Source organism: Nocardia sp. CA-151230 (assembly GCF_050942175.1).
In the GTDB taxonomy this organism is placed as follows: domain Bacteria; phylum Actinomycetota; class Actinomycetes; order Mycobacteriales; family Mycobacteriaceae; genus Nocardia.
Genome location: NZ_CP192061.1, coordinates 2,620,386 through 2,841,445 on the forward strand (window position 1 = coordinate 2,620,386; position 221,060 = coordinate 2,841,445).

Consider the following 221,060-nt stretch of genomic DNA (forward strand, 5'->3'; position numbering starts at 1 on the left):
CGGTGAGGACTATGACGAGCGAGAACAGCGCCGCTGATGTCGAATTCAGCAAGGGCCACGGCACCCAGAACGATTTCGTGGTGCTGCCCGATCCGGACGCATGGCTGGAGCTCACGCCGTCCCGGGTCGCCGCGCTGTGCGACCGGCAGCGCGGGCTCGGCGCGGACGGGGTGCTGCGGGTCGCGCGCGCGGGTGCGCTGATCGAGACGGGTGTGCTCGCCGGGCTGCCCGAGGGCGTCAGCGCCGGGGACTGGTTCATGGACTACCGCAATGCGGACGGATCCATCGCCGAGATGTGCGGCAACGGGGTGCGGGTTTTCGCGCATTACCTGGTGGCGACCGGGATGGAGAAGAGCGCGGAATTCGTGGTCGGTTCGCGCGCGGGCGCACGCCCGGTGGTGGTGCACCACGCCGATCCCGTGCACGGCGAGGTGACCGTGGCCATGGGCCGGGTGATGACGCTCGGCGTGTCGACCGCGACCGTGAGCGAACGCGAATTCACCGGCCTCGGCATCGATGTCGGCAATCCGCACCTGGCCTGCGTGGACCCGGAGCTGACCCCGGCCTCGCTCGCCGAACTGAACCTGGAGCAGCTGCCGGGCTTCGACCACACCCTGTTCCCGAACGGCGTGAACGTCGAGATCCTCACCGCGCTGACCGTCGGCTCCGACGGTGAGCGGGGCGTCGACATGCGCGTCTACGAGCGCGGCGTCGGCGAAACCCGCTCCTGCGGAACGGGAACCGTCGCCGCGGCGGCCGCCGCGCTGGCCCGCGACGGCTTCGACCTGGCCTCCGATGTCGGGCATGTGAAGGTCCGCATTCCCGGCGGCGTGGTGACCGTCGGCATCGAGAACGGGACGGCCTGGCTGCGCGGCCCGTCGGAGCTGGTGGCGACAGGCCGCATTGCGGCCAAGTGGTGGCAGGACGCCTGACCCGCTGATCACGCCGCAGTGGTGCTGAGCGCCGCGTCGGCAGCGGATTCGAGTGCCGGGTAGTCGGTGTACCCCTCGGCGCCGCCGACATACATCAGGTGTGCGTCGCGCACCGGGTTGAGGGGCGCACCGATCCGCAGGCGGTCCACCAGGTCCGGATTGGCCAGGAACGACCGGCCCAGCGACACCAGGTCCGCGCCCGCCGCCAGCAGCGCGCGGGCCGCGGCGGCGCCGCCGTCGGCGGGCAGCGGGACACCCCAGCCGAGGTTCGGGTTGGCGATCAGCGTCGTCGGCCACAGGCTCCGAATCCGCTGGAAGAGTACGCTTTCCGGGTCCGCGAACACGACGTGCAGGTAGGCCGGCTGCCGCTGTGCCAGCGCCGCGACCAGTGCCGGGTACAGCTCGCCGGTATCGGTCTCGGCGATGCCGTTGACGGTGACGCCGGGTGCGATCCGTACCCCGACCCGCTCCGCGCCGATGGCCGCGATCACCGCGTCCACCACCTCGAGGGTGAACCGGATCCGGTTCTCGATCGAGCCGCCGTACGCGTCGGTGCGGTGGTTGGTATTGCCCGACAGGAACTGGTGCAGCAGATACCCATTGGCGCTGTGGATCTCGACGCCCTCGAAGCCGGCGGCCACGGCCTTGCGCGCGGCCGTCGCGAAATCGGCGATGGTGTCCTGGATTTCGTCGTCGGTGAGCTCGTGCGGAGTCACCGCCTCCTGCTGGCCGGACGGTGTGTGGACGGTCTCCGGCAGTGGGATCGGCGAGGGCGCGACCGGGGTCAGTCCGCTGTTGTCCGGGTGCCCGACCCGCCCGCCGTGCTGGAGTTGCAGGAACATCCGCCCGCCCGCGGCCCGCACCGAGTCGGTGACCCGCCGCCAGCCGGCGAGGTGCGAATCGGTGTAGAGGGCGGGGATGTTCGGGTAGGTCAGCCCGACCGGATTCGGGGTGGCCGCCTCGGCGATGATCAGACCCGCGCCCGCGCGCTGCGTGTAGTAGGTCGTCATGAGCTCGGTGGGGGTCCCGTCGGCGGCGGCGCGATTGCGGGTCATGGGCGCCATGACCAGCCGGTTCGGGAGTTCCAGCCGGCCGATCCGGCCGGTGCTGAAGAGGTCCGTGTTCGTCATGCCCGTAAGGTAGAACCTGACATCGATGTGAGGTGCAAGCCTCGGAATCCGGAGTGCCGCATGCGAATCGGTGAGCTGGCCAGACGCACCGGCGTGAGCGAACGATCGCTGCGCTACTACGAGGAGCAGGGACTGCTCGTCGCCGCCCGCACCCCGGGCGGCCAGCGCGACTATCCGGACCTGGCCGTCGACCGCGTCATCCACATCCAGGAGCTCTTCGCCGCCGGCCTCAACAGCAAGAAGATCTTCGAGATCCTGCCGTGCATGCGCGACACCGACGGCGGCGCCAACGAACGCGCCACGCCCGAGCTCGTCGACGAGCTGCGTGCCGAACGCGACCGCATCGACCGCACCGTCGCCGACCTTCTGCGCTCCCGCGAAGTCCTCGACGATGTCATCTCCCGAGCCGGGGAACGCTTCGCCGTGAAATAACCGAATGCGGTCGTTCGTTGGGACGTGGGAACATGGAGGTGTATGAGTAAGTCAGAAACGTATGAGTTCACTCCCGCCGAAGACCTCGACGAGGAGATCAACGACGCCACCGAGACCGGCCGCAACGGCTGGTCGGCCGCGCCGACGGTAGGTGAACTGCAGCTCGAGGACCGCAGCGCCCTGCGCCGTGTCGCGGGTCTGTCCACCGAACTCACCGACGTCACCGAGGTCGAGTACCGGCAGCTGCGCCTGGAGCGGGTGGTGCTGGTCGGCGTCTGGACCGAGGGTACGGCCACGCAGGCCGAGGCGAGCATGGCCGAGCTGGCCGCGCTGGCCGAGACCGCCGGTTCGGAGGTGCTCGACGCGATGATCCAGCGTCGCGACCGCCCCGACAAGTCCACCTACATCGGCTCCGGCAAGGCCGAGGAGCTACGCGCCATCGTTCTCGAGTCCGGCGCCGACACCGTCATCTGTGACGGTGAACTGACCCCCGCGCAGCTGACCGCGCTGGAGAAGGTCGTGAAGGTGAAGGTCATCGACCGCACCGCGCTGATCCTGGACATCTTCGCCCAGCATGCCACCTCGCGCGAAGGCAAGGCGCAGGTCTCGCTCGCGCAGATGGAGTACATGCTGCCGCGGCTGCGCGGCTGGGGTGAGTCCATGTCCCGGCAGGCCGGTGGTCGTGCCGGCAGCAATGGCGGTGTGGGTCTGCGTGGTCCCGGTGAGACCAAGATCGAGACCGACCGTCGCCGCATTCGTGAGCGAATGGCCAAGCTGCGCCGCGAGATTCGCGAGATGAAGACCGCCCGTGACACCAAGCGCGCCAAGCGTTCGGAGAGCGGCATCCCGCAGGTGGCCATTGTCGGCTACACCAACGCGGGCAAGTCGTCGCTGATGAACGCGCTGACCGATGCCGGAATCCTGGTGCAGGACGCCCTGTTCGCCACCCTGGATCCGACCACCCGCCGCGCCGCCCTGGAGGACGGCCGTGAAGTGGTGTTCACCGACACCGTCGGTTTCGTGCGCCACCTGCCCACCCAGCTGGTCGAGGCGTTCAGGTCCACCCTGGAAGAGGTGACGGGCGCCGATCTGCTGCTGCACGTGGTCGACGGCTCCGACCCGCTGCCGGATCAGCAGATCAAGGCGGTCCGTGAGGTCATCACCGACGTGCTGCGTGAGTCCAAGCTGCCCGCGCCGCCGGAGTTCCTGGTGGTCAACAAGATCGACGCCCTCGATCCGCTGGAGCTGACCCAGCTGCGCGGCTGGCTGCCGGACGCGGCCTTCGTCTCTGCCCGTACCGGCGAGGGTCTCGACCAGCTTCGCGACCTCCTGGGGCAGATCCTCGGCGGTCTGGATGTCGAGGTCAGCGTCCTGCTGCCGTACACCCGCGGCGATCTGCTCGCCCGCATCCACGCCGACGGCAAGATCCTCAGCTCCGAACACGAGGAATCCGGCACCCGTGTCCACGCCCGTGTCCCGGACGCCCTCGCCGGCCAGCTGACCCAGTTCGCCCACGCGGGCGGCTCGCCCGACGGCTCGCAACACTGACCCGCCCGGCCGGAGGTATCGATGACCACCTCCGGCTGTGGCGTGTCCGGCGTCATCGCTGGGCTCAGTTCCGCATCTGTCGTCGCTCCGCGCGATGCCGCCCCGCCCGTGCGCGGCGAGCGGAGCTCCTGATGTCTTCGACAAGGCAAGCGGCGAGCAATATTCCGCCCAAAACGGTCATCAGCGACAAAACCCAAGCATCCCAAGGCATTACGACTCCCACTGTTTCTTCGGTTTGCGAATGAACCTGCGGTCGAATCTGATTTGCTGAACGCTCTGTGTTAAGTAGACATCCAAAGGCGTTGCTGGAGTGAGTCCCTCGCGGACATTTCACGAAATACGATGAAAGTCCGTCGCGGCAGTGTCCGCGGCGGACATTTCCCTGATAGCGAGGCTACGAAATGACTGAATTGACGGTCTCTCGCATGAATTTCGGGAATTTCATGCGCGGAGTACGTGAAGACGCACATCAGACGCTCCTTGCGGCCGCGGCGGGCCTCGAAGTGTCCCGACAGGTCATCATGCGAATGGAGGAGGGGAGTCCCACCAAGCTCACCGGGACCCTGATCAAACTCCTGCTCGCCAACTACGGGGCACCGGCCGAGATTCGTGACGAGGCGCTCCTGCTGTGGTCCGAGCTCGCCGAACAGGACAAAATGGCCAAAGCGCAAGGGAATTCGAAGGGCTTGTGGAAGGCCTACACCGATCAGGTGGCCCCGTCCTTTCCCCGATTCCTCCGCCTGGAGGGTGCGGCGAATCGAATCCTCGTCCATCAGCCGGTGATCGTGCCCGGCCTACTGCAAACTCCCGACTACCGGCGCGCGATCATCCGGATCGACGAACCGGATATGTCGGCCGTGAATGTCGAACGCCTGCTGGAACTCACCGCGCGCCGGCAAGTTCGCCTGAGCGAGCCCGGCTTTCGTCTCGACGCACTGATCTCCGAGGCCGTTCTGCGTCACTGCCCGGCCACCCCGGCGGCAATGGCGGCCCAGCTGCGCTGGCTCGCCGAGATCGGCGGCCGGGAGAACATCAGCATTCGCGCCATCCCGTGGTCGGCCGGCCCGCATCGCGGCCTCACGATCCAGCCCTTCACGCTGCTCGAATTTCCGCACGGTTCGAGCGGAACAGCCTTGCCCACAGTTGTTTTCGTCGAGGGCGCGATCAGCAGTCACTACCACGATCGCGCTGCGGAGATCGACCGATATCGGCGCTCGATCGCATCCATGCGGGCGGTAGCGTTGACGGAGACGGACACCAGAGAGCTGATGCTCGGACTCGCGAAGGAGTACGCGCTGTGACGAAGCTCCCGCCGACCGGCACGTGGTACAAGTCGAGTAGGTCGGACGCCGCCAAACAGTGCGTCGAGGTTTTTCTGGGCGATGGAAAGGTGGGCGTCCGCGACTCGAAGGCCGGCGGCCGTGGCCCGGAACTCTGGTTCCCGGAGCAGGCGTGGCGGTCCTTCATCGACAGCCGGGTGTGGGATCGCTGATATCCGCAGGCCGTACGGGCTCAGGCCCTACTCGACGCGTCCTGCGCGCCGTCGACGCGGACATTCGATGCAGCGACTCGTGCCAGACTCACGACAACTCCGGCGACTCCGGCCCCCACACCCCATCCGGCCACCACATCGGTCGCCCAGTGCGCACCCAGATAAACCATCGCGACGCCGATCGATACCAGCGGCGCGGCAAGCAGTCCCGCCACCCAGCCCCGCCGTTTCGCCGGCCAGGGCAGCGCCAGATACGAAGCGACTGCGACGGCCGCCGTCATCGCGGCAACGGTCGACGGCATCGAAAACGCACCAACCTGGACAACCGTCAGATCCCCCGACGGACGCCCCCGCTGGATCATCTGCTTCAGCGCCCTGGCCGCCGCCTGCGCCGCCACCACCGACACGCCAACCGTAATCCCTTGCCACCACCAGCGTTTCATGACCACAACGACCAGCCCGGCCGCGCCGACCGCAACCACGACCGGCCCGCTCATCCCGGCATCCATGACCCACCGTGCCACCGTCGTCAACACCGGTGTCCGGTGCTGAGAAACCCACTGCTGGATTTCCAAATCCAGACCTACCACGCACGTCCTCCTCTGCCCCGCAACCACTGCCGCCCGAGCCGCACTACGAACACCCCGTCCACCGCACTGCCCAGCGCGACCGGACAAGCATCCACTCTTGCTGATTACCAGTGCCGCGCTCCACGCTCCGTACTCGGCCGCTCCCCGCGGCCTCACCTGGTGGGCCGATCCCAGCCACACCCTCGAGGGTGAGATCAATACCAATGACGGTGGGCGCGGCCTGTATCGGAACGACCCCGACGGCCATGGGCTGGAGATCATCACGGTGCCCTACGGCGGCTTCCGCTGGCGACCGGTCGACCGTCGGAGTTGCGGTGGCAACCTGCCGGAGTGGACGCTCTCGCTACTGTGTGGCTCGCGCGGAGATCTGCCGGGGCGTGAGGACGTGACCGTCCGCTCCGGAGGCTGCGATGGCGATCATGGCGCGACCGATTTCGCGATTGTCGTTGAATGCGTTCGGCGCCATCCGCTTCAGCAGCGGGATCAGTGGCCCTGTGACTGCATACGCGGTGCGGTACAGCGGGGTCTTGGAGACCACGCCGTCCATGGGCTGTACGAATCCGGGGCGGAACATGTACGCCTGGAAGGGAAGTGCGAGCAGGTCGTTCTCGGTCTTTCCCTTCACCCGCGCCCACATCGAGCGGCCCTTCTCGCTGGTGTCGGTGCCCTGGCCGGAGACGTAGATGAAGGTCAGCTTCGGATTCGCGGCCGCCAGCGTGCGACCGACCTTCAGGGTCAGGTCGTAGGTGATCCGGCGGTAGTCCTCCTCTTTCATGCCGACGGAGGAAACACCGAGGCAGAAGAAGCAGGCGTCGAACTGCGGCAGCTCACCGGCGATCGCGGCGAGATCGGTCGGGTCGGGCTGGACCAGCTCGCGCAGCTTGGGGTTCTCGATACCGAGCGAGTTGCGCCCGACGGCGAGGACCTGCTCGACCCGATCGTCCCGCAGGCACTCATTGAGAACCCCGTGCCCGATCATGCCGGTCGCTCCGAAGAGAATCACCTTCATGCCAGGCATCCTGCCCCAGCGGCAACTCGATCGTGTGGACGTGCCACCGACGGTTGATGAGGCGGGGGCGTGTAGGGCGCGTTGCAGGGGGCGGCCGGTGCTGGCAGCCTGCCCGAACATCGGTGCCCGGCGACTCAGGGCAGCACCACGACTTTGCCGGTGGCCTGGTTGTTTTCCATGTACCAATGGGCGGCGGCGATCTCGTCGAGGCGGAAGATGCGATCGATGGTGGGGCGGTAGGCACCGGATTCGATGTCGTGGATGATCCGTTGCAGCACAGGTTTTCCCGCGTCGCCCTCGCGGTTCTTGCTGTGGAATGCCGTGAGTCGGGTGCCGGAGGGGATCATTGCGATCGGTTCGAAATCGAAGATGAGCCATCCGCTGAGCGAGCCCGACACACAGACCGTGCCACCGCGCCGGACCAGGTGGAGCGAGTCCACCGCGGTGCGGGCGCCGACCAGGTCCAGGACGTAGTCCGGGCCGTCGGGCCAGATCGCATGGATGCGCGCGGCCAGGGATTCGCCGTCGTCGACGAGGACATGGTCCACGCCGGTCGCACGCAGGGCGTCGATCCTGTCGGGCTGCCGCGTCGTTGTCGCGGTCTCGATGCCGTGGCCGACGGCGATCGACGCGGCGGCCATGCCCACCGAGGAGGTTCCGCCGCGAATCAGCAACCGGCCCTTGGTATCCGGCTCGATTCCCAGTGCGTCGAGCGAACCCTGGGCGGTCAGGTAGGACTCGGGGAGGGCGGCCAGGATCTCCCACGGCAGGGTGGTGGTGATCGGCATGAGGAGCGAGTTCGGCAAGAGGGTGTACTCGGCGTAGCCGCCGTCGAAATCGCGGCCCATCTCGCCCATGACCGCGGCGACGGTCGTGCCCTCCGGGAGCGCGGGATCGGTAGAGGTGGCGATGATTCCGACGCATTCGATGCCGAGTACCCGCGGGAAGCGCACGCTGGGCGAATGTCCCTGGCGGGTCCGCAGTTCCGACCGGTTCAGGCCCGCGCCCTTCACCTGCACCAGGCTCCAGCCCTCCCGGACCTCGGGGATCGGCAGCTCGTGGACTTCCAGGACCTCGGGATCACCGGCCCGGCCGCAGATCGCCGCTCGCATAGTCGTATTCACTCGCGTCGTCGTGTTCATGCATTCACTGTCGACGACCGGCAGGCCGGCGGGCTACCGATAGAATGCCACGCTATGCCTGATGGCCGCCAACCTCTCGAGTCGCGGCTGTGGTCGTCCGGAGGAGCCCACCTCTGGTCGTCGGGGGCGGCGAGTTCGGCCGATTCCCATTCGCGTGGGCATCTGGTGTACGCGGCGCATGGCGTGCTGTCGGTGCACACCGAACGCGGCACCTCGATCGTCCCGGCCAATCGAATCGCCTGGACGCCGGCGGGATTCACGCATCACCACCGCGCGCACGGCCACACCGACATGCGGATCGTCTTTCTGCCGCCCGCGCTCGCCGGGCTGATACCGGACCACCCCGCCGTGTTCCTGGCCTCCGACCTGGCCCGCGAAGTCGTGCTCGCGCTCACCGGCACCCGCGAGTACGACCGCGCCGCGCGTGCCCGCCTGCATCGCGTCCTCGTCGACGAACTGCGCGAAGCGCGCGAGCAGCCTCTGCAACTGCCGGAACCCCGGGATGATCGGTTGCAGGCCCTTGCGCGGACGCTATACGAAAACCCCGGGGACAACAGCTCATTGGCGGATCTCGGCCGGGCGGTCGGAGCCGGCTCCCGCACCCTGAGCCGGCTGTTCCGCAATGAACTCGGCATGACCTTCTACGAGTGGCGCACCCAGGTGCGGGTCTATCACGCGCTCGTCCTGCTCGCCGACGGCCATGACACGACGCAGGTCGCGCACGCGTGCGGGTGGTCGAATCCCAGCGGCTTCATCACCGCTTTCACGGCCCTCGTCGGTACCACCCCCGGCCGCTATCGAATCGCCCACCAGCAGAAGGCCGCTCGATAGCCGGCGGGCTCATCGATAGCCGGCGGGCTCAGACGTCCAGGCCGGCGGTGAAGGTGGCCGGGTCGGGGCCGATCCGGTTGCCCCGGTCGAGGCCGTCGATGCGAGCCAGCTGGCCGGGCGTCAGCTCGAAGGAGAAGACATCGAGGTTCTCCCGGATGCGGGACGGGGTCACCGATTTCGGGATCACCACATTGCCGAGCTGCAGATGCCAGCGGATGATCACCTGCGCCGGTGTCCGGCCGGTTTCCTCGGCGATCTCGGCGATGGTCGGATCCTTCAGGTCCGCGCCCCGACCGAGCGGACTCCACGCCTCGGTCGTGATGTGGTGCCGGGCGTGGAAGGCTCGCAGCTCGGTCTGCGCCAGGTGCGGGTGCAGTTCGATCTGGTTCACCACCGGGGTTTCGCCGGTCTCGCCGATGATGCGCTCGAGGTGATCGCGGTTGAAGTTCGAGACGCCGATCGACCGGATCCGGCCCTGGGATTTCAGGGTCTGGAAGGCCCGGAACGTATCGACGTACCGACCGGCCTGCCCCACCGGCCAGTGAATGAGATACAGGTCCAGATAGTCCGTTCCGAGCCGCGCCATACTGGCGTCGAAGGCGCGCAGAGTGGAGTCGTAGCCCTGTTCGGAGTTCCACAGTTTGGTGGTGAGGTAGACCTGGTCGCGCGGCAGCCCGGACTCACGGATGGCGCGGCCCACCTCGACCTCGTTGCCGTAGATCGCGGCGGTATCGATACTGCGGTAACCGATTTCGAGTGCCGCGGTGACAGCGTCGAACGCCTCCTCGTCGGCGACCTGGAACACTCCGAAACCGAGTGCCGGAATCACGTTTCCGTCGTTCAGGGCGATCGACGGCACTGTGCTGCTGCCGCTTTGGAAGGTCATGCCCATCGACTATAGGGCTCGATCGGTCAGGGCTGCGGGCGCACGGTCAGGATCTGCTGGGCGTAACCGACCGCGCCGCGGACGTCGTGGAGAACGGTGCTGGTCAGCCCTTGCCCGGTGTGGCCGAAGGTGACCGTCGTATCGAGGCCGGTCCACTCGCCCTCCGGCTGCCGGTAGAGGTGGATGGTCAGGTCCACGTTCGGGAACATCCACTTGGTGGGCTCCTGCCGGACCGCGATGCCGTTGGCGGTATCGACCAGTGCGATGTAGGAGGCGAGAGCCTCGGACCGCTCGCCCGCGACCACGTCCAGGGAGGTGGTGATCCAGGCCGTGGTGCGGCCGGGCTGCGGGATACCGACCGGCCGGGTGTCGATGGAGGCGATGTAGCCGCCCGACCAGAGCGAACCGAGCTCCCAGGAGTCCAGCTCATCGGGCGCGGGCAGCCGATCCGGTTCGCCGCCCGCGACGCTGTCGGTGCCCTGGACGCCCAGGAACCAGGCCCGGGCGCTCACCACGCTGCGGCCGCCGATGGTGACCGTGGCCTGCACCAGCTCGATGGTGCGGCCGGGCCGCACGGTCTCGGCGCGAATCTCGAACTCCTCGAACCCGATCCGGCCGAGGATGTCGAAGCTGATGCGGCTCAACAGCAGACCCGGGCGATCGGCGCGGGCGCGCAGGATCTCGTGCACGATCAGGCCACCGACCGGGCTGAAGTGCTGTTCGTCGTCGGCCCACGCGCCGCCCGCATGGCGGGTGGGGACGAACCGGTGTTCGCCGACTCGCCGGAAGTAGCTGGACTCGGGTGCGCTAATCTCCGTCACGATTCCCAACCTACGGGTCGAATTTTGATCCCGCTAGTCGGTAGACCATCTTTGTGGTCGGAACAACCGACCCGAGCGCCGCCTATGATCGAGCGATGACTTCGACCGTGGACGAGGACGCCGCCCCCGCCGGGCGCGCGGCCCGCCGGCGTGACCGCCGCAAGGCGGAGATGATCGCGACCGCGCTGCAGATCCTGTCCAGCAGCGGCTATCAGGGCATGCGGTTCGAGGACGTCGCCGAGCGCACCGACATCGCCAAAGCCACGCTCTACCACTACTTTCCGAGCAAGGACGCCCTGGTCTCCGCGGCCCTCGAGAAGCTCACCGCCGATGTCCTGACCAGCCTCCGCGAGGCCCTGGACACCGCCGCCGACGCGCCGCCGGCCGAGCAGCTGCGGGTCCTGATCGCGGCCCAGCTGCATGTGCTGACCGTGCTGTATCCCGAGGTCGGCAAGCTCTTCTCGTTTCCCGCCCCCTGGCCGAGCGAGCACTCCGAGGCCATCAAGACCATGCGCCGCCGCCACGACCGCCTCTTCCGCGAGGTCATCGACCGCGGAATCGATTCCGGCTCCTTCGACTGCCCCGACCCCTCGGTGGCCCTGCACTGCCTGCACGGCATCCTCAACCACGCCTCCATCTGGCTGCGCCCCGAGGCCGATCCGGACCACCGCACCCGCGATGCGGTGGTCGACGAATCGCTGCGGCTGTTCCTTCGCGCCTGACCCCTAAGCGTTGTCCCGTCCCACTCAGTCGGATGGTTCGACCGATTCGTGGCGAATTCGGCCGAGCGGTTGCGAGTCTGAGGGGATATCCCATCAGAGTGGAGGGAGCAGCGGGATGGAGCCTGCGCCGACCCCGAACCCGCTGCGACTGTCCGAGCTCGGCGCTGATTCGACCGCGGTATTGCGCGTCATCGCGCACTTCGACGATTTCGACGAGTCCGCCGCCAATGCCGACACGGTCGTGCGAGCCGCCGCACTGCTGGCCGAGTGCCCGGTCGGGGCGAGCTGGCCGTCCGGGACCATGATCCGCTACGACGCCGCGGGCCGCCTGCTGCCCGCCGCGGGCATGCCCGCCGACGCGGTCGGGACCGATCCCGCCGTCTGGCTGGAGCGGCAGGTGGGGCCGGATGCGGCCGCCGCACGGGAACCCGACCGGCCGCGGCGCAACGGCACGACACCGGCCGGACCGCGAAATCGGCAGCGGGACAGCGCGATCGCCGCGCCACCGGGTCCGCACGGGCAACAGTCGTCGGCCGCGGCGCATCCGCTGGACGGCGTGGTGCTGGATCGGCTACGGCATTGTCTGCGCGTGGTGTCGGTGCGGCAGGCGGCCAATCCCTTGCGGATGGACGACCCGGCGCTGCTCGAAGTGGTCCTGTCGGAGAAGGAGCGGCGCGAGGACCGGGTGCGGGCCATGCGGCTGCTCGGACTGGATCCGGCGCGGGCGACGCGGGTGATGGCGGTGGCGGGGCCGGGGGCGGCAGCCGCGGTGCGGGTCATCGGGGAGTACGTACCGATCCTGCGGCAGGCCGTGATCGGGGCGACGACGGCGGTGCTCGTGCAGGACTTCGCGCCACCCGGATTCCCGGCCGACTCGACCGACATGAGCCCGTCGTCGCGTCGATCGACGGCCGTTCCCGACGCGATCGGGCACCGTCAGGGTGCCGGCGCTGAGGCGACCGCTACGCGGTCGGCCGTTTCGGAGCGTTCCGCGCGTGCGGCCGGCAACGCGGCGGTGCCGCCCCTCACCGGTCCGGGGCGTCCATCGATGGTCGATCGGGGGCTTTCGGATGTCTTGAATGCTGCTGTAGTACAGGCATTTCCGGCGTCGCAGGCGGGAACCGGCGGGCCGTGGATCGGCGTGGGGGAGCGGTTGCCGGCCTTCGCGGCGGCCACCTCGTGGGAGCAGGCGCGCCGCGCGATGCGGTTCGCGTCGTCGACCTGGCACGGGCGGCGGGTTATCGCGTTCGAGCGGCTGGGGGCGCTGGAGCTGCTGGCGGATCTGCCGGTGCAGCGGCTGCTGGGGACGGCGGATGTCATGCGGATCAACGAGTTCGCCGCCACCGAGGCGGGAGCGCTGGCCGTCGACACCATCGAGGCGTTCTGCGTCTTCGGCACCCTGCGGCGCACCGCGACCGAACTGCATCTGCATCACAGCACGGTGGCCGCGCGGATAGCGCAGGTCGAGGCGGTGATGGGCTGGGATGTGGACGAGGCGCTGGACCGGTTCACCGCCACCCTGGTGCTGACGGTCCGGCGCATGACCCTGTCTTCCGCGCAGTTGGCGGGCCGCATGCAGCCCGACCCGACAGGTGTCGGGTGAGGGCGGTGATACCCGCGACGGGCGGCGGGTGATACGGGTCACGTCGGTCGGCGACGATCGGTGGGCACAACCGGTGCGGGAGAAGGAGATTCACACCATGGCGATTGTCGATCCGGCCAAGACCTGGGAGCTGCTCGAGCAGCGGCTGGCCCTCACCACCAACGAGCGCCACCGCCAGGTGCTCGGCATCGTCATCGAGCACATGAAGGCCGAGGCCGCCCCCGACCTGGACGGTCTCATGCGCACGCTGGTCGCGGAACCTGACTACCACTTCTGGAACGCCGGCCAGGACGTCGGCCCGAAGGGGTGGGACACCGTGCACGCGTACTACTCGGCCTTCGTCGAGAGCAAGTCCAACATCCTGGAGTTCGAGCTGGATCGCCTGCTGGTGGACGACGACTGCGTGGTCACCGAGGGCTTCCTCAAGCAGATCTACCCCGGCGCCTACGCCGCCCAGATCGGCATCCCCGTCGACGATCCCGCCGCCGACTACCTGATCACCTTCCGTCAGCTGCTGCTGTGGCCGGTCGACGCGAACGGCCTGATCGTCGGCGAGGACTCCTACCACTCGGGCCCGGTGGAGATCCGCAAGCTGTCCTTCGACGAGCTGCCCAGGGAATACGTCGAACTGGTGCACCCGGCCGTCTGACAGCGGCGAGACTCGGCATATGGAAGGCGAATCGGACATGACGGACCTATCAGTGGCACCCCCGGCTGTATCGGCGGAGACCCCGGCGGTGTCGCCGGAGCAACCCCAGCGTCGCGCGGACATCGCGACCATGCTGCTCGACCGCCTCGGCGACGAGCGGCTCGGAGTGCGAACCCGCGACCGGGATTGGACCTGGGACGCGGTGGTGCGGGAGTCGGCGGCGCGCGCCGAACTGGCCCGGGAACTGCGGCGCGACGGGCCCTTCCACATCGGAGTGCTGCTGGACAATGTGCCCGACTTCGTCTTCTGGCTGGGCGCCGCCGCACTGGCGGGCGCGACCCTGGTGGGCATCAACCCGACGCGCGGAAACGCCCAGCTGGAGGCCGATATTCGCTATGTCGACTGCCAGCTGATCGTGACCGACGCGGCCGGGATGGCCCGTCTGCGTGGGCTGGATCTCGGTCTGGAACCCGAGCGGTTCCTGCTGGTCGACGATCCGGCCTATGCCGAGCGGATCGGCGCGCACCGGGTCGAGGCCGCCGCCCACGCGGGCCCGGAAGCCCTGCTGCTGTTGCTGTTCACCTCCGGCACCACCGGCACCTCCAAGGCGGTCAAGTGCACGCAGCGCCGCCTGGCGGTGATCGCGTACGCGGCCACCGACAAGTTCGGTCACGTGCGCGAGGATGTCGACTACTGCTGTATGCCGCTGTTCCACGGCAATGCCATCATGGCGCTGTGGGCTCCGGCCCTGGCCAACGGCGCGACCGTCTGCCTCACCCCGAAGTTCTCGGCCTCCGGATTCCTCTCGGACGTGCGGTATTTCGGCGCGACCTTCTTCACCTATGTGGGCAAGGCGCTCGGCTACCTGCTGGCCACCCCGGCGAGTCCGAAGGACGCCGACAACACCCTGGACCGTGGTTTCGGCACCGAGGCGTCGGTGGCCGACCAGGCCGAGTTCCGCCGCCGCTTCGGGGCCGAGCTCTTCGAGGGCTACGGCTCCAGCGAGGGCCCGGTCCTGGCCGCCATCGACCCGGCGGCGCCGGCCGCGGCGCTCGGCCGTCCGGCCCACCCGGGCGTGGCGGTGGTGAATCCGGAGACCCTCGCCGATTGCGCGCGAGCGGAATTGGATGAATACGGTCGTGTATTGAATCCGGACGAATCGGTCGGCGAGATGATCGACAAGGCGGGTGCGCTCGTCTTCGAGGGCTATTACAAAAACGATGTCGCGGATGCCGAACGTTTGCGGAACGGTTGGTATTGGACCGGCGATCTCGGATATATCGACGCGGACGGATTCCTCTATTTCGCCGGACGCAAAGGCGACTGGCTTCGTGTCGACGGCGAGAACACCTCGACCCTGCTGATCGAACAGGTGATCCGACGGCATCCCGCGGTCATCGCCGCCGCGGTCTACGGCGTCCCCGACGCCCGCTCGGGCGACCAGGTGATGGCCGCCATCGAGGTGGCCGACCCGGCCGCGTTCGATGCCGCCGAGTTCGCCGAATTCCTCAGCGCCCAGGACGATCTCGGCAGCAAGGGCGCGCCCCGGCTGCTGCGGGTGTCGGGAAATCTTCCCGTCACCGGCTCCAACAAGGTGCTCAAACGCGAACTCCAGGAACAGCGTTGGCACACCGCCGAGCCGATCTATCGCTGGGCCGGTCGCGGCAAGCCGGAGTACGACCTCTTCACCGATTCCGGCAAATTGGAACTCGAAGCCGAGTTCGTCTCATTCGGGCGCTCGAACCTGTTCTAACCCTGATTCGGTGACCTGCGCGGACTTTCGTTACGATGCCGTTATCGACGGTTCTTGCAGGGAGGGTTTGTCTTGTCTCGTCATGACGATCAATGGTCCGACACCGAAACGCCCAGGGGGCTGACCGACGGCGCGCCGCTGCACATCGATCTCACCGATGCCGATCGCCGCATCATCGATCTGCTCGTCGCCCCCTCGCGGGCCTGGTTCAGCCCGCGCTTCTACGGGATGGAGAACTTCCCGGAGCAGGGCCCGGTGCTGCTCGTCGGCAATCACAGCCTGGCGGGCGGCACCGACGCCCCGCTGCTCGCGCACGAGATTCTGGTGCAGCACGATCGGCTGGTGCGGGGGCTCGCCGAGAATGTGCTCATCGATGTGCCGGGGCTGCGAGATGTGTTGCACCGCTGGGGAATCGTGCGCGGCAACCGCCACAACTGCACCACGCTGCTGGAGCAGGGCGAGGCCGTGGCGGTGTTCCCGGGCGGCGGCCGTGAGGCCATGCGTGGCAAGGGGCAGAAGTACCAGCTGCTGTGGGAGGGCCGCACCGGCTTCGCGAAGATGGCCATCGCGACCGGCGCGCCCATCGTCCCGATCGCCATGATCGGCGGCGACGACATCTACGACATCGTCTTCGACGGCGATCACCCGGTCATGCTGCCGCTGCGCAAGGCCGTCGAGGGTCTGGGCCTGCGCTCGAATCTGACGCCGCCGCTGATCCGCGGCCTCGGTCCGACGCTGGTGCCCAAGCCCGAGCGCTTCTACTACGCCCTCGGCACCCCGATCGACACCAGCCCCTGGCGTGACGCCGAGGATCTCGAGGCCGCCGCCACCGAGCTGCAGACCGTGGTGAAGAAGGCCCTGGAAGGTGAACTGGACTTCCTGCTGGCCGAGCGCGACCGGGACCGCGGTCGCAGTCTGCTGGGCCGCACCCTGGGCCGCTTCGGCCTCTGAGCACCACCCTGATTTTCCGGTAGGTTTACCGGGGTTCAGCAGCTCCGTTCCGCGACGTCAAAGGCGACTGTCGCAGTTCGGACCACTTTCTTCTCCCGTGAAGTTAACCTCCGTTCGACTTTCGAGTACGGTAATGAGCACAGGCGATGGTGCCGATGTGGTCACTGTAGGAGGTTGGCGTGGAGCGCACTCTTTTCGAACCCGAACACGAGCTGTTCCGGGAGTCGTTCCGGAAGTTTCTCGATCAGCATGTGGCTTCCCAGCACGAGCAGTGGGAGCACGACGGCATCGTCGATCGCTCGGTCTGGTTGGAGGCCGGCAAACAGGGGTTCCTCGGCATGGCCGTGCCGGAGGAGTACGGCGGCGGGGGCGTGCTGGATTTCCGCTACAACGCCATCGTGACCGAGGAGGTCACCAAGGGCTTCTACTCCGGCCTGGGTTTCGGTCTGCACAACGATGTGATCGCGCCCTACCTGCTGGAGCTGGCCAACGAGGAGCAGAAGCGGCGCTGGCTGCCGGGCTTCTGCTCCGGTGAGATCATCACCGCCATCGCCATGACCGAGCCCGGCACCGGCTCGGACCTGCAGGGCATCAAGACCCGCGCGGTCAAGGACGGCGACGACTGGATTCTCAACGGCGCCAAGACCTTCATCACCAACGGCATCAATGCCGACATCGTGATCGTGGTCGCCCAGACCGACCCGTCGAAGGGCGCGATGGGCTTCTCGCTGCTCGTCGTCGAGCGCGGCATGCCCGGCTTCGAGCGCGGCCGCAATCTGGACAAGATCGGCCTCAAGGCGCAGGACACCGCCGAGCTGTCCTTCACCGACGTTCGTGTCCCCGGCAAGAACCTGCTGGGCACCGAGGGGCAGGGCTTCATCCACCTGATGCAGAACCTGCCGCAGGAGCGCCTGTCCATCGCCGTCATGGCCGCCGCCGCCATGGAGGCATGCCTGGACCTGACCTGCCAGTACGTGCGCGACCGCAAGGCGTTCGGCAAGCCGATCGGCGCCCAGCAGAACACCCGCTTCGTGCTCGCCGAGCTGGCCACCAAGACCACCGCCGTGCGCGTGTTCGTGGATCGCTGCATCGAGCTGCTCAACGACCAGAAGCTGACCGTCGAGGAGGCCGCCATGGCCAAGTGGTGGTCCAGCGAGGAGCAGGTCGACCTCATCACCAAGTGCCTGCAGCTGCACGGCGGCTACGGCTACATGCGCGAGTACCCGATTGCCAAGGCGTACATGGACGCCCGCGTCCAGACCATCTACGGCGGCACCACCGAGATCATGAAGGAGATCATCGGGCGCAGCCTGAAACTTGCCTGATCGGAGGCGGTTTCGCGGCTCAGGAAGCAGCGGCGCTCCCGTCTCAGCTCTGAAACTTGCTCGTTTTCAAGGGGTACTCCTCTGGCGTATCGCCTTCTGGGCGGCTCTGGTCAAGGCGGCAGCGCGGTACCGGGTGCGGGTGAGTTCGTGGACGCGGCCGGCTGCCCGGTGGGTGATCTTCCCCTGCTCGAGCAAGGTCGCGTGGCTATCGTGCCTGCGGGATGGCGGCGGTCAGGTCGGCCAGCGCGTCGACCAGCGAGGTCAGTCGCCGAAGTTCTTCCAGGTGCGTGGCGCTGAGCAGGGTGAGGGTTTGCTGGCCCGCTTCGGTCAGGGTGAGGCGGACGACGCGGCGGTCCTTGCCCTCCTCCCGGTTGCGGGCGACGAGCCCGAGTTGCTCGGTGCGATCGATCAGCTGCACCACGCTGTGGTGGCGGGCGCACAGATATTCCGCGATTTCTCCGACGCTGGGCCCGCCCGGATCGAGATGGCCTCGAATCGCCAGCAGTAGTTGATGCTGGGCGCCGGTGAGTCCCACGTCGGTCGCCCGGTGCTCGCTCCAGCGCAGGAACCGGCGCAGTTCGGTGCGGAATGCCAGCAGTCTCGAGTACTCCTGGTCGGTGAGGGACTCGGACTGCGACATCGACCCATGCGTCATAAAGTGATATTATCACATTATGACGTAAGGACCGGCGGTGATTCGGATCGGTTGCATGTCCCTGTCGTCTCAGCCGTCCGGTTCGAGCGCCTTCATTGCAAGTCCGAAGGGTGGTGGAAGCCATGGCTACTGAGGCCATGAACATGCACCTGCATCCCGACATCGTGGAGTTGCGGGCCAAGCATGAGAAGTACGAACTCGCCGCGGAGAAGCCGACCGCCCAAGCGGCCACCGGCCTGATGTTCCTGACCGGGCTCTACACCGCGATCTCCGCCTGGGTTGTCGGATTCACCCGGTTCCCGACCTTGACGGTGAACAACCTGATCGTCGGGCTCGCACTGGCGGTGCTGGCGCTGGGGTTCGCCTCGATGTACGGGCGCATCCACGGCATCGGCTGGGTCGCGCCGCTGCTCGGTGTATGGATGATCATCAGCCCCTGGGTTGTCAGCGGCGATGCCGCCCATACCGCGACGATCTGGAGCAACGTGGTGGCCGGTACGGTCGCCCTGCTGCTCGGGCTGGGCTCGATGGCGCTCGGCATGCGCCGGAACCGTTCGAACCGCCCGTCGTAGTGCGAACCGGGCTGTCACCGGGTCCGGCCTGCACCTCACACCCACGCGGACGAGGTAAACGCCTCCCGCGGCGATAACGGCCGGTCAAACCAGGCCGCGCGCTCTGAATCGATGTCGTCGTGGGCACGCCGGTGTGACCTCTTCGCGGACAACGAAGTCCAGAAGGAGGCGATGACAATGATGTCGGCCACCAGTCGGCCCACGACCCTGCCCCCGGTGAAAGCCCTGCACACCGGGTCCGGCGAGCCCCTTCTACTGCTGCACGGGTTCATGATGTCCCCCCGCTGCTGGGAGCCGGTCGCGGCGCGGCTCTCCGACACGTGTGAAGTGTTCGCCCCGGCTCTGATCGGCCATTGGGGTGGACCCGGGCTACGAGGCGGATACCTGGATGTGGCGGCACTCGCCGACGAGATCGAAAGCCAGCTCGACGAATTGGGTTGGCGCACCTGCCATATCGCCGGCAATTCGCTCGGTGCCTGGGTCGGTTTCGAACTGGCCCACCGGGGCCGAGCTCGTACGCTCACCGCGATCGCACCGGCCGGCGGCTGGGGTTGCCCGTCGCTGCTGCAACTGCGTGTGGGGCTGAAGTTCCTGGCGCTGGTACCGATCGTGGCGCTCGGTAAGCGCGTCGGTCCGGCGCTGCGATTCAGTGGTCCCGCCCGCCGGCTCGCGTTGGCAGCGCTCAGCGGAGACCCCTCGGCGGTGCCGGCGCCCGCGGTGACCACGGCGATCACCGCGGCATTGCACTGCCCGGCCATGCTGCCGCTGCTGATCGGCGGCCTGCGCATGCCCGGACCGGGCCACCTGTCGACGCTGAAAACCCCGGTACGCCTGCTGATCTGCGAACGCGACCGGGTGACACCCAACCTCGCCTACGCCGAGCATTTCCTGCGCGAGTTGCCCGACTCGGCCGACCGCATCCTGGTGCACGGTGCCGGACACGTCCCCATGCTGGAGGCGCCCGACCGCATCGCCGCCCTGATCGCCGAACACATCCACACACACGCCGGATCCGACCGCGCCGACCCCGACCCCAGGATTCCCGGCGAGGCCGCGGCCTTACCGGCCTCGGCCCAACTCACGGGGCGCCCCCGCGAAACCCGGTGCGGAATCAGCACCACATACGTTTGCCCGCGGTGGACGCATTGATCGAGGCGGTCGGTGCCGATGGCTCGGCTATAAGTTGTCCGATCCCCCACCAGGCACACGTCCGCGGCTCAGCCGGTGATCGACAGTGTCGGCGCACAGGTAGCTGTCGACAATTTCACGGCTGATGCCGAATTCCGGGGCCGGACACGGTCAACTGCTCGGTGGCGCGCGCGTTGTCGGTCATCGGCGAACGCTGGTCGTTGCTGATCGTGCGTGAGGCGCTCGACGGCGCCAGTCGCTTCGGCGAATTCCGGGACCGGCTGGGCATCGCGAGCAACCTGCTCACCACCCGCCTGGATGGTCTGGTGGAAGCTGCACTCTTGGAGTGGGGCGACAAGTACTTGGCCGACCCGGATGGGCCGTCGGTGCAGCGGATGGCCTCGGAGAGGTCATCAAATGCCCGGTACCACAACAGGAATCGACGTCGGGCTGTGGTAATCCGCAGCGTCAGGGTTCGCGAATGTATCCCAGTGTGTATGACGCGTCGTCGAGTCGCGGGGAGATCGATTCCCCGCCGAGTGCCTGCCGCGTAACGGCTTGTTCGTCCTGAATGACGTGCATGACGGCGTTGATCAGAGCGAGGTGGGTGAACGCCTGGGGGAAATTGCCCCAGTGCCGACCGGTTCGGGGGTTGATCTCCTCGGCGTAGAGGCCGAGGGGGCTGGCGTAGGCGAGCAGTTTCTCGCACAGCTGTTTGGCTCGCTTCTTTTCGCCGATCTCCGACAACGCCGAGACCAGCCAGAACGAGCAGATCGTGAAGGCGCCTTCTTCCCCCGCGCATCCATCGTCGGTTTCACCGACGCGGTACCGCAATACGAGGCCGTCCTCGGTCAATTCGTCGGCGATGGCCAACACCGTGTTGCATACCCGCTCGTCGTCGGGTGGCAGGAAACGAACCAGCGGAATGAGCAGGGCCGAAGCATCCAGCGCCGTACTGCCGTAGTACTGGGTGAACACCTGCCGGGAGTCGACGGCATGAGCGCATATGTCGGCGTGGATTTCGTCTGCGGCCTGTTGCCAGCGATGCGCGCGTTCGAAGTCCTGGTGGATGCGGGCCAGCCGGGCACCGCGGTCGGCGGCAACCCAGCACATCACCTTGCTGGAGGTGAAGTGTTGGGGCTTCCCGCGCACTTCCCAGATGCCATGGTCGGGCTCGCGCCAGTAGGTGAGGGCGCTCTTGACCGCCCGGCCCAGCACCGGCCAGGCGCGCGCGTCGATTCGGTCCTGGTTGCGCGCGTAGAGGTAGACCGCGTCCAGCGCAGCGCCCCACACATCGTGCTGGCGTTGCCGGTACGCGTCGTTGCCGATGCGCACGGGGCTGGCGTTTTCGTAGCCGCGCAGGTGGGTGAGGGTCTGCTCGGTGAGGTCGCTTTCGCCGCCGATGCCGTAGACGATCTGCATGTCGCGGACGCCTTCGGTCAAGTTCGTGATGTAGGAGAAGAAGTCGTTCGCCTCCCAGCTGAAGCCCAGTGTGTACAGGCCCCACAGCGCGAAGGCGGAGTCACGTATCCACGAGTAGCGATAGTCCCAATTGCGTTGTCCGCCTGGTGTTTCGGGTAGTGAAGTGGTGGCAGCGGCGCTGATGGCGCCGGTGGGTGCGAAGGTCAGCCCCTTGAGGGTCAGCGCGCTGCGGGTCAGCTGGGCGGCCCACGGATGGTCCGGAAACCGCCCGCCGGCGAGCCAGTGCCGCCAGTGGTGGATCGTCCGCAGTAGCCGTTCTTCGGCCTCGTCGACGGCGCGGGGCGCATTGCGACTACCCCAGGAGAGCGCGCAGAAGCGGGTGTCGCCCGCCTTCAGCAGGGTGCGCGCCAGCGCGTGCGTACCCTCCAGCCCCAAGCGCATGTCGGTGCTGAGTGTCAGCTCCAGGTCGGTCCCGTCGGCTCTGGCCTGCGCGAGGTAGTAACTGTCGAGGTACTCCCAATGGGCATGGTGCCTGCCGTAGTCGAAGGACGGCTGACAGTCGAGCCCGAACTGGATTTGCCCGGTCTCACAGCGCACGGTCCGCAGCAATATGTGCTCGGCGTCGTAGTCGGTCGGGGTTCGACGATGGGCGCTGTGGCCGGGTGTCTGATGCCGCCAGGGCCCGACCAGCAGCGCATCGCGAACCGTCGCCCACCCTTCGCCACTGCGCCAACTCGTCTCCATGACCATCGTCCCCGGGACGTAGCGGCGATCGGTGGGCACCATGAATTCGACCGGGGCGAACCGAAACGAACCGGCGGAGCGATCCAGGATGGCTGCGAAGACACTGGGGGAGTCGATGCGAGGCAGACACATCCACTCGATGGCTCCGCTGGGGGCGATAAGCGCGGTGACCTCGCAGTCGGAGATGAAACCGTAGTCGTCGATGCGCGGGAAAGCCGTGAGGCGCGGCGTGCGTTCGAACTCGTCGTCCATGTGCTGCTCCCTCAATGTCTCGGCGCTGAAATCAGGCCGGCCAGCGGGTCAACTCCACAACGTCACATGTACTTTCGGGCGGAACCGGGTGACACCGACCCCGGACCCGCGGATCATCGCCTGGATGCATCGCGGGGTGGCGATGAACCGCAGCAGTTCCGACACCGCGGGTTGTCGGGTGTCGGGCGGCAGAGTGGTCGCGCACCACTCATCGGATACCTGGAGGCCGGCTCCCTTGATGCGGGTCAAACGACCGGCCGCGAGGTCGGAGGAGACGGCGAAGCCGATCACGAGGGTGATGCCCCCGACCCGGCGGACCTCTTCGAGGGCGGCGGCGTCACTCTGGAAGATCCGCTGGTGTGATTCGGGAATCGCCAACTCGCGCAGCATCGTCGCGATACGCCCGTCGACGCTACCGGCGCCCGGGCCCAGCATCCACTGCTGCTCCCGCAGCAGCGCCGGATACGGTACGACGTCCGCAAGCGGGCTGTCGGGGCGCGCGACGGCAATGATCTGATACTTCAGGAACGGCCGGGTGGTGATGGTCGTGTCGGTGTCGTTCTGCCCGGGCCCCAGCGCGATGTCCACCGCACGGGTCTCGATCAAGCTGCGGAACTGGCTGGTGGGATGAACACTCAGCTCGACCGACAGATCCTTCGCCCGCGCCGCGAACAGGTCGATGAGGCCGGGCGCGGCATGTTCGGCGAACGCGTTCGAGGCCGCGATGCGGAGCAGCCGTCGGCCGTGCGCCGCTTCGCTCACCTCGATGGCGGTCTGGCGTTGTAGTCCGAGAATCTCGATCGCCCGGCTGGCCAGGCGCAACCCACCGGGTGTGAAGGCCAGACCGGCCGCCGTGCGAGTGAACAGCGGGTCGTCGAGCTCTCTACGCAGTTGGGCGATGTGCGTCGAGACACCGGCGTCGGATATCCCCAGCTCTCTGGCCGCCGCGTGGACGGAGCCGAGCCGCACCACCGTCGAGTAGGCCCGAAGCTGGGCGGGCGTCACAATCCGAGTCTAGTTTGGAGGTGGACGCGGTGCCTACAGCCGCATCGCGCCCGGAGGACGCACCATGCAGGACGTGCTCACGGATCTGATGACAACCTGGAACGCCGGGGGCACGGCTGGGGTCGCGACGGTCGTGCGGACCTTCCGTTCGGCGCCACGACCGCCCGGCGCGGCCATGGTCGTCGCCTCGGATGGGACGGTCGGCGGTTCGGTCTCCGGTGGCTGCGTCGAAGGCGCGGTCTACGAACTCGCCACCGACGTCATCCGGACCGGTCGTCCGGTGCTGGAGCGGTTCGGCATCTCCGACGACGACGCATTCGCCGTCGGTCTCACCTGCGGCGGCATCATCGACATCTTCGTCGAGGCGATCTCGCGGGAAACGTTTCCGGAACTCGGCGAGGTCGCCGCGGAGATCGCCGCCGACCGGCCGGTCGCGATCGCGACCGTCATCGAGCACCCCGACGCCGCCAGGATAGGGCGACGGCTGATGATCCGGCCGGACACCGCGCACGGCACCCTGGGGTCGGCGCGCGCCGATGATGCGGTGATCGATGACGCACGCGGGCTGCTCGCGGCAGGCCGCAGCGAGGTGCTGTCCTACGGTCCGGACGGGCAGCGCCGCGGCGAGGGCATGGCGGTCTTCGTCGCCAGTTATGCCCGGCAGCCGCGGATGCTGGTGTTCGGGGCGATCGATTTCGCAGCCGCCCTCGCACAGCAGGGATCGTTCCTCGGGTACCGGGTGACGGTGTGCGACGCGCGGCCGGTCTTCGCCACCTCCGCCCGGTTTCCGACCGCCGACGAGGTCGTCGTCGACTGGCCGCACCGCTACCTGGCCGCGCAGATCGCGGCCGGTGCGATCGATTCGCAGACCGTCGTCTGCGTGCTGACCCACGATCCCAAGTTCGACGTTCCACTGCTCGAGGTGGCCCTGGGCGCGCCGGAGATCGGCTATGTCGGCGCCATGGGGTCGCGCCGCACGCACGACGAGCGGCTGACCCGGCTGCGACAGGCAGGTCTCACCGACGAGCAACTCGCCCGGCTCGCCAGCCCGATCGGGCTGGATCTGGGCGGCCGGACACCCGAAGAGACGGCGGTGTCCATCGCGGCGGAGATCATCGCGCGCCGCTGGGGCGGGCACGGTCGCTCCCTGACCCGGACCGGCGGCCGCATTCACCACAAGGCGGAAACAGCCAGTTAAGCGATTGCTTAATTCGGTCTTGACGACCACATCAGCAGGGCAGAGGCTGAGCTTCTTCCCAAGGATGTGAGGTAGATCACGTGCAAGTTCCTGGGCCATTCGAATATGAGCGCGCAACGGGTGTGGATCACGCCATCGGACTACTGGACCGGCTCGGCGACGAGGCGCGCATCGTGGCGGGCGGGCACAGCCTGCTACCGATGATGAAGCTGCGGCTGGCCAATCCGGAATATCTCATCGACATCAACGACCTGGCTGCCGAACTGGGCTACATCGTCACCGATCCGACCCTGGTGCGCATCGGTGCGATGGTCCGGCATCGGCATCTGCTCGAGTCCGACGATCTCGCCGCGGTGTGCCCGATCTTTCGTGACGCCGAGCGCGTGATCGCAGATCCGGTCGTGCGCAATCGCGGCACGATCGGCGGCTCGCTGTGCCAGGCCGATCCCGCCGAAGATCTCAGCACGGTCTGCACGGTCCTCGGCGCCACGTGCCTGGTGCGCGGACCGTCCGGCGACCGGGAGATCGCCATGGACGACTTCCTGGTCGGTCCGTACGAAACCGCCATGTCGCACAACGAGCTTCTGATCGAGATCCGAATTCCGGTGCGGCATCGGACCTCGAGTGCTTACGCGAAGGTGGAGCGCCGGGTCGGCGACTGGGCGATCACGGCGGCAGGGGCGACCGTGACACTGCGCGGCGAGACGATAGCGGCCGCACGGATCGGCCTGACGGCGGTCAACGCCGATCCGGCGGCGCTCGCCGGCGCGGTCGACGCACTCATCGGTGGGCCGCCCACCGAAGACGCTTTCGCGGAGGCGGGCCGCCGCGCGAGCGCAGCGTGCTCACCTGTCTCCGATGCGCGCGGCAGTGCGGACTACAAGCGCCATCTCGCATCCGAACTGACGATTCGTGTGCTGCGTACCGCGGTCGAGCGCGCACTGAACGAGTCTGTGCTGGAAGGGAATTAGCCATGCAGGTAACCATGACCGTCAACGGCGAGACGGTGTCCGCGGAGGTCGAGCCACGCATCCTGCTCGTGCATTTCCTACGAGATCAGTTGCGGCTCACCGGAACCCACTGGGGGTGTGACACCAGCAACTGCGGCACCTGCGTGGTAGAGGTCGACGGCGAGCCGGTGAAGTCGTGCACGATGCTGGCCGTCATGGCCGACGGCCATGCGGTGCGCACTGTCGAGGGGCTCGAGGTGGACGGCCAACTCGATCCCGTGCAGGAGGGCTTCATGCAGTGCCATGGGTTGCAGTGCGGCTTCTGCACGCCCGGAATGATGATCACCGCCCGCGCCCTGCTCGACCGCAATCCGAATCCCGACGAGCAGACCATTCGGGAGGCGATCTCGGGCCAGATCTGCCGCTGCACCGGATACACGACCATCGTGCGGTCGATCCAGTGGGCCGCGGCGAAGCAACGAGGCGAAGCGGTGGAGCCCGAACCCGCCGCCACGCCGACGCCGGTAGGGAGCACGTCATGACCGCCGTCGAGCCCCGGCCCGAAGACAGGGTCGACAACGATCGCAAGCCGTGCGGTCACGGCAGGATGCTCCGCAAAGAAGATCCGCGGTTCATTCGCGGGCGCGGCAACTACGTCGACGACGTGCAGCTGCCCGGCATGCTGCATATGGCGATACTGCGTTCCCCGTTCGCGCACGCGCGGATCGTGAGCGTCGATGTCTCGGCGGCACAGGCACATCCGAAGGTCAAGGCGGTCGTCACCGGCGCGGACCTCGCGGCGAAGGGACTGGCCTGGATGCCGACGCTGTCCAACGATGTGCAGGCGGTGCTGGCGACGGACAAGGTCCGATTCCAGGGCCAGGAGGTGGCCTTCGTCGTCGCCGAGGATCGCTACTCCGCGCGTGATGCGTTGGAGCTCATCAATGTCGAGTACGAGATGCTCGATCCGGTGATCGACGCCCGGACCGCACTGGCGCCCGAGACACCGGTGATCCGCGACGATCTCGAAGGCAAGCGGGACAACCACTGCTTCGACTGGGAGACCGGCGATGCCGCCGCGACCGAGGCGGTGTTCGCGCGCGCCGATGTCGTCGTCAGGCAGGAGATCGTCTATCCGCGAGTGCATCCCGCCCCGATGGAAACCTGCGGCGCTGTCGCCGATCTCGATCCCGTGACGGGGAAGCTCACGCTGTGGTCGACGAGCCAAGCGCCGCATGCCCACCGCACGATCTACGCGATGGTGGCCGGACTGCCCGAACACAAGATCCGGGTGATCTCACCCGATATCGGCGGCGGGTTCGGCAACAAGGTGCCGATCTATCCGGGATACGTCTGCGCCATCGTCGGGTCGCTGTTGCTGGGCAAACCGGTGAAATGGATGGAGGATCGCAGCGAGAACCTCACCAGCACCGGATTCGCCCGCGACTACATCATGGTCGGCGAGATCGCCGCCACCACCGACGGCAAGATCCTGGCCATCCGGTCGACCGTGCTCGCCGATCACGGCGCCTTCAACGGCACGGCCGCGCCGCTGAAGTATCCGGCGGGCTTCTTCGGCGTCTTCACCGGCAGCTATGACATCGAGGCCGCCTACTGCAAGATGACCGCGGTCTACACCAACAAGGCCCCCGGCGGCGTCGCCTACGCGTGCTCGTTCCGGGTCACCGAGGCCGTCTACTTCGTCGAGCGGTTGGTGGATTGCCTCGCCTACGAACTGAAGATGGATCCGGCCGAGCTGCGGCTGCGGAATCTTCTTCGCGCCGAACAGTTCCCGTACCGGACCAAGACCGGCTGGGTCTACGACTCCGGCGACTACGAGAAGACCATGCGTCTGGCGATGGACATGATCGGCTACGACGCCTTGCGCGAAGAGCAGCGGGACCGGCGCGCCCGCGGCGAGTTGATGGGCATCGGGATGTCCTTCTTCACCGAGGCCGCGGGCGCGGGTCCGCGCAAGGATATGGACATCCTCGGTCTCGGGATGGCCGACGGGTGCGAGCTGCGCGTCCACCCGACCGGCAAAGCCGTTGTGCGGCTGTCGGTTCAGACCCAGGGGCAGGGGCACGAGACGACGTTCGCCCAGATCGTCGCCGAGGAGCTCGGCATCCCGCCCGACGACATCGACGTTGTGCACGGCGACACCGATCAGACACCGTTCGGCCTCGGCACCTACGGCAGCCGGTCGACACCGGTCTCGGGCGCCGCTGCCGCACTGGTGGCGCGGAAGGTGCGCGACAAGGCGCGAATCATCGCGTCGGGCATGCTCGAGGTCTCCGTCGCCGACCTCGAGTGGGAGAAGGGCTCCTTCCACGTCAAGGGCGATCCGTCCGCGGCCGTGACGATCCAGCAGATCGCGATGCGCGCACACGGCGCGGGTGATCTGCCCGAGGGGATCGAGGGCGGACTCGATGCGCAGATCTGTTACAACCCGGAGAATCTCACCTTCCCCTACGGTGCGTACTTCTGCGTCGTCGATATCGACCCGGGGACGGCCGTGGTGAAGGTGCGGCGCTTCCTCGCCGTCGACGACTGCGGCACCCGGATCAATCCGATGATCATCGAGGGGCAGGTGCACGGCGGCATCACCGACGGTATCGGCATGGCGCTGATGGAGATCATGGCCTTCGACGAGGACGGTAACTGCCTCGGCGGATCCCTGATGGACTACCTCATCCCGACGGCGCTCGAGGTTCCGCATTTCGAGACCGGGTACACGGTCACGCCGTCGCCGCATCATCCGATCGGCGCGAAGGGCATCGGCGAATCGGCCACGGTCGGATCGCCCGCGGCGGTGGTCAACGCGGTGGTGGACGCGCTGGCGCCGTTCGGGGTTCGGCACGCCGACATGCCGTTGACGCCGTCGCGGGTGTGGGACGCGATGCAGGGCCGGGCCACACCGCCCATCTGAGTGGGGTCCGAGCCATGGGGTCACCGATGAAGATGAACGAGCGTGCACAGGAGCTGGTCCGCACCCGGACCCCGTTCGTGCACGCGACCGTCGTGCGCGCCCAGCAGCCGACCTCGGCGCACGCCGGGGACGAGGCGATCCTGTTGCAGGACGGGACGATCGAAGGATTCGTCGGCGGCCAGTGCGCCCAGAACTCGGTCCGCAAGGCGGCGCTGGGTGCCCTGCAGTCGCACGAGAGTGTACTGCTGCGCGTACTGCCCGACGGCGATCTGCATTTCCCCGAAGCGCCCGGCGCGGCGGTGGTGGTGAATCCCTGTTTGTCCGGCGGAGCGCTGGAGATCTTCCTGGAGCCGCAGATCCCGGCGCCGCTGGTGCGCATCTGCGGCGCGACACCCATCGCGGATGCCCTGGCCGACATGTGCGAACTGGTGGGTTTCGGAGTGCGGCGCAGTACTGCCGAAGCCGGCTCGCTGGATTCGCTGGCCGATACGACGGTGGTGGTGATCGCCAGCCACGGTGGCCCGGAGGCCGAGATGATCCGCGTCGCGCTCGACGCGGGTGTGGGGTACATCGGGTTGGTGGCCAGCACGATTCGGGGCGCGTCGATCCTCGACGAACTCGAATTGACCGACGCCGAACGGGCTCGCGTCCGCACCCCGGTGGGTTTGCCGATCGGCGCCAAGACGTCCGCGGAGATAGCGGTCTCGATTGTCGCGGAAGTGATCCAGGCGATCCGTAAAGGTGGCCTGGCCGTCACGCCCCGCGTGGCGAATGTCGCGATCGAGGTGCTCGATCCGGTGTGCGGCATGACCGTGACCGTCGGGCCGGACACACCGCATCTCACTGTCGACGGTGTCGACCACTGGTTCTGCAGCTCCGGCTGCCGCACCTCCTTCGCAGCGACGAGGACAGGCTCATGACGAACGGGGTCGTCACCGGAGTGGTGCTCGCGGCAGGAACCTCACAGCGTCTCGGCACGGCGAAACAGCTACTGCCGTACCGGAATACGACGGTTCTCGGCGCCACTCTCGACATGGTGCGGTCCTGCGCGTTCGATCAGATCATCGTAACGCTCGGCGGCGCGGCGGCGGCGGTGGCCCAGCAGGTCGATCTCACCGGGGTGGAGGTTGTCCTGGCCGAAAGTTTCGCTTCGGGCTGTTCGTCGTCGTTGCGTTCGGCCCTGAACCTGGTGCATCCGCGGGCCGCCGGAATCGTGCTGATGCTCGGTGATCAACCGGGTCTGTCGGCGGCGACCGTCGAGCGGCTGATCGCCGAGGGAACGTCCGCCGCGATCACGGTCTGCCGCTACCGCGACGGTGTCGGGCATCCATTTTGGCTGAGTCGCAGCATATTCGGCGAGTTGGCGCGATTGCGCGGCGACAAGGCCGTGTGGAAGATCATCGAGTCGGGCCGCGTCCCGGTGTCGCAACTCGACGTCGACGCACCGGTGCCCTTGGACGTCGACACCTGGGACGACTACCAGCGTCTGCGCGCCGCGACGTCGCCATGATGTCGCCGTTCGGCGATATCGAGGACGTGGTGCGGCGATTCGACGCCGACGACTACCTGCTCGATACCGGAACCGCCGCCGCCTTCTATCTGGCCACCACGCTGGGTCGGCCACTGCTGCTGGAAGGTGAACCGGGAGTGGGCAAGACGACGGCGGCGAAGACCCTGGCCACCGTGCTGGGTGCACCGCTGATCCGCCTGCAGTGCTACGAGGGCCTCACCGTGAGCGAAGCGCTGTACGACTGGAACTACCAGCGTCAGCTGCTCAGCATCCGGCTCGCCGAGGCGCGCGGCGCCGACCTCACCGAAGCCGACCTGTTCACCGAGGCATATCTGGTCGACCGCCCGATCCTGCGCTGTGTGCGATATCGCGGCCCGACGCCCCCGGTGCTGCTGATCGACGAAATCGACCGTGCCGACGACGAATTCGAAGCGCTGCTGCTCGAATTCCTCGGTGAGGCCACGGTGACCGTTCCCGAACTCGGGACGTTCGTCACCGAACACCCGCCGCTCGCTGTGCTGACCTCCAACCGCAGTCGCGACCTGCACGACGCGCTGCGGCGGCGTTGCCTCTACCACTGGATCGACTACCCGGAACCGGCCCGCGCGGTCGCGATCGTGCGACGCACCGTGCCCGGGGCAACCGACGCGCTGATCGAGCAGGCCACCCAATTCGTGGGCCGCGCTCGCGATCTCGATCTCGACAAGCCGCCCGGCGTCGCCGAGACCATCGACTGGATCGCCGCGCTGGTGACGCTCGACGTCGCCGATCTCACCGCGCCGGAGACGGTCGCCGCGCTCAGCGCACTGGCGAAAACACCCGACGACCGCACCACGGTCCACGAGGCATTCGTCGAATACACCCGAAGCCTGGCTACCGGATGAGAGAGATACTCCGATGAAGATCGCCAATGAGTTCACCGTCCACGCACCCCTCGAGCAGGCATGGGCGGTGCTGACCGACCTCGAACAGGTGGTTCCGCTCATGCCCGGGGCACAGCTCGTCGGCTGGGAGGGCGAGGACTTCCTCGGCAAACTGAAGGTCAAAGTCGGCCCGGTGACCAGTGAATTCACCGGGAAGGCGAATTTCGTCGAGCGCGACGAACACGACCATCGCGCCGTCATCAACGGCAGCGGCCGGGACTCACGCGGATCCGGAAACGCGGCGGCGACCATCACCACGCAACTGCGCGAAGACGGCGACCGGACCCGCGTCACCGTGGACACCGACCTCAAGATCGTCGGCAAGCTCGCCCAGTTCGGCAGTGGGATGCTGCAGCAGGTGTCGGAGAAGATGATCGGTCAATTCGTCGCATCTCTGGAAGAGAAACTCGCGGAGGGCGATTCGGCCGCCGCAGCAGCGACGGCCGCGCCGGACGGCCGAGAGGCGCGACCACAACCGGTCGCGCAAACCGAGCCGGCGCCGCTCGATCTCGTCGAGCTCGTCGGGCCCGCGATGATCAAGAAGTACGCGCCCGCGATCGCGTTCGTGCTCGCGGCCGTGCTCGGAATCATCCTGGTACGCAGGCGGATGCGCGGGAAGCGATGACGCGAGCGGCACTGCTGCGCGTCGATCTGGCCGCATTCGCTGTCGCGGTGGTCGCGCGGCTGCGGCGTGGTGGCGTCGCGGTGGCGCCGAGCGGGCCCGCGCTGTTCGTGCAGGCCTTGCGTCGCATGGCGCCGCGGTCGCGCACCGAACTCTACTGGGCCGCGCGACTCACGCTCGTCGATCGCATGCAGGATCTCGCCGCCTTCGACGCGGTCTTCGAGACGGTGTTCGCCGACGCGGTACTGGGTGTGGACCCGCCGAGCCGGACGCACGGGCTGCCGGCCGAACGCGCGTCGGCGCCGGGCACGGGCGGTCGGGGGCAGTCTCGGCAAGACGGTGAAGTCCCTTGGGCGACACTGCAATCGGCGACTGGTGCCGACCGATCGACCGACCGGGGCGTGGCGCTGCCGGACGTGCTGCCGAGCCGGTTCGCGGCACGGGAACAGGAACCGTTCGCCCGCTTCGATCCGGACGACCTGCGGACGGTCGGCGCCTGGCTGGAGCAGGCGTCGGCGCTGTGGCCGCAGCGCCGGAGCAGGCGCTACGCACACCATCCGCACGGCAAGCGGATCGACTTCCGCGCGACGATGAACAACTCCCGCCGCACCGGCTGGGAGTCGGCGGTGCTGGTCCGCACCCGTCCCCGACGCCGCCCGCGCCGAATCGTCATGATCTGCGACGTCAGCCGCTCGATGCAGCCGTATTCGACGATCTACCTGCACCTGATGCGGGCAGCGATGCAGCGCCGTTCGCCCGATCGCCCCGAGGTGTTCGCCTTCTCCACCTCGCTGACCAGGCTGACCTCGGTGCTGGCGCACCGTTCCCCGGATATCGCGGTGGCCCGGGCCAACGACAAGGTGGTCGACCGCTACGGCGGCACGCATATCGGCCGGTGCCTCGGTACGTTGCTCGCAACTCCGTCCGGCAACGCTGTGCGCGGCGCCGTCGTCGTCATCGCGTCGGACGGCTGGGACAGCGACACGCCCGATGTCCTCGCCCGCGCGATGGCCCGGATCCGGCGCCGGGCCTGGCGCGTCATCTGGCTGAATCCCCGTGCCGGCGACTCCCGATTCCAGCCGACCGCCGGTGCGATGGCGGCGGCGCTGCCGTACTGCGACATCATGATGCCGGCGCACACGCTGGCGGGCATATACGCATTCCTGCAAGCCCTGGCATCGACGATTGTCACCTGATGGCAAATGTGCGCGGGACTCGTCGGAACAGGGTTTTGTGCGGTTCGGCATGCGAAGCCACCTCCGATCGGCAGTGCGCGAGCCCACCCGAACTCATGAAGGAGATCATCGGCCGTAGCCTGAAGCCGGACTGAGACAGTCGAGTTCGATATCCGGCCGATGGCGTGCGCGTCGGCGGCCGGAATCGGTCTAGGGAAAGGCAATTCTCATGAGCGCTGAGCTCGTGCTCCGGACGGTCGAGGATGGCATCGCCACGCTGACCCTGAACCGCCCCGAGAAGTTGAACGCGTTGACGGCGGCCTCGTTCGAGGAATTGGCGGCGCATCTGGACGCGCTGGCCGGCGCGGACGTCCGGTGCGTGATCCTGACCGGCGCGGGCCGATCCTTCTGTGCCGGGCACGATCTGGAGTCGCTCGCCGCAGGAGACGCGCTGGCGTCCCGCTACCACGAGGCGGAGACCATTGCCCGGCTCGAGGCGTTTCCGGCGCCGGTGATCGGCAAGATCCGCGGGCACTGCTTCACCGGCGGACTCGAATTGGCCCTGGCCTGCGACCTGCTGGTCGCGGGGGAGAACGCGCAATTCGGGGACACGCACAGCCAGTGGGGGCTGGCCCCGCTGTGGGGCATGTCGGTGCGACTGCCGGAGCGGGTGGGCATGGCCCGGGCCAAGGAACTCAGCTTCACCGCCCGGCGGTTCAGCGGTGTCGAGGCCGCGGACATGGGCCTGGTGAACCACGCGGTGCCCGACGAGGGGCTGGACGAGTTCGTGGCGCACCTGGCCGCGCAGATCACCGCCAACTCGGCCGGTTCGAATCGAATCTACAAGTCGCTCTATGCGAATTCGCGGGAACTCGGACGCGCGGAGGCGTTGAAGGCGGAGACGGACATGCAGTTCGGGCTGCCGGACGACTCGGTGGAGCGACTGACCAAGCGCTGAGCTCGATACACGGCTAGCACCCGGCCGGGTCGGGTCCGCAGGGTCGGACTCGGTGCGTCGAGTCAGGCAGGGCGTGCCGCCTCGGCGCGGGCGACGAGGAACTCGCGTTCGGTGTCGTTGCGGGCATGGGCGATCGCGGCGCGGTATGCCTGTGCGGCTTCGGCATTCCGGCCGAGGCGGTGCAGGAGATCGGCACGGACGGCATGGAAGAGATGCTGGTCGTCGAGGTCCAACTGGTCCAGTTCGGCCAGTGCGGCTGCGGGTCCGGCGACCTCGGCGACGGCCACCGCGCGGTTGAGCCGCACCACCGGGCTCGGTGTGCAGGTGAGGAGCTGGTCGTAGAGCTGGAGGATCTGCGGCCAGTCGGTGTCGGCGGCGGTGCGGGCGTCGGTGTGCACGGCGTTGATCGCGGCCTGGATCTGATACGGGCCGGGCTGGTTGCGGCGCAGGCATTCCCGGACCAGGGCGTGACCCTCGGTGATCAGGGCCGTGTCCCAGAGACGTCGATCCTGCTCCGGCAGGGGCACCAGCTCGCCGGTCCCGGAGGTGCGTGCGGCACTGCGTGATTCGCTGAGCAGCAGCAGCGCGAGCAAGCCGTGCACCTCGGGTTCGTCCGGCATGAGCTCGGCGAGCACCCGCGTCAGCCGGATGGCCTCGGCGCAGAGGTCGGCGCGGGTCAGTCGCTCGCCGGCGGTGGCGGTGTGACCCTCGGTGTAGATCAGGTAGACGACCGCCAGCACGGCGTCGAGCCGGGCGGGCAGCTCGGCGTCGGACGGCACCCGATACGGGATCCGGGCATCGCGAATCTTGCCCTTGGCGCGGGTGAGGCGTTGTGCCATGGTCGTTTCCGGAACCAGGAAGGCCCGGGCGACCTCCGTCGTGGACAGCCCGCCCAGCAGGCGAAGGGTCAGCGCCACCTGAGCCTGGCGGGACAGCGCGGGATGACAGCAGGTGAATATCAAGCGCAGCCGGTCGTCGCGCACCGCGCCCTCCTCGATCGGTTCGCCGTCTGCTCGGAGCAGCGCGGCCTGGGCGTATTTGTCCGCGCGGGCGGCCTCGCGGCGCAGCCGGTCCACCGCGCGGTTGCGGGCCGTGGTGATGATCCAGCCGGGGGGACTCGGCGGCGGCCCTTCGCGCGGCCAGCGCTGCACGGCGGTGGCGAAGGCGTCCTGCACCGCGTCTTCGGCGATATCGACATCGCCGAAGACGCGGATCAGGGAGGCCACCGCGCGGCCGTAGTGCTCGGCGAAGACGGCCGCGACATCGACTGTGCCGGAAGACATGTCAGCTGTCCTGGATGGGCCGGACCTCGATCGGCAGCCCGATGACGCGCGCCATGCGGCGACCCCAGCCCAGCGCCTCGTCCAGGTCGGCGGCGCGGATGACGGTGAAACCGCCTATGTGCTCTTTGCTTTCGGCAAAGGGCCCGTCGGTGACGAGCACTTCCGAGCCCTGCGCGCGCAGCACGGTGGCGGTACTCGGCGCATGCAGCCCGGCCGCGAACACCCATGCCCCGGACTCCCGCAGCTCCGCATTGAGTGCCGCCAGCTCGCTCATGATCTCGTCGAGGTTGTCAGGCGGCGTGGTGTCGTCGGGCTGGTAGATGCTGAGCAGGTACTCGGTCAACGCGACTCCTCTCCGGCGGGACGATAGGTGGCCATGAGGACACCGGTCGTCGTGGTGACGCTGTCGGTCAGCCGCAGCGGGCCCACGTCGGCGCCGTCGAACAGGCGCGCGCCGGGACCGACCGTCAACGGGTGTATCGAGAGCAGATACTCGTCGATCATGCCCGCGCGCATGAGGGAGCGCAGCAACTCGCCGCTGCCGAGGACCACCAGATCCAGGTCCGGCCGCCCGGCGCACAGCGCGCGCACGGCCGCGACCCCGTCGCCGGGCAGCAGGGTCGAGTTCTGCCACGGCAACGGTTCGGCGAGGGTGCGGGAGCAGACGAACTTCTCCGCCTTGTCCAGCACCTCGGTGAACGGGTTGTCGGTCCGGTGCGGCCAGAATCCGAAGAAGTCCTCGTAGGTGCGGCGGCCGAACAGCAGGCCGCCGTCGCTGTGCGCGGCCATGTGCGCGCCCATGACGCGGCCCTGGACCGGGTCCGCGTACCGGTGCGCCCAGCCGCCGCCGGTGAATCCGTTCCGGGTGTCCTCGTCGGCCCGGCCCGGCGCCTGCATGACGCCGTCGAGGGTGAGGTTGACGACCGCGGTGATCGTGCCCATGTTCGCTCCTTGGCTGCGGCCCGGCCAGATTGCCGGGTTCACGCTCTACACGAACGGGCTGCCGCGATCACGACACCGCCGCGGAAATTTCGGACGGTTCAGACCTCGAGGTTCTCCTCGATGTCGACTGATGCGATCAGTTGGACCTGTCCGGGCCCGAATAAACCTGCGGGCGCTGCCGTTTCCGGCAGCGCCCGCAGACCCGCTACATCCGCGGCTCAGCTCAGCCGCACAGGCTCCCCGGCGCGGTGGCCGCGTCGAGGAACAGCACGGCCTCCTCCTTCTCGGCCGCCCCACCCGGAAGCTGTTCGGACAGCTGCTCCTTGGTCATGCCCGAGGCGATCGCCGCGCAGTCGGCCTTGCCGACATCGATGGCCGCGAGCTGCTGATCCTGATCGGTCAGGAGCTCACCGCGCTCCTGCAGGTAGCTCACGAACACCTGCTCCGGCGCGGTCAGTGCGCGCTCCGCTCCGGCCACCCCCGTCGCCGCCCCCAGCACCGCGACCCCTGCAGCCACCACTCCGAAACCCGAAGCGAGACGGCTCTTTTTACCCACGAACTCTCCTTCAACATCGAACGAACCCGGCGAGCCTACCCCGGGCCGACCCCGGCCATGCGCGAAGTCGGCCGGGCCTCTGGCCGGGGAATTCGGGTCAGTCGCGTTCCAGAATGCTGGTCACCAGCATGGTGTGATCCTCGAGCCGCCGCCGCACCGTCCAGCCGAGTTCGGCGAAGGCCTGCTCGTACTCCTGACGCGTCCACAGTCGCACGCCGGTGACCGCGTGATAGATCTCGTAGGTGGGCGAGAACCATGGCTGCTGTGTCCAATACGGGGCCTCCAGCAGATAGCCGTCGCCGATCACCAGCCGCCGCAGGTTGGGGAACCAGTCCATCCAGCCGCGCAGCACCGCGGCGATGCCGTCACCATCGCTGGCCAATTGGTGCAGCAGGAAGAACGACATGGCGGTGGTGACGGCATCGCGGTCGACGGCGGCCAGCCAGGCGGGCGGTTCCGGTTCGGGCTGCACCGAACCGGCGAGCAGGGTGATGCGGTCGCCGAGTCCGCGCGCGGTGAGTTCGGCGGTGGCCGAGGCGATCACCCCGTCCTCGATGTCCACGCCGAGGAACCGTTCCCGCTCGGCGATCCCGGCCAGCGCGAGCACCCGCCCGGCGTCGGCGCAGCCGAGATCGATGGTGCAGCCGGGTGTTCCGGCCGCGATGGCGTGCCCGATGGCCTCGAAGATCTCCGGCCGCCGCCGTGCGATATCGGTGCAGCCGCGAGCCACCTCTCCGGGTTCGGTGGCGGCGGGAATGTATTCGCGGTGCGGGCTGTCCGACAGCTGCCGGAAGGTGGGTTCCCACCCGCGCACCGCCACCCGCACGAAGCCGCGGTTCTTGCCGACGTCGTGGCCGGTGTGGGTGAGCTGGTAGCGGTGCCCGCGCCGCAGCAGGAAGCCGGCGCGCACCAGCCCCTCGGCGACGGTCTGCTGGATGCCGGTGGTGGGCGCGACGGTGTCGCCGCCCAGCAGGGTGACCCACCAGCCCCAGTCGTCGGCGGCGACGATGAGCTGGCCGGCGGTCTGGCCCTCGATGACGTCTCGGATGGTGAAATCGCCGAGGGCGGACTGCGGTTGGACGAGCGGGGTGACTGCGGTCATGATCGATCTTCCTGAGCGGTGGCGACGGCGATCGCCTGGATTTCGATGAGCAGCCCGTCGATGGGCAGGGTGGTGACGGTGGTGATCCGCGCCGGTGCGGCCGTCGGGAAATGCGTGCGGAAGGCGGAGTTCCAGCCGGGGAACCAGCGGCGATCGGACAGGTAGCAGTCCAGCCGCAGCACGTGCGCGCGCCCACTGCCCGCCGCGGTGAGTGCGGCGTCGAGCTGCCGGAAGACCTCGGCGGTCTGGCCCTCGAAGGATGCGGTGGTGACGGTCAGGGTGTCCGGGTCGACGGCGGCCAGACCGGAGGTGAACACGAGCCCGGACGCGGTGCGGGCCAAGGGGAATGCGCTCACGGGGCGGCTCGCATGATCCGGGTGACGTCGATCTCGGCGAGGGTGGCCGCGCCGGACAGGATCATCAGGGTGCGCAGCTCCTCGGTGAGCAGCTCCAGCACCCGATCCACTCCGGCCTCCCCGGCCGCGGCCAGGCCGTAGATGGCCGCGCGGCCCAGGATCACCGCGTCCGCGCCCAGTGCGAGCGCCAGGTACACATCGCTGCCGGTGCGGATGCCGCTGTCCAGCAGGATGGGTGTCTCCGGGCCCACCGCCGCGCGGATGCGCGGCAGCATGTCCAGGCTGGCCGGGGCCGGATCCACCTGGCGGCCACCGTGATTGGAGACGACCAGGGCGCTCGCGCCGATGGCCAGGGCGCGTTCGGCCGCGGCGGGGGTGAGCACGCCCTTGGCGATCCACGGCAGCCCGAATCCGGTGGCGGCGCCGGCCAGCTCGGACCAATCCCACACCATGCCACCGCGTTTGAGCAGCTGCCCGAAGATCTCCGCCACTCCGGGAGCGCCGTCCTCGCCGGTCAGATTCCCGGCGAAGTGCCGCTGATCGGGGTCGAAGCGATTGGCCATATTGCGGGTACGGAAGCCGCCGACCGGGCAGTCGAGGGTGACGCACAGCGCGTCGTAGCCCAGTCGCGCCACCCGGTCCGCTACCGCGGCGGCGTGCCCGAAGGGGTGCACCTGCGCGATCCGGGCGGCGCGCGGTGCGGCGGCACGGACCCGCTGATAGGAGAAGCTGCCCGCCTCCGGCACGACGGACAGCGCTCCCCGGGCCTGGGCGGCCCGGGCCACGGCCGGATGCCCGTCCGGATGGAACAGCGCGTCACCGCCGAAAGGCGCGGTGAGAAGCGGTGTCTCCAGGGGCATTCCGAGGAATTCGGTGCGGGTGGAGGGCGCGCCCACCCCGCTCATCGGTGCGGGCAGGATACGCCAGCGGTCGAAGGCGAGCCGGTTCTCCCGCAGGGTGATCTCCTTACCCGCGCCGCCCTCCACGAAATCCAGGACGTCGGCGGGCAGCGCGGTCGCGGCCGCGTGACGGATCTCGTCGAGGGTGCCGAAGTCGACGCGGGTCGGATAGAAGCTGTCGAGCTGCGCAGTCACGCGGCACCTCCGGTGGCCACCGTCGCGGTAGTGGTCAGTGCGCTCGAATCGGCCGTCGCCGGGGTGGGATCGAGCACCTGGGTCGGATCGAGCGCAGTGGCGGTGGGGCCGGGGACCGTGGTCGCGTGGCTGCGGCCGTAGAACAGATACAGCGCGACTCCGGCCGCACTCCAGATCACGAACCGCAACCAGGTCAGCGCCTCGAATGTGGTTGCCAGCCAGACGCATCCGGCGATGGCGCAGACGGCCACCGCGGGCAGGAACGGTACCCGGAACGGACGCGGTCGGTCGGGTGCGGTGCGGCGCAGGACGAGCACGCCGACGGCCACGATCACGAAGGCGAACAGCGCGCCGATATTGACCAGCTCCGCCACCGTGCCGATGGGGAGCAGCCCGGCCACCGCGGCCACGACCGTACCGAGCAGCAGACTCAGCCGGACGGGCGTGCCCCGGGAGCCGGTGCGGCACAGCGCCTTCGGAACCATGCCGTCCCGGCTCATGGCGAACACCAGGCGGGTCGGGCCGTAACACACCATGAGCAGTCCCTTGGTGAGCGCGACCACCGAGGCCACCAGGATCACCTTGCCGATCCACCCGGCGCCGACGGCGGCCAGCGCGGTCGCCACCGGCGCGGCATTGCCGAGGGTGGAATACGGTGCGACACCGGTCAATACGGCGCTCACGGCCACGTAGAGGGCGGTGGCGACGACGACCGAGCCGATGATGCCCCACGGCAGATCGCGGCGCGGATCGCGGGTCTCCTCTGCGGAGGTGGCGACGACATCGAAACCGAGATACGCGAAGAACGCCAGCGCCGCGCCGGCCGCGATACCGTGCACGCCGAAAGGCAGGAACGGCGACCAGTTGCCGGGATGCAGATGGGGCGCGCCCACCGCGATCACCAGGATGAGGACGCCGATGGTCAAGGCCACCAGAGTTTTCACCACAACGGCAGTGAGTCGGACCTCGAACACGAGTACACCGATCAGCGCGGCGACAATGAGGACCGCCGGAAGATTGATGACGCCGCCGTCGCTGGGGCCCGCGGAAATAGCCTTGGGCAGAGTCACGCCGAACAAGGAATTCAGAGCGGCCCCGAACAATCCGGACCAGCCGATGGCGATGGCCGATGCCGCCACCGCGTATTCGAGCAGCAGATTCCAGCCGACCAGGAACGCGGGCACCTCGCCCAGCGTGCCCCGGGTGTAGGTGTAGGCGCTCCCGGACAGCGGCGTCATGGCCGCGAGTTCGCTGTAGCACAGCGCCACCAGCGCGCAGATGGCCCCGGCCAGCACGAACGACAGGACGATGGCCGGTCCCGCCTTGGTCGCGGCGGCAATGCCGGTGGTGACGAAGATGCCCGCGCCCACGATGGTGCCGACGCCCATGGCGATGAGGTCCACCCGGCCGAGACTGCGGGTGAGCGTTCCGTCGGCGGCCGGGGTTGCCGGAGTCGTGCCGGCTCGAGTTTGTGCTGCCATTTCTGGAATCCATTCGGAGAGAATGTCTTTGGAGCTGATGTATTCCAGTGAAACGGCCGCACTTTATGTGGCGGTGAACTCGCGTAACGACTTCGTTTCGTCGAATTCTGGAATATTCGGCAATGTAAAGTATTGCGGGCATGCGGAATTGCGCGCGATCGGAATTCGCGCGCGATAAATTGTGCCGTTCCATTCGATGTGTCGAATATGGCGGCGGAGCAATTATGCGGTTGTCGAGATCTGCGGAGTGGGAACGGAGTTCGTGGCGCGCGCCGTTGCACGCCGGCGGACGACGGCGGTGGTCGTGGCCACCAGAACGAGCACGACCGCGGCGGCGAGCACCGCGTCGCGCATGGACGCCACGGTCGCGATGGCTCCGAAGCCCACCGTCGCGCCCGCCGCGCACGCGTAGGCCACGCCCGCGAAGCGTGCGGCGGCCCGGGCGTGCTGATCGGGAGGTGTTGCGGCACTGACGATCCGGAGTCCGGAGCGATAGGCGATGCCCTGCCCGAAGCCGGCCACCGCGCCGCCGCACAGCAGCAGCGCCAGGCTGGGCATCCAGGACACGGCCGCCGCCAGCACGACTCCGGCGATGATGATCCACTGCGCCGCAACGGGTTCGGCGGCGAGTCCGCCGGGCGCGATCAGGCGTTGCGCCAACCAGGCGCTCACCAGATACAGCGTCACGGGCAGCGCCAGCAGGGCGAGATTCTTCGTGCCCAGCAGCTCCGCACCGTAACTCGGCAGCAGGGCGACGACCAGTCCCGCCGACACCCAGGCGGCAATGCCGCTGAGATATCCGGCGATTCGCGGTTCGATGGTCTCGGGAGCCGCGGCAGCGCGACCGGCGATTGCCGCCGGGCGGGCCGCACGATCGCTCAGCACCGCCATCGCGGTCACCGCGAGCAGGGCAGCGTGGCCCACATAGACGGTCGCCCCGGGTGCGGGCAGATACTGCGCCACGACCGCGGCCGCGATCGTCCCCAGTGCCGAGCCGAGCACGGTCGCCACCGCCATGGCCGTGCGCCCGCGTTCGCCCTTGCGTTCCAGGATCAATCCGGCCAGCGAGCCGGTCACCAATCCCACCGACAGCCCCGCGCCGATCCGCGCGGCGGCCACCGGCCACGGCGAATGTGCCACGGCCATGGCCACATCCGCGGCGATGCCGAACCCGCTGCCCACCCCGATGCGCCACCACCAGCCCCGCCGGGTGGACGGCGTGCCCACCAGTGCGAGCGCCGGGGTCAGCGCGAACAGGTAGGCGGCGAAGATCACGGTGATGAGCAGGGGCGCGAGCGCCCAGGCATGCCGGTAGTACGGCATCATCCCGGTCGCCATATTCGGCTGCGCCATGATCAGCACCAGCAGCGCCCCCGGTGCGGTTGCCCGCATCCCGCCTCCTAAATGAGGAGATCTTCTCTGTTAGAGAATACGAAACTGAGAAGAACTTCTCTACTCGAGTGCCGTGTGCTGATACCGCGTCGCGCTCGCGCAGGATGGAGGCGTGCCCGTGAACACCCGCAGTGACGCCCAGCGCAGCCGCGTGCTGCTGGTCGACGCGGTCCAGAGCCTGCTGGAGGCAGGCCGGATCGGTTTCTCCATACCGGAACTCGCTGCCGCGGCGGGTGTCGGCGTGGCCACCGCGTACCGGCATTTCCCGACCCCGCAGGACGCCCTGCAGGCGTTCCACCGCCGCGCCATCGAGCATCTGGTGCAGGCGCTGGCCGCCGTCGACGCCGGGCCCGATCCGGTGGACCGCTTCCATCGCTGCTGCCGCACCTGGGTGGATCAGGCCGGGCAGTGGGGCCCGGCCGTGCGCTACATCCGCAGCTCCCGGGGCTTCATCGAACGGCTGGCCGATGGCGACGAATCCATCACCGCCCTGCACGACATGCTCGCCGAGGTGCTCAACGCCCTTGCGCTGCAGGGCAAGACCGCCGAATACGACCTCACCTACGCGGTGCTGCTGTGGATCACCATCTTCGACGAGCGCGTCGTCTACGACCTCACCGAACACCGCCACTGGAGCCCGGCCCAGGTGACCGACCACCTCACCCGTGCGGTCGCCGGGGCGCTCGGCATCACCGTCTGACGCATGTCAGCCGACCGGCCAGCCCGCCAGCGCCGCGGCCACCCCGAGCGCACCCGCGCCCAGCAGCGCGCTCACCACACCGCGCCGCGCCGCCAGCAGCCACACCGCGGCGGCCGCGAGCACCGCGAACTGCCAGAGATGGTGCAGCGCAAGGGCGAGCGGGATCGCGGAGCCCGCGATCGCTCCGATGACCGCAGGTCCGGCACCGGTGAAGAATGCCTGCACGCGCCGGTCGGCCCGCAACCGGTCGAAGTACTTGCCGCCGGCCAGCACGAAGGCGAACGACGGCGCGAAAGCGACCACGGCGGCCAGCAATCCGCCCGGCACGCCCGCGGCCGCGTACCCGACCACCGCCACCGTCTGCACCACCGGGCCCGGCGTGATCTGGCCGAGTGCAACGGCATTCAGGAATTGCGCTCCGGTCATCCAGCCGTAGCGGTCGACCGCATCGGCCTGCATGAGCGGAATGATGACGAAGCCCCCGCCGTAGGACAGCGCGCCCACCTTGAAGGCCACCCAGCACAGCGCTGCCAGGCCGCCGGTGGCCAGCCCGGCCGCCGGTGCCAGCGGCCACGCGGATACCCGGCGCGAGGACAGGCCGCCGCGTATCCCCACCTCGAGCAACCCGGCCCCGATCAAGACCAGCACCAGCCACGGTCCCAGGACGGCGGCCGAGACGATTCCCAGTGCGGCATAGGCGATCCAGCGGGCCCGGGCGGCCCGGCCGTTGCCCGCGCGTCCCCAGCCGGCCGGAAGCAGGCCCGCCGCAGCATGCACCGCGACGGCGGCGACCGCCGCGCCCGCCCCGGCCGCGGCGCCTCGCACCCACACCGGGCTGCCCGCCGCCAGGAAGACCGCGGCCAGGACCAGGATCAGTGCCAAACCCGGTGCGATGAAACAGCATCCGCCGACGAGCGCCCCCGCGGTGCCGCGCAGTCGCCAGGCCGTGTAGATCGCCAGCTGGGTCGAGGCCGGTCCGGGGAGCAGGTTGGTCGCGGCGATGGCGTCCTCGAACTCCGCCGCGTCGAGCCAGCCGCGCCTCCGCACGCACAGGTCCCGGAGCAGGGCGATGTGTGCGGGTGGCCCGCCGAAGCCGAGGCAGCCGATGCGCCCCCACTCGCGGGCGATCGTCCACAGCGTGACCACTCCGGCTCCTTCTCCGTCACCTGAATCCGACGGCCGACCCTAACCCTCGGTCGGTGAAGATGCTCGGTACGGCCGCGACGGGCTCACTTCAGGGTGGCGTGCAGCAGGGTCACCCCGGCGGTGAGGGCCGCGCCCGCCACCGACCAGCTGGTGCCCGCGGGCTGGGTGGAGAGCACCACGACGGCGTAGCGGTAGGGCTGATCCGGGGAGGGGGAGACCAGGCCGGTGGTGTCCAGGGTGGTCGAGGAGTCCAGATCCATCCAGCCCTGTTTGACCGCCCAGGTCGCACCGGTGAGGGCATCGGGTATGCCGAAGTACTGGTCGGTGCCGTCCGCGGCGGTCTGGGACGCGTTGTGCAGCGCGCCGACGATCAGGTCCCGGGCCGGGGCCGGGATCGTGGTGGTGATGTAGTGGAAGACGGCGATGACATCCCGTGGTGTGGTGAGGGTTTCGCCCCACTGCGCGGTGTCGTCCGGTGCGGTGGTCGCGGACAGTCCGATGGCGGTGACCATGCGGTCGATGATGGCGTTGTTGCCGCCGTTGTCCCACATCACGTCGGCGATGTCGTCGTCACTGGTGGACAGCATCTGGGTGAGCTGGGTCGTGGTGTCCGGATCCGGTTGCCAGTTCTGGGTTTTCAACGCGTCCAGGGCGATGAGCAGCTTGACCACCGAGGCGGTGTAGAACTGCTCGTCGGCATTGAGACTGGCGATAGCCGCCCCGGTGGTGGTGTCCACCACGTCGATGCCGACGCTGGTGCCGGGCGAAGCCGCCTGGATGGCGGTCTGCATCTGCTGCGCGATGGCCGTCACCGAGATGGGGTGCGGAGCAAGCACAGTCGTGCTGGGTGCCGTGATCTCGGGTACCTGGCCGACACCGGCCTGATCGTGAGACGTGGCGAGCGCAGTGGGAGCGCTGAGGGCTGCCAGGGAGATCACGGCGACGAAACTGCCGGCCGCGATCCAGAACCACCGTGCGTGCGGTGAAGGGGCCTGAATCGAGGTCATGGACAATTACATCGACACGAACCTCGAGACATTTCCAGCAGAAAGCTGTCAATTTCCTGTTAACTGCGGCGCGATCGGATCTCGGTTCGGAGACGGTTCTGACCGGCTATTTCACCGCGAACTAAGATCAAATCTGGGTCGGGATTCGTCCCCCTGGAGAAAGTGATGGGTACCAGCCGCGAGATTGTTCGAAACGCCCTCGTGAAAAGCCTCGCCCCCCTTGGTTTCGGGGTGCTGGTCATGGTCGTCCCGGTCCTCGTCCACGCCGATGCGGACTATGGCAACGGATGTGTTCTGTTCTCCGACAACACATCAGCAACTGTGGACTCGCTCCGGTTCAGATGTTTGCTCGAACAGCTGGACGCGATCTATGGCGACGCCCCGAGTGGTGACGTGCCGGTCGGCACGAAGGACGGCTGGGTGGCCGCGCCGCACGAGATGCAGTCCTGGGCACCGCTGCTCTGGATCGGCAAGGACTTCTACACCGGGCCCGATGGCGGCTATGTGATGAACCGTCTCACCCGAGCCGGGATGGAGGCGTGGCCCGCCATCGTCTATGCCGGCCCATCCGTGATGGACGGCGGCGAGACCTGGATCCTCGACTACGCGCCGTCGCCGACCCCGCCGGTCTACGACGAGATCCGGGAGGTCACACCCGGTGTCTGGCTCGGCTACTCCTGGATCCGCGCGGGTGGCGAGTTCATCCCGCAGTTGAGTTTCGTCCTGGCCTGAGCACACCGAAGTCGTTGCGCTCGTGGACGGCCGGGCGGCAGCTGTCCGCTCGAGCGGGCGCGCGCCCGGTCACACGCCGCGGTAGACCTTGCGAGCGGTTGTGATCAGCGGAATCTGGAGCGGGAGGCGCAGCAGCGCGCCGATTTTCAGCGGCAGGGGGCGATTGCTGCCCAGCCAGTCGGCCGCCATCTGCACATTGCCGGGGAAGACCGCGACGAATATCAGCGTGGCCAGGCGTGCGCCCAGGCCGCGGGTGCGGGGGACCACGAGCAGTGTGCCGGAGACCAGCTCGGCCACGCCCGAAACCTGGGTGTAGGTGCGGGGTTTGCCCGGGAGCTGGGGCGGGATCAGGGTGTCGTAGGGCTTGGGCGCGAGGAAGTGCAGGGCGCCCGAGCCGAGCAGCAGGGCGGCCAGCGCGAGGGCGCGGGCCTGAATGCGATTGGAGCCGACCGGTTGTATTGCCGCGGGGGAGTGCGACAGATCTGCTGTCATCGCTGCAGCATAACCGGTCGGTATGTATTGCCCGGCGGGTAACCGGGTTCGGCATTTCTGCTCGGAGTGTCGTCGCGGCGAGTGGCCGATCGCCAAGGGATAACGCACAATTAGGCGGCTATCCGGCTCGAGCAGGGGAAGTTATGAAGGCGCACAAAGGGCTTGCGATGGCCCTGCTGGTCCTGGGTTTGACGGTCGCTTGTTCGAAGGGGGAGGCCACCCATCCGGCCAACGCACCGGCACAAGCGGTTCCGCAGCCCGCGCCCAAGGAGAAGGAGGGCACCATTCCGGTCGGCCCCGGTCCCCAGGGCACGTACACGGTGGCGGCCCAGCCCGCGCCGGGCAGCTGCCACTACCGCAAGACCTCCGACGGCCAGCCGCTGCCCGACCCGAACTGCACGCCGGGCGCGACGAATCCCAAAGTGACAGCGGCGAATCTGGCCGACACCATCTGTAAGTCGGGCTATACCGCCTCGATTCGGCCCAACACGTCGATCACGAATCCGGAGAAGGCCGCCAATATCAAGTCCTACGACTACACCGGCGACCCCCGCGATGCCGAGTACGACCACCTGATCTCGCTGGAGTTGGGCGGCGACCCCAACGATCCGCGCAATATCTGGGTCGAACCGCCGTCACCGGGGCACCAGGCCGGCGCCGGGCCGAACAATCCCAAGGACGGCGTGGAGACCAAGCTGCACACCCTGATCTGCAATGGCAAGGTGGCGCTGGTCGATGCCCAGGTGGCGATCGTCACCGACTGGACCACCGCGCTGGCGAAGGTCGGCTTCCCCGGTAGCTAGGGGCGCGTCGCGCCCGGCGTGCCGGGCCGAATCCGCCGCTGGACTCGAACCCGCGGGCCTACGATCGAACGATGTCAGCGCCGCAGGAGCCCTCGACGATGATCGAGGGCCGGGTCGTGCACAAGGTGAGCAACGCACTGAAGATCACCTTCAGTGCCGGCCCCGGTGACCCGCTGGCCACCGGGGTACAGGGCGCGGGCAATGGCCTCGCGGCCAAGGCCGCCATCCTGTTCGGCTTCAAGAACGGCGGCACCGGCAAGCACCGCATCACCTATGCCGACGGGTCGGTGGTGTGGGTGGAGTCCAAGGACTCCGCGCCCACCGTGCTCAGCCGGGGCGACGGGACCTCGCTGGCCACCGTTCAGCGCGCCGACACCTCGACCGCCGTGGGATCCACGGCGGGAACGCTTTTCCACTTCGTACCCGATCCGGAGGAGGCCCGTACCCCGGAACTCTTCCGCATCGTGGTGCTCGACCGCATGGGACAGGAGACCGGTCGCCTCGACGTGGTGCGCACGGTCGGCGGCTGGACCCTGCGCCGTATCGCGAACGATCTCTACAACGAGTCCTTCTGGTGGGACCGGGCCGGGCAGCCGCTTCCCGTACCGATCCTGGGCACCAGGCTCTGGCTCCGGCACCCGCTCGACCCGGTGGAGCGGGACGTGCTGCTGGGCGTCTGCGTGGACATCGCCCTGGGATTGCGGCCGTACATCGCGGTCATGAAGTAGGAGAAGGGCTTCCGGGACTTCCGTACGCCTGCACGGGAGTCCCGGAGGTCCGGGGTCGGTCGTCAGTCGGAGACCTTGATGACCAGCTTGCCGAGATTCTTGCCGGTGAGCAGACCCTGGAACGCGGCGACGGCATGGTCGAGGCCGTCGACCACATCCTCGAGGTAGACCAGCTTGCCCTCCGAGATCCACTGCGCCGCCGCCGGGTAGAACTCACCGGCCTGGCCCGCGAACTCGGACACGATGAAGCCGCGCACGGTCAGGCTCCGGCGCAGGATGCTCGACATGAGCAGCGGCAGCCGGTCGGGGCCCGGAGGCAGGTCGGTGTCGTTGTAGTTGGCGATCAAGCCGCACACCGGAATTCGGGCGAATTGATTGAGCCGGGGCAGGACGGCGTCGAAGACCGCGCCGCCGACGTTCTCGAAGTAGACGTCGATGCCGTCCGGGGTGGCGGCGGCCAGCTGCTCGGCGAAGTCGGGAGCGCGGTGGTCGACGGCGGCGTCGAAGCCGAAGCGCTCCCGCAACAGTGCGACCTTCTCCGGGCCGCCCGCGATGCCGACGGCTCGCGCGCCCTTGATCTTCGCGATCTGGCCGACGGTCGAACCGACCGGTCCGGTGGCGGCGGCGACCACCACGGTCTCGCCCGGCTTCGGCTGCCCGATGGTGAGCAGACCGGAATACGCGGTCAGACCCGGCATGCCCAGCACGCCGAGGGCGGTGGTGAGCGGCGCGGCGTTCGGGTCCAGTTTTTGCAGAGCCCGCACATTCTCGACCGAGTGCGTCTGCCAGCCGCCCCAGCCCAGCACGATATCGCCGGGCCGCAGCACGGGATCGGTGGATTCGAGGACGCGGGACACGGTCGCGCCGCACATGGTCTCGTCGATCTCGACCGGCGGGGCGTAGGAGGGCGCGTCGCTCATGCGGCCGCGCATGTACGGGTCCAGCGACAGATACAGCGTCTGCAGCAGCGCCTCGCCCGGCTGCGGCGGGTCCAGTTCGACCGTCTCGGTCCGGAAATTCTCCGGCTGCGGCATACCGGTCGGGCGCGAGGCCAGGACTATACGGGTGGACTTCATCGTCGGAACGACCTTTCGATGGGCAACCCCCTCATTCTGGACATTGTGGACCCGCGTCAGGTCTGTTCCGCGCGCCAGGTATCGAAACTCGTCCGGATGTGACGCGGACGGTCGCCCTCTCCGGCACCAGGCCCGACTTCCAGCCGGTCCGTGATCGCGGACATCTCTTCCGGGCCGACGTTATCGAGGTCGCGGTCGGTCATGGCAGGTCTCCCACTGTCCGAACTCGGCGGCCTCCGGGGGTTGTGCTCAGGTGTGGCCCTCGGCGTGAACGGTGTTGCCGTAGAAGCCTTCGGGTTGTCGGGCCAGGAGGGGCGGGAGTTGGCGGGTGATGGCGGCTACCGGTTCGGAGCGGGTGGTTGCGTCGTGGGCGGGCTTGTTGATCCAGAGTTGGGTGAGCCAGATCGTGTCGGGGTCGTCGGGGGCTGTGTTGATGGTGTAGGTGAGTAGGCCGCTGGTGGGGCCGCCGGCGCGGAATCCGTTCAGGAGCAAGGCGATCAGGTCGTCGCGGCGGCCGGGGAGGGCGGTCATCAGGCCGTAGACGCTGAACATGGTGTCGTCGGACATCGGGTCACCCTTTCGGTTGGGCGGTGCGTGGTCGAGCCTACGTTGGAACCCGTTGCACAGGTTGGTGGTTGGGTGTGCGGCACTCGACGGCGGCGGCCGTGGTGAATCAGGTTGGGTGACTGGGCGCGTGATTTGAATGGGGGGTTACGTCTGGCGGTGAGTCGAGGGTTTGGGGTGGCGGGGGTGGGGTGGGGGCAGGAGAATTTCGGGGTCGGGCCGGGGTGCGCGGTCGGGGAGAAAGAGGACCGCCATGGCGGGACGGCGACTGGTAGGGACGGCGCTGGTCGAGCGGGTGCGGGCGAAGGTGGCCGAGGATGGGCTGCTGTCGGTGTTGCGGGACATCGGGTTCGTCAGTCTCGGGAAGTACGGGCAGTTCCTGGTGACCGCGGTGACCGTGCCGTTGACCGCGCGGACGCTCGGGGTGAGCGGGGTCGGGCTGCTGGCCATCGGGATGTCGGCGTACTTTCTGGGCTCGCTGCTGGTGGACCTCGGCATCAATACGTTTCTGGCCGCGCTGCTGAACGAGGCGGGGCTCGACGAGCTGCGGGGGAGTTACCTCGCGGTGCGGGGTGCGGGGCTGAGCATCATCATGGTGGCGCTCGTGGCCGGGCTCGCCGTCGGCGTCGGCCCGCACCCGCGCATGATCCTGTTGGGGCTGTTCGTGGGCGGATTCCTGTCCATGTCCGAGGACTGGCTGCTGGTGGGACAGGCCAGATTCGGGGCCTCGATGACCTATCAGATCGCCGGCCGCGTGGTGTACCTCGTGCTGCTGGTCGCGGTGCTGCCGCGACTTCCGCACGCCGAGGTGGTGCTGCTGTGCCTGCTGCTGTCCTCTGTGGTCACCGTTGCGCTGACCTGGCGGGACGCCCACACCCGGTTCGGCCGCCTGGGGCGTCCCACCAAGGTCGCGATGATCCTGCGCACCGGTGCACCCGTGCTCGCGTCACGGCTGCTGGTGACCAGCTACGGGCAGGGCACCGCCACCGTCTACTCCTCGGTGCTGGACGCCGCCTCACTCGGGTTGTATTCGGCGAGTGACAAACTCGTGCGCGCGGTGCAGTCGCTGCTCGATCCGATCGGGCTGGCGCTGCTGCCCCGCATGGCTCGCGAGCGCACCCATCCGGGTTTCTGGCGGCACGAGATGCGCGCCCTGGCCGCGTGCGTGATCGTGGCGGCCGTTGCGGTGGCGGGGATCTGGGTGACCGCCCCGTTCGCTGTGCAGCTCATCTACGCCGACGATTTCCGCGCCGTGGTACCGATCGTGCGCGTTGAGGTCTGCATCCTGGTCGCCACCGCCACCACCTCGTTCGTCACCACCGCCATCCTGCCGGTGCGTCAGGACACCGTCGGCATCATGATCGGCGCGGTGATCGGGACAGCAGTGGCGGCCACCGCGCTGCTCCTCACCCTGCGCACCCACTCGGTGTGGACGCTGGTGTGGGGCACGGTGGCCGCCGAATTCTGTGTCGCGGCCTGGTATCTCGCGCGGACCGCTCAGCTGGCCGCGCGCGAGCGGGTTCAGGCGCTACCGGCCAGCCACTGATCCCAGCTCAACGTCCAGTCGCCGTTCTGCCACACCTCGAGCGGCGCACCGCCGGTGTTGTGCACCTCCACCACGTCGCCGGGCTGCGCGAAGTTGAAGAACCATTGCGCGTTCTCGGCATTGAGGTTGAGGCACCCGTGCGAGGTGTCGGTATTGCCCTGCGCCCACACCGTGGAATCCAGCTGGTGCAGATAGATGCCGTCGGTGCTGATGCGCGTGGCCCAGCCGATGGCCTCCTTGTACCCGAGCCGTGAATTGACGGGCAGGCCGTAGGTGGAGGAGTCCATGATGACCGGGTTGGCCTTGTCCATGACGGTGTACGTGCCCGGCATGGTCCAGAACGTGAAGGTCTTGCCGGCGATGGTCTCGCTGCCGCCGCGGCCCATGGAGGTGGGCATGGTGCGGATCAGCTGACCGTTCTCGAACACCTGCACCTGATGGGTGTTGTCGTCGGCGATCGACACGTGCGACGGGCCGATGACGAAGTTGGCCTTGGAGTCCTCCTGGCCGAACAGGCCGTTGCCGACCTCGACTCCGTAGAGGTTGGCCGCCACGCTCACCTTGGTGCCGGTCTTCCAGTACTCCTTGGGCCGCCAGTGCGCGTTGCGGTTGTCCATCCAGTACCAGGCGCCGTCGACCGGCGGATCGGTGGTGACGACCAGACGCTTCTGGGCCGCGGCCCGATCGGGGATGTCCTCGTCGAAGTGCGCGACGATGACCATGCCCACGCCGTAGCTGTTGCCGTCGACGATCGCCTGCCCGCCCGTGGTGTTCAGATACACCTTGGTCTGGTTCTTCGGGGCGATGGTCGTGAAGCTGGAGGTGACCGGACCGGTGGGTCCGGTCACGTCCATACCCGAGGCCTTCAGTGTGTACGTGCGGCTGTAGCCCAGCTGATCGTTCGGCTTCCATGCCGTCTTGTCCGGCGTGTAGGTGCCCTCGATGACCTTGCCGTCCTCATTGGTGAGCGACACATCGGTCAGCACGCCGCTGGAGGTGCTCACCTTCACCGGCGCCGACGGATCCACCTTCTCCGTGCCCTGTGCGGGGGTGATGGTGATGGACTGCACGGCCGGTGTGCGCGGACCCACATTCCCGCCCGGGAGATTGGACGAGCAGGCCGCCAGCACCAGCGCCAATACGATCAATACGCTCGCTGCGGCGTTCGTCCGAAAACGGCGGGGTGGCATAGCTTCCCTCCTGTAATCGCCGTGCGCCGCACTGCTGCACAGCATCTTGTTACTGCCCAGCGTAGTAGATTACCCTCCGCTGTCGATCTTCCATCGCCAGGTCATGCTGACGAAATGACAACGATGTGAGACCTGCGCGCGACACGCCGTTGGGCAGTGGTCATTTCAGCGATTGTTCTTTGATAGCGAGTTGCTGTTGACCCTTCTGATACGTGACTTCGCGGATACCGAGGGCGTCGTGCAGCTTGCCCGCGGGCAGCGTCACCGGCTTGGGTGCGGGCCCGTCACCGGGTTTCGGCAGCGGATACGCCGTGGTGGTGCCGCTGTAGAACGTCACATTGCCCTCGGTCTTCGTGAACAGTTGGTGCACATGGCCATTGAGGCAGGTCACCGAGGAGAACCGCTTCATATAGCTGAGCGCCTGGGTGGCATCGTCTGTGCCCCAACCCCATTGGGGGTACATGGCGAACAGCGGAATGTGGCTGAACACGATGATCGGTGTGTCACTGGACAATCCGGCCACGTCCTTCTGCACGAAGTCCAGCTGGTCCTGCCCGAGGTGTCCGAGATCCTTGAGATTGAGCGTATTCACCAGTCCGATCACGTGGACGCCGGCGATATCGAAGCTGTACCAGCCGTCCCCGCGCGTGCCGTTCCCGAACGTCGACCGGTATCGGGAACCGCCGTCGTCACTCGAATCGTGTTCTCCCGGAACGGTGAACACGTGCGGGGTCTTGATCCCCTGCATCATCTGATGGACCTGATCGAACTGCTCGGCCGTGGCCAGATGCGTGAGATCGCCGGTGTGGATGGCGAAGTCGGGCTCGTAACCCAGTGAATTCACCTGCGAGATGGCCTCGGTGAAGGTGTCGGTCACGCTGGTGTTGGCGGTACCGGTGAAACCGATGTGACTGTCACTGACCTGTGCGAACCGCAGTGTGGGCCGGGCGGGCGCGGCCAGCGCGGTGCCGGCCACGTGCGAGACCACCTCTCCGCCCACCACCGCCAGGCCCACGGCCGCGCCGAACCAGGCGGAGTGCCGCATGAGCTGGCGGCGGGTCATCTTCTGCGGATCGCGGGCCGCGTCCTCGTCCTCGAAGTCCGCGTATCGGTCGTCCGGGTTGCGAGTGTTCATCGGGTCACCACCACGGTCGCGTGCATGAAGGGATGAATCGAGCAGACATAGGCGAAGCTGCCCGCTTTCGAGAAGGTGAAGGTGTAGGTCGCGTTGTTGCCCAGCGTCGGCGAGCGGAAGCTGCCGTCGTCGGCGACCACGGTGTGCGGTTCCTCGTCGCGATTGGTCCAGGTCACCGTGGTGCCAACCTTGACGGTCAGCGAGCTGGGCCCGAACGCGAAATTGTCGATGGTGACGGCATTGGGTCCGGCCGGTGCCGCTGGGACCCCGGCGGCGGACGTGACCGCCCCGGGTGTCGTCATGCCGGGCATGGCCGGACCCGCGCCGTCCGGCACCATGCCGGGCGTAGCGGTGCCGGAAGCGAAGGTGAAGCCGGGGGCGGCATTGTCCGTGGCTGTGCCGCCGCCGTTCGAGCTGCACGCGCTCGCCGTCAGCAGGGCTGCCGCGGCGACGGTGACGGCGACGGCTGCGCGCCGCCGGCTGCGGGTGGGTGTCATGGGGTCCGGGCCTCCATCCGGGATGGTTCCGTTCGCTGCTGCGAACCGGTCATCCACAGATAGGGGCGGGGGTTACATGGGACGGAAACCGCTGTGCACGAGCACTTTTGGGTCCTAAGCGGGTTCGGTGGGCGCGAAAACCTCGATGGCGCCGTTGTTCTCGCGGACCTGGACGGTGGGCAATGGCGCGGGCGCCACCGGCAGTTGATGTGTGACCACCTCGCCCTGGATGGAGAAGGAGGTGGAGTGGCACGGGCAGCGCAGGCGCTCGGCCGGGGCGTCGAGCCACAGCTTGCAGCCCTGATGCGTGCACACGCCGGAAACCGCGACCGGATTTCCCTTGTCGCGGCGCACGAATCCATTGACGGTGCCGACATCGAAGGCGATCGTGGCGCCCTCCGGCAGATCCGTGGAGCGGGCGATCGGCAGCCACGCGCCCGTATTGGGAGACAGCGGGGCCTGCTCGGCGGCGGGCGGGGAACCCGGCTGCCCGTGCCCGATCAGGGTCCGATCCACCACCGCGCCGACCGTGGCGGCGGCCGCGGCCGCGGAGGTGCCGATCAGCAGGTTCCGGCGGCGGTAACCGTTCGCCGGGTGCGAGGGGGTCGGCTCGTCGTCCATCTCGGCCGCGAGCCGGCGCTGCAGACTGCTCAGGAACTCCTCGCTGGGCGCGTCGCTGCCCAGGCGCGCGGCACGCAGTTCGATGGCCGTGCGCATCTCCTCGGCCTCGGCCTCATCGGGCCGGAAGCCCGTGGACTTTTTGCCGGCCAGTAGTTCGTCGACGAACCGTCGCACTTCCCGCCCGCTCACCGCACACCTCGCTCGTTCAGCTGGGACGCCATCTGCAACGCCCGATGCTGCAACACCTTCGCATTCGCCACCGTCACACCGAGGCTCTGCGCCGACTCCCGGACCGAAAGCCCCTGGAGAAAGCGCAGTTCCAGAATGCGGCGGTAGCGGTCCGGGAGTTCGGCCAGCACCGCCTTGGCGCGGGCCTCCGCCCCGGAGTCGTGGAACTCCTCGGGCGGGTCATCGGGGATATCGCCCTCGATGGTGGTGATCTCCCGGCCCATCCGCGCCTTCCAGTGCGCGGCCAGCACCGTGCGCGCGGTGGCGCGCAGGTAGGCCCGCACCTCCGGTGCGCTCGCCGTGATGCGCAGCGGTTTGAGCGCTGCCGTGAACACCTCGGCGGTGAGATCCTCGGCGTCGGCCCGGTTGCCGACCTTGCCGAACATCAACGCGTACACCCAGGTGACATTGTCCCGATACACCGCTTCCCAGCTGGCGTAGCTGTCACCGGACACCAGCCGCAACTCCCGACCCGAGCTCGAGCTCGTGACCGGCTGCGTCCGGTGCTCGGATTCGACCCGTCGCACCATGAACCGCCGCTTCCTGCATCCAACGAATACATCGACGCGTGTTCACGTCTGTCAGTAGATAGCGCTCGGGGTTACAGCGGGGATGTTTCGTTGGTATCGCAACGAATTCGTCCCGGGCGGATCCGGTCGGATCCACCCGGGACGTGCGCCGATCGCGCTCTCAGCGAACGGGTCGCAGCAGATCGCCCCGCAGCACGCCGTGCACGGTCTTGGCGGCGACCACGGCCCAGGCGGCGACCAGCAGGGCGTACAGGCCCACGGCGGTGACGGCGAACAGGTCGGCGCCGGTGTGCTGGTAGAGGGCGGTGCTGCCGGTGACGCAGCAGCCGAGCGGGAAGGTGAAGCCCCACCAGGTGAGGTTGAACGGCATGGAGGTGCGGGCGTGCCGGGTGACGGCAATGGCGAGCGCCAGCCACAGCATGGCGAATCCCCAGGTGGGAACGCCGTAGAGGACAGCGAAGACATCGAGACCGGCGGCAGTGCGGTCATCCACGACACCGGCGGCGACATTGGCCAGGCTGCCCGCGGCGGTCACCGATTGGCCCAGGGGACCGAGCACCAGCCAGACGGTGGCGACCATCCCGGCCGGCAGCAGGCCGTGATGCAGCAGCCGCGACCAGATCAAGGTAATGGTGACCAGCGAGGCGATCAGGCTCAGTCCGAACATGGCCAGACAGGCCACGAACATGGTCAGCCGCAGCTGCCCGGCCGGAGTGTGCGGCACCAGCAGTGCGCCCAGCGCGGCGGACACCATCGGCGGCACCACGGGCATCAACCAGCCGCCGAAGGCCGAATCGGGATCGAAAGTGTGCCGGGTGATCATCCGGTAGGGGATGGCGGCGGCGGTCATCAGCCCGAAAACCGTTCCGGCCGACCACAACACCCAGTCGATGGTCACCGCGGCGGTTGAGCCGATGACGTCCTTGCCGAGCAGCAGGGTGCCCGCGCCCACGGTCAGCAGGGCCATCGGCAGCGCGCCGTAGAACTGCATCATGATCGGGTGCAGCCCGTGTGCCCGCGCCTCCTGCGGATACCGCCGCCAGTGCAGGACCCAGGCCCCGGCCAGCACGATCAGCAGCAGCGCGGCCAGCGCCCATACCAGGGTGGCGACGCCCTTCAATCCGGGGAACTGCATCGGCAGGGTGGCGGCGGCATTGGCGATGATGCCGGTGCCCATCACCACGGCGAACCAGTTCGGCGCCAGGTACCGCAGCGGCTGCCACCCCTCGTCCCCGCCCGCCGCCGTCGGGGTGCTCACCTGTGCGGCGGGAGCAGCGGCAGCGGTTCGGCGGAAGGCTACGGTGGTCATGCCTCAACCCTCGCGGACCGGCACTTCCCCCGGTAGCGCTCACAATTCGATGGATGCATAGATCGCTTCTATGCCCCACCCCGGTCCTGTTCTATGCCGCCACGATGTGCTGTTTTGTCAGGTGGTGGGCGGAGCGGATTTGCGCAGCACGTCGAGGAATGCGCGCATCCACTGCGGATGGTCGGGCCAGGCGCGCCCGGTGATCAGATTGCCGTCGACATGGTCCGGGCTGTCGACCCACTGCCCTCCGGCCGCCACCACATCGGGTTCGAGCGCCGGGTAGCTGCTCGAGGACCGGTCCCGCAGCACGCCCGCGGCGGCCAGGATCAGCGGTCCGTGACACAGCGCCGCGATCGGCTTGTCCGTTTCCGCGAAGTGCTGGACGATCCGCCGGCAGTCCTGATCTCCACGCAGATACTCCGGCGCCCGCCCACCCGGAATCACCAGCGCCGCATACCGACTCGGATCAACCTCCGCGAACGCCAGATCAGCCGGCCAGGTCCGCCCCAGCTTCTCGGTATAGGTGTCGAACCCCTCGGTGAAGTCATGGACCACGAACTGCAACTTTTTCCGAGTCGGAGCCGCGATATCGACCTCGTACCCCTCTTCCAGCAATCGCTGATAGGGATACATCACCTCGAGGTCCTCGGCAGCATCCCCGGTGATCAAGAGCACCTTCGTCATGGCGCACCTCCCAGAAAATGGTATCGAGACCGCTCATCACCCACTCCCTTTTCGGAACACCTGATCGCGCGACCCGGTGCCGTATCGGCACGACGCCGACACCGGATGACAAGACGGTCGTCACCCCCGACGTCGGCGGAGCCCCGTGGTGTCGCCGAGGAGTTCAGCCGACTATCGAGGCACGGCGATCCGGCGGGGCCGGGCGCAGGTGACGAACGACGGCCAGGTCGGTGGGCTGGGCGTGGCGGGTGTCGTAGCGGTCGAAGACTGCGGCCAATTCCGGTGACCAGCGCGCGAATTCGGCTCGGATGGGCCCCTCGGTCTCCAATTGGCAGACCACACCGAGCGCGGTCAGGAAGCAGCGCGCGAAGGGGGTGAAGTAGGCGGGCATGTCCAGTTGCCGATGGACATTGGACAACCGCGGCGCCAGTACCGAGCGGACGTGCCCGCACAGCCAGGCGGTGGTGAGCCGGAACGTGGGCACGGTGAGCGGTTCGCCGACCGCGTCGAGCCCCTCGGCCAGAGCGGCCACGTCGTAGCTGCGTCCGGGCCGCACGAAGCCGTGCCGCCGCACCGCAGCGTCCAATTCCGGTATGCCGCCATTGAACGCGGCCTCCATCACCTCGCCCACCAGCGCCTCGAAGCCCGGGGGCGGCCAGGGCGTGCAGGCCCCGAAATCCACCACGCCCAGCCGCCCGTCGGGCAGCACCCGGAAATTGCCCGGGTGCGGGTCGCAGTACAGCAGGCCGGTGCGCGACCAGGTCGACAGCAGGAATCGGATGATGAGCATCCCGACCCGGCTGCGCTCCGCGGGCGCACCGGATTCGATGATCCGCGAAACCGGTGTGCCGGTGAGCCATTCGGTCACGATCAAATCGCCGCGCTGCGTGATCACGCCGGGCACCACGAAATCCGGATCGTCGGCGTACGCCTCGGCGAAGCGCCGCTGATGGTCGGCCTCGGCCGCGTAGTCGAGTTCGTCGGCCACACATGTGCAGATCGCCTCGGTCAGCGCGGGCACGTCCGCGCCGGGCGCGAACACCGTGGCGAGCACCGAGAGTCGGCGCAGCTGTTCCAGATCGGCGAGCACCGCCTGGTGCGCGCCCGGATACATGACCTTGACCGCCACCGGCCGCCCGTCGCGCCACACCGCGCGATGCACCTGTCCGATGGAGGCCGCGGCGGCGCGCCGATCGTCGAATTCGGTGAAGTGCCAGCGCCAGTTCTCGCCCATGCCCGCGGCCATGGCCTCGTGCACGGTGCCGGGCAGCATGGTGGGCACCGCATCCTGCAGCTGGGTGAGTGCGGTCCGGTACGGCGACGCGATCTCCGGGGGCAGCGCGAGTTCGTAGAGCGAGAGCAATTGCCCGAGTTTGGTAGCGCAGCCCTTCAATTCGCCGAGCACCTCGAAAATGTGCTGGGCGGTGCGCATCCGGATCTCGAAGTCCACCTCGGCCGCCGATCGGCCGAGGGCCCGCTTGCCGACCCCGGCGGCTTGCCGTCCCGCGAATGCGACCGGAAGACTGGCGATTCGCGCATTGCGGACCGCGCCGCGAACCGGCGGCCTACCCCCGTCGTCCCCCGACCGTTCCCCGATACGCCGAATCGACATTGCTCACCTCGTCGTGTGCGCGGCACCGCGCCGGCGTCCGGTGTGGCCCTCACCAGGTCCGATGAGTGGCCCGCCACGGCGCATGCACGTGCAGTTTGGCACACGGAAGTCTAAACTGTCTGGGACGTATCCGAAAGTTGTCGAAAGGTGACAGGATGGGTGCCCAGACGGTCGTGTCCGATGTCGCGGACGAGCTCGCTCGCCGCGTCGCGACCGGTGAGTACGCGCCCGGTGATCTGATGCCGTCGGTCCGCCAGGTCGCCGACGAATTCGATATGAACCGGGCCACAGCGCAATTGGTGCTGGGCCGCCTGGAGTCCTACGGCTTCGTGGATGCGCATCGCGGCCGCGGTTTCACCGTCCGGGATGTGCGCCGCACAGGCGGGATGGATGTGTATCGGCGGCTGTTCCGGCTGTCCATGCACGCGCCCGAGGTGGCCGCGGAGATGTTCGGCAATATCGTGGCGGCCGAGCGTGCCACCGTGCTGGAGGCATTGCTCGACTACACCGCCGCCGAGCGCGGCATCGAGCCCGCGGTGCTGACCGCCGCGGTCGACGAACTCGAAACCGAGGCCCGCAGCTCCGAACCCGATCGCACCCGGATGCTCGAGCTCGAGGTCGGCCTGGTGCGCCTGGTGCTCACCGATCTGGGCCACACCATGCAGCGTGCGGTGCTCAATTCGGTGGGGGAGATGCTGTTCGAGGTGCCGGAGGCGGTGGAGGCGTACTTCGCGGCCTCCGCCGATCTGCACGTCCTGGTGTGGCGGGCGCTGCTGGCGGTGTGGGAATCCACGGCCGGTCCGTCCCAGGCCCAGCTGGCGCTTTTCGAGGATCTGTTCGCCATGTACCACGAGAAGGTGCTGGCCAGATTCGACGAACTGCTCGGTATGGGCCTGGGTTCCGCGGTGCACCGGCAGAGCGCGTCCGCCTGATCAGACGGCGGTCGCCATGGCCGCCGCCACGAGCGCGCCGATGATGGCCAGCGCTAGTACCGCCAGGATCACCCGGTTGCCTCTGGTGGGTGGCTCGGCGGGCGGGTGGACGGTCATGGATCTGTCTCCTCGTCGATATGGGTGGTGGAGGCCATCGTATTCCGGGGGCTCCCAATATGTTTGGTGTCCTCGATGTTGGGGCGTTATCCAGGCCGCTTTCCGGGCCACGCCGAGGAAACCGGGGTGGCCGATGATGAAACGCGCCACCCGCTCGACCTCAGGTCCGCTCGTCACCCGTATGAGGGCCCGGCTGGTGCGGGGGAAGGTGCGGGTGAGCCGGTAGGCCGGCCAGGATTCGGCGCGCAGCGGCGGCAGGGCGAGATCGCGGCGACGATAAGGCGGCCGTGGATGATCGCAGTGAGATCGACGTCCGCGATCCGGTGTAGATCGGCGGGCCGTACGTCGAAGAACGGCCCGCCGACCACGATTCCGGCATTGTCGACCACCACGTCCGGCACGCTGTCGCGAGTTTCGAGTGGAAGGGTTTCATGCTGCTCCTCCGGTGGAGACACCGGAGGGTAAATTGTCTGGGACAATTACGCCAGTCGAAATGCTGCGGCCCGCAGCATCGAGCGCGGTCGGTGGTTCTCGTGCTCAGTAGCGGCCGAACAACACCGCGGCATTGTGGCCGCCGAAACCGAACGAATTGTTCAGTGCGAAGCCGATATCGGTGTGGCGCGGCTTGGTGTGCACCACATCCAGATCCACCTCCGGATCCTGGTTCTCCAGGTTCAGCGTCGGTGGGATCACCTGGTCGCGCAGGGTCAGCACCGAGATGATGGCCTCCAGCGCGCCGACCGCGCCCACCGAATGTCCCAGCGCGGATTTGGGCGCGTACACCGACGGGTGGGTGCCGACGGCGGCGGCGATGCCCTTGGCCTCGGCCAGATCTCCGATGGTGGTGCCGGTGGCGTGCGCGTTCACATGGTCGACCTCGGCCGGGCTCACCCCGGCGGATTCGATGGCGCGGCGCATGGCGCGGGCGCAGCCCAGGCCCTCCGGATCCGGAGCGACCATGTGGTAGCCGTCGGCGGTGAGCCCCACCCCGAGCAACCGGGCCAGCGGTTTCGCGCCGCGCGCGAGCGCGTGGTCCTCGGACTCGACCAGCAGCAGGGCGGCGGCTTCGCCGAAGACGAACCCGTCACGATCCCGATCGAAGGGACGGGAGGCCCGCTCGGGCTCGTCGAGGCGGGTGCTGAGGGCGCGTGCCATGGAGAATCCGGCAATGGCAACGGGATTGATGTAGCCCTCCACGCCGCCCGCCACGATCATGTCGGCCTCACCCAGCACGATGGATCGCCACGCGTGCACGAGCGCCTCGTTGCCGGACGCACACGCCGACACCGGCGTGACCAGACTGGCACGCGCCCCCAGCTCCAGCCCGACCACGCCGGAGACACCATTGGGCATGGACATGGGCACCGCGAACGGCGACACCTTGCGGTAGCCGTGGTCGCGCATGGCGTCATTGGCCTCCACGATGCTGTCGGCGCCACCGAGCCCGGTGCCGATGCAGACGCCCAGCCGGTCCTTGTCGACAACGGGCTCGCCCGCGGTGGCCCACAGTCGTTTTCCCATCACATACGACATCTGCTGCACATAACACATGCGGCGCTTCTTGATCCGATCGAGTTCGTCGGTCGGATCGGCGATGAGCTTGCCGCCGATGGTGACCGGAAGATCGAGCTCGACGATGTCCGGGTCGGTGAGAGTCCTGATGCCGCTGGCGCCGGACAGTAGTCCTTGCCAGGTCCCTTCCGTGTCGGGCGCGATCGAGGTGGTCATCTCGACCGCGGTCACCACGACACTGCGGAATCCGCCGTTGCGGGTGGAGAAGTCTGCGAGGCTATTCACTTTTCGTATCCTTTTCGGCCAATTGGCAAGTCCTGCAGAGAGCTCGCGAGCGCTCTGCGAGGCTAACCCGAGAAGCGCGGTAGAAGGGGACGACACTCACATGCGAGATGCCAATCCGTGCAGCGCGAAAGGAATCGAGATTCTGGTGCCGGTCACGGTGAGGCGTTCGCCCGGCGCCATCGTGACGACTTTTTCCGCACAGGCGAACAGCCGTGCGGACGCGGATCACGCATCACCAGGTATATTGTCTCAGACGGAAATTCGAGCGAGGAGAACGATCGTATGACCGAGGCGCTGCCCGACCGGCCGACCGTGACCAGCCCGCCCCTGCTCGCTCGCCGCTGGACCATCGACGACATCCCGGACCAGACCGGCCGGACCGCCGTGGTCACCGGCGCCAACAGCGGACTCGGCCTGCGCACCGCGGAGGCCCTGGCCGTCAAGGGCGCGCACGTCCTGCTCGCCTGCCGCAACGAGCTCAAGGCCGCGGCCGCGCTGGAACAGGTGAGTGCGGCGGCCACCGGCCCCGAACCCGAAGTGCTGCCGGTGGATCTGGCCGACCTGACCTCCATCCGCCGCGCCGCCGACCACCTCGACGTGCGTGGCACACCCATCGACATCCTGGTCAACAATGCGGGCGTGATGGCCCTGCCGCGGCATCAGCGCACCGCCGACGGTTTCGACGCGCAGTTCGGCACCAATCACCTGGGCCACTACGCATTGACCGGACTACTGCTGCCCCGGTTGCTGCGTGCACCCGAAGCGCGCGTGGTGACCGTGTCGTCCATCGCCGCCTGGGGCGGCCTGATCAACTGGCTGGATCCGAATTGGCGTGTGGTGTACAGCCGTTGGCTGGCCTACAGCCAATCCAAACTCGCCAATCTCCTGTTCACCGCCGAGCTGCAGCGAAGGGCCCGCGCCGCTGGGTCGACGCTGACGGCCGTGGCCGCGCATCCGGGACTGTCGGCGACGAATCTCTACGATTCCGGCCCGGAGAAAGGCGTGGCGGCGGCCTTCGCGGCCGTCCAGCAGCGAATGCTGTTCTCGCTGGCGCAATCCGACGCCAAGGGCGCGCTGCCGCAACTGTATGCGGCGACCATGCCCGGCCTGGCCGGCAACTCCTACTGCGGCCCGGCCTTCGAGGCCTTCGGATATCCCCGCCGCACCCTCCGAAATCCCCTCGCCTACAGCCGATTCCAGGCCCGCAAGCTCTGGGAGCTCAGCGCGGAGCTGACCGGCGTCGACTACCGGTGGGCCTGACCGGCGGCCGGAGCTGGGACGGGTAGACCGCGATCTCGATGAGATTCCCGTCGAGATCGCGGCAGTAGTGCGAGACCATCTCACCCAGCGCGCCGATCTTGACCACCGGGCCGTTGACGATCTCGACTCCGCACCCGGTCAGGTGCTCCGCGACCGCCTCGGGCGCGGCCGTGGTCACGAAGCAGAGGTCCTGTGCCCCAGCGGCTTCGGTGGCCCCGGTGGTCCAGTTCGGGTCGGTGTCCAGCGCGCCGACCGGCCGGAGATTGATCTTCTGATTCCCGAAGGTGAGCGCGAGCCGCCCGGCGGGGCCGAACCGCTCCACGCTCATGCCCAGCACGCGGGCGTACCAGTCGGCTGTCGCCACCGGGTCGAGACAGTTGATGACCACGTGATCGAAACGGTCCACGGTGAATGCCATGTCCGCATTCTCCGTGGGTCCCGCAGCAGGATCAACGGCGGCGCAACAGCATTCCGCGGATGTAGGCTGCCTGGCCGGAATGCTGGATGTCGTCGTCGACCACGCTGATCAGGCGGACTCCCAGGGTGACCGGCGGATCCCAGCGGGTGTCGACGATGCGGGGGAGATCGGCGTCGGTGAGCGCGGACACGTACCCGGTGGTCTGGTCGTGTACCGCGTCGAAGTAGCCGAGCAGCAGGTCGGCGGAAACGCCGTCCAGCCGCGCCACTTCGGCCGAACTGTGCGCGTATCCGGTGGCGGAATCGTCGAAGGGCAGGTCGAATCGCTTCACCCAGCCCTGGGCCGTCCACACCTGTTCGAGGCCCGCCACATCCGCGATGTGATCGTCCTGCACGCGGGTCAGATGCCAGATCAGCCAGGCGATGGAATTGGAATCCAAGTCCGGCCGCTCGGCCAGTTCCGCCGGGGTGAGCCCGGCCACCGCGCCGTGCACGTTCTCCTTGATCCGCCCGAATGCGTCCACCAGCAAGTCAGCGCTCGTCATGCCCTCATCCAATCACCACGGGCCGGAGGTTATTCCGAGGCGCGCGCCCAATCCGGAACCCAGGTGCCGGGACGGTCCACGACCGCGCCGCTCAGATGGCCGTGCAGCGCGGCCAGCGTGGGATGGGGGTCCGCGGCGCGCTGGAGCAGGGAGTGCGGGTAGACGGGCGTGGGGTCACGCAACGGCACCCGCCGCAGACCGTAGGTGTCGGGCCAGAGGAAGCGGGTGTCCTCGCCGACCAGCGTCGCGACCTCCGGGGAATCGGCGACGGCGTCCAGGAGCGGCTCCAGGCCGAAATTCGGGCCGACCGAATCGATGGTCAGATCGAAGGCCGCGGCGAGTGCCGCGTAATAGGCGGACCATTCGGTACCGCTCACCAGGCTCGGCATCCAGATGCGATGGCCGGCCAGATCTTTCGGCGACAATGTCCGCGCCTTGGCCAGCCGGTGGGCCGGGCCGACGAGCAGCTCCAGCGGCTCGTCGAAGATCGGCGTCGCCTGCAGGCCCTCGGGCAGCACGTGCCCCGGCGCCGGCACACAGCGGAACGCGGCGTCGACCGAGCCCTCCAGCAGCGCCTCCATGGCCGCGCCCGCGTGCGGGAGCCGCACCACGTCCAGTTCGAAAGCGGGATGGGCGCGGTGGAAGTCGCGCAGCAGCCCGGCCGGGGCGAGCTGGCGACCCACCACATCCACGCGCAGCGCTCGCCGACCCGGGCTCACCGAGGCCAGGGCGCGTTCAGCGGTGTGGAGCAGAGCGCGGGCATGGGGGAGGAAGGCCTGCCCGTCGAGGGTCAGGCGGGCGCCGCGCGCCGTGCGGGTGAACAACCGGGCGCCCAACGTCTTCTCCAGGGCCGCAATGCGTTTCGAGACCGCCTGCTGGCTGATGGACAGATCCGTGGCGGCGTCCTGGAAACGTTCCGCGTCCGCCACCGCGACGAAGGTGCGCACGGCCTCGAGATCCATGCGACGAGAGTATGCGCACAACGTCCGGTTGTGGCTCGCGGGCGGCTCGGTTGTTTGATCCCGAGGTCGCGGGTCTGCTTCGATCTTGCCGGACAACGACGGCGGGACAGCACGAGGCGGGCGGTATGACGGGCAGGCGGTCACTGGGACGCGGGTTCGGCTGGTTGTGGACGGCCTTCGCGGTGAGCACGGCGGGATCGTGGCTGGCCTTCGACGCCTTCCCCTTGATCGCGGTGCTGGTCCTGCACGCCGGGCCCGGGCAGGTGTCGTTGCTGGCGGCCGCCGGACTGGCGATGGGCGCGGTGGTGGCGATACCGCTGGGACCGTGGATGGAATTCCGGCGCAAACGGCCGGTCATGATCGCCACCGATGTGGCGCGCTTCGCGGTGGTGCTGAGCGTGCCGCTGGCATTCGCGGCGGGCGTGCTGAGTTTCGCGCAGCTGGTCGTGGTTTCGGTGATCGTCGCGGCCTCGGACATCGCATTCCGGGCAGCGTCGGGGGCATACCTGAAAACCCTGCTGCCCAAGGAGGACCTGCTCCTGGCGAACGGGCGATTCGAATCGACCATGTGGACGGCGTCCGTGCTGGGCCCGCCGCTCGGGGGCTCGGCGATCGGGATCTTCGGACCGGTGGTCACCGTGGCGGCCAATGCCGTCAGCTTCCTGTTGTCCGCCTTGGGAATTCGGGCCATCGGCGGCGGCGAGCCGCAGCCCGCGCCGAGCGGGAACGGCGGCTTCCGGATGGGCGACCTGGTCGAGGGCTGGCGCTACATCCTGACCCACCGCGCGCTGCGGCCGCTGTTCGTCAACACGATCCTGGTCAACGGCCTGATCATGGCGACCCAACCGCTGCTGGCCGTCGTCATGCTGCGCGATCTCGGCTTCGCGCCCTGGCAGTACGGGCTCGCGTTCGGTATTCCGTGCCTCGGCGGCCTGATCGGCTCGCGGCTGGCGACACCGCTGGTGGGCCGGTTCGGTCAGCGCCGGGTGCTCGTCGCCGCCGGGATGCTGCGCGCCTGCTGGGTGCCCGCCCTCGCCTGCATCGGTCCCGGCCTCGCCGGCCTGCTGGTGGTGATCGTGGTGGAATTCGGCCTCATCACCTGCTGCGGAGTCTTCAATCCGGTCTACGCGACCTTCCGTCTCGAACGCGCCGCACCCGACCGCACCACCCGCATGCTCTCCGCCTGGTCCATCACCAGCAACATGAATACCGCGGCAATGACGGCCCTCTGGGGCCTCCTCGCCGCCGTCACCGGCCCCCGTACCGCCATCGCGGTCGCCGGACTGCTCATGCTCGCCACGATTCCGCTGTTGCGCCCCAACAGCTTTCCCGACCTCCCCGCCGCCGAGCCCGTGGCCGCCGTTACAGACTGAAGGCGATCGCGCGCAGCACGATCACCGCGATGAACACCACGGTGAAGGCGAGGTCGATCGAGACGCCGCCGAGCCGGACCGGTTTCAGGACCTTGCGCACCGGCGCGATCACCGGCTCGGTGAGGCGATGGACGACATCGCGAGCCTTCCGCAGCGCCGGCGGGGTGTCGCCGAGCACGCCGATCCAGTCGATGATGAGCCGGGCCAGCAGCAGCAGCATGAACAGCGTCAGGGCGAGCCCGAGCAGGGAACCGAGGAATGACATGGCGAACTCCTTCGTAGTGGCCGCCCTCAGGCTGATCAACGCCCCAACGCCGTCGAAAGTGCCCTCATCGTCGACCATGCTCGTCAGGTTCGGCGGCGGGCTCGCCGCAGCCGTGCGAGAATCTGGGCTGCTGTTCGCCCAGCTCACCTCGAGATCGCACAAGGAGTCGCCGTGAGCAAGAAGTATCTGGTCGGCCTGCCCCTGGCCGTCGCCGCCATGTCACCGGCCCTGGCGTCCGTCGATGCCGCTACCGCCCAGGCCGCCGTTCCGACCTACACCTGTACCGCGCAGACGTGGGCGGGAGAGCAGTTGCCCGCGGTGACGGTCGAGGCCAAACACGGGAAGTATCAGGCCCAGGGCGTCGCGCAGACCAGGTGGGGCGGGGTCGCCAAGTTCGCGACCATCGACTGCAAGATCGAAAACTGATACTGCGGGATCGGTAACCGATTCCGGGCCGCGCTCAGATGGCGCGGCGATGGTTCAGATAGGCGAAGGAGGCGAGGCCCAGCGGGATCTGGCACCAGAAGGTGAGGAGCCGGAATCCCAGGGCCGCGCCGACCGCCACCCCGCCGGTCAGGCCCGCGACGGCGGTGAGGCCGGCTGCGATGGTGATCTCCTTGGTGGCGACCCCGTTCGGAGAGGGCAGCAGCGGGGCCAGGGCCACGGTCACCAGTTCCACCACGAACGTGTCGGGCAGGCTGAGGTTCGCGCCGACCGCGTGCAGCACCGCCCACAGCGCCACCACCATGAGCAGCGGCTGGATCAGGGCACAGATCCAGAGGGCGGCCGCGCGGCGCGGACGGACGGCGGTGGCGGCCACCGATTTCCAGGCCAGTTCGGCATCCGAGCGCGCGTGCCGCATGCGGGCTGGCAGCTGCCGCCAGCCGCCGTGCGCCTGCACCCGGCGGTTCATGGCCCGGCTCGCCACCGCCAGGACGATGCCTCCCACGAGCACGGCGATGATCATGATCGCGGCTGTGTTCCAGAGATTTCCGCCGATCAGGTGGTGCCACCACGCCGAAGCGCGGGTGCCCAGGTCGTGCCACGGGGGTTGCGCGCCATTGCGGCTCATCAGGCCCGGTGCGGCCAGCGCCGCGATCACCACCAGCGGAACCCGCACCATCAGCGCGGCGAACCCCATCAGCGCGATGGACGCCACCGCGCCGGTATGACTGAGTCCGGTGCGGCGTAGGAACCGCATCCGCAGCAGCAGTGAGGCCGCGGGCACCAAGCCGATGGCGGGTACCGCGAGCTGGAGCGCGAACAGCTGCCGGGCGGAGGTGTCGGCGGGTATCGAACCGCGCAGCATGAAAACCGAGGTGGGCCAGAGGGCGAGGGTGGCGAGTGCGGCCAGGAGCAGCCAGCGCGGGTCGGCTCCGGCGAGGGCGTGGACTCCGGTCAGGACCGCATCCCGCTGCCAGAACGCCGCAGCCACCACCAGCACGGTGAAGGCGATGGTGGGTAGTGCCTTTCTCGCAGATGCGGGAACGGCCGCCATCTGCCCTCCTCGGTATCGCAGCTGTCTTTTTCGCCGGTGAATCGCATTTGCGCAGATCAACATTAACGAGGTCGGTGGCGCATGGACTCGTGTCGCCCGATTGGACCGCGGCGTGTTGCCGCCGACCCGCCTGCTGATCACGGCGCTGCCGGACCCGGCGTTTCCTATCGGACTGGTTGTTCTGCTGGCGTTGGGTGTAGCCGGCATCTGGCGGGCGAGGACTACCTGGTCCGGACCGCGGTCGCGGACCCATCGGTGATTCGAACCGAAGGCAATGGGATTGCCGGGTTCATTGAACACGATTTGAAGATCGAAAACGAGTGCCGAGTTGCCGACGGAGAAAATCTCGACTGCCCACCGGGATCGATCACCGGATTCCGGCATATCGACAGAACGGTCGTCTTCCAAGAGCGCCAGGGCGATTCGCCGCCGATCCGGGTAGGCTCGCTGACAATGGGGAGTGCCGAGATCAAGTCGTAGGGCAGGGACACGACGTGGCGAATTCCATGACCGCGAGCGCAGTGCTTGCCGAACTCGAACCGGTGGCGGAAGCGAATCTGAACCGGCACCTCTCGGTGGCCAAGGAATGGCATCCGCACGACTACGTGCCCTGGGACGAGGGCCGCAACTTCGCCGCCCTGGGCGGAATCGACTGGGACCCCCGGCAATCCCGGCTCAGCGAGCCGGCGCGGGCCGCGATGATCACCAACCTGCTCACCGAGGACAATCTGCCCTCCTACCACCGGCTCATCTCCGAATCGTTCACCCGCGAGGGCGCCTGGGGCACCTGGGTGGACCGCTGGACCGCCGAGGAGAACCGGCACGGGATCGCCATGCGCGACTACCTGGTGGTCACCCGCGGCGTCGATCCGGTGGCGCTCGAGCACGCCCGCATGATCTGCGTCGGGACCGGCATCGACGACCCCACCGGCACCGGTGACCACGCCGTTTTGCACGGCGTCGCCTACGTGACGTTCCAGGAGCTGGCCACCCGTGTCTCGCACCGCAATACGGGCAAGGCCTGCCACGATCCGGTCGCCGACCGCCTGCTCGCCCGTATCGCCACCGACGAGAACCTGCACATGGTCTTCTACCGCAATATCTGTGGCGCGGCCCTGGACCTGGTCCCCGACGACGCCCTCGCGGCGATCACCGCGGTCATCGAGAACTTCCGCATGCCCGGCGCCGGCATGCCCGACTTCCGCCGCAACAGTGTCCTCATCGCCAAGCACGGCATCTACGATCTGCGCCAGCATCTCGACGAGGTGATCCTCCCGGTGCTACGCAAGTGGAACATCTTCGAGCGCACCGACTTCACCGCGCGCGGCGAGAAGATCCGTGACAGCCTGGCCACGTACCTGGACAAACTCGGCAAGGATGTGGTCCGTTTCGAGGAGCAGCGCGACCGTGCGCTGGCCCGCGATGCCGCCCGGCGGGCCGCCGCGGCTACCTGAACCCCCCGATGTGAACAGCCACCGCGCTGTCCACAGCCCCCGCTTTTCGCCGAGCCCTCCCGTCCCGCCGCCGCTAGGGTGTGGTCCACACGAAGGGGGAGGCATGACAGACATGCTGCGCGCCGACATCACGGCGCTTCGAATCATGGCGGCGGGCATCCACTCCGAAGCCGCGGCCATCTCGGCCATCGACCCGGTCGACCTGATCGCGAAAGTCGGTCGGGCCATGCCGAATTCCGCGATCGGCGCAGCCGCCGTCACCGTCGGCGACCCACTCCTCGCCGCCCTTCGCAGGCTGGCGACCCACCTCCACACCTTCGCCGATACCACCGCCCACACCGCAACCACCTATGAGGCCAACCAGCTAGCTCTCGAAACCCGGCTGGACGGCTACCTGCACGGCGTTTCCTGACCGGCCGCCGGTTCGGCGCCCGCACGAACGACGAACTCGCCTCCTGCTGAACGGTATTCGCCGTTGGCGCCTACCGATGCGGCGTTCCGCGCCGCGGGTGACCAGTGGCGCGCTAAACAGGTCGGGTGCCCAGCGTGGGGACGCTTGCGCCCGGCGGCAGTACGGATCTTTCGAATCGGATGGGGTTGCGTGGGGAGGTGCGATGGTGCGAGCGGGGTTTTCGCAAGTGCGGGGCTGGGAGCCGGGAGCTGCGATCCGCGCCAGTTCGGGTGTGGCGGTGGCTGATTCGGCGTTCTCGGGGGTCATGACACGGGTGGGACGCCTGGCCGATGTCACGGTCGCCGGGTGGCAGGGGGCGGCGGGGACGGCGGCCGCGCTGCGGGCATGGGAGTCGCAGCTGGCGGCGAACCACATCGGTGCGGCACTGCTCGACGTCGCCGACGCGTTCGCCGAGGCGGGCGCGCTCGAGCGGGTGTGCGTGCTGGTCGGGCAGCTCGCGGACGAGGCCCGGGCCACCGGCTGCCGGATCGCGGAGGACGGCACGGTCCGCGGTCCGCGCTCCGATACCGGGAACTCGGCGCTGGACCTGATCTTCCAGGCGGGCTTCGATGCGAAGGCGAAGCAGGTGCAGGCCCGGCTGGTGCCCCTGCTGGATCTCGCGGGGGAGATCGACGAGCGAGTCGGGGCCCGCCTCGGCGCGGTGGCGGAGGCGCTGGCGGGGTTGACCGTGGATCCGACGGGTGGCGGGCCGAGCACTCGGGTCGCCGGGATTCTCGACGGGACCGCGAGACTTCCGGAAGATCCCAAAGTGCTCTGCGCGTTGTGGAAGTCGCTCACGCCCGCGGATCAGGACGCGTTGTTCGCGGCCGATCCGCTGCTCGGGGACCGCGATGGGATGCCGGCATTGGCCCGCGACCACTACAACCGGATCGCCTTACGGCGGTTGCGGGCCGAGGCCGAGATGGAGGATCGGCGGCTGGCCGACCGGCACCGGGACTGGACGCGGCACGAGAACCTGCCGACCACCAGCGCGGGCTGGATTCGGTTGCGGGAGTGGGAAACCGCGCGGGAGGAGGCGCAGACGCGCGATGCCGGGTACGCGGCGCTCTCGAATCAGGCCGGCGATGCGGGCTCGGGCCGATTGGTGCTGGCGGTGGACCGGAACGGGCACGGCGTGATCGCACTGAACAATCCGGATCTCGCGGTCAACGTCGCGACCTTCGTTCCCGGTACCGGATCGTCGCTGACCGGCATCGGTGTCGGGGTCGACCGCGCGCGGGCACTGCTCGACGCGGCCGAGCGAGCCGATCCGGCCGCGCGGACGTCGGTCATCGCGTGGTACGGGTACGACGCGCCGCCGGATCTGGCTGAAGCGGCGCGCGATCGCCGGGCTCGGGCGGGCGCGCCCGCGCTGGATCGGTTCGAGAGTGGCCTGCGGGCCGGCCATCCGGGGCTCGCCGCCCATCAGACGGTCGTCGGGCACAGCTACGGGAGCGCCGTGATCGGAGCGGCGGCCAGTGGAGCGAGCTCTCTGGCGGCCGACGATGTGGTGTTCGTGGGAAGTCCTGGGGTAGGTGTTGATGATGTTTCGCAATTGCGTTTGACGGGTATCCCTGCGGGCCACAACGGTGCGCATGTCTATGCCACTGCCGACCCCGCTGATCCGGTGCCCAAGTTCGGACAGTTTCTCCATGGGGTCGATCCGGTCGATCGCGAATTTCGCGCAACGACTTTCACTTCTTCCGGGGCCACTATCGACCTTCCCGTGTTGCGGGCCCTGCCGTTCGATGTCGTGTCACATGGAAACTACTGGGAGCCTGCGAATCCGGGCCTGCGGCACCAGGGGGAAATCATCGCCGGACGCTATGGCCAATGATCCCGAACGGGCGGTTCGTTGCGTCGCGATAGCCGTAACTGCTGGTTGCGGATTAGTTGCGGGAGTGCCCGTATCACGGCTCTGGGCGGCCGACCAAACTGGTTTGAAACGGTCGGGTTCATGCTAGGGTTCCGTCAGGTTGGAATGGGAAGTCGGAGACAAATGCGCACTGAGAACATCAATAGAAAGTTCAAACTGCACGACGAGCGCAGGATCGCCGCCCAACTTCCAGAGCAACTTCTTGGTTTAGATGTCGTGGGTTTTGGGAAGTTAGAAGAGTTTCCGGGTGAGTTGCTGAGCTCCTTCGGGGAATTCGCGAACGGTTCCGTACCTCCGCAGTCCCGCATCTATCGCAATGCTCAGCCGAATCTGATCGACGCCTGGCTGCTGGAGCTGCTGCGCGGTGCGCGCATCGGCGACCGCTTCTACCTACGTACCGGGCTGGAGTACTTCCCCTGGGCCGACTGCCGCGTCCTCGACCACCGCTGGCTGGAGTCGCTACGCCGCGTCATGGGCACCAACCAGGGATACATTGCGCACGACAAGAACTCGGCCGTCATGACCATCGGTACGCAGTACGAGGTCCTCGGCTTCGTCGCCGGCTCCGGCCTGCCGAGCGGGGCCGAGGCCGCGCCGGTCGAGGACGTCCCGACCCGCCGTATCGTCCAGGCCTCCGCCGGATCGCCCGATCAGGTGACCACGGCGCTCAGCGACGACCTGCGGGCCCGCCGCCTGGCCGCGCTGAACTCCGACGCGCCCGCCGCCCGCGACCCTGACCCGGCCGCCGTGCTGGCCTCCATGCCGGACCTCCCCGCGACGCCGGCCCAGGAGAAGCCGGCTCCCCAGATCGTGGATGTGCTCCCGGTTCCCGCGCCGGAGGCGGCCGCCGCCCCCGAGCCCGCGGCGCTCGAGCCTGCCGCGTCCGTGGCGTCCGAGACCGTCGCCCCGAAGGGCGCCGCGCCGGTCGCCGGCCAGCCGATGCCCGGACGCGACGAGGCGCCCACCCAGCTCATCTCCCGCATCGTGGTGCCCACCGAAACCGACTGACTGCTCACGCGACCCACGGTCCCGATCCGAACTCGCCGGACGACCGTGGGTCCGAACCGAACCGGCCGGGCCCGGCTTACGTTGTTCTGATACGCCGGGCTTCGTTCGCCGAGTTCGAAAGAGCCGATATATGTCGACATTCAATGGGCTGCCCGCCCATGTCCTGCTGGTGCACGTGATTGTCGTGCTGGTCCCGCTGACCGCGGGGCTGCTGATCCTGTGCGCACTGTGGCCCGCGGCCCGCAGCCGGTTGATCTGGCCGACCGCCGTCCTGGCGGTGCTGGTGACGGCATTGACGCCGGTGACTGTGAAGGCGGGGGAGTGGTTCCAGCGGCAGCTCGGTAATCCCCCGGTGGTGGACGAGCACGCGCGGCTCGGTCATCAGATGCTGTATTTCGTTGCGCCGCTACTGGTTTCGGCCGTGCTTCTGGTCTTCGTGCACCTGCGGCGCGGGCGTGGGAAGTCGCTGGGCCGGGCGGCGGTCGCGGTGATCGCGCTGCTGGTGATCGCGAGCGGCGCGGCGGCCGGGTGGCAGACCTACCGGGTCGGGGACTCGGGGGCGCACGCGGTGTGGAACGGCGTGCTCAACCACTGACGGAGATGACTGTCGTGACCCGGCGGCCGGTCTGCGGGGCGGTCGCCGGGCCACGGCAGTGCGGGCACGGTCAGATCTTGCGGATGACCGTGACGACCTTGCCGAGAATCTGGGCGTCATTGCCCGGAATCGGCTCGAACAGGGGGTTGTGCGGCATCAGCCATACCTGGGATCCGGTGCGCTTGAAGGTCTTCACGGTGGCCTCGCCGTCGATCATGGCGGCCACGATGTCCCCGTTGTCGGCCACGTTCTGCTGACGCACGACCACCCAGTCACCGTCGCAGATGGCGGCGTCGATCATGGACTGGCCGACGACCTTCAAAAGGAACAGCGAACCCTCACCGACCAGTTCGCGCGGCAGCGGAAAGACATCCTCCACCGCCTGCTCGGCCAGGATCGGGCCACCGGCGGCGATCCGGCCCAGCACCGGGACGTAGGTCGGGACGGGGTGTTCGTCGGAGGCGTCGGCCTCGGTATTGACCGCGCGCAGCTGCGACACGCCGGCGGTGGCGCGCACCGCGGTCTCATCCAGGCCCCGGACGTCCACGGCGCGTGGGCGATTGGGGTCGCGGCGCAGATAGCCCTTGCGCTCGAGTGCCCGGAGCTGGTGTGCCACCGAGGAAGTCGAGGTGAGGCCGACGGCATCGCCGATCTCGCGGATGCTGGGCGGATAGCCGCGGTCGTGCACCGAGGTGCGGATGACCTCCAGCACCTTGCGCTGGCGCACGGTCAGATCGGCGCCGACACCGGACGATTCGGACAGGGGGCCGCCACCGTCGGGACCAAGGGGTCCGTTCTCACCATCCGCGCCGCCGTGTTCGCTCACCGCCGCCGTCCTCCGTTCACTGCTGTCGCTCACCGGAATTCGTTCCCGGATGCGGTTCATCGTGCGTCCGGGGAACTCGTGTCTCGACTGTAGTCCGTGTGACGCGTGTGATCAAACATCTGTTCGACGCATGTCGGGGAAATCAGTGACATTGTCGGTGGGCCGTGGTAGAAATTCGAACATCAGTTCTTCGAACACATGATCGAGTCAGTTGTCCAGCATCATTCGGTCCGCCCTACTTTGGAGGTTTCTTCGATGCGCGCCGTGGTCAGCGAAATCGACACTCTGGGAAGCGATCTGGGATTCGACAGCATCCCCTGGGAGCTGCGTTCGGATCGGTTCCGGACCCGGACGTCCGCGGCTGCGGGCCGTCCCGCCGTGGACCGCCGCCCCTGCCGCGCGCGGGTCCGCACCGTTGCCGGCGCAGGTGTTCGACGCGACCATGTCGTCGTGCGACACGCGGCCCGGCGCGCCCGTGGCGCGCATCCGCTGGATCGGGTGCAGCGCGCCCAGGTCGGTCTCGCGGCCCTTGCCATCGCCGCGTTGATGAGCGCGCTGGCCGTGGCCGCTCTGATCGGCCTGGCCCATTTGCGGTCCGGCGACTTCGATTCGCAGACCACCCCGTCCTCGGTCCAGCTGGTCCAGGCGCCGGTGCGATAGCGGGCCCGCTGCTGCGGTAGTTGCCCGGTCATAGCCGTTATTCGGGGTAGAGCTCGACGGCCATGGGTGTGGCCGAAAATGCAGATTGAAAACTGAAACGTGTTGCTAGCGTCCCCCTGGATGTGACAGAGGCTACATTCGCGCGGTCCGTGCTCCGGCCCGTGCGCACAGCGACAGGGGGCGTCAATGCCGAGAGTTCGAGGGCTGATCCGGGTGGCCGGTGTCCTCACCTGCCTGACGATCGGGCTGGTGATCACACCGGCCGTGCATGCGGAGTCCGCCTATGCCGCGTATCTGGATCTGCCGACGGTCAATGGTGACGGCGCGGGCGGCGGCGGTTTGAATCCCGCACTGTCCCTGGATCCGGATACCCTGCGGGCCGCCCTCGACGACGCGCGCGCCGCGGGCGTCGAGCCGCGGCACTACGCGACTCTGCTGCATCAGTACTGGCTGGTCACCGCGACCCGGAATGCCGATATCGACCTGGCGGCCTGGGATCCCGGGCGCGGCGTCGCGGCGAATACCCGCACCTTCACCCAGGTTTACGTGAACTACCTGCGGCTCAACAACGCTCACCCGGACTACTGGTGGACGGGTCTGGCCGGGCTCGCCGGCGGGTCGTTCGCGTCGGGCTTCTTCGACATGGGTGATGTGTCGGCCATTCTCTCCGTGCCGGGCACCCATCAACTCGGTGACTCGGTGGCCGATCTCCTGCGCGGCACCCCGCCGCAGCTGCTGGACATCCTGCCCGCCGATATCCGGACCCTCGGCACCGCGGGCGAGCGGCTCACCGCCGACGATCTGGCCTGGTACCAGACCCGGCTGATGATCATGCAGAAGCACATCTTCATCGACCAGGTGCCCATGCACGAGGCCTACGCGGCCGCGGGCCTGGCCGGTGTCGAGGAGATGTACCGGGCCGGCGTGCTGGACGAGAACGCCATCACCGCCTGGCGTGAAATCGACGCCGGCACCCCCGACGGCCTGGCAGACGCCGCGCTGCGCATGACCGACCGGGAACAGAACCAGATCATCGCCGACCAGTGGGATGTCACCTCGCACGGCCGTGGCGACCTGGGCCGGGTCATGACCTATGTGAGCACGATCGCGGGCAAGGCCGCCGTTCCCGGCGTCCGTGCGCCCGGCGTCTTCGCGCCCACCACCCTGACCGCGGGCGCGATGTCGCTGCGCGCCCCGCTGCCCGACTTCAACTGGGCCGACCGCGACACGCGGTGGAACTACATCACCCACGATCTGCTGCCGCGCTACCTGGAACTGTGCGCGAATCCGGCCGCCGCGAGACCGGTTCTGGCCGTGCCGTTCCCGGTCATGCTGACCAATGGGCGGCTGGTGCAGCGATTGCCGGATCTGCTCGCCGACCTGACCTCGCAGTGGCAGGTGACCACCTGATTCGGGCCTGTGGACACGGGCGGACGCCGCCGATCGGGTCCGTCACGGTATCCTCGAGATTGCTCGAGGTTGCTGTGGAAGCCCAGGCATCGACGAAGGATCCCGGATGCATTGCCCGTACTGTCGTCATCCCGATTCGAGGGTGGTCGACTCGCGTGAGGCCGAGGAAGGCACCGCCATCAGGAGGCGACGTGCCTGCCCGGAGTGTGGGCGCAGGTTCACCACGGTCGAAACCGCGATCCTGTCGGTCGTGAAGCGCAGCGGTGTCACCGAGCCGTTCAGCCGCGAGAAGGTCATCCGCGGCGTCAGCCGCGCCTGCCAGGGCCGCGAGGTCGATTCCGATGCGCTGAACCTGCTCGCGCAGCAGGTGGAGGATGCGGTGCGCGCCAAGGGTTCTCCCGAGGTGCCCAGTCACGAGGTCGGCCTCGCCATTCTCGGCCCGCTGCGTGATCTCGACGAGGTCGCCTACCTCCGCTTCGCCTCGGTCTACCGATCCTTCAGCTCCGCCGAGGATTTCGAACGCGAGATCGCCGACCTGCGCAAGCACCGTGCCGACCACACCGTGGGCGCGGCGACCGAGTAGACGGGCGCGACCGCTACCGGTCACCTCCACATCGATTCCCGGTCCGGCCCCGAGCAATTCGGGGCCGGACCGCTTCATTTCCCGGCATCCCATGCCCGGCGGAGGGGCGATGCGCCGGCCCGCCACCGGTTTCCGAGAAGGCAAGTGCGCCAGTGCATGGCCGTGGTGTTGCGCGGGAGATCGCGCCCCGTCAGCGCTTTTGCTGCGGTGGGCGGCGGGCGATGTCGATCGCCTTCTCGATGCGCTTCGCCGACACGGGATAGGGGGTCCCGAGTTGCTGGGCGAAGAGGCTGACGCGGAGTTCCTCGATCATCCACCAGATTTCGACGATGTCGCGGCCACCCCGGCGCGCCTCGGGGAGATTGCCGACGAGGCGGTCGTAGGCGGCGTGGACGCGGTCGAGTTCGGCCAGGCCGGCGCGGTCGCGGTTGGCGGAGGCGGGGAGCGCCTCCAGGCGCAGGCGGGCGGCTTCCAGATAGCGGGGGAGTTCCCGCAGCCGGGCGCTGCCCCATTCGGCGATGAAACCGGGGAAGATCAGATCATCGAGCTGATGCGTGACATCGTCGGTGGCGTCGCGGTCGCGGGATTCGGCGAGGACGGCGCGCAGCCGGTGCGCCTCGGCGAGGACCGGGACGACCGAGCGGACGATGGTTGCGACGGCCGTGGTGAACTGCGGACGGACCTTCTCCACCAGCGCCTGGAATTGCTCGGGGCTGCGCACCGGTCCGCCGTTGGCGGCGATGAGTTCGTCGGCGGCGCAGGCGCGGCAGTCCTCGACCAGGGCGTCGAGGGTGCCGTACGGATTCTGGCTCAGCGCAAGGCGATCGGTGGGCGGCAGGCCCGCGGTGACAGCGCGGGTATTGGTGGTGATCGCGCCCAGCAGCAGCGCGCGGGTGCCCGTGCGCATGGCGGTGGCCTGGGCGGCGGGGGAGCTGAGGACGCGTACCGCCACGCCGTCCGTTTCGGCGACCAGGGCCGGATAGCCGGTAATGGTCTGGCCGCTGACCTGGCGCTTCACCGAGGATGGCAGGGTGCCCAGGGATTCTGAGGTCCACACCGTGGACGGGGCCCGCTCGGCGGCGTTGTTGGCACGCGCTACCGACTTCGAGACCTGTTCCGCCAGGGTGGATTTCAGTTCGGCCAGGCTCTTGCTGCGGGCCACGACGGCACCGGTCGGGTCGGTGGCGGCGAAGGTCATGCGCAGGTGGTCGGGCAGGCCCGCCGGATCGAGCATGGCGGCGGCGATGGTCACCGAGCCGAGCTGCGACAGCTCCCGGGCCAGCCCGGTGCGCAGTGGTTCGGCGCGCGGGGTGAGGCGGTCCAGGGCGGCCTTGGCGAAGTCGGGTGCGGGAACCACGGTGCGGCGCAGCTGTTTCGGCAGCGTCTTGATGAACGCGGCGGCCAGCTCCTCACGCATGCCGGGGACCAGCCAGTCGAAGCCGACCGAGCGCACGTGCGCGAGCTGGGCGATCGGGATGTGCACGGTGACACCGTCGTCGGCCTGACCGGGCTCGAACTGGTAGGTGAGCGGGAAGGTCAGCTCGCCCTGCCGCCAGCTGTCGGGGTAGGCGGTCGGATCCAGCAGTGCCGCATCCTCGTTCACCACCGTGGAGGCGGTGAAGTCCAGCAGGTTCGGATCGGCGCGCTGGGTCTTGCGCCACCAGCTGTCGAAGTGCCGCACCGACACGATGTCCGACGGAATGCGCTGGTCGTAGAAGTCGAACAGCACCTGATCGTCGACCAGGATGTCGCGCCGTCGCGCCCGATGCTCCAGATCCGCGACGTCGTCGAGCAATTCGCGGTTCCGTGCGAAGAAGTCGTGCTTGGTCTGCCACTCGCCCTGCACCAGCGCGTGCCGGATGAACAGCTCCCGCGACAACTCCGGATCGATCCGCCCGAAGTCCACCCGCCGCTGCGTCACCAGCGGAATGCCGTACAGCGTCACCCGCTCGTAGGCCGCCGCCGCACCCCGTTTCGCCGACCAATGCGGTTCGGAGTACGTGCGTTTCACCAGGTCCCCGGCCAGCCGCTCGGCCCACTCGGGTTCGATCCGGGCCGCCGTCCGCCCCCACAACCGCGAGGTTTCCACCAGCTCGGCCGCCATCACCCACCGCGGCGGCTTCTTGGCCAGCGACGATCCCGGGAAGATCATGAACTTGGCGTTGCGAGCCCCCAGGAACTCCCGGGTCTCCGCCTCCCGCACACCGATATGCGAGAGCATGCCCGCCAGCAGCGCCTGGTGGATGGACGTCACATCCCAGGGCAGCGAGTCGTTGTCCAGCCCCGCTTTCGCCGCGAGGGTCTCGGCCAACTCCGCCCTGTTGCTGTCCGATGCCGCGCCTCTCGTGCTTCCGCGCCCACTCTGGGATCGGCTCGCGCGGCCCGGGTCGTTGGCGTGCGCACCGCCGCTCCCGCGCCGGTTTCGTCCGGTATGGCTGTCGCGAGCGTCATTGGTGGCCAGGTGTTCGCCGGATCCGGTTTCGGATCTGCTCTCGCCGCGATCCGCGCGGCTCGTGCTCCGGCCGCGGCGGTTGCGCGGGGCGCCGTCGGTGTCGGAAGGCGTTGCGGTGCGGTCGAATTGGGCGTCCGAGCCTGCGGTGTTCCACCCGAGGCCGCGGGTGATGGTGCGGAGTTGGCCGTGCAGGTCCTGCCATTCGCGAATCCGGAGGTAGTGCAGGAACTCGTCGCGGCACAGGCGGCGGAACTGGTTGGAGGAGAGGGCGTTCCGCTGTTCGCGGAGGTAGTCCCAGAGGCGCAGGTAGGCCAGGAAGTCGGAGCCCTCGACCGTGAAGCGCGCGTGTTTGGTGTCGGCGGCCTGCTGGTGTTCGACGGGGCGTTCGCGGACATCCTGGATGGACAGGGCCGCGACGATGATGAGGACCTCGGCGAGGCAGCCGCCGCGGTTGGCCTCGACCAGCATGCGGGCCATGCGCGGATCGACCGGGATCTGCGCCATTTCGCGGCCGATGGGGGTGAGGATCAGACCGGCGTCCGGAATGTCCTTGCGCGCACCGGCTTCGGCCTCCGCCCGGCCCAGCGCGCCGAGCTCCTCGAGCAGCGCGATGCCGTCGCGAATGGCACGCGCGTCGGGGGCCTCGACAAAGGGGAAGCTCTCGATATCGCCGAGCCCGAGCGCGGTCATCTGGAGAATGACGGCGGCCAGGTTGGTGCGCAGGATCTCGGGTTCGGTGAACTGCGGCCGGGATTCGAAGTCGTCCTCGGAGTACAGCCGGATGGCGATACCGTCCGCGACACGGCCGCAGCGACCGGACCGCTGCCGCGCCGATGCCTGCGAGATGGACTCGATGGGCAGCCGCTGCACCTTCGTGCGCATGGAGTAGCGCGAAATGCGTGCGGTGCCAGGGTCGATGACGTAGCGGATGCCCGGCACCGTGAGCGAGGTCTCGGCCACATTGGTGGCGAGCACCACGCGCCTGCCGGTGTGCGATTCGAATACCCGGTGCTGCTCGGCCGCCGACAGCCGCGCGTACAGCGGCAGAATCTCGGTGCGCGGCAGCCGCATATCCCGCAGCGAGTCCGCGGTATCGCGGATCTCGCGTTCGCCGGAGAGGAAGACCAGGATGTCCCCGTCGCCCTCGGACTGCAGTTCCCGCACCGCGTCGCCGATGGCGTCGGTGGGGTCGCGGTCGACGATCCGGGTGTCCTCGTCGTCGGGGTCCTCGGAGGTGACCGGAAGCTCCAGCGACAGCGGCCGGTATCGGACCTCCACGGGATACGACCGTCCCGACACCTCGACAATCGGTGCGGGCGTGCCGTTCTCGTCACCGAAATGCCGCGCGAACAGCTCCGGGTCGATGGTCGCGGAGGTGATGACGATCTTCAGATCCGGGCGCTTGGGCAGCAGCTGCTTGAGATACCCGAGCAGGAAGTCGATATTGAGGCTGCGCTCGTGCGCCTCGTCGATGATGATGGTGTCGTAGCGGCGCAGCAGCCGGTCGCGCTGGATCTCGGCGAGCAGGATGCCGTCGGTCATGAGTTTGACCAGCGTGCGGTCCGACGCCTGATCGGTGAAGCGGACCGTGTAGCCGACCACGTCGCCCAGTTCGGTGCCGAGTTCCTCGGCGATGCGCTCGGCCACGGTGCGGGCGGCCAGTCGCCGCGGCTGGGTGTGGCCGATGGTGCCGCGGACCCCGCGCCCGAGCTCGAGGCAGATCTTGGGGATCTGGGTGGTCTTGCCGGAGCCGGTCTCGCCGGCCACGATCACGACCTGATGTGCGGCGATGGCCGCCGCGATGTCGTCGCGGCAAGCGGAAACCGGTAGCTGCTCCGGATACCGGATGGTCGGGACGACGGCGCGGCGGGCGTCCACCCGGCGTTGCGCGGCGTCGATATCTGCTTCGAGGTCGGTGAGATCGCCACCGCGGGCCTTGTCGAGCCTGCGACGCAACCGGTGCTCGTCGCGGATCGAGAGATCGGCCAGGCGGGAACGAAGCTCGCGAGAGGTGGCGGCGGTCCTGGTCATTGCATCGTCAACGATAGCGAAGAGTCGGTCCGGGCCGGTCGGCGCGGTGTCCGGTGGCCCGATCTCGCGCTTGCCGGAAGTGTGCCGCACCGGCGTATCGTCCCCGTTCGGGCGGTTCGGCGTGCGACCATCGGGCCATGGCCGTCAGAGGTGGAACGCCCGCGTGGATCCGGGTGCTGCGCATCGTTTTCGGAATCGTGGGCTTGGTGGCGCTGGTCTGGATTCCGCTGCGCAATGTGGGCAACCCGAATTATTCGTATCTCAACTTCTTCAGCTACTTCACCATCCAGTCCAACATCCTGGGCATCATCGTGCTGCTGGTCGGCGGGCTGCGTGACCCGGCCGGCCGGCGCTGGCAGGTGTTTCGCGGCGCGGCCACCCTCTACCTGACCATCACCCTCGTCATCTACGCCGTGCTGCTGGCCGACATCGATGTGCAGCTGACCGAGCGGTGGATCAACGACACCCTGCATCGGGTGATTCCGATCGTGCTGATCGCGGACTGGTTGCTGGTGACCGCCGGTCTGAAGCCGACCGTCCGGCTCATCCTGGGCTGGCTGGCCTACCCGCTGGCCTACGGCTCCTACACGCTGTTGCGCGGGCCGTTCGTCGACTGGTACCCCTACCCGTTCATCGACCCCCGCGACCAGGGCTACGCCCAGCTGTCCGCCGGGTTGGTGACCATGGCCGTGATCTTCGCCATCCTGGGCGTGATCGCGGCGGCGCTGAACGGGCTGGTACCCAGGGCCGTCAGCCGCTGACTCCGGCTCAGAGTGCCCGGGTCATGAAGACGCTGTGCGGGTCCGCCGCGTACTCCGCGAACGCCCCGCACTCTTCGAACCCGTGCCGCTCGTACAACCGCACCGCAGGCAGATAGAACTCCGACGCCCCGGTCTCGAGGCTCAACCGCTCGTATCCGCGCGCGGCGGCCTCGGCGAGGATATGCCGCAGCAACTGTGACGCCACCCCGCGCCCCCGTTGGCTCGCCGCGGTTCGCATGGACTTGATCTCGCCGTGCACCGGATCCAGCTCCTTGAGCGCCCCGCACCCGGCCAGTTCCGTGCCCTCCCATGCCGACCAGAAGGTGATCTCCGGCTTGCGCAGCGCCGCCACATCGAGCGCGTGCATGCTGTCCTCGGGTGAGTTCGCCAGCATCTCGGCAACGTGGGCCTCGAGCAGTCCGATCACCTCGTCCCCGCTCAGATCGTCGATCACAATGCGCATGCCGCCAGGCTATCCGCCGAGCTCGAGAGCCTGACCGCATGGGCCGCGCCGCCGGTCCGGGGTACTGACCGGCCGCGCCAACCCGCCGACCTACCGTGCCGTCCGTTCCAGTGTGGTGCATGTGTACTCGTGCGACCGGTGAGACTCGGTGTGGCCGGACGGGTTTCGTGATCATTTCGGGTTATCCGGTTCGGCTGTTCGGGCCGTCGTGGGGCGAACCGCAGTGGCACGGTTCCGAGGGTGCTACCGCGGGGCGTCGGATACGTGCACGCCGACTCGAAGCTGAAGACGGCCCGGAAGCCGCAAGGCTCCGGGCCGTCGCCACGCTGCCGGACCCCGATCAGGGAGGTCAGCGTTCGTGGGTTTCCGCCAGGACGGTCCGGCCGACCCGCGCGTACCGGGCGGGGGAGCGACGTTTCAGATATTCGGCGAAACCGAAGCCGCCCAGGGCGATTGCGGCGACCAGCCACGGGGTGGCCTTCAGGACCAGGGAGCTGGATTCGGCGCCCGCGGCGGTACCCATGTTCAGGACCAGCAACCCGACCACGCCGGCCATGGCGAGGCCGCCCAGCAGCGGAGCCAGCACGGTGCGGAACCAGTGCCGGCTCTCGGGGTGATGGGTACGGAAGTAATTGAGCACCGCGAAGGAACAGGCCGCCTGGACCACCAGGATGGCCATGGTGCCGAGAATCGCCAGCAACGTGTAGGTGCCGGAATAGGGATCCTTGCCCGCGATTCCGAAGCCCGCGACCAGCGCGCAGGCGATGACCGTCTGGACCACGCCCGCGATGTGCGGTGACCCGTGCCGGGGATGGGTGCGGCCGACGGTGCGCTCGAGCACGGGGAAGACGCCCTCCCGGCCGAGCGCGTAGAGGTAGCGGGCGGCGCAGTTGTGGAATGCCATGCCGCAGGCCAGGGATCCGGTCATCATGAGCCACTGCATGGCGCTCACCGCCCAATGCCCGACATAGGTCTGGGTGGGGTGGAAGAACAGGTCCATCGGGTTGTCGGAGGCCGCCAGCGCCGCCGATTCCCCGATGCCGTTGCCGGACATTGCCATCCACGACACCAGCACATAGAACACCCCGACACCGATGACCGCGATCATGGTGGCCTTGGGGATGATCCGCTTGGGATCACGGGATTCCTCGCCGTACATGGCCGTCGACTCGAATCCGACCCACGACCAGAACGCGAAGAACAGGCCCAGCCCCGCCGACGGCCCGGTGAAGGCATTGACCGGATTCAGCGGCGCGAACGAGAATCCGTGCGGCCCACCGCCGTGCAGCGCCACCGCGATACCCATGATGGCCAGTACCGCGCACTCGGTGCCCAGCAGCACGACCAGGAACTTCTCCGCGACGGCCACCCCGAACCAGGTGCCCAGGGCATTGATCGCCAGCATGACGATCGCGAACACCCACCAGGGCACGTGCACGCCGAACTGTGCCGCAACGGTATTCGTGCCGAAGCTCGAGAAGATCCCGACCAGCGAGCCCTCGAACACCATGTAGGCGAAGGTGGCCAGCAGTCCCGCCGCCAGCCCGGCCGAACGGCCCAGTCCGAACGAGATGAACCCGTAGAACGCGCCGGTCGCGGTGATGTGCTTGGACATGGTGGTGAAGCCCACCGAGAACACCGCGAGCACCACCATGGCGATCAGGAACGCGGCGGGCGTGCCCGTCCCGGTCCCGGCCGAGATCATGAACGGCACATTGCCGGTCATGGCGGTGATCGGCGCGGCGGTGGCGATGGCCATGAACACCACCCCGAGCAAACCTACGGCATTGGCCTTGAGGCGGTGCACCCCGTCGGGCGGATTGGCGCCGGGCGGCGCGGCGGTGGCGCGTTCGATCTGCTGCGTCATGGATCCGTCTCTCTGCTGCGCCCGCCCCGGAATCACCGGGTGGCGGGGTCTTTTCCGATGGCGCGGAACGCTATAGACGGTCTGTAACAGCGGCGGGTGTGTGACGGTGACCGTCGGCGGGAAAGGCGCAAGATTTTTCTCTCGCCTCGAGACAAGCGGATGTTACGTGTGTTTACGCCCGTGCAATACGGATCGGCGACGCTGTGGCAACCCATTGTCGGTGAACCGGTCCAGAGAGAGGCGCGCATATGAGATCGGCTGCGCCGAGTCGGCCCCCGGTGTCCGGACGTTCACCCGTGCGCGGATTGACCAGGCGCGAACTGCCTTTCGTGCCGGTGTTCGCACAGTCGGTCGCGGCCATCGCGCCGTCGGGGACGGCCGTGGTCACCCCGGCGTTCGTGATCGGCGCGGCCGGGGGCGGGGCGAGTGTGGCCGCGTTCCTGGCGGCGGCGCTGCTGGCCTGGGGGGTGGCGCTGGTGATCCGGCCGATGGCGCAGCGGCTGGCGGTGACCGGCGGGCTGTACACGTATGTGGCCAAGGGGCTCGGCCCCGCGGTGGCCGTACCGGTCGGCTGGTCGGCGATCGCCGGGTACGCGAGCGTCAGCGTGGCGGGCCTGATCGCGGTCGGCACGTATCTGGACCAGGTCGCGGTGACCGCCGGACTCGCCGGATTCGGCGGGACCGCAACGATTGTCGCGCTGCTGCTGATCGCGGCTTCGGCGGCGGCGGTGCTCATGGTGCGGGGGATCCGGCTGTCCGCCTCGGTGACCCTGCTGATCGAATGCGTCTCGGTGGTGACGGTCCTGGCCCTGATGGGCTACCTGCTGACCCGCGACGGTGTCGGCGCGCAGGCCGGCCGCGCCTTCGAATGGCACGGTGGCACCGGTGGTCTCGCCATGAGTGCGGTGGTGGCCATCAGCGCGTTCGTCGGGTTCGAGAGTGCGACAACGTTGTCCGCCGAGGCCTACCGGCCCTTCCGGTCGGTGCCGCGCACGCTGGCGTGGACGCCGGTCGCCGCGGCGGTCATCTATCTGATCACGGTGTCCGCGCAGGCGGTGGCGCTGGCCGCCGCGCCGCCCGGCCTGGCAGCCGGTTCCACACCGGTGACGGACCTTGTGTTGCAGGACAATTCGCGATTCCTGAGCGCGGTGTTGGACCTCGGGGTGGCGGCGTCGTTCTTCGCGTGCACGGTCGCCTCGATCAATGCCCTGGTCCGAGTGCTGTTCACGATGGGCCGCGAGGGCATCGCCCCGGCCGCGGCCGGTCGCACGCACGCGCGTTTCCACACGCCCGCACCCGGGATCGTCGCGGCGGTCGGCGCGGTGACCGCCTGCGCGGTCTGGTACCTGCTGTCGGGAGCCGAACCGCAGGACGGGATTCGGAGCTTTCTCACCCTGAGCGCGCTCGGCTACCTGGGCTCGTATCTGCCCGCCTGCCTGGCCACTCCCGCGCTGCTGCGCCGCATCGGCGAACCCAGCCGTGGCATGGCGCTGCTCGGCACGGTCACCGCGACTCTGCTCGGAATCCTCATGGTCGCCGCCGCGGTATCGGCCCGCAATGACAATGTCACCGTGGTGATCGCCTACACCGCGGTGCTGACGGCCGCCGCGCTCTTCACCATCGCGCTGCGGGTCTGTGCGCCGGATCGCTTGCGCGGCCTCGGCATCTACGACGAACCTCAGCGCGCGGACCTGCTGCCCACCGCGACCTTCCGGTAGGCGCGATGAAGGACTCCCGCCGCACCACCACCGTCACCAACTCCATCGCCATTCTCGAGGCGGTCGCCGACTGCGGGGTGGGCGTCACCGCCAAGGAGATCGCCGAACGCCTCGGCATCGCCCCCGCCACCACCTACCGGCTGCTGAATTCCCTTGTCGCCGACGAGTATCTGGTCCGCACCGCCGATCTGCGCGGCTTCGCGCTGGGTGCGCGGCTGCACGGGTTCGCAGCCGCCATCCGGATACCGGTGGTGCCGGCCGCCGCGGGTGGTCTGCTCGGCGAATTCCGTGCGTCCACCCGATTCGCGGTGCACCTCATGAACTTCCGCCCGGCCGCGGTACAGGTGCTCAGTGAGGACCCGGACCATCCGATTCCGGGTGAGCGGGAGTTGTCGCGGCATCTGCACGCCTCCGCCGCGGGTAAACTGCTGCTCGCCGCCCGGACCGAATGGCGCACGCTCGTCGCGCACCCGGTGCGAATCGCGGCGCGCACCAAGGTCGATCACGCCGCTCTCGCCGAGGATCTGCGGACCGTCCGCGAGTCCGGATATGCCAGGGCCGCAGACGAACTCGTGCCCGGCGTCGCCTGTCTGGCCCTGCCCATCTACAATGCCGTGGGCAGTCTCGCGGGTGCGCTGTGCCTGAGCGGCCCGAGCAACCGGCTGCCGGCGCTCGAGACCCACCGCGACCCGGCCCGTGACTGCGCCGCCCGCCTGGGCCCGTTGCTCTACTGACTCGACCCGCTGCTCATCGACGTCGTCCCGCGCCGAAAATCATTGGCCGCCCTCGGGTGTGCGCTCCTAACCTGGGTCCACATCCGGCCTGAAAGGACGATTTGGAAGCGACTGTCACGGTGACTCCGGACCAGTTGCCGGAGCTGCTGCTGCACGTCGCGGTGGTGCGTCCGGTATTTCTGTGGGGAGCGCCCGGAATCGGTAAGAGCTCGCTGGTGCGCGGTTTCGCCGAGGCCCTCGGCCTGGACTGCGTCACCCTGCTGGGCACGCAGCTGGCCCCCGAGGACCTCATCGGCGTGCCGCAGATCGTCGAGAACCGCAGCCGGTTCGCGCCGCCGGAGATGATCGCCCGCGAGCAGCCGTACTGCCTGTTCCTCGATGAACTCAATGCCGCGCCCGCCGAAGTCCAGAAGTCGTTCTACTCACTGATTCTCGACCGGCGCGTGGGCGCCTACGAGCTGCCCGCCGGATCGGTCGTGATCGGTGCGGGCAACCGCGCCACCGACAACGCCCTCGCCCGCCCCATGGCCTCCGCGCTGGTCAATCGCATGGTGCACGTGCACTTACGCGCCGACCTCGACGACTGGCTAAAATGGGCCGCCGGCAATGACATTCATCCCTGGGTGATCGAGTACGTCATGCAACGGCCCGACCACCTGTGGGCGCAGCCGCCCAAGACCGAACAGCCCTTCTCCACCCCGCGCGGCTGGCACATGCTCTCCGACGCCCTGCACTCCTACGGCGATGACATCGACGACACCACCCTGGCGGTGCTGTCGTCCGGAATCCTCACCGCCGCACACGCTTCCGGCTTCCGCGCCTTCGTCAAGACCGTGCGGCACGCCTACGACCTGGACGCGGTCGTCAAGGGTGAGGCGGGATGGCCCCGCAATCCAGCCGACCGCGACCTGCTGTACTTCCTGTCGGAGGTGTTCCGGGCCCGGCTCGTCAAGGAGCTCCCCGCATCCCGCGAGCACGCATCGCCCGGGGTGAAACGATTCTCCCTGCGTGCCAAGACCATGCTCACCGAACTGGCCGAGATCTCGGTCGAGTGTGCGCAGCTGGTCATCGCCGCGGACGACGATGGGCTGCCGGTCCTGCCGTCCTGGTTCCTGGTCGAGGTCACCCGCGATCTGCCGCGGCTGGCGGCGCGGCGATAGCCCGTGGCCGGACGCTCGAATCGCAAGCGCGGCAAGGTGATCGACCCGTGGCGCGAGAATCTCGACACCGGATGGCGGCAGGTGTGTCAGCATCCGATGTTCCGGCGGATCCAGAACGGGTCCATCGACATCGACGGCCGCCTGCCCGAAGATGTGTGGGCCGTCGTATCACCATGGGGCACTGTCTATTACGACTCGAAGCGGCATGGCTCCGCCGAGGAATGGGCGTGGATCTTCGCGCATCTGCTACTGCATGCGGGGTTCGGCCACCTCGACCCACGCGGCCTGCCGGAGCACGCTCTGGCGCCGAATGTCTACGCGCGCACCTGGATCACCGCGTCGAGTCGGCCCCATCCGGTCTACCGAGCCGCCTGCTGCGCGGTGGTCGACCAGTATCTGCTGACCCTGAAGATCGGCCGCCCGCCGCACGAGTTGCCGCCCCCGCCCGGCGGGTCGGATGAACGTGGCCTGGCCGAGCGCTGGCGGCAGTCGAGCGTCCCGGAGCCATACCGCCGCACCGAGTTCCCGGACTTCTTCGTCGACACGGCCGAGACGGCCGGCAAGCGGGATCATCAGTCGCGCTTCGCCGCCGGTATCGGTGAGGCGGCCCGGGAGGCGCTGGCCGAGGCCGGCCGCGATGTCACGCGCGGACAGGCCACGAGCCTGCGGGTCTGGGACCGGGCGCTCAACTGGTTCGTCTCGTCCTATCCACTGCTGGGCGCGCTGGCCGCGGGTATGAAGATCGTCGCCGACGCCGATCTCGCTCGCGGCTGGGACATTTCGATCGCCGCGGTCAATGCCGAGGCGGCCGAGATCTACATCAATCCGTTCGCGGTGTTGTCCGATGAAGAGTGGCGCTTCGTCCTCGCGCACGAAATGCTGCACGCGGCTCTGCGGCACGGTGACCGCGCGGGCCGGCGTGACCACTACCTGTTCAATGTCGCCTGCGATTACGTGATCAACGGCTGGCTCGTCGAGATGGGCGTGGGGGAGCTGCCCGAGGGGCTGCTGTACGACCCGCAGCTGAAAGGCCTTTCGGCCGAACAGGTCTACGACCGCATCGCGACCGACATGCGCCGCCTGCGCAAGATCGCCACCCTGCGCGGGCGCGGCAAGAGCGACATCCTCGGAGAACCGCTGCCGCACAGCCACACTCCGGGCCGCTACCTGGACCTGGACGAGTACTACCGCAATGCCCTGCACACCGGTCTGGCCTACCACCAGTCCAGCGGCCGCGGACTGCTACCTGCCGGACTGGAACAGGAGATCCGCGCGCTCGATCAGCCGCCGCTGCCCTGGGATGCCCAACTGGCGCAATGGTTCGACGAGCACGTCCCGGCCGTCGAGAAGCGCCGCAGCTACGCCCGCGCCTCACGCCGCCAGTCCGCGACCCCCGACATTCCGCGCCCGGCCTGGGCGCGGCCGGATGAATCGGTGCGGCTGCCCACCTTCGGCGTGGTACTCGATACCTCGGGCTCGATGTCGGGGGAGCTGATGGGCAAGGGGCTGGGCGCCATCGCGTCCTACGCCCTCGCTCGCGACGTGCCGCGTGCCCGAGTCGTGTTCTGCGACGCGGCCGCCCACGATGCCGGATACCTGCCGGTCGACGAGATCGCCTCCAGCGTTCGCGTCCGAGGTCGCGGCGGCACCGTGCTGCAACCGGGCATCCGGCTGCTCGAACGCGCCGACGACTTCCCGGCCGACGGACCGATTCTGGTCATCACCGACGGCATGATCGATGTCCTGCGCATCCGCCACGAACACGCCTTCCTGATCCCCGCCGGCGCCACGCTGCCGTTCCGCCCCCGGGGACCGGTGTTCCGGATTCGCTGACCCCCAACCCTTCTCGAATCGGCTCCGGGCTTCAGAAGGTGAACTGATCGCCGTAGGCGGTGGTCTGCACCACTCCCTGCGCGGTACTCACCGTGGTCGTGACGAAGGGGACGGCCGACACCGGCGAGGCGCATTGGGCGACGTTCAACGCGGCGTTGTTGAAACTGATGCGGTACGGGAACACGGTGGTGTTGTCCAGGGCCGACGTCGCCGTTGTCGCGATGGTGACCTGGCCGGGCCCCAGGGTGGCCGTCAAGACTTCGGTGATGCCCAGCGCCCCGCCGACACTGGGTCCGAGGTCGATGCTGGGTGGGCTGGCAGTGGTTGTGGTGGTAGTGGTTTCGGTGGTCGGGGTGGTCGTCTCGGTGGTCGGGGTGGTCGTCTCGGTGGTTGGGGTGGTCGGCGTGGTCTCGGGGGTAGTGGCGCTGGCTGGGGTGGTTGGGGTGGTTGGGGTGGTAGTGGCGCTGGTTGGGGTGGTAGTGGCGCTGGTTGGGGTGGTAGTGGCGCTGGTTGGGGTGGTAGTGGCGCTGGATGGGCTCGTAGTGGTTATGGCGGCCCTGGCTGGGCTGGTAAGGGGTGTGCGGGCAATGGGTGTAATGGCGCTGGGTGTGACGACGGAGGCGTTGGACGTCGGCATGGGAGTGGCCGTCGCAAGCGGCGCGCTGACGGCGCTCGCAGTGCTCGCAGGGCTCACTGTCGGGGCAAGGGCGCCGACCCAGCCTTGGTTGGGCTCGATTCCGACGGTGAAGCCGCCGGCCACACTGATCCCGCAGCCGAGGATGAACCCCGCGACGGCCTGACCCGACGTGATCGGGTCACCCTCCACATTGACCGAGTAATCGCCGGACATTTGTGCGGCATGCGAGAACGTCATGAGGAAGTTCGGAGTCCGGTTGCCGGGCGCATTCACCCCGACCCTGTCGACCGATGCCGTCACGTGAACTCCCGAACCGGTTACATCCGAGCCGGGCGGCTGGGCTTGGCCCACGTCGGTACCCCAGGCCCACACGCCCAGGACGCCCAGAGTTGCCACGGCCGTGCCCGCCGCGGCGACGATTATGAGACGCCGCAAACCTGGATCCTTTCTCGAAGATGTGCGCTAGCGTTTCTTCCAGAGTCCGATATCACAGGAACAGCCGCTATTGGCTGGCAATTAAGCCTATCGGAGACATCGGGCCGGGCAGCGAATGCGGCGATAAGGCGTGTCGACCAGGGAATTCCTGCGGACCGTCCGATGTCGGCCACGAAATACCCTGCTGGAAAACAGGTTTCGAGGCGCACTGATTCTTGTTCGCTGCTGGGTCGCCGAGACCGGCCTCGAGGGTGCTCAGCCGCGCGTCGAAGCTCCGCATCTCGTGGAGGATTCCTTTCATCGCCTCGGTCATCCGCTCGACCGAACAGCGCAGCAGGTACAGGTTCGCGCGCAGATCGGCGATCGGATCCACCGGGTCGTCGGTTCGGCTCGGACGCATGGGTGCTCCTCTGTTCGATCACTCGATACGAACGATTCAGGGGTGTGAGGAGTGAATCGGCCGGGTAATCGGTCACCCAGTGGCGGTGCCCGGGCGGGGGATTCGGCAGGGGAAAGGCGGGGGAGCCGGGGCCGGACGGTGTCAGCATGGAAGGGGAGCCGGTCGCCGCGGTGAGAGGTGGTGGGGTGTGGGGTTGATCGTCGAGCAGTACGGGGTGGTGCGGTGGGTCGCGGTGATGGCCTTCTGCCTGGCCGCCGCCCTGGTGGCCGCCAGGCTCGGCACGGTGCGCCCGGGCTCGTGCGCCTGGTTGCGCGTGGATCGGGAGTCGGATGCCGCACACCTGGTGATGTGCCTGGTAATGCTGGGAATGTTGGTGTTTCCGACGGTCGCCGACCCGCACGCGGTGCGCGGGGTGCTGACGGCCATGGTGGTCGTGTACACGCTGTTGCTGGGAGATCGGATACTGCGGTGGCGCAGCGCGTTTTCGGACGCGGGCACCGGGGGAGGGATGGCCGGCGCGTTCGCGTATCACGTTCTGGCGGCCGCGGCGATGCTGTACGCGATGAGCGGGCACGGGCCGCACGAACACGGCGGGCACGGGCACGTGGGGCCCGCACCCGGTCCGGTGCTGGTGCTGGCGGCGCTGTTCGTGGCGGACGCGGCGGTCATGGCGGTGCCGGCGCTGCGCCACCGGTTGCCACGGGTGTTCCCGCATCCCATGGGCGCGGCCGGATCGCTGGCCGTGGTGCCGCACCTGGTGATGGATCTCGGCACCGCCTACATGCTCGTCGCCGCCGCGGCCGGGTGACCCGGGGGCCATTCGACCTGTTCACCGTCGTGATGGTGAGATGGTGAAGAAAGACCGGTTCGCCCGGATGGGCGTGGCCGGTATCGGGTGATGGAGGTGCTCTGGATGGGTTCGCTGTGGCATGGCTTCGCCGATATGGGTGCGGTCGAGCGGGACGGGGCGTTCGTGGTGGCGCGCGGCGAGGGCGCGTACATCTGGGACGAGGGTGGGACACAGTACCTCGATGCCACCGGCGGCCTCTGGTTCGCCAATATCGGACACGGCCGCCGCGAGATCGCCGACGCGGTCGCCGCGCAGCTGACCCAGGTCGCGCACTACTCCAACTTCGGCGATCTGGCCTCACCGGTGACCCGTGATCTGGCCGAGCGACTCTCCGCCCTGGCGCCGGTGCCCGGCAGCAAGATCTTCTTCACCTCCGGCGGCTCCGACGGCATCGACACCGCCGCCAAGCTGGCCCGCCGATACTGGCAGGAGCTGGGCCGCCCGGAGAAGACCATCCTGGTGGGCCGTCAGAAGGCGTACCACGGCATGCATGTCGGCGGCACCGCGCTGGCCGGCATCCCGGTCAATGGCGAGGGCTACACCGGCGTCTTCATGCCCGACACCCGCACCATCGAATGGGATCAGGCCAAGGCGCTGACCGCCCTCATCGAGGAGGTCGGCGCGGACCGGATCGCGGCGTTCTTCGCCGAGCCCATCATCGGCGCGGGCGGGGTGTACCTGCCGCCGGAGGGCTACCTCAACGAGGTCCGGCGGATCTGCCGCGACAACGACATCCTCTTCGTCGCCGACGAGGTCGTCACCGGCTTCGGCCGCATCGGCGGATCCTGGTTCGCCTCCTCGCGTTTCGGCCTGGAACCCGACCTCATGACCACCGCCAAGGGCCTCACCTCCGGGTACGTCCCCATGGGCGCGGTCTTCGTCGCGCCCCGCGTCGCCGAGCCGTTCTTCGCCGGCGGCGTCTGGTGGCGGCACGGCTACACCTACGGCGGTCACGCCGGCGCGGCCGCCGCGGCCATGGCCAACCTCGACATCGTCGAGCGCGAGCACCTGCTGGATGCCAGCAAGAACCTGGAATCCCTACTGCACCAGTACTTCTCGCTGCTGGCCGAGCACCCGCGGGTCGCCGAGGTGCGCAGCGGCCTGGGTGCGGTCGCCGCGGTCCAGCTGGCCGACCCGGCCGAGGCCCTCGCCATGGTGAAAACCCTTCGCGCCCACGGTGTCTCGACACGCGCCGCCGGTCAGGGTGCCCTGCAGATCTCGCCGTCGTTCGTCATCACCGAGGCCCAGGTCGCGGAGATGGCCGACCGCTTCGCGCGCGCCCTGGGCTGAGCCGGACCGGGCGGAGTGTCCGAACGCTAGTGCCCGTGCCCGCCGGAGAGTTCACCGGCGGGCACGTGGCGTAGCTTGGCCACGGCCAGCACACCCACGAGGAGCGCGCCCACCGCCGCGACTCCCGCCGTGATGTGCACACCGTGGATGAAGGCCGCGCGGGCCGCGGTCAGGACCGCGGAACCCATATCGCCGGGGAGCGTGGCGGCCACCTGGACCGCCTCGCCCAGTGTTTCGCGCACCGCGTCCGCGCTCGGCAGATCGCGCGGCAGCGCGTCGGCGAGATCGGCGCGGTAGATGGCCAGGCTGATGCTGCCCAGGATCGAGATGCCCAGGGCGCCACCGAGTTCCGCGCCGGTCTCGGACACGCCCGAGGCGGCCCCCGCCTGCTCCGGCGGGGCGGAGCCGACGATGAGCTCGGTGGTGATGCCGAAGACCGGCGCCAGCCCCAGGGCGATGAGCAGCGAGGCGATCACGGCCAGGACCGGACCGCCGTGCGCCGACAGCTGGGTGAGCATGACCAATCCGACTGCGGCCAGCATCATTCCGGCGCCGATCAGGTAGGCGGGCCGCACGACCCGCACGATGCGCGGGGCCGCCTGCGAACCGATGATGAAGCCGACACTGGACGGCGCCATGGCCGCACCGGCCTGCATGGGCGTCATCTCCAGGACCAGCTGGAAGTACTGGGCCACGAACAGGAAATAGCCGAACGCCACGAAAATGGCGATCACATTGATGCCCAGCGCGGTGCGGAACGCGCCCAGCCGGAACAGTCGCAGATCCAGCATGGGATCGGGACAGGTGAGCTGACGGTGCGCGAACAGCGCGCCCGCGAGCAGCCCGGCCACCGCGGCCACCAGCGGCACCGTCCCCGGCCCATCCTGCGCGAGCTTCTTCATGGCCAGTACCAGCGCCACCATGGTGACCACACTCAGTGCGGCACTGGCCGGATCGAGCCGCCCGGCTTCCGGGTCACGGAACTCCGGCAGCACCCGCGGCCCGAGCACCAGTAGCAGCGCCATGACCGGTACGGCCAGCAGGAACACCGAACCCCACCAGAAATGCTCCAGCAGTACGCCGCCCAGCAGTGGGCCGACCACGCCGCCCGCGGAGAACGCGCTCACCCAGGTGCCCACGGCCAGCGACCGCTGCCGGGGATCGCGAAACATGTTGAAGATCAACGACAGTGTCGACGGCGCGATGGTGGCGCCCGCGATGCCCAGCAGCGCCCGGCACCCGATCAGGAATTCGGCGGTGGGGGAGAAGGCCGCTACCACCGACACCACTCCGAACAACGCCCCGCCGAGCAGTAGTAGCCGCCGTCGCCCGATGCGATCGCCGAGTGTGCCCATGGTGATGAGCAGACCGGCCAGCATGAACCCGTAGACGTCGATGATCCACAGCAGTGCGGTGCTGCTCGGATGCAGTGTCGCGCTGATCTGTGGCACGGCCAGGTGCAGCACGGTCAGATCCATCGCATAGACCAGGCAGGCCAGTGCCAGCACCCCGAGGCCGATCCACTCGCGCCGTCCCGCCCGATCGGACCGCTCAGGGGCGGTCGGTGACTCGACGGGGGTGTCCACGGCGAAACGTCCTTTCCAGGTGCTGATCGGCTGCGGCCGATGACTGCGGCGCGCCCCCAACCATCTCACCGCCCACCGACAGCCGCGCAACCGAATTTGCCGCCGCACCGGCGGTATGCTGCGGCAATGGCCGAGTTCGAGAGCTACCGCGCCAACCTCGAGGTGGCCGACCTCACGCCCACCGTCGACTTCCTGCGCGATGTGCTGGGGTTCGTGGTCGAGGTTCACGAGCCAGCGATGGGGCTGGCCCTACTGCGCCGCGGCGGGGTGGGACTGGGCATCGTGCGCACGCCCCACCCGGCCGTCAACGAGACCACCGCCGGATACGTCGGCGTGGACGATGTGGACGCGCTCTACGCGCACTGCGAGCGCCACGGCGGCGAGATCGCCACCGAGCTCACCGAACACCCGTGGGGGCTGCGGGATTTCGTGCTGCGCATCCCGGGCGGCCATCGGCTCGCCTTCGGACAGCGCATCGGCCCGGCGGCCTAGGCCGTCCGCCCGATCGGGTCATGGTGTGCGGAAAGGGTTTTGCCGCTAGATGAGGATCGGGTGATCGGCGACCACGCGGCCGCCGACCCGGGCCCAGCCGTCGGAATCCCATTCGGTGAAGATCTGCGAGCCCTCGCCCTGCGTGATGTGCAGGCCGCGGGTGAGCAGGGCGGTCAGCGCGATGGCGGCCGCGCCCGTGGCCTGGTCCTCGGGAACTCCCATGGCCGGGGCGAACATTCGCGCGCGGACCGCGCCGCGCGGCTCGTCGGTCCAGGCCCAGCAGTAGTGCTGGCCTGCCGGGAAATCGGCCGGATCCAGGGTGGCGATCTCGGCCGGATCCTCGAACTGGTGGAATTCGAACGTCGGGGCCCATTCGGCCCGGGCCCGGGCCCAGGTCAGGCCCTCGGAGAGCGTCACCTCGACCGGCCCGGCGGGTACGTCGATGATTTTCACGGGTTGCCGCTGGTCATTGAACCACCACGCGGTGCCGACCGTGGGGTGCCCGGCGAAGGGCAGCTCGGTGGCGGGGGTGTAGATACGCATTTTCACTCGCCCGTCGACCGGGTCGTCGACCACCACGGTCTCGCTGTAGCCGACGCGGGCCGCCAGCGCCTGATGGTCGGCATTCTCGACGGCGGAGCGGCGGACGATGCCGAGCAGATTGCCGAAACGCCCGGCCGCGTCGGTGAACACGCGCACGACCTCCATTTGAGCGCCATCACTTTCCGGAACGGTCATGTCAAGCGAGCTTACCGACAGTTATCGATTCGCGGGAGGCCCGCATACGCCGGGCATATTGGCCAGGGCGCTTTCCGGGCCGAACGACGACCGTATTGCAGCAATCGATAAGCAAATACGCGTAAGGGCTGTACACCCGCAGGTGTACAGCCCTTACGGCTGGACTCGACTAGACGGTGGCGGTGACCAGCGCCTCGGTCGACGCCACGGCCTGGCCCACGCCCGCCACGATCGCGGCGGCGCGCAGCGCCTCGAAGATCACCTCGCGCGAGACGCCCGCCTCACGCAGCGTGTGCTCGTGCGCCTCCAGGCAGTGCTGGCAGCCGTTGATCGATGACACCGCGAACGACCACAGCTCGAAGTCGGCCTTGTCCACGCCGGGCGAGCCGATGATCTGCATGCGCAGGCCCGCGCGCAGATCGTCGTAGCGGCCCTCCAGGAACGCCTTGCCGCGGTAGAACACATTGTTCATGCCCATGATCGACGCGGCGCCCAGCGCGGCGTTGTACGCCTCGGCGGACAGCACGTCGGCCGCCTCGTCGGCGATCTCGCGCAGCGTGGTCGCCGAGCGGGTGGCCGCGGCCGAGGCCAGCAGGGTGCCCCACAGCTGCTGCTCGTTGAGCACGGTGGTCCGCGACAGCGAGGACAGGTTGAGCTTCAGATCCTTGGCGTACTCGGGAAGCGAGTTCTTGAGATTTTCGATGGTCATGACGAATTCCCTTGCGAGCCTTTACTACACCGACGCGGTCATGAGCTCGCCGGCCTGGATGGTCGGGTCGCCCTTCTTCCAGTTGCAGGCGCACAGCTCGTCGGACTGCAGCGCGTCCAGCACCCGCAGCACCTCGTCGACATTGCGGCCCACCGAACCCGCGGTGACGGACACGAACTGGATCTCGTTGTTCGGGTCGACGATGAAGGTGGCGCGGTCGGCGACGCCGTCGGCATTGAGAACGCCGGTGGCGGCGGCCAGTTCGCGCTTGAGGTCGCTCAGCATCGGGAACGGGAGGGTCTTGAGGTCCTCGTGCTGGGCGCGCCACTGGAAGTGGACGAACTCGTTGTCGACCGATGCGCCCAGCACCTGCGCGTCGCGATCGGCGAACTCGTCGTTCAGCTTGCCGAAGGCGGCGATCTCGGTCGGGCACACGAAGGTGAAGTCCTTGGGCCAGAAGAAGACGATGCGCCACTTGCCGGCGTAGTCGTCGCTCGAGATCTGGGTGAAGTAGTCGTCGGGCTGCTGAGCGTTCACCTTCGAGAGATCGCCGCCGATGACAGCCTTCAGGTTGTAGGCGGGGAACTGATCGCCGATGGTCAGCAGGGCCATGCTTGCTCTCCTCATATGTAGTCGTGTCGATTGTGTCGAGACGTATATACGATCTTTGCCGAACTGCGGTGAGAGGTAAACGTGATCGATGGCACTACACTGATAGGCGTGACTGATCAAACTTATCAGCCCACCCTGTCACAGCTGCGTGCGTTCGCTGCCATCGCGGAATACCGGCACTTCGGCACCGCGGCGACGCGGCTCGGCGTGAGCCAGCCCACGCTATCGCAGGCACTGGCATCACTGGAAAACGGACTGGGGCTCCAGCTGATCGAGCGCAGTACGCGCCGGGTACTGGTCACCGCCGACGGCAAACGGCTACTGCCGCAAGCCATTGCCACCCTCGAGGCCGCTGACCGATTTGTCGCCTCCGCTGCTGGTGAGGGGCTGCGCGGCACCCTGCGGCTCGGCATCATCCCGACCATCGCGCCGTACGTGCTGCCCCGGCTGCTGCCCGAATTGCGTTCACGGGTGCCCGCTCTGGTGCCGCACGTCGTCGAGGACCAGACCGCCCGGCTGCTCGACGGGCTGCGTTCGGGCGTCCTGGACGTGGCGCTGCTGGCGCTGCCCACCGATGTCGCCGGACTGGTAGAGATACCGCTCTACACCGAGGAGTTCGTGCTGGTGCTGCCGCGCGAGCACGAACTGGCCGGGCGCACCGACCTCACACCGGCCGACCTGGACGCGCAGCCGCTGCTGCTCCTCGACGAAGGCCACTGCCTGCGCGACCAGACCCTGGATCTGTGCCGGGCACACGACGCCCAGCCGGGTGCGGTCGGCGACACCCGCGCGGCCTCGCTGGCCACGGTGGTGCAGTGCGTCGCGGGCGATCTCGGCGTCACGCTGATCCCGGCCATGGCGGTGGCCGCCGAAACCGCGCGCGGCACTTTGGACATCGCGACCTTCGCCGCGCCGGCGCCGGGCCGCACGGTCGGACTGGCGTTCCGCTCCTCCACCGCCCGGGGCGACGACTACGACCAGCTCGCCGAGATCATCCGGGAATGCCGGCCGCGCTGACCCCTCGTGCAGCGCACGGCGGCGACCCCTCGTGCGGTGCACGGCGGCGACCTCTCGTGCGGTGCACGGCGGCGACCTCTCGTGCGGTGCACGGCGGCGACCCCGATCATTCCGGCAACCTGCGCGGTTGCGTCACCACAGGGTGTCTGAAACGCTCGGGCCTATGCGGATTCACCACCTGAACTGCGGCACCATGGGATTCGGCCTGATCGATCACTGCCTGCTCATCGAGACCCGGGACGCGCTCGTGCTCGTCGACACCGGGTTCGGGCTGGAGGCCGTGCGGCAGCCCGGCAAGATGGTGGGTGCCAGCCGTTTCCTGCTGGGGGCGAAGCCGACCGAGGCCGAGACGGCGGTGCGCCAGATCCAGCGCCTGGGCTATGACCCGCGCGATGTCCGCCACGTCATCCTGACCCATCTCGACCTGGACCACTCGGGCGGTCTGTCGGATTTCCCCGAGGCCACCGTGCACGTGCACGGACCCGAATTCCGCGCCGCCACCGCCACACCCACCCTGTCCGAGCGGTTGCGCTACCGGGCCGCGCAGTGGGCGCACGGGCCCAAATGGATGGTGAACGAAGTCGAGGGTGGCGAGGACTGGTTCGGGTTCACCGCGGTGCGCGACCTGCCCGGGCTGCCACCGGAAATCCTGGTGGTGCCGCTGGCGGGCCACACCCGCGGGCACGCCGGGGTCGCGATCGACCACGGCAACGGGTGGCTGCTGCACGCGGGTGACTCGTTCTTCGCGGAGTCCAGCATCCATCCCGAGGAGCCGTTCACGCCGTTCTGGTGGAAGGTGTACGAGACCGGAGCCATTGCGGGCGAGGCGTATCGGGCCAATCAGCGGCGGCTGCGGGAACTCAGAAAGCTGCACGGTCACCAGGTGACCATCATCAACTCGCACGACGCGGGCACTTTCGCCCGTACGGCCGGCAGATGACCAGCCCCGGCTCTCGGGAACTCCCCGCTCCGCCGCCCCGCGGTTCGCGGTGGAGCCGATCGCGGTTGCCGGGGGTGGGTGAGCCCCTGTTCGTCTACGGGACTCTGCAATTCGGCCCGGTGCTGACCGAATTGATCGGGCGGGTACCGGCGATGGAACCCGCGCGCTCGATCGGGCGGCGGGCGGCCGCGCTGCCCGGCCGCGCGTATCCGGGACTGGTGACCGCGACCGGCTCCGTGACCGAGGGATACCTGCTCACCGGGCTCACCGCCGACGAGTGGCGGGTGCTCGACGCTTTCGAGGACGACGAATACGATCTGCTGCCGGTGTCGGTGCACGCGGGGGAGCGGGTCGGCTACGCGTGGACCTATGCCTGGACCGCCGAGGTCGAGGACCACGAGTGGTCGCCGGCGGCGTTCGCCTCCGAGCACCTGCCGCGTTATGTGGGGAAATGCGCTGCGTGGCGGCGAAATCTGGTCCTGCTCAGCGAGACTGTATGACGCCGGACACATTCGTGCGGTAGAAGTTGATCGCATGGATGCAGAGGGCACTGAGTCAACAGTGGCGGGCGCGCGGTCGCAGGCGCTCGGAGATCTCCTGCGGCGCAGCGCCGCGCGGGTTCCGGACAAGACCGCGCTGGTCTGGCGGGACCGGCGGGAGAGCTACGCCGATCTCGACGCGGCGGTGAACCGGGTCGCGCACAGCCTGGCCGATCGCGGTGTGACGCAGGGCGATCGGGTCGCGATCTATTCGCACAACTGCCGTGAGTTCGTGCTCGTGTACTTCGCGCTGGCGCGGCTGGGCGCGATCTCGGTGCCGATCAACTTCATGCTCACCGCCGACGAAGTGTCATTCATCCTCGAACACTCCGGGGCTGTCGCGCTGATCACCGAGGACGGACTGGCCGGGGAGGCCGAGGCCGCGGTGAAACAGCTGGGCGACAGCGAGATCCGGCTGTTCGGCTGGATCGGGCTGGGCGGGCTGCCCGCGACGGCCGGGTGGGAGGACGTGAGCGCGTGGGAGCATCACCCCGACGCCTCGGCGCCGCAGGTGTTCGTCGGCGACGACGATCCCATCCAGATCATGTACACCTCCGGCACCGAGTCCCGCCCCAAGGGCGCGGTGCTGTCCAGCCGCGGGCTCATCGCGCAGTACACCAGTGTGGTGGTGGATGGGCGCATGAGCGCCGACGACATCGAGGTGCACGCGCTGCCGCTGTACCACTGCGCCCAGCTGCACTGCTTCCTCACGCCCGACCTGTGGCTCGGCGCGACCAGTATCCTGCTGCCGGGCCCCGATGCCACGACGATCCTGCGCACCATCGAGACCGAGCGCGCCACCAAACTGTTCTGCCCGCCGACGGTGTGGGTCTCGCTTCTGCGGCATCCCGACTTCGACAGTTATGACTTGTCGTCCCTGCGCAAGGGCTACTACGGCGCCAGCATCATGCCCGTCGAGGTGCTGGTCGAACTCTCCGAGCGGCTACCCGGGGTGGGGCTCACCAACTTCTACGGCCAGACCGAACTCGCGCCGCTGGCCACGGTCCTCGCACCCGAGGACCAGCTGACCAAGCCCGGTTCGGCGGGGCGGCCGGCGCTCAATGTCGAGACCCGCGTGGTCGATGACGACGACATCCCGGTGGGTGTCGGCGTGGTCGGCGAGATCGTGCACCGCTCTCCGCAGGCCATGCTCGGCTACTGGAACGATCCCGCGAAAACCGCGGAAGCCTTCCGCAACGGCTGGTTCCACAGCGGCGACCTCGGCGTGCTGGACGCCGACGGCTATCTCAGCGTCGTCGACCGCAAGAAGGACATGATCAAGACCGGCGGCGAGAACGTCGCCAGCCGCGAGGTCGAAGAGGTCCTCTACGAGCACCCCGAGATATCCGAAGCCGCCGTGGTGGGCATCCCGCACCCGCACTGGATCGAAGCCGTCACCGCGATCGTGGTGGCCCGCAATGGAACCGACCCCGACGCCGCCACCGTCATCGCCCACTGCAAGCAACGGCTCGCCGGCTACAAGGTCCCCAAGTACGTGACGTTCGTCGAGGCTCTCCCCAAGAACCCCAGCGGCAAGATCCTCAAACGCGAACTACGTACCGCCCACGCCCATCTCGCCACCGAGGCCTGATCACCGGATCCCGTCCACGTGAGCGACGTTCGCGCGATCGCCGGGGTCCGCACTGGCGGCCCCGGCGAACCAGGCATCCAGAATCTCGGTCAGCTGCGCCCGGGAGGTGAGCCGCAGACTCAACGCCAGCACATTGGCGTCATTCCACTTCCGTGCTCCCTCAGCGGTATACGCGTCCACACAGAGTGCCGCTCGCACCCCCGGCACCTTGTTCGCCGCAATGGAAGCGCCGGTTCCGGTCCAGCAGCACACCACTGCCTGCTCGGCCCGTCCCTCCGCGACATCCCGCGCCGCAGCCTCACTGGCCCACGCCCAGTCGTCGCGCTCCTCCGCCTCCAGCGCCCCGTGCACGGTGACTTCGTGCCCACGCCGCCGCAGCTCCTCGACCACATCCCCCGCCACCCCGGTGTCCTCGTCAGCAGCTACCGAAATCCGCATGTGGCTCACGAGAACACATCGGCGACATCGTCGGCGGCCACAGCTCGCAGGGGCCATGTTCGAAGAAGGTCCAGGTCGTCACACGTTTCTACACGGCTTCGGGTCGGAGGCTCGAAGCCACGAGCCTCGGCCGCCAGTTTCCGAAACATGTCGCTCGAGTATTCGCGGTGTGGTGCCGTGGTCATCAATGCCTCCAGGGAAGATTTGGCCGCACCGTTGAGCTGGGAAAAACGAAGTCGAGGCAAATCCTAGCGCGCTCGGATCCGGTGCTGTCAGGGTTCTTACACCTCGAGCACGACCGCTGCTACCTGCTTGTTGCCGGTCGACAAGACGACGACACGGTCGGCTCGATACTCGGTTGGATTCGTGTCGGTGAGGTCGGCGCGAGCGGTCTCTGCTCGCTGGTAGGCCGGCAGTCTCACGCCGAGAGTGGTCAGAAGGCCGGCTGCCGGTTCGGGTTGGTTTTCGAAGAGCTCCAGCAGCTTTTCGCGTACCGGTGAGGGTTTGGCTCGACGGTAGGGTGCACTGCGAAATACGTTGGTGTGTCTCGCATTTCTGTCCGGCTTGTCTGTGTTTCGTCGCGCGGCGCCGGGTGTCGGTCGCAAATCCCATGGGCCGGACAAGGTTTGAGGTTGGAGGTGTCGTCGCTGTGGCTAGATGCCGAGGCCCTGGGCGAGGGTGGGCCAGGAATCGTGGAGGGGTTGTTGCCAGTAGGGCCAGGAGTGGGTGCCGAAGGGGTAGTAGGTCACGGTGGCGGGGACGCCTTGGAGGTGCAGTTGAGTGTCGAGGGTTTTTGTGCAGGTGAGTGAGCCGGTTTCGAGGGTGGTGGCCTCGGCGGCGGTGCCGGGCCAGGACCAGGTCGGGTCGAAGCCGATATCGTCGGGGCGCGGGATGCCGCTCCCGACCGAGAGGAAGACGGGTTTGCCCGCGAAGCCGGCGGCGTGCAGGCTCGGGTCGTGGGCGTCCCACTGCGGGTCGAGTTCGGTGCCCCACATATTGTCGGCATTGCCGCCGCGTTGGGCGACCGCAGCGCGGACGACCGTCTGGCCGAATGTCGCGGTGTACATACACCCGCTGTAGGCGGCGACCGCCCGGTACAACGAGGGATTGCGGAAGGTCAGGGCCATGGCCGCCATTCCGCCCATCGAAACACCGGCGGCGGCATTGCGGCCATTGCCGTGGAAGGTCGCATCGATCAGCGGCGGAAGTTCCTGGGCGAAGAAGGTCTCGAACCTGATGTGCCCCAGGCCCGGATCGTCACGCTCCCAGTCGGTGTAGAAGGTGCCGCCGCCACCGACCGCCAGCACGACGTTGACCGGCTTGTCGGCGAAGAAGTTCACCGCATCTGTCCGCATGGTCCAGGTGCTCTGCCCCTCGGATACATCGGACCCATTGCCGTCGTACACGTACAGCGACGGATGCGGGGTGGCGGTGTCACTCGGCAGCAGCACATCGACCTGCACGATCCGTTGCATCGCAGGCGAATTCACGAAGACCTGCACCCACCGCGGCGTGCGGTAGGTCATGTGGTCGATGGTCGCCTGTGCGTGTGCGGCGGGCGCGGCCACCAACATCGAACCGATCAGGCCCAGCGCGGCGAGGAGTAGCAACCTGCCCCGGATTCCGCCGCGTCCGTTGCGCGCCCGCCAGAAATCGAACCACATGGTGAACCCCATCTCGCCACCCGAAACCGACAGTTCCGCCACGGTAGGTCGAAGTGCCGCCTGCGCAAGGTGAAATGGCAGATTCAGCTATCGTCCGGTGGCGCGGGCCAGACCTTCCGGATAGCGGGCGCCGGCGATGGCCTCGGCGGGCGCGGCCGCTTCGATTCGGGTCAAATCCTCAGGGGTCAGCGTGATCTCGGTGGCCGCCACGTTCTGTTCCAGATAGGCGCGGCGCTTCGTGCCCGGGATCGGCACCACGTCATCGCCCCGGGACTGGACCCAGGCCAGCGCCAATTGACCGGGGGTGACGCCCTTTTCGCCGGCGAGGCTGCGCAGCGCCGCGACGATGGCGAGGTTGGCGTCGAAGTTGCCGTCGGCGAAACGGGGGAGGCGGCGGCGCATATCGTCGGCGGGGAGGTCGGCGGTGGAGGTGATCGCGCCGGTGAGGAAGCCGCGGCCGAGGGGGGAGAAGGGGACGATGCCGATGCCGAGTTCGCGGCAGGCGGGGAGGATCTCGGCCTCGATGTCGCGGGTCCACAGCGACCATTCGCTCTGGAGGGCGGTCACCGGGTGGACGGCGTGGGCGCGGCGGATGCTGTCCACCGATGCTTCGGAGATGCCGAGGTAACGGACCTTGCCCGCCTGGACCAGTTCCGACAGGGCGCCCCAGGTCTCCTCGACGGGGACGTTCGGGTCGACGCGGTGCTGGTAGTAGAGGTCGATGTGGTCGACGCCCAGGCGGGTCAGGGATTCGTCGCAGGACTGCTTGACGTAGGCGGCGTCTCCGCGAGCGCCCATCACGCCCTCCTCACCCCAGACGATGCCGAACTTGGTGGCGAGGACGACCTCGTCGCGGCGGTCGGCGATGGCACGGCCGACCAGGCGCTCGTTGGTCTCGGGGCCGTACACGTTGGCGGTGTCGAGCAGGGTGACGCCGAGGTCCAGGGCGCGGTGGATGGTGGCGATGGATTCGGTGTCATTGTCGTGCACGCCGTAGGCGCTGCTCATGCCCATGCAGCCGAGGCCCTGCGCGCTGACGGTCAGTTCGCCGAGCTTCCTGGTCGCGATCATGCGGTGAATCCTCCTCGGTAGGACTGGAATTCGCGGCGGGTGCCGCGCACGGACACGACGCTACGACCTGGAGTGTGCTCCAGGTCAACCTGGAAACCGCGAAGTTCGCGCACTCACCGGCGGTTCGGCATGTGGTGGTGGAGCAGGACGGTGAGCTGGGTGCCCGCGTCGGTGAAGGGCAGGGCGGATTTCAGTGCCCGGCTCTGCACGATCGCGCCCTCGATCACCGACAGCGCGAAACCCGACAGCGAGCACGCTGTCGCCCGCTCGACCCCGGCTGCCACCAATCCGTCGGCCAGCCGCGCGGTCCATTCCGAGAACGCCTGCCCGGCCGCCGACTGCAGTGTCGGGTCGAGTTCGTCGAGAGCGGCGGCCATCATGAACGAGCCCGCCCGGAACTCGCTGGTCTCCAGCTGGCCGCGCCAGAAGCCGAGTAGTTCGTCCACCCACGCCTCCAGTGAGGGCGCGCTCGGTAGCGCGTCGGACATGCGGCTCACGTGCGAGTAGACCATGCGGGACACGATGCGGGCGGCGGTCGCCACCAATTCGCTCTTGCCGGACGGGAAGTGCTGGTAGAGCGAGTTTCGGGAGGCATTGCTGCGCTTGAGCAGCTCGTTCAGCCCGGCCGCGTGCACGCCGTGCTCCTGGACGGTGGTGATGGTGCTCGCGATCAATCGGGCGCGCGGTCCCGCCGTCATTGCAAATCCCTCCAGCCCTTGTGTGAACCGATCGGTCCATGTTAAACCTTTCCCATGTGGACCGATCGGTTCATATGGGAAAAGAGGAATTCCGCGCATGCCAGCCCAGATCGCCACCGCCACCCCGGTCGCCCACGCCGCGTTGCTCGGCCTGGGTGTGTACCGACCACGCCGGGTGGTCCCCAACGCCGAGATCGTCGACCGCATCAACTCCTCGGACGAATGGATCCGGACCCGCTCCGGCATCGAGGCCCGCCACTGGGCCGAAGCGGACGAGACCATCGTCAGCATGAGCACCGCCGCCGCCGTCGACGCGCTCGAGGCCGCGGGCGTCACCGCACAGCAGATCGACGCGGTCATCCTGGCCACGTCCTCCCAGATGGTGCTGGGACCGTCGGCCGGTGCCGTGGTCGCCACCGAACTCGGCATGCACGACACTGCCGCCTTCGACGTCTCGGCCGGTTGCGCCGGCTTCTGCTACGCGCTGGCCAATGCCGCCAACCTGGTGCGCGCCGGACAGGCCCGGCATGTGCTGGTGATCGGCGTGGAACGGCTCTCGGACCTGCTCGACCAGGAAGACCGCACCTGCGCGTTCATCTTCGCCGACGGCGCGGGCGCGGTCGTGGTGGGACCGTCGGAGGCCGAGGGCATCGGCCCGGTGGCCTGGGGTTCGGACGGCAGTCAGACCGCGGCGATCAAGCAGGACAAGGACTTTCAGCAGTACTTCGCCGAGGTGGCCGAGGCCGAGGCGACCGGCGGCACCACGGTGCGGCCGTACATCCGGATGAACGGCACCGCCGTATTCCGTTGGGCCGTCACGTTCTTGGAGAAGGCGTGCCGCGACGCGCTGGATCAGGCGGGAGTCACCGTCGAGGATCTGGACGCGTTCGTGCCGCATCAGGCCAACAGCCGCATCACCGATGCGCTGGTGCGCACCCTGCACATGCCCGAAAGCATCGCTGTCGCAAGGGATATCGCGGAAACCGGTAACACCAGCGCCGCCTCGATCCCGATGGCCATGGAGCAGCTGCTGCGCTCCGGCGCGTCCCGGCCGGGCGACACCGCGCTGCTGCTGGGCTTCGGTGCGGGCCTGGCCTACGCCGGTCAGGTGGTCAAACTCCCCGCCATCGCCTGACGATCGGCCCGCAGACAACGAAATCCGTTGTATGAAACGACGGAAACCGTAGCAATGAGAAGCGCCCCCGCACGGAAGTCCGTGCGGGGGCGCTTCGCGGTGGAGCTGATCGACTAGACGCTCACGCCCACACGCAGTGCGTGCGGCTCGATCGCGCCGCGGACCAGGGCCTGCGCGTCGATGGTCTCGGCCCGGTAGGGCAGCGTCGCCAGGGTGGCGGTCATCTTGGCCACCGGATCCGCGATCGCCTTCGGGGTGCCGAAGATGAAGGTCCACTCGTGCTCGTCGCTGACGTAGGGCACGACGGTCTCGAACAGGTTGTGGAACCGGGTCCAGGAACGCTTCAGGGTCTCGTTGCGCCACATGGTCTGACAGCCGGCCTGCGCGGCGAGCACGCCGCCCTCGGCCAGCAGCGCCTTGCAGCGGTTGAGGAAGTCGTCCTCGTAGAGGCGGTTGTGCTGCGCGTCCTCGACCCGCTCGTCCGGCAGGTCGATGCAGATCATGTCGTAGCGCACGCCCGCGGCCTCGGCCTTGGCCAGGAAGTCCCAGCCGTCGGCGTAGTGCATCTTGATCGGGCCGGTCTGCGCGACCGCCTCGGCCAGATCGGCCTGGCTGTAGCCGTAGGGGAGGTGCTCGGCGCACAGCTCCACCTCCAGCTGGTCGATGTCGACGTGGTCGACGAGCGAGGCGCCCGCGGCCACCGACATCTGCGAGGCGACACCCTCACCGGAACCGATGATCAGCACCTTGTCCAGCTTCTCGGCCAGCGCGTAACCCGGGACCAGCATGGCCTCGTGGTAGGTGAGCTGCGAGAACTCGGTGGACTGGCGGTCGTCGTCGGAGAACAGGGAGATGCCCTGCTCGGTGCGCGCGATCACCATGTGCTGGAACGGGGTGTTGGTGTCCACGACGGTTTCCGTCGTGTTCCACACCCGGGTCAGGCCCTCGCCGACCGGCTCGTGGATCCGGCGGGCGGTGTGGCCGCGCTGGATGACCTCGATGTTCACCGAACCCGGAGACAGCTCCTGCTGCAGCAGTTCGACGGCCTTGGTGGCGCCGGAACCGATACTGCCGCAAGTGAATACGTCGACGAAGATGTCGCCGGACTCAGGGTAGGTGTGGATCGAGGCATGCGACTCGGCCAGGAGGGCCAGGATGGTGACACCCTGCGGCTCGAACTTCTTGCTCACGACATCGCAGATGGTCACCCCCGCGGCGACCAACGATTTTCGAAGCGCGGTTTCGAGTCGTTCGAGGTCGTCGCAGAGGCTGGCGTCGACACCACCGAACTCGGCCAGCACGTGCCAGCCGGTGAATTCTGCCGTGATCATGGCTAAAACTCACTCTCGCTCAGCGCCAGTGACATGGACAGTCAAAGGCGGAAAACCGTTGAAGGACACCGACGAATAGCTCGCCGTATAGGCGCCGGTCTCGAGGATCCGAACAGGATCACCGGCTCGCAACGTGGTCGGAAGGAGGACACGCGTGCGTTGATAGAGTACATCGTCGCCATCACACGTAGGACCGGCCACCACAGCTTCGTCCTTCGGATCCGCGTCCCGATCGGTTTGGAATCGGTAGGCGATGTACTCGTTCTCGGTCTCGGCCATGCCGTTGTAGCGGCCGACGTCGAGGTATACCCAGCGCCGCCCGTCCGGCGCTACACGAACATTCACCACTTCGGCGTGAATCACACCGGTGTTGCCCACCAGGGCGCGACCGGGTTCCACGACGAGTTCGGTGTGTTCCGGGAGATAGCGGCTCGCCGCCTCGGCGATGGCCGCGCCCAGCTCCGCGAGTCCGGGAGCCGGATCGGCGTACGAAATCGGAAGTCCCCCACCGATATTCACCGCCGTGACTGGAATGTCCTTGACCGCCAGCGCTTCCGCGATGGCGCCCGCCTGCTCGATGCCGATGCCCCAGGCCTTCGAGTCGAGCTGCTGTGAGCCGACGTGGAAATAGGGGCCGACCACGATCAGCCCGAGATCGTGCGCGCGCACCAGCAGCCGCTTGGCCTCACCGGGAGCGCAGCCGAACTTGGTCCCGAACGGGGTCTGCGACTGCGGGGCCGACGACAGGAACCGGCACTCGACCTCGGAACCCGGCGCGTGCTCGGCGATGCGTTCCAGGTCGTCCTCGGTGTCGAAGGCGTAGCGCCGCACGCCCGCTGCGAAGGCGGTGGCGATCTGGGAAGCCTTCTTGATCGGGTTGCCGTAGCACATGACGGCCGGATCGACGCCTTGCGCCAGGCAGAGTTCGATCTCACCGACGCTGGCGACGTCGAACTCCGCGCCCTCGTCGTTCAGCAGCCGGATGATCTCCGGCACGGGACTCGCCTTGACGGCGAAGCGAATTCGTGCCGCGGGAAGTGCGGCGTGCAGTGCGCGGTAGTTCGCGCGGACCTTGTCGAGGTCGATGACCAGACAGGGTGACTCGGGCAGGTTTCGACCGGGCAATCTAAGGGAACTCTTTTCTGTCGGCCGCAACGGCAGGGACTCAGGCAACCTGCGAGACGATACACGCGTTGGGCCTCGAAAAACGAACCGGTGGACGATCGATTACGTCACTCTAACGCCGGGATTCGTTCGGCTGCCTCGGGCGACGTCTTACGGGAGTGTGACCTCGGACCGCCGGGAGCGGCCCGCCGCTCGTCCCGCGGTCACCGACAGTCAGCCCGCGGTGACCGAAAGGTCGTCGAACACCACTTCACCCGCGGCATCGGACTCGGCCAGATCCACGATGGCGTCGATGGACCAGCCGTGGTCGCCGTTGGGGTCGTCGAGCACCTGCCGGACATCCCAGAATCCCGGCCGCTGCTCGACCCGGAACAGCTGTGGTCCACGGGCGTTCGGACCGGTCCCGATGGTCTCGTATTCGTCGAAGTAGGGGCCGAGTTCGGCCGCCCAGTCCAGTTCGTCGCCCAGCTCGGCCAGCGCGTCCCAGCGCCGCAGCGCGGCCAGGTCCACCCGCCGGAACATGGCATTGCGCACCAGCACCCGGAACGCGCGCTCATTGGCGGTGATCGGCCGTACGGTCTCGGCCCCGAACGCCACCTGCTGATCGTCGGACTCCGCACCGGGATTGGTGAGCTGCTCCCACTCGTCGAGCAGGCTGGAGTCGACCTGCCGGATGAGTTCGCCGAGCCATTCGGTGATGTCGTCGAGTTCCTCGGTGCGCGCCTGTTCGGGCACGGTCCGCCGCAGCGCGCGATACGCGTCGGCCAGATACCTCAGCACCACGCCCTCGGAGCGAGCCAGCTCGTATCCCGACACCAGTTCGGCGAAGGTCATGGACCGCTCGACCATCTCGCGCACCACGGATTTGGGGGAGGGCTCGAACTCCGACACCCAGGGGTGCCCGGCCTTGTAGGTCTCGAACGCGGGCTCGATGAGTTCGGCGGCCAGGGGCTTGGGCCAGGTGACTTCTTCGAGGAGTTCCATGCGTTCCTCGTATTCGATCCCGTCGGCCTTCATCTCCGCGACCGCCTCGCCGCGCGCCCGGTGCTGCTGGGCCATGAGCAGCTGGCGCGGATCCTCCAGAGTGGACTCGATCAGTGAGATCACATCGAGGGTGTAGGCCGGCGACTCCTTGTCGAGCAGTTCCAGCGCCGCCAGCGCGAACGGAGAGAGCGGTTGGTCGAGCGCGAAATCGCGCTGCAGGTCGACCATGAGCCGGGCATGGCGTCCGTACCGGTCGGGTTCATCGAGCTGCTGGACCACGCCCGCGTCCCGCAGCGCCCGGTACAGCCGGATCGCCTTGAGGATGTGCTTGCGCTGTGCGGCCCGCGGCTCATGGTTCTCCTCCAGCAGGTGTCGCATGGCGTAGAAGCAATTGCCTTTGCGCGCAATCACATTCAGCAGCATGGAGTTGGTCACGTTGAACCGCGACACCATGGGCTCGGGCGAGGCCGCCACCAGCCGGTCGAAGGTGTCCTCCGACCAGGACACGAAACCCTCGGGCGGCTTCTTCTTCTGGACCTTCTTCAGCTTCTTGGGATCGTCGCCCGCCTTGGCGATGAGCCGCGCGTTCTCCACCTCGTGCTCGGGGGCCTGCACGACGACCGTGCCCATGGTGTCGTAGCCCGCGCGCCCCGCCCGGCCCGCGATCTGATGGAACTCGCGGGCATTGAGCCGGCGCGTGCGCACGCCGTCGAACTTGGTGAGTCCGGTCAGCATCACGGTGCGGATCGGCACATTGATGCCGACACCGAGGGTGTCGGTGCCGCACACCACCTTCAGCAGCCCATCCTGGGCGAGCTTCTCGACCAGTCGCCGGTACTTGGGCAGCATGCCCGCGTGGTGCACGCCGATGCCGTGGCGGATGAACCGCGACAGCGTCTTGCCGAAGCCGGTGGCGAAGCGGAACTCGCCGATGGCCGCGGCGATGGCCTCCTTCTCGGCCTTGGACGAGACATTGACGCTCATCAGCGCCTGCGCCCGCTCCATGGCCGCGGCCTGGGTGAAGTGCACGACGTACACCGGCGCGAGGCTGGTGGTCACCAAATCCTCGAGCGTCTCGGTGATGGGTGTGCGCACATACGAAAAGCTCAGCGGCACCGGCCGTTCCGATCCGGACACCACGGCGGTCTCGCGTCCCGTGCGCCGGGTCAGATCCTCGGCGAAGAAGTCGACCTCGCCGAGCGTGGCCGACATGAGCAGGAACTGTGCGCCGGGCAGTTCGATCAGCGGCACCTGCCACGCCCAGCCGCGATCGGGGTCGGCGTAGTAGTGGAACTCGTCCATGATCACCTGGCCGATATCGGCGGAAGCGCCCTCGCGCAGCGCCAGATTCGCCAGGATCTCGGCGGTGGCGCAGATGATCGGCGCCTCCGGGTTCACCGCGGCGTCGCCGGTCACCATGCCCACCCGGTCGGCCCCGAAGACGTCGCACAGCGCGAAGAACTTCTCGCTCACCAGCGCCTTGATCGGCGCGGTGTAGTAGCTGCGCTGGCCTCGGTTGAGCGCGGCGAAGTGCGCGCCGAGCGCGACCAGCGACTTCCCGGACCCGGTCGGGGTGTTCAGGATGACGTTCGACCCGGTGACCAGCTCCAGCAGCGCTTCTTCCTGCGCCGGATACAGATTCAGGCCGGCCGAGCTCGCCCAGTCGGCGAAGGTCTCGTACAACCAGTCCGGGTCCACGTCGGATACGGCACGGTCGGGAACCAATTCGGACAGCTGCACGCCGCCCAACGTTACCGGTCGCCCCCGAGGCCGCCGGTAGCGACCACTACCGCAGCGGCGGGTTCTCCGGTCCGTCGCCGTCGGCGTAGCCGGCCTGCTCGGCCAGGAAGCGCTCGAACTCCGCGCCCAGCTCGTCACCGGTGGGTAGGTCGTTCTCGCTGGCCAGCAGGCTGGACTGGCGTTCCTGGGCGGTGACGAAGCTGTCGTACTGGCGTTCCAGCGCCGCCACCACGGTCTCCACCTCGGAGTTGCCGGCGATCTGCTCGTTGACCTGTTCGCGCACCCGCGCGGCGGCATCGGTGAGCGCGGCCAGCGGGAGCTCGAGGCCCGCGTTCTCGGCGACGTTCTCCAGCAGCGTCTGCGCGGCCTCCGGGTAGGCGGTCTGGGTCAGATAGTGCGGCACGTGGACCGAGAAACCGACCGACTCGTGCCCGTGCTGGGCCATCCGGAACTCCAGCAGCGAGGACGCGCTGCCCGGTACCTGCAGCTCACCCGGCCAGCGCTGGTGATCGCCGATCAGATCGGAGTCGGAGGCGTGCGCCGTGACGCCGAGGGGACGGGTGTGCGGAATCGCCATCGGAATCGCGCTCAGGCCGATGGTCCGGCGCACGCCCAGTTGCTCGGCGAGCAGGCGCACCGCGGTGACGAACCGCTCCCAGCGCAGGTCCGGTTCCAGCCCGGCCAGCAGCAGGAACGGCGTACCGGCGGTGTCCTTGAGCGCCCACAGGCTCAGTTCCGGCTCGGTGTAGTCGGAGAAATGGTCGGTCTTGAAGGTCATCAGCGGTCGCCGCGAGCGGTAGTCGAGCAGCTCGTCCATGTCGAACGAGGCGACCAGTTCGTGCTCGAGGCTTTCCTTCAGATGCGTGGTGGCGAGGCGTACCGCGTGCCCGGCATCGGTGAAACCCTCGAGACCGTGCACCAGCACCGGACCCGAGCCGTCGTCGGACGACAGCTGCGGAGCCGGGAACTCCAGCTCGTACATTCGCGACTCGTAGTCCATCGCGTACTCCTTCCTGCGTGGCCCACTTTCGCGACCAACCCACATTGTCCCTCATGCGCATGACAGGTGTGCACCACCCGCACTGGGTGTGCAACACGCAGGGCCCGGACACGCATTCCCGGGAGTGTGCCGCGCGGCGTGGCATTCGGTGTGAACAGCCGATTTTCGGCATAGTGGGCGGGGTGATCGCGCCCTTTCGCACCCCCGCACGCAGCAGCCTCCGGACCGCGCGCACCGTGGGGATCGTGGCGCTGGGCGGGTTGCTCGCCGCATGCGGGAACACGGTTTCCGGTCATCCGATCGCCGCCCGCAATCCGGTGCCGGCGGCAACCTCCGACGCCGGTCTGACCAAGCTGCTGCCGGATCCCTCGCAATTCCCGTCGCGGTACACCGCGATCGTGCTGCCCGCCGAGGCCGCGAGCCAGGCCGCCAATGATCTCGAGGGTTACCTGCCGGGGGCACAGGTGGATCCGAACACCTGCGCACCGGTCACGCCCACCGCGGGCCCGGCCGTGGCGGTCGGCACCGACGACACCACCCGCGCCACCCTCACCGTGGCGCTCACCCGGTCGGCTGAACCGCTGTCGGCACTGCGAGATCAGTTGCAGCGCTGCGGAACCGTGCGCGTCGGGCACTCCGGTGTCACCTCGGTGGTGACCACGCAGCTGGATCCGCCGCCGCCGGTCAATGCCGACGACTCACTCGCGCTGCGCCGCACGGTCGGCACCGACAAGAGTGCGACCGGTCTCACCCGGACCATGCAGACGCTGGTGGGTCAGATCGGCGATGTGCGAATCGCGGTGACGTACATGACCTCCGGGTCCACCTCCGACAGCGAGGCCCTCGACGCCCTGTTCACCACCGCGGTACGCGAGGTTCGCAAGGGCTGAGAACCCCAAGGCGAGAGCTGCGGAACCCGGGAAGGGGAGCCGACCCCTGCCTTGTTTCGGCTCCCGGGCCCGATCAGCAGATGGGCAGCGGGGTGGCCGACCCCGACGCGGAACCGCTGCCCGCCGAACCCGTTCCGGCCGAACCGCTTCCGCCCGAGCCGCTGCCCGCGGAACCGGAGCCCGCCGAACCGCTGCTCGACGAACCCGGGAAGAACGAGGAGATCGGCGGGCAGGCGCTGCCGCCCGTGCCCACGACGTAGAAGGTGGTCACGCTGGAGAACCCCTGGCGGACGCCGATGGTGTAGGTAGCGTCGGCATCCGGGTGCCAGGGCATGTTCGCGACGGCGCCGCCCCAGGAGAGGGTCGGCGTGACAGTCCCGATGACCGTGCCGTTCACCAGGAAGTCGACCGGGGTCAGCGCGTCGGAGCCCGTCAGGCGGGCCTGGATGGTGCAACCGTCGGCGACAGAGCACGGCTTGCCGCTGGCGAGGCCGGCGACGCTGACATTGTCGATGGACGCGTTGGCCGGGCCGGCCAGCATCGAGCCGGCGACGACGGCGAGCGCGACAGCCGCGCTCACACCGGCGGCCGGCCGTCGGAGGTCTCGGTGGAGCTTGTTTCTCATCAGGAGGATCCTTTCGGCGCGTTGAAGGGGTCGCGCCGAGCGGACTGTAACAGTGAAGAACATCAAATGTCGCGAAATCGCTTGTGCTGCAATGTGATTCGGTTATTGCATGACCGGCCGTCGCTTACCGCCCGGTAGTCCGGTAGCGCTGCACCAGCTCGGCGCCCAGCCGGGCGAGTTCGGCGCGCACCGACTCCGGCTCGACCACCTCGAGGGCCGCGCCCCAGCCCGCCAGCTGCTGGGCGATCATGAGCGGCGTCGGCGCGGTGACCCGGGCCCGGACCCGTCCGTCGTCGGTCGTGCCGTCCAGAACGCAGTGCCGCCCTTGCTGTTTGCGCAGCACCGGCGCGAGCGCGGCCTGGATCAGCACGGTGGCCGAGAGGGCGGAGCGCTGCCGTTCGACCTCCTCGACCACCTCCGACCAGGCCGTCGACAGGTCGAAATCCTCCGGCCGGTGGGCGATCTCGTCGGTGATCGCCAGGGTGGCGATCCGGTCCACGCGGAAGGTCCGCTGCCCGTGCTCGGTTCCGGCCACCAGGTACCAGTTGCCGTCCTTGTCCACCAGGCCCCACGGATCGACCACTCGCTCGGTCCGCCGCCCGGCCCGGTCGTAGGCGAACCGGACCCGGCGGCGGCGCACCACCGCTCGCTGCAACTCGTCCACCAGCGTGGGCGGCCGCTCGTCCGATTCGCCCCAGCGGGCCGGGTCCACCACGATCGCGCCCGCCGCCGCCTCGGCCTCGGTACGGAAGGGCTGCGGCAAGGCGCGCAACAATTTCCGCAGGGCCGACTTGGTAGCGGGGGTTGCCGTCGCCACCGGGCCCAGCAACAGGAACAGGGCCTGGGCCTCGGCGGCGGTGAGGCCGCTGAGATCCGTGCGTGCGCCGCCCACCAGGGCCCAGCCGCCGCCGCGTCCGGGCTGCGGATAGATCGGAATCCCGGCCGTGGACAGGGCCTCCAGGTCCCGGCGCGCGGTCGCCACCGACACCTCGAGCTCGGCCGCGACCTCGGCCGCGGTCACCCGTCCCCGGGTCTGCAGGAACAGCAGGGTGGCCACCAGTCGATCCGCGCGCATATCCGGAATTCTGCCCGGTAAAGTGCTCATTCGGTGAGCACTTTGAGCGCGATGATGGATTCATACCGAGAATCACCCCCGACTCAGGAGGACGACCATGCTGCGTGGAATGGCCACCGTCAACTACTTCGCCGACGATCTGGAGGCGGCCAAGGACTGGTACAGCGAACTGCTCGGTGCCGCACCGTATTTCACCGTGCCGGGCGGGTACTACGAGTTCCGCATCGGCGACTACCAGGCCGAGCTCGGGATCATCAACAGGAAGTTCGCGCCGTCGCACCCGGATGTCCCGGGCGGCCAGATCGTGAACTGGCATGTCGACGATGTGGCGGCCACCTTCCAGCGGCTGCTCGGCATGGGAGCCACCGTCTACGAGCCGATCATCGAACGCGGCGAGGGGACCGGGTTCGTGACGGCCTCGGTGGTGGACCCGTTCGGCAATGTCCTGGGCATCATGTCCAATCCGCACTACCTGGAGATCCTGGGCGAGTCCCGGCCGTGATGACGCGTGCTCGGCATGGCGCGATACTCCTTCCGGCACTGTGCAGGACCAGTGCCGATGCGGACTGTAACAGCGTGACCGCGCCCGTTCGGCCAAAATGAAACGAATCCATTTCAAGTTCAGGTCCGGCGGTCCGGGCGCACGGTAGCAGCGGGCACCGACAGCTCGCGGCCGTACCCGCCCCGGGCGCGCCGAGTAGTCCACGGCGCGCCGAAATTTCCACAGCCTCAGTGAAACCCGAGGTCGGCCGCCCGGGGCGGCCTGCGGTGCGGCGCACTCTCGACGGCATGAACGCACCCGACGAACCCACGCCACCCAACGAGCCCATGCCACCCGTCGAGCCGGAGCCGGCCGTCGAGCCCGAGCCACCGGATCGACCCGAACCTGCTGCCGATCCTCCGCTCGAAGATCCCGCCGACCCCGGGGCGCGGCTGCGGGCGCCCGGCGATCTGATCGCGGCCGTCCCGGCCATGCTCGGGTTCATGCCCGCACGGTCGCTGGTGGTGACGGTGTTGCGTGCGGATCAGGCGTCGCCGGATATCGCGGCGGTCGAGGTGGTGACCCGGATGGATCTGGACAATCCCGGGCGGTGTGCGATGGGGATGCTGGTCGAGCGGGTCGCGGGTATCTGCGTACGGCACCGGGCCGTCGCGGCGCTCGCGCTCATCGTCGACGACCGGGCCACGGTGCCGACCCGCAAGCATCGGGGTGTGCGGGCGCGCAAGCACCACGATCTCGTTGCGGCGCTGGAACATCGGCTCGATGTGGACGCCGTGCCGCTGGCCGGGGCCTGGGCGGTGCAGGCCATCGGTGCCGAACTGCCGTGGTGGACACTGTCCGGACCGTGGTCGCGCGGACTGCAGCCGGATCCGGCGGCCTCGATGGTGACGCTGCGGCATGTGCTGGAGGGCCGGCCGTTGCGCGGTTCCCGGCGGGAGCTGACCGATATCCTCGCGGTCGATCCGGTGGCGCGCGACGCCACCGCCGACGCCCTGGAGGTGGCGGTCGCCGCCGCGGTCCGGCGGCTGGCCCGGGTTGTGCAGCACGGCGATCCACGCGTGCAGTTGCGGCTGGAGGTGTGCCGGGTGCTGCGCTACCTGGAACGCGTCGAGGCCGGTGCCCGGCTCACGCCGGCCGAGATGGCGGATGTGGCCGTGGCGCTGCGGGATTCGGCACTGCGCGACATCATGTTCGGGCTCGCCCCGGGCCCGCGCGCCGACGGTGCGGAGGTGTTGTGGCTGCAGCTGGCGCGGGCGCTGCCGGATCCGGATCGCGCCGAAGCGGCGGCGCTGCTGGGCTATTGCGCCTACACGCGCGGGGACGGCCCGCTCGCGGGTGTGGCACTGAACGCCGCGCTGGCCGCCGATCCGAAACACCGCATGGCGATGCTGCTGGACCTCGGCTTACAGACGGGTCTGCGACCGGAGCGGCTGGGCCGCCTCGCGGACTCGGGCCGGGAGGCGGCGGCCGAACTCGGCATCCACCTCGGGCCGGAGCCGCGATGACCGTGCGGCCCGCGCCGCGGACTCAGCGCGCGCTGTGCGCGCGGTCGCCCAGCGAGCGCAGGAAATCCCAGGCGTCGGAAACGATCTCGTCGAGATCGGTGTGCTCGGGCTGCCAGCCGAGTTCGGCGATGGCCTTGGCGCTGGAGGCGATCAGCACGGCGGGGTCACCGGCACGACGAGGCGCGTCCACTGCATTGATCGGCAGGCCGGTCACCCGCGCGCACGCCGAAATGACCTCGCGCACCGAGAAACCGGTGCCACTGCCCAGATTGAAGATGCGGTGCACGCCCGGCTGCGACTGCGCCAGTGCCCGCAGGTGCGCCTGCGCCAGATCGCGAATGTGGATGTAGTCGCGCACCGCGGTGCCGTCCGGCGTCGGGTAGTCGGTGCCGAACACCGAGATCGACTCACGATGACCCAGTGCGGTCTGCAACACCAGGGGGATGAGATGGGTTTCCACCACACGGTTCTCGCCGAGCCCGGCGTACGCGCCGGCCACATTGAAGTAGCGCAGGCTGGTCGCGGCCAGGCCGTGCGCCGCCGCGTACGAGGTGATGGCGTAGTCGATGGACAGCTTGGAGGCGCCGTAGGGGTTGGTCGGCTGCTTGGGTGCGTCCTCGACGATCGGCACCTGCTCCGGCTCGCCGTACACGGCCGCGGTGGAGGAGAACACCAGCCGCGGGGTGCCCGCGTCGCGCATGGCCTCGAGCAGCGCGAGGGTCTTCACCACATTGCCGTGCCAGTACTTCTCCGGCGCCACCACCGATTCGCCGACCAGCGACTGGGCCGCGAAATGCAGCACACCGTCGAAGGATTCGGCCGCGATGAGCTCGGCGCCCGCGGTGGCGATATCGCCCTCGACGAACTTGGCACCGGCCGGGACGCCGTCGGCATTGCCGGTGGACAGATCGTCGACGACCACGACCTCGTGGCCGTCCTCGAGCAGAACCTGCGCGCAGACGCCACCGACGTAGCCGGCGCCTCCGGTAACCAGAAGCTTCACGTATCAGACCAACTTCACTTGGACGGCGTGCGCCATCTCGTCGGACAGTTCGAATCCCTCATGGCCGGGCACCGAGATGATCACCGCACCCGGTTTGGTTTCCACGGTCACGCGGGCATCGGGCACCACGCCCGCCTCCCGGAGCTGATTGATGGTCTCCGGATCGGTCTGGATGTGCTCCGAGAGCCGGCGCACCACCACGGCCTGTGCCTGCCCGGTCGGCAGATCGCTGAGCCGGACCAGCTTCTCGTCGGCGGAGGCATTGGCCTGCAGGCCCAGTTCGTCCAGGCCCGGAATGGGATTGCCGTAGGGGGAGGTGGTGGGGTGGTTGAGCACCTCGACCAGGCGGCGCTCGACCTCCTCGCTCATCACGTGCTCCCAGCGGCACGCCTCGGCGTGCACGTTCTCCCACTCCAGCCCGATGATGTCGACCAGCAATCGCTCGGCGAGCCGGTGCTTGCGCATCACGGCGACCGCCATGGCGCGGCCCTTCTCGGTCAGTTCGAGGTGGCGATCACCGGCGACGTTCAGCAGGCCGTCGCGCTCCATCCGCGCGACCGTCTGGCTCACTGTCGGGCCGCTCTGCTCGAGACGTTCGGCGATGCGCGCGCGCAGCGGCGTGACACCCTCCTCCTCGAGGTCGTAGATGGTACGGAGATACATCTCCGTGGTGTCGACCAGATCCTTCACCTGTTAAACCCCTTCGTCGGCACGAATTCTACCCATGCACGGCGGCTGCACCGGGCGACAGCTTATTTCGCGAACTCACTGTCAACACCCAGGACGGGCAGCGTGTTCCCTGCAGGTTCTTCGAGCGCACAGCGTCGGAGACACCCTGCCATCCCGGTACGACAGCATTGCGGTGTCCAAAGCCTACGAACTCGTGCGACGCATTAGCGTGGCAGGTATGCCTGGCCGAGCTCGTGGTGACGGAACCCCTATCGGCGATGGAACCGCCGCCGGCGATGGAACCATCGTCTGGTCCGATCGGTTCCTCGATTACACCTGGACCCCGGAGCATCCCATGCGGCCGGTGCGGCTGCAGTTCACCATGGCGCTCGCCGAGGGTCTCGGACTGCTCGACGGAGTGGAGCGGATCACACCCGGGGCGGCCGCGGAATCGGAACTGCTGCGGGTGCACACCCACGACTACATCGAGGCGGTGAAGCACGCACAGCAACCTCCCGGACCCGCTCCGACCGCACCGCCCTACGGACTCGGCTCGGCCGACAATCCGGTCTTCCCGCACATGCACGAGGCGGCGTCGGTGATCGTGGGCGGCACCCTGGCCGCGGCGCAGGAGATCGCGGCCGGGCGCACCCGGCGGGCGGTGAGCATCGGTGGTGGCATGCATCACGCCATGCCGGCCTCGGCAGCGGGGTTCTGTGTGTACAACGATGTAGCGGTGGCGATTTCGTGGTTGCTGGACAACGGGTTCGACCGCATCGCCTATGTCGATGTGGATGTGCACCACGGTGACGGTGTGCAGCGGGTGTTCTACGGTGACCCACGCGTGCTGACCATTTCGGTGCATCAGCACCCGGCGACGCTGTGGCCCAACACCGGATGGCCGGAGGAGACGGGCTCGGGTCCGGCCGAGGGGACAGCCATCAATCTGCCGATCATGCCCGGTACCCGGGACCCGTTGTGGCTGCGCGGTTTCCATGCCGTGGTGCCGGGCGCGCTGGCGGCGTTCCGGCCACAGATCGTGATCAGCCAGTGCGGGGTCGACACCCATCGCGAGGATCCTCTGGCGGATCTGGAACTCACGGTGGACGGTCAACGCGCGGCCTTCATCGCCATGCGCGATCTGGCCGACCGGTACGCCGAGGGCCGCTGGCTGGCGGTCGGCGGTGGCGGGTACGGGCTGATCCGGGTGGTGCCTCGGGCCTGGACCCATCTGCTGGCAACGGCTCTGGACCGCACCATCGATCCCGCCACCCCGACACCGCCGCAGTGGCGTGAGCAGGTGGGGGCCTACGCGCCCATGGTCGCCGTGCCCGAGAGCATGGGCGACGGCGCGGATATCGGCTTCGCGCGCTGGGACGGCCCCGGGGGCGGCCGCGACACCGGCGACGAGCGCACCGACCGCGCCCGCCGGGCTCTCGACACATCCGTATTGGCTACGCGCCGGGCGAGTTTCGGCCTGCTCGGCCTGGATCCGGAGGATCCCCGTGACTGAACCCGTCGCCCCGCCGCTGCCGTCGGACACGCCCGGCACACCGGTGAATCCGCCTCCGCCGCCGGAGCATTGGTTCGCCGACGTGCTGGCCTCCGACGGCGGCGTGGTGAGATTGCGGCCGATCACCCCCGACGACGCGGAAGCGCTGGAGCGTTTCCACGAGGGGTTGTCGGACCGCACCCGGTATCTGCGGTACTTCGGTCCGTACCCGCGCATGACGCCGAAGGATCTGTACCGGACCACGCACGTCGACTATCGGGACCGGGTCGGGCTGGTGACCGAGCTCGGCGACGAGATCATCGCGGTGGGCCGCTACGAGTACCTGGCCGATCGGCCGGGACCCCGTGCGGCCGAGGTGGCCTTCGTGGTCGCCGACGGCCATCAGGGGCGTGGGCTGGGTTCGATTCTGCTCGAGCATCTGGCGGGCGCGGCGGCCGAGAACGATTTCGAGATCTTCGTGGCCGAGGTGCTGGCCGAGAACAATGCCATGGTGCAGGTGTTCCGGGACGCCGGATATCAGGTGCAGCGCAGCCGCGACGGATCGGTGCTGCATCTGGAGTTCGCCATCGACCCCACCGAGGCGCTGCTGTCGGTGCGGGATTCACGGGAGCGCGCCTCGGAGGCGCGCAGTGTCGGGAACCTGTTGTCGCCCAGGTCCATCGCGGTGATCGGGGCCACGCCGTCGACCAGCCGGGTGGGCGGCGCGGTGCTGGCCAACCTGCTGTCGGGGGGCTACCAGGGGCCGGTGTTCCCGGTGAACCGCAATCGCACGGCCGTGCGTGGGGTGCGGGCGTATTCGACGGTGCGCGACATTCCCGACGAGGTCGATCTGGCGGTGATCGCGGTGCCCGCCACCGAGATCGGGTCGGTGCTCGACGACTGCATGGCCAAGGGCGTCAAGGGTCTGGTGGTGCTGACCGCCGGATTCTCCGAGACCGGTCCGTACGGCTATCAGGCCGAGCGGGAGCTGGTCGACGCCGCGCGGGCGCACGGTATGCGGGTGGTGGGGCCGAGCGCGCTCGGTATCGCCAATACCGATCCGCGGATCGCCCTGAACGCCACTCTCGCATCGGTGCTGCCCGGGCGCGGGCGCATCGGATTCTTCTGCCAGTCCGGACCATTGGGCGCGGCCATTCTCGGTGAGGCGGCGGCGCGGCAGCTGGGACTGTCCACCTTCGTCTCCGCCGGCAACCGCGCCGACGTCTCCGGCAACGATCTGCTCCAGTACTGGGACAGCGATCCGGACACCGATGTGGTGCTGCTGTACCTGGAGACCTTCGGCAATCCGCGCAAGTTCTCCCGCATCGCGCGGCGGGTCGCGCACACCAAACCCATTGTGGCCGTGAACAGCGGCCGCAATGCCGCGCGGGTGGACGGGGACCGCGACCTGGATCGGTCGCTGGTGCGCAATCTGTTCGCACAGGCCGGGATCATCCAGGTCGATTCCATCACCGAGCTTTTCGACTGCGCCATGCTGCTGGCCTATCAGCCGCTGCCCGCGGGGCCGCGCCTGGCGGTGATCGGCAACAGCGCCGCGCTGAGCTGGCTGGCGGTCGACGCGGCGCGCGGTGAGGGACTGGAGGTCGATGAGCCCACCGACCTCGGGCCGCAGGCGAGTCCGGCGGACTACCTGACCGCCGTCGCCGCGGCCGTCACCGACCGGTCCGTGGACGCGGTCATCGTCATCTATTCGCCGCCGGTGCCGGCGGCGGTCGTCTCCTACGCCGAGGCCATTCGCTCCGGCGCCCAATCCGATCCCGCCACACCGGTTCTCACCACCTTTGTCGCCGACCAGGGCATGCCCAACCTGCTCGCCACGCGCGGGCTGGGCGGAATTCTCGAGCGCGGTTCCATTCCCTCCTACGGGGATCCGGAACGGGCCGCGCGGGCGCTGGCCCGGGCGCGCCGCTACGCCGACTGGCGTACCAGACCGCTGTCGCCGGTGGTCCGTCCGGGCGGCGTCGACACCGCGCGGGCACGGGAACTGGTGGCGGAGTGGATGGACGCGGACTCGGCGCACTGGCTCACCGACCTGCAGGCGGCGGAACTGCTGGGCTGCTATGGAATTCGCGTGGTGGAGTTCCGCGAGGTGCTCGACGCCGACGCCGCGGTGGATGCGGCCGAGGAGCTGGGGTTCCCGGTGGCGGCCAAGGCGACCGGCGAAATGTGGCGCAATCGGCCGGATCTCACCGGGGTGCGGCTGGATCTGTGGCGTCCGGACGCGGTGCGGCGCGCGTTCACCGACCTGAGCGAGATCTCGGGCAATCCGGTGCACATTCAGCGCATGGCGACCAAGGGTGTGGGCTGCACCTTCCGGGTGCAGGACGACCCGTCGTTCGGTTCGGTCATCAGTTTCGGGCTCTCGGGCACCATCATCGATCTGCTCGGCGACCGCGTCTACCGGGCGCTGCCGCTGACCGAGGCGGAGTCGGCCGAACTCATCGACGCGCCCCGCGCCGCTCCGCTGCTGTCGGGCACCGTGGGCGGCCGCGATATCGGCAAACCGGTGGACAAGGGCGCGCTGGCCGAACTGGCGCAACGGATCTCGGCGCTGTGCGACGACCTGCCGGAGGTGCGGGAGCTGCAGTGCGAACCGGTACTGGCCTCGCCGGAGGGCGCGGCCGTGCTGTACGGACGGGTGCGGATCGGGCCGGAACCCAACAGGTTCGACATCGGTCCGCGCCGGATGGGTTGAGCGGCCGCCCCGAGCGGCCCGGGACACCAGAAGCAGTGCTTCGGAGAGGTGAACGTAGTGCAGGCAAACCAGATCGAGACAGCGACCGCGCCACTGCGCGACGACATCCGGTTCCTCGGCGGCATCCTCGGTGACACCATTCGCGACCACGAGGGTGCGGAGATCTTCGACCTGATCGAGCGGGTCCGGGTGGAGGCCTTCCGGATTCGCCGCTCCGAGGTGGAGCGCAGCGCGGTGGCCGACATGCTGCGCGATGTCGACATCCGCACCGCCATCCCGGTGATCCGTGCTTTCAGCCACTTCCTGCTGCTGGCCAATCTGGCCGAGGACCTGCAACGGGATCGGCGGCGCGCGGTGCACGAGGCGGCGGGGGAGCCGCCTCAGGATTCCAGCCTGGCCGCCACCTATCGCAAGCTCGACGTCACCGGACCGGATGGGGACATGGTGGCAGACCTGCTCGCCGACGCCCTGGTGTCGCCGGTCATCACCGCGCATCCGACCGAGACCCGGCGCCGCACCATCTTCGATGTGCAGGCCCGGATCACCGAGTTCATGCGGCAGCGGCAGCGCTACAACAAATACGAGCCGGAGTTCGCCGAGCTCGAGGTCGACATCCGCCGGCAGGTACTGCAGCTGTGGCGGGCGGCGCTGATCCGGCTGGCGCGCCTGCGGATTCAGGACGAGATCGAGGTCGGGCTGCGCTACTACGACCTGACGCTGTTCGATGTCATCCCGCGCATCAACGATCAGGTGCGGGCCGCGATGCGATCGCGGTGGCCCGGACACGAACTGCTGGCGCGCCCGATCCTGCGGCCCGGCTCGTGGATCGGCGGCGACCGGGACGGCAATCCCTTCGTCACCGCCGACGTGGTGCACCGGGCCACCCACCGCGCGGGTGCGGTCGCGTTCGACCGGTACCTGAAATCGCTGCTGGAACTGGAGAAGACGCTGTCGCAGTCCGCGCGACTGGTGCCGGTGACCCCGGAGCTGTCGGCCCTCGCGGACGCCGGATTCGACGATTCACCGCAGCGCGCCGACGAGCCGTACCGCCGTGCTCTCCGTGGCATCCGTGCGCGGCTGAGCGCCACCGCGTGCCGGGCGCTGGGGGAGATCCCCACGGACGGTATCGATGTCGACGCGCAGCCGTACGCCGGGCCCGCGGAGCTGCTGGTCGATCTGGGCGTGGTCGACGCGTCCATGCGCGCATCCGGCGACGGGCTGCTGGCCGATGACCAGCTGGCCACGCTGCGGTCCGCGGTGCAGACCTTCGGGTTTCATCTGCAGGGCCTGGACATGCGCCAGAATTCCGAAACCCACGAGCAGGTCGTGACCGAGCTGTTCGCCTGGGCCGGAGTGCATTCCGACTACGCCTCCCTCGACGAGGCGCGGCGGGTCGAGCTGCTGTCCGCCGAATTGACCACGCGCCGGCCGCTGGTCGGCCCCAATGCGGCGCTGAGCGAACTCGCCGCCAAGGAACTCGGAGTGGTACGCGCCGCCAAGGCCGCGCTCGACGATCTGGGCCCGGACACCGTGCCCAACTACATCATCAGCATGTGCACCTCGGTCAGCGACATGCTCGAAGCCGCCCTGCTCCTGAAGGAGGCCGGCATTCTCGATCCGGGTGACGCGGAGACTCCGCCGTCCAGTCCGGTCGGGGTGGTGCCGCTGTTCGAGACCATCGACGACCTGCGCGATGGCGCCGAAATCCTCGGCGCCGCACTGGAAGTGCCCGCGTATCAGCGGCTGGTGGCCGCGCGCGGCATGCAGCAGGAGGTCATGCTCGGCTACTCCGACTCCAACAAGGACGGCGGGTATCTGGCCGCCAACTGGGCGCTGTATCGCGCCGAGCTGAACCTGGTGGAGGTGGCCCGCAAGACCGGAATCCGCCTGCGGCTCTTCCACGGTCGCGGCGGCACCGTCGGCCGCGGCGGTGGCCGCAGCTACGACGCCATCCTGGCGCAGCCCGCCGGCGCGGTGCGCGGTGCGCTCCGCCTGACCGAGCAGGGCGAGGTCATCTCCACCAAGTACGCCGATCCCGGCACCGCCTACCGCAATCTGGAAGCGCTCGTCGCGGGCACCCTGGAGTCCACCCTGCTCGATGTCGAGGGCCTGGGCCCGGATGCCGAACCCGCCTACGAAATACTGGACGAGCTGGCCGAATCGGCCCGCGCGGCGTACTCGAAGCTGGTCCACGAGACCCCCGGTTTCGTCGACTACTTCCGGGCCTCCACCCCGATCGCGGAGGTCGCCGACCTGAACCTGGGCAGCCGCCCCGCCTCCCGCAAGCCCACCAACTCCGTCTACGACCTGCGCGCCATCCCGTGGGTCATGGCCTGGAGCCAGTCCCGTGTCATGCTCCCCGGCTGGTACGGCACCGGCACCGCGTTCGAACAGTGGATCGGCGCCGACCCGGCCCGCCTGGCCACCCTCTCCGACCTCTACCGCCGCTGGCCCTTCTTCCGCACCGTCCTCTCCAACCTGGCCCAGGTGATGGCCAAGGCGGACATGGACATCGCCGCCTCCTACGCCGACCTGGTTCCCGATAAAGCCTTGCGCGACACCGTCTTCCACATGATCTGCGACGAGTTCACCCGTACCGCCCGCATGCACGCCGCCATCACCGGCACCGACGAACTCCTCGCCGACAACCCGGCACTGGCCGAGTCCATCCACAACCGGTTCCCGTACCTCGAACCCCTCAACCAGCTCCAGGTCGATCTGCTACGCCGCCGCCGGGCCGGCGACACTTCCGAACTCGTAGAGCGCGGCATCCTGCTCACCATGAACGGCCTGGCCACCGCACTCCGCAACTCCGGCTAGCCGCAACCGGCCGTGACTCGCCCCCGAAGAGACTCGGCTGCCCCGGAAAGCTGGGGCAGTCGAGATAAGTGGAATCTAGGTATTTCACACTCTGCGAACGTTAGTGTTCGTCGACCCCGTCGGCGGGGTCGACGAACAGGAGTTTCGCATGAGTACGAGTAGGACGCTCCGTCGCCGAATTGGCTGGGGCGCAGCGGGTTTGATGGCCGGGGCTGCTGTGGTCGGAATGACCGCGGCGACCGCGTCGGCTGCTGGCCTGCTGCAGATGAAGATCATCCCACCGTCCGGTGGCTTCGTGGTCGGCGAGACCGCGGGTATCCAGGCGATGGCCGGTGGTTCGCTGTTCCCGACCGCGAGTTCGCGGGTGATCTTCCGTGACAACGGGGTTTGCTTCTACGCCTTCTATCCTGGGATGGACGAGGCCGGGTTCGGCGCCGACTGGACACCGACGACCGCGGGCACCCACACGGTCACGCTTTCGCAGGGTTCGGATTCGGTGACGCAGACCGTGGTGGTCGCTCCGGCGCCCGCCGGTGCCCCGGTCCCGAGCCCCTCGACCACGGGTTGTGGCGGTGGTGGCGGCAGTATCGGCACCGGCAGTCTCGGGTTCTGAGTTCCGGCGTTTCATTTCGATGGCCACGGTGTCCGGCTCCGTGGCCATCTTTCGGTCAATTGGGTAGGAAAAGCCCTACGGTTGACAGGTAGGTGGTTTCCTACCTAATGTGTGGTCATGCCGTACCGCTTGAAGTCCGGGACCGCCGATCGGGTGTTCGGGGCGCTGGCCAATCCCACCCGGCGCGACATTCTCGAGCTGCTGCTCGAAGGAGAGCAGTCGGTGCAGGTGATCGCGGAGCGCTTCGATATGGCGCGGCCCAGTGTGTCGGAGCATTTGAAGGTGCTACGGGATGCGGGGCTGGTGGCCGAGGACAAGCGCGGCAGGCAGCGGTTCTACCGGGTGGAACCGGAACCGCTGCACGACCTGCAGTCCTGGCTCGATCCGTTCGAACGGTTCTGGCGGGCCCGGCTGCGCGACCTGGGCGCGGTGCTGGATGCCATGCCCGACGATCCCGAGGAGAAGGACCGATGATGACCGACGACATCACCACGATCGAACTCGATCACTATTACCCGCACCCGCCGGAAAAGGTGTGGCGCGCGCTCACCACGCCGGAACTCATGGCGCAGTGGATGATGCGGCCCATCGGTTTCGAACCGGTGGTGGGCACGGTCTTCGAGATGAGGACCCAGCCGATGCCCGGTCAGAACTTCTCCGGCGAGATTCGCGGCGAGGTGCTGGAAGTCGTTGCGCCGCAGCTGCTCAGCATCAGCTGGAACGACGCGAAGTCCGAGCGGGACAGTGGCTGGGTGATCAGCTGGACTCTGCGTCCGGAGGGGCACGGCACCCGAATCCTGTTCAGCCACCGCGGTTTCGATCCGGAGGATCCGGTCATGCAGCGGGCGCGCAGCATCATGGGCGGCGGCTGGAAGGGCATGCTGGACCGGCTGGAGTCCGTCCTCGCGGACGCCGAGCCGGTCCAGCAGACCCCGGAGTAGGCCCGCGAACGGCCGGGGCGGGATCGTCAGGCCGTGAAGGCGTCCGCGTGGTCGCGAACCCAGTCGGCGTAGCCGCGCGGCGCGCGGCCGAGCACCCGCTCGACATCGCCGGTGATGATGGCGTTCGCGCCCGCGGCGACGTAAGCCTGACCGGCCAGCGCGCCGGCCGCGAATTCCTCGGACATGCCCGCCCCCAGCATGAACTCGCGTGCCGCGTCGTGCGGAATGTCGGTGACCTCGATCGGGCTGCCGAGTGTGGCGGCGAGGATGTCGGCCTGCTCGCGCGTGGTCAGCCACGCCGGGCCGGTGAGCGTGAGCACCCGGCCCGAATGCGCGTCGGAGAGCAGCGCTTCCACCGCCACCGCCGCGACGTCACGCGGATCGACCACGCCCTGCGCACCGGTCCCGGTCATATTCGGCACCGGCTGCCCCGCCTTGATCGCTGCGCTCCAGCTCAGGGTGTTCGACGCGAAACTGCTGGGCCGCAGGATGGTCCAGGCCACGCCGCTGTCCCGGACCGCCCGCTCGCCCGACGCGTGCCAGGTGCCGACCCGGCCCAGATCGGGGTCGCCGGTGCCGATGGCGGACAGCTTCACCAGGCGCTGAACGCCCGCGTCGCGGGCCGCCTCGACCAGCGCGCGATCCAGTTCGACATAGTCGGGTCCGAGCAGCCCGACCAGGAATGCGGCTTCGGCCCCGCTGAAGGCCGCCGCCATCGACGCGGTATCGGCGTAGTCGCCGCGCACCACCTCGACGCCGCCGGGGACCTGGGCGCTCTCCGGATTCCGGGTCACCGCGCGCACTTTCACCCCGCGCGCCGCCAGCTGCCGGACGACTTCACTTCCGATGGTGCCTGTGGCACCGGTGATAACGATCATGGGAATCACCCTGCCGACCCACCCCCGTCCAGCTATAGGAAAAACCGGCACACCCGCGACCGCCGAAGCTGCCTAGAGTTGATCGGGTGACCACTGCGCAAACCCTGGCTCCCGTCGTGACCGCCGAGGACCTCGAACGCCGCCTGACCCCGCCTGCCGCGCTGCGTCCGTGGATCACCGAGATCGCCCACATACCGACCGTCAGCCCCGGGTCCGCCGCCTTCACCCACATTCCGCAGGCGGTCACCTCGATCGTGCTGCGCACCGAGGAATCCGGCCGCCGGGACGCGTGGGTGCTGGGCCCGCGCACCCGCGCTACCTATTCCAGCCCGGACGCGGCCGCGGGCTGCACCCGAATCCGCCTGGCTCCCGGTGCCTCCCAGTCGCTGCTGGGCATTGCGGCCGCCGAGCTGACCGATCGGATCGCCGTGCTGTCGGACCTGCCCGGCCCGGTCGCCGATCTCGCCGATCGGCTGCTCGAGCTCGATCCCGACGAGGTCGCGCCCTTCCTGGAAGCCGTGCTTCCGCACCGCCTCTCGGAGGATTCGGTTCGCCGCGACCACCGCCGGCTGCTGGATTCGGCGGTCGCCGCCATGGACACCGCCGGCCCGGTCACCGCACTGGCCGCGGACCTGGCCGTCTCCGAACGCCAGTTGCGCAATCTGTTCGCCGCCGGAATCGGCGTGTCGCCCAAGCACTATGCCCGCATCACCCGGGTGCGTCAGGTCCTGGCCGCCGCGGGCAATACGCCGTGGTCACACGTGGCCACGGCCTCCGGCTACTACGACCAATCCCATATGACCGCCGATTTCCGCTCCCTCATGGGCGTTCCGCCCACCGCCTACTTCCGCGGCGACATTCCGGCCCCCAGCCCCTGCCAATCCCTGACCCGGCTCTGACCATGGGCCGCTGGGGATGCGGAAGCCGCTGCCCGGCAATCACACTCGCATCGGAGGACCCGGACATGGATACGCCGGCCGATTCTGCGCGCCCGGAAGGGGACGGTCAGGCAGCGGAATCGGCCGGCGGAATCGGGCCAGCCCTCGAAAGTGGCCCGACGATCAGTGGGTGCGGAGCCGGTCAGGGGGACCGGCTCCACGGGTGTGAACTAGCTGGCGTAGGCGCGCAGGCGGTCGGCGCGCTCGCCCTTGCGGAGCTTGGACATGACCTCGCGCTCGATCTGGCGGACGCGCTCGCGGGACAGGCCGAAGAGCTTGCCGATCTGGTCGAGGGTGCGCGGCTGACCGTCGTCGAGGCCGTAGCGCAGGCGGATGACCTGCTGTTCGCGCTCATCGAGGGTGGCCAGCACGCTGCGCACGTCGCGGTGCAGCAGACCGGCGATGACGGCGCTCTCGGCGGAGGTCGCCTCGGAGTCCTCGATGAAGTCGCCCAGCGGGGCCTCTTCGTCATTGCCGACCGGCATATCCAGGGATACCGGGTCGCGGCTGTGGTCGAGCAGGTCGGCGATCTTGTCGACCGGGATGCCCGACTCGTTGGCCAGTTCCGCGTCGGTAGCCTCCCGCCCGAGCTGCTGGTGCAGTTCCCGCTTGATGCGGGCGAGCTTGTTCACCTGCTCGACCAGGTGGACGGGGAGGCGGATGGTGCGGGACTGATCGGCCATGCCACGGGTGATGGCCTGACGGATCCACCAGGTGGCGTAGGTCGAGAACTTGAAGCCCTTGGTGTAGTCGAACTTCTCCATGGCGCGGATGAGACCCAGGTTGCCCTCCTGGATCAGGTCCAGCAGCGGCATGCCACGGCCGGTGTAGCGCTTGGCGAGGGAGACCACGAGGCGGAGGTTCGCTTCCAGCAGGTGCTGGCGGGCGGCCTGACCTTCGCGAACCAGGATCGCCAGATCCTTCTTCTTCGCGGCGGACAGACGCTTGCTCGTCTCCAGCAGGTGCTGAGCGTAGAGGCCCGCCTCGATGCGCTTGGCCAGCTCGACCTCGTCGGCCGCCGTCAGCAGCGCCGTCTTACCGATCCCGTTCAGGTACACGCGTACCAGGTCGGCGGCGGGGCTCTGGGCGTCGAGGTCTTGTTCGCTGGTGCGCACGTCAGTGGTGGCGGGGCTTGTCATGACTTGCCTCCTGTCGGTGGTGTCTCGCTCCGTTCAACGGACCCGACTTCAGGAAAGTTCCCCGCCGGAACGCCGGTAAACCGCACCTGAGCTGCGGTTTTCAGGGCGCACGGCTGAGAAGTTCCTGAGAAGCGCGCATCACCGGGAACGCGCGCCACCGGCGGACAGCCCTCGGTGACCGGGTGGTTGCCCACCGCCGCGCCCGAACTTCCTGACGCGACAAGCGAATACGTGTGTACGGGCCTTGCCCGGACGTCGTGATTCGAGCACGTAGTTGAACGAATCGCGGCTCGGGCGCATTCCCGCCCCCGTCCGTATCGGTATCTGCGCGACATGTGATCGTGACGGACCTCACCGCCCGTCAGCGGCGGTTTCCAGCGGAAATACCGACGGCCACCGGGGCAGGCCCGGCGGCCGTCGGCGGGAAGCGCCTTCGCTCAGCGCGGGTGAACGAGACCGTGCCGGACCAGTCCCGCCACCACGGTCATCGCCGCGCTCTCGAAGTCGGGGGTCGCCGCGTCGCCGGTTTCGCTGAAGGCCAGCAGTTCGAGCAGTTCGCGCAGGGGCAGGCCATCGGGGCGCATCCCGGCCAGCAGCGCCGCGGTGGTGTCGTCGACCTCGTGCTGCCAGCGCGGGCCGTCGCCCCGGTGCAGCCGCGCCACCGCCTGCGCCCAGCCCGCGTCGCCGGGAAGGTAGACGCGTTCGAGCGCGGTGGCCGGATCGACCTGGTAGCGCGAATCGAGGATGAGGTCGGGATCGGCGGCCGCGGCGCGCAGCCAGGCCGAGCGCTCGAAGTAGGCGAGGGCCTCCGGGCCGAGCGGGTCGTCGAAGCCGTGGGTGAGGTCCTCGGCGAGCAGTTCGGTCGGACCGTCGGTGGCGCGCAGGTACACGAAACCGAAGCCGATGCCCTCGACCTCGGCGTCACGGAAGGCGTCGAGCCAGCGTTCGGCGCGGGCCTGGGCGGCACCCTCGCGCGGATCCAACCCGGCGTCGCGCAGCCAGGTACCGACATAGAGGGCCGGATCGGCGATATCGCGCTGCACGATCCAGGCGTCGATACCGTGGTCGGGCAGCCAGCTCGCGACACGGCTGCGCCAGTCCTGGCCGTCGAGGTGCACCCAGGAGGCGAGCAGTGCCGCGGTGCCGCCCGGGTTCAGCAGCTCCGGGATGCCGGAGATGACGAGTTCGCTCGCGCCGTCGAGGGCGAGGCCGGAGTCGCGGTAGGTGTGCTCGATGCGGGCCGGGCCGACCACGAACGGGGGATTGGCCACCACCTGGTCGAAGCGGCGGCCGGCCACCGGTTCGAACCAGGAGCCTTCCAGCAGTTCGATATCGAGGTCGTTGAGCGCGGCGGTGGCCTCGGCCAGCCAGAGGGCGCGCTTGTTCACGTCGGTGCCGGTGACCGTGCGGCCGTAGGCGGCGGCGTGCACGGCCTGTACGCCGCAGCCGGTGCCCAGGTCCAGGACGGTGCCGACCGGGCGGGTGGGGGTGGCGCGCAGCAGCGACAGTGAGGCGTGGCCGACGCCGAGCACGTGGTCGGCGTCGATGCTGCGGCGGCGCATGGATTCGTCGAGGTCGGACAGCACCCAGCGGGTGCCCTCCCCGAGATCGAGGGGACGCAGATCCAGCGCGGCGCGGACCTCGTCGCCGTCGCGCTCCAGCAGCCCCGCCGCGGTGGCGCGGTCGATGCTCACCGGCGAAAGGGCCGCTGCCGCTTCACGTTCGGGGACCGGATCGCCGAGCAGCAGCAGGCGCACCAGGGTGCCGAGCTCGCCGAGGTCGGCGGCGGCCCGGCGGACGGGCACCGGTTCGCCGCGGCCGAGGGCGGCGTGGGTGGTGTCGCCCAGCGCCTCGAGCAGGGTGTCCGCGTTGTAGCGGACGCGGGTCAGCGCCGCGCGTAGGTCGGGCGCGAGGTCGGCGAGCAGGGACGAGGTGGTCGTCGAGCCCGGGACGACGGAGCGATTCGTCGGCATGACATCGAACTCTGCCACCGCTACCGATGGGCATCCGGCACCGGGCCCGGTTCGCCCGGTCGGATCGCCTGGAAACCGGTTGGTAGCTGGCCGCTGGAGCCCATGATTTTCGGCTCACTTATCGATGTATTTGCGATCTCACCTGCGGTTATTCGACCCGCCCGCGACCACCTTCGTTGCTACTGTGACCGGGATCACCAGGAGGTATCGCAGTTGACAACTGAATCCCAGACCGAATCCCAGACCGGCCGTCCGGATCCCGACTGGATCGAGGTCTACGACAGCCCCGAGTTCCAGCGCCTGCGGCATCGCTTCCGGCGCTTCGTCTTCCCCATGACCGCTCTGTTCCTGGCCTGGTACGCGCTGTACGTGCTGCTCGCCGACTACGCGCACGGCTTCATGTCGCACAGGGTGGGCGGGAACATCACCGTCGGGCTGATCTTCGGCCTGCTGCAGTTCCTTTCGACCTTCGTCATCACCGGTCTCTACGTGCGCTACGCCGACCGCACCCTCGACCCGATGGCCGAGCAGATCCGCGCCGAACTGGAAGGACCGACCCGATGACCGTGTATCTGGCAGCGGCCGTGGAGGGCAGCCGGCCCGGGCTCAACATCACCATCTTCGCGATCTTCGTGGTCATCACGCTGGGCATCGTGGTGTGGGCCAGCCGCGACAACCGCACGGCCGCGGACTATTACGCCGCCGGGCGGGCCTTCTCGGGGCCGCAGAACGGGATCGCCATCTCCGGCGACTATCTGTCGGCCGCCAGCTTCCTGGGCATCGCCGGGGCCATCGCGGTGTACGGCTACGACGGCTTCCTCTATTCCATCGGGTTCCTGGTGGCCTGGCTGCTGGCGCTGCTGCTGGTGGCCGAATTACTCCGCAATACCGGCAAATTCACCCTCGGTGACGTGCTGGCCTTCCGCATGCGGCAGCGGCCGGTGCGGGCGGCGGCGGCCACCTCCACGCTGGCGGTGAGCCTGTTCTATCTGCTCGCGCAGATGGCCGGAGCGGGCGTGCTGATCTCGCTGCTGCTGGGCGTATCCGGTTCGGCGGGACAGAATCTGGTGATCGCCGTCGTCGGCGCGATCATGATCGTCTACGTGCTCGTCGGCGGTATGAAGGGCACCACCTGGGTGCAGATCGTCAAGGCGGTGCTGCTGATCGGCGCGGCCGCGGCCATGACGGTGTGGGTGCTGGGGCGCTACGACTTCAATTTCTCGAGCCTGCTGCACGACGCGGTGAACCATGGCGGCAAGACCGGCGCGAAACTGCTCGAGCCGGGCTTCAAGTACGGCAAGAACGGCACCAGCAAGCTCGACTTCCTTTCCCTGGCGCTGGCTCTGGTGCTGGGGACGGCCGGGCTGCCGCACGTGCTGATGCGGTTCTATACGGTGCCGACGGCCAAGGAGGCGCGCAGATCGGTGGTGTGGGCGATCGGCCTGATCGGTGTCTTCTATCTGTTCACGCTGGTGCTCGGGTACGGCGCCGGCGCGCTGGTGGGACCGGAGAAGATCGCCAAGGCGCCGGGTAAGGAGAACGCGGCCGCGCCGCTGCTGGCCCTGGAACTGGGTGGGCCGGTGCTGCTGGGATTCGTTGCGGCCGTGGCGTTCGCGACGATTCTGGCGGTGGTCGCGGGCCTGACCATCACGGCGTCGGCGTCCTTCGCCCATGACGTGTACGCCAACGTCATCAAGCGCGGGAACGGCGACAGCAAGGACGGCGAGGTGCGGGTCGCGCGGATCACCGCGGTGGTGATCGGGGCGCTGGCCATCGTGGGCGGCATTCTGGCAAAGAATCAGAATGTGGCGTTCCTGGTGGCGCTGGCATTCGCGGTGGCGGCCTCGGCAAACCTACCGACCATTCTGTATTCGCTGTTCTGGCGGCGTTTCAACACGGCGGGCGCACTGTGGAGCATCTATGGCGGACTGGCCGTCACGATCGTGTTGATCGTGTTCTCCCCGGCGGTCTCCGGAGCGCCCACCGCGATGATCAAATCCCATGACTTCCACTGGTTCCCGCTCGCGAACCCGGGGCTGGTGTCCATCCCGGTTTCGTTCGCTCTGGGCTGGCTGGGAACCACGCTGTCGAGGCAACGTGACGACGCCAAGTATGCCGAGATGCAGGTGCGGTCGCTGACCGGCACCGGAGCGGAAAAGGCTGTGCAACACTGATGTCCGAATTAAGTGGCGGAAAGTTCGCTGAAAAGCGTTTCAGAATTTCAAGATCAACAATTTGAAGATCAAAAATACTGCCCCGCAACGAGGTTGGGCTGTGTATGCTACTGATCATGCACGGCCCCACTACGAGGTGGGATGACGGCGAGGCGGTGTCGTATTGGACCTCAACAGGCTGCGGATGCGTAGAGCGAGTGCTATTGCAATCGCTTTCGGCATACTGGCATTGATGGTCACAGGGGCGTTCGATCGATTGTTGCTGGGTGTTTTCATGGCCACCGGCCTGACACTCGGCTGGGTGAACGCCCGGCTTACCTGGATGTCCATCGTGCGTATCACGGATGCGGAAACACCCAGCAAACAGAAATTGGCGCTGTCCTCGGCGTCGCGGTTGCTCATTCTGACCGCGTTGTCGATTGTGGTGGCATTCCTGACCCGGCCCTACGGCGTCGGAATCTTCTTCGGGCTGGCGGCCTTTCAGCTGATTCTGGTACTCCATACCGCTCTGCCCGAGGTGAAAGGGCTTCGACAGCAGTCATGAGCATTCCCGTCGCTTCCCTCGCCCATTCGTCGGCGCCGGCGCTGCTGGCCGCCGAGGATTCCTCGGGGGAGTCCAAGATCCATGTCGGCGACCACGCCCAGGCGCATCTGCTGGGCATGATCTTCAATGTGGACACCATCGTGTCCACGGGGGTGGCCGCGCTGATCGTGCTGGGCCTGGCCTTCTACCTGCGTGTGAAGATCACCTCCGGGGTGCCCAACGGGGTGCAGCTGTTCTTCGAGACCATCACGGTCCAGATGCGCAGCCAGGTGGAGACGGCCATCGGCATGAAGGTCGCGCCGTTCGTGCTGCCGCTGGCGGTCACGCTGTTCACCTTCATCCTGCTCTCGAACTGGTTGTCCGTCTTGCCCGTTCAGTACGGTTCGGGGGAATTGATCGCGCCGCCGGCGTCCGATTTCAATTTCACGCTGTCGCTCGCGCTGTTCGTGTTCCTGCTCTATCACGCCGCGGGCGCGTGGCGGCGCGGCCCGGGCGGGCACGTGAAACAGTTGCTGAAGGGCCACACCGGTTGGGGCCCCATGGTTTTCATCAATGTGGTCGAGGAAATCGCCAAACCGTTGTCGCTCTCGTTGCGACTTTTCGGCAACATGTTCGCGGGCGGCGTCATGGTTTCGGTGATCACGTTGTTCCCCTTCTGGATCAGCTGGGGTCCGAATGCCATCTGGAAGCTCTTCGACCTGTTCGTCGGAGCCATTCAGGCATTCATCTTCGCTCTGCTTACCATCCTCTACTTCAGCCAGTCGATGTCGCTGGAGAGTGAAAACCACTGAGCGGCTTCAGCTGTTCAGGGCTATAACCCTTTGTCAAAGGAAGTGAAAAATGGCAGACCCAGCAACCGCGAGTATTGTCCAGGGCGCTCTCATCGGCGGCGGCATCATTCTGGCGGGCGGTGCCATCGGCGCGGGTATCGGTGACGGTCTGGCCGGCGCCGCTCTGATCAACGGTGTCACCCGGCAGCCGGAGGCGGAGGGCCGCCTGCGCGTGAACTTCTTCCTGACCGTGGGTCTGGTCGAAGCGGCATACTTCATCAATCTAGCGTTCATGGCATTGTTCGTATTCGCTACTCCCGGTAAGTAGACGTCATCATGTCTCCCAGAACGGATGTGGAGGCCGCGGGGAACTTCCTGGTTCCCAACGGCACCTTCTTCGCTGAGTTGTTGATCTTCCTGATCGTGCTCGGAGTCATCTGGTTCTTCGTGGTTCCGCCCATACGAAAGGTGCTGGCGGAGCGGGAGGCACGTGTCGAGGTCACGACGGCGACCGCCAAGGAAGCCAGCGAAACCTTCGCCGAAGCCGAGGCGCGCTACGAATCCGCGCTCGAGAAAGCCCGTACGGAAGCGGCCGACATCCGCAACCAGGCCCGGGCCCAAGGGCGCGCGATCCTCGAGGAAATGCGCGGCGAGGCACAGAAAGAGGCCGACCAGATCGTGGCCGAGTCCACGGCGCACCTCCGCGCCGAGGCCGACCAGGTCGCCGCCGAACTACGCGAAGCCGTCGAACCACTCGCTCAGGACCTGGCCGGCCGGGTCCTGGGTGGGAACGATCGTGCCCGGACCAGCGCGGGCCAGCAGAGAGGACGGGGGTCTGCATGATCCTCACCGATACCCATCTCGCCGAGGGTATTTACAACATCACCTTCGATTGGCCCGTCTTCTTCAGCCAGCTGTTCGGCTTCGCTGTCATCGTGTGGTTCTTCGTGAAATACGTTGTGCCACCGGTGAAGAGGATCATGAACAACGCTCAGGACCAGATCCGGCGGCAACTCGAGGAGAGCGAGGCGGCGGCGCAACGACTGGCCACCGCCAAGGCTGCCTACGACAATGCCGTCGCCGAGGCGCAGGCCGAACTCGACCGCATGCGCGAAGAGGCCCGGGCCGACGCCGACCGCATCATCCAGCAGATGCGCGAGGCCGCCGCGGCCGAGGTCGAGCGGGTGCGCAAGCAGGGCCGCGATCAGATCCTGCAGTACCGCAGGCAGATGATCCGCGACCTGGAGCAGGACCTGGCCGCCGCCATGCTCGCTCTCACCGAGGAGAAGGTGCGCGAGCAGATCGGTGCGCCGCAGGCGCGGGCCGACAGCATCGAGAAGTTCCTCGAGGACCTCGAGGCGCTGGCCAACTCCGGCGAAGCGGCACGCCGCCAGCCCCAGACCGAGCGCAAGTAGCAAAACCCGCTCTACGTCGAAGCCCCTGCGTGCTTCCCGGCTCCGAGGAGCCTCGAAGCACGCAGGGGCTTCGGCGATCCCGCGCCTCAGGCAGGCCGGCGGCCGGTCAGGCAGTAGGGCTGGCCGGCGGGGTCCGTCATGACGATCCAGTGTTTGCCGAGTTCGGCGCGGTGTGCGCCCAGCCGCTCGTGCCAGGCCGCCGTGGCCTCGATGTCGGTGCAGGCGATGTCCGGATGCGCCGACGTGGGGCGATCGTCGCCGAGACGTTGCAGCAGCAGGTCGATCGGGAGGCCGGGACGCGCGGAGAGGCGGGCGAACTCCGGCAGGGTGCTGGGGCGCCAGGACCATTCGGTCAGGTCGGTCCAGAAGCGGGCCTCGATCTCGTAGTCGCTCGCGCCGATGTCGAGGCAGATCTGGTCGAGCCGGCTGCGGTCACCGGCGGGGCCGGTCACGGTCGGGGTGAGCGGACCCGCGGAATCGCGGAAAGGCGTGAAGCAGAATGGCATTCCGGCGGGGGAGTGCAGGACGGCGTAGCCGATGCGCGAGGTGAGGATGTAGTCCGCGGCGAGGGTGGCGCCCAGCTGCTGGGCACGCTCGGTGGCGGCGCCGACATCGTCGACGTCGAGGTCCAGATGCACGCGCGCGGGGCCGTCGATCGCCTGCATCTTGACCGTCGCGGCCCCGGAATCCGGTAGCAGCGTGACGAATTCGTCGCGTTCGCCCCGTGGCGCCGAGAGCTCGGTGCCGGTGACCGTGGTCCAGAACCGGGCGCTGTCGTCGAATTGTGCGGCGGGACGGTCCAGGAAGGCCCACATCCAGCGAATCGTCATGCTGTCTCCAGGGTTTCGCGCTTGCGGAAGGTCTTGCGGTAGGTCAGCGGCGGCACGCCCAGCTCCAGGCGCATGTGGTGGCGCAGCGAGGCGGAGGTGCCCAAGCCCGCGCTGCGCGCCACCTCGTCGACGGTCAGGTCGGTGGTCTCCAGCAGGTGCCGGGCCTGCCGGACCCGCTGCTGCAGGATCCACGCGCCCGGAGCCATGCCGGTCTCGGCCTTGAACCGGCGGGTGAAGGTGCGCACGCTCATATGAGCATGCGCGGCAAGGGAGTTCAGGTCCAGCTCCCGGTCCAGGCGGTCCAGCGCCCAGCGGCGGGTGGGCGCGGTGCCCTCGCTGCCCGATTCCGGGACCTGCCGCTCGATGAACTGCGACTGCCCGCCGTCACGCCAGGGCGGCACCACGCAGTAGCGGGCCGCGCCATTGGCGGCGGCGCTGCCGTGATCGGTGCGGATCAGATCCAGGCACAGGTCGATTCCCGCCGCCAATCCGGCTGAGGACCAGACGTTCCCGTCCTGCACGAACAGCAGGTTCTCGTCGAGGAGGACCTTCGGGTAGAGAGCGCGGAACCGGTCGGCGAACTGCCAGTGGGTGGTGGCGCGGCGGCCGTCGAGCAGGCCCGCCGCGCCGAGCACGAACGCGCCGGTGCAGATGGAGACGATGCGGGCGTCCGGCCGGATGGTGGCCAGCGCCTCGGCCACCCGGGGCGGCAGTGTGCCCTCCTGCCGCGGCTGGGTGATACGGGTGCCGGGCACGATCACGGTGTCGGCACGGGCCAGCAACTCGGGGCCGAATTCCGGGACGACGGTGTATCCGCCGGTGGCAGCGACACCGCCGGTGTCGACGCCGCAGGTGTGCACCTCGTAGAGCGGGTTGCCGTCGTCGTCGACGGCGGCTCCGAGCACCACGGGCGGGATCGACATGTCGAAACCGACGGTCGGTTCCAGGACCAGGACGGCGACCAGATGGGGTGTCGGCACGATGCTCCTCTCGTGATGGCTGGATCTTGACGCATTGTGGCATTCTGGCCACTCGTGGCGGAAGAGCTTTTCGGTCACGCTCGATCGGGTGAGCGAACTGAAGGACGATCTCGGCCGGGAATCATCCGGTGGCACAACCCCGTTGGACGCCGGCGCGGACGGCTCGGCCACGAGCAGCGCAGCGCGGCCCTACGCACCCGCGACCAGGCGGCCGGGGCCGCATCCGGCGTGGATCGTGGCGGTGGTGGGCTTCATCGCGCTGCTGGGCGCGGCCGGCTTCCGCTCGGTGCCCGGGGTGCTCATGGACCCGCTGCACGAGGAGTTCGGTTGGTCGCACGGCACCATCGGCGCGGCGGTGTCGGTGAACGTGCTGCTGTACGGGCTGATCTCGCCGTTCGCGGCGGCGCTCATGGATCGCTTCGGTATTCGCCGGGTGGTGGCGTGCGCGCTGGTGCTGATCGCGGCGGGCAGCGGACTGACGGTGTTCATGACCCGGCCGTGGCAGCTCATGGCGACCTGGGGCCTGCTGGTGGGCGTCGGCGTGGGCTCGATGTCCATGCCGTTCGTGGCCACCATCACCGGGCGCTGGTTCGTGAAGCATCGCGGCCTGGTGACCGGCGTGCTCACCGCCGCGGGCGCGACCGGGCAGCTGGTCTTCCTGCCGCTGATCGCGAGCCTGGCCCGCGATCACGGTTGGCGCACACCGTCTCTCGTGGTGTCGGCGACGGCGCTGGCGGTGGTGCCGCTGGTGCTGCTGTTCATTCGCGACTTCCCCAGCGACGCCGGGGTGCGGGCCTACGGCGCCGAACCGGGCAGCGAGGTCGGAGTGCGCACCTCGGCGCCCGGTGGCGCGGCCCGCGCGGTGACGGTGCTGGCGACCATTGTCCGCAAGCCCGTGTTCTGGCTGCTGGCAGGTGGTTTCGCCATCTGCGGGGCATCCACCAACGGGCTGATCGGCACGCACTTCGTGAGTGCCGCCCACGATCACGGCATGCCCGCCACCACCGCGGCCGGATTGCTGGCGACGGTCGGCATCTTCGATGTCGCCGGCACCATCGCCTCGGGCTGGCTCACCGACCGCGTGGACTCCCGCTACCTGCTGGTCGCCTACTACTCGCTGCGCGGCATCTCACTGCTGTTCCTGCCGATCCTCTTCGGGCCCGATGTACACCCGAGCATGTGGGCCTTCATCATCTTCTACGGCCTCGACTGGATCGCCACCGTCCCGCCCACGGTCGCCCTGTGCCGCGCCCACTTCGGCGCGGACGGACCGGTCGCCTTCGGCTGGGTCTTCGCCTCCCACCAGATCGGCGCCGCCCTGGCCGCTTTCGGCGCGGGCGTCATCCGCGACGCGCAGGGCAGCTACACCATGGCCTGGTTCATCGCGGGCGGGTTGTGCGGGCTGGCGGCCCTGCTGTCAGCGGGGATTCGTCCGCGCTAACCGTCGATCGACCTGTGCGGCTGCGATTCCAGCGCCGCCTGATCGCGTCGTCCGTCCCAGCGGCTGGGCTCGTCCTTGGTGCGTGGCGGGCGGTCGTTGGCGATGAGGACCGCGATCCACGGCAGCGGGATGGAGACGCCGATGATCAGCAGCGAGAGCCACCAGCTGTGCCACGCGCTGTAGGCGACGGCCGCGCCGATCAGGCACGGGATGCGCAAGGACATGATGGTGATGTACCGCCGCACCCGGTCGCGATGCTGCTGCTCGAGCGAGGGCGCGGCCTCGGTGATCAACGCCGGATGCTGTTTCTCCTCGCCCGGGAAGTAGCCCTGCGACTGGCGTGGTGGTTTCGGGATGGAACCGGCGGGATGGAACTCGACGTCCGGGCGATCCTCACCGCTCATGCCGTCGGCCTGGGATTCGCCGTCACGCTGCATACCCCGAGTCTTCCACTACCGCGCGTCGGATGCACACGCCGCCCGCCCCGCGACAGGCCGACCTGGCATGATTGAACGGTGAGCGCAGACACCCTGGTCCGTCCGGACGAGACCACAGACGAGTCGACCGACAACGACACTCCCAAGGTCTTCCACTACGTCAAGAAGGAAAAGATCACCGAGTCCGCCGTCATGGGCACCCACGTGGTCGCCCTCTGCGGCGAGGTCTTCCCGGTCACCCGTTCCGCCAAGCCCGGTTCCCCGGTCTGCCCGGACTGCAAGCGAATCTACGAAATGATGAAGAAGGACTGACCGGTTCGGTCCACAGGCATCCCGTGAACGGCTGGGCGCGATGACCACGGCACGTGAGGTTCCCGATCCGTGGTCAGGCTCGCGCAGCACTCCGCACTGGGTTCCCGCCCGCGGATTGGCCAATGGGCTGAATTCACATTCCTGGGCGGTCCTCGCCGACTTGGCCGAGGCACAGGTCTACCGAGTGCTCTTCGCTCTGATCGACGCGGGAATCGCGGCCTATGTACTGCCGGTGCGCACGACCGTGCTGGAGCGCGGCGATCCGGAGGTCGTGTGGCGGCTCTGGGTCGACATCCCGCGGTATCGCGCGGCGGAGGATTTGTTGATGGAGTTGCTGCGCTACGGCCGCCCTCGTCGCCGGCCGAAACCGGTGCAGGGCCGTCGTCGGCGCCCGCGAGTGCCTCTGGTTCGCAAGCCGCAGTGAGCCCCCGAGGCGGCACGTAGAGCATCCACACGCGCCAGTCCGTCGCGTGTGCGGTGCGCGATTCCGACAGGCGTGTTCAGGCCGCGGTGTCGGTGTGCGGCAGTGCGTCGAGGGCGGGCAGGGGACGCCCGCAGATCTCGTGCGCGTCGTCTGCGGAGAGTCCGAACATGCGCAGTAGGTCTTCGGTGACCTGATCCGTCGCTTCGGCGTCGTCGCGTTCGGGTTGCTCGTGCAGGAGCTGGCCGAGGCAGATGGCGGCGCCGGTGACGATGGTCATGGTCAGCTCGGTATCGCGGACGTCGAATCGTCCGGCGCGGACACCGGCTTCTATATCGCGGTGGGCGCGGGGTGCGAGGCCCTTCTCGGAGCGCGCCAGCTGTAGGCCGTTGTTGATCAGGACCTTGCTGAGCATCGGGTTCCGGCGGTGCAGGCGCCCGGTGAGCCGGAAGCTCTGGGCGAAGACCTGCGCGGGGTCCTCCAGGTTTTCGCAGAGGGTGTCGAGCGCGATGCCGTACACATCGAGCGCTTCCTCGACAGCGGCCTCGAACAGTTCTTCGCGGGTTTGGAAGTGGTTGTAGAACGAGCCCATCCCGACGTCCGCGGCCTGGGTGATCTCCAAGATCGGCACGCTGAGCTTGCCCGCCGCGAGGAACGATTGCGCCGCCCTCACGAGCGCCGCGCGGGTGCGCGCCTTCCGGCGCTCCAGGCGATTGGGTTGCCCGGATTGCGTGACCATCGCTGTCCACCTCTTCCCTGACACCGTAGGTCGCCCAGCATAACTCCCCGGGTCAGTTCTGACGAAATTTTCAGAAGGTCTTGACTGACTATTGGTTCGCGAGTGACGATATCGTCAGAACCTGAAGGGAGCGGTCGATGAGCAGACATCACGACGTGCACAACGGCCTGCACAGTGAGCAGGGCGCAGTGCGGGGTGAGCACCCCGGCCGCGCCCGCAATCCCGTGGTGCAGGTGCTCGATCTGGCCTGGCTGGAATTCGAGAAGCCCGACCTGGAGCGTGCCGAGATCTTCTCTCGCGCTTTCGGTTTCGCCACCGCCATGCGGACATCCGAGGAATTGCACCTGCGCGGAACCGACGCCGGGTCGCCCTGTGTGCTGGTGCGGCGCGGTGACCGTTCCCGCTTCGTGGGCCCGGCCTTCCGGGCCGCCGACACCGGCGATCTGCTGCGTCTGGGCGAGGAAACCGGTCTGCGGCCGCAGCCGCTGCCGGAGTTGCTCGGCGGGCTGGGTCTCGATCTGGTGGATCCGAGTGGGCTGCGGGTCCGGGTCGTCGCCGAAACCCACGAACTGCCCGGGCTGCCCGCGCAGCAGACGCAGGTCTTCAACAGCGGGCACGAGGTACCGCGTGTCAATGTCACCCAGCGGCCGCCCCGGGCTCCGGCGCAGGTGCAGCGGCTCGGCCATGTCGTCGTGCAGACCACCAGGTACCGGGAGACTCTCGACTGGTACCTGCGCTATCTGGGCCTGATCGTCAGCGACTTCCTCTTCTACCCGGGACAGCGGGAACGGGGGCCGGTGATGAGCTTCATTCGCTGCGATCGCGGCGCGACTCCGACCGACCATCACACGCTGGCGCTCACCCTCGGGCCGTCCAACCGGTATGTGCACTCCGCCTATCAGGTCGCTGATCTGGATGCGCTCGCCGCCGGCGGCGAGTACCTCCTCGACCACGGTTATCAGCGGTCGTGGGGGATCGGACGCCACATTCAGGGCAGCCAGATCTTCGACTACTGGCGGGATCCCGACGGTTTCATGGTCGAGCATTTCAGCGACGGCGACATGTTCGACTGCACCCTCGAACCGGGCTGGGCGCCGATGAGCGCGTCGGGTCTGGCGCAATGGGGGCCGTCCGCCACCAAGGATTTCCTGGGTCTCTCCCCTGGGCGGGAATCGCTCAGGGAAGCGCGCTCGATCCTCGACGCACTGCGCGAGGACAACGAATTCGATCTCCGCCGCCTGCGCGGCCTGCTGAAAGTAGCCAACTCATGAGCATTTCCGTTCTCCGTACCGAGGACGCCTGGTGGGTCCGGACACCCGCCGGTGCGGCGCGCATCGATACGGTCGCGACCACGACGCGCGAACTGCTGGCGGATCGGGCAGCGATCGCCGCGGCCGCCGCGAGCTCGGATCTTGTTCCGGTCGACGATCTTTCGCTGATCTCGCCGGTGACCGCACCGTGTCGAGTCGTCGCGCAGATGACGAACTTCACATCCCACGTGAAGGACTCGGGGATGAACCCCGAGACCGTGCCGCTGACCTTCTTCCGCAAGAGCTCCGGATCGATCAGCGGTCCCTACGACGAGGTGATCCGGCCCTCACATGTGAAGCTGCTGGACTACGAGGTGGAGATCGGCCTGGTGTTCGGCCGCGAGATGCCGGTCGGCGCCGAGATCGACGATGACTCCCTCGGCGACTACATCGCGGGTCTGGTCGTGACGAACGACGTGTCGGCCCGGGACGTGCAGCTGCCGAAAACTCAGTTCTACGAGGCGAAGTCGTACCCGACCTTCACGCCCGTCGGCCCCGCGCTGGTGCTGCTGGACGCCGATGAAACCAAGCGGTTCACCGATCTGCGCCTGCGGTTGTGGGTGAACGGCCGAGTGCGCCAGGACATGACGGTCGCCGACATGATCTACCGGCCGGTCGAGACGCTGCGGGCATTGAGCCGGTTCCAGCGCATGGATGCCGGAGACCTGCTGCTGACCGGAACTCCGATCGGCACCGCGCTCAGCGCTCCGCCGAAGCCGGTCGAGATCATCGCGTCGCTACTGCCGCCCAAGGTGAAGTGGAAGCTGTTCTTCGAGGGCCAGGCCAAGAATCCGAAGTACCTGCAGGACGGCGATGTGGTCGAGGCGACCATCGGCACCGATGATGGTGTCCTCGATCTGGGCCGCCAGCGCACGGTCGTGAGGTACGCGCGGTGACCGGGAACACTATCCTCGAGACCGATGCCGAAGCCCTGCTGTGGCCGCGCTACACCGGTCCGGAGGACCTGAGCGCGATCGAATCGGTACCCCTGGTCGAGCGCGGGCTGCCCGAGTCGACCTACGCACTGCTGGTGCGCGCCGCGAGGCGGTGGCCGGACCGTACGGCCGTCACCGTGCTGTCCGATGCTTCGAGTTGGCGGGAACCGGTGCGGCGCACCTACTCCCAGTTGCTCGCCGAGGTACATCGCTATGCCAACCTGCTGCACACGCTCGGTGTGCGCCGCGGCGACGCGGTCGCCCTGATCGCACCCAACTGCGCCGAGTTGATTCCCGCCACCCTGGCCGCACAGCTGGCGGGTATCGCCGCACCGATCAACGGCGGCCTGTCGCAGGCGCATATCGCGGAGCTCCTGCACCGCTCGGGCGCTCGGGTGTTGATCGCCGCCGGCCCGGAACTCGCCGCCGACATCTGGGAGTCGGTATCCGAACTCGCGTCCCAGGGCCTGCTGGATGCGGTGCTGGTGCTACAGCCGACCGCTGCCGCAGCGGAGACCGAGCCACTGCCCATCGTCGACGGTGTGCACATCGGCTATCTCGATACCCTTGCAAACGACCAGGATTCGGCCGCCTTTGCCGGGAAGCCGCCCGCGGCAACGGATCTGGCGGCCCTGTTCCACACCGGCGGCACCACCGGTGTGCCGAAGCTGGCCGCGCATCGGCAGTCCGGTGAGGTTGCCAACGCGTGGATGATCGCGGCCAACTCCCTGCTCGACGAGGATTCGGTGGTCTTCGCCGCGCTGCCGCTGTTCCATGTCAACGCGCTCGTCGTGACGCTGCTCGCGCCCTTGTTCCGCGGTCAGTCGGTGGTATGGGCCGGGCCGCTCGGATACCGGGACTTCGCTCTCTACGGGGAGTTCTGGAATATCGTGGCGCACTACCGGATCGCGGCCATGAGCGCGGTGCCGACGGTGTACGCGGTGCTGGCCCAGTGCCCGATCGGCGCGGACATCTCGAGTCTCCGGTACGCGATGGTCGGTGCGTCCCCGCTGCCGGCCGCCGTGCGCGAGAACTTCCAGGCGCACACCGGGGTCACGTTGGTCGAAGGCTATGGCCTCACCGAGGCGACATGCGCGACCGCCCGCAGTTTCCCGGATCTGCCGCGTCCCGGCTCGGTCGGACAGCGCATGCCCTATCAGCAGGTCAAGGTTGTTCGCACGCCCGAGGACGGGGTCTGGACCGAACTCCCCGCGGGTGAGACCGGGATATTGGTGATCGGCGGACCCACGGTTTTCGCTGGTTACGTGACCGGCCGCACCGAGCACGGGCACCTGCTGGACGGGCTCGGTGCCGTGGTCGACGGGTGGTTGAGCACGGGCGATCTCGCGCACGTCGAGGCCGACGGGTTCATTCATCTACACGGTCGCGCGAAGGATCTCATCATTCGTGGCGGGCACAATCTCGATCCGGCGGTCATCGAGGACGCGCTCCTGTCCCACCCGCAGGTGACCTCGGCGGGCGCGGTCGGCCGCCCGGACGTGCACGCCGGGGAAGTACCCGTCGCCTATGTGACCCTGGTGCCCGGTGCGGAGGTGAGCGAGGCGGAGCTCGTCGCCTGGGCGGGGGAGCGAGTGCCCGAACGCGCCGCCGTGCCGAAAACCGTGACGGTGCTGGATGTCCTGCCGGTGACCGACGTCGGCAAGCCGTACAAACTCGGCCTGCGCGCCGACGCCACTCGTCGCGAGGTAGTGGACGCGCTGGTCGGCGTCGAGGCCGTACTCGGTGTCACCGCGCAGGTCGAGGACGGCGCGATCGTAACCGTCGTCGAGCTCGGCCCCGGGGCCGCCGAGAGGGCCGTCGAGGCGATCCTCGGTCGCTACGCGATCAAGTGGAAGGTCGAGGGGCCCCGATGAAAATCGTGTCGACCGCGCTGGCCGCGGTGCTCACCGTGGAGTTCCTGTCGTTCGGTGCGGCCAAGACACTCGCCCTCGCGCCGATGCGGGAACGCGCCGCGCGTCTGGGCTACTCCACCGCCGCCTACCGGGGCATCGGAGCGCTCGAAATCGCCGGCGCGAGTGGGCTGCTGATCGGTCTGGCCCGGCCGCCGATCGGGATCGCCGCGGCTATCGGTCTGGCGCTGTTGATGATCGGTGCGGTGTTCGCACATGTCCGCAACGGCGACGGCGTGGCGGAGTACGCGCCTGCGGTGGTCACCGGACTGGTCGCACTCGGCTATCTGGCTGCGCTGGCGGGGGTTTCGCCGTGAGCACCGAGATGATCCCGGTGGTGATCGTCGGCGCGGGCCCGGCCGGTATCACCGCGGCCACGTTGCTCGCGCACTATGGGATCGACACTCTCGTACTGGAGCGGTGGACGGATGTCTATCCACAACCGCGGGCGGTACACCTCGACGGCGAGATCCGCCGGATCCTGGAACGTCTGGGAGTCGGCAGGGAATTCGACGGGATCTCCCGGCCCGCCCTGGGGCTGCGGCTCATCGATCCGAGCGGGCGGGTGCTGGCCCAGTTCGATCGCGACCCGGCCGGTGGGCACAGCGGGTACCCGGAGGCGAACCTGTTCGATCAGCCGGAACTGGAGGCGATCCTACGGGCCAACCTGAAGCGGTATCCGCGGGTGACCTTGCGCGGTGACGCCGAAGTCACCGCCATCACCGAGGAATCCGGCTGTGTCCGAGTGGATTTCACCGATCGCGTGACCGGTAAGGCCGAATCAGTGCGTGCGCGTTACGTATTGGGCTGCGATGGCGCGAACAGTGTGGTCCGCGGCGCGATCGGCGCACGCATGCGGAATCTGCGATTCGAGCAGCGCTGGCTTGTGGTGGACGTCGCCACGCCGTGGGATCTGGGGCAGTGGGAAGGCGTGCACCAGGTGTGCGATCCGATGCGCGCTGCCACGTTCATGCGCATCGGAAAAACCCGCTACCGCTGGGAATTCCGGCTCCGGCCCGGCGAGACCGCCACCGACTTCGACGACCCGGGGCGGCTGCGCCCATTGCTCGACCCGTGGCTCGGCGGTCTTCCGGCGGCGGATCTCGAACTGGTCCGCGTCGCGGAATACACCTTCCGCGCCCAGCTGGCCGACCGCTGGCGCCGGGGCCGGGTGTTCCTGCTCGGCGATGCCGCGCATCTGACCCCGCCGTTCATCGGCCAGGGCATGGGCGCGGGCCTGCGCGACGCGACCAACCTCGCGTGGAAGCTGGCGGGCGTGCTGCGCGGGGAACTCCCGGAAGACGTGCTCGATACCTACGAGACGGAGCGGAAACCACACGCGCGGACCATGATCCGGCTGGCCAAGCTCACCGGCGTCACCATGACCGCCGGTGGTGAACTGGGCAACCGGCTGCGAAGTCTGCTGGCACCGCGCATGCACCGGATTCCCGGCCTCACCCAGATACTCACCAGCGGCGAATCCCCGCCCCTGCACCTGTCGGGTCCCGGGCGCGGGGCGCGCCTGCGCCCGCGGTTGGCGGGCCGGCTGGTTCCCAACACGCGGCTCGCCGACGGCCGCCGCCTCGACGAGGCCATGAACGGGCGCTACGCCGTCATCACCGTGTGCGAGCCCGCGCCGCAGTGCCGACTCGCCGTCGAGCAGCGCGGCGGGTTCGTCGTCGTCGCGGAGCCGGGCACCGAACTGCATCGTTGGGTGCGGCAGGGTCGCGCCGTCGCGGCTCTGGTCCGCCCGGACGGCACCGTCCAGTCCTGCGGAGATGTGCAGTCGTTGTGCGCGGCATCGCCTTCTTTTCAGCCGGGCACACAGGCGTGACGGTGACGAGCCAGTTGCTGACCATTGCAACGTTTATGAGGAAATCATCATCTGGCGTGTTACCGTACCGATAGGCCTCGCCGCCTGATCTATTCATTCAAATATGACGAGCCAATCAATTGGCCGTGGATGATGCCAGGGCGCCGGTCGGCAGTGCCGTGACGCTCGTAACGTGTGAGGCATGGGCGAACGCGTGGTGATCATCGGCGGGGATGCTGCGGGAATGGCGGCGGCGTCACAGGCGCGCAGGTTGAAGCGCGCGGGGGAGCTCGAGATCGTCGTTTTCGAGCGGGGGCACTTCACCTCGTACTCGGCGTGCGGGATTCCGTACTGGGTGGGCGGGGACGTCGGTGCGCTGGACGATCTCATCGCGCGGACGCCCGCCGAGCATCGGGCGCGGGACATCGATCTGCGGCTGGGAACCGAGGTCGTGGAGATCGATGTCGCCGGGCGGCGGGTGAGGTCTCGCGAGCTCGGCACCGGTCGGGAGAGCTGGACCGGCTACGACAAACTCGTGATCGCCACCGGCGCGACGCCGATCCGGCCCGCGCTGCCCGGAATCGACGCGGCCGGGGTGCACGGGGTGCAGACGCTCGATGATGGGCAAGCCCTCATCGCCACCCTCGAGTCGATCGCGGGCCGGCGGGCGGTGGTGGTGGGTGCGGGGTACATCGGTGTGGAGATGGCGGAGGCGCTACTCCACCGGGGATTCCAGGTCACCATGCTCAATCGCAGCGCCGAGCCCATGTCCACCCTCGATCCGGATATGGGTGTGCTGATCCGGAAGGCCATGCAGGGCATGGGGATTCAGGTCGTCGACAATGCGGAGCTGATGGCCGTCCACACCGATGCGCAGGGCCGGGTCACCGGCGTCGCCACCGCTGATGCCGAATACCCCGCCGATGTGGTGGTTCTCGGTATCGGCGTTCGCCCCGCCACCGACCTCGCCCGCGCGGCCGGTCTCCCGCTGGGAGAGTCCGGCGGTCTGCTCACCGATCTCGCCATGCGGGTGCGCGGACACGAGAACATCTGGGCCGGAGGCGATTGCGTCGAGGTGCTCGACCTGGTCTCCGGCTCCGAACGCCACATTCCCCTCGGCACGCACGCCAACAAGCACGGCCAGATCATCGGTTCCGGCGTCGGCGGCGACTACGCCACCTTCCCCGGCGTGGTGGGCACCGCGGTCAGCAAGGTGTGCGACCTGGAGGTCGCCCGCACCGGCCTGCGCGAGCGCGACGCCCGCGCGGTCGGCCTGCAATTCGTCACCGTCACCATCGAATCCACCAGCCGCTCCGGCTATTTCCCCGGCACCGCACCCATGACGGTGAAGATGCTCGCCGAACGCCGCACCGGCCGCCTGCTCGGTGTCCAGATCGTCGGCCGCGAAGGAGCGGGCAAGCGCATCGACATCGCCGCCGTGGCCCTCACCGCCCGCCTCACCGTCGACCAGATCGTCGCCCTCGACCTCGGCTACGCCCCACCCTTCTCCCCGGTCTGGGATCCCGTCCAAGTCGCCGCCCGCAAGGCCGTCACGGCGGTCCGCCGCGACGCCATGGAGAGGGATCGAACGAAGTAACCCGAACTCTCCGCCCCGAACCTGCTCTCGCGCCGATGTCCTGATCGGTCACCAGGATTCGATGAGCGGGGCGCCATGCTCCTGCCGATGCCATTCCCCCGTGAGGCGAGTGAGTCGGTCCGGGGTGGCGATGCCGCGCACGGTTGCGATCCTGTCGTCACGGATCTCCAGGATCGTGACGCCCACGACCCGGTTGTCGAGCATGACGACCATGGCCGGGCAGTGGTTGACCACGGCGGCATGGATCGAGGGTGAGCCACCGGCGAGTCTGCGCTTGGTCGCAGAGGATTTGAAGCCGGCTCGCACCGCGCCGGCGATCCGCTCCGGGTTCGCGTACCGGATCAGCTTCCGGGCCAACCCGAGCCCGGCGCCGTCGGAGATGCCGGTCGCATCGTCGGTCAGCAGCGCGACCAGCTGTTCGGTCCGGCCCGAGGAAGCGGCCTCGACGAACGCCTCGACGATTCGACGCGCGGTGGCATGGTCGAGGTGAGTTCCATTGCCGGCAGCGGTGATTCGCCGCCGGGCTCGGTGGGCGTGTTGCTGACTCCCGGACTCGGTGATGCCGAGGATCTCGGCGATCTCGGCGTGGCTGTACGAAAACGCCTCGCGCAGAACGTACACGGCGCGTTCGACAGGAGAGAGCCGCTCCATGAGCGTGAGCACCGCCAGCGTCACCGATTCGCGCTGCTCGACGGTGTCGGCCGGGCCCAGCATCGGGTCGCCGTCCAGGAGCGGTCCGGGCATCCAGGCGCCGACCGCGCGTTCGCGCCGCGCCTGCGCCGAACGGAGCCGGTCGAGAGCAAGGTTGGTGACGATCTTGGTCAGCCAGGCCTCGGGCACCTCGACGTACTCCCGGTCGGCGGCCTGCCACCGCAGGAAGGCGTCCTGCACCGTGTCCTCGGCGTCGGCGGCCGACCCGAGCAGACGGTAGGCGATCGAGGCCAGCCGATTTCGGCTGGCCTCGAATCGCGCCACGGTGGCGGTGTCCATGGGCGCGACCTTATCGAGCGACCAGCTCGGGCGAGAGCTCCCGGGCGGCGTCCGAACGGTAGTTGTGACTCGGCTTTCCGAGGGTCGGGTGGCTGATGGCCCAGCCGCTGGTTGCCACGATCGCCGACTTGACTCGTGCCGCTGACCGGCCGCACAGGGCTCCGGGCCGCGAGCGAGCGTCATCGTCGACCAACTGGAAGATCGCGTCCTTGCGGCCGAGGCTGATGTGGTTGCCGAAATAGGTCAGAGCGGTCGCCCTTATCGTGCGCCCGGTCCGGTCCCCGATGATCGTGGCCGCCACCTGCCTGCCGGTGTATCCCGCGGACGCGCAGGACATCGGAAGAGGGTGGCCGTTCTCGCCGATGACGAAGGCGCTGTCGCCGGCGGCGTAGACCTCCGGGTGCGAGACCGACCGCATGTGACGGTCGACCGTGATCTGACCATTGGCTTCCACCGCGAGTCCACTGGCGGCGGCGATCGGGTGGACGGCGAAGCCGGCGGCCCACACGGTCGCGTCGGAGGCGAGAACGGTGCCGTCGGCGGCGACCACCGCGGTCTGCTCGACGCGCTCGATAGTGGTGTGCTCATGGATCGTGATGCTGAACCGGTCGAACGCGCGCAGCAGGTGGCGACGGGCCGTCGGGCCCAGCCAGCCGCCCAGTTCGCTGCTGGTGGCGAGGTCGACCCGAAGTCCCGGACGGGCTTCTGCGATCTCGGTCGCGGCCTCGATCGCGGTCAAGTTGCCGCCGACGATCAGCACCCTTCCGTCCTCGCCCAGCTCCTCCAGCCGTGCACGCAGGCGCAGTGCGGATGGCCGCGCGGCCACGTGGCAGGCGTACTGATCGACGCCGGGAACGCCGTGGTCGGCGGCGGTGCTGCCGAGCGTGTAGAGCAGGGTGTCGTATCCGAGTCGTTCGATGCCCTCGCCGTCGGCGATCGTGACGGTCCGGTGCTCTGCGTCGACGTCGGTCACCCGCGCCACTCGCAGCCGGATGCCGGTGCCCGCGAACACTTCCGCCAGCGGCCGGTGACGGAGATCGTGCCCGGCGGCGAGCTGATGCAGGCGCATCCGCTCGACGAAATCGGGTTCGGCATTGACGACGGTGATCTCGAAGTCGTCGGAATGGAGTTGGCGGGCCAGGTATCCGGCGGAGAAGGCCCCGGCGTATCCGGCTCCGAGTACGACGATTCGGTGCTGCATGGTTCGCTCCTGTCTGGTTCGCGTGCTCCCTGAACGAGACGGCTCGCGAATTCCTGACAGCATCGATCGGTGACGTGGATCACCTCGCGGACCGCGTCCGCACGTCGAACAGACCATCAAGGCAACGGGACAGCGATGCTCGGGTTCCTGTGGAACGAGCATTACGCCTCACTCTCGGGCGTGGGCACCGCCGCCATGGCGCAATTGCCCACCGCCGAGTTCCCGTAGCTCGCTGAGACTGCCGCGCAGGCTCGGGCGCTGTCGGCGGACGACGAGTTTCGCGGTGGTGTCGAGCTTCTCGTACTCGGAGTCGCCGTGCAGGCGGGTCAGCCGTAGAGCTGGACGAAGCGGTCGAGGGAGCGTTCGACGTCGCCGCGGAGGGCACGGGCCACGGCCGAGCCGATGGGGCCGAAGAGGGGTGCGCCGCCGAGGGTGAAGTCGGCGGTGACCCTGGAGCCGGTGGGGCTGGGGGAGACGCGGAGTTCGATGGCGAATTTGGTGCCGCCGATGCCGGAACCGTTGAGGACCAGGCGGTTCGGGGGTTCGGCGGTTTCGACGGTCCAGGTGACGCGATTGCGGAAGCCTTTGACGGTGGCTACGCCGATCAGGCGGGTCCCGGGGGTGAGCGCATCCGGGACCGGGCCGCGCCAGCCCTCGTGGAGGGTGAGCCATTTGTCGAGTTCGGGCAGGTCGGAGGCGTGCGACCAGGCCCGCTCGGGCGGGATCGGGACGTCTACGGAGACCTTCAGCTTAGCCACGAACCAGATGGTATCTGTTACATGATGTAGCCCTAACGGTGGCGTCCTGGAAGCCTGTGGACCGGATGGGCGAGGTCGACCACGCTCGGAAGCAGCCGGGCGTTTCGTTACCCCTGCCAGTGGCACCGCCGGCCAATGGGGACCGGCTCGGTGGTACCACGGTGAGGCCGCGCACATGACCGGGGTATTCGGGCAGTTGCCAAGCGCCACTGCAGATTCGATATTCGAGTTGTGAAGTCGAGGTGGCCGGTGGCAGGGGGAAATTCGTGAGCAAGTTCGTCATCGCGGCGATGGGTACCCGCGGCGATGTGGCGCCGTTGCTGGATGTCGGGGTGCGTCTGCGCGATGCGGGGCACGATGTGGTGGTGGCCGCGCATTGTCTGTTCCGCGGTCTGATCACCGAGTCCGGGCTCGAATTCCGGCTCATGGGAGCCGATGTCGGAATTGATATGTCCGATCCGTACGGAGTCGACCTGAGCGGTCACGACAGTTTGGTGGACGCGGACAAACTCGCCTGGCCGGAGGGCCAGCGGTTTCTGGGGAACGGTCTGCTCGAAGCCCTCGTCGACGAACCTGCCGATGCCCTGTTGCTCAGTCCCATCACCGAATTCGCGGGGCTGCAACTCGCCGAGGCGAAGGGCGTACCGGCCATCGGGTTACGGTTGTTCCCGCTGTCGGCGACGGCTCAGCATGCGCCGAGTTTGTTCGGCGGCAAGGACTTCGGGGGTTTCGGCAACCGTGTGTCGGCCGAGTTCGGGGCGTGGTTGTTCGACACCGTCTATCGCGAACCCGTCGCGGGCTTTCGGCGCGACCTGGGCCTGCCGAAGGTGTCCGCCAGGGAATTGCGCCGCCGCCGAACCGCGTCGGAATGGCTTGTGCTGCATGGATATTCGCAGGCTGTTTCGCCACGTCCGGTGGACTGGAGGGCGGGTCTCGAGGTCACCGGCTACTGGTGGCCGCCGCGACCCGTCGGCTGGGAGCCGCCGGCCGAGCTGGTCGAGTTCCTCGAGGCCGGACCGCCCCCGGTGTTCGTCGGATTCGGTAGCACCACCGAAGGCATGTCGCGGCGGGCGGAATTCTCGGAGATCGTGAACGAGGCGCTGCGGCAGTACGGCGGGCGGGCGCTGGTGCAGGCGGGCTGGCTGCAACTGGCCGTCGGTGGCGACAATGTCCTGACCATCGGCAGCGTGCCCTACGATTGGCTCTTCCCCCGGATCGCGGCCGCCGTCCACCACGCCGGTGCCGGAACAACTTCCGCCGGCCTGCGCGCGGGCGTTCCGTTCGCAGCGGTACCCGGCCAGGCGGATCAGGGTTTCTGGGCGCACCGGATGCGAGTACTCGGTGTCAGTCCGGCGACCATCCCACTCCAGAAGCTGTCGGTGGACGGCTTGGTCACCGCCCTGCACGCACTGACCGGTGACAACACCTACCGCGAGAATGCCGCTCGGCTGGCGGCCCGCATCGCGGGAGAGGACGGTGCGGGCGCGGCGGTCGAAGCGATCGAGGCGCATCTCGGCACACGGTGATGTCGCCGATGAAGAAGGATCAGCCCCGGGCCGCCTCGCCCTCGCCGACTCCGCCGGGCTCTTCGTCGCCCAGCAACTCGTCCTGGATCGCCTCGAGCATGCAGGTGTTGTTGTCGAGCAGACCCAGGATCTCGTCCAACCGGTCGTTCTTCATACGGCGATCGTCACCCGACCTCGCCCCGGGGGCAACCTCGAGCCGGTGCCTTTGCTCGTTGGTGCTGTGAAACCTTGGCTGTCAATGGCATCCGATTTCTTGAGTTGTCACTCAGTAAATGGTTATCCTGAGTCGGAACTCAGGAAAGGTTGGTCCGATGGCGAATCCGCTGTTGCTGGCTACACACATCACCATTGCGCTCGCGCTGACGATCCTCGTCGGGGTGCAGTGCACCGAGTTGGCGCGAATCCGGCTGGAGCCCAGCGGGGTTCGGGTTGACGGGGCCGTTCGGGCCGTGCGGCTCACGCTGTTGTCGGTTCCGGTGTTCACGCTGTTGACCGCGGTCACGGGGTTCGCGGTTCTGGCGGATGGGGCGAAGGGTGGCCCGTGGATCGGAGCAGGGCTGGTGTCGACCGCTGTTATCGGGGCGAGCTCGGGGTGGACCCGGCGGCGATTGGCCGGGCCGGGGTCACACCGGGCCGGCCATGGTGCGGGGGTGCTGGCTGCCGTCCAATGGGGCGTTCCCACGCAGGCGTTGGCCGCGGCCTTCCTGATGGCCGACCGGCCCGACAATCCCGCCATCGCCTTCGCACCTGTCCTGGTCGCGATCGCCATCACGGCTGCCGCGTATTTCTCGGCGCGTCGCACCGAGGGTGAGTCGGTCGAACCGGGCCTACGGGCTGGGTCGCAGTGACCGCGACTCGGCCGCGGGCGGCGGGTCCTCCGGTTTCGGTGCGGTGGGCGCCGGGTCCGCCGGCCGGGACCGTTTGCGGGTGTTCCACCAGTGGCGGAACTGAGCCAGCCGGGTGGCGCGGGCGGGCCAGAATTCCTCGACGCTGGCATTGAATTCGGCGCCGAGGATGATGGCGAAACCCAGGAAGAACGTGAACAGCAGGAAGGCGATGGGGGTCGCCAGCGCGCCGTAGGAGATGCCGGTCCGGGTCACCCAGGCCAGGTAGCGGCGCAGACCCTCGCTGGCGGTCATGAAGAACACGCCGGCGACCAGCGCGCCGCCGAAGAGCCGATGCCAGGGGAGAGTGCGGTGGAGGGCGGTCTTGTAGAGGAACGTGAGGCCGACGATCAGCAGCAGACTGGTGCCGGGGTAGTAGAAGGCGTCGATGAGCCGCAGGCCCGGCTCGCGCCAGGTGTGGGGGAGGACCCGTCCGATGAGGGTGGGGCCCAGAGCGATCAGCGGCAGGATGAGCACCGCGATCACGAGGAAGCCGACGTAGAGCAGCAGCGCGAATATTCGCTGCCAGACCGGATGCCGCGCGGTGGCCTGGCCGTGCGCGGCAGTGATGGCGTCGACGAAGGTGGCCATGGCCGAGGAACCGGCCCACAGCGACAGCACGAAGCCGACGGACACCACCCCGCCGTGGCCGCGCTGCAGCACGTCGTTGACGGTCGGCTGGACCAGACTGTCGACCACGCTGGGGCTGAACGCCTTCCGCGCGAAGCTGACGATCTTGGACTGCACGATGTTCACCGTGTTCGGGCCGAACCAGTGCCCGACATAGCCGAGGCTGCCGAGCAGTCCCAGCAGCAGCGGGGCCAGCGAGAGCGTCTGCCAGAAGGCCGCCGCCGCGGATTTGGCGAAGATCGCGTCGTTCCATGCCTTCATCGCGACGTGGACGACGAGTTGCCGGATTCGGCCCCAGCGGGTGGCGGCGAGCACAACGGACGCCGTCGGCGCCGACACTTCGGCGTGTTGCGGAGATTCGTCGTGCGCGTTCATCGTGGCCTAAGCATTGCCTACCAGCGCTTCGAATGGGACCGGACCCGGGATGTGGCGTGTGGCACTCCGCGGGGCTGTGTCGGATTGGAAAGCTGTCGGGTTCGATCGCTAATCTCTACCGAGTGACTTCGGGTGGTGGCGGTTCGTTACGTGCATGGCAGCGCAGGGCACTCACGAAGTATCTGACGACCAAGCCACGCGACTTCCTTGCCGTCGCCACCCCCGGCGCGGGTAAGACCACGTTCGCGCTGCGTGTGGCGGCCGAGCTGCTCAACGATCGCACGGTCGACCAGGTCACGGTGGTCGCACCCACCGAGCACCTCAAGCATCAGTGGGCTGCGTCGGCCGCGCGCAACGGGATTCAGCTGGATTCGAACTTCTCCAACTCGACCGGTTCCACCTCGTCGGACTACCACGGCGTGGTGGTCACCTACGCGCAGATCGCCTCGCATCCGTTCAAGCACCGGGTACGCACCGAGAACCGCCGCACGCTGGTGATCATGGACGAGATCCACCACGCCGGTGACGCCAAGAGCTGGGGTGAGGCGGTCGAGGAGGCGTTCGGTGACGCCACCCGCCGGCTGGCGCTGACCGGTACCCCGTTCCGCAGCGACGACTCCAAGATCCCGTTCATCACCTACGAGCCCGACGAGTCCGGTTTCGAGAAGTCGCGGGCCGACCACACCTACGGCTACTCCGAGGCGCTCGCCGACGGCGTGGTCAGACCCGTGGTCTTCCTCGCCTACTCCGGTGAGGCGCACTGGCGGGACAGCGCGGGCGAGGAGTACTCGGCCCGTCTCGGCGAGCCCCTCAACGCCGAGCAGACCGCCCGCGCCTGGCGCACCGCCCTCGACCCGGCCGGCGACTGGATGTCGAAGGTGCTCACTGCCGCCGACACCCGCCTGCGCCAGCTGCGCGCCACCGGCATGCCCGACGCGGGCGGCCTGGTGATCGCCACCGACCAGGAGAAGGCACGCGACTACGCCGAACTGCTGGAACACATTTCGGGCACCAAGCCGACCATCGTGCTGTCCGACGATCCGGACTCCTCCGACCGCATCGGCGAGTTCAGCGAGAGCACCGACCCGTGGATGGTCGCGGTGCGCATGGTGTCCGAGGGCGTCGACGTGCCGCGCCTCGCGGTCGGCGTGTATGCCACCAGCGCCTCGACCCCGCTGTACTTCGCGCAGGCCATCGGCCGTTTCGTGCGTGCCCGCAAGACCGGTGAGACCGCCAGCGTCTTCCTGCCCTCGGTGCCGGTGCTGCTGGATCTGGCCGCTCAGCTGGAACTGCAGCGCGACCATGTCATCGGCAAGCCGCACCGCGAGGCGAACGCGCTCGAGGACGAACTGCTCATCGACGCCAACCGGCAGAAGGACGAGCCGGGCGAGGAGGAGAAGAAGTTCGTCGCCCTGGCCGCCGACGCCGAGCTCGACCAGGTCATCTACGACGGCGACTCCTTCGGCACCGCCACCTTCTCGGGCAGCGACGAGGAGGCCGACTACCTCGGCATCCCCGGCCTGCTCGACGCCGACCAGATGCGCGCCCTGCTGCGCGAACGCCAGTCCCGTCAGCTCCAGGAACGCAGCGCCGCCGCCGAGGCTCGCCCCTCGGGTGCCGGCGTGGAGGCCGCGGTCGAGCGTGCCGCCACCTCGGACCGCCTGTCCGAGCTGCGCCGCGAACTGAACAGCCTGGTCGCCATGCACCACCACCGCACCGGCAAACCGCACGGCGTCATCCACGGCGACCTGCGCCGCGAATGCGGCGGTCCCCCAACCGCTCTCGCCACCGCCGACCAGCTCTCCCAGCGCATCGCGGCCCTGCGTCGGATCTGACCAGCGCGGACTACACCACCTGCAGCTCGACCTCGACCGGGTCGCCCGCGCTCAACCCCTCGGCGACGCGGACGGCCTTCTTCACCGGCAGCACATAGGTTCCGCGTTTGCCGTCGGGAAAGATCGAGGTCGACCATCGGCTGCCGCCGACCGCGACTTTCACCTTCACCGAGCCGAATCCGGAGGCGGTGTGCCCGAAGCGCTCCTCGATCTCGTCGGCGACCGACTCGGGCAGACTCACGAAATGCCAGGAGGCCTGTGCTTCCCATTCCCAGAGTTCGGCGGTGAACGCGTACGTGGAGATCGCCATGGGCCGACGGTAGCCGCCGGGTCCGACAAGGCCGGCCGGGGTCAGCGGGTGAAGTAGCGGGCCGGGGAGACGCCCACCTCGCGGTGGAACGCGGCGATGTAGGCGCTCGGGGTGGCATAGCCGACGCGGGGGGCGATGCGGGCGACCGGCAGTCCGGAAGCGAGCAGTGGGAGCGAGGCGGCCAGGCGTACCTGGGTTCGCCACTGGCCGAAGGTGATTCCCGTCTCGGCGAGGAACCCGCGGGCCAGGGTGCGCGGGCTGATGGCGACCGCGGCGGCCAGCTCGGCGAGAGTGCGCTGGTCGGACGGGTCGGCCTGCAGTATGTCCGCGACGCGGCGGGTGCGTGGCCCGCCGGGGCTCGGCGCGCCGATGGGGATGACTTCGACCGGATCGAGCAGGTCGAAGACGACCGCCTCCGCCCGCTCCCGTCCTGCGTCGGTGGTGGTGTCCGCGGTCAGGTGCAGGAGCAGTTCGTGCATGAGCCGATCCACCCGCAGCATGGTCGGAGCGGGATACGTGACCGGTGTCCGCTCCGGATCCAGGTAGATGCCGTGCATGATCGCGCCGTCGAGGGTGCCGGTGCGATGCGTGGTCCCGCCCGGAATCCACAGCGCGCGTGTGGGCGGCAGCACCCAGTGGCCGCCCATGGTCTCGACGGTGAGGACTCCCCGTGCCGCCCAGGCGATTTGATGCTGCGGATGCTCGTGCTCGTCGAACCAGTGCCCGGCCGGCAGCGTGCCCGCACCGAACACCATGGCCGTCGGACCGGATGGCGCGGCAAGTACCCGAGATTGACCGTCTGGCGACACAATCTGTCACTGTAGTCTCTCGCGGTCATCGCGGCGACGGCCTAGCGTTCCAGGCATGGGGATGAACTACTTTCACCAGCTGCTGTGCCGCTCGAGCATGTGGGAGCGCACCAGCGCCACCCGCATCGTCCCGTGGGCACTGCACGGACTCGACCTCGGCGATCAGGCGCTGGAGGTCGGCCCCGGCTTCGGCGCGAACGTCCGCACCCTGCGCGCCCGCGTCCCGGCGCTCACCGGCCTGGAGATCGATCCTGCGCTCGCCGCTCGCCTGCGCGACCGCCAATCCGGTCGACTGCGCGTCATCGAGGGCGACGGCACCGCGATGCCCTTGCCCGGCAACGAATTCAGCTCGGTCGTCTGCTTCACCATGCTGCATCACGTCCCGTCGCCCGCCCAGCAGGACGACCTGTTCGCCGAGGCCTTCCGCGTCCTGCGCCCCGGCGGCGTCTTCGCCGGCAGCGACGGCCTGGACCGCCTCGTCTTCCGCCTCATGCACCTCGGCGACACCTGCGTCCCGGTCCCGCCCGACACCTTGATGGACCGCCTCACCCGCGCGGGTTTCGCCGATATCGAGATCGAGACCGGCGCAACCATGTTCCGCTTCCGAGCCCGGCGCCTCAGCTGAGGTGGGCGTGCAGGTCCGATCGAACCCGGGCAAGCGCGCCTCGACATCCACGACCTTCGACCGAACCGGGTCCGCCCGCGCCGGCGCGTGGAGGTAGCTCGCGCCGACGCGCTCGGAACCAACGCGGCCCGTATCCGCGTCGGTGGCAGCGGCTGTCAGCCGAAGTAGACCGCCGGATCGAGGGCGTCGATAGGCGTCCAGCGGGGGACCGACACCGGCGTGTCCGTGTCCGTGGCAGGCGGAGCGCTCCGGTAGCCCTGGAGATCCAAGGCGAGCCAGGGATTTTCGTCGATCAGGCGGACCACCGCATAGCAGGTCGCGAGCATGTGGAGGCAGCGGGTGTTGCGGGCGCGGCAGGAGCAGTCGGTGCCCGCGAGGATCGGGGTCACCGAGATCCCCGCGCCGACGACCGCGGCGTGCAGGTCGTCGCCGAGGGTGAGGGCATCGGCGGGCACCACGGCGGCGATGGCGTCGATGGTGGCGCGCGGGAAGGACGTCAGCTCCAGGTGCGTCACCGACGCCTCCGACCCGCGATGAATGTGCGCCCGCACCACGGTGCCCTCGATCTCGGTCCGGACCCCGTTGTTGCGGGCGATGCTGCGCGCGCGGGGGAGCAGCGGCTCGGGTTTGATCAGGCTGAGCGGTTCCGCGAGCCGCACCCAGTCCTTGCCCCACGACGTGTACCCGAATTCGTTGTCCGCCATCAGTTTCCCCGCTTCCGGCGCAGCAGCTCCAGCAGTCGTTCGTCGTCCAGTCGCGCCAGTTCCGCGACTCCGGCCGCATCGCTGAGGTCGGTGAGCGCAGACTTGCGGTCGTGCATGCCCGCGATGTGTTCCTCGATGGTGGTGCCCGAGGTCAGTGTGGTGACGGTGACGGTGCGGGTCTGCCCGATGCGATGCGCGCGATCGGACGCCTGCGCCTCGACCGCCGGATTCCACCAGCGGTCGAAGTGGATGACGTCGGCGGCCCGCGTGAGGGTCAGCCCGGTACCCGCTGCCCGCAGGCTGAGCACCAATATGGGTGGGCCGTCCGGTGATTGGAAGGCCGCGACGATTTCCCCGCGCTGCTGCTGGTTCAGCCCGCCGTGGAAGAACGGCACCCGCACCCCGAACTCCTCGGCACAGTGTCGGACCAGCAGCTCACCGGTCTTGCGGTACTGGGTGAACACCAGTGTGGGCGCGTCCACGTCGAGGTTGTTGGCCAGGATGTCGGAGCAGACGTCGAATTTCCCGGAGCGCCCGGACAGTTCGTCCAGCTCCCCGGTGATCAGCCCCGGGTGGTTGCACACCTGCTTGAGCTCGGTCAGCACCGCCAGCACCCGCGTGTGCCGCTGCGCCCCGGTCCCGAACCCGGCCGCCTCGGCCCGATCGAGCAGCCGGTCGTAGAGCTGCTCCTGTTCGGCGCTCAGATCGCACACCAGATCGCAGTGGATCTTGGCCGGCAGCGCGGCGGCCACCTGGGATTTGCGGCGGCCCAGCACGATCGGCTCGACGGCGTCCCGCAGCCGCAGCACCGCGCTCGCCGATCCCTCGCTGATCGGCCGCACGAACCGCCGCCGGAACTGCGCCCGGTGCGTGAACTCCTGCGGCGCGATCAGATTCAGCAGCGCCCACAGCTCGTCGAGGTGATTCTCCACCGGCGTCCCGGTCAGGGCGATCCGCGCCTCGGCCGGAATTGCCCGCGCCGCCTTCGCCACCTGCGTGTGCGGATTCTTCAGTACCTGCGCCTCGTCGAAAATCACCGTGGCCCACCGCTGTCCCTCCAGCGCGGCGCCGTGCCCGCGCAGGGTGGGATACCCGGTCACCACAATCGCTCCCGGCTCGGCCTCCGGCGCCGGCCCGCCCCGCCAGGCCACCGCGCGCAGTCCGGGCGCGAATCGCTCGATCTCGTGTGCCCAGTTGCCCACGAGTGAGGTTGGACACACTACGAGTTGTGGCCCGTCTCCGGCCTTCCCGAGCAGGTACCCGATGGCCTGCACGGTCTTGCCCAGGCCCATCTCGTCGGCCAGCACCGCACCGCCGTGCACGGCGGTGGTCTCGCGCAGCCAGCTGATCCCGCGCGCCTGATAGGGCCGCAGCTCGGCCTTCAGCCCGGATCGCAGTTCGGCGCCGAGCGCTACGGTGTCCCGCAGCGCCCGCAGGGTCCGCCCCGCCGAGACGACGGCGGTCCCGGTGGCATTCGGGACGGCGTGCGCGGCCACGGGCAGCCGCCGCGCCTCGACCTCCGTCTCGAGGGCCTCGCGGAGCAGATGTATGGATTCCCCAGGGTTTTCGATAGCGAGAATGCATAACTGTTCCGGTTCCACCAGAGCGCATTCCACGTCCGTGACGCCGATGCCGTCCCGGCCGGGAACGGCGAGGGCGAGGGTCTCCACCTCGCCCAGGTCTCGCGGTGCGCTTCCGGTGGCGTGGCCGTTCCACGTCCAGAGCGCGACCATATGTCGATCCTGCAGGTAAGTGGCTTGCGAGGTCTGCGGCACCCATCCGTTTTACCTGCCCGATCTCGCCGTGTGCACATGACGAATCTCGCGTTGCGCGCAGCGGAATCGATGTGTCCTAGGCCACAGCGCATTTCATGTGTCACTGGTCACATCACGCGTCGGACGGTTCCGTACACAGCAGCAGCGGGCGACCTGTTGGTCGCCCGCTGCCGGGTTTTCTGTTGGGAAGATTCAATTGTCGAGCGGGCTCTCGGAGAACGGTGACTCCCGATCGAGTCTCTCCGAGTTGGAGGAGCTGTTACAGCGCCGGCGCCGACTCCGTGTCGATCACGGCCTCGAGCTCACGAAGGCGATCCATGTGCTCGTTGGCGTGATGCTGGCAGAAGAGCAACTCTCCACCGGCAGGAAGGGTTGCGCGCACGCGCGCAGCCGCCCCGCAGCGGTCGCAACGATCGACCGCGGTCAGTGGGGTGCTTGTCAGGGTTCCTGGCATGACTCCTCCGTCCTGGCTCCGGGTGCCTCACGCACCGTTCACCTGGTGTGGGGCCCGCGGTCCAATCCGCGAACCTCGCTACCGCTACTTCCCAGCAGTGGTTCTTGACTACTCTGTCAGACGTTCGGAGCGAGCACTTTGTTCCCGTGCAGTTTCCCGTGTGTTTTCTGTAACACGACCTGCGATTTCGCTGAAAGCGAACAGGTCCTGAGGACTGTCCCCGGAGACTTCGCAACCTCCCGTTCGAACACGCTGATCGAGTTGTCTACCCGGAGACTACCCGGGCACACCGACACTCACACTCCGATTGGTCTCTGTGGCTGGGACGCCAGCAAACCGTAATCAAGGCGGCTGGATTGGAGACCGGCCCGCGACCGGTCCGACCTCGACCCATGGCTGCGCGCCGACACCGCGGTGGCGCACCGGGGTACGGAGCCGTTCGCGCAGCGCGAACGGCGGATTCGCGCCGCGGGGCTCAGAACCAGGACTCGTCGAGTTCCAGGGTGGTGCGATCGCCGGAGTCGAGCAGGTCGAATTGCGGTGTGGTGCGCGGAAGTTCCCAGCGGAAGAAGTACCGGGCGGCCAGCCGCTTTCCCTGCCGGAAGGTCTCCCACTCGGCCGCGTGCGGACGGTCCTGGGCGGACAGCGCGGTGGCGGTGACCGCCTGCTCGAGCCAGATCCAGGCCAGCACCACGTGACCGAACGCCTCCAGATAGACCGCCGAATTGGCCAGGGCCGCATCGGGATTGCCCGCGCGCCACAGGCCCGCCGTGGTGGCCGCCAGGCGGCCGGTGGCGGCCTCCAGTGCGGCGGCGTACTCGGCGAGCTCGGCGTCGGCGGTCGCGATGGCGGCGGCGATGGTGGCGGCCATGGTCTCCAGCAGCGCGGCCAGGGCCGCGCCGTTGTCCAGGGTGACCTGGCGGCCGAGCAGATCCATGCTCTGAATGCCGTGGGTGCCTTCGTGAATCGGGTTGAGGCGGTTGTCGCGGTAGTGCTGTTCGACGTCGTAGTCGCGGGTGTAGCCGGCGCCGCCGTGGATCTGGATGGCCAGATCGTTGGCGGCCAGGCACCACTGGCTGGGCCAGGACTTGGCGATGGGGGTGAGGATGCGCAGCAGGGTGGCGGCGCGCGCCCGATCGGATTCGCCTGCCGCGGTGCGGTGTTCGTCGATCAGTTTGCCGCAGTACAGCTGCAGCGCGAGTGCGCCTTCGGCATAGGACTTCTGGGCCAGCAGCATGCGCCGCACATCCGGGTGCTCGATGATCGGCACCTGCGCGCCGCCGCGGGCGCTGACCGGGCGGCCCTGCGGGCGGGAGCGGGCATAGTCGAGCGACTTGAGGTAGCCGGTGTAGCCCAGCGCGGTGGAGGCCAGGCCGACGCCGATGCGGGCCTCGTTCATCATCGTGAACATCTGGGCCAGACCGTGATTCGGCGCGCCCACCAGATAGCCGATCGCGCCCGGCTCCCCGCCGGGGGTGAAGTTGCCGTCGCCGAACACAGGGGCGGTGTTGACGGTGCCGCGCCAGCCCATCTTGTGGTTGATGCCCGACAGCGCGACATCGTTGTGGACGGTCGGGTTGCCCTCGGCGTCGGGCAGGAGCTTGGGGACCACGAACAGCGAGATGCCGCGGGTGCCCTCCGGCCCGCCCGGAATGCGGGCCAGCACCAGGTGCACGATGTTCTCCGAGAGGTCGTGGTCGCCGCCGGAGATCCACATCTTGTGCCCGAACAGACGGTAGGAGCCGTCGGCGGCGGGCACGGCGCGGGTGGTGATATCGGCCAGGCTGGACCCGGCCTGCGGCTCCGACAGGGCCATGGTGCCGAAGCTGCGGCCCTCCAGCATCGGGCGCACGTAGGCGTCGATCTGCTCCGGGCTGCCGTGCGCGGCAAGCAGATTCGCATTGCCGGTGGTGAGCAGCACGTAGGCGGCGGTGCCGACATTGGCGGCGTGGAACCACGACATGCACGCGGTGTAGACCGAGTGCGGCAGCTGCATGCCACCGATCTCGTAATCCATTGCCGCGCCGATCATTCCAGCGTCAGCGAAGGCCTGCAGCGCCTTGCCGACCGCGGGGATGATGTGCACGCGCTCGCCGTCGAAGGTGGGCTCGTGCAGATCGTTCTCCCGATTGTGCGGCGCGAAGTAGGTGGTGGCCAGGTCCTGGCACAGCCGCAGCACCTGGTCGAAGGTGTCGCGGGAGTGGTCGGCGAAGCGGTCGCGGGCCGTCAGCGATTCCACCTGCAGCCAGTCGTAGAGCAGGAACTCGAGGTCGCGGGCGGACATGATGCTGGACGGATTCATGGTTCCTCGGACGGTCGGGTGCGGGGAGTCGTACCTGCCGGTCTACCAGATGGCGCGGGATCGTCCGAAGGGGCGGGTGAGGCCGCGCACTCACCTACATTGGACGGGTGGGAACCGAACAGGACACGACGCCGCCGACCCTGCTGCACATCTGCTCCCGGGCGGAATGGGAAAACGCCCGCGCCGCAGGCGAATACCGCGCCCCCTCGCTGGCCGAGGCCGGATTCATCCACCTCTCCGCGCCCTACCAGGCCCACCTGCCCGCCAATCGACTCTTCGCCGGTCGCACCGATCTCGTGCTGCTGCATCTGGATCCGGCCCGGCTCGGTTCCCCGGTGAAGTGGGAGCCGGGCGTGCCCACCGACCCGGACTCCATGACCTTCCCGCATCTGTACGGTCCGCTGCCGCTGACCGCGGTCGTCGAGGTCACCGATTTCCTGCCCGGCCCCGACGGATCGTTCGCGCCGCTCACCGCGGAATGACCTGGTGCCCGCATCGAGCAACTCGTGCGGGGGTTTCGCCGGAACGTAGCTCCCCGGTATTCGCGCGGGTTGTCCTAATCTGGACTGCGTGAACGTCGAAGTGACAGCACTGCCCGGTATCGGTGTGCGGAAGGATTTCGAGGTCAGATCGGGGCGGCGGATCGGGGTGGTGGCGCACCGGGACGGTGGCATCGATCTCATCGTGTCGCAGCGGGACGACCCGGACGCGTGCCAGGCCCAGGTGCCTCTGACGACCGACGAGGCGGCGGTTCTGGCCAATCTGCTGGGTGCACCGCAGCTGGTGCAGCAGCTCAAGGAAGAACACTCGGACCTACCCGGGATCACCACCAGACAGCTCACCATCGGCGGCAGTTCGCCGTACCGGGGACGCATGCTCGGCGAGACCGCCATGCGGACGCGGACCAAGGCATCCATCGTGGCGATCATGCGGGCGGGGCAACTGCACCCGTCACCGGGACCTGATCAGGTGCTCGACTCCGGGGACGTGCTCGTCGTCGTCGGCACGCCGCATGGGCTGGACGCGGCCGCTCGCATTCTGGCCGACGGCTGACCCTGTGGATTCGACCAGTCTCGCCCTGTTCGAACTCGGCGCGATCTTGTTCGCGCTCGGCATGCTGGGGCGACTGGCCGCCCGCTTCGGCATGTCGCCGATTCCCCTCTACCTGCTCGGCGGCCTGGCCTTCGGTACGGGCGGCATCGTACCGATGCACGCCGCCGACGAATTCGGGCACACGGCCGGGGAGATCGGCGTCGTGCTGCTGCTCCTGCTGCTCGGATTGGAGTACACCGCAGCCGAATTGGTGACCGGACTGCGCCGCTCCTGGCTGGCCGGTCTGCTCGACATCGTCGTCAATGCCACGCCGGGCGTGGTGGTGGCGCTGATCCTGCACTGGGGCACGGTCGGCGCGGTCACCATGGGCGGCGTCACCTACATCTCGTCCTCCGGCATCGTCGCCAAGGTGCTCAACGACCTGGGCCGCCTCGGTAACCGCGAGACGCCGGTGGTGCTGTCCATCCTGGTGTTCGAGGATCTGGCCATGGCGGTGTATCTGCCGATCCTCACCATGATGCTGGCCGGGCTGAGCCTCGCCAACGGGCTGCGCTCGCTGGCCATCGCGCTGGTGGCGATCACGGTGGTGCTCATCGTGGCGCTGCGCTACGGCCGCTACGTGTCGGCCATCGTGGACAGCAACGATCGGGAAGTGTTCCTGCTCAAACTGCTCGGCGCGGCGCTGCTGGTGTCGGGTGCGGCCTCGGCGCTGAACGTGTCGGCGGCGGTGGGCGCGTTCCTGCTCGGCATCGCCATTTCCGGGTCCACCGCGCAGGAGGCGGCGAAACTCCTCGAACCGCTGCGGGATCTGTTCGCCGCCCTCTTCTTCGTCGCCTTCGGGCTCAGCACCGATCCCCGGGCGATCCCGCCGGTGCTGGGCTGGGCGGTCCTGCTGGCCTTCGTGACCACGCTGACCAAGCTCGGCACCGGCTGGTGGGCGGCGTCGCGGCAGGGCATCCGCCGGATGGGCCGGGTGCGCGCGGGCGCGGCGCTGGTGGCGCACGGCGAATTCTCCATCGTCATTGCCGGCCTCGCGGTTTCGCTGGGCGGTGTGAGTGGGCGGCTGGCCGCGCTGGCCTCGGCCTACGTGCTAATGATGGCCGTGCTCGGCCCGATCGCGGCGCGCCTCGTCGAGCCGGTCGTCCGGTTCGCCCAGCGTGGGCGCCGCCGCATCGATCCCCTCCCCGGTTGAATCCCCGATGGTCGCGGCCGGATTCGCGGCCGCCCGGGCCTCGTGCGCCGCGGCCCTGCGCGCTTGCACCGTGACCAGGCGGTGGGACAGCGCCACCGCGATCGCGCCCACCGTGAAACCGATGAGCAGCGCGAAGAAATGGCCGTAGTCGGTGAAGGTGCGGCCGTGCCAGACGCCGTAGGCGTACCAGACCACCAGGGACAGCGCCCACAGCCAGCGGGCCCGGCCGCGCAGCCGGAAGGTCAGCGCGGCCATCATGGCCGAGATGCCGTAGCTGGGGCCGACATCCGAGGCGAAGGCCACCCGGGTCGGGATCAGCTGCTTGTCGAGCTTGTGGGCGATCCCGATCACGGTGATCAGGGTGGCGCCGACATGACCGGTGGCCACCACCAGGATCCAGCGCAACGACCCCAGCCAGCGCTCGGCCAGCGCCATCAGGGTGATGAGGATGAGAATGTCGCCCCAGGGGAAGCCGCCGTCGGTCCAGAAGGCCGAGGCCACCAGGACCTGGATCGGATCCTTCTGCATATTGCGCAGATTCGTGGAGGCGGAGAAGATCAGCCGCCGGCCCACGATGTCACTGGCTCCACGCAGCGTCCACCAGGTGATGAACAGGGTGAAGGCGTAGGCGATGCATGCCGGTGTGACCGCCAGCAGATTCCGATAGGCCTGGACCGCGCGCCGTAACCGGTGCGGCTGCCGCCACCAGACACCGAGGGTGCGGAACCGCTCGTCGAGATCGACGGTGCGCAGCCAGGGCGACTGATAGGTGCCTGCCATGGCGCCATGGTAGCCCGGGGCCAGGGGCCGTCCTCCACATCGCGGGGAGGAGGCCGGTTCCGCGGCAGTCCGGCGCGCGTAACGCGCGGTAATGCCCGGGGAAAGCGGTGGTTACCGACCGGCAATATGGGCCCGGACCATCGGGAGGGTGATCTTCCATCAGCGCCTGGGCGGCAGCACCTACACCTTCGACGGGCTGGTCGAACTGCTGGCCAAGGCCACACCGCGGCGCAGCGGGGACGAGCTGGCGGGGTGCGCGGCGCACTCCGACGCCGAGCGGGCGGCGGCGCAGTGGGCGCTGGCCGAGGTGTCGCTGGGCGTCTTCCTGGAGGAGCCGGTGGTGCCGTACGAGACCGACGAGGTCACGCGGTTGATCATCGACGGACACGATCGCTGTGCGTTCCAGGCGATTTCGCACTTGACGGTGGGCGGGCTGCGGGACTGGCTGCTCGCGATGGCCGCCCGGCCCGACGCCGCGGCCACCCTGCGGGCCGTCGCGCCCGGGCTCACGCCCGAGATGGCCGCGGCCGTCAGCAAACTCATGCGCAATCAGGACCTGATCGCGGTCGCGCGGGCGGCCGAGGTGCGCTCCGGGTTCCGGACCAGCATCGGGGTGCCGGGCACGCTCGCCACCCGATTGCAGCCCAACCATCCGACCGATGATCCGCGCGGGATCGCCGCGGCGGTGCTGGACGGGCTCCTGCTGGGGTGCGGGGACGCGGTGATCGGCATCAATCCGGCGACCGACTCGCCGCAGGCCACGGCGGATCTGCTGCACCTGCTCGACGAGGTGCGGCAGCGATTCGAGATTCCGACGCAGTCGTGTGTGCTCTCGCATGTCACCACCACGCTCGGGCTCATCGAGGCGGGGGCGCCGGTGGATCTGGTGTTCCAGTCCATCGCGGGCACCCAGGGCGCGAATTCCGGCTTCGGCGTGACCATCTCGCTGCTGCGCGAGGCCAACGAGGCCGGCCGGTCGCTGCGCCGCGGGACCGTGGGCGACAACGTCATGTACCTGGAAACCGGTCAGGGCTCGGCGCTTTCCGCGGGCGCGCACCTGGGCGCCGGCGGCAAGCCGGTCGATCAGCAGACCCTCGAGGCCCGCGCCTACGCCCTCGCCCGCGACCTGGATCCGTTCCTGATCAATACGGTGGTCGGTTTCATCGGTCCCGAATACCTCTACGACGGCAAGCAGATCATCCGCGCCGGTCTCGAGGACCACTTCTGCGGCAAGCTCCTCGGCCTCCCCATGGGGGTCGACGTCTGCTACACCAATCACGCCGAAGCCGACCAGGACGACATGGACACCCTGCTCACCCTGCTGGCCGCCGCCGGCTGCCCCTTCGTCATCGCGGTCCCCGGCGCCGACGACGTCATGCTCGGCTACCAGAGCCTCGCCTACCACGACGCCCTCTACGCCCGGCAGACCCTCAATCTGCGCCCCGCCCCCGAATTCGCCGCCTGGCTCGACGGTCTCGGCATGATGGACTCCACCGGCCGCATCCTCCCCATCGAACCCCTGTCCTCCCCGCTGCGTGCGCTGGCTGCCAAGGGGGCGGCGTGAGCATCGGCGCCACCTCACCACATACCTCGACCGTTGCCCGAAAACAATTCTGCGCGAACAGGATTGGAATGCGGATCGCGCGGAATCCGCCGGTGGCGTCGATCGGGGTCGCCGAGAAGGCAAGCCCGTACCCGGAGGGAGACCAGTGAGCCCGATCGAACCCGTGCGCTCGATCCGCCGCGCCGACGATATTGCCGCGCGAGCGTTCTGGGACGGACTGCGGCGCAGTACACGGGCACGGATCGGTCTCGGGCGGACCGGGGACGCGCTGTCCACCGCGGAGGTGCTGGAGTTCCGGGCGGCCCATGCCGCGGCCCGGGACGCCGTGCACAGCCCGCTCGATATCGCGGTCCTGGCCGCCGAGGTCGCGGATCTCGGGCTCGGTGAGCCGGTGCACGTGCGCAGCAGGGCGAGCGATCGCTCGGAGTATCTGCGGCGTCCGGATCTCGGGCGGCTGCCCGGGACCGATGAACCGGCGGTGCCGCACAGCGGGGCGGACGTGGGTTTCGTTCTGGCAGACGGGCTTTCGTCGAAGGCGCTGGCCGATCACGGGGTTCCCGTGCTCGCGGCGTTGCTCGCGGCGTTCGAGGGGCGGTACACGTTCGCTCCGCCGGTGATCGCCACGCAGGCCCGGGTGGCGCTGGGGGATCACATCGGTGCGGCGCTCGGTGTCCGGACGGTGCTGGTATTGATCGGGGAACGGCCCGGGCTCTCGGTCGCCGACAGTCTCGGGATCTATCTCACCCATTGCCCGCGACCCGGACGATCTGATTCCGAGCGGAACTGCATCTCGAATATTCATCCTCCCGACGGGCTCTCGTATGCGCGTGCGGCTCACGTCGTCACGGGGTTGGTCGATGGTGCTCGTCGGCTCGGCCGGTCGGGGGTCGATCTGAAGGACACGTCGGCCGATCGCCCGCTCACCGATGCGGACGCGCTCTCGGTGGGAGCGCGACGGCCCGTCGAGTCGGCAGACGGTGGTGCCGGCTTGTAGACCGGTGGTGGTGGGCACCCACTCGGTGACCGTCGTGGCGTCCGGCGCGGCAGCACGGTGAGTGACCGGCACACCTGTGCCGACCAGTGCCGGAGCCGACAACCGCAGCACCTACTTCGCCTTCCGAGCGAATCCGCTGCCGCCCGGCCCCGCCGCCGGCGCGGGAAGTACTGTTCACCCGGGCTTGTGGCAGGCCGCTCGAACAGGGCCGACTCGGCGCGGAGCAGGAGGTACAGGCGGGATGCGACGATGGCGAGTGGTACCGGCGCTGGCGGGAACCGCGGTGCTGGTGCCGTTCCTCGGTTTCACCGGCTATACGGTCGGCCGGGCGCGACGGCCCGCGCGACCGGGCGCGGACGTGGTGGTCGTTCTCGGTTGCCGGCTGCGGCACGATCGCGTTGCACCGATGCTTGCCAGGCGTCTGAACCGGGCGCTCGAGGTGGTGGGGGAGGAACGCCGCCGGGGGCGTGCGCCGCTGCTGGTGGTGTCGGGCGGGCAGAGCGGGCGCGAAACTGTGGCCGAGGCCGAAGCGATGGCTGATTATCTTGTGGCACAGGGCATTTCGGGTGACAGCATCCTGCGGGAGAAGTGGTCCCGCAATACCGAGGAGAACCTGCGGTTCACCGTCCGGGAGTTACGCGGGCGCGGCATCGATCCGGAACAGGTGCGAATGACCGTGGTCACCAGTGACTTTCACGTGTTGCGGACGGCCGGGCTGGTCCGGCGGCTGGGGCTGCGCGCCCAGGTCACCGGCGCGCGTACCTCCCGGCTGCTGACCCGAAAATCTTTCCTGCGGGAATTCGTCGCCGTCCTGGTGAAGCTGGGCCGGACCGGGTAGCGGTCGGTCACCGGCGCAGATCCAGCCGGCGCATGACCCGGTCCACCACATCGGGCGGGACCCCCGGTTCGCGGCGCGCGGCCAGCGCCTCGGCCCGGCCCGCCTCCAGCACGTCATTGGTGATGGACCGCATCTTCGTGGTGAAGGCCAGCGTGCGATCTGTGTGCGTCCGGGGATTGCCCTCGGCGGCCTCCGGATCCGCCTGGGCCAGACGGCGTTCGAAGCTCGTGCGCAGCCGGTCGTAGACCTCCTCGGGCAGGTGCTCGGTCTCCGAGATCTCCTTGAGCCGGGCCAATTCGGCCTCCAGCACCCGGGTCCAGAGCTGGCGTTCGAAGGCGCGCTCGGTGCCGGTGTCGGCGTGCACGCCGGTCGCCCGCACCACGGCGGGCAAGGTCGGGCCCTGCAGGAGCAGCGTGAACAGCACGACCGCGATGGCGGTGAAGAGGATTTCGGTGCGGCCCGGGAACGGTTTTCCGCTGTCGGTCGTGAACGGCACGGCCAGGGCCAGCGCCACCGTGGCGACCCCGCGCATGCCCGCCCACCAGGTCACCACGGTCTCGCGCCAGGTGTAGGGCTCGTCCTTGTCGCGGGTGCGCCACCAGGTTCGGAAGATCGTGGTCGTGGTCAGCAGCCAGACCAGCCGCAACCCCACCACCACCGCGATGACCACCGCCGCCCCGCCGATGAAGCGCGGCCAGTCGGGTCCGGCATCACGCAGCACCGTGCTCAGCTCGAGTCCGATCAGGCCGAAAGCGAAACCGGTGACCAGCATTTCGGTGATTTCCCAGAAGGAGTCGCCCACCAGCCGGTAGTCGCTGTCGCTGAAATCTGTTGCGGCATGGGTGAGATACATCGAGCACACCAGCACCGCCAGCACCGCCGAGCCGCCCCGCGACTCCGAGAGCCCGTAGGCGGCGAACGGCAGCAGCAGGCCCAGCGCCACCCGCCAGGCGGCCTCGTCCAGTCGCTGCATGAGTTTGCTTCCGGCCCAACCGAACAGCAGCCCGACCACCACCCCGACGAACGCCGAGACCAGGAAATCGAGGAATGCGCCCCAGGCCGAGAAGGAACCGGTCACCACGGCCTGAATCGCGGTGGTGTAGAGGACGATCGCGGTCACGTCGTTGAACAGGCCCTCGCCCTCGAGCACCGCGACCAGCCGCCGGGGCAGGCCCAGCTTGCCTGCCAGCGCCGAGACCGCCACCGGATCCGGCGGCGCGACCAGGGCGCCGAGCGCGACCGCCGCACCGATCGGCACGGCCGGATACCAGAGGTGAAAGGCCCAGGCCACGGCCGCCGTGGTCACGATGACCAGCACCACCGCGCGCAGGCTGATGGCCACCCAGTTCTCGGCGAACTGCCGCCAGGACGTGCGCCGCGCGGCCGCGTACAGCAGGGGCGGCAGCACCAGCGGCAGGATGAGTTCGGGATCGATCTCGATATTGGGCACCTGCGGAATCAGGGCCAGCACCACGCCGAAGGCGGTCATGAGCACCGCCGGGGCCTGGCCCAGCCGCCGTCCGAGCGGCTGGGCCAGGATGGTCGCGAACAGGACCGCGAAAATCAACTCCAGCTGGTGGTGCTCCACGGCAGTCAGTTTGCTGCCCATGTGCCCGAAAGTCGAACACCGGAACCGGATTCTCAGCGAACCGGGTCGGCAATTCTCAGCCTGCCCGGTCGAGAATGGAGATTGCCCACAGTCGGGCGGGTGCGGCTATGAGTAGCGGGTACTGCGCTGCGGCGGAACCGGATTCCGGTCGGGGCGCGCCGCCGGGCCGCCGGCCGCCGGGTAGAACTGGTCCGAACGCCAGTCGCCGGGCGGGGACATCTCGTGGCGGCCGGGCGCCTGATAGTCGGCGGCCGGTGCGTACAGGCCCGCGGTCCGGTAGTCGCGGGGACCGAGTTCGTCCTGGCCCGAGCCGCGCGTGTCGGCCACTGCCGAGGCCGCCCGCAGCGACCAGCCGGCGCGCGTCGCCGGTTCGGGCCGTTCCGGTTCGGGCATCATGGAGCGCTCGTCCACCTCGGTGAGGCCGACGTGAATGAGCAGGACGAGCGTCACCATGCTGACGCTGATCATCAGCGGGGCCAGCAATTCCATCGGGCCCGCGCCCTTCGGGGTGGCCGGATTGTCCATGTGGTGCGCGCTCATCGACGCCATGCCCGTGTAGTGCATGCCGCAGACCGCGACACCCATGATCAGGGCCGCGCCGATGGTGGCCCAGATACCGGTGATGACCAGCGTGAACCACAGTGCCACGGTGGCCGCGACCACCGCGATAACCATGGACAGCGTGACGATGCCGGCGTTGTAGTCGATCATCGCGTCGGACCGCATGGCGTACATGCCCGAGTAGTGCATGGCGCCGACGCCCAGCCCGGTGACCGCGCCGCCCGCGAACAGTGACAAGCGGCCGAATGGCTCGCGGGCCACGATGAACAGGCCCATCCACACCACGGTGACCGAGATGACCGCGCTGAGCAGGGTGAGCGGCACGTTGTACTTGACCACCGCACCGCGGATGGTGAAGCCCAGCATGGCGACGAAGTGCATCACCCAGATGCCGGTGCCGCCGATGGCCACGGCCGCCGAGACGAGCCAGCCGCTACGTCCGTCCCCGGCCCGGGCGCGTGCCGTACACCGCAGACCGAGCAGGGATCCGGTGACGGACATGATGTACGCCAGTACGGGGGTGATCCAACCGTAGCTGAAGTGGTGAATTTCCAGCACTCGAACTCCATTGCCAGAACAGGGGTTTCGCAATCGCGGAGGCGACGACGGCACACTACCGGGCAAGGTTCGGATTGGGAAATTGAAAGGGAATGTTTCATTCAAATTGCGTCCGGCTGGGACGTTTCCGCTGGATCAGCAATCTGCGAGCCTTTTGAATGTCATGTGCGCGTTGGACTTTGGACATCGCGGGATGGTGATCCGCATGTGCCACCCGCTCGGCACGCGGGCGGCACATGCACGGCAGCTATCACTCGGCACCCAAGTCGGCGAACATCTTTCGCTTCATGGCGGGTACCGCGTTGGCGGTGCGGAAGACGAGTTTGCCGGCGCCGCGCGCGAACCGGCTGTCGGACACCGACTGGGTGGCCGCGGTCAGCGAGGTCCGCACTGCCGCGAAGCCGTAGTCGATCATGTCCGTTTCGTATCGGTGGATGCCCTCGAGTAGTCCGAGCTCACGGCGTTCGGCGGCCACCAGTGCGCGGCACAGCCCCTGGGCGTCGCGCAGCGCGGTGTTCGCGCCGATACCGGCGAACGGGGTCATGCTGTGTACCGCATCGCCGAGCAGCGTGACATTCGTGGTCTGCCAGGCCGGGATCGGGACCGAGGTCCTGATCGGCAGCAGGGTGGCGGTCTCCGGATCGGAATCGGCGACCAGCGCCCGCAATTCGGGCGCCCATCCGGTGGTCATGCGCACGGCCAGATCGTGCAGGCCGACGGGCGAGAGTGCCTCCAGTTCGGCGCCGTAGCGTTCGCGTTTGGCCGCGAAGGCCCAGAACACGTATGGCTGGGTGTTGTCGAGGAGCAGCCCGGGCTCGAGGCCGGGCTGGTTCCCCGCGATGTGTTCCGCACCGTCCGGGATGTCGAATTCGTGTGGGGCGAGGAACATTCCGCAGCCGCTGGGCGGGATGACGCTGAGCGGATTGCGCAGCAGCCGGGCGTCCAGGCGAGCCCGAGATTCCGTTGTCAGGCCGTATTTGCCTGCAATGGTGACGATTCCGGTGTCCACGCGCTCGGCATGCGGCAGATACTGTGCCCGTACCCGGGAGGTGCCGCCGTCCGCGCCGACCAGGACATCGCAGATCTCGGAGTCGCCATTGCCGAAATGGGCCCGGATCCGGCCGTCGGGCAGGCGCTCATAGCGGTCGAACATGCTGCCGTAGTGCACGACGTCGCCCAGATCGGCGAGCAACAGCTGTCGCAGCGTGATCCGGCTGATGCCGTAGTGCCCGCCGGCGGTGTGCTCACCCTCCTCCGGATCGATCTGGAGCAGTTCGCGCAATTGTTCCGTGACGAAACCGAACCCGTTGCCGCCCTTGCCCGCGCACGCGACGAAGGTCGAATACAGCTCCGGCGACAGCAGTTCGGCCAGGGCATTGCTGCCGTGTGGGTTGATGTGGATGCGGAAGCCCTGCAGCCGGTCGGTGCGCTGGGTTTCGCGTTCGTGCACGCTGACGCTCACGCCGGCGCGGCGCAGGCCGTTGGCGAGCGCCAGCCCGCCGATGCCGCCGCCGGCGATGATCGCGTGCAGAGGGATGTTGGTGGCCATGGCAATTGGGTCCTCTCCTGAGGTCAGATCCGGCTCCAGCCGAATCGGCCCGGGCGTTTGCGGTTCGCGCGCTGCTGCTGGTGTGCTCCCGCTGCGGCCCAGGCCTCGATCATGCGATCGAGCAGCCGGGTGAGCGTGTCGACATCCTCGGCGGACCAGTCGGCGATCACCTCGCCGAAGACCTGGTCGCCGATTTCCAGGAACTGCGCGAGCTCGGCCCGCCCCGCCTCGGTCGCCTCGACCAGCACTGCCCGCCGATCCGCCGGATCGGGGGAGGTGTCGACGAGACCGGAGTCGATCAGCGCCTGGACATGCCGGGTGATGGAAGACGGCAGCGCGTCCAGGCATTCGGCGATCTCCCCGGCCCGCAGCGGCCCGGACTCGACCGCGCACTGCAGCACGCCGACCCGTACCGGGTCGTAGGCGCGAGAAGTGCCCTGCCGCATGGCTTCCGCGAATCGTGCGGTGCTGCGGGCCAGTCGCGAAACCTGGTCTTTGTTTGCTTCCATGAATCAAATATAAAAGTTGATTCCGTGAAACAAAAGAATGTGGCGGAAAACGGACACCCAGCGGTGTGTGTGGTGGTCTGCGCCTTGCTCCCTGTGAACCCGCGGACCGGCGCAGCCTGCGCACCCGCCGCGCCGCTTCGAAAGCCCAGGGGGAGAGATGGATGCGCGCACGAGGTCCTCGACGCCACCCACTGGATCCCGGAGCAACGTCCCGCGGAACTCGCCGCGCTCATAAGGGCCCGCACGGGCTCGGCCCGGCATTGCCCGCTCAGTGGGCGGCAGTGTGTCGTTCGCAATCCCCGGCGGCGCGGAGCGGCCATCATGGTGGGCGACCGAACCCGGGCATTCCGGGCGCGCCACCACCTCGCCCACAGGAGGCAGCCATGAGCGATCACGAAGTCAAGATGATCATCCTGTCCACAGACAACCTCGATGAATCCATCGACTTCTACACCGAAACCCTCGGCATGCCCGTGAAGTTCCGCGACGGCGCCCACTTCGCCGCCCTCGACGGCGGCCCCATCACCCTCGCCCTCGCCTCCGCAGTCGACCACCCCATTCACGGCCAGGTCGTCGTCGGCATCAAAACAGCCGACGTGGACGCCGCGGCCAAGGCCATCGAGGCCGGCGGCGGCGGCATCGTCAAGGGCCCCTACGACGACGCCCACGAACGCCGCGCCGTCGTCTACGACAACAAAGGCAACGGCTTGGTCTTCTACAGCCCGCTGCCCCGATGACCAACCCCCGAATCACGGTCGAACCCGTCGTCGACCAGGGATACCGAGTCCAGGTCGACGACGGCACCGCCTCCGCCGAATCTCAATTCGTAGTCGCCCCAGACGTTCTCGCCGACCTCGGCGTCGCCGCAGCCGGCGAGCACCGTGTGGTGGAACCGACCGCCGCCTTCCTGATCGACCACCAGTCGATCATCGACTTCCCTCAATTGGTCTACCTCGACGAGGTCGCCGCCGCCGTCGACGACTACCGGCCCGAGCTGCAACGCCGCCTCGGCTAGCCTCGTGTCCGCCGGATCTTGTGCATCGCCGGATCCGGCACCGAAGCCTCTGGCGTACCCTCCGAAACCCGAGTCACCCTCACCTACGACTGGTCGGCAGTACCCCAAAGCCTCCGGTATCAAGGGATCCGTTTCCCGCCCTCACCAACTCCCTCCACCACCTGCCCGTTCTCGCCACACCAACGGCCCAGGGCTGAAGCCCACGAAATCCGTTGAACGCCAGGGAGGTCGGTACGGCAGTCGCCTTCGATCAGCAGCTCGTTACCGTATTTCAGAAGGCTGCCGTCGGAGCGGAACTCACAGTTGCGCTCGATGTTGTGGACGAGAAATTGCCCATGGCGGCGGCTCTTTTGCAGGGAGGGCGTCAGCTGCGGTCATCTGGCGGTTTCGTCGATCATCTTCTGCGGTGCGTGATTTGGAGGAGGTGGCGGGCGGGGCAGTGGTGTTGGCAGACGATGAGGGATGAGTGTTGTCAGGGTTGCTGATCGGCGGCGCTGATGAACGAGGTGATGTCCTGAGCGAACTGCTTCTGCTTGACGACGCCTTGGTGGCCGATTCCGTGATAAATGGTCAACTGCGCGTTCGGGATGCCGTCTGCGGTTCGGCGGAAGGTCTCGACGGGGTAGAAGGCGTCGCGGTCGCCGCCGACCACGAGGGTGGGTGCGGTGATCTCGCCGAGTCGGTCTCCGATGTCGAACGTATCTTCGGCGTGTAGGAATGCTGCGGTGTCGGTTGGGTTCGCAGGCCGGGCCAGTGGGTCGGCCAACCATAGGGCAGCGCCGGTGAGGCGGGCCAGAATTCGGGACCGGACCATGACCGGTGCGGTGTGGTGCAGACTGCGGCGTCCGGCTGCGACCGCGTTCGCGTAGTTCATCTGGGCTTGCTTGGCGGCCGTGGGCAGGGTGTCTCCCGAAGAGGCGATGGCCAGGGTCCGCACCACGTCCGGGTGATCGGCGGCGAGCTGCAAGGCTATCGAGCCGCCGGAGGAAACTCCGAGTATGTGTACGGCACAACCGAACTCGGCTCGGATCGCCTCGGCGTGTTGGGTGGCGATTTCGACCATCGTGGTCCCCATCGCCATGCCCGGTGCGCGTCCTACCGCGTAGACGCGGAAGCGACGGGCGAGTGGTGCGAGGGTCTTGATCTCTGAGGTGCGGAGCCAGCCGGTCGGATTGGCGTGGTCGGGAGTGAACCATCGAAGGAACAGCAAGGGCCGTCCGTATCCGAACGCGAGGTAGGGCATTCCGTGGGTAAGGGTGCCTTCCGACACGTCGAACCCTGCTGCCCGGCTGGTTGTTCTGATCATGGTTCCAGGGTGTCCGGGGCGGCGGTGGCAGTCGAAGATCTATTGCTTATCGGCACCAGAAGCGGCAGTGATGCTGGTTCCCAGCATCCGTTCGAGGGGAAGGCGGGAGGCGAAGTCCCGGACCCTATGGTGGACCGATGACGTCCGTCAAACAGATCCAGGTCACCTTCGACTGCGCAGAGCCTGAGCGTGTCGCTCGTTTCTGGTGCGATGTGCTCGGGTATGTCGTTCCGCCGCCACCGGAGGGGTTTGCCAGTTGGGACGATTTCAATTCCTCCCTGCCGCCCGAGCATCAGGGTTCAGCGTTCGCATGCGTTGATCCCTCGGGTGTCGGCCCGCGACTGTTCTTTCAGCGGGTGCCCGAAGGGAAACTCACCAAGAATCGGCTGCATCTCGACGTGCGGGTCGGCACCGGGCTCGTGGGGGAAGAGCGCTTGGCCGCACTCGAGGCCGAATGCGCACGGCTGGTCGCGCTCGGCGCGGTCCGCGTGCGACTACTGCCCGCCGGCGGCGGCAACGAGTCCTGCCTCGTGATGCAGGACATCGAGGGCAACGAATTCTGCCTCGACTGAGTAGCCACGAACTCTCCAGCTCGACAGCCCAATTCGGATGCTGGTTGAGGCAGTCCCCATCAGGATGACGTCTCCTGTGCTGGGGGACGTGTCAGCTCCCACACAATGGAGTCGCCGCGCGCATGAGCGCCGCCGCGTGGAGAGTATCGAGATTGTCGTGCCCGGCGGCAGCGAGCACCCCGGCGGCGACTCGCGCCGGGCAGTCGGAGCGCGTCAATTCGGTCCGCTCCCTATCCAATTCGTCGATAATCGCGACATTGAGGCCGTCGATCACCGGCCGCACCCCGGCCAGATCCGTCGCGGGCACCGGCGCCGTCGCCAGCCCATACCGCCACTCGGTCACCAGCCCACGCTGGACGATCTTGCTGGCCTCGATCTGACCTTCGAACACCTGCCGGACCAGCCCCGCAGGCAGATTCCGCTCTGCCCCCAGCCGAGCCACTTGACCGCCGCGACAATATCCGCGGTGCCGAGCCGCTCGCTCATCAACTCCACCAGCCGATCCACGGCCCCGGAATCGTCCTGCGCAGCACCCACCCCGAACTGCTCCGCGGCCAACACCAGCGCCGCCCCCACCACAACCGCGAGCCGTCTCATCGATGCCATCCCTTCCACCGCCCGAACCCTACCGCCCCTCCGGCAACGAACACCGCAGACGCGCGACCGGTATGAAACTTCATGCGCGATAAAGGGATTGACGTCGATCGCCACACCGGAGCTCCCGTGCCACAGTTTCTCATCGAACGCGAATGTGGTGAGTGGTGGTGGGCAATGCCAGCCCGCTGACGTGCCGAAGCGACGCGGGCGAGTGACGGCGTGTGCAAGACTCGTCGCATGGACTTTGCTGTGCCGCACAGCAACCCGGATCGGACAGAACGCGAGGAGTCAGGTGTCCTTCGAGCAGTGGTGCACACGTTGGGAATCAGTACCGCTGTCCGAGGCAGCAGAGCGCTACGACATCTGCAAAGCCAGCGACCACCGCGTGGAGGACCTGGAAGAACTCTTCGGGGACGAACCAGAGTGCTTCTTCGTTCACCAGGGTGACCTCACCATCGACGGGCCCTTGTCGATAGGGAACGACCCTGATCTAGCGCCGGACACCGTTTACGTCATCGATGGCGACCTGACGGTCGACGGGCCGATGCGCTTTTTGAACGCGGACGTCTACACGCCGCTCTATGTCACCGGCTCGGTCACCGCACAGCACCTGATGTGCCTCATGGACAGCAATCTGTTCATCGGCGGCTCGCTCACCGTCGGGGGCCTGCTGATGACGGAACTCTCCGACATGGGAGTGATCGTCGTCCACGGTGCTGCATCTGCGGGCGCGTGGCTCGAAACATGGGACAGGGGCGACGTCACCTTCGTCGATGATCTGAAGGCCCGTCGGCTGCGCGTGTCCGGGGGCGATCCGCTCGAACACTCCGACGCGGATGATGCGGCTGACATCCTGTCGCCCGGGTTCCTGGACGGCGACACTGAAGATGCCTCGGAAAAGCTCTGGAAAGCCGCGCTCGAAGGACGTCCCCTGCTGCGCCCCTGACGTCCTGCCGGTTCGTCGCGTGGGGAATGAGCCAGTAGTCGATCCCGATTGCCGTCCCGGGCATGCTGATTCGCTTCTGTTTCGGGTCAGCGACCACGCAGGCGAAGACGGCATTCGACAGCCGCCCGTGTCGCTGAGGAATGGCGTGCGGGTTGGGGAGTATCTGATCGTCGCGTCCTTGGTTCATGGTGAGATCCGATGACTATCGATGAGTTTCGAGCGCGTAGGAGGTCTACCCGGTCATGAGGAAACTGATCTATGGGTTCGGCGTGTCCCTGGACGGCTACGTCAACGACCGTGACGGCAGCATCGACTGGACCAACCCGGACGAGGCGCTGCACCAGTTCCACAACGACAGGTACCGCGAGATCGAGGTCTCGCTGCACGGTCGCCGGCTGTACGAGCTGATGGCCGCGTACTGGCCGCACGTGCCAGCGGACGCACACCGCATCGAGCGCGAGTTCGGCGGGCTCTGGCGGGAGAAGCCCAAGGTCGTCTTCTCCCGGACGCTCACCGAGGTCCATTGGAACAGCACCCTGGTCAGTGAGAACGCGGTCGAGGAGGTGCGCAGGCTCAAGGCCGCGGGAGATGGCGTCATGGAGGTCGGTGGTGCGAGCCTCGCGGCCGCGCTGATGCCACACGGGCTCATCGACGAGTACCAGCTGTTCGTCTCGCCCGTGGTGCTCGGCGGCGGCACACCGCTCTTCCCGTCACTGGACAGGCGCATCCAGCTTCGATTGGCCGAGACGAGGCACTTCAACACCGTGGTGATGCTGCGCTACCGCGCCGACTGAAGTCCGTTCAACCGCAACGGCCTTCGTCCTGCCGAGTCGAGGATGGTCCGAGCAGGCGAGCAAGAGGCGGTGATGATCGCAGCGCCGTCGATGTCTCCCACAGACGTCTGTTACCGATCGTCTCGTCGACGGTCGAAAAGGCGCGAGGCGGGGTTCGCGTCAATACACTGTGTGTGAACTCCTAGGGAGGAGGGGGCTTCTGGGCACGCTCTGGAATTTCGTCGTCGATCATCGCAGGCAGCTCCTCACCGACTCGTACCTACATGTATCCGCGGTGGCGCAGTCGATGTTGATTGCGACCGCGTTGGCGGTGCTGATCGGGATCGCGGTGCACCGCAGTCCGTGGGGGTCGGCGCTGGCGACCGCGCTGGCAAGCATCATTCTCACCGTGCCGTCGTTCGCGTTGCTGGGCTTGCTGATTCCGGTGCTGGGGCTGGGGGTGCGGCCGACTGTGGTCGCGCTGGTGTTGTACGCGCTGCTGCCAATCCTGCGCAATACGATCATCGGGCTGGGCGGGGTGGATCCGGCGGTGTCGGACGCGGCGCGCGGGGTCGGGATGAACAGGCTGCGGGTCCTGGTCGGCATCGAACTGCCGCTGGCGTGGCCGTCGATCCTCACCGGGATGCGGGTCAGCACCCAGATGATCATGGGCATTCTGGCCATGGCCGCCTACGCGAAGGGGCCCGGCTTGGGGAACCTGATCTTCTCCGGGCTGGCCCGGCTGGGCAGCCCGACCGCGGTGCCGCAGGCCCTCACCGGCACGGTGCTGATCATCGTGCTGGCGTTGCTGCTCGACGCCCTGCTGGCCGGCGTCGGCCGGTTCACCACCCCGAGGGGGATTCGTGACTGAAACCGTCACTGTGGCGAACGATTCCGCGCACGCACCACGTGGCGCGCGGATCGTGCTCGACGCGGTCACCAAACACTATCCGGGGCAACGGGATCCGGCGGTCGACGAATTCTCGATCACCATTCCGGCCGGGGAGATCGTGGTGTTCGTCGGCCCGTCGGGGTGCGGCAAGACCACCATCATGCGCATGATCAACCGGCTCATCGAGCCGAGCTCGGGCACCATCACCATCGACGGGCGTGATATCGGTCGTCAGGATCCGGACCAGCTGCGCAGACAGATCGGGTACTCGATCCAGCAGGCCGGGCTGTTCCCGCATCAGACGGTGGCGCGCAACGTGGCCACGGTGCCCGCGCTGCTCGGCTGGAATCGCGCGAAGATCAACGCCCGCGTCGACGAGATGCTCGACCTGGTCGGCCTGGATCCGGGCACCTACCGCCGGCGCTACCCGCGCCAGCTGTCGGGCGGTCAGCAGCAGCGCGTCGGCGTCGCACGCGCGCTCGCCGCGGACCCGCCCGTCCTGCTGATGGACGAGCCGTTCGGCGCGGTCGACCCGATCACCCGCGGGCTCCTCCAGGACGAACTGCTGCGCCTGCAGGCCGAACTGCACAAGACGATCGTCTTCGTCACCCACGATTTCAACGAAGCCGTCAAACTCGGCGATCGAATCGCTGTGCTGGGCAACGGCTCCCGACTGTTGCAATACGACACTCCGGCCGCCGTCCTGGCCGCACCCGCCGACGACACTGTCGCCGGATTCGTCGGAGCGGACGCCGGGCTCAAACAGCTCACCCTCACCCGCGTCGAGGACGTCGAACTCGGGCAGTGCCCGACGGCCGCCGAAACCGATGAGATGCAACCCCTGCGCAACGCCCTCGCCGAGCGGGAATGGCCCTGGGGCCTCGTGCTGGACGCGGAACACCGTCCCCTGCGCTGGGTTTCGGCCGAGGAGCTGGCCCACGCCCCCTCACTGCGCGCGGCCGGGCACCCGGTCACCGGCACTGTCGCCCTGCGCTCGTCCCTGCAGGAGGCGCTGGAAATGCTACTCACCGAGAGCACCGCCCACGCCGTGGTCACTGGCGATCACGGCGAATACGCAGGCTTGATCGCGATCGGCACCCTCGTCACCCACCTCTCCACCACCCGCGCCGAGAGCGGCCGAGTCACCACGAAACCCGCCGATGCGGTCGAGGATTCCAGCGCGGCGGAATCGGGCGAGCGGGCATGAGGGGGCGGAGTACCGAGCGGCGGTCGGAGCTGATTCGGCTGGTGGCGCAGCCGGTGTTGGCGGTGGGGCTGGGTGTGGCGGTGCTGGTGTGGGCATTCGATCGGGATCTGACAGCCACACAGCAGGCGAGTATGAATGCGGCGAATATCGTCACCGTCACCCGACAGCATGTCGTGATCACGGCGACGGTGGTGGCCATCGTTGTCGCTATCGCGGTTCCATTGGGGACCTTGCTCACCCGGCCCGGATTTCGCAGGCTGGCACCGCTTTTCGTGGGTATGGCCAATACCGGTGCGGCCGCGCCGGCTATCGGGCTCATCGTGCTGTACTACCTGGTGACCCAGCGGACGGGGTTCTGGGTCGGGGTGGCGCCGATCGCGTTCTACGGGTTGTTGCCGGTGTTACGGAACACCATTCTCGGGTATCAGCAGGTTGATCCGACGCTGGTGGATGCCGGGCGGGGACAGGGGATGTCCGCGGCTATGGTGCTGCGGCGCATCGAGTTTCCGCTCGCCGTGCCCTACATCCTCGCGGGCCTGCGGACCTCGCTGGTGCTGGCAGTGGGGACGGCGACGCTGTCGTTCCTGGTCAGCGCGGGTGGGCTGGGAATTCTCATCGATACCGGATACAAGTTGCGGGACAACGTGACGTTGTGGGTGGGGGCGATTCTGGCGGTGGCGCTCGCGCTGCTGGTGGATTGGCTGGGAGCGCTCGCCGAACAGTTCCTCGGCCCCCGGGGTCTGCGATGAGGCGGCGATGGACGGCGGTGCTGGCCGCGCTCGGGCTGATGCTGGTGGCGGGATGCGGGCTCGAATCCGGCGGGGCGGTGCCGTTGCAGGTCGGAGCGGGCAGCATCCGGCCGGATCCGGGGTTGCAGGGGGTGGAGATCACGGTGGGGTCCAAGGATTTCACCGAGCAGAACATTCTCGGCTATGTCATCGAATTCGCGCTCACCGCGGCAGGCGCTCGAGTGCGCGATCTCACCAATATCACCGGGTCCAACAGTTTGCGCGATGCCCAGCTGCACGGACAGGTCGACATCGCCTACGACTACACCGGCACCGGCTGGATCAATTATCTGGGCAACGAGAAGCCGATTCCGGACGCGCAGCAGCAGTTCGAGGCAGTCCGCGACGCCGACCTGGCCGCGCACGGCATGCTGTGGGCGGACGTCGCCCCGATGAACAACACCTACGCCCTGGTCACCAATGCGGCGAGCGCACAGCGGACCGGGACGAAGACACTCTCCGACTACGCGCGGGCCGTGAACACCGAACCCGGCACCGGACCCACCTGCCTGGGCACCGAATTCAGTGTCCGCCAGGACGGATTCCCGGGCATGGCCCGCAAGTACGGCGTCGACACCGGCAAGGTGCACAAGCAGATCATGCAGGACGCGCTGGTCTACACCTCCACCGCGAACGGCGGCTGCCAGTTCGGTTCGGTCGCGACCACCGACGGCCGCATCAAAGCCCTCGACCTGCGCATTCTGGACGACGATCTCGGGTTCTTCCCGAAATACAATGCGGCACTGGTGATGCGGAAGTCCTTCGCCGACGCGCACCCTCAGGTGGCCACGGTGATGGAGCCGATCTCGCGCTTGCTGACCAACGAGACGATCACCGAGCTCAACCGCAAGGTCGACCTCGAAGGCGCCGAACCCGCCACCGTCGCCCGCGACTGGCTGGTTTCCCAGGGATTCGTCACGGCCAGATGAGCCCGCCGACCCACCCACCACCGTCTCCGCATCGCGAAGAGCTCGACGGATACGGTTCTTGGCCCTTACACACCCTTCGGACGTCGTGCTCGGGTCGTGATACGGGAGTGGGCCGCTGAGCTGTAGCTCAGCGGCCCACTCCCGGGTGATCGCTAGTCCAGGTAGTCGCGCAGGACCTGGGAGCGGCTCGGGTGGCGGAGCTTGCTCATGGTCTTGGACTCGATCTGGCGGATGCGTTCGCGGGTGACGCCGTAGACCTGGCCGATTTCGTCCAGGGTTCGGGGCTGGCCATCCGTGAGGCCGAAGCGGAGGCGGACCACGCCGGCCTCGCGTTCGGACAAGGTCTCCAGGACCGACTGGAGTTGGTCCTGGAGGAGGGTGAAGGAGACCGCGTCGACGGCGACGACGGCTTCGGAGTCTTCGATGAAGTCGCCGAGCTGGGAGTCGCCCTCGTCACCGATGGTCTGGTCCAGGGAGATGGGCTCGCGCGCGTACTGCTGGATTTCCAGCACCTTCTCGGGCGTGATGTCCATTTCCTTGGCGAGCTCTTCGGGGGTGGGCTCGCGGCCCAGGTCCTGGAGGAGTTCGCGCTGGATGCGGCCGAGCTTGTTGATGACCTCGACCATATGCACGGGGATGCGGATGGTGCGGGCCTGGTCGGCCATGGCGCGGGTGATGGCCTGGCGGATCCACCACGTCGCGTAGGTCGAGAACTTGTAACCCTTGGTGTAGTCGAACTTCTCGACCGCGCGGATCAGACCGAGGTTGCCTTCCTGGATCAGGTCCAGGAACGCCATGCCGCGGCCGGTGTAGCGCTTGGCGAGCGACACGACCAGTCGCAGGTTGGCTTCCAGCAGGTGGTTCTTGGCGCGGTTGCCGTCGCGCATGATCCACTGGAAGTCGCGGCGCGACTGCACCGGCAGCTTCTCGCCCTTCTCGGCGAACTCGCGCATCTTCTCCGTGGCGTAGAGGCCGGCCTCGATACGCTTGGCGAGCTCGACCTCCTCCTCGGCGTTGAGCAGCGCGACCTTACCGATCTGCTTGAGGTAGGCGCGGACCGAGTCGGCGGAGGCGGTGAGCTCGGCATCCTTGCGGGCCTGGCGTAGCGCCTCGGATTCCTCTTCGTCCCAGACGAAGTCGCCGGACGCCTTGTCCTTCTCCGACGGCTCGTCGGCCTCTTCGGCCTCCTCACCCTCGGCGGCGGGAGCGGCCGCGCCGGCTTCCCCTTCCTCGTCCTCTTCGACCTCTTCGACCAGGTCCTCGTCGAGGTCGTCCTCGTCGATCTCGATGTCACCCAGGTCGTCCTCGAGCTCCAGCGAGTCGTCGTCGATGACCTCGTCGCCCTCAGCGCCTTCGGCGCCGGGCTCCGCGGCCTTCTTCGGCGAGGCCTTCTTGGCCGCCGTCTTCTTGGCGGTGGCCTTGGTGGCCTTCTTCGCCGCGGTCTTCTTGGCCGCAGTCTTCTTCGCCGCGACCTTCTTGGCCGGGGCCTTCTTCGCGGCAGCCTTCTTGACCGGCCGTGCTGCGGTGGTGTCTGCTGAGTCGGCGGCCTCGGCCGATTCGGCGGTCTCTCGGGTATTCGTGGCTACCACGTACGCCCTTTCGTGACGGTCTCGTGCGGCGTCACGCCAGAGTGGTGATCCGGCGGAGCGGTTCTGTCGGGGGGTAAACCGGCTCTCGTGCCGGTGTCGGTTTCCGGCCTACCGCCGGGCATGTGTTCCATTGTAACGATCGAACCAGCTTACTTACGGTGCGATCCCGGCTGACACCGCCATGGCTGCTCCGACGATGCCCGCGGTGTTGCGCAGCGCGGCGGGTACCACGGGGGTTCTGTTGGTGAGCAACGGAATCCACTCCTGGTAGTCGCGGCTGATGCCGCCGCCCGCGACGAACACGTTCGGCCAGAAGAGGTTTTCCAAGGTGACCAGCACCTTGCTGACCTCCCGCGCCCACTCCGGGTAGGACATGCCGACCCGATCCTTGACCGAGGCGGCGGCTCGGTGCTCGGCCTCGCGGCCATCGACCTCCATGTGCCCGAGCTCGCTGTTGGGCACGAGCACGCCGTTGTACATCACGGCCGATCCGATACCGGTGCCGAAGGTGAGCAGCATTACCAAACCGTCGAGATCCTTTGCCGCGCCGTACCGGTCCTCGGCCATGCCCGCCGCGTCGGCGTCGTTGAGGACGGTCACGTCGCGGCCGCCCAGCGCCAGCGAGAAAAGGTGCCGGGCGTCGATACCGATCCAGGTCGGGTCGATATTGGCGGCCGTGCGGATCTGCCCGTGCAGCACCACGCTCGGCATGGTGATGCCGACCGGGCCCTCCCAGCCGGACTGGGCGACGAGCTTGGCGACCGCCTCGGCGACCGCGTTCGGAGTGGCCGGATGCGGCGTCGCGATCTTGATGCGCTCATAGACCAGCTCGCCGGTCGCGAGATCGACCTCGGCACCTTTCACACCGCTGCCGCCGATATCGATGCCGAACGCGCGTCCGGGATCGGACATGGACCACTCCTCGTTCTCCAGGGTTGCCGGCGAGTCGAAGCCACCGGCCGATGACCGCTCGATCGACCGCCGCCTTGTGTCGTGCACGACAAGCCTAATGCGCCGGATGCCGGATCTGTGCTGCGATGGTGCTCGTGCCGGAATCGAATTTCACTTCCACCGTCCCTGCCGCAGCCACGACCACCGACACGTCCGATATCGCCGAACTGCGCCGCGTCGCGGTGTATCTGGCCGAGACCGCCGCCGCGCACGTCCGCGAGCGCCGACCGCAGGTCTTCGGACCGGGCGCGCACGAGCAGGACGCCGTGCAGTCCAAGAGCACCCCCACCGACCCCGTCACCATCGTCGACACCGAGACCGAGCAGCTGGTCCGCAAACTGGTCGCCGAACTGCGCCCCGGCGACCGTGTGGTCGGCGAGGAGGACGGCGGCACCCTGGCCGACGACCCGGATCTGGTGCACTGGGTCGTCGATCCCATCGACGGCACCGTCAACTTCGTCTACGGCATCCCGTCCTACTCGGTGTCGGTGGGCGCGGTGCGTGGCGGCCGCCCGGTCGCGGGCGCGGTCGCCGATGTCGCGCACGCGGTCACCTACAGCGCCGGGCTCGGGCTGGGTGCCCACCGCGCCGATTCCAGCGTGGACGGCACCGCCCCCGGCGGCGCGCCGATTGCCTTGCACGCCAACCGGGTCGACACGGTGTCCATGGCGCTGGTGGCCACCGGCTTCGCCTACGCCACCGAGCGGCGGACCCGTCAGGGTGAGCTGGTGGCGCGGGTGCTGCCGCACATTCGCGACATTCGCCGCTTCGGCTCGGCGGCGCTGGACCTGTGCGCCGTGGCCGAGGGCCGCACCGACGCCTACTACGAGCACGGCCTGAACCTGTGGGACTGGGCCGCGGGCGCGCTCATCGCCACCGAGGCGGGCGCACGCCTGATCCTGCCGCCCAGACCCGACTCGCCGGGCGCCGCAGGCGATCTGGTGTCCGCCGCCGCCCCCGGCATCGCTGACGAACTGTTCGGTCTTTTCCGGCGTCTGGATGTCACCGCCCCTATCCCGGTGCCGTGACAGAGGGCTGGACGACCACCGGGCCCGGCTGACCACCGGGCCCGGCTGACCACCGGGCCCGGCTGACCGCCGGTCCGGACCGGGCAAAACGAATCGCCGCGATCGAAGGATCGCGGCGATTCGTGTTATCCGGATTCATATATATGGTTGCGCCGGTTGGAGTGTCGCGCCGGGTCTGCCGGTCAGAGCAAGCACCCGGCGAAAGAGATTCTCAGCACTTCGCGTGCCGCGCGGCCTCCAGCAGCTTCGGGTCGATGGCGGGCGCGGTGCCGGGCGTCGGGTTCTTCAGCGACTTCAGCACCTCCTCGGCATCGGTGTCGGGCCGGATATCGCGGAACAGCGAGCCCAGCACCATGTCCACGGTGTCGTCCTGGCGCTGATCCTCGATGAGCTCGGCGCACGGCGCCACCAGCTGCACCGACGCCGCCGCGGGCCGGCCCTTCACGCCGAAACGGATCTGCCCGGTGCATTCGAGGTCGCCGTTCACGTACACCGGATCGTTACCGATCTGCACGTCGGGCGCACTGGCGAAACCGAGGTCACCCAGCTCGGAGGCCACGTGCGCGGCCTGGCCGCGCTGGCCGTTGGCATTGAACACGCGCACCTTCGACTGGGCGAGGGCCGCGGGCTCCACATCCCGCAATCGCGACGCACCCACCCGCTCGCCGAGGGGGGCGGGCTGGGCCGCGGTGGTGCTCGAGGCGGGGCTGGGGGAGTTGCAGGCCATTGCACCCTGGTCATCCTCGCTCGTGGTCAGCGCCTTGAACCACACGCCGACGCAGATGAGAGCGATGACGCCCACCATGGCCGCCCAGGGCTGCCAGCGCCGCCGGATGAAGGACCGTCCGTCCGGATCGGTCGAGTTACCTTGGGTGATCAGTGAAACCACGCCCACACTCTACGAAAACGTCGCGATTGTCGTGTGAACGGCCACGGCAAGTCGGGCGCTGGGTGTGGCGGGGAGGTCTCGGAGGATGCCAGGAAGATCTCGAAGAGTTCCCTTGTCGGTGACGATTACCCCTCAGTTTCAACTCGCAGGGGTTTTGATTGCGACTTTTGTCCCAGGGTCCGCTATTGTCTGGCGGCCCAGATCGTACAACCCGGGTGAAACTGGGGTTCGATTTCGGGAACAACAAGGGCATGTCCTGCGTTGACCGAGCGCGATCCGGTGCGGATGAGGAGTATCCGGCTCGGATCTGTGACCGGTGTACGCGTGACGTACACCACGGGCGGGGCGGCATCCCACCCGATCCGGCTCCTGCCAGGAGCCGGTCAGGAGGGTGCCGGTCCGGGATATACGGAGTAAGGACGAGGGGAAGACGACATGGCAACCGACTATGACGCACCGCGGCGCAATGAATCCGACGACGTGTCGGAGGACTCGCTGGAGGAGCTGAAGGCTCGCCGCAACGAAGCCGCGTCCGCCGTCGTGGATATCGACGAATCCGATACCGCGGAATCGTTCGAGCTTCCCGGCGCGGACCTTTCCGAGGAAGTGCTCTCGGTCCGGGTCATCCCGAAGCAGGCGGACGAATTCACGTGTTCGAGCTGCTTCCTGGTGCACCACCGCAGCCGACTGGCCACCGAGTCCGGCGGTCAGCTGATCTGCATGGACTGCGCCGCGTAAGGCACGGTCCCGGAGCGTAATCCGTCAGCCCGCGCTCGGTCCGCCGAGCGCGGACCGGACGGGGCTGCGCGGAAATCCCTGTGCGAAGCAGGGCGGAACATCTCTTCGCAGCAGGGCACTCGATGAATCAGGACTGCTCGGCCGCGTTCTTCAAACCGAGCGCGGTGATGATCCGTTCCGGATGACGCGTACTGACCAGCCAGTACGGCGTCGGATCATCCGGATCATCGAGCACGAGCAACACCATGGGCCCGATCCAGGCCCGATGCTGGACGAACGCGGCGGGGTCCAGCTGTCGGCCCAGCGCCGCGCTTTTCGCACTGGTCGGCACCGGTGCGGCGCGCTTGACGAAGGTCGCGGGCAGGTGCGCGCGATCGGTGCGCAGTTCCGGGACACCGGCATCGTCGGGGGCCACTTCCACGCGATGGCGGGAGAACCACAGCAGCACCCACGCCGGTACCGGGAACAGCAGCACGTACGGCAGCCACGCCCGCACTCCTGGTGCGCCCATGTGGATTTCGGCTGCCAGCAGCCCCGTCACGACGAGCGCGACGGGCCACCACCACAGCGGCACCCAGAGGCGCTCGGTGTAGAGGGGCTCGGTCTGCTGCTTGGGATCCATGGTTACCTGAGGGGGCTGGTCGGACACGACCTCAGACTAGGTCAATGACCGAGAGGGGGAACGCGTAGGCTCGGCCTACGTGACCGGTATTCCACCTATTCCCCTGCTGCGGCTCGATCCCGGCATCCCCGTACCGACGCGTGCCCACGAGGGCGACGCCGGCGTGGACCTGTGCACCACCGAGGACGTCATCATCGAACCGGGGGAGCGGGTGCTCGTCGGCACCGGCATCGCGGTGGCGCTCCCGATCGGCACGGTCGGGCTGATCCACCCGCGGTCGGGACTGGCGGCGAAGGCGGGACTGTCGGTTGTCAATACCCCCGGCACGGTCGATGCGGGCTACCGCGGTGAGATCAAGGTCTGCCTGATCAATCACGATCCGCGTACGGCCATCGAGCTCCGGCGGGGTGACCGCATCGCGCAGTTGCTGGTGCAGAAGGTCGAATTGGTGGACTTCGTGGAGGTCGAGGCTCTCGACGACACCGCGCGCGGCGCAGGAGGATACGGATCCAGCGGTGGGCACGCCAGCCTGTCCGCGCAGTCCGGTGGGGCGGGTCAGGCGACCGGCAAGGAGGCATGACGATGGTGTTCGGACGCAAGAAGAACAAGGGCGGCGACAGAGACGACGCGTCGCAGTACGACGACGAGTACACCGAGTACGACGAGTACGAGGACGCGGACGAGTACGACGAGACCGGCTACGCGGCAGGCGAATTCGAGGAGTTCGACGAGCCCGTGGCCCGCGGCCCGGAGACCGGTCCCTACGACTACGAGGACGTCGCCGACCGGCTCGAGTCGATCGCCGAGCAGCGCCTGGATCTGGGCTCGGTCATCGTGCCGGTGCCGCCGGGCGGACAGCTGCAGGTCGAGATGACCCCCGAGGGCGCGCCGCAGGCGGTGCACCTGGCCACCCAGCACGGCCGGATCACGGTGGCGGCCTACGCCGCTCCCAAGACCTCGGGCCAATGGCGTTCGGTGGCAGCCGATCTGGCCGAGACGCTGCGCAAGGACGGCGCGCAGGTGTCGGTGGTGCAGGGTCCGTGGGGCCGTGAGCTGCACGCCGTGACCCAGGGTGCGGATCTGCGTTTCATCGGCGTGGACGGCTACCGCTGGATGGTGCGCCTGGTCGCGGCCGGTCCGACCGGTGCGGCCGACGAGAACACCCCGCTGGTGGCCGCGGCTCGCGCGGTCATGCGCGAGACCGTGGTGCGCCGCGGGGACGAGCCGCTGCCGGTGCGTGAACCGCTGCCGGTGGTTCTACCCCAGGAGCTGGCCGACCAGCTCGCCGCCGCCCACCAGCAGCAGCTGGCCGCCCAGCAGCAGGCCATGCAGGCCCAGATGGCCGCCATGCAGGGCGGCCCGGCCTTCCAGCCCGAGCAGGCGCCCGCCGAACCGCGTCGCGGCGCGGAGGGCTCGGCCATGCAGCAGCTCGGCCTGAACTGACCGGACGGTCCGGACCGGTCTGCCCGGATTCGGCTGCACGACAAGCGAAACGGGGCTCCGCCACAGTGGCGGAGCCCCGTTTCGCTGTCAGCGCGATGACGGTGCGCAGCGCGGCCACCGGACTGTCGTGAGCGCGACCCACCGCAGTCACGGACGGGCGTCGGGGACGGATTCCGGTCAGGGAGTGGGGATACGGCGTGGCAGCAGGGCGTTGATGCCCCGGGTGCCGAGGACCGACGGGTCCGCGCCCAGCTCGTCGAGGGTGATCGAGTGCAGGGTGGCGTGCGGGAGCAGCGTCGTCCAGCGCTCGGCTACGACGAAGGGGTGCACGGGGTCGTCGATCGCGCCGATGATCTCGACGGGGGCGGTGACAGCGGCCAGCACCTCGGGTTCGGGCCAGCGGTAGGCGGCGGCCTCTTCCAGGGCGGCGGGCAGCTCGGGCCACTGGGAGGTCCAGGAGCGGGTGAGGGCCTCGGCCAGCCAGGCGGGGCTGGATTCGCGCATGCGGGTCAGGACGGCGTCGAGGCCGTCGGTGCGCAGCTGGGCGGCGGTGGCGGCGGCGCTCAGGGCGGCGGGGCAGCCGGTGGTGTCGGCGCCGGTCCAGGCGGGCAGGGCGGCGACCACGCCGTACACCGAGTCCGGGTGATGCGCGGCCCACTCGACGGCGACGGCCGCACCCAGCGAGATGCCCGCGATCAGCACCGGGCCCGAGCGTGCGGCGGCGTCCAGCGCGCTGCGGTAGCTGTCGATCACCCCGCGCGGGTCCGGGTCGACCGCCAGGAAGGGCAGATCCAGTGCGGCGCAAGCGGATCCGAAGGCGCGGCGGGCGAAATGGGCGTCGGAGCCGGTTCCGGGCAAGGCGACGGCGACCGCCGGACGTGGTAGATCGGGCACCGATCGAGAGTACTGGTGACCGGCGTGCGTGGCGGGTGCAGGCCGTCCCATCTACAGTGGCGGAGGTACGGCCACGGGCGGCCGGGTGGCGAACCGCCGGGCGCCGTGGAAGGAACGAACGACGTGAGACCCACGCCGTCGAGCTCTACAGGAGAGCGTGCGAGATGCCATCCGCGGGTGGGAAGGACACCCCGTCGGGCTATTTCCGGCGGCTCAGCCGGCGCCTGACAGAGGACCTGGATCGTTTGGATGCCGAGGAGCTCGCCGAGACGTCGGAGGCGTCGGGTGCGTGCCGGGCATCGGAGTGCCGGCGCGGTGAAGAAGTCACCATGCTGGGCCGGCTCCGCAGTGTCGAGGCCTGTCCCAGGTCGGCGGGCGCCGAGGTGGAGGCCGAGTTCTTCGACGGCACCGACAGTGTGGCGCTGGTGTTCATCGGGCGGCGTCGCATCCCGGGAATCGAGCCGGGCCGTCGTATCCTGGTCCGCGGCCGGGTCGGCGAACGCGACGGCGGCAAGGTCATCTACAACCCCTACTACGAACTCCGCGGGAACTCCTGACACTCATGCCTAACCCCACCAGCAACGGCGACCAGGGCCGTGATCGCACCGAGTCCTTCGGCGCGCCTGCCCCGTTCGATCCGCCCACGGTCCAGCTCAATGCCGTCTCGGGCGACGAACCGCCACTGCGCATGGACCACGCGCTGCTGGACGAGGACATGCAGGCGCTGGTCGACGCCGAGCGCGCGGCCCGGGACGTCGCGGACGGCGAGGGCGAGCAGGAACCCGAGCAGACGCTGCTCGAGCAGATGGGCGGCCTCAGCGGCCTGATCTACTCCTCGCTGCCGGTGCTGGTGTTCGTGCCGGTGAACTCGCTGCGCGGGCTGACCGCCGCCATCTGGGCCTCGCTGGGCGTGGCCGCGGCGATCCTGGTGTGGCGCCTGGTGCGTCGCGGTCCGATCCAACCCGCCATCTCGGGCTTCCTCGGCGTGGGTGTGTGCGCGTTCATCGCCTACCGGATGGGTGAGGCCAAGGGCTTCTTCCTGTTCGGCATCTACGCCAGCCTGGTCTACGGCGGTGTGTTCCTGATGTCGCTGGTGGTGCGCTGGCCGTTGGCGGGTGTGATCTGGGGTGCGCTCAACGGGCACGGCACCGAGTGGCGTTCCGACAAGCGCGTCATGCGGCTCTACGACATCGCGACCGCGGTGTGGGCGGTGGTGTTCGTGGCCCGCTACCTGGTGCAGAACCACCTCTACGCCGCCAACAGCACCGGTCTGCTGGCTGTGGCGCGCATCGCCATGGGCTGGCCGCTGACCGCGGTGGCGGCGCTGGTGACCTTCTGGGCGGTGCGCAAGGCGGGCCATCTGCCCTCCTCGTCCGCCAAAGCCCCGGAATCCGCGGGCTAGACAACCGCCCGATCGGGCCCTTATCGCGCTAAATGTCCAGCGCGCAACACCTTCGGGGCCATTGGGGGACGGAAGGGGGTAACCAACCCACCCCTGGGGTACCTATTTCGGCGGGCCCCCGCAGAGCACGATCTTTCTCAGAAGCTTTCAACAGCTCATTCGGAGAAAGGATCGCGGAGTTGGTTACCGACGGCAAGGCAGTGGCAGCGCAGGACCGGGGCGAGGGGCTCGGGACCGCGGTGCAGACGGCAGCCTCGCGCCGGCACCCGGCGGGGCGGGGGGGCAAAGCAGGAAGCGTGGCGACGTCGGAGTCCCGGCGCGCCGCAGCGGAATTGGAAAAGCTGATCGGCCCGGCCGCCGCCGGTGACCGGGACGCGGTCTCGGAGATTCTCAAGATCGTGTATCCGCTGGTGCGCCGCTACTGCGCGGCGCGTATGGGCGGCGCGGGTCACCTGCACGTGACCGCGGACGATGTGGCGCAGGAGATCTGCCTGGCGACGGTGCAGGCCATCCCGCGCTACCGGGACCAGGGCAAGTCGTTCCTGGCGTTCGTCTACGGCATCTCGGCGAACAAGGTGGCCGACTCGTTCCGGCGGGCGCAGCTGCACCCGGCCTACCCGGTCGCGGAGTTCCCGGACGCGCCGATGAACGAGGCGGGACCCGAGGAGCGGGCGCTGGCGATGGAAACCCGCCGGGCGGCACGCGATCTCATGCAGGTGCTGTCCTCGACCCACCGTGAGGTGCTGGTCATGCGGATCGTGCTGGGGTGGACGGCGGCGGAGACCGCCGAGGCCATCGGCACCAGCCCGGGCGTGGTGCGCGTCATGCAGCATCGGGCGCTGAACCGGCTGCGGGCCGAACTGCGGGTGGCGTCCTGACGGTTCGGTGTGGACAACGGCGAGTGGGCCGGGCGCAGGGGTGCGCCCGGCCCACTGCTGTGTCCGGATCCGTGCTCGGCGCGCGGTCAGGCCGGGGCGTCGCCCGTGCTGTTGAACCCGTTGACGCCGAGCGCTTTGCGCAGCTCGTCCTCGGCTTCGACGGAGGCGACGAACAGCAGCTCGTCTTCGCCTTCCAGGGGATCGTCGGCCTGCGGGACGATGACGCGGCCGCCGCGCAGGATGGTGACCAGGGCGGCGTCGCGGGGCAGGGCGAGGGTGCGAACGGCCTTGCCCGCCAAGGGGGTGTCGGTGGGCAGGGTGATCTCGACCAGGTTGGCCTGACCCTGGCGCAGTGTCATCAGCCGGACCAGGTCGCCCACCGAAACGGCCTCCTCGACCAGTGAGGCGAGCAGACGCGGGGTGGAGACGGCGACGTCCACCCCCCATGACGAGTCGAACAGCCACTCGTTGCGGGGGTCGTTGACGCGGGCCACCACGCGCCCCGCGCCGAATTCGGTCTTGGCCAGCAGGCTGAACACCAGGTTCACCTTGTCGTCACCGGTGGCGGCGATGACCACGTCGTAGGTTTCCAGCCCGGCCTGCTCGAGGGTTTCGAGTTCGCAGGCGTCGGCGTGGGTCCAGACCGCGGTGGGCGCGCTGGTCGGGTCGATGTGGTCGAGACGGCGTTCCAGCAGCATGACCTGGTGGCCGGCGCGTAGGAGTTCCTGGGCGATGGAGCGGCCGACGGCTCCGGCGCCGGCGATGGCTACCTTCATGCTCGAGCTTCTTTCACGATCAGTCCTCGCTCGCGGGAGGATTGGCGGCCAGTGCGACGGCCTCGCCGACGCTGCCGGAGGTGGCGGCGACATAGACCACGTCATCGGCCTGCAGCATGGACTTGCCATTGGGCAGTACGCCCTGTCCGAAGCGGATGATGAAGGCCACACGCGCGCCGATGGCGTCCTCGAGCGAGTGGACCGAGCGCCCGTACCAGTTCTCGTGGAGCACGAGTTCGGTGACCGCGACGGTGCCGGTGGGGTCGCGCCAGGTGGTGGTGGACTGGTCGGCGACCAGGTTGCGCAGGAAGCGGTCGGTGGTCCAGGGCACGGTGGCGATGGTGGGGATGCCCAGGCGCTCGTACACCGCGGCGCGCTTGGCGTCGTAGATGCGGGCCACCACGCGCTCCACGCCGAACGTCTCGCGGGCCACGCGGGCGGAGATGATGTTGGAGTTGTCGCCGGAGGACACCGCGGCGAAGGCCCCGGCGCGCTCGATTCCGGCACGGGTCAAGACATCTCGATCGAAGCCGACGCCGGTGATGCACAACCCCGGGAAGTCGCGGCCCAGCCGCAGGAAGGCACTCGAGTTCTGATCGATCACCGCGACCTCGTGGCCGACGCGGACGAGAGCGCGGGCGAGCGAGGAGCCGACCCGCCCACACCCCATGATCACGACGTACACCGTACGAACCCCATTCCCGAAAACCGTGGTGTGCGGTCTGGTTGCTTGCTCGGGTCGCAACCGTACCGTTCGAGTTTCACTGCGGGCACTTTCCCCCTCCGGAAGGTGTTCAAACCGGAACCGGGAAAACCTCACAACCCGCACCCGTCACCCTACGACTGTGAGGTCGCGCCCCGAACACGGTCGCTCGCGCCCTGCCTTATGCTGCGTGGAGTGTCGAAGTTGACGACGGCCGCCAAGCGCATGCTGGTCGGCCGCCCATTCCGCAGCGATTCTCTCGGGCATACGCTGCTGCCCAAGCGGATCGCGCTCCCGGTATTCGCCTCGGACGCGTTGTCCTCGGTGGCGTACGCGCCCGAGGAGATCTTCCTGGTGCTGTCGGTGTCCGGGCTGTCGGCCTACGCCTACGCGCCGTGGGTCGGCCTGGCGGTCGCACTGGTGATGGCCGTGGTGGTTGCCAGCTACCGCCAGAACGTGCATGCCTACCCCTCCGGCGGCGGTGATTACGAGGTCGCGACCAAGAACATCGGTCCCACCGCCGGATTGACCGTCGGCAGCGCGCTGCTGGTGGACTATGTGCTCACCGTGGCGGTGTCGATCTCGTCGGCGGCCTCCAATATCGGGTCGGCGGTGCCGTTCGTCGCCACCCACAAGGTGTTGTTCGCGGTCTCGGCGATCGTGATCCTCACCGCGATCAATCTGCGCGGTGTGCGCGAATCCGGCACGGCATTCGCGATTCCCACGTACGCCTTCATGATCGGCATGTTCGTCATGCTCATCTGGGGCTTCACGCGGATCGGCCTGGGGCAGACCGTGCACGCCGAGTCGTACGGTTTCGGTCTGAAGGCCGAGGACGAGCATCTGTTCGGGCTGGCGTTCGTGTTCCTAATCGCGCGCGCGTTCTCCTCCGGCTGTGCGGCGCTGACCGGTGTCGAGGCGATCAGCAATGGCGTGCCCGCGTTCCGCAAACCCAAGTCCCGCAATGCCGCGACCACCCTGCTGCTGCTCGGTTGCATCGCGGTGACATTGTTCATGGGCATGATCGTGCTCACCCAGAAGGTGGGCATCGTGTATGCGCACAACACCGACGACCTGATCGGCGCGCCCGCCGGATACGAGCAGAAGACCCTGGTGGCGCAGCTCGCGGACGCGGTGTTCTCGGGATTCCCGGCCGGGTTCTACTTCATCACCATCGTCACCGCGCTGATCCTGGTGCTGGCGGCCAATACCGCCTTCAACGGCTTCCCGGTGCTGGGTTCGATTCTGGCGCAGGATCGTTTCCTGCCGCGGCAGCTGCACACCCGCGGTGATCGGCTGGCGTTCAGCAACGGCATCCTGTTCCTGGCGGGCGCGGCCATCGCGTTCGTGGTGCTGTTCGGCGCGGAGGTGACGCGCCTGATCCAGCTCTACATCGTGGGCGTGTTCGTGTCGTTCGTGCTGAGTCAGACCGGCATGCTGCGGCACTGGACGCGACTGCTGCGCACCGAGACCGATCCGGCGGTGCGGGCACGGATGAAGCGGTCGCGGGTGATCAACGCCGTCGGCCTCACCATGACCGCGACCGTGCTGCTGATCGTGCTGGTCACCAAGTTCCTGGCGGGCGCGTGGATCGCCATCGTCACCATGGCGGCCATCTTCGGGCTGATGAAACTCATTCGCCGTCACTACGACACGGTGTCGCGGGAGCTGGACGAGTCCGAGTGGGACGGCGTGCTGCCCAGTCGCACGCACTCCATCGTGCTGGTGTCCAAGCTGCACCTGCCCACCAAGCGCGCCCTGGCCTACGCCCGCGCTACCCGGCCCGACACGCTCGAGGCCATCACGGTGAACGTCGACGAGCCCGACACCCGCGCGTTGGTGCGGGAGTGGGAGCGCAGCGATATCGTGGTGCCGCTCAAGGTGATCGAGTCCCCGTACCGTGAGATCACCAAGCCGGTGGTGGATTACGTGAAGCGGGTCCGCAAGGACTCCCCGCGTGATGTGGTGACCGTGTTCATCCCCGAATACGTGGTCGGCCACTGGTGGGAGCAGTTGCTGCACAACCAGAGTGCGCTGCGGTTGAAGGGCCGGCTGCTGTTCGAGCCCGGTGTCATGGTGACCAGCGTGCCCTGGCAGCTGTCCTCCTCGGCGGGCCGGGCCCGTCCCGGCCGGGTGGTCAACGCCCCCGGTTCGGTGCGTCGCGGATTCGGAGACGAGGCATGAGCGCTGGATCCGATTGGTACGGTGAGGTCTTCGAGGTCCGCCTGGGCCCGCCCGGCCACGGCGGCTTCTGCGTGGCCCGCCACGAGGGTCGCGTGCTGTTCGTCCGCCACGGCCTGCCCGGTGAACTGGTCCGCGCTGTCGTCACCGAGGACCGCGGCGGCTCCTTCTGCCGCGCCGACGCCATCGAGATCCTCGACCCCTCGCCCGACCGCATCCCCGCCAGCTGCCCGGTCTCCGGCCCGGGCGGCGCGGGCTGTTGCGACTTCACCTTCGCCACCCCCGAGGCCCAGCGCGAGCTCAAACGCCAGGTCGTCGCCGAGCAGCTGCGCCGCCTCGCCGGCTGGGAACCGGACTTCGCCGTCGAACCGATCCCGGCGCCGCCCGGTCCGGCGATCGGTGGTGTGGCACAGCGAACCTCACTCGGTGCACCGATCCCGGAGCTCGGCCATCCCGGGCGGCTCGGCAACGTGACGACCGACCTCGGCTCGACTCTGCTCGGCGGTCGTGCCGAGCCCGCCGCGACGGCCCCGCGCCCCACCCCGGGCACGAGCGTCGCGCCGGGTCGAATCGGCGGAGTGTCGACACCCTCGGCGCGTGCGCTCATCGCTCGCCCCGGTACCGGGGAAACGGCACAGGGCGGCGAGCCTTCGGCGGGGTCGTATACGGCGGGGTGGCGGAGCCGGGTGCGGCTGGTGGTGGACGCGGAGGGGCGGGCCGGGGTGCACCGGTATCGGAGCAACGAGGTGATCGCGGATCTGCGGTGCCCGCAGCCGGTGGCCGGGGCCATGGCGGGGATCGGCGAGCGGGTGTGGACGCCCGGGGCGGATCTCGTGGTGGCCGTGGACGGGGACGGGGTGCGGCATGTCGTCGAACTGGCTGCGGCCGGGGCGGAGGCGGGCGGTCCGCGCGGGCGTCGTGAAAGAGGCGGTGGGGCAGGGGATTCCGGTCGGCGTGGCGGGGGTGATCGGCGCAGTACCGCCGCGCGGCGGGCGGCGGCGCACAGTGCGCGGACCGAGCGTGTGGTGGATGGCAGCGGCCGGGCGGTGCAGTACGTGGGCGAGCGGCGGTGGGAGCTGTCGGCGACCGGGTTCTGGCAGCCGCATTACGGTGCGGCGCAGTGCTATTCGGATGTGGTGGCGGAGTGGGCGGACTGCGCGCCCGGGGCGCTGGTCTGGGACCTGTACTGCGGCGTGGGCGTGTTCGCCGCGCGGCTGGCGGAGCAGGTCGGTGTGACCGGGATGGTGCACGGTGTCGAGTTCGCGCGCACGGCGGTCGCCGAAGGGCGTGCCGCGCTGCGGGATCTGCCGTGGGTGGACCTGACCGTCGAACGCGTCGAGCGGTGGATTCACGAACAGCCGGATACCGCACCGGATGTCGTCGTGCTCGACCCGCCACGCGCGGGCGCGGGCAAGGACGTGATCAATGCGCTGAGTGAGCGTTCCCCGCGGCGCATCATTCACATCGGTTGCGACCCCGCCGCTTTCGCCCGGGACATCGGTCTCTACCGCGCCGTCGGCTACCAGCCGGTGGACCTGCGCGTCTTCGACGCCTTCCCCGGCACCCATCACGTCGAGTGCATCGCGGTCCTGGAGCGCTGACCAGGTCCTTCGAGATCGGGGAGCTGTCCCTGCGGAATGTCGCCCGATGCGCCGCACCGACAGCTTCCCGATCTCGGTGTGGCGCCTCGGGATCGCGGGGGATGGGTTGGGGCGTGGGCGGTTCGGGGGTGCGCCAAGATGTTGCCCATGACTACGTTGTCGGATCCGACTGTGGCGTCGGTGGTGGAGCTGATCTATGGGGATCAGTCGCGGTTCCACTCGCTCGAGGCATTGCTGCTGGGGGTGGATCTCAAGCGGCCGGAGTACGGCGTCGAGTTGTGGGTGAACGCCGACAGCTACTGGGGGCGGCTGGTGACGCCGGTGTACGGGGCGCGGCTGGTGGCGCTGGGCGGGAACGCGGAGGCGGATCGGGCGCTGCTGGATCTGGTCGAGGTGACGGTGGCGCGGTTCCTGCAGGGAGAGTCCCTGGCGCGCAAGAAACTTCCGGCGTGGATGCCGGCGCTGCGCACGGCGCTGCTCGAGGACGGCTACCGGATGAAGATCGACCGGGTGATCGGTGCCGGGCCGGAGGCGAGCGTGCGATGTCTCCTGAAACCCACGGCGTGGCTGCCGATGCGGCTGGCCGAGCGGGTGGCGCTGCTGGAGACCGAGCTCGAGGTGCGCGGCCAGCAGACGGCGCTGAATCACCTGCGGCACGCGGTGAAACACTATGAGCGGGGCCGGTTCCCGGCGTGTGAGAAGCGGCTGCGGTCGGCGTTGCAGCAGGTGACGGCATACGCGGCGGGAACCGGTGATCCGGACGGCGCCCGCAATGTGCGGCACCTGGTGGACACCGGCCGCCTCACCATCGCGCAGGGCACGCGGCTGCTGCGCGATCTGCGCGGGATGGTCGTCGAGGACCCGTTCCCGCATCGAACCCGGGCGGACGCCACCCGGTTTCGCATTCAGCTCACCGCCGTGCGCGCCGGTTCCCTACTGGCGCAGGTCGAGCTCTGAGACTCAGGCCAGCTGCCAGGTGATCCGGACGCTGGTGGACAGTTCGCTCTCACCGAGCTCCACCGGCACCGCGCCGCCCGGAGCGGCCATCTTGTTGGCGGCGAACGCGATTCGCGGCGTGGGCGCGGGACCTGAGACGTTCTCGGTGATCTCGAGCACCGGTCCCAGCCTGCGGCCCGCCCGGAACACGTACTGTTCGGCCTTGCCCAGCGCGTGGTCCCAGGCGGCGTCGCGGGCGCGGACCATGAGGTTCTCCTCGTCGGCGACGGTCAGCGTCAGCCCGCCCAGGCGTACATCGTCGCCCCCGGCGTCGACCGCGTGCGCGATGATCGCGGCGGGCCCGCCGTCGGCGGCGGGTTTCGCCTCCCCGTCGGGTCCGGCGATCTCGCGTAGCGTGACCGTCAGCGCGGTGCCGGCGATGTAGCCGACCAGCTTCTCCCGATTCCCCTCGGTCCATACGGTTTCCGCGCGCACCGTGAGCCCGCTGGTCGTGATGTCGCGACCCGCCACGCCGTCCGCGCGCAGCGACGAGATCACCGCGTCGGCGCGTTCCCCGGCCCGCGTGTAGGCGGCGGCCACGGTGTCGGCACGCGTCTCGACCGAGATCGACACCCGCATGATGTCCGGCGTGGCACTGGCACTGCCGGAACCGATGATCGTGATCGTGCCGATGGCGTTCTCGCTGGTCACGGATTTCTCCTCGATCGATGCGGGCACAACCCAGCCGATGCTACCGACGGCCGCCGACCACCCGCCGCCACCGCGTCGACGAGGGTGACGCGGTTCAGGCGACCGGTTGCCCGGTTCCGGCCGCCTGGTCGAGGGTCGCGGTGAGCGAGCGTGCGCCGGTGGCGATCTCGCTCGCCGCGGCCAGCTCCAGCCGGATCTCCAGATCCGGTGCGGCGGCCGGGCCGTCGTGATGGGTGAGGCCGGATTCGGTGATCACGTAGTGGAAGGCGGTCTCGCCGATGCGGACCGTGACGGTGCCGGCGGGCACCAGCTCGGCCACGGCACGTCCGAGGGGGAGCGCGAACCAGTGCGCCCGCACGGCGTCGGTCGGGCGCTGCTCGCCGAGTTGTGCCGCGCCCCAGGCCGACAGCGAGTCCAGCACCGGCCGCAGCGCCGCGCCGGAGTCGGTGAGCTCGTAGACCGCGGTACCGGCGCGAGGGCCGACGCGGCGTTTGGTGAGAATCCCGTCACGCTCGAGGTCCTTGAGCCGGGCGGCCAGCACATCGGTGCTGATGCCGGGCAGGTCGGCGAACAGGTCGCTGTATCGGCGCGGGCCCGAACACAATTCGCGGACCACCAGCAGGTTCCATCGGTCGCCGACGATGTCGAGGGCGCGGCTGACGGTGCAGTAGTGGTCGTAGCTTCGGCGTGTCACGATCCCACTCTAACCAACAACTTGGAAATACCAAGTGCAAACTTGGAATTTCCAAGTAGAGTGTGCGGCAACCACACCGAGAAGGGGTCGTTTGATGCAGGTGAAGCAGTCGAGCAAGCTGGCGGGCGTGTCCTACGAGATCCGCGGGCCGGTCGCCGAGCACGCCGCACGGCTGGAGGCGGAGGGGCATCACGTCGTGAAGCTCAACACCGGCAACCCGCTGCCCTTCGGCTTCGAGGCGCCCGCCGAACTGCTTCAGGACATGGTCCGCAACCTGCCGCGGTCCAGCGGCTACTCCACCTCCAAGGGCCTGCTCTCGGCGCGGCGCGCGGTGGTGCAGTACTACCAGACCCTCGGGCTCTCCGAGCTCGACGTCGAACAGGTCTTCCTGGGCAATGGCGTCTCCGAGCTCATCATGATGGCCATGACCGCGCTGCTGGAGAACGGCGACGAAGTCCTGGTTCCCGCACCGGATTTCCCGCTCTGGACCGCCGCCACCGCGCTCAACGGCGGCCGGCCCGTGCACTACATCTGTGACGAGGGCTCGGACTGGATGCCCGATCTGGCCGATATCGAGTCCAAGATCACCGATCGCACCCGGGCGCTGGTCATCATCAACCCGAACAACCCCACGGGCGCGGTCTATTCGCCCGAGGTGGTGCGCCAGATGCTGGAGATCGCCCGCCGCCACAACCTGGTGGTGTTCTCCGACGAGATCTACGACAAGATCCTCTACGACGGCCTGACCCACACCGCGACCGCCGCGCTGGCCCCGGATCTGTTGTGCCTCACCTTCTCCGGGCTCTCCAAGTCCTACCGCGCCGCGGGCTTCCGCGGTGGCTGGCTGGTGGTATCGGGCCCGATCGAGCACGCCGAGAACTACCTCGAGGGCCTGACCATGCTGGCGGGTCTGCGGCTGTGCGCGAATGTCCCTGCGCAGCAGGCGATTCAGGCCGCGCTCGGCGGACACCAGAGCATCTACGACCTCACCCTGCCCGGCGGCCGCCTGCGCGAGCAGCGCGACCGCGCGTGGGAGGCGCTCAACGCCATCCCGGGCATCTCGTGCGTGAAGCCCCGGGGCGCGCTGTACGCCTTCCCGCGCATCGACCTCGACATGTACCGGATCCACGACGACGAGCAGTTCGTGCTGGATCTGCTGCTGCGCGAGAAGATCCACATCGTGCAGGGCACCGGCTTCAATTGGCCGCGCCCCGACCATTTCCGGATCGTGACGCTGCCGCACGCCGATGAGCTCGAGGCGATCATCGAGCGCATCGGACGTTTCCTGGCGACCTACAAGCAGTAGGTCTCAGACCGGGCGGCCCGCCGTCATCCCGCCGTCGACCACGAATTCGGCGCCGTTGCAATAGCTGGATTCGTGGCTCGCGAGGAACACGACCAGCGCTGTGACCTCTTCGGGCACGCCGAGGCGGGCCAGGGGGTTCGCGTCGCGATCCGTGGTCGTACCCTCGGGCACGCCGATCATCGGGGTCATGATCCCGCCCGGGTGAACGGAATTCACCCGCACGCCGTACTGGGCGAGCTCGAGCGCCGCGGACTTGGTGAGCCCGCGCACCCCGAACTTCGAGGCGGTGTAGGCGTGCGCGCCCGGCACGCCCTGGATCCCGGCGGCCGAGGAGATGTTCACCACGGCCGCCGGCCGGGCCGCCACCAGGGCGTCCCGGGCGGCGGTCAGGCCCAGGAACGGCCCGGTGAGATTGATCGACAGGGCCCGCTGCCACTGCTCCTCGGTGTAGGTGCCCAGCGGTCCGAAGTCGAGGATGCCCGCGTTGCTGACCAGCACGTCGAGCTTGCCGAAGCGGTCGACCGCAGTGTCCACGGCCGTACGCCAGTCCTCGGCCTTGGTGACATCGAGGTGGACGTACGCCGCGGCGTCACCGAGTTCGGCGGCCAGTTTCGCGCCCGCCTCGTCGGAGATGTCGCCGATGAGCACCGAGGCGCCCTCGGCCACGAACGCCCGCGCGTGCGAGGCCCCCATTCCCGATGCCGCGCCACTGATCAGCGCCACGCGTCCGTCGAGTCGTCCGCTCATGCCCGTTGCCTTCCGTCGAGATCGATAATGGTCCGCTCCGGCCGGAACACGCAGCGGGTGGTGGTGTAGATGGTGGGCATGCACTTGTTGCAGTGCACGCACGCCGACTGGGTCGCGGCGTCGGCCTGGATGCGCTGCAACAGATTCGGCTCGCGCAGCAGCGCGCGGCCCATCGCGACGAACTCGAAGCCCTCGGTCATGGCCAGGTTCATGGTGTCCAGATTGGTGATGCCGCCCAGCAGGATCAGCGGCATGGACAGCTCGCGGCGGAACTGGCGGGCCCGCTCCAGCAGGTACGCCTCGTGGTACGGGTACTCCTTGAGGAAGGCGCGCCCGACCAGCTTGAAACCCATGCGCGCCGGGCCGGGCAGCACCTCGGCGAATTCCTTGCGCGGCGCGTCGCCGTGGAACAGCAGCATGGGGTTGAGAAGTGAACTGCCCGCGGTCAATTCGAGGGCGTCGAGATTGCCGTCGGCCTCCAGCCAGGCGGCCACCTGGATGCTCTCGGGGACCGTGAGCCCGCCGCGACGGCCGTCCTCCATGTTGAGTTTGGCGGTCACCGCCAGCCGGTCGCCCACGGCATCCCTGACGGCGCGGGCGATTTCGCGTGCGAGCCGGGCCCGGTTGGCGAGCGTGCCGCCCCACTTGTCGCGACGGTGGTTGAGCAGCGGGCTCAGGAACGAGCTCACCAGATAGTTGTGGCCGAAATGGATTTCGATCGCATCGAAGCCGGACTGCTCGGCCAGCAGCGCCGCATTCGCGTGTGCCGTGATGAGTTCCCGGATCTCGGATTCGGCGGGCACCTTCATGGCCTTCATGCTCAGCGGACTGAACATGCGGCTCGGCGAGAGTGCGGGCGCCCGGTTGGAGGCGGCATTGGCGACCGGACCGGCATGCCCGATCTGGGCGCTGGCGGCGGCACCCTCGGCGTGCACGGCGTCGGTCAATTCCCGCAGTCCCGCAACGGCTTCCGGCCGCATCCAGATCTGGTGCCGGTCGGTGCGACCGCCCGGCGCGACCGCGCAGTAGGCGACGGTGGTCATGCCCACCCCGCCCGCGGCGACCTCGCGGTGGAAGTCGATGAGCTCGGGGGTGACCAGTGCGTCGGGGGTGCGTCCCTCGAAGGTGGCGGCCTTGAGCACCCGGTTGCGCAGGGTGATCGGGCCGAGTTTCGCCGGTGCGAAGATCTCGTTCATGGTTGTTCTCCTGGTGCGGTGAGTCCGGCCACCACGAAGTTCCGCAGGGCCGTCAGCGCCGGTTCGGGCATCCCGTGATCCTCGATCTCGGGAGCGCCGAACCGCATGATGATCAGGTCGAAGGCCAGCATCCAGCGCTGTCGCGCCTCGCCGGCCCGCAGTTCGGGCAGCAGCGCGATCCAGGAATCCATCCGGAACCACGGCCCCTGCCACGAGGTCTGATGCCGGCCCAGTACGAAGCGGGCCAGCAGTCGAAGATGCAGACGCCCCAGCGGATCCGCGGCCAGCCCCTGGAACGGCGCGAGGATGGTGTCCACCACCGCGGGCACCGAATCCCGTCCGCCCGTGGCCCGGGTCAGCCCCTCCTCCCACAGCGGCCCGAGCCGGGCCTCGATGAGCGCGGCGACCAGCGCCTCCTTGGACCCGAAGTGGTAGTGCACCGCCGCGGGATTGGCGCCCGCCGCCGCGCACACGGCGCGTACCGAGACCTCGTCATAGGGCTCGGTCAGCAGTAGTTGCTCGGCCGCCGCGAGCAGCCGTTCCCGCGTTCCCGCGGACACCTTCTCGACCATGACAAGCAGTGAAACACGGTTCAATCAGTAATTCAATCATTGATTGAATTCGACTTCGGCGGCAGCACCATCGCGCCGGGCAGCAGGAGCCGTCACTCGCTCTGCGACCAGGCCGCGACCGGCAGGGTCAGGTAGACGCCGATATTCGCGTCGACGAACTTCTCGATATCGGCGAGCAGCTGGTCACAGCGCTCCTGCCGGTTCTCGGCCCGGCTCGCGAAATACTTCGACCGGACCTCGATGACCACATCCATCCCGGAGCGATCGAACTTGCCCAGCGGATGGAAGCGGATCTCGACATCCCCCGGCTGCAGGTCGCCGTCGTAGGGCTCCTCCGGGCATTCGACGGCGAGGGACACCAGGTGTGGCAGCCATTTGCCCAGCTCACGCAGCACGGTCTCGGGAAGCTCCGGCTTGTAGGTCACCTCGACGAGGGGCATCCGGCCAGTGTATTAGCCGAGGCGAGGACCGCCCGGGCGTCGTCGGCGTACCAGGTCGGCCAGTCGGGGTTGGGTTCCTCGGGGATCAGCGGCACCGCGTAGGGGGTCAGCTCGCCGACGACCGCGGCGGAGATCTCGTCGTCGTCCATGGTGGCCACGACCCGAGCCGGATCGGCGCGGGTCAGGAGGTGCGGAGACTGGCGATCATCTGCGCGGCCCGGTCGGCGGCCAGTTCGCCCCGGGTGCCGCGGTCGGCGAGGATGGCCAGCACCAGCAGCGCCTTGTTCGGGCCGGAGAACGCGAAGGTGTAGATCGAGTAGCTGGTCGTGGTGCAGCCCGGCGCGCCCGGCTGCCAGCTGCCGGAGGTCTCGACCCGCTGGCCGGTGATGCCGCTCGTGGTGGTAACCGCGGCCGGCGCGCCCTGGTTGCCGCCGGTCGCGTCCGAATAGCCGCTCTCCGCCGAGATTCTCGCCACCTTGACCGCCGCGGCGGCGGGATCGCTGCCGTCGACGTGGGCGACGAAGGCGAGGGTCCGATATGCCGAGCCCGCGCAGTAGTCGTTGCCCTCGGTGGACTTGGCGTGCCCGATGACCGAGCCGTCGGTCCCGGTCTGCACGGTGATGTCGGTGGGCTCGGCGATCGTCCACCCGGCGGGCACGTCGTAGCTGATACCCAGTGCCGGGGAGACCACGGTGGTGCTGCCGGGCTTGGGTGCGCCGGACCGGGACGGCCCGGTGGTGGACGGCCCGCCCGAGGGCGTGGCGCCGGTCGTGCCGGGCGCGGCGGTGGTGCCGCTGCCGGAGGAGTCCCGGGTCAGCACGTACGCCGCGATACCGCCGCCGGCCAGTACGATGACCGCGGCCAGCGCGGCGAGGATCAGCAGGGGGCGACGGGGCCCGCCGCCGGGTGCGGGTGGCTGCGCGTAGCCCGGAATCGGTTGCTGCCCCGCATAATTCGGGACGGAATGCTGCCCGGTGACGTACTGGTGGTGCTGCCCGGTGACGTACTGGGGCTGCTGGCCCGTGACGTACTGCGGAGGCGCGAGCTGGTACCCCGGGGGCAGTTGCGCGGCAAAGCCCGGATACTCGGTCGGCTGCGGTGCCTCGCCCGCCGGATAACCCCAGTCCTGTTGTCCCGCATCGGGATAGCCCCAGCCTTGTGGCCCGCCGTGGGGGTTCGCCCAGTGATCATTGTTGTCGGTCACGTGTTTTCACCCTCCGGCCGCACCGAGCCGCCTCGGCTTGGTCGAAGCCCGACCCTATCGGGTGTGCACTAGCCCTGCGATGCGGGCGCGTCCGGGCCGGGATCCGGCCGGGCCGGGGACACCCGGATCACCCCGGCGTCCAGATCGAGGCTGACCCGGGGCCGGTGGCCCTCGCCGCTGCCGTCCTCGCTGCCCTCGTCCTGCAGCTTCTTGCCGGGGAACAGTTCGCCTATGACGCCCACGAATTCACCCTAGCCCTCACATCCGGTGGTAGCGCGGACCGCGATACCCGTACCGCCCGCGTGCGAAGACGAAGAACAGCACCGGGAACAGGAAGAACGGGAAGAAGTGGGTGGTCACCGCGAACGCGATCACGAACACCAGCAGCACGCCCGCACCGATCGGGGCCAGCGGCAGCGGGCGGCGCGGCGCGGGCGGCGGGGCCGGGATCTGCGGCGCGGGCGGTTGCGGCCGGGGCAGGTCGCCGAACAGCACCGCCAGCTCGCCCACGGTCTTGGCCGCGTATGCCCGGCCCACCCGCTCGTCGTATTCCGCGACGTCGAGCCGTCCGGCCGCGAAATGCTCGCCCAGTGCCGCGGCGGCCTGCTCGCGTTCCGCGGTGCCGACGCGGACGGTGGACGGTCCGTAGACCGCGGGATCGAAATCGGTCATGACAATCCACCTCGGGGGAGGGAAGCAATCTCGTTGTCCGCCAGCGTAGGCGCGTTCGCGGCGGCGCGCCTGCACGCGTATGCGTAATCCCGGCTACGCCTGCTGACGTAGGCCCTCTGGGGGTTGTCCGGCGGCCAGCCCGGCGAATTCGGCGACCTTGGGATGGTCGGTGTCGGTGCGCCACACCAGCCGGACCCGTGCGTCGGGCAGGCCGGTGAGCGGGACGAACGTCACCTCCGGATGGGTGAAGTAGGTGGGCATGGCGGTGGTGGTGGCGAAGACGGCGTTGTTGTGGGCGACCGCGGTGAGCATCTCGGGTTCGGTGCGCGCGGGCGCGGCCCGCGGGATGGGCTGCCCGCCCGGGGTGATGGCCGGCGGCCAGAAGGCGCGCGCGAATTCGGGCGCGACATCCGGATGTGGTCCGATCACCCGCAATTCGGCCAGATCCTCGACGTCGATGCTGTCGCGGGTGGCCCACGGATGGCTGCGGGCAATGGCCAGCAGCCGCGGGAACACGCCCACCTCGGGCCCGACGGTCAGGCCGAGCTGCTCGACCGGAGCCAGGCAGATCTGGATGTCCACCTCGCCGCGCCGCAGCGGGCCGAAGATGTCGGTCCACGCCAGCTGGGTCAGCGTGATCTGGCATTCCGGATGCCGGGCCCGGAATCCGGTCAGTGCCGTGTTCAGGGTGGACGCGTAGGGCCCGAGGAATCCGATGCGCAGACCCCGTGCCGCGGTGCGGGTTTCGGCGAAGGCCCGCTGCAGCTCCTGGAATGCCGGGCGGGCGCGGGCCAGCAGATGCTCGCCCAGCGGATTGAGGGTGACCCGGCGGCTGGTGCGCTCCACCAGGCGGCGGCCGACGCGGCGCTCCAGGCTGCGGATCAGCTGGCTGACCCGGGGCTGGGACAGCCCGAGGCGGTCGGCGGTCCGGCCGAAGTGCAGTTCTTCGGCGAGGACCACGAACGCTTCCAGTTCGGCCGGGTCGACGCGGGGTTCTCGAGGCGAGTCTTCGATCAGCATTTCTTATCGATCTTCGCGGATTTCGGCGTTGATGGCTATCCGACACGTGACGGATGCTGAGGCGGTGAGTGAATCGCGTCGACTCGTGGTGGGCATCAGCGGAGCCACCGGCATCGCCTACGGCGTGCGGGTGCTGGAGCTGGCCCGCAAGGCCGGGATGGAGACGCATCTGGTGGTGACTCCGGCCGGGCAGCAGACGCGGGCCTACGAGACGGATCTGACCGCGGCCGATCTGTCGGCCATGGCCGATGTGGTCTACCGGCCGGCCGACATCGGCGCGGCCATCGCCTCGGGTTCGTTCCGGACCGCGGGAATGATCGTGGCCCCGTGCTCGATTCGCACGCTGTCCGCGGTGGCCTACGCCAACAACGACAATCTGCTCGCCCGCGCCGCCGACGTGACGCTGAAGGAGCGCCGCCGCCTGGTGCTCATGGTGCGCGAAACCCCGCTCACCATGGCGCATCTACGCGCCATGACCGCGGTCACCGAGATGGGCGGCATCGTCATGCCGCCGGTGCCCGCCTTCTACCTGAATCCGGAATCGGTGGCCGACATCGTCGACCACACCGCTGGGCGCGCCCTGGACCTGCTCGGCATCGACGTGTCCGACCTGCCCCGCTGGGGCGAATGACCCATACCGGCGAACACCCGAAGCTGAGGAAAACCCCTGTGCCGCATTTGAAGAGCCTGCGCGAGTTCATCGAGGCGCTCGACGCCATCGGTGAGGTCCAGCACATCGACTCCGAGGTCGACTGGAATCTGGAGATCGGCGCCGTCATTCGCCGCTCCTACGATCTGCGGGCGCCCGCGCCGCTGTTCAGCAACATCACTGGATATCAGGACAGTGGTTTCCGCGTGCTCGGCGCGCCCGGTGCGCTGTCGGGTCCCCAGCACCGGCTGGCGCGCATCGCGCTGGCGCTGGGCCTGCCCGCCGACGCCACCGGTCAGCAGATCGTGGAGGTGCTCGCCGCCGCCCGCGCCGAGCCGGGCATTCCACCGGTGGTGGTGGACCGCGCGGCCGCACCCTGCAAAGAGAACGTCATGCTCGGCGACGACATCGATCTGCTCGTCTTTCCGACCCCGAAGCTGCACGGCAATGACGGCGGCCGCTACATCCAGACCTACGGGATGAACATCGTCAAGACTCCTGACGGCTCGTGGACCAACTGGTCGATCAACCGCATGATGATCCACGACCGGAACACTCTGGCCTGCCTGATCCCGGGACCCCAGCACCTGGGCATCATCCGCTCGAAGTGGACCGAGATCGGCGAGCCCATGCCGATCGCGCTCGCCATCGGCGTGGAGCCGGGCCTGCCATGGGTGGGCGGCATGCCGATTCCCGAGGGCGAGGACGAGACCCACTACCTGGGCGCGCTGTTCGGCGAGGGCCTGGAGCTGGTCCCGGCCGAGACCGTCGACCTGCTGGTGCCCGCCACCGCCGAGATCGTGATCGAGGGCCACATCGCCCTCGACGAGACGGTCATGGAGGGCCCGTTCAACGAGTTCCCCGGCTACAACGCCACCGAGGCCAGTCCCAAGGCGGTCTTCCACGTCTCGGCGATCACCTATCGCGACGGTGCGATCCAGCCGACCGTGGCGGCGGGCCCGCCGGTGGAGGAGGACCACACCATCATCGGCACCACCAGTGCCGCCGAGATCCTCCACCTGCTGCGGCAGGCCGGGCTGCCGATCTCCTCGGCCTGGTACAACTTCGAGGCCGCGGTGCACTGGCTGACCCTGGCGGTGCGGCAGGACTGGCACGAGACCACCGGCCTGGGCTCGCACGAGCTGGTGGACCAGATCGCCAAGATCATCTTCACCGGCAAGCCGTCGGTCAACGCGCCCAAGATCCTGGTGGTCGAGGACGATGTCGACATCACGAATATCGACGAGGTGGTGTGGGCCTTCGCCACCCGCTCCCACCCGGACGTCGAGCGCGGTGAATTCCATTACCCGGCAGCGGTTTCCGATCAGCTCGCGGTCTACCTGTCGCCGGAGGAGGCGCATTCCTTCATGGCGGGCAAGGTGATCTACAACTGCCTGCTGGCCGATCACGTCCCGCAGGGTCGCCGCCCGATCAAGGGGAGCTTCGAGAACGGCTGGCCTGCCGAGATCCAGCAGCGCGTCCTGGATCGCTGGCAGGAGTACGGCTACCGCTGATCGCGGGAACGACTACGGGCGGCGTCGTGCGACCGGACGAGGGGTGTCGGACGAGGCTCGGCCCGAGGCGGGTCAGATGCCGCTGTGCGCCGCGACCGCGCGCACGGCGGCATCGGCCTGCGTACAGGCGGCGGCCGCCGGCCGGATGGTCGAGCTCGCGCCCGGCGAATCGGCTGTGGCTGCGCCGGATTCGGGCGGACTCTTCGCGCCCGCGATCGGCCGAGGCCAGTGCATAGGTGAACGGGTCGGTAATCGACTGAATCGTGAAGGCGGCGTCCAGATCTCCGCTGCCGGACACCCGCCCGTCCACGGTAGCCGGGCAGATGCCGAATGAATCGGGTTGAACTGCCGCCGGTTCCGGAATGTAGTCGGCCGGCGTTCCCGACGTGTCGGCCCGGCACAGCTCGTACACTTCGTCGATGATGCGGGCCACGATGCCTCCGGAGGGCACCGCCGGGCCACTGTAACCGGCGTAATTTGTGTGGAGCCTCACATCCATCACGGATGTCGCAGGTGGCATTTCGTTCCTGGCATCGAGGTCCGGAATGGGCTCCGTAGACTGTTGCAAACACAGGAGACATCCGGAGGGAGCAATAGCCGTGGGAGTGCTTTCCCGGGTCGACACGCCCGAGGACCTGCGTGGGCTGTCGGTACCGGAGCTGCACGAGCTGGCCGAGGAGATTCGTGAGTTCCTGGTGCGGAAGGTCGCCGTCACCGGCGGGCACCTGGGGCCGAACCTCGGCGTCGTGGAGCTGACCATCGCGTTGCACCGGGTTTTCGACTCACCGGCCGACCCGATCATCTTCGATACCGGGCATCAGGCCTACGTGCACAAGATCCTTACCGGCCGCAAGGACGGGTTCGACACGCTGCGCAAAGAGGGCGGGCTGTCGGGGTACCCGAGCCGGGCCGAGAGCGCCCACGACTGGGTGGAGTCCTCGCACGCGTCGGCCTCGCTGTCCTATGCGGACGGTATCGCCAAGGCCTTCGCGCTGACCCGGCAGAAGCGACATGTGGTCGCGGTCGTCGGTGACGGCGCGCTCACCGGTGGCATGTGCTGGGAGGCGCTGAACAATATCGCCGCGGGGCAGGATCGCTCGGTCATCGTGGTGGTCAACGACAATGGCCGCTCCTACGCGCCGACCATCGGCGGGCTCGCCGAGCGGCTCGCGGGGCTGCGCACCCAGCCCGCCTACGAGCACGCGCTCGACGCCACCAAGCGGATCGTCCAGAGCATTCCGCGCGTGGGGGATTCGGCGTACTCGATGCTGCACGCCATCAAGACCGGCATCAAGGATGCGGTCGCGCCGCAGGAGCTGTTCAGCGATCTCGGGCTGAAGTATGTGGGCCCGGTCGACGGGCACGATCCGGTGCAGCTGGAAGCCGCGCTGCGGCGGGCCAAGGACTTCGGTGGTCCGGTCATCGTGCACGCGGTGACGCAGAAGGGCCGTGGCTACAAGCCGGCGGAGGACCACGAGGCCGATCAGATGCACGCCATCAACCAGATCGACCCGGAGACCGGTGAGCCGCTGGGTGGCCCGTCCGCGCCGAGCTGGACCTCGGTGTTCTCCAAGGAGCTCATCGCCCAGGCCGAGCAGCGCGACGACATCGTGGCGATCACCGCGGCCATGCCGGGGCCGACCGGTCTGACCCCGTTCGGGAATCGCTTCCCGGAGCGCATGTTCGACGTCGGCATCGCCGAACAGCACGCCATGACCTCCGCGGCCGGTATGGCCCTGGGCGGCCTGCATCCGGTGGTGGCCATCTACTCCACCTTCCTCAACCGCGCCTTCGATCAGCTGCTCATGGATGTGGCGCTGCTCAAGCTCCCGGTGACCCTGGTGCTCGATCGCGCCGGCATCACCGGCGACGATGGCGCCTCGCACAACGGCATGTGGGACCTGTCGGTGCTGGGCATCATTCCCGGCATCCAAGTGGCCGCCCCGCGCGACGCCGCCCGCCTGCGTGAGGAATTGGGGGAGGCCCTGCACATCAGTGACGGGCCCACCGCCATCCGCTTCCCCAAGGGTCCTGCGATCGAAGAGATTCCGGCGGTGGAACGCTTCGAGGGCGTGGATGTGCTGCGCCTGCCCGACGTGAAGGATGCTGCCGCGTACTCGGTGCGCGCCGATGTCCTGCTGGTCGCGGTCGGCGCCTTCGCCGACCTCGCGCTCAAGGTCGCGGATCTGTTGGAGGCCGAGGGTGTCTCGGTCACCGTGGTCGATCCGCGCTGGGTCCTCCCGGTCTCCGACACCGTGGTGAAGCTGGCCGAGAACCACCGCCTGGTGGTCACGCTCGAGGACAGTGGTCTGCACGGCGGCATCGGCTCCACCGTTTCCGCCCGGCTCCGCAGTTCGGGCGTCGACGTCCCGGCCCGCGACCTCGGCGTCCCCCAGCATTTCCTGGACCACTCCTCCCGCGCCAAGATCCACCAGGATCTCGGCCTCACTCCGGGCGAGGTGGCCCAGCGGGTGCACGTGTGGCTCGGCGCCGCCGACGCCTCCGGCAGCGAGATCGAGCAGGCCCTGCTCCCGGCGGCCGAGTAGCACCGCCGAGCGGCACTCTGCTCGTGACGGGCCCGCGATCATCCGATCGCGGGCCCTTCTTCTTTCTATACGGAGCTTGGGTTCTCGCGTAGATTCTGTAACAGGTTACAGTTTCGGGACGGGAGTTCGGATGTCGTTTGTGCTTGTCGAGAAGCCGCGGCCGGGGATCGCGTTGGTCACGTTGAACCGGCCGGACCGGATGAACGCCATGGCGTTCGACGTGATGGTGCCGCTGCGGGAGACCCTCGAGGGCGTGGCGGCCGACAACGAGGTGCGCGTGGTGGTGCTCACGGGCGCCGGGCACGGGTTCTGCTCGGGCGCGGATCTGCAGCACGCGGGCAAGGTGCCGGGGGTGGAGGGGTTGACGCGCACCAGCATTGCGCGGCGCTCGATGGAGCTGCTGAACAATGTGATGCTCACGATCAAGCGGATGCACCAGCCGGTGATCAGCGCCATCAACGGCGCGGCCATCGGCGGCGGGTTCTGCCTGGCCATGGGTACCGACATCCGAATCGCCTCGGAGGACGCGTATTTCCGCGCGGCCGGCATCAACAACGGCCTCACCTCCGCCGAACTCGGCATCAGCTACACCCTGCCCCGCGCCATCGGCTCCACCCGCGCCTTCGAGATCATGCTCACCGGCCGTGATGTGGATGCCGCGGAAGCCGAGCGCATCGGCATCGTCTCCCGCGTCGTCCCCGGCGACAAACTCCTCGAAACCGCCTACGACACCGCCGACCAGATCATCCGCTGGAGCCGCGTCGGCGGCGAACTCACCAAGCGCCTCCTCTGGAGTGGCCTGGAGGCCGGCAGTTTCGAATCCCATATGCAGAACGAGGGCATGGCCCAGCTCTACGTCCGCCTCACCACCGACAACTTCGACGAGGCCATCCGAGCCCGCCGCGACCGCCGCCCACCCGAATTCCAGGACTGAGCGGTGACCGCCGGAACCTCAGTGCGCGCTGCCCGATCCGAGCAGGTTCGAACTGCCCGATCCGGGGAGGCCGCCGGATCCCGTGTTGCTTCCGTGGCAAGCGGGCTGGGTCGGCGGTTGTGGGGTTCCGGACCCTGGCGGCGCGGCGACCACGGTCACCGTGGTGGACGCGGACTCCCGCTGGTTCACGGTGATCTTGTGTGTTCCAGCCGTCGTCGGAATCCATGGGACGCTCGTGTAGTGGTGGCCCGGGTCGGTGTCCGACACCGCGATGACACCCGCGACGCAGACTCCGTTGTCGTAGACGTCCACGTAGGGAATGTCGCCCGCCACATTGGGTGTGTACTCCGAGACGATCGTGTAGGTCTGGCCGACGACGTATGAAGGCGGCGTCACGCATGTCCCCCATGCGTCGGGCGAGCAATGCAGGACCTCGACCGGCCCGACGGTAGCGAAGGCGGCCGGTGCAGACAATGCGGTGGTGGTCGCGGCTAGTGCCAAAGTGGTTGCGGCCCAGCCGATGTAGTGGAAGGAGCGGCGGGTGGCGTGCATTGGTGGACTCCTCTTTCGTGCCCCTTGGTTCGGGGTCGACAGAATCTAACTTTCACCAACTGTGAAATGAGTCCACTTCAGAAAACCCTCGTGCCCCAACTTTCTCGGGCGATATTTCCGGGGTCAGCTTTTCGGGTAGAGGGCTTCGCTCAGGCGGGGGACGGTCAGGGCGCGCTGCCACGGGCGGGCGCCGCCCGCGGCGAGGTAGCCCTCGATGAGGGTCGGGGCTTCGCCGTTGGCGACCGATTTGGGCAGGCCGTCCCAGCACATGCGGCGCAGCAGATCCGGGGTGAGCAGGTTCTCGACCGGGACCGACACCTCGGTGGAGAGGTCGGTCATGGCCGCGCGGGCGCACTGCAGGCGGGCGGCGGCGGCGGGGTCGCGGCGCTCCCAGCGGTTGACCGGGGGCGGGCCTTCGAAGTGCTGGGTGAGCGGCGGGAGCTCACTGTCGGGGAGCGTGCGGGCGCGTTCCACCGCGCCGAGCCATTCGCGCGAGTAGCGGCGCTGGCGGGGGCCGCCGAAGATCGGCAGGGTGCGCAGCTGGGCGATGGACTTGGGCTCGTTGGTGGCGGCGGCCACGATGGCCGAGTCCGGCAGGATGCGGGCGGGGGCCACGTCACGCAGGCGGGCCAGGCGGTCGCGGGTCGTCCACAGTTCGCGGACGATGGCGAGCTGGCGGGTGCGGCGCAGGGTGTGGATGCCGGAGGTGCGCCGCCAGCGGTCGGCCTTGGGGCCGGCCGGCTCCGCGGTGCGGACGTGCTCGAATTCCTCTGCGGCCCACTCGTATTTGCCCTGGTCGGCCAGGTCGGTGGCGACCGCGTCGCGCAGCTCGATGAGTAGCTCGACATCGAGGGCCGCGTAGTTCAGCCAGTCGTCGGGCAGCGGCCGGGTGGACCAGTCGGCCGCACCGTGGCCCTTGCGCAGCTCGCGCCCGAGCAGCTTCTCCACCATGGCGGCCAAGCCCACGCGCTCGTAACCCGCGAGCCGTCCACCGAGTTCGGTGTCGAAGAGCCGGGCCGGGTGCAGCCCGAGTTCGGCCAGCCCGGGCAGATCCTGATCCGCGGAGTGCAGTACCCACTCCAGATCGTTGATCGCCTCGGCCAGCGGCGTGAGCTCCCCGCCCACCGGGATCGGGTCGATGAGGAAGGTGCCCGCACCCTCGCGCCGCAGCTGGATCAGGTACGCGCGATTGGAGTAGCGGAAGCCGGAGGCGCGCTCGGCGTCGACCGCGAGCGGTCCGCTGCCGGCGGCGAGGCGGCGGGCGGCGGCAGCCACCGCGGCGACGGAGTCCAGTACCGGCGGTACACCGTCCACTGGCGCGAGCAACGGTACCGCGGCAGTGGCTTCGGGTTCATCTGGTACGGACATGGTCTTGAACTCTACGGGTTGGGCATTGGCGGGCCGCGTCACGTCGGTGAAACGACCGGCCGTGACACTGCGTCGGGCCATGGGGAATCGTACGTGGCGCCCGTCGATTTCGTTGCAGTACAGATGTTCTCGCAGGCGAGAGGGGATTTTCCGGCGACCGGCGCGGGAATTCGCGGATCGGCCGCCCCGATCTCGCGCCCAATTATTCGGTGCTCTCGCCCCGGCGCACGTCCAGCCGGGTTACCCCCGCGGGTGGCAGTCCGGCCGCATAGGCGAGCACCTCGCAGAAGGCTTCCACGTGCGGCCGCATGACGGTGTCGGACACGGTCCAGGAGGCGCGCAGTTCGAGCTGGTGCGCGCGCGGCGGCCCGGCGATGTCGCCGTAGCGCACCGAGCTGGTGGCGGTGACCGTGCCGCCGAGGGCGGTGAAGGAGGTGCGCGAGTCCAGCGCGTCGACCAGCCAGCTCCACGCCACCTCCGGCAGCAGCGGGTCGGCGGCGAGGGCGGAGTCGATGTCGGCCTGGATGTAGGCGACCAGACGGAACACCCCGTGCCAGGCTTCCTGCCCGGCCGGGTCGTGCAGCAGGATCAGCCGGCCGAATGCGTCGCCCTCGGAGTCGACGGGCACCACGTTTGTATCTGGTCGCGTGACTTCTGCGCCGAGGGCGTACGAGTACGGGGCGAGGCGCTGCGGCGGGCGGATCGGTGCCAGCTCGATTCGAGGATGCACAGATGCGGTTCCCATGGCCTCGACCGCGGCGCGGAACCGGGCTGGTTCTTCGGGCTCCGGGGTGGGGGCAGCGCCGTCGCGGAAGTCGAGCGGTGTCACGAAAGGCACCGTAGACCTCTCCGGTGCCCAGTAGTGCGAGGCGCGCCGCCGGGCCCCCTTTACGATGGGCGGTGATGAGTACTCACACCCGACGCCTGCTGACCGATGCCCCGTTCCTTGCCGCCGCCACCGGTGGCGTTCCGCATCGGCGTCCGGTGTGGTTCATGAGGCAGGCTGGTCGGTCCCTTCCGGAGTATCGCGAGGTGCGTGCCGGAATCGGCATGCTGGAATCGTGTTTCGATCCGGAGCTGGTGTGCGAGATCACCATGCAGCCGATCCGCCGCCACCAGATGGACGCGGCAATCCTCTTCTCCGACATCGTGGTTCCGCTCAAGGCCGCCGGCATCGATCTCGACATCGTGGCCGGCGTCGGCCCGGTGGTCGCGAATCCGGTGCGCACCGTCGCCGATGTGCGCGCGCTGCCGCGCCTGCGCGCAGAGGAGGTGGGCGCGGTCACCGCCGGTGTGAAGCTGCTGCTGGACGCGCTCGGTGACACCCCGCTCATCGGATTCGCCGGTGCCCCGTTCACTTTGGCGTCGTACCTGGTCGAGGGCGGGCCCAGCAAGAACCACGAGCGCACCAAGGCGATGATGCTCGCCGACCCCGAGACCTGGCACCAGCTGCTGGGCGTGCTCACCGACATCACCATCGAATTCCTGCGCGCCCAGATCGATGCGGGCGTGGACGCCGTGCAGCTGTTCGACTCCTGGGCGGGCGCGCTGAGCCTCGCCCAGTACCGGGAATACGTTCTGCCGCACTCGGAACGGGTCTTCACCGAGATCGCGTCCGCGGGTGTGCCGCGCATCCACTTCGGCGTCGGCACCGGAGAACTGCTGGGCGCCATGGGCGAAGCCGGCGCGGACGTGGTCGGCGTCGACTGGCGGATTCCGCTGCACGAGGCCGCACGCCGGGTCGGCCCCGGAAAAGCGTTGCAGGGCAACCTCGATCCGGCCGTGCTCTTCGCGGGCCCGGCGGCGATCGACGCCGAGGTGCGCCGCATCGCCCGCGAGGCCGACGAGGCAATCACGCTGGGCGCCAAGGGTCACATCTTCAACCTCGGCCACGGCGTCCTCCCGAACACCGACCCCGGCGTCATCACCGAGACCGTAGCCCTCATCCACAGCCTCCCGCTGCCGCTCTGACCAGCACCTCCCGCCGGCGATGCGCGCGGTGGGATCGAAGCTCCTGTGACGTGACCGGAGCGCTTCGGCTTCGCCCCATCGAACGCGCTGACTGCCGGGCGCGGCCGAGGCGGGTGGCCGCGGCGTGACAATGTCGCCGATACCGTCGAATGCCCGGCGGGTGTGCCGGTCCGTGTGACGGGCGGGACTTCGACCGGTGGGGTGTTCGCGGCGCGGTGTCAATCACGTTCCGATGTGTGCCATTTCCGGGCGGGCGGTTCGAAAGCGCTGGTGAGCGTGGTTCGGGGTGGTGGGGCCGGCGTGGAACCGGGCCGCGATGGGCGGGCACCGGAGGCGGTGGTGGTGGGTGGCGGGAGTAGGTTGGCTCGGGGCGGCTCGAGGTCGAGGTGCGGGTCGCCGGTCGCGGTTCGCGTGGTCGCGGCGTTCGGCGAGTGGCGAGGAGTTGTCGATGCGGGTCGCGGTTGTCGGTGGCGGCATCAGTGGGCTGGTGGCCGCGTATCGGCTGCGGAAGGCGCTCGGGGAGTCGGCGGAACTGATCCTCGTGGAGCGGCGGGATCGGGTCGGGGGGATCCTGCGGACCGTCGAGATCGAGGGCGATCCGGTCGATCTGGGGGCCGAGGCGTTCGTGGGTCGTCGGCCCGAGATTCCGGAACTGATGGGGGAGTTGGGGATTGCGGAGCAGCTTGTTCATCCGGCGGGCAAGCGACCGCTGGTGTGGTCGGAAGGGGTGGGGCATCGGCTGCCCGAGCGGACGCTGATGGGCATTCCCGCCGCACCGGAA

General features: G+C 68.5%; 227 protein-coding genes and 3 pseudogenes (2 of these 230 cut by a window edge). 121 read left to right on the top strand and 109 right to left on the bottom strand.

Annotated features, from left to right (window positions below; all coding sequences use genetic code 11):
* Together ACQP1O_RS11900 and dapF are read left to right on the top strand one after the other, a co-directional pair.
* On the top strand, window positions 1-6 hold the final stretch of the coding sequence (locus ACQP1O_RS11900; RefSeq protein WP_433565864.1) for a TrmH family RNA methyltransferase. 810 nt of this gene lie to the left of the window's left edge; the window shows 6 of its 816 coding nt (coding positions 811-816); the start codon falls outside the window, past its left edge; it ends in the stop codon at window positions 4-6.
* Between the two features lie 5 nt (window positions 7-11).
* Window positions 12-932, top strand: a complete 921-nt coding sequence (gene dapF, locus ACQP1O_RS11905; RefSeq protein ID WP_433565865.1) for a diaminopimelate epimerase — start codon at window positions 12-14, stop codon at window positions 930-932.
* Between the two features lie 8 nt (window positions 933-940).
* Here dapF and ACQP1O_RS11910 read toward each other — a convergent pair whose 3' ends face one another.
* The gene (locus ACQP1O_RS11910; protein WP_433565866.1) at window positions 941-2,062 is read right to left on the bottom strand and encodes an alkene reductase; all 1,122 of its coding nucleotides are present in this window, start codon (window positions 2,060-2,062) and stop codon (window positions 941-943) included.
* A 60-nt stretch (window positions 2,063-2,122) separates the two neighbouring features.
* Between ACQP1O_RS11910 and ACQP1O_RS11915 the strand changes: the two genes are divergently transcribed.
* From ACQP1O_RS11915 to ACQP1O_RS11930, 4 genes are all read left to right on the top strand, one after another.
* Window positions 2,123-2,494 carry a MerR family transcriptional regulator gene (locus tag ACQP1O_RS11915; RefSeq protein WP_433565867.1) on the top strand — a complete coding sequence of 124 codons (372 nt, stop codon included), beginning with the start codon at window positions 2,123-2,125 and terminating at the stop codon, window positions 2,492-2,494.
* A 42-nt stretch (window positions 2,495-2,536) separates the two neighbouring features.
* Window positions 2,537-4,042 (top strand): GTPase HflX, encoded by a 1,506-nt coding sequence (hflX, locus tag ACQP1O_RS11920; protein WP_433565868.1) that lies wholly within the window; start codon window positions 2,537-2,539, stop codon window positions 4,040-4,042.
* A 425-nt stretch (window positions 4,043-4,467) separates the two neighbouring features.
* Window positions 4,468-5,343: a DUF5753 domain-containing protein gene (locus ACQP1O_RS11925; RefSeq protein ID WP_433565869.1), complete on the top strand. Its 876-nt coding sequence runs from the start codon at window positions 4,468-4,470 to the stop codon at window positions 5,341-5,343.
* Window positions 5,340-5,534, top strand: a complete 195-nt coding sequence (locus tag ACQP1O_RS11930; RefSeq protein ID WP_433565870.1) for a DUF397 domain-containing protein — start codon at window positions 5,340-5,342, stop codon at window positions 5,532-5,534. Before ACQP1O_RS11925 ends, ACQP1O_RS11930 begins: the two co-directional genes overlap by 4 nt.
* A 20-nt stretch (window positions 5,535-5,554) precedes the next feature.
* Here the strand turns inward: ACQP1O_RS11930 and ACQP1O_RS11935 are convergent, their stop codons facing one another.
* Window positions 5,555-6,109, bottom strand: coding sequence for a phosphatase PAP2 family protein (locus ACQP1O_RS11935; RefSeq protein WP_433565871.1), 555 nt, complete (start codon window positions 6,107-6,109; stop codon window positions 5,555-5,557).
* Window positions 6,110-6,269: 160 nt separating this feature from the next.
* On the opposite strand from ACQP1O_RS11935, the pseudogene ACQP1O_RS11940 reads away from it, so the two are divergent.
* A pseudogene (locus tag ACQP1O_RS11940) lies at window positions 6,270-6,404 on the top strand (VOC family protein); the annotation flags it as partial.
* Between the two features lie 63 nt (window positions 6,405-6,467).
* Here the strand turns inward: ACQP1O_RS11940 and ACQP1O_RS11945 are convergent.
* The gene (locus tag ACQP1O_RS11945; RefSeq protein WP_433565872.1) at window positions 6,468-7,133 is read right to left on the bottom strand and encodes an NAD-dependent epimerase/dehydratase family protein; all 666 of its coding nucleotides are present in this window, start codon (window positions 7,131-7,133) and stop codon (window positions 6,468-6,470) included.
* Between the two features lie 134 nt (window positions 7,134-7,267).
* Complete coding sequence (locus tag ACQP1O_RS11950; protein ID WP_433565873.1) at window positions 7,268-8,275, bottom strand: zinc-binding dehydrogenase; 1,008 nt, start codon at window positions 8,273-8,275, stop codon at window positions 7,268-7,270.
* A gap of 54 nt (window positions 8,276-8,329) precedes the next feature.
* On the opposite strand from ACQP1O_RS11950, the gene ACQP1O_RS11955 reads away from it, so the two are divergent.
* Window positions 8,330-9,106, top strand: coding sequence for a helix-turn-helix domain-containing protein (locus tag ACQP1O_RS11955; protein ID WP_433565874.1), 777 nt, complete (start codon window positions 8,330-8,332; stop codon window positions 9,104-9,106).
* A 28-nt stretch (window positions 9,107-9,134) separates the two neighbouring features.
* Here the strand turns inward: ACQP1O_RS11955 and ACQP1O_RS11960 are convergent, their stop codons facing one another.
* The gene (locus tag ACQP1O_RS11960) at window positions 9,135-9,992 is read right to left on the bottom strand and encodes an aldo/keto reductase (protein ID WP_433565875.1); all 858 of its coding nucleotides are present in this window, start codon (window positions 9,990-9,992) and stop codon (window positions 9,135-9,137) included.
* Window positions 9,993-10,018: 26 nt separating this feature from the next.
* Window positions 10,019-10,813 (bottom strand): thioesterase family protein, encoded by a 795-nt coding sequence (locus ACQP1O_RS11965; protein WP_433565876.1) that lies wholly within the window; start codon window positions 10,811-10,813, stop codon window positions 10,019-10,021.
* A gap of 95 nt (window positions 10,814-10,908) precedes the next feature.
* Here ACQP1O_RS11965 and ACQP1O_RS11970 point away from each other — a divergent pair, with 95 nt between their 5' ends.
* The 6 genes and pseudogenes from ACQP1O_RS11970 to ACQP1O_RS11995 all read left to right on the top strand — a co-directional run bounded on the left by ACQP1O_RS11970 (window position 10,909) and on the right by ACQP1O_RS11995 (window position 17,816).
* On the top strand, window positions 10,909-11,535 hold the full coding sequence (locus tag ACQP1O_RS11970; protein WP_433565877.1) for a TetR/AcrR family transcriptional regulator: 627 nt from the start codon (window positions 10,909-10,911) through the stop codon (window positions 11,533-11,535).
* 1,063 nt (window positions 11,536-12,598) lie between these two features.
* Window positions 12,599-13,138: pseudogene (locus ACQP1O_RS11975) on the top strand (PucR family transcriptional regulator); the annotation flags it as partial.
* 97 nt (window positions 13,139-13,235) lie between these two features.
* Window positions 13,236-13,787, top strand: a complete 552-nt coding sequence (locus ACQP1O_RS11980) for a nuclear transport factor 2 family protein (protein WP_433565878.1) — start codon at window positions 13,236-13,238, stop codon at window positions 13,785-13,787.
* Between the two features lie 130 nt (window positions 13,788-13,917).
* Complete coding sequence (locus ACQP1O_RS11985; protein WP_433567657.1) at window positions 13,918-15,540, top strand: AMP-binding protein; 1,623 nt, start codon at window positions 13,918-13,920, stop codon at window positions 15,538-15,540.
* A 72-nt stretch (window positions 15,541-15,612) separates the two neighbouring features.
* Complete coding sequence (locus ACQP1O_RS11990) at window positions 15,613-16,491, top strand: lysophospholipid acyltransferase family protein (RefSeq protein ID WP_433565879.1); 879 nt, start codon at window positions 15,613-15,615, stop codon at window positions 16,489-16,491.
* 179 nt (window positions 16,492-16,670) lie between these two features.
* On the top strand, window positions 16,671-17,816 hold the full coding sequence (locus tag ACQP1O_RS11995) for an acyl-CoA dehydrogenase family protein (protein WP_433565880.1): 1,146 nt from the start codon (window positions 16,671-16,673) through the stop codon (window positions 17,814-17,816).
* A gap of 205 nt (window positions 17,817-18,021) precedes the next feature.
* Here the strand turns inward: ACQP1O_RS11995 and ACQP1O_RS12000 are convergent, their stop codons facing one another.
* Window positions 18,022-18,471 carry a MarR family winged helix-turn-helix transcriptional regulator gene (locus ACQP1O_RS12000; protein ID WP_433565881.1) on the bottom strand — a complete coding sequence of 150 codons (450 nt, stop codon included), beginning with the start codon at window positions 18,469-18,471 and terminating at the stop codon, window positions 18,022-18,024.
* Window positions 18,472-18,593: 122 nt separating this feature from the next.
* Between ACQP1O_RS12000 and ACQP1O_RS12005 the strand changes: the two genes are divergently transcribed.
* The 3 genes from ACQP1O_RS12005 (at window position 18,594) to ACQP1O_RS12015 (ending at window position 20,725) form a co-directional block, all read left to right on the top strand.
* On the top strand, window positions 18,594-19,043 hold the full coding sequence (locus ACQP1O_RS12005) for an SPW repeat protein (RefSeq protein WP_433565882.1): 450 nt from the start codon (window positions 18,594-18,596) through the stop codon (window positions 19,041-19,043).
* 171 nt (window positions 19,044-19,214) lie between these two features.
* Window positions 19,215-20,192 carry an alpha/beta fold hydrolase gene (locus tag ACQP1O_RS12010; RefSeq protein ID WP_433565883.1) on the top strand — a complete coding sequence of 326 codons (978 nt, stop codon included), beginning with the start codon at window positions 19,215-19,217 and terminating at the stop codon, window positions 20,190-20,192.
* 161 nt (window positions 20,193-20,353) lie between these two features.
* Entirely contained in the window at window positions 20,354-20,725 is a 372-nt protein-coding gene (locus ACQP1O_RS12015; protein ID WP_433565884.1) for a winged helix-turn-helix transcriptional regulator, read from the top strand.
* Here the strand turns inward: ACQP1O_RS12015 and ACQP1O_RS12020 are convergent.
* Together ACQP1O_RS12020 and ACQP1O_RS12025 are read right to left on the bottom strand one after the other, a co-directional pair.
* On the bottom strand, window positions 20,640-22,589 hold the full coding sequence (locus ACQP1O_RS12020) for a glycoside hydrolase family 15 protein (RefSeq protein WP_433565885.1): 1,950 nt from the start codon (window positions 22,587-22,589) through the stop codon (window positions 20,640-20,642). The genes ACQP1O_RS12015 and ACQP1O_RS12020 overlap by 86 nt on opposite strands.
* Window positions 22,590-22,637: 48 nt before the next feature.
* Complete coding sequence (locus ACQP1O_RS12025; protein ID WP_433565886.1) at window positions 22,638-23,594, bottom strand: LysR family transcriptional regulator; 957 nt, start codon at window positions 23,592-23,594, stop codon at window positions 22,638-22,640.
* Between the two features lie 64 nt (window positions 23,595-23,658).
* On the opposite strand from ACQP1O_RS12025, the gene ACQP1O_RS12030 reads away from it, so the two are divergent.
* The 10 genes from ACQP1O_RS12030 to ACQP1O_RS12075 all read left to right on the top strand — a co-directional run bounded on the left by ACQP1O_RS12030 (window position 23,659) and on the right by ACQP1O_RS12075 (window position 33,859).
* Window positions 23,659-24,792, top strand: coding sequence for an XdhC family protein (locus tag ACQP1O_RS12030; protein ID WP_433565887.1), 1,134 nt, complete (start codon window positions 23,659-23,661; stop codon window positions 24,790-24,792).
* An 80-nt stretch (window positions 24,793-24,872) separates the two neighbouring features.
* Complete coding sequence (locus ACQP1O_RS12035) at window positions 24,873-25,763, top strand: FAD binding domain-containing protein (protein WP_433565888.1); 891 nt, start codon at window positions 24,873-24,875, stop codon at window positions 25,761-25,763.
* Between the two features lie 2 nt (window positions 25,764-25,765).
* Window positions 25,766-26,284, top strand: a complete 519-nt coding sequence (locus ACQP1O_RS12040) for a (2Fe-2S)-binding protein (RefSeq protein ID WP_433565889.1) — start codon at window positions 25,766-25,768, stop codon at window positions 26,282-26,284.
* Window positions 26,281-28,671, top strand: a complete 2,391-nt coding sequence (locus tag ACQP1O_RS12045; RefSeq protein ID WP_433565890.1) for an aerobic carbon-monoxide dehydrogenase large subunit — start codon at window positions 26,281-26,283, stop codon at window positions 28,669-28,671. Before ACQP1O_RS12040 ends, ACQP1O_RS12045 begins: the two co-directional genes overlap by 4 nt.
* 26 nt (window positions 28,672-28,697) lie before the next feature.
* Window positions 28,698-29,591, top strand: coding sequence for an XdhC family protein (locus ACQP1O_RS12050; protein ID WP_433565891.1), 894 nt, complete (start codon window positions 28,698-28,700; stop codon window positions 29,589-29,591).
* A complete protein-coding gene (locus ACQP1O_RS12055; protein ID WP_433565892.1) occupies window positions 29,588-30,181 on the top strand; it encodes a nucleotidyltransferase family protein in 594 nt (197 codons plus the stop codon). The genes ACQP1O_RS12050 and ACQP1O_RS12055 overlap by 4 nt, the downstream gene beginning before the upstream one ends.
* Window positions 30,178-31,065, top strand: coding sequence for an AAA family ATPase (locus ACQP1O_RS12060; protein ID WP_433565893.1), 888 nt, complete (start codon window positions 30,178-30,180; stop codon window positions 31,063-31,065). Before ACQP1O_RS12055 ends, ACQP1O_RS12060 begins: the two co-directional genes overlap by 4 nt.
* 13 nt (window positions 31,066-31,078) lie before the next feature.
* Window positions 31,079-31,729, top strand: a complete 651-nt coding sequence (locus tag ACQP1O_RS12065) for an SRPBCC family protein (protein WP_433565894.1) — start codon at window positions 31,079-31,081, stop codon at window positions 31,727-31,729.
* On the top strand, window positions 31,726-32,922 hold the full coding sequence (locus tag ACQP1O_RS12070) for a vWA domain-containing protein (protein ID WP_433565895.1): 1,197 nt from the start codon (window positions 31,726-31,728) through the stop codon (window positions 32,920-32,922). The genes ACQP1O_RS12065 and ACQP1O_RS12070 overlap by 4 nt, the downstream gene beginning before the upstream one ends.
* A gap of 208 nt (window positions 32,923-33,130) precedes the next feature.
* A complete protein-coding gene (locus tag ACQP1O_RS12075; protein WP_433565896.1) occupies window positions 33,131-33,859 on the top strand; it encodes an enoyl-CoA hydratase/isomerase family protein in 729 nt (242 codons plus the stop codon).
* A 62-nt stretch (window positions 33,860-33,921) separates the two neighbouring features.
* On the opposite strand, the gene ACQP1O_RS12080 is transcribed toward ACQP1O_RS12075, so the two are convergent.
* From ACQP1O_RS12080 to ACQP1O_RS12120, 9 genes are all read right to left on the bottom strand, one after another.
* Window positions 33,922-35,142, bottom strand: a complete 1,221-nt coding sequence (locus ACQP1O_RS12080; protein WP_433565897.1) for an RNA polymerase sigma factor — start codon at window positions 35,140-35,142, stop codon at window positions 33,922-33,924.
* Between the two features lies 1 nt (window position 35,143).
* Window positions 35,144-35,485 (bottom strand): YciI family protein, encoded by a 342-nt coding sequence (locus ACQP1O_RS12085; RefSeq protein WP_433565898.1) that lies wholly within the window; start codon window positions 35,483-35,485, stop codon window positions 35,144-35,146.
* Complete coding sequence (locus ACQP1O_RS12090; protein ID WP_433565899.1) at window positions 35,482-36,084, bottom strand: dihydrofolate reductase family protein; 603 nt, start codon at window positions 36,082-36,084, stop codon at window positions 35,482-35,484. Before ACQP1O_RS12090 ends, ACQP1O_RS12085 begins: the two co-directional genes overlap by 4 nt.
* 223 nt (window positions 36,085-36,307) lie before the next feature.
* The gene (locus tag ACQP1O_RS12095; protein ID WP_433565900.1) at window positions 36,308-36,640 is read right to left on the bottom strand and encodes a DUF732 domain-containing protein; all 333 of its coding nucleotides are present in this window, start codon (window positions 36,638-36,640) and stop codon (window positions 36,308-36,310) included.
* A gap of 97 nt (window positions 36,641-36,737) precedes the next feature.
* Window positions 36,738-37,742 carry a hypothetical protein gene (locus ACQP1O_RS12100; RefSeq protein ID WP_433565901.1) on the bottom strand — a complete coding sequence of 335 codons (1,005 nt, stop codon included), beginning with the start codon at window positions 37,740-37,742 and terminating at the stop codon, window positions 36,738-36,740.
* Entirely contained in the window at window positions 37,739-38,098 is a 360-nt protein-coding gene (locus tag ACQP1O_RS12105) for a RidA family protein (protein WP_354848281.1), read from the bottom strand. The genes ACQP1O_RS12100 and ACQP1O_RS12105 overlap by 4 nt, the downstream gene beginning before the upstream one ends.
* Window positions 38,095-39,192, bottom strand: a complete 1,098-nt coding sequence (locus tag ACQP1O_RS12110; protein ID WP_433565902.1) for an alpha-hydroxy acid oxidase — start codon at window positions 39,190-39,192, stop codon at window positions 38,095-38,097. Before ACQP1O_RS12110 ends, ACQP1O_RS12105 begins: the two co-directional genes overlap by 4 nt.
* Window positions 39,189-40,673, bottom strand: coding sequence for an amino acid permease (locus ACQP1O_RS12115; protein ID WP_433565903.1), 1,485 nt, complete (start codon window positions 40,671-40,673; stop codon window positions 39,189-39,191). Before ACQP1O_RS12115 ends, ACQP1O_RS12110 begins: the two co-directional genes overlap by 4 nt.
* Window positions 40,674-40,895: 222 nt before the next feature.
* Window positions 40,896-42,065 (bottom strand): hypothetical protein, encoded by a 1,170-nt coding sequence (locus ACQP1O_RS12120; RefSeq protein WP_433565904.1) that lies wholly within the window; start codon window positions 42,063-42,065, stop codon window positions 40,896-40,898.
* 118 nt (window positions 42,066-42,183) lie between these two features.
* On the opposite strand from ACQP1O_RS12120, the gene ACQP1O_RS12125 reads away from it, so the two are divergent.
* Window positions 42,184-42,765 (top strand): TetR/AcrR family transcriptional regulator, encoded by a 582-nt coding sequence (locus ACQP1O_RS12125; RefSeq protein ID WP_433565905.1) that lies wholly within the window; start codon window positions 42,184-42,186, stop codon window positions 42,763-42,765.
* Window positions 42,766-42,771: 6 nt separating this feature from the next.
* Here ACQP1O_RS12125 and chrA read toward each other — a convergent pair whose 3' ends face one another.
* Together chrA and ACQP1O_RS12135 are read right to left on the bottom strand one after the other, a co-directional pair.
* A complete protein-coding gene (chrA, locus tag ACQP1O_RS12130; protein ID WP_433565906.1) occupies window positions 42,772-43,911 on the bottom strand; it encodes a chromate efflux transporter in 1,140 nt (379 codons plus the stop codon).
* Window positions 43,912-43,994: 83 nt separating this feature from the next.
* A complete protein-coding gene (locus ACQP1O_RS12135; protein ID WP_433565907.1) occupies window positions 43,995-44,918 on the bottom strand; it encodes a hypothetical protein in 924 nt (307 codons plus the stop codon).
* A 345-nt stretch (window positions 44,919-45,263) separates the two neighbouring features.
* Between ACQP1O_RS12135 and ACQP1O_RS12140 the strand changes: the two genes are divergently transcribed.
* Window positions 45,264-45,650, top strand: coding sequence for a hypothetical protein (locus ACQP1O_RS12140; protein ID WP_433565908.1), 387 nt, complete (start codon window positions 45,264-45,266; stop codon window positions 45,648-45,650).
* Between the two features lie 69 nt (window positions 45,651-45,719).
* Here ACQP1O_RS12140 and ACQP1O_RS12145 read toward each other — a convergent pair whose 3' ends face one another.
* Window positions 45,720-46,142 carry a DoxX family protein gene (locus ACQP1O_RS12145; protein WP_433565909.1) on the bottom strand — a complete coding sequence of 141 codons (423 nt, stop codon included), beginning with the start codon at window positions 46,140-46,142 and terminating at the stop codon, window positions 45,720-45,722.
* A gap of 143 nt (window positions 46,143-46,285) precedes the next feature.
* On the opposite strand from ACQP1O_RS12145, the gene ACQP1O_RS12150 reads away from it, so the two are divergent.
* Window positions 46,286-46,945: a hypothetical protein gene (locus tag ACQP1O_RS12150; protein WP_433565910.1), complete on the top strand. Its 660-nt coding sequence runs from the start codon at window positions 46,286-46,288 to the stop codon at window positions 46,943-46,945.
* Between the two features lie 71 nt (window positions 46,946-47,016).
* The gene (locus tag ACQP1O_RS12155) at window positions 47,017-47,673 is read left to right on the top strand and encodes a hypothetical protein (protein ID WP_433565911.1); all 657 of its coding nucleotides are present in this window, start codon (window positions 47,017-47,019) and stop codon (window positions 47,671-47,673) included.
* 62 nt (window positions 47,674-47,735) lie between these two features.
* On the opposite strand, the gene ACQP1O_RS12160 is transcribed toward ACQP1O_RS12155, so the two are convergent.
* The 3 genes from ACQP1O_RS12160 to ACQP1O_RS12170 are packed head-to-tail and all read right to left on the bottom strand — an operon-like array spanning window position 47,736 to window position 49,316.
* Window positions 47,736-48,749 carry an NADP-dependent oxidoreductase gene (locus ACQP1O_RS12160; RefSeq protein ID WP_433565912.1) on the bottom strand — a complete coding sequence of 338 codons (1,014 nt, stop codon included), beginning with the start codon at window positions 48,747-48,749 and terminating at the stop codon, window positions 47,736-47,738.
* Window positions 48,750-48,805: 56 nt separating this feature from the next.
* Complete coding sequence (locus ACQP1O_RS12165; RefSeq protein ID WP_433565913.1) at window positions 48,806-48,952, bottom strand: hypothetical protein; 147 nt, start codon at window positions 48,950-48,952, stop codon at window positions 48,806-48,808.
* Window positions 48,953-48,998: 46 nt separating this feature from the next.
* Entirely contained in the window at window positions 48,999-49,316 is a 318-nt protein-coding gene (locus tag ACQP1O_RS12170; protein WP_433565914.1) for a putative quinol monooxygenase, read from the bottom strand.
* 250 nt (window positions 49,317-49,566) lie between these two features.
* Between ACQP1O_RS12170 and ACQP1O_RS12175 the strand changes: the two genes are divergently transcribed.
* Window positions 49,567-50,859 carry a lipopolysaccharide biosynthesis protein gene (locus tag ACQP1O_RS12175; RefSeq protein WP_433565915.1) on the top strand — a complete coding sequence of 431 codons (1,293 nt, stop codon included), beginning with the start codon at window positions 49,567-49,569 and terminating at the stop codon, window positions 50,857-50,859.
* Here ACQP1O_RS12175 and ACQP1O_RS12180 read toward each other — a convergent pair.
* The 8 genes from ACQP1O_RS12180 to ACQP1O_RS12215 form a co-directional block, all read right to left on the bottom strand.
* A complete protein-coding gene (locus tag ACQP1O_RS12180) occupies window positions 50,835-52,049 on the bottom strand; it encodes an Ig-like domain-containing protein (RefSeq protein WP_433565916.1) in 1,215 nt (404 codons plus the stop codon). The genes ACQP1O_RS12175 and ACQP1O_RS12180 overlap by 25 nt on opposite strands.
* Before the next feature lie 160 nt (window positions 52,050-52,209).
* Window positions 52,210-53,112 (bottom strand): metallophosphoesterase family protein, encoded by a 903-nt coding sequence (locus tag ACQP1O_RS12185; protein ID WP_433567658.1) that lies wholly within the window; start codon window positions 53,110-53,112, stop codon window positions 52,210-52,212.
* A gap of 68 nt (window positions 53,113-53,180) precedes the next feature.
* Entirely contained in the window at window positions 53,181-53,681 is a 501-nt protein-coding gene (locus ACQP1O_RS12190) for a cupredoxin domain-containing protein (RefSeq protein WP_433565917.1), read from the bottom strand.
* Window positions 53,682-53,795: 114 nt separating this feature from the next.
* The gene (locus tag ACQP1O_RS12195; protein WP_433565918.1) at window positions 53,796-54,491 is read right to left on the bottom strand and encodes a Rieske (2Fe-2S) protein; all 696 of its coding nucleotides are present in this window, start codon (window positions 54,489-54,491) and stop codon (window positions 53,796-53,798) included.
* Window positions 54,488-55,060: an RNA polymerase sigma factor gene (locus tag ACQP1O_RS12200; RefSeq protein ID WP_433565919.1), complete on the bottom strand. Its 573-nt coding sequence runs from the start codon at window positions 55,058-55,060 to the stop codon at window positions 54,488-54,490. The genes ACQP1O_RS12195 and ACQP1O_RS12200 overlap by 4 nt, the downstream gene beginning before the upstream one ends.
* Window positions 55,061-55,220: 160 nt before the next feature.
* A complete protein-coding gene (locus tag ACQP1O_RS12205) occupies window positions 55,221-56,369 on the bottom strand; it encodes a TDT family transporter (protein WP_433565920.1) in 1,149 nt (382 codons plus the stop codon).
* Window positions 56,370-56,486: 117 nt separating this feature from the next.
* Window positions 56,487-57,053, bottom strand: coding sequence for a DJ-1/PfpI family protein (locus ACQP1O_RS12210; RefSeq protein WP_433565921.1), 567 nt, complete (start codon window positions 57,051-57,053; stop codon window positions 56,487-56,489).
* 163 nt (window positions 57,054-57,216) lie between these two features.
* Entirely contained in the window at window positions 57,217-58,665 is a 1,449-nt protein-coding gene (locus tag ACQP1O_RS12215; protein ID WP_433565922.1) for an ABC1 kinase family protein, read from the bottom strand.
* A gap of 155 nt (window positions 58,666-58,820) precedes the next feature.
* On the opposite strand from ACQP1O_RS12215, the gene ACQP1O_RS12220 reads away from it, so the two are divergent.
* Window positions 58,821-59,597 (top strand): GntR family transcriptional regulator, encoded by a 777-nt coding sequence (locus ACQP1O_RS12220; protein WP_433565923.1) that lies wholly within the window; start codon window positions 58,821-58,823, stop codon window positions 59,595-59,597.
* A 654-nt stretch (window positions 59,598-60,251) separates the two neighbouring features.
* Here the strand turns inward: ACQP1O_RS12220 and ACQP1O_RS12225 are convergent.
* A complete protein-coding gene (locus tag ACQP1O_RS12225; RefSeq protein WP_433565924.1) occupies window positions 60,252-61,511 on the bottom strand; it encodes a KasA/KasB family beta-ketoacyl-ACP synthase in 1,260 nt (419 codons plus the stop codon).
* 282 nt (window positions 61,512-61,793) lie between these two features.
* Here ACQP1O_RS12225 and ACQP1O_RS12230 point away from each other — a divergent pair, with 282 nt between their 5' ends.
* Window positions 61,794-62,771, top strand: coding sequence for an oxidoreductase (locus ACQP1O_RS12230; RefSeq protein ID WP_433565925.1), 978 nt, complete (start codon window positions 61,794-61,796; stop codon window positions 62,769-62,771).
* On the opposite strand, the gene ACQP1O_RS12235 is transcribed toward ACQP1O_RS12230, so the two are convergent.
* From ACQP1O_RS12235 to ACQP1O_RS12245, 3 genes are read right to left on the bottom strand one after another with little or no spacing between them, the layout of a single operon-like run.
* Complete coding sequence (locus ACQP1O_RS12235) at window positions 62,731-63,189, bottom strand: VOC family protein (protein ID WP_433565926.1); 459 nt, start codon at window positions 63,187-63,189, stop codon at window positions 62,731-62,733. The genes ACQP1O_RS12230 and ACQP1O_RS12235 overlap by 41 nt on opposite strands.
* A gap of 31 nt (window positions 63,190-63,220) precedes the next feature.
* Window positions 63,221-63,733, bottom strand: a complete 513-nt coding sequence (locus ACQP1O_RS12240) for a mycothiol transferase (protein WP_433565927.1) — start codon at window positions 63,731-63,733, stop codon at window positions 63,221-63,223.
* A 29-nt stretch (window positions 63,734-63,762) separates the two neighbouring features.
* Window positions 63,763-64,695 carry a LysR family transcriptional regulator gene (locus tag ACQP1O_RS12245; RefSeq protein WP_433565928.1) on the bottom strand — a complete coding sequence of 311 codons (933 nt, stop codon included), beginning with the start codon at window positions 64,693-64,695 and terminating at the stop codon, window positions 63,763-63,765.
* Between the two features lie 125 nt (window positions 64,696-64,820).
* Here ACQP1O_RS12245 and ACQP1O_RS12250 point away from each other — a divergent pair, with 125 nt between their 5' ends.
* A complete protein-coding gene (locus ACQP1O_RS12250) occupies window positions 64,821-66,068 on the top strand; it encodes an MFS transporter (protein WP_433565929.1) in 1,248 nt (415 codons plus the stop codon).
* On the opposite strand, the gene ACQP1O_RS12255 is transcribed toward ACQP1O_RS12250, so the two are convergent.
* The gene (locus ACQP1O_RS12255) at window positions 66,058-66,411 is read right to left on the bottom strand and encodes a YggT family protein (RefSeq protein WP_433565930.1); all 354 of its coding nucleotides are present in this window, start codon (window positions 66,409-66,411) and stop codon (window positions 66,058-66,060) included. The genes ACQP1O_RS12250 and ACQP1O_RS12255 overlap by 11 nt on opposite strands.
* A 93-nt stretch (window positions 66,412-66,504) precedes the next feature.
* Here ACQP1O_RS12255 and ACQP1O_RS12260 point away from each other — a divergent pair, with 93 nt between their 5' ends.
* On the top strand, window positions 66,505-66,759 hold the full coding sequence (locus ACQP1O_RS12260; RefSeq protein ID WP_433565931.1) for a hypothetical protein: 255 nt from the start codon (window positions 66,505-66,507) through the stop codon (window positions 66,757-66,759).
* A gap of 34 nt (window positions 66,760-66,793) precedes the next feature.
* On the opposite strand, the gene ACQP1O_RS12265 is transcribed toward ACQP1O_RS12260, so the two are convergent.
* Complete coding sequence (locus ACQP1O_RS12265) at window positions 66,794-67,831, bottom strand: lysylphosphatidylglycerol synthase transmembrane domain-containing protein (protein ID WP_433565932.1); 1,038 nt, start codon at window positions 67,829-67,831, stop codon at window positions 66,794-66,796.
* Window positions 67,832-68,086: 255 nt separating this feature from the next.
* On the opposite strand from ACQP1O_RS12265, the gene ACQP1O_RS12270 reads away from it, so the two are divergent.
* From ACQP1O_RS12270 to ACQP1O_RS12295, 6 genes are all read left to right on the top strand, one after another.
* Window positions 68,087-68,311, top strand: a complete 225-nt coding sequence (locus tag ACQP1O_RS12270) for a hypothetical protein (RefSeq protein ID WP_433565933.1) — start codon at window positions 68,087-68,089, stop codon at window positions 68,309-68,311.
* A gap of 26 nt (window positions 68,312-68,337) precedes the next feature.
* The gene (locus ACQP1O_RS12275; RefSeq protein ID WP_433565934.1) at window positions 68,338-69,285 is read left to right on the top strand and encodes an acyl-ACP desaturase; all 948 of its coding nucleotides are present in this window, start codon (window positions 68,338-68,340) and stop codon (window positions 69,283-69,285) included.
* A gap of 103 nt (window positions 69,286-69,388) precedes the next feature.
* Window positions 69,389-69,697, top strand: a complete 309-nt coding sequence (locus ACQP1O_RS12280) for a hypothetical protein (protein ID WP_433565935.1) — start codon at window positions 69,389-69,391, stop codon at window positions 69,695-69,697.
* Window positions 69,698-69,974: 277 nt separating this feature from the next.
* Window positions 69,975-71,573, top strand: a complete 1,599-nt coding sequence (locus ACQP1O_RS12285; protein ID WP_433565936.1) for an alpha/beta hydrolase — start codon at window positions 69,975-69,977, stop codon at window positions 71,571-71,573.
* Window positions 71,574-71,864: 291 nt separating this feature from the next.
* Window positions 71,865-72,620, top strand: coding sequence for a hypothetical protein (locus tag ACQP1O_RS12290; RefSeq protein ID WP_433565937.1), 756 nt, complete (start codon window positions 71,865-71,867; stop codon window positions 72,618-72,620).
* 130 nt (window positions 72,621-72,750) lie between these two features.
* Window positions 72,751-73,215, top strand: a complete 465-nt coding sequence (locus tag ACQP1O_RS12295) for a DUF2231 domain-containing protein (RefSeq protein WP_433565938.1) — start codon at window positions 72,751-72,753, stop codon at window positions 73,213-73,215.
* A gap of 70 nt (window positions 73,216-73,285) precedes the next feature.
* Here ACQP1O_RS12295 and lexA read toward each other — a convergent pair whose 3' ends face one another.
* Complete coding sequence (gene lexA / locus ACQP1O_RS12300) at window positions 73,286-74,074, bottom strand: transcriptional repressor LexA (RefSeq protein WP_433565939.1); 789 nt, start codon at window positions 74,072-74,074, stop codon at window positions 73,286-73,288.
* Between the two features lie 222 nt (window positions 74,075-74,296).
* Between lexA and ACQP1O_RS12305 the strand changes: the two genes are divergently transcribed.
* The 3 genes from ACQP1O_RS12305 (at window position 74,297) to nrdR (ending at window position 76,694) form a co-directional block, all read left to right on the top strand.
* Window positions 74,297-74,701, top strand: coding sequence for a hypothetical protein (locus ACQP1O_RS12305; RefSeq protein WP_433565940.1), 405 nt, complete (start codon window positions 74,297-74,299; stop codon window positions 74,699-74,701).
* A 186-nt stretch (window positions 74,702-74,887) separates the two neighbouring features.
* The gene (locus ACQP1O_RS12310; RefSeq protein WP_433565941.1) at window positions 74,888-76,111 is read left to right on the top strand and encodes a hypothetical protein; all 1,224 of its coding nucleotides are present in this window, start codon (window positions 74,888-74,890) and stop codon (window positions 76,109-76,111) included.
* A gap of 106 nt (window positions 76,112-76,217) precedes the next feature.
* Window positions 76,218-76,694, top strand: coding sequence for a transcriptional regulator NrdR (nrdR, locus tag ACQP1O_RS12315; RefSeq protein WP_433565942.1), 477 nt, complete (start codon window positions 76,218-76,220; stop codon window positions 76,692-76,694).
* A gap of 190 nt (window positions 76,695-76,884) precedes the next feature.
* Here nrdR and hrpA read toward each other — a convergent pair whose 3' ends face one another.
* Window positions 76,885-81,177: an ATP-dependent RNA helicase HrpA gene (gene hrpA, locus ACQP1O_RS12320; RefSeq protein ID WP_433565943.1), complete on the bottom strand. Its 4,293-nt coding sequence runs from the start codon at window positions 81,175-81,177 to the stop codon at window positions 76,885-76,887.
* A 137-nt stretch (window positions 81,178-81,314) separates the two neighbouring features.
* On the opposite strand from hrpA, the gene ACQP1O_RS12325 reads away from it, so the two are divergent.
* Window positions 81,315-81,938 carry a Pr6Pr family membrane protein gene (locus ACQP1O_RS12325; RefSeq protein WP_433565944.1) on the top strand — a complete coding sequence of 208 codons (624 nt, stop codon included), beginning with the start codon at window positions 81,315-81,317 and terminating at the stop codon, window positions 81,936-81,938.
* Window positions 81,939-81,945: 7 nt separating this feature from the next.
* Here the strand turns inward: ACQP1O_RS12325 and ACQP1O_RS12330 are convergent, their stop codons facing one another.
* Both ACQP1O_RS12330 and ACQP1O_RS12335 read right to left on the bottom strand, forming a co-directional pair.
* Window positions 81,946-82,401 (bottom strand): GNAT family N-acetyltransferase, encoded by a 456-nt coding sequence (locus tag ACQP1O_RS12330; RefSeq protein WP_433565945.1) that lies wholly within the window; start codon window positions 82,399-82,401, stop codon window positions 81,946-81,948.
* Between the two features lie 349 nt (window positions 82,402-82,750).
* Window positions 82,751-84,268 (bottom strand): APC family permease, encoded by a 1,518-nt coding sequence (locus ACQP1O_RS12335; RefSeq protein WP_433565946.1) that lies wholly within the window; start codon window positions 84,266-84,268, stop codon window positions 82,751-82,753.
* A gap of 296 nt (window positions 84,269-84,564) precedes the next feature.
* Here ACQP1O_RS12335 and ACQP1O_RS12340 point away from each other — a divergent pair, with 296 nt between their 5' ends.
* The 4 genes from ACQP1O_RS12340 (at window position 84,565) to ACQP1O_RS12355 (ending at window position 89,713) form a co-directional block, all read left to right on the top strand.
* Window positions 84,565-85,986 (top strand): APC family permease, encoded by a 1,422-nt coding sequence (locus ACQP1O_RS12340; RefSeq protein ID WP_433565947.1) that lies wholly within the window; start codon window positions 84,565-84,567, stop codon window positions 85,984-85,986.
* Between the two features lie 5 nt (window positions 85,987-85,991).
* Window positions 85,992-86,720, top strand: coding sequence for an IclR family transcriptional regulator (locus tag ACQP1O_RS12345; RefSeq protein WP_433565948.1), 729 nt, complete (start codon window positions 85,992-85,994; stop codon window positions 86,718-86,720).
* Between the two features lie 101 nt (window positions 86,721-86,821).
* Window positions 86,822-87,880 (top strand): ATP-binding protein, encoded by a 1,059-nt coding sequence (locus ACQP1O_RS12350; protein ID WP_433565949.1) that lies wholly within the window; start codon window positions 86,822-86,824, stop codon window positions 87,878-87,880.
* Window positions 87,881-87,883: 3 nt separating this feature from the next.
* On the top strand, window positions 87,884-89,713 hold the full coding sequence (locus ACQP1O_RS12355) for a vWA domain-containing protein (protein WP_433565950.1): 1,830 nt from the start codon (window positions 87,884-87,886) through the stop codon (window positions 89,711-89,713).
* Window positions 89,714-89,744: 31 nt separating this feature from the next.
* On the opposite strand, the gene ACQP1O_RS12360 is transcribed toward ACQP1O_RS12355, so the two are convergent.
* On the bottom strand, window positions 89,745-90,587 hold the full coding sequence (locus tag ACQP1O_RS12360; protein ID WP_433567659.1) for an MspA family porin: 843 nt from the start codon (window positions 90,585-90,587) through the stop codon (window positions 89,745-89,747).
* Between the two features lie 265 nt (window positions 90,588-90,852).
* Window positions 90,853-91,185, bottom strand: coding sequence for a hypothetical protein (locus ACQP1O_RS12365; protein ID WP_433565951.1), 333 nt, complete (start codon window positions 91,183-91,185; stop codon window positions 90,853-90,855).
* Window positions 91,186-91,372: 187 nt separating this feature from the next.
* On the opposite strand from ACQP1O_RS12365, the gene ACQP1O_RS12370 reads away from it, so the two are divergent.
* Both ACQP1O_RS12370 and ACQP1O_RS12375 read left to right on the top strand, forming a co-directional pair.
* Window positions 91,373-91,993, top strand: a complete 621-nt coding sequence (locus ACQP1O_RS12370) for a DUF5134 domain-containing protein (protein WP_433565952.1) — start codon at window positions 91,373-91,375, stop codon at window positions 91,991-91,993.
* 105 nt (window positions 91,994-92,098) lie between these two features.
* Entirely contained in the window at window positions 92,099-93,325 is a 1,227-nt protein-coding gene (locus ACQP1O_RS12375) for an aspartate aminotransferase family protein (RefSeq protein ID WP_433565953.1), read from the top strand.
* Between the two features lie 26 nt (window positions 93,326-93,351).
* On the opposite strand, the gene ACQP1O_RS12380 is transcribed toward ACQP1O_RS12375, so the two are convergent.
* Window positions 93,352-94,911 (bottom strand): MFS transporter, encoded by a 1,560-nt coding sequence (locus tag ACQP1O_RS12380; RefSeq protein WP_433565954.1) that lies wholly within the window; start codon window positions 94,909-94,911, stop codon window positions 93,352-93,354.
* A gap of 126 nt (window positions 94,912-95,037) precedes the next feature.
* Here ACQP1O_RS12380 and ACQP1O_RS12385 point away from each other — a divergent pair, with 126 nt between their 5' ends.
* Window positions 95,038-95,403: a VOC family protein gene (locus ACQP1O_RS12385; RefSeq protein WP_433565955.1), complete on the top strand. Its 366-nt coding sequence runs from the start codon at window positions 95,038-95,040 to the stop codon at window positions 95,401-95,403.
* Between the two features lie 45 nt (window positions 95,404-95,448).
* Here ACQP1O_RS12385 and ACQP1O_RS12390 read toward each other — a convergent pair whose 3' ends face one another.
* The 3 genes from ACQP1O_RS12390 to ACQP1O_RS12400 all read right to left on the bottom strand — a co-directional run bounded on the left by ACQP1O_RS12390 (window position 95,449) and on the right by ACQP1O_RS12400 (window position 97,462).
* Window positions 95,449-96,141 (bottom strand): PhzF family phenazine biosynthesis protein, encoded by a 693-nt coding sequence (locus tag ACQP1O_RS12390; protein ID WP_433565956.1) that lies wholly within the window; start codon window positions 96,139-96,141, stop codon window positions 95,449-95,451.
* Between the two features lie 169 nt (window positions 96,142-96,310).
* The gene (locus ACQP1O_RS12395; RefSeq protein ID WP_433565957.1) at window positions 96,311-96,850 is read right to left on the bottom strand and encodes a carboxymuconolactone decarboxylase family protein; all 540 of its coding nucleotides are present in this window, start codon (window positions 96,848-96,850) and stop codon (window positions 96,311-96,313) included.
* A 24-nt stretch (window positions 96,851-96,874) separates the two neighbouring features.
* Window positions 96,875-97,462, bottom strand: coding sequence for a peroxiredoxin (locus tag ACQP1O_RS12400; protein WP_433565958.1), 588 nt, complete (start codon window positions 97,460-97,462; stop codon window positions 96,875-96,877).
* 108 nt (window positions 97,463-97,570) lie between these two features.
* Here ACQP1O_RS12400 and ACQP1O_RS12405 point away from each other — a divergent pair, with 108 nt between their 5' ends.
* The 4 genes from ACQP1O_RS12405 to ACQP1O_RS12420 all read left to right on the top strand — a co-directional run bounded on the left by ACQP1O_RS12405 (window position 97,571) and on the right by ACQP1O_RS12420 (window position 101,549).
* Entirely contained in the window at window positions 97,571-98,479 is a 909-nt protein-coding gene (locus tag ACQP1O_RS12405; protein WP_433565959.1) for a hydrogen peroxide-inducible genes activator, read from the top strand.
* Window positions 98,480-98,642: 163 nt separating this feature from the next.
* Window positions 98,643-99,419 carry an MBL fold metallo-hydrolase gene (locus ACQP1O_RS12410; protein WP_433565960.1) on the top strand — a complete coding sequence of 259 codons (777 nt, stop codon included), beginning with the start codon at window positions 98,643-98,645 and terminating at the stop codon, window positions 99,417-99,419.
* A 74-nt stretch (window positions 99,420-99,493) separates the two neighbouring features.
* Complete coding sequence (locus ACQP1O_RS12415; RefSeq protein ID WP_433565961.1) at window positions 99,494-99,919, top strand: gamma-glutamylcyclotransferase family protein; 426 nt, start codon at window positions 99,494-99,496, stop codon at window positions 99,917-99,919.
* A gap of 34 nt (window positions 99,920-99,953) precedes the next feature.
* Window positions 99,954-101,549 carry an acyl-CoA synthetase gene (locus tag ACQP1O_RS12420; RefSeq protein ID WP_433565962.1) on the top strand — a complete coding sequence of 532 codons (1,596 nt, stop codon included), beginning with the start codon at window positions 99,954-99,956 and terminating at the stop codon, window positions 101,547-101,549.
* Here the strand turns inward: ACQP1O_RS12420 and ACQP1O_RS12425 are convergent, their stop codons facing one another.
* From ACQP1O_RS12425 to ACQP1O_RS12440, 4 genes are all read right to left on the bottom strand, one after another.
* Entirely contained in the window at window positions 101,550-101,987 is a 438-nt protein-coding gene (locus ACQP1O_RS12425) for an RpiB/LacA/LacB family sugar-phosphate isomerase (RefSeq protein WP_433565963.1), read from the bottom strand.
* A gap of 653 nt (window positions 101,988-102,640) precedes the next feature.
* Window positions 102,641-103,663, bottom strand: coding sequence for an alpha/beta hydrolase (locus tag ACQP1O_RS12430; RefSeq protein WP_433565964.1), 1,023 nt, complete (start codon window positions 103,661-103,663; stop codon window positions 102,641-102,643).
* 75 nt (window positions 103,664-103,738) lie between these two features.
* Complete coding sequence (locus ACQP1O_RS12435; protein ID WP_433565965.1) at window positions 103,739-104,722, bottom strand: aldo/keto reductase; 984 nt, start codon at window positions 104,720-104,722, stop codon at window positions 103,739-103,741.
* 113 nt (window positions 104,723-104,835) lie between these two features.
* On the bottom strand, window positions 104,836-105,420 hold the full coding sequence (locus ACQP1O_RS12440) for a TetR/AcrR family transcriptional regulator (RefSeq protein WP_433565966.1): 585 nt from the start codon (window positions 105,418-105,420) through the stop codon (window positions 104,836-104,838).
* Between the two features lie 97 nt (window positions 105,421-105,517).
* On the opposite strand from ACQP1O_RS12440, the gene ACQP1O_RS12445 reads away from it, so the two are divergent.
* A complete protein-coding gene (locus tag ACQP1O_RS12445) occupies window positions 105,518-106,555 on the top strand; it encodes a beta-ketoacyl-ACP synthase III (RefSeq protein ID WP_433565967.1) in 1,038 nt (345 codons plus the stop codon).
* A gap of 113 nt (window positions 106,556-106,668) precedes the next feature.
* Here ACQP1O_RS12445 and speD read toward each other — a convergent pair whose 3' ends face one another.
* From speD to ACQP1O_RS12465, 4 genes are all read right to left on the bottom strand, one after another.
* Window positions 106,669-107,883: an adenosylmethionine decarboxylase gene (speD, locus tag ACQP1O_RS12450; protein ID WP_433567660.1), complete on the bottom strand. Its 1,215-nt coding sequence runs from the start codon at window positions 107,881-107,883 to the stop codon at window positions 106,669-106,671.
* A gap of 12 nt (window positions 107,884-107,895) precedes the next feature.
* On the bottom strand, window positions 107,896-108,996 hold the full coding sequence (locus ACQP1O_RS12455; RefSeq protein WP_433567661.1) for a type III PLP-dependent enzyme: 1,101 nt from the start codon (window positions 108,994-108,996) through the stop codon (window positions 107,896-107,898).
* 228 nt (window positions 108,997-109,224) lie between these two features.
* The gene (locus tag ACQP1O_RS12460; RefSeq protein WP_433567662.1) at window positions 109,225-111,693 is read right to left on the bottom strand and encodes a DEAD/DEAH box helicase; all 2,469 of its coding nucleotides are present in this window, start codon (window positions 111,691-111,693) and stop codon (window positions 109,225-109,227) included.
* Window positions 111,694-111,781: 88 nt separating this feature from the next.
* A complete protein-coding gene (locus tag ACQP1O_RS12465; protein WP_433565968.1) occupies window positions 111,782-112,735 on the bottom strand; it encodes a proteasome assembly chaperone family protein in 954 nt (317 codons plus the stop codon).
* A gap of 182 nt (window positions 112,736-112,917) precedes the next feature.
* Here ACQP1O_RS12465 and ACQP1O_RS12470 point away from each other — a divergent pair, with 182 nt between their 5' ends.
* On the top strand, window positions 112,918-113,625 hold the full coding sequence (locus tag ACQP1O_RS12470; RefSeq protein WP_433565969.1) for a sensor domain-containing protein: 708 nt from the start codon (window positions 112,918-112,920) through the stop codon (window positions 113,623-113,625).
* A gap of 73 nt (window positions 113,626-113,698) precedes the next feature.
* Here the strand turns inward: ACQP1O_RS12470 and ACQP1O_RS12475 are convergent, their stop codons facing one another.
* Window positions 113,699-114,250, bottom strand: coding sequence for a hypothetical protein (locus tag ACQP1O_RS12475; RefSeq protein WP_433565970.1), 552 nt, complete (start codon window positions 114,248-114,250; stop codon window positions 113,699-113,701).
* A 124-nt stretch (window positions 114,251-114,374) separates the two neighbouring features.
* Window positions 114,375-115,325 (bottom strand): helix-turn-helix transcriptional regulator, encoded by a 951-nt coding sequence (locus tag ACQP1O_RS12480; RefSeq protein ID WP_433565971.1) that lies wholly within the window; start codon window positions 115,323-115,325, stop codon window positions 114,375-114,377.
* Between the two features lie 97 nt (window positions 115,326-115,422).
* On the opposite strand from ACQP1O_RS12480, the gene ACQP1O_RS12485 reads away from it, so the two are divergent.
* Both ACQP1O_RS12485 and ACQP1O_RS12490 read left to right on the top strand, forming a co-directional pair.
* Window positions 115,423-115,827, top strand: a complete 405-nt coding sequence (locus ACQP1O_RS12485) for a VOC family protein (protein ID WP_433565972.1) — start codon at window positions 115,423-115,425, stop codon at window positions 115,825-115,827.
* 287 nt (window positions 115,828-116,114) lie between these two features.
* Window positions 116,115-117,332 carry a DUF4192 domain-containing protein gene (locus tag ACQP1O_RS12490; protein WP_433565973.1) on the top strand — a complete coding sequence of 406 codons (1,218 nt, stop codon included), beginning with the start codon at window positions 116,115-116,117 and terminating at the stop codon, window positions 117,330-117,332.
* A gap of 22 nt (window positions 117,333-117,354) precedes the next feature.
* Here ACQP1O_RS12490 and galE read toward each other — a convergent pair whose 3' ends face one another.
* Both galE and ACQP1O_RS12500 read right to left on the bottom strand, forming a co-directional pair.
* Window positions 117,355-118,335, bottom strand: coding sequence for a UDP-glucose 4-epimerase GalE (gene galE / locus ACQP1O_RS12495; protein WP_433565974.1), 981 nt, complete (start codon window positions 118,333-118,335; stop codon window positions 117,355-117,357).
* A 3-nt stretch (window positions 118,336-118,338) separates the two neighbouring features.
* Entirely contained in the window at window positions 118,339-119,025 is a 687-nt protein-coding gene (locus tag ACQP1O_RS12500) for an iron dependent repressor, metal binding and dimerization domain protein (RefSeq protein ID WP_433565975.1), read from the bottom strand.
* Between the two features lie 217 nt (window positions 119,026-119,242).
* Between ACQP1O_RS12500 and ACQP1O_RS12505 the strand changes: the two genes are divergently transcribed.
* The 6 genes from ACQP1O_RS12505 to ACQP1O_RS12530 all read left to right on the top strand — a co-directional run bounded on the left by ACQP1O_RS12505 (window position 119,243) and on the right by ACQP1O_RS12530 (window position 127,586).
* Window positions 119,243-120,517, top strand: coding sequence for an acetoin utilization protein AcuC (locus ACQP1O_RS12505; protein ID WP_433565976.1), 1,275 nt, complete (start codon window positions 119,243-119,245; stop codon window positions 120,515-120,517).
* 16 nt (window positions 120,518-120,533) lie between these two features.
* Window positions 120,534-123,212 (top strand): GNAT family N-acetyltransferase, encoded by a 2,679-nt coding sequence (locus ACQP1O_RS12510; RefSeq protein ID WP_433567663.1) that lies wholly within the window; start codon window positions 120,534-120,536, stop codon window positions 123,210-123,212.
* Window positions 123,213-123,269: 57 nt separating this feature from the next.
* Window positions 123,270-126,032, top strand: a complete 2,763-nt coding sequence (ppc, locus tag ACQP1O_RS12515; protein WP_433565977.1) for a phosphoenolpyruvate carboxylase — start codon at window positions 123,270-123,272, stop codon at window positions 126,030-126,032.
* Between the two features lie 226 nt (window positions 126,033-126,258).
* On the top strand, window positions 126,259-126,645 hold the full coding sequence (locus ACQP1O_RS12520; protein WP_433565978.1) for a hypothetical protein: 387 nt from the start codon (window positions 126,259-126,261) through the stop codon (window positions 126,643-126,645).
* A gap of 117 nt (window positions 126,646-126,762) precedes the next feature.
* Window positions 126,763-127,119, top strand: a complete 357-nt coding sequence (locus ACQP1O_RS12525; protein WP_354837038.1) for an ArsR/SmtB family transcription factor — start codon at window positions 126,763-126,765, stop codon at window positions 127,117-127,119.
* Window positions 127,116-127,586, top strand: coding sequence for an SRPBCC family protein (locus ACQP1O_RS12530; RefSeq protein ID WP_433565979.1), 471 nt, complete (start codon window positions 127,116-127,118; stop codon window positions 127,584-127,586). The genes ACQP1O_RS12525 and ACQP1O_RS12530 overlap by 4 nt, the downstream gene beginning before the upstream one ends.
* 26 nt (window positions 127,587-127,612) lie before the next feature.
* On the opposite strand, the gene ACQP1O_RS12535 is transcribed toward ACQP1O_RS12530, so the two are convergent.
* Complete coding sequence (locus tag ACQP1O_RS12535; protein ID WP_433565980.1) at window positions 127,613-128,464, bottom strand: NAD(P)H-binding protein; 852 nt, start codon at window positions 128,462-128,464, stop codon at window positions 127,613-127,615.
* An 86-nt stretch (window positions 128,465-128,550) separates the two neighbouring features.
* Between ACQP1O_RS12535 and ACQP1O_RS12540 the strand changes: the two genes are divergently transcribed.
* The gene (locus ACQP1O_RS12540) at window positions 128,551-129,363 is read left to right on the top strand and encodes a helix-turn-helix domain-containing protein (RefSeq protein ID WP_433565981.1); all 813 of its coding nucleotides are present in this window, start codon (window positions 128,551-128,553) and stop codon (window positions 129,361-129,363) included.
* Between the two features lie 209 nt (window positions 129,364-129,572).
* Here ACQP1O_RS12540 and ACQP1O_RS12545 read toward each other — a convergent pair whose 3' ends face one another.
* Complete coding sequence (locus ACQP1O_RS12545) at window positions 129,573-130,541, bottom strand: sigma-70 family RNA polymerase sigma factor (protein WP_354837030.1); 969 nt, start codon at window positions 130,539-130,541, stop codon at window positions 129,573-129,575.
* Between the two features lie 437 nt (window positions 130,542-130,978).
* A complete protein-coding gene (locus tag ACQP1O_RS12550) occupies window positions 130,979-132,514 on the bottom strand; it encodes a DUF7059 domain-containing protein (RefSeq protein ID WP_433565982.1) in 1,536 nt (511 codons plus the stop codon).
* Between the two features lie 213 nt (window positions 132,515-132,727).
* On the opposite strand from ACQP1O_RS12550, the gene ACQP1O_RS12555 reads away from it, so the two are divergent.
* From ACQP1O_RS12555 to ACQP1O_RS12585, 7 genes are all read left to right on the top strand, one after another.
* Window positions 132,728-133,078: a DUF485 domain-containing protein gene (locus ACQP1O_RS12555; protein WP_433565983.1), complete on the top strand. Its 351-nt coding sequence runs from the start codon at window positions 132,728-132,730 to the stop codon at window positions 133,076-133,078.
* Window positions 133,075-134,688 carry a solute symporter family protein gene (locus ACQP1O_RS12560; protein WP_433565984.1) on the top strand — a complete coding sequence of 538 codons (1,614 nt, stop codon included), beginning with the start codon at window positions 133,075-133,077 and terminating at the stop codon, window positions 134,686-134,688. The genes ACQP1O_RS12555 and ACQP1O_RS12560 overlap by 4 nt, the downstream gene beginning before the upstream one ends.
* Before the next feature lie 232 nt (window positions 134,689-134,920).
* Complete coding sequence (locus tag ACQP1O_RS12565) at window positions 134,921-135,232, top strand: hypothetical protein (protein WP_379436612.1); 312 nt, start codon at window positions 134,921-134,923, stop codon at window positions 135,230-135,232.
* Window positions 135,229-136,023, top strand: a complete 795-nt coding sequence (gene atpB, locus ACQP1O_RS12570) for a F0F1 ATP synthase subunit A (RefSeq protein ID WP_433565985.1) — start codon at window positions 135,229-135,231, stop codon at window positions 136,021-136,023. Before ACQP1O_RS12565 ends, atpB begins: the two co-directional genes overlap by 4 nt.
* Window positions 136,024-136,072: 49 nt before the next feature.
* Window positions 136,073-136,330, top strand: a complete 258-nt coding sequence (locus tag ACQP1O_RS12575) for a F0F1 ATP synthase subunit C (RefSeq protein ID WP_040810042.1) — start codon at window positions 136,073-136,075, stop codon at window positions 136,328-136,330.
* Between the two features lie 8 nt (window positions 136,331-136,338).
* Window positions 136,339-136,845, top strand: a complete 507-nt coding sequence (locus ACQP1O_RS12580; RefSeq protein ID WP_354837020.1) for a F0F1 ATP synthase subunit B — start codon at window positions 136,339-136,341, stop codon at window positions 136,843-136,845.
* Window positions 136,842-137,417 (top strand): hypothetical protein, encoded by a 576-nt coding sequence (locus tag ACQP1O_RS12585; RefSeq protein WP_433565986.1) that lies wholly within the window; start codon window positions 136,842-136,844, stop codon window positions 137,415-137,417. The genes ACQP1O_RS12580 and ACQP1O_RS12585 overlap by 4 nt, the downstream gene beginning before the upstream one ends.
* Before the next feature lie 86 nt (window positions 137,418-137,503).
* Here the strand turns inward: ACQP1O_RS12585 and ACQP1O_RS12590 are convergent, their stop codons facing one another.
* Window positions 137,504-138,247 (bottom strand): VOC family protein, encoded by a 744-nt coding sequence (locus ACQP1O_RS12590; protein WP_433565987.1) that lies wholly within the window; start codon window positions 138,245-138,247, stop codon window positions 137,504-137,506.
* Entirely contained in the window at window positions 138,244-139,170 is a 927-nt protein-coding gene (locus tag ACQP1O_RS12595; RefSeq protein ID WP_433567664.1) for a GlxA family transcriptional regulator, read from the bottom strand. Before ACQP1O_RS12595 ends, ACQP1O_RS12590 begins: the two co-directional genes overlap by 4 nt.
* Window positions 139,171-139,369: 199 nt before the next feature.
* Between ACQP1O_RS12595 and ACQP1O_RS12600 the strand changes: the two genes are divergently transcribed.
* A complete protein-coding gene (locus ACQP1O_RS12600; protein WP_433567665.1) occupies window positions 139,370-140,668 on the top strand; it encodes an MFS transporter in 1,299 nt (432 codons plus the stop codon).
* Here ACQP1O_RS12600 and ACQP1O_RS12605 read toward each other — a convergent pair.
* Entirely contained in the window at window positions 140,665-141,105 is a 441-nt protein-coding gene (locus tag ACQP1O_RS12605; RefSeq protein WP_433565988.1) for a DUF3099 domain-containing protein, read from the bottom strand. The genes ACQP1O_RS12600 and ACQP1O_RS12605 overlap by 4 nt on opposite strands.
* A gap of 78 nt (window positions 141,106-141,183) precedes the next feature.
* On the opposite strand from ACQP1O_RS12605, the gene ACQP1O_RS12610 reads away from it, so the two are divergent.
* Entirely contained in the window at window positions 141,184-141,417 is a 234-nt protein-coding gene (locus tag ACQP1O_RS12610; protein ID WP_433565989.1) for a DUF3039 domain-containing protein, read from the top strand.
* A 40-nt stretch (window positions 141,418-141,457) separates the two neighbouring features.
* Window positions 141,458-141,841, top strand: coding sequence for a hypothetical protein (locus tag ACQP1O_RS12615; RefSeq protein WP_433565990.1), 384 nt, complete (start codon window positions 141,458-141,460; stop codon window positions 141,839-141,841).
* Window positions 141,842-141,917: 76 nt separating this feature from the next.
* On the opposite strand, the gene ACQP1O_RS12620 is transcribed toward ACQP1O_RS12615, so the two are convergent.
* Window positions 141,918-142,577 carry a TetR/AcrR family transcriptional regulator gene (locus tag ACQP1O_RS12620; protein ID WP_433565991.1) on the bottom strand — a complete coding sequence of 220 codons (660 nt, stop codon included), beginning with the start codon at window positions 142,575-142,577 and terminating at the stop codon, window positions 141,918-141,920.
* Between the two features lie 137 nt (window positions 142,578-142,714).
* Between ACQP1O_RS12620 and ACQP1O_RS12625 the strand changes: the two genes are divergently transcribed.
* The 6 genes from ACQP1O_RS12625 (at window position 142,715) to ACQP1O_RS12650 (ending at window position 150,142) form a co-directional block, all read left to right on the top strand.
* Window positions 142,715-143,848 (top strand): VOC family protein, encoded by a 1,134-nt coding sequence (locus ACQP1O_RS12625; RefSeq protein WP_433565992.1) that lies wholly within the window; start codon window positions 142,715-142,717, stop codon window positions 143,846-143,848.
* Window positions 143,845-144,783 (top strand): fumarylacetoacetate hydrolase family protein, encoded by a 939-nt coding sequence (locus ACQP1O_RS12630; protein ID WP_433565993.1) that lies wholly within the window; start codon window positions 143,845-143,847, stop codon window positions 144,781-144,783. The genes ACQP1O_RS12625 and ACQP1O_RS12630 overlap by 4 nt, the downstream gene beginning before the upstream one ends.
* A complete protein-coding gene (locus ACQP1O_RS12635) occupies window positions 144,780-146,696 on the top strand; it encodes an acyl-CoA synthetase (RefSeq protein WP_433565994.1) in 1,917 nt (638 codons plus the stop codon). The genes ACQP1O_RS12630 and ACQP1O_RS12635 overlap by 4 nt, the downstream gene beginning before the upstream one ends.
* The gene (locus tag ACQP1O_RS12640; protein WP_433565995.1) at window positions 146,693-147,049 is read left to right on the top strand and encodes a DoxX family protein; all 357 of its coding nucleotides are present in this window, start codon (window positions 146,693-146,695) and stop codon (window positions 147,047-147,049) included. The genes ACQP1O_RS12635 and ACQP1O_RS12640 overlap by 4 nt, the downstream gene beginning before the upstream one ends.
* A complete protein-coding gene (locus ACQP1O_RS12645; protein WP_433565996.1) occupies window positions 147,046-148,566 on the top strand; it encodes a bifunctional 3-(3-hydroxy-phenyl)propionate/3-hydroxycinnamic acid hydroxylase in 1,521 nt (506 codons plus the stop codon). Before ACQP1O_RS12640 ends, ACQP1O_RS12645 begins: the two co-directional genes overlap by 4 nt.
* A gap of 181 nt (window positions 148,567-148,747) precedes the next feature.
* Window positions 148,748-150,142 carry an FAD-dependent oxidoreductase gene (locus tag ACQP1O_RS12650; protein ID WP_433565997.1) on the top strand — a complete coding sequence of 465 codons (1,395 nt, stop codon included), beginning with the start codon at window positions 148,748-148,750 and terminating at the stop codon, window positions 150,140-150,142.
* Window positions 150,143-150,190: 48 nt separating this feature from the next.
* Here the strand turns inward: ACQP1O_RS12650 and ACQP1O_RS12655 are convergent, their stop codons facing one another.
* Both ACQP1O_RS12655 and ACQP1O_RS12660 read right to left on the bottom strand, forming a co-directional pair.
* Complete coding sequence (locus tag ACQP1O_RS12655; RefSeq protein ID WP_433565998.1) at window positions 150,191-151,132, bottom strand: sigma-70 family RNA polymerase sigma factor; 942 nt, start codon at window positions 151,130-151,132, stop codon at window positions 150,191-150,193.
* 10 nt (window positions 151,133-151,142) lie between these two features.
* Window positions 151,143-152,333, bottom strand: coding sequence for an NAD(P)/FAD-dependent oxidoreductase (locus ACQP1O_RS12660; RefSeq protein WP_433565999.1), 1,191 nt, complete (start codon window positions 152,331-152,333; stop codon window positions 151,143-151,145).
* A 69-nt stretch (window positions 152,334-152,402) separates the two neighbouring features.
* On the opposite strand from ACQP1O_RS12660, the gene ACQP1O_RS12665 reads away from it, so the two are divergent.
* Entirely contained in the window at window positions 152,403-152,561 is a 159-nt protein-coding gene (locus ACQP1O_RS12665) for a hypothetical protein (protein WP_433566000.1), read from the top strand.
* 98 nt (window positions 152,562-152,659) lie between these two features.
* Here the strand turns inward: ACQP1O_RS12665 and ACQP1O_RS12670 are convergent, their stop codons facing one another.
* The gene (locus ACQP1O_RS12670; protein ID WP_433566001.1) at window positions 152,660-153,091 is read right to left on the bottom strand and encodes a type II toxin-antitoxin system Rv0910 family toxin; all 432 of its coding nucleotides are present in this window, start codon (window positions 153,089-153,091) and stop codon (window positions 152,660-152,662) included.
* A gap of 266 nt (window positions 153,092-153,357) precedes the next feature.
* On the opposite strand from ACQP1O_RS12670, the gene ACQP1O_RS12675 reads away from it, so the two are divergent.
* The gene (locus tag ACQP1O_RS12675) at window positions 153,358-154,617 is read left to right on the top strand and encodes a glycosyltransferase (RefSeq protein WP_433566002.1); all 1,260 of its coding nucleotides are present in this window, start codon (window positions 153,358-153,360) and stop codon (window positions 154,615-154,617) included.
* A gap of 19 nt (window positions 154,618-154,636) precedes the next feature.
* On the opposite strand, the gene ACQP1O_RS12680 is transcribed toward ACQP1O_RS12675, so the two are convergent.
* Entirely contained in the window at window positions 154,637-154,771 is a 135-nt protein-coding gene (locus ACQP1O_RS12680) for a hypothetical protein (RefSeq protein WP_433566003.1), read from the bottom strand.
* A gap of 157 nt (window positions 154,772-154,928) precedes the next feature.
* On the opposite strand from ACQP1O_RS12680, the gene ACQP1O_RS12685 reads away from it, so the two are divergent.
* Window positions 154,929-155,465, top strand: coding sequence for a hypothetical protein (locus ACQP1O_RS12685; RefSeq protein WP_433566004.1), 537 nt, complete (start codon window positions 154,929-154,931; stop codon window positions 155,463-155,465).
* On the opposite strand, the gene ACQP1O_RS12690 is transcribed toward ACQP1O_RS12685, so the two are convergent.
* On the bottom strand, window positions 155,445-156,506 hold the full coding sequence (locus ACQP1O_RS12690) for a YihY/virulence factor BrkB family protein (RefSeq protein ID WP_433566005.1): 1,062 nt from the start codon (window positions 156,504-156,506) through the stop codon (window positions 155,445-155,447). The genes ACQP1O_RS12685 and ACQP1O_RS12690 overlap by 21 nt on opposite strands.
* Window positions 156,507-156,628: 122 nt before the next feature.
* Between ACQP1O_RS12690 and ACQP1O_RS12695 the strand changes: the two genes are divergently transcribed.
* On the top strand, window positions 156,629-158,341 hold the full coding sequence (locus ACQP1O_RS12695; RefSeq protein WP_433566006.1) for a DEAD/DEAH box helicase: 1,713 nt from the start codon (window positions 156,629-156,631) through the stop codon (window positions 158,339-158,341).
* 10 nt (window positions 158,342-158,351) lie between these two features.
* Here ACQP1O_RS12695 and ACQP1O_RS12700 read toward each other — a convergent pair whose 3' ends face one another.
* Both ACQP1O_RS12700 and ACQP1O_RS12705 read right to left on the bottom strand, forming a co-directional pair.
* Window positions 158,352-158,651, bottom strand: a complete 300-nt coding sequence (locus ACQP1O_RS12700) for a DUF1905 domain-containing protein (protein ID WP_433566007.1) — start codon at window positions 158,649-158,651, stop codon at window positions 158,352-158,354.
* 41 nt (window positions 158,652-158,692) lie between these two features.
* A complete protein-coding gene (locus ACQP1O_RS12705) occupies window positions 158,693-159,406 on the bottom strand; it encodes a helix-turn-helix domain-containing protein (protein ID WP_433566008.1) in 714 nt (237 codons plus the stop codon).
* Between the two features lie 109 nt (window positions 159,407-159,515).
* Here ACQP1O_RS12705 and ACQP1O_RS12710 point away from each other — a divergent pair, with 109 nt between their 5' ends.
* A complete protein-coding gene (locus tag ACQP1O_RS12710; RefSeq protein ID WP_433566009.1) occupies window positions 159,516-160,085 on the top strand; it encodes a class I SAM-dependent methyltransferase in 570 nt (189 codons plus the stop codon).
* 155 nt (window positions 160,086-160,240) lie between these two features.
* Here ACQP1O_RS12710 and ACQP1O_RS12715 read toward each other — a convergent pair whose 3' ends face one another.
* The 4 genes from ACQP1O_RS12715 to ACQP1O_RS12730 all read right to left on the bottom strand — a co-directional run bounded on the left by ACQP1O_RS12715 (window position 160,241) and on the right by ACQP1O_RS12730 (window position 165,320).
* Window positions 160,241-160,789, bottom strand: a complete 549-nt coding sequence (locus tag ACQP1O_RS12715) for a hypothetical protein (protein ID WP_433566010.1) — start codon at window positions 160,787-160,789, stop codon at window positions 160,241-160,243.
* Window positions 160,789-162,522: a DEAD/DEAH box helicase gene (locus ACQP1O_RS12720; RefSeq protein WP_433566011.1), complete on the bottom strand. Its 1,734-nt coding sequence runs from the start codon at window positions 162,520-162,522 to the stop codon at window positions 160,789-160,791. The genes ACQP1O_RS12715 and ACQP1O_RS12720 overlap by 1 nt, the downstream gene beginning before the upstream one ends.
* A 301-nt stretch (window positions 162,523-162,823) precedes the next feature.
* A complete protein-coding gene (locus ACQP1O_RS12725) occupies window positions 162,824-163,018 on the bottom strand; it encodes a DUF7455 domain-containing protein (protein WP_033087939.1) in 195 nt (64 codons plus the stop codon).
* Between the two features lie 475 nt (window positions 163,019-163,493).
* On the bottom strand, window positions 163,494-165,320 hold the full coding sequence (locus ACQP1O_RS12730; protein WP_433566012.1) for an acyl-CoA dehydrogenase: 1,827 nt from the start codon (window positions 165,318-165,320) through the stop codon (window positions 163,494-163,496).
* A 107-nt stretch (window positions 165,321-165,427) separates the two neighbouring features.
* On the opposite strand from ACQP1O_RS12730, the gene ACQP1O_RS12735 reads away from it, so the two are divergent.
* From ACQP1O_RS12735 to ACQP1O_RS12745, 3 genes are all read left to right on the top strand, one after another.
* Entirely contained in the window at window positions 165,428-165,802 is a 375-nt protein-coding gene (locus ACQP1O_RS12735; protein ID WP_433566013.1) for a DUF952 domain-containing protein, read from the top strand.
* Between the two features lie 88 nt (window positions 165,803-165,890).
* Window positions 165,891-166,373 carry a cation:proton antiporter regulatory subunit gene (locus ACQP1O_RS12740; protein ID WP_433566014.1) on the top strand — a complete coding sequence of 161 codons (483 nt, stop codon included), beginning with the start codon at window positions 165,891-165,893 and terminating at the stop codon, window positions 166,371-166,373.
* A gap of 4 nt (window positions 166,374-166,377) precedes the next feature.
* Window positions 166,378-167,565, top strand: a complete 1,188-nt coding sequence (locus tag ACQP1O_RS12745) for a cation:proton antiporter (protein WP_433566015.1) — start codon at window positions 166,378-166,380, stop codon at window positions 167,563-167,565.
* On the opposite strand, the gene ACQP1O_RS12750 is transcribed toward ACQP1O_RS12745, so the two are convergent.
* A complete protein-coding gene (locus ACQP1O_RS12750; protein ID WP_433566016.1) occupies window positions 167,464-168,345 on the bottom strand; it encodes a rhomboid-like protein in 882 nt (293 codons plus the stop codon). The genes ACQP1O_RS12745 and ACQP1O_RS12750 overlap by 102 nt on opposite strands.
* Window positions 168,346-168,493: 148 nt before the next feature.
* Here ACQP1O_RS12750 and ACQP1O_RS12755 point away from each other — a divergent pair, with 148 nt between their 5' ends.
* The 3 genes from ACQP1O_RS12755 to ACQP1O_RS12765 all read left to right on the top strand — a co-directional run bounded on the left by ACQP1O_RS12755 (window position 168,494) and on the right by ACQP1O_RS12765 (window position 171,741).
* Complete coding sequence (locus tag ACQP1O_RS12755; RefSeq protein ID WP_433566017.1) at window positions 168,494-169,909, top strand: ethanolamine ammonia-lyase subunit EutB; 1,416 nt, start codon at window positions 168,494-168,496, stop codon at window positions 169,907-169,909.
* Window positions 169,910-170,063: 154 nt separating this feature from the next.
* A complete protein-coding gene (eutC, locus tag ACQP1O_RS12760; RefSeq protein ID WP_433567666.1) occupies window positions 170,064-170,903 on the top strand; it encodes an ethanolamine ammonia-lyase subunit EutC in 840 nt (279 codons plus the stop codon).
* 241 nt (window positions 170,904-171,144) lie between these two features.
* Window positions 171,145-171,741, top strand: a complete 597-nt coding sequence (locus ACQP1O_RS12765) for a YdcF family protein (RefSeq protein WP_433566018.1) — start codon at window positions 171,145-171,147, stop codon at window positions 171,739-171,741.
* A 7-nt stretch (window positions 171,742-171,748) separates the two neighbouring features.
* On the opposite strand, the gene ACQP1O_RS12770 is transcribed toward ACQP1O_RS12765, so the two are convergent.
* From ACQP1O_RS12770 to ACQP1O_RS12785, 4 genes are all read right to left on the bottom strand, one after another.
* Window positions 171,749-173,350: a Na+/H+ antiporter gene (locus tag ACQP1O_RS12770; RefSeq protein WP_433566019.1), complete on the bottom strand. Its 1,602-nt coding sequence runs from the start codon at window positions 173,348-173,350 to the stop codon at window positions 171,749-171,751.
* 105 nt (window positions 173,351-173,455) lie between these two features.
* Window positions 173,456-174,469, bottom strand: a complete 1,014-nt coding sequence (locus tag ACQP1O_RS12775) for an MHYT domain-containing protein (RefSeq protein WP_433566020.1) — start codon at window positions 174,467-174,469, stop codon at window positions 173,456-173,458.
* A gap of 250 nt (window positions 174,470-174,719) precedes the next feature.
* On the bottom strand, window positions 174,720-176,018 hold the full coding sequence (locus tag ACQP1O_RS12780; RefSeq protein ID WP_433566021.1) for an FAD-dependent oxidoreductase: 1,299 nt from the start codon (window positions 176,016-176,018) through the stop codon (window positions 174,720-174,722).
* A gap of 23 nt (window positions 176,019-176,041) precedes the next feature.
* Entirely contained in the window at window positions 176,042-176,527 is a 486-nt protein-coding gene (locus ACQP1O_RS12785; RefSeq protein WP_433566022.1) for a MarR family winged helix-turn-helix transcriptional regulator, read from the bottom strand.
* 383 nt (window positions 176,528-176,910) lie between these two features.
* Between ACQP1O_RS12785 and ACQP1O_RS12790 the strand changes: the two genes are divergently transcribed.
* Complete coding sequence (locus ACQP1O_RS12790) at window positions 176,911-177,264, top strand: VOC family protein (RefSeq protein ID WP_433566023.1); 354 nt, start codon at window positions 176,911-176,913, stop codon at window positions 177,262-177,264.
* Window positions 177,261-177,542, top strand: coding sequence for a hypothetical protein (locus tag ACQP1O_RS12795; RefSeq protein WP_433566024.1), 282 nt, complete (start codon window positions 177,261-177,263; stop codon window positions 177,540-177,542). Before ACQP1O_RS12790 ends, ACQP1O_RS12795 begins: the two co-directional genes overlap by 4 nt.
* A gap of 472 nt (window positions 177,543-178,014) precedes the next feature.
* Here ACQP1O_RS12795 and ACQP1O_RS12800 read toward each other — a convergent pair whose 3' ends face one another.
* Window positions 178,015-178,848 carry an alpha/beta fold hydrolase gene (locus tag ACQP1O_RS12800; protein WP_433566025.1) on the bottom strand — a complete coding sequence of 278 codons (834 nt, stop codon included), beginning with the start codon at window positions 178,846-178,848 and terminating at the stop codon, window positions 178,015-178,017.
* A 137-nt stretch (window positions 178,849-178,985) separates the two neighbouring features.
* On the opposite strand from ACQP1O_RS12800, the gene ACQP1O_RS12805 reads away from it, so the two are divergent.
* Complete coding sequence (locus ACQP1O_RS12805) at window positions 178,986-179,420, top strand: VOC family protein (RefSeq protein ID WP_433566026.1); 435 nt, start codon at window positions 178,986-178,988, stop codon at window positions 179,418-179,420.
* A 91-nt stretch (window positions 179,421-179,511) separates the two neighbouring features.
* On the opposite strand, the gene ACQP1O_RS12810 is transcribed toward ACQP1O_RS12805, so the two are convergent.
* Together ACQP1O_RS12810 and ACQP1O_RS12815 are read right to left on the bottom strand one after the other, a co-directional pair.
* Window positions 179,512-179,763 carry a hypothetical protein gene (locus ACQP1O_RS12810; RefSeq protein ID WP_433566027.1) on the bottom strand — a complete coding sequence of 84 codons (252 nt, stop codon included), beginning with the start codon at window positions 179,761-179,763 and terminating at the stop codon, window positions 179,512-179,514.
* On the bottom strand, window positions 179,760-180,017 hold the full coding sequence (locus ACQP1O_RS12815; RefSeq protein ID WP_433566028.1) for a hypothetical protein: 258 nt from the start codon (window positions 180,015-180,017) through the stop codon (window positions 179,760-179,762). Before ACQP1O_RS12815 ends, ACQP1O_RS12810 begins: the two co-directional genes overlap by 4 nt.
* A gap of 292 nt (window positions 180,018-180,309) precedes the next feature.
* On the opposite strand from ACQP1O_RS12815, the gene ACQP1O_RS12820 reads away from it, so the two are divergent.
* The 6 genes from ACQP1O_RS12820 (at window position 180,310) to ACQP1O_RS12845 (ending at window position 185,552) form a co-directional block, all read left to right on the top strand.
* Window positions 180,310-180,963: a hypothetical protein gene (locus tag ACQP1O_RS12820; protein ID WP_433566029.1), complete on the top strand. Its 654-nt coding sequence runs from the start codon at window positions 180,310-180,312 to the stop codon at window positions 180,961-180,963.
* Between the two features lie 242 nt (window positions 180,964-181,205).
* Window positions 181,206-181,757, top strand: a complete 552-nt coding sequence (locus ACQP1O_RS12825) for a dihydrofolate reductase family protein (protein ID WP_433566030.1) — start codon at window positions 181,206-181,208, stop codon at window positions 181,755-181,757.
* A 199-nt stretch (window positions 181,758-181,956) separates the two neighbouring features.
* Window positions 181,957-182,607 carry an ABC transporter permease gene (locus ACQP1O_RS12830; RefSeq protein ID WP_433567667.1) on the top strand — a complete coding sequence of 217 codons (651 nt, stop codon included), beginning with the start codon at window positions 181,957-181,959 and terminating at the stop codon, window positions 182,605-182,607.
* A complete protein-coding gene (locus ACQP1O_RS12835; protein WP_433566031.1) occupies window positions 182,600-183,835 on the top strand; it encodes an ABC transporter ATP-binding protein in 1,236 nt (411 codons plus the stop codon). The genes ACQP1O_RS12830 and ACQP1O_RS12835 overlap by 8 nt, the downstream gene beginning before the upstream one ends.
* Window positions 183,832-184,584 (top strand): ABC transporter permease, encoded by a 753-nt coding sequence (locus ACQP1O_RS12840; protein ID WP_433566032.1) that lies wholly within the window; start codon window positions 183,832-183,834, stop codon window positions 184,582-184,584. Before ACQP1O_RS12835 ends, ACQP1O_RS12840 begins: the two co-directional genes overlap by 4 nt.
* Window positions 184,581-185,552 (top strand): glycine betaine ABC transporter substrate-binding protein, encoded by a 972-nt coding sequence (locus tag ACQP1O_RS12845; RefSeq protein WP_433566033.1) that lies wholly within the window; start codon window positions 184,581-184,583, stop codon window positions 185,550-185,552. The genes ACQP1O_RS12840 and ACQP1O_RS12845 overlap by 4 nt, the downstream gene beginning before the upstream one ends.
* Before the next feature lie 152 nt (window positions 185,553-185,704).
* Here ACQP1O_RS12845 and ACQP1O_RS12850 read toward each other — a convergent pair whose 3' ends face one another.
* Both ACQP1O_RS12850 and ppgK read right to left on the bottom strand, forming a co-directional pair.
* Window positions 185,705-187,141: an RNA polymerase sigma factor gene (locus ACQP1O_RS12850; RefSeq protein WP_433566034.1), complete on the bottom strand. Its 1,437-nt coding sequence runs from the start codon at window positions 187,139-187,141 to the stop codon at window positions 185,705-185,707.
* Between the two features lie 153 nt (window positions 187,142-187,294).
* On the bottom strand, window positions 187,295-188,053 hold the full coding sequence (ppgK, locus tag ACQP1O_RS12855) for a polyphosphate--glucose phosphotransferase (RefSeq protein WP_433566035.1): 759 nt from the start codon (window positions 188,051-188,053) through the stop codon (window positions 187,295-187,297).
* Window positions 188,054-188,178: 125 nt separating this feature from the next.
* Here ppgK and ACQP1O_RS12860 point away from each other — a divergent pair, with 125 nt between their 5' ends.
* Window positions 188,179-189,120 (top strand): inositol monophosphatase family protein, encoded by a 942-nt coding sequence (locus ACQP1O_RS12860; protein ID WP_433566036.1) that lies wholly within the window; start codon window positions 188,179-188,181, stop codon window positions 189,118-189,120.
* 211 nt (window positions 189,121-189,331) lie between these two features.
* On the opposite strand, the gene cei is transcribed toward ACQP1O_RS12860, so the two are convergent.
* Window positions 189,332-190,009, bottom strand: a complete 678-nt coding sequence (cei, locus tag ACQP1O_RS12865) for an envelope integrity protein Cei (RefSeq protein WP_433566037.1) — start codon at window positions 190,007-190,009, stop codon at window positions 189,332-189,334.
* Window positions 190,010-190,444: 435 nt separating this feature from the next.
* On the opposite strand from cei, the gene ACQP1O_RS12870 reads away from it, so the two are divergent.
* Window positions 190,445-190,747, top strand: a complete 303-nt coding sequence (locus tag ACQP1O_RS12870; protein ID WP_364618887.1) for a DUF4193 domain-containing protein — start codon at window positions 190,445-190,447, stop codon at window positions 190,745-190,747.
* Window positions 190,748-190,874: 127 nt separating this feature from the next.
* Here ACQP1O_RS12870 and ACQP1O_RS12875 read toward each other — a convergent pair whose 3' ends face one another.
* Window positions 190,875-191,369, bottom strand: coding sequence for a DUF3093 domain-containing protein (locus tag ACQP1O_RS12875; RefSeq protein WP_433567668.1), 495 nt, complete (start codon window positions 191,367-191,369; stop codon window positions 190,875-190,877).
* Between the two features lie 79 nt (window positions 191,370-191,448).
* On the opposite strand from ACQP1O_RS12875, the gene dut reads away from it, so the two are divergent.
* On the top strand, window positions 191,449-191,949 hold the full coding sequence (gene dut, locus ACQP1O_RS12880) for a dUTP diphosphatase (RefSeq protein ID WP_379446435.1): 501 nt from the start codon (window positions 191,449-191,451) through the stop codon (window positions 191,947-191,949).
* 5 nt (window positions 191,950-191,954) lie between these two features.
* Window positions 191,955-192,812, top strand: coding sequence for a DUF3710 domain-containing protein (locus ACQP1O_RS12885; protein WP_433567669.1), 858 nt, complete (start codon window positions 191,955-191,957; stop codon window positions 192,810-192,812).
* 177 nt (window positions 192,813-192,989) lie between these two features.
* On the opposite strand, the gene ACQP1O_RS12890 is transcribed toward ACQP1O_RS12885, so the two are convergent.
* Window positions 192,990-193,706, bottom strand: a complete 717-nt coding sequence (locus ACQP1O_RS12890; protein WP_433566038.1) for an alpha/beta fold hydrolase — start codon at window positions 193,704-193,706, stop codon at window positions 192,990-192,992.
* Window positions 193,707-193,870: 164 nt separating this feature from the next.
* Here ACQP1O_RS12890 and ACQP1O_RS12895 point away from each other — a divergent pair, with 164 nt between their 5' ends.
* From ACQP1O_RS12895 to ACQP1O_RS12905, 3 genes are all read left to right on the top strand, one after another.
* Complete coding sequence (locus tag ACQP1O_RS12895; protein WP_433566039.1) at window positions 193,871-194,263, top strand: OB-fold nucleic acid binding domain-containing protein; 393 nt, start codon at window positions 193,871-193,873, stop codon at window positions 194,261-194,263.
* Window positions 194,264-194,511: 248 nt separating this feature from the next.
* Window positions 194,512-195,108 carry a DUF3159 domain-containing protein gene (locus ACQP1O_RS12900; RefSeq protein ID WP_433567670.1) on the top strand — a complete coding sequence of 199 codons (597 nt, stop codon included), beginning with the start codon at window positions 194,512-194,514 and terminating at the stop codon, window positions 195,106-195,108.
* A 296-nt stretch (window positions 195,109-195,404) separates the two neighbouring features.
* A complete protein-coding gene (locus tag ACQP1O_RS12905) occupies window positions 195,405-195,986 on the top strand; it encodes a sigma-70 family RNA polymerase sigma factor (protein WP_433566040.1) in 582 nt (193 codons plus the stop codon).
* 86 nt (window positions 195,987-196,072) lie between these two features.
* Here the strand turns inward: ACQP1O_RS12905 and ACQP1O_RS12910 are convergent, their stop codons facing one another.
* A complete protein-coding gene (locus tag ACQP1O_RS12910; protein WP_433566041.1) occupies window positions 196,073-196,891 on the bottom strand; it encodes a potassium channel family protein in 819 nt (272 codons plus the stop codon).
* Window positions 196,782-197,447, bottom strand: coding sequence for a potassium channel family protein (locus ACQP1O_RS12915; protein WP_433566042.1), 666 nt, complete (start codon window positions 197,445-197,447; stop codon window positions 196,782-196,784). Before ACQP1O_RS12915 ends, ACQP1O_RS12910 begins: the two co-directional genes overlap by 110 nt.
* A 213-nt stretch (window positions 197,448-197,660) precedes the next feature.
* Between ACQP1O_RS12915 and ACQP1O_RS12920 the strand changes: the two genes are divergently transcribed.
* From ACQP1O_RS12920 to ACQP1O_RS12930, 3 genes are all read left to right on the top strand, one after another.
* The gene (locus tag ACQP1O_RS12920; protein ID WP_433566043.1) at window positions 197,661-199,649 is read left to right on the top strand and encodes an APC family permease; all 1,989 of its coding nucleotides are present in this window, start codon (window positions 197,661-197,663) and stop codon (window positions 199,647-199,649) included.
* A complete protein-coding gene (locus ACQP1O_RS12925; protein ID WP_433566044.1) occupies window positions 199,646-201,247 on the top strand; it encodes a class I SAM-dependent RNA methyltransferase in 1,602 nt (533 codons plus the stop codon). The genes ACQP1O_RS12920 and ACQP1O_RS12925 overlap by 4 nt, the downstream gene beginning before the upstream one ends.
* Window positions 201,248-201,394: 147 nt before the next feature.
* Entirely contained in the window at window positions 201,395-202,204 is an 810-nt protein-coding gene (locus ACQP1O_RS12930; RefSeq protein WP_433566045.1) for a hypothetical protein, read from the top strand.
* 3 nt (window positions 202,205-202,207) lie between these two features.
* Here ACQP1O_RS12930 and ACQP1O_RS12935 read toward each other — a convergent pair whose 3' ends face one another.
* The gene (locus tag ACQP1O_RS12935; protein ID WP_433566046.1) at window positions 202,208-202,894 is read right to left on the bottom strand and encodes an SIMPL domain-containing protein; all 687 of its coding nucleotides are present in this window, start codon (window positions 202,892-202,894) and stop codon (window positions 202,208-202,210) included.
* Between the two features lie 94 nt (window positions 202,895-202,988).
* A complete protein-coding gene (locus ACQP1O_RS12940) occupies window positions 202,989-203,588 on the bottom strand; it encodes a winged helix-turn-helix transcriptional regulator (protein WP_433566047.1) in 600 nt (199 codons plus the stop codon).
* Between the two features lie 94 nt (window positions 203,589-203,682).
* Between ACQP1O_RS12940 and ACQP1O_RS12945 the strand changes: the two genes are divergently transcribed.
* Entirely contained in the window at window positions 203,683-204,894 is a 1,212-nt protein-coding gene (locus ACQP1O_RS12945) for a pyridoxal phosphate-dependent aminotransferase (protein WP_433566048.1), read from the top strand.
* Between the two features lie 3 nt (window positions 204,895-204,897).
* Here ACQP1O_RS12945 and ACQP1O_RS12950 read toward each other — a convergent pair whose 3' ends face one another.
* The 9 genes from ACQP1O_RS12950 to ACQP1O_RS12990 form a co-directional block, all read right to left on the bottom strand.
* Complete coding sequence (locus ACQP1O_RS12950; protein ID WP_433566049.1) at window positions 204,898-205,641, bottom strand: SDR family oxidoreductase; 744 nt, start codon at window positions 205,639-205,641, stop codon at window positions 204,898-204,900.
* The gene (locus tag ACQP1O_RS12955; RefSeq protein ID WP_433566050.1) at window positions 205,638-206,837 is read right to left on the bottom strand and encodes an NADH:flavin oxidoreductase; all 1,200 of its coding nucleotides are present in this window, start codon (window positions 206,835-206,837) and stop codon (window positions 205,638-205,640) included. Before ACQP1O_RS12955 ends, ACQP1O_RS12950 begins: the two co-directional genes overlap by 4 nt.
* Window positions 206,834-207,409 carry a TetR/AcrR family transcriptional regulator gene (locus ACQP1O_RS12960; protein ID WP_433566051.1) on the bottom strand — a complete coding sequence of 192 codons (576 nt, stop codon included), beginning with the start codon at window positions 207,407-207,409 and terminating at the stop codon, window positions 206,834-206,836. Before ACQP1O_RS12960 ends, ACQP1O_RS12955 begins: the two co-directional genes overlap by 4 nt.
* Window positions 207,410-207,501: 92 nt before the next feature.
* A complete protein-coding gene (locus ACQP1O_RS12965; RefSeq protein WP_433566052.1) occupies window positions 207,502-207,849 on the bottom strand; it encodes a hypothetical protein in 348 nt (115 codons plus the stop codon).
* The gene (locus ACQP1O_RS12970; protein ID WP_433566053.1) at window positions 207,831-208,007 is read right to left on the bottom strand and encodes a hypothetical protein; all 177 of its coding nucleotides are present in this window, start codon (window positions 208,005-208,007) and stop codon (window positions 207,831-207,833) included. Before ACQP1O_RS12970 ends, ACQP1O_RS12965 begins: the two co-directional genes overlap by 19 nt.
* A gap of 23 nt (window positions 208,008-208,030) precedes the next feature.
* Window positions 208,031-209,053, bottom strand: a complete 1,023-nt coding sequence (locus tag ACQP1O_RS12975; RefSeq protein ID WP_433566054.1) for a hypothetical protein — start codon at window positions 209,051-209,053, stop codon at window positions 208,031-208,033.
* Between the two features lie 68 nt (window positions 209,054-209,121).
* Window positions 209,122-209,295 (bottom strand): hypothetical protein, encoded by a 174-nt coding sequence (locus ACQP1O_RS12980; RefSeq protein WP_364618937.1) that lies wholly within the window; start codon window positions 209,293-209,295, stop codon window positions 209,122-209,124.
* A gap of 16 nt (window positions 209,296-209,311) precedes the next feature.
* On the bottom strand, window positions 209,312-209,725 hold the full coding sequence (locus tag ACQP1O_RS12985) for a DUF1707 SHOCT-like domain-containing protein (protein WP_433566055.1): 414 nt from the start codon (window positions 209,723-209,725) through the stop codon (window positions 209,312-209,314).
* A 93-nt stretch (window positions 209,726-209,818) separates the two neighbouring features.
* Window positions 209,819-210,745, bottom strand: a complete 927-nt coding sequence (locus tag ACQP1O_RS12990) for a LysR family transcriptional regulator (protein WP_433566056.1) — start codon at window positions 210,743-210,745, stop codon at window positions 209,819-209,821.
* A 64-nt stretch (window positions 210,746-210,809) separates the two neighbouring features.
* Between ACQP1O_RS12990 and ACQP1O_RS12995 the strand changes: the two genes are divergently transcribed.
* Both ACQP1O_RS12995 and ACQP1O_RS13000 read left to right on the top strand, forming a co-directional pair.
* A complete protein-coding gene (locus tag ACQP1O_RS12995; RefSeq protein WP_433566057.1) occupies window positions 210,810-211,376 on the top strand; it encodes a UbiX family flavin prenyltransferase in 567 nt (188 codons plus the stop codon).
* Between the two features lie 38 nt (window positions 211,377-211,414).
* Entirely contained in the window at window positions 211,415-212,908 is a 1,494-nt protein-coding gene (locus ACQP1O_RS13000; protein ID WP_433566058.1) for a UbiD family decarboxylase, read from the top strand.
* A 72-nt stretch (window positions 212,909-212,980) separates the two neighbouring features.
* On the opposite strand, the gene ACQP1O_RS13005 is transcribed toward ACQP1O_RS13000, so the two are convergent.
* Together ACQP1O_RS13005 and ACQP1O_RS13010 are read right to left on the bottom strand one after the other, a co-directional pair.
* Complete coding sequence (locus ACQP1O_RS13005) at window positions 212,981-213,142, bottom strand: hypothetical protein (RefSeq protein WP_433568028.1); 162 nt, start codon at window positions 213,140-213,142, stop codon at window positions 212,981-212,983.
* Between the two features lie 25 nt (window positions 213,143-213,167).
* Window positions 213,168-213,428, bottom strand: a pseudogene (locus ACQP1O_RS13010) (glutaminase); the annotation flags it as partial.
* Between the two features lie 79 nt (window positions 213,429-213,507).
* Between ACQP1O_RS13010 and dxs the strand changes: the two are divergent.
* Both dxs and ACQP1O_RS13020 read left to right on the top strand, forming a co-directional pair.
* Window positions 213,508-215,454, top strand: a complete 1,947-nt coding sequence (gene dxs, locus ACQP1O_RS13015) for a 1-deoxy-D-xylulose-5-phosphate synthase (RefSeq protein ID WP_433566059.1) — start codon at window positions 213,508-213,510, stop codon at window positions 215,452-215,454.
* Between the two features lie 130 nt (window positions 215,455-215,584).
* The gene (locus ACQP1O_RS13020; RefSeq protein ID WP_433566060.1) at window positions 215,585-216,388 is read left to right on the top strand and encodes an enoyl-CoA hydratase; all 804 of its coding nucleotides are present in this window, start codon (window positions 215,585-215,587) and stop codon (window positions 216,386-216,388) included.
* Window positions 216,389-216,406: 18 nt separating this feature from the next.
* Here the strand turns inward: ACQP1O_RS13020 and ACQP1O_RS13025 are convergent, their stop codons facing one another.
* The 3 genes from ACQP1O_RS13025 to ACQP1O_RS13035 form a co-directional block, all read right to left on the bottom strand.
* A complete protein-coding gene (locus tag ACQP1O_RS13025) occupies window positions 216,407-216,940 on the bottom strand; it encodes a hypothetical protein (RefSeq protein WP_433566061.1) in 534 nt (177 codons plus the stop codon).
* A gap of 123 nt (window positions 216,941-217,063) precedes the next feature.
* Window positions 217,064-218,308: an HRDC domain-containing protein gene (locus ACQP1O_RS13030; RefSeq protein WP_433567671.1), complete on the bottom strand. Its 1,245-nt coding sequence runs from the start codon at window positions 218,306-218,308 to the stop codon at window positions 217,064-217,066.
* A 202-nt stretch (window positions 218,309-218,510) separates the two neighbouring features.
* Window positions 218,511-219,137 carry a DUF3000 domain-containing protein gene (locus ACQP1O_RS13035; RefSeq protein ID WP_433566062.1) on the bottom strand — a complete coding sequence of 209 codons (627 nt, stop codon included), beginning with the start codon at window positions 219,135-219,137 and terminating at the stop codon, window positions 218,511-218,513.
* Window positions 219,138-219,211: 74 nt separating this feature from the next.
* Between ACQP1O_RS13035 and hemE the strand changes: the two genes are divergently transcribed.
* A complete protein-coding gene (gene hemE / locus ACQP1O_RS13040; RefSeq protein WP_433566063.1) occupies window positions 219,212-220,279 on the top strand; it encodes a uroporphyrinogen decarboxylase in 1,068 nt (355 codons plus the stop codon).
* Window positions 220,280-220,727: 448 nt separating this feature from the next.
* A protein-coding gene (locus tag ACQP1O_RS13045) for a protoporphyrinogen oxidase (RefSeq protein ID WP_433566064.1) crosses the window boundary here: on the top strand, window positions 220,728-221,060 show its start. 1,014 nt of this gene lie beyond the right edge of the window; only the first 333 of its 1,347 coding nucleotides appear in the window; its start codon is at window positions 220,728-220,730; its stop codon lies off the right edge, out of view.

Bases quoted from the DNA above. Each gene is read 5' to 3' on its own strand.
- dapF (WP_433565865.1), top strand. From the start codon at position 12: ATGACGAGCGAGAACAGCGCCGCTGATGTCGAATTCAGCAAGGGCCAC.
- ACQP1O_RS11910 (WP_433565866.1), bottom strand. From the start codon at position 2,062: ATGACGAACACGGACCTCTTCAGCACCGGCCGGATCGGCCGGCTGGAA.
- ACQP1O_RS11915 (WP_433565867.1), top strand. From the start codon at position 2,123: ATGCGAATCGGTGAGCTGGCCAGACGCACCGGCGTGAGCGAACGATCG.
- hflX (WP_433565868.1), top strand. From the start codon at position 2,537: ATGAGTAAGTCAGAAACGTATGAGTTCACTCCCGCCGAAGACCTCGAC.
- ACQP1O_RS11925 (WP_433565869.1), top strand. From the start codon at position 4,468: ATGAATTTCGGGAATTTCATGCGCGGAGTACGTGAAGACGCACATCAG.
- ACQP1O_RS11945 (WP_433565872.1), bottom strand. From the start codon at position 7,133: ATGAAGGTGATTCTCTTCGGAGCGACCGGCATGATCGGGCACGGGGTT.
- ACQP1O_RS11950 (WP_433565873.1), bottom strand. From the start codon at position 8,275: ATGAACACGACGACGCGAGTGAATACGACTATGCGAGCGGCGATCTGC.
- ACQP1O_RS11955 (WP_433565874.1), top strand. From the start codon at position 8,330: ATGCCTGATGGCCGCCAACCTCTCGAGTCGCGGCTGTGGTCGTCCGGA.
- ACQP1O_RS11960 (WP_433565875.1), bottom strand. From the start codon at position 9,992: ATGACCTTCCAAAGCGGCAGCAGCACAGTGCCGTCGATCGCCCTGAAC.
- ACQP1O_RS11970 (WP_433565877.1), top strand. From the start codon at position 10,909: ATGACTTCGACCGTGGACGAGGACGCCGCCCCCGCCGGGCGCGCGGCC.
- ACQP1O_RS11980 (WP_433565878.1), top strand. From the start codon at position 13,236: ATGGCGATTGTCGATCCGGCCAAGACCTGGGAGCTGCTCGAGCAGCGG.
- ACQP1O_RS11985 (WP_433567657.1), top strand. From the start codon at position 13,918: ATGCTGCTCGACCGCCTCGGCGACGAGCGGCTCGGAGTGCGAACCCGC.
- ACQP1O_RS12000 (WP_433565881.1), bottom strand. From the start codon at position 18,471: ATGACGCATGGGTCGATGTCGCAGTCCGAGTCCCTCACCGACCAGGAG.
- ACQP1O_RS12005 (WP_433565882.1), top strand. From the start codon at position 18,594: ATGGCTACTGAGGCCATGAACATGCACCTGCATCCCGACATCGTGGAG.
- ACQP1O_RS12010 (WP_433565883.1), top strand. From the start codon at position 19,215: ATGACAATGATGTCGGCCACCAGTCGGCCCACGACCCTGCCCCCGGTG.
- ACQP1O_RS12020 (WP_433565885.1), bottom strand. From the start codon at position 22,589: ATGGACGACGAGTTCGAACGCACGCCGCGCCTCACGGCTTTCCCGCGC.
- ACQP1O_RS12030 (WP_433565887.1), top strand. From the start codon at position 23,659: ATGCAGGACGTGCTCACGGATCTGATGACAACCTGGAACGCCGGGGGC.
- ACQP1O_RS12040 (WP_433565889.1), top strand. From the start codon at position 25,766: ATGCAGGTAACCATGACCGTCAACGGCGAGACGGTGTCCGCGGAGGTC.
- ACQP1O_RS12045 (WP_433565890.1), top strand. From the start codon at position 26,281: ATGACCGCCGTCGAGCCCCGGCCCGAAGACAGGGTCGACAACGATCGC.
- ACQP1O_RS12050 (WP_433565891.1), top strand. From the start codon at position 28,698: ATGAAGATGAACGAGCGTGCACAGGAGCTGGTCCGCACCCGGACCCCG.
- ACQP1O_RS12055 (WP_433565892.1), top strand. From the start codon at position 29,588: ATGACGAACGGGGTCGTCACCGGAGTGGTGCTCGCGGCAGGAACCTCA.
- ACQP1O_RS12060 (WP_433565893.1), top strand. From the start codon at position 30,178: ATGATGTCGCCGTTCGGCGATATCGAGGACGTGGTGCGGCGATTCGAC.
- ACQP1O_RS12065 (WP_433565894.1), top strand. From the start codon at position 31,079: ATGAAGATCGCCAATGAGTTCACCGTCCACGCACCCCTCGAGCAGGCA.
- ACQP1O_RS12070 (WP_433565895.1), top strand. From the start codon at position 31,726: ATGACGCGAGCGGCACTGCTGCGCGTCGATCTGGCCGCATTCGCTGTC.
- ACQP1O_RS12075 (WP_433565896.1), top strand. From the start codon at position 33,131: ATGAGCGCTGAGCTCGTGCTCCGGACGGTCGAGGATGGCATCGCCACG.
- ACQP1O_RS12080 (WP_433565897.1), bottom strand. From the start codon at position 35,142: ATGTCTTCCGGCACAGTCGATGTCGCGGCCGTCTTCGCCGAGCACTAC.
- ACQP1O_RS12090 (WP_433565899.1), bottom strand. From the start codon at position 36,084: ATGGGCACGATCACCGCGGTCGTCAACCTCACCCTCGACGGCGTCATG.
- ACQP1O_RS12100 (WP_433565901.1), bottom strand. From the start codon at position 37,742: ATGACCGCAGTCACCCCGCTCGTCCAACCGCAGTCCGCCCTCGGCGAT.
- ACQP1O_RS12115 (WP_433565903.1), bottom strand. From the start codon at position 40,673: ATGGCAGCACAAACTCGAGCCGGCACGACTCCGGCAACCCCGGCCGCC.
- ACQP1O_RS12120 (WP_433565904.1), bottom strand. From the start codon at position 42,065: ATGCGGGCAACCGCACCGGGGGCGCTGCTGGTGCTGATCATGGCGCAG.
- ACQP1O_RS12135 (WP_433565907.1), bottom strand. From the start codon at position 44,918: ATGACCTCGATTCAGGCCCCTTCACCGCACGCACGGTGGTTCTGGATC.
- ACQP1O_RS12145 (WP_433565909.1), bottom strand. From the start codon at position 46,142: ATGACAGCAGATCTGTCGCACTCCCCCGCGGCAATACAACCGGTCGGC.
- ACQP1O_RS12150 (WP_433565910.1), top strand. From the start codon at position 46,286: ATGAAGGCGCACAAAGGGCTTGCGATGGCCCTGCTGGTCCTGGGTTTG.
- ACQP1O_RS12155 (WP_433565911.1), top strand. From the start codon at position 47,017: ATGTCAGCGCCGCAGGAGCCCTCGACGATGATCGAGGGCCGGGTCGTG.
- ACQP1O_RS12160 (WP_433565912.1), bottom strand. From the start codon at position 48,749: ATGAAGTCCACCCGTATAGTCCTGGCCTCGCGCCCGACCGGTATGCCG.
- ACQP1O_RS12165 (WP_433565913.1), bottom strand. From the start codon at position 48,952: ATGACCGACCGCGACCTCGATAACGTCGGCCCGGAAGAGATGTCCGCG.
- ACQP1O_RS12170 (WP_433565914.1), bottom strand. From the start codon at position 49,316: ATGTCCGACGACACCATGTTCAGCGTCTACGGCCTGATGACCGCCCTC.
- ACQP1O_RS12175 (WP_433565915.1), top strand. From the start codon at position 49,567: ATGGCGGGACGGCGACTGGTAGGGACGGCGCTGGTCGAGCGGGTGCGG.
- ACQP1O_RS12180 (WP_433565916.1), bottom strand. From the start codon at position 52,049: ATGCCACCCCGCCGTTTTCGGACGAACGCCGCAGCGAGCGTATTGATC.
- ACQP1O_RS12185 (WP_433567658.1), bottom strand. From the start codon at position 53,112: ATGACCCGCCGCCAGCTCATGCGGCACTCCGCCTGGTTCGGCGCGGCC.
- ACQP1O_RS12190 (WP_433565917.1), bottom strand. From the start codon at position 53,681: ATGACACCCACCCGCAGCCGGCGGCGCGCAGCCGTCGCCGTCACCGTC.
- ACQP1O_RS12200 (WP_433565919.1), bottom strand. From the start codon at position 55,060: ATGGTGCGACGGGTCGAATCCGAGCACCGGACGCAGCCGGTCACGAGC.
- ACQP1O_RS12205 (WP_433565920.1), bottom strand. From the start codon at position 56,369: ATGACCACCGTAGCCTTCCGCCGAACCGCTGCCGCTGCTCCCGCCGCA.
- ACQP1O_RS12210 (WP_433565921.1), bottom strand. From the start codon at position 57,053: ATGACGAAGGTGCTCTTGATCACCGGGGATGCTGCCGAGGACCTCGAG.
- ACQP1O_RS12215 (WP_433565922.1), bottom strand. From the start codon at position 58,665: ATGTCGATTCGGCGTATCGGGGAACGGTCGGGGGACGACGGGGGTAGG.
- ACQP1O_RS12220 (WP_433565923.1), top strand. From the start codon at position 58,821: ATGGGTGCCCAGACGGTCGTGTCCGATGTCGCGGACGAGCTCGCTCGC.
- ACQP1O_RS12230 (WP_433565925.1), top strand. From the start codon at position 61,794: ATGACCGAGGCGCTGCCCGACCGGCCGACCGTGACCAGCCCGCCCCTG.
- ACQP1O_RS12235 (WP_433565926.1), bottom strand. From the start codon at position 63,189: ATGGCATTCACCGTGGACCGTTTCGATCACGTGGTCATCAACTGTCTC.
- ACQP1O_RS12240 (WP_433565927.1), bottom strand. From the start codon at position 63,733: ATGACGAGCGCTGACTTGCTGGTGGACGCATTCGGGCGGATCAAGGAG.
- ACQP1O_RS12245 (WP_433565928.1), bottom strand. From the start codon at position 64,695: ATGGATCTCGAGGCCGTGCGCACCTTCGTCGCGGTGGCGGACGCGGAA.
- ACQP1O_RS12250 (WP_433565929.1), top strand. From the start codon at position 64,821: ATGACGGGCAGGCGGTCACTGGGACGCGGGTTCGGCTGGTTGTGGACG.
- ACQP1O_RS12255 (WP_433565930.1), bottom strand. From the start codon at position 66,411: ATGGTCGACGATGAGGGCACTTTCGACGGCGTTGGGGCGTTGATCAGC.
- ACQP1O_RS12265 (WP_433565932.1), bottom strand. From the start codon at position 67,831: ATGGCGGCCGTTCCCGCATCTGCGAGAAAGGCACTACCCACCATCGCC.
- ACQP1O_RS12275 (WP_433565934.1), top strand. From the start codon at position 68,338: ATGACCGCGAGCGCAGTGCTTGCCGAACTCGAACCGGTGGCGGAAGCG.
- ACQP1O_RS12280 (WP_433565935.1), top strand. From the start codon at position 69,389: ATGACAGACATGCTGCGCGCCGACATCACGGCGCTTCGAATCATGGCG.
- ACQP1O_RS12295 (WP_433565938.1), top strand. From the start codon at position 72,751: ATGTCGACATTCAATGGGCTGCCCGCCCATGTCCTGCTGGTGCACGTG.
- ACQP1O_RS12305 (WP_433565940.1), top strand. From the start codon at position 74,297: ATGCGCGCCGTGGTCAGCGAAATCGACACTCTGGGAAGCGATCTGGGA.
- ACQP1O_RS12310 (WP_433565941.1), top strand. From the start codon at position 74,888: ATGCCGAGAGTTCGAGGGCTGATCCGGGTGGCCGGTGTCCTCACCTGC.
- nrdR (WP_433565942.1), top strand. From the start codon at position 76,218: ATGCATTGCCCGTACTGTCGTCATCCCGATTCGAGGGTGGTCGACTCG.
- hrpA (WP_433565943.1), bottom strand. From the start codon at position 81,177: ATGACCAGGACCGCCGCCACCTCTCGCGAGCTTCGTTCCCGCCTGGCC.
- ACQP1O_RS12325 (WP_433565944.1), top strand. From the start codon at position 81,315: ATGGCCGTCAGAGGTGGAACGCCCGCGTGGATCCGGGTGCTGCGCATC.
- ACQP1O_RS12330 (WP_433565945.1), bottom strand. From the start codon at position 82,401: ATGCGCATTGTGATCGACGATCTGAGCGGGGACGAGGTGATCGGACTG.
- ACQP1O_RS12335 (WP_433565946.1), bottom strand. From the start codon at position 84,268: ATGACGCAGCAGATCGAACGCGCCACCGCCGCGCCGCCCGGCGCCAAT.
- ACQP1O_RS12345 (WP_433565948.1), top strand. From the start codon at position 85,992: ATGAAGGACTCCCGCCGCACCACCACCGTCACCAACTCCATCGCCATT.
- ACQP1O_RS12360 (WP_433567659.1), bottom strand. From the start codon at position 90,587: ATGACGTTCTCGCATGCCGCACAAATGTCCGGCGATTACTCGGTCAAT.
- ACQP1O_RS12365 (WP_433565951.1), bottom strand. From the start codon at position 91,185: ATGCGTCCGAGCCGAACCGACGACCCGGTGGATCCGATCGCCGATCTG.
- ACQP1O_RS12375 (WP_433565953.1), top strand. From the start codon at position 92,099: ATGGGTTCGCTGTGGCATGGCTTCGCCGATATGGGTGCGGTCGAGCGG.
- ACQP1O_RS12385 (WP_433565955.1), top strand. From the start codon at position 95,038: ATGGCCGAGTTCGAGAGCTACCGCGCCAACCTCGAGGTGGCCGACCTC.
- ACQP1O_RS12390 (WP_433565956.1), bottom strand. From the start codon at position 96,141: ATGACCGTTCCGGAAAGTGATGGCGCTCAAATGGAGGTCGTGCGCGTG.
- ACQP1O_RS12395 (WP_433565957.1), bottom strand. From the start codon at position 96,850: ATGACCATCGAAAATCTCAAGAACTCGCTTCCCGAGTACGCCAAGGAT.
- ACQP1O_RS12400 (WP_433565958.1), bottom strand. From the start codon at position 97,462: ATGGCCCTGCTGACCATCGGCGATCAGTTCCCCGCCTACAACCTGAAG.
- ACQP1O_RS12410 (WP_433565960.1), top strand. From the start codon at position 98,643: ATGCGGATTCACCACCTGAACTGCGGCACCATGGGATTCGGCCTGATC.
- ACQP1O_RS12420 (WP_433565962.1), top strand. From the start codon at position 99,954: ATGGATGCAGAGGGCACTGAGTCAACAGTGGCGGGCGCGCGGTCGCAG.
- ACQP1O_RS12425 (WP_433565963.1), bottom strand. From the start codon at position 101,987: ATGCGGATTTCGGTAGCTGCTGACGAGGACACCGGGGTGGCGGGGGAT.
- ACQP1O_RS12430 (WP_433565964.1), bottom strand. From the start codon at position 103,663: ATGGGGTTCACCATGTGGTTCGATTTCTGGCGGGCGCGCAACGGACGC.
- ACQP1O_RS12435 (WP_433565965.1), bottom strand. From the start codon at position 104,722: ATGATCGCGACCAGGAAGCTCGGCGAACTGACCGTCAGCGCGCAGGGC.
- ACQP1O_RS12440 (WP_433565966.1), bottom strand. From the start codon at position 105,420: ATGACGGCGGGACCGCGCGCCCGATTGATCGCGAGCACCATCACCACC.
- ACQP1O_RS12445 (WP_433565967.1), top strand. From the start codon at position 105,518: ATGCCAGCCCAGATCGCCACCGCCACCCCGGTCGCCCACGCCGCGTTG.
- ACQP1O_RS12465 (WP_433565968.1), bottom strand. From the start codon at position 112,735: ATGGACTACGAGTCGCGAATGTACGAGCTGGAGTTCCCGGCTCCGCAG.
- ACQP1O_RS12475 (WP_433565970.1), bottom strand. From the start codon at position 114,250: ATGAGAAACAAGCTCCACCGAGACCTCCGACGGCCGGCCGCCGGTGTG.
- ACQP1O_RS12480 (WP_433565971.1), bottom strand. From the start codon at position 115,325: ATGCGCGCGGATCGACTGGTGGCCACCCTGCTGTTCCTGCAGACCCGG.
- ACQP1O_RS12485 (WP_433565972.1), top strand. From the start codon at position 115,423: ATGCTGCGTGGAATGGCCACCGTCAACTACTTCGCCGACGATCTGGAG.
- ACQP1O_RS12490 (WP_433565973.1), top strand. From the start codon at position 116,115: ATGAACGCACCCGACGAACCCACGCCACCCAACGAGCCCATGCCACCC.
- ACQP1O_RS12505 (WP_433565976.1), top strand. From the start codon at position 119,243: ATGCCTGGCCGAGCTCGTGGTGACGGAACCCCTATCGGCGATGGAACC.
- ACQP1O_RS12520 (WP_433565978.1), top strand. From the start codon at position 126,259: ATGACCGCGGCGACCGCGTCGGCTGCTGGCCTGCTGCAGATGAAGATC.
- ACQP1O_RS12525 (WP_354837038.1), top strand. From the start codon at position 126,763: ATGCCGTACCGCTTGAAGTCCGGGACCGCCGATCGGGTGTTCGGGGCG.
- ACQP1O_RS12530 (WP_433565979.1), top strand. From the start codon at position 127,116: ATGATGACCGACGACATCACCACGATCGAACTCGATCACTATTACCCG.
- ACQP1O_RS12535 (WP_433565980.1), bottom strand. From the start codon at position 128,464: ATGATCGTTATCACCGGTGCCACAGGCACCATCGGAAGTGAAGTCGTC.
- ACQP1O_RS12545 (WP_354837030.1), bottom strand. From the start codon at position 130,541: ATGACAAGCCCCGCCACCACTGACGTGCGCACCAGCGAACAAGACCTC.
- ACQP1O_RS12550 (WP_433565982.1), bottom strand. From the start codon at position 132,514: ATGCCGACGAATCGCTCCGTCGTCCCGGGCTCGACGACCACCTCGTCC.
- ACQP1O_RS12560 (WP_433565984.1), top strand. From the start codon at position 133,075: ATGACCGTGTATCTGGCAGCGGCCGTGGAGGGCAGCCGGCCCGGGCTC.
- ACQP1O_RS12565 (WP_379436612.1), top strand. From the start codon at position 134,921: ATGGTCACAGGGGCGTTCGATCGATTGTTGCTGGGTGTTTTCATGGCC.
- atpB (WP_433565985.1), top strand. From the start codon at position 135,229: ATGAGCATTCCCGTCGCTTCCCTCGCCCATTCGTCGGCGCCGGCGCTG.
- ACQP1O_RS12575 (WP_040810042.1), top strand. From the start codon at position 136,073: ATGGCAGACCCAGCAACCGCGAGTATTGTCCAGGGCGCTCTCATCGGC.
- ACQP1O_RS12580 (WP_354837020.1), top strand. From the start codon at position 136,339: ATGTCTCCCAGAACGGATGTGGAGGCCGCGGGGAACTTCCTGGTTCCC.
- ACQP1O_RS12585 (WP_433565986.1), top strand. From the start codon at position 136,842: ATGATCCTCACCGATACCCATCTCGCCGAGGGTATTTACAACATCACC.
- ACQP1O_RS12590 (WP_433565987.1), bottom strand. From the start codon at position 138,247: ATGACGATTCGCTGGATGTGGGCCTTCCTGGACCGTCCCGCCGCACAA.
- ACQP1O_RS12595 (WP_433567664.1), bottom strand. From the start codon at position 139,170: ATGTCGATCCCGCCCGTGGTGCTCGGAGCCGCCGTCGACGACGACGGC.
- ACQP1O_RS12605 (WP_433565988.1), bottom strand. From the start codon at position 141,105: ATGCAGCGTGACGGCGAATCCCAGGCCGACGGCATGAGCGGTGAGGAT.
- ACQP1O_RS12615 (WP_433565990.1), top strand. From the start codon at position 141,458: ATGACCACGGCACGTGAGGTTCCCGATCCGTGGTCAGGCTCGCGCAGC.
- ACQP1O_RS12620 (WP_433565991.1), bottom strand. From the start codon at position 142,577: ATGGTCACGCAATCCGGGCAACCCAATCGCCTGGAGCGCCGGAAGGCG.
- ACQP1O_RS12625 (WP_433565992.1), top strand. From the start codon at position 142,715: ATGAGCAGACATCACGACGTGCACAACGGCCTGCACAGTGAGCAGGGC.
- ACQP1O_RS12630 (WP_433565993.1), top strand. From the start codon at position 143,845: ATGAGCATTTCCGTTCTCCGTACCGAGGACGCCTGGTGGGTCCGGACA.
- ACQP1O_RS12640 (WP_433565995.1), top strand. From the start codon at position 146,693: ATGAAAATCGTGTCGACCGCGCTGGCCGCGGTGCTCACCGTGGAGTTC.
- ACQP1O_RS12650 (WP_433565997.1), top strand. From the start codon at position 148,748: ATGGGCGAACGCGTGGTGATCATCGGCGGGGATGCTGCGGGAATGGCG.
- ACQP1O_RS12655 (WP_433565998.1), bottom strand. From the start codon at position 151,132: ATGGACACCGCCACCGTGGCGCGATTCGAGGCCAGCCGAAATCGGCTG.
- ACQP1O_RS12660 (WP_433565999.1), bottom strand. From the start codon at position 152,333: ATGCAGCACCGAATCGTCGTACTCGGAGCCGGATACGCCGGGGCCTTC.
- ACQP1O_RS12680 (WP_433566003.1), bottom strand. From the start codon at position 154,771: ATGAAGAACGACCGGTTGGACGAGATCCTGGGTCTGCTCGACAACAAC.
- ACQP1O_RS12685 (WP_433566004.1), top strand. From the start codon at position 154,929: ATGGCGAATCCGCTGTTGCTGGCTACACACATCACCATTGCGCTCGCG.
- ACQP1O_RS12690 (WP_433566005.1), bottom strand. From the start codon at position 156,506: ATGAACGCGCACGACGAATCTCCGCAACACGCCGAAGTGTCGGCGCCG.
- ACQP1O_RS12700 (WP_433566007.1), bottom strand. From the start codon at position 158,651: ATGGCGATCTCCACGTACGCGTTCACCGCCGAACTCTGGGAATGGGAA.
- ACQP1O_RS12705 (WP_433566008.1), bottom strand. From the start codon at position 159,406: ATGGTGTTCGGTGCGGGCACGCTGCCGGCCGGGCACTGGTTCGACGAG.
- ACQP1O_RS12710 (WP_433566009.1), top strand. From the start codon at position 159,516: ATGGGGATGAACTACTTTCACCAGCTGCTGTGCCGCTCGAGCATGTGG.
- ACQP1O_RS12715 (WP_433566010.1), bottom strand. From the start codon at position 160,789: ATGGCGGACAACGAATTCGGGTACACGTCGTGGGGCAAGGACTGGGTG.
- ACQP1O_RS12720 (WP_433566011.1), bottom strand. From the start codon at position 162,522: ATGGTCGCGCTCTGGACGTGGAACGGCCACGCCACCGGAAGCGCACCG.
- ACQP1O_RS12725 (WP_033087939.1), bottom strand. From the start codon at position 163,018: ATGCCAGGAACCCTGACAAGCACCCCACTGACCGCGGTCGATCGTTGC.
- ACQP1O_RS12730 (WP_433566012.1), bottom strand. From the start codon at position 165,320: ATGAATCCGTCCAGCATCATGTCCGCCCGCGACCTCGAGTTCCTGCTC.
- ACQP1O_RS12750 (WP_433566016.1), bottom strand. From the start codon at position 168,345: ATGGCAGGCACCTATCAGTCGCCCTGGCTGCGCACCGTCGATCTCGAC.
- ACQP1O_RS12765 (WP_433566018.1), top strand. From the start codon at position 171,145: ATGCGACGATGGCGAGTGGTACCGGCGCTGGCGGGAACCGCGGTGCTG.
- ACQP1O_RS12770 (WP_433566019.1), bottom strand. From the start codon at position 173,350: ATGGGCAGCAAACTGACTGCCGTGGAGCACCACCAGCTGGAGTTGATT.
- ACQP1O_RS12780 (WP_433566021.1), bottom strand. From the start codon at position 176,018: ATGGCCACCAACATCCCTCTGCACGCGATCATCGCCGGCGGCGGCATC.
- ACQP1O_RS12785 (WP_433566022.1), bottom strand. From the start codon at position 176,527: ATGGAAGCAAACAAAGACCAGGTTTCGCGACTGGCCCGCAGCACCGCA.
- ACQP1O_RS12790 (WP_433566023.1), top strand. From the start codon at position 176,911: ATGAGCGATCACGAAGTCAAGATGATCATCCTGTCCACAGACAACCTC.
- ACQP1O_RS12795 (WP_433566024.1), top strand. From the start codon at position 177,261: ATGACCAACCCCCGAATCACGGTCGAACCCGTCGTCGACCAGGGATAC.
- ACQP1O_RS12800 (WP_433566025.1), bottom strand. From the start codon at position 178,848: ATGATCAGAACAACCAGCCGGGCAGCAGGGTTCGACGTGTCGGAAGGC.
- ACQP1O_RS12805 (WP_433566026.1), top strand. From the start codon at position 178,986: ATGACGTCCGTCAAACAGATCCAGGTCACCTTCGACTGCGCAGAGCCT.
- ACQP1O_RS12815 (WP_433566028.1), bottom strand. From the start codon at position 180,017: ATGAGACGGCTCGCGGTTGTGGTGGGGGCGGCGCTGGTGTTGGCCGCG.
- ACQP1O_RS12825 (WP_433566030.1), top strand. From the start codon at position 181,206: ATGAGGAAACTGATCTATGGGTTCGGCGTGTCCCTGGACGGCTACGTC.
- ACQP1O_RS12840 (WP_433566032.1), top strand. From the start codon at position 183,832: ATGAGGGGGCGGAGTACCGAGCGGCGGTCGGAGCTGATTCGGCTGGTG.
- ACQP1O_RS12845 (WP_433566033.1), top strand. From the start codon at position 184,581: ATGAGGCGGCGATGGACGGCGGTGCTGGCCGCGCTCGGGCTGATGCTG.
- ppgK (WP_433566035.1), bottom strand. From the start codon at position 188,053: ATGTCCGATCCCGGACGCGCGTTCGGCATCGATATCGGCGGCAGCGGT.
- ACQP1O_RS12860 (WP_433566036.1), top strand. From the start codon at position 188,179: ATGGTGCTCGTGCCGGAATCGAATTTCACTTCCACCGTCCCTGCCGCA.
- ACQP1O_RS12870 (WP_364618887.1), top strand. From the start codon at position 190,445: ATGGCAACCGACTATGACGCACCGCGGCGCAATGAATCCGACGACGTG.
- ACQP1O_RS12875 (WP_433567668.1), bottom strand. From the start codon at position 191,369: ATGGATCCCAAGCAGCAGACCGAGCCCCTCTACACCGAGCGCCTCTGG.
- ACQP1O_RS12895 (WP_433566039.1), top strand. From the start codon at position 193,871: ATGCCATCCGCGGGTGGGAAGGACACCCCGTCGGGCTATTTCCGGCGG.
- ACQP1O_RS12900 (WP_433567670.1), top strand. From the start codon at position 194,512: ATGGGCGGCCTCAGCGGCCTGATCTACTCCTCGCTGCCGGTGCTGGTG.
- ACQP1O_RS12910 (WP_433566041.1), bottom strand. From the start codon at position 196,891: ATGGCAAGTCCATGCTGCAGGCCGATGACGTGGTCTATGTCGCCGCCA.
- ACQP1O_RS12925 (WP_433566044.1), top strand. From the start codon at position 199,646: ATGAGCGCTGGATCCGATTGGTACGGTGAGGTCTTCGAGGTCCGCCTG.
- ACQP1O_RS12930 (WP_433566045.1), top strand. From the start codon at position 201,395: ATGACTACGTTGTCGGATCCGACTGTGGCGTCGGTGGTGGAGCTGATC.
- ACQP1O_RS12945 (WP_433566048.1), top strand. From the start codon at position 203,683: ATGCAGGTGAAGCAGTCGAGCAAGCTGGCGGGCGTGTCCTACGAGATC.
- ACQP1O_RS12950 (WP_433566049.1), bottom strand. From the start codon at position 205,641: ATGAGCGGACGACTCGACGGACGCGTGGCGCTGATCAGTGGCGCGGCA.
- ACQP1O_RS12955 (WP_433566050.1), bottom strand. From the start codon at position 206,837: ATGAACGAGATCTTCGCACCGGCGAAACTCGGCCCGATCACCCTGCGC.
- ACQP1O_RS12960 (WP_433566051.1), bottom strand. From the start codon at position 207,409: ATGGTCGAGAAGGTGTCCGCGGGAACGCGGGAACGGCTGCTCGCGGCG.
- ACQP1O_RS12965 (WP_433566052.1), bottom strand. From the start codon at position 207,849: ATGCCCCTCGTCGAGGTGACCTACAAGCCGGAGCTTCCCGAGACCGTG.
- ACQP1O_RS12985 (WP_433566055.1), bottom strand. From the start codon at position 209,725: ATGACCGATTTCGATCCCGCGGTCTACGGACCGTCCACCGTCCGCGTC.
- ACQP1O_RS12990 (WP_433566056.1), bottom strand. From the start codon at position 210,745: ATGCTGATCGAAGACTCGCCTCGAGAACCCCGCGTCGACCCGGCCGAA.
- ACQP1O_RS13005 (WP_433568028.1), bottom strand. From the start codon at position 213,142: ATGCACTGGCCTCGGCCGATCGCGGGCGCGAAGAGTCCGCCCGAATCC.
- ACQP1O_RS13020 (WP_433566060.1), top strand. From the start codon at position 215,585: ATGTCGTTTGTGCTTGTCGAGAAGCCGCGGCCGGGGATCGCGTTGGTC.
- ACQP1O_RS13025 (WP_433566061.1), bottom strand. From the start codon at position 216,940: ATGCACGCCACCCGCCGCTCCTTCCACTACATCGGCTGGGCCGCAACC.
- ACQP1O_RS13030 (WP_433567671.1), bottom strand. From the start codon at position 218,308: ATGTCCGTACCAGATGAACCCGAAGCCACTGCCGCGGTACCGTTGCTC.
- hemE (WP_433566063.1), top strand. From the start codon at position 219,212: ATGAGTACTCACACCCGACGCCTGCTGACCGATGCCCCGTTCCTTGCC.